The sequence below is a fragment of the Maribacter luteus genome (assembly GCF_009674825.1).
Classification (GTDB): Bacteria; Bacteroidota; Bacteroidia; order Flavobacteriales; family Flavobacteriaceae; genus Maribacter_A; species Maribacter_A luteus.
Genome location: NZ_WKJH01000030.1, coordinates 115,343 through 346,028 on the forward strand (window position 1 = coordinate 115,343; position 230,686 = coordinate 346,028).

The 230,686-nt window shown below is 38.7% G+C and carries 224 protein-coding genes and 1 riboswitch (1 of these 225 only partly in view); of the genes, 122 read left to right on the forward strand and 102 right to left on the reverse strand.

Annotated elements, in window-relative coordinates:
• Positions 1-119 precede the first annotated feature (119 nt).
• The 9 genes from GJ691_RS17640 to GJ691_RS17680 all read left to right on the forward strand — a co-directional run bounded on the left by GJ691_RS17640 (position 120) and on the right by GJ691_RS17680 (position 8,675).
• Positions 120-1,163, forward strand: coding sequence for a glutaminyl-peptide cyclotransferase (locus tag GJ691_RS17640; protein WP_154369345.1), 1,044 nt, complete (start codon positions 120-122; stop codon positions 1,161-1,163).
• The gene (locus tag GJ691_RS17645; protein WP_154369347.1) at positions 1,163-1,558 is read left to right on the forward strand and encodes an acyl-CoA thioesterase; all 396 of its coding nucleotides are present in this window, start codon (positions 1,163-1,165) and stop codon (positions 1,556-1,558) included. The genes GJ691_RS17640 and GJ691_RS17645 overlap by 1 nt, the downstream gene beginning before the upstream one ends.
• 10 nt (positions 1,559-1,568) lie before the next feature.
• A complete protein-coding gene (locus GJ691_RS17650; protein WP_154369349.1) occupies positions 1,569-3,104 on the forward strand; it encodes a hypothetical protein in 1,536 nt (511 codons plus the stop codon).
• 145 nt (positions 3,105-3,249) lie between these two features.
• Positions 3,250-3,993 carry a LytR/AlgR family response regulator transcription factor gene (locus GJ691_RS17655; protein ID WP_154369351.1) on the forward strand — a complete coding sequence of 248 codons (744 nt, stop codon included), beginning with the start codon at positions 3,250-3,252 and terminating at the stop codon, positions 3,991-3,993.
• A 143-nt stretch (positions 3,994-4,136) separates the two neighbouring features.
• Positions 4,137-4,439, forward strand: a complete 303-nt coding sequence (locus GJ691_RS17660) for a hypothetical protein (RefSeq protein WP_154369354.1) — start codon at positions 4,137-4,139, stop codon at positions 4,437-4,439.
• 120 nt (positions 4,440-4,559) lie between these two features.
• The gene (locus GJ691_RS17665; protein ID WP_154369356.1) at positions 4,560-6,671 is read left to right on the forward strand and encodes a tetratricopeptide repeat-containing sensor histidine kinase; all 2,112 of its coding nucleotides are present in this window, start codon (positions 4,560-4,562) and stop codon (positions 6,669-6,671) included.
• A gap of 43 nt (positions 6,672-6,714) precedes the next feature.
• The gene (locus GJ691_RS17670; protein WP_154369358.1) at positions 6,715-7,386 is read left to right on the forward strand and encodes a helix-turn-helix domain-containing protein; all 672 of its coding nucleotides are present in this window, start codon (positions 6,715-6,717) and stop codon (positions 7,384-7,386) included.
• A 168-nt stretch (positions 7,387-7,554) separates the two neighbouring features.
• The gene (locus GJ691_RS17675; RefSeq protein WP_154369360.1) at positions 7,555-8,196 is read left to right on the forward strand and encodes a hypothetical protein; all 642 of its coding nucleotides are present in this window, start codon (positions 7,555-7,557) and stop codon (positions 8,194-8,196) included.
• A 161-nt stretch (positions 8,197-8,357) separates the two neighbouring features.
• A complete protein-coding gene (locus GJ691_RS17680) occupies positions 8,358-8,675 on the forward strand; it encodes a hypothetical protein (RefSeq protein WP_154369362.1) in 318 nt (105 codons plus the stop codon).
• On the opposite strand, the gene GJ691_RS17685 is transcribed toward GJ691_RS17680, so the two are convergent.
• Positions 8,672-9,211: a hypothetical protein gene (locus GJ691_RS17685; protein WP_154369364.1), complete on the reverse strand. Its 540-nt coding sequence runs from the start codon at positions 9,209-9,211 to the stop codon at positions 8,672-8,674. The two genes, GJ691_RS17680 and GJ691_RS17685, sit on opposite strands and share 4 nt — an antisense overlap.
• Before the next feature lie 166 nt (positions 9,212-9,377).
• Between GJ691_RS17685 and GJ691_RS17690 the strand changes: the two genes are divergently transcribed.
• A complete protein-coding gene (locus GJ691_RS17690; protein ID WP_154369366.1) occupies positions 9,378-10,031 on the forward strand; it encodes a hypothetical protein in 654 nt (217 codons plus the stop codon).
• A 9-nt stretch (positions 10,032-10,040) separates the two neighbouring features.
• Here the strand turns inward: GJ691_RS17690 and glyA are convergent, their stop codons facing one another.
• The gene (gene glyA, locus GJ691_RS17695; protein ID WP_154369368.1) at positions 10,041-11,315 is read right to left on the reverse strand and encodes a serine hydroxymethyltransferase; all 1,275 of its coding nucleotides are present in this window, start codon (positions 11,313-11,315) and stop codon (positions 10,041-10,043) included.
• Between the two features lie 110 nt (positions 11,316-11,425).
• Between glyA and fahA the strand changes: the two genes are divergently transcribed.
• On the forward strand, positions 11,426-12,724 hold the full coding sequence (gene fahA, locus GJ691_RS17700; protein WP_154369370.1) for a fumarylacetoacetase: 1,299 nt from the start codon (positions 11,426-11,428) through the stop codon (positions 12,722-12,724).
• Positions 12,725-12,836: 112 nt separating this feature from the next.
• Positions 12,837-14,024 (forward strand): hypothetical protein, encoded by a 1,188-nt coding sequence (locus GJ691_RS17705; protein ID WP_154369372.1) that lies wholly within the window; start codon positions 12,837-12,839, stop codon positions 14,022-14,024.
• Between the two features lie 36 nt (positions 14,025-14,060).
• Here the strand turns inward: GJ691_RS17705 and ytxJ are convergent, their stop codons facing one another.
• Positions 14,061-14,456 (reverse strand): bacillithiol system redox-active protein YtxJ, encoded by a 396-nt coding sequence (gene ytxJ / locus GJ691_RS17710; RefSeq protein ID WP_154369374.1) that lies wholly within the window; start codon positions 14,454-14,456, stop codon positions 14,061-14,063.
• 160 nt (positions 14,457-14,616) lie between these two features.
• On the opposite strand from ytxJ, the gene clpB reads away from it, so the two are divergent.
• Both clpB and GJ691_RS17720 read left to right on the forward strand, forming a co-directional pair.
• Positions 14,617-17,217 carry an ATP-dependent chaperone ClpB gene (clpB, locus tag GJ691_RS17715; protein ID WP_154369376.1) on the forward strand — a complete coding sequence of 867 codons (2,601 nt, stop codon included), beginning with the start codon at positions 14,617-14,619 and terminating at the stop codon, positions 17,215-17,217.
• Positions 17,218-17,329: 112 nt separating this feature from the next.
• Positions 17,330-17,926: a TetR/AcrR family transcriptional regulator gene (locus tag GJ691_RS17720; protein ID WP_154369378.1), complete on the forward strand. Its 597-nt coding sequence runs from the start codon at positions 17,330-17,332 to the stop codon at positions 17,924-17,926.
• Between the two features lie 4 nt (positions 17,927-17,930).
• Here the strand turns inward: GJ691_RS17720 and GJ691_RS17725 are convergent, their stop codons facing one another.
• The gene (locus GJ691_RS17725) at positions 17,931-19,559 is read right to left on the reverse strand and encodes a PorP/SprF family type IX secretion system membrane protein (protein WP_154369380.1); all 1,629 of its coding nucleotides are present in this window, start codon (positions 19,557-19,559) and stop codon (positions 17,931-17,933) included.
• A gap of 95 nt (positions 19,560-19,654) precedes the next feature.
• On the opposite strand from GJ691_RS17725, the gene GJ691_RS17730 reads away from it, so the two are divergent.
• Positions 19,655-20,191, forward strand: coding sequence for a SixA phosphatase family protein (locus GJ691_RS17730; RefSeq protein WP_154369382.1), 537 nt, complete (start codon positions 19,655-19,657; stop codon positions 20,189-20,191).
• On the opposite strand, the gene GJ691_RS17735 is transcribed toward GJ691_RS17730, so the two are convergent.
• On the reverse strand, positions 20,169-20,930 hold the full coding sequence (locus tag GJ691_RS17735) for a DUF6503 family protein (protein WP_154369384.1): 762 nt from the start codon (positions 20,928-20,930) through the stop codon (positions 20,169-20,171). The two genes, GJ691_RS17730 and GJ691_RS17735, sit on opposite strands and share 23 nt — an antisense overlap.
• Positions 20,931-21,032: 102 nt before the next feature.
• Between GJ691_RS17735 and smpB the strand changes: the two genes are divergently transcribed.
• Positions 21,033-21,494 carry an SsrA-binding protein SmpB gene (gene smpB, locus GJ691_RS17740; RefSeq protein ID WP_154369386.1) on the forward strand — a complete coding sequence of 154 codons (462 nt, stop codon included), beginning with the start codon at positions 21,033-21,035 and terminating at the stop codon, positions 21,492-21,494.
• Positions 21,495-21,520: 26 nt separating this feature from the next.
• On the opposite strand, the gene GJ691_RS17745 is transcribed toward smpB, so the two are convergent.
• The gene (locus GJ691_RS17745) at positions 21,521-22,162 is read right to left on the reverse strand and encodes a protein-L-isoaspartate(D-aspartate) O-methyltransferase (protein WP_154369388.1); all 642 of its coding nucleotides are present in this window, start codon (positions 22,160-22,162) and stop codon (positions 21,521-21,523) included.
• 147 nt (positions 22,163-22,309) lie between these two features.
• On the opposite strand from GJ691_RS17745, the gene GJ691_RS17750 reads away from it, so the two are divergent.
• From GJ691_RS17750 to GJ691_RS17785, 8 genes are read left to right on the forward strand one after another with little or no spacing between them, the layout of a single operon-like run.
• On the forward strand, positions 22,310-23,269 hold the full coding sequence (locus tag GJ691_RS17750; protein WP_154370057.1) for a Gfo/Idh/MocA family protein: 960 nt from the start codon (positions 22,310-22,312) through the stop codon (positions 23,267-23,269).
• 13 nt (positions 23,270-23,282) lie between these two features.
• Positions 23,283-24,170: a 3-hydroxyacyl-CoA dehydrogenase family protein gene (locus GJ691_RS17755; RefSeq protein WP_154369390.1), complete on the forward strand. Its 888-nt coding sequence runs from the start codon at positions 23,283-23,285 to the stop codon at positions 24,168-24,170.
• Positions 24,171-24,175: 5 nt separating this feature from the next.
• Positions 24,176-25,411 carry a DUF1015 domain-containing protein gene (locus GJ691_RS17760; RefSeq protein ID WP_154369392.1) on the forward strand — a complete coding sequence of 412 codons (1,236 nt, stop codon included), beginning with the start codon at positions 24,176-24,178 and terminating at the stop codon, positions 25,409-25,411.
• An 11-nt stretch (positions 25,412-25,422) separates the two neighbouring features.
• Positions 25,423-26,088 carry a YggS family pyridoxal phosphate-dependent enzyme gene (locus tag GJ691_RS17765; protein WP_154369394.1) on the forward strand — a complete coding sequence of 222 codons (666 nt, stop codon included), beginning with the start codon at positions 25,423-25,425 and terminating at the stop codon, positions 26,086-26,088.
• Positions 26,089-26,109: 21 nt separating this feature from the next.
• Positions 26,110-27,465: an exonuclease domain-containing protein gene (locus GJ691_RS17770; RefSeq protein WP_154369396.1), complete on the forward strand. Its 1,356-nt coding sequence runs from the start codon at positions 26,110-26,112 to the stop codon at positions 27,463-27,465.
• A 3-nt stretch (positions 27,466-27,468) separates the two neighbouring features.
• Entirely contained in the window at positions 27,469-28,305 is an 837-nt protein-coding gene (locus GJ691_RS17775) for an ion transporter (RefSeq protein ID WP_154369398.1), read from the forward strand.
• A complete protein-coding gene (miaA, locus tag GJ691_RS17780; protein WP_179955167.1) occupies positions 28,305-29,228 on the forward strand; it encodes a tRNA (adenosine(37)-N6)-dimethylallyltransferase MiaA in 924 nt (307 codons plus the stop codon). The genes GJ691_RS17775 and miaA overlap by 1 nt, the downstream gene beginning before the upstream one ends.
• On the forward strand, positions 29,221-29,712 hold the full coding sequence (locus GJ691_RS17785; protein WP_154369400.1) for a gluconokinase: 492 nt from the start codon (positions 29,221-29,223) through the stop codon (positions 29,710-29,712). Before miaA ends, GJ691_RS17785 begins: the two co-directional genes overlap by 8 nt.
• 54 nt (positions 29,713-29,766) lie before the next feature.
• Here GJ691_RS17785 and GJ691_RS17790 read toward each other — a convergent pair whose 3' ends face one another.
• The 13 genes from GJ691_RS17790 to GJ691_RS17850 all read right to left on the reverse strand — a co-directional run bounded on the left by GJ691_RS17790 (position 29,767) and on the right by GJ691_RS17850 (position 42,231).
• Positions 29,767-30,480, reverse strand: a complete 714-nt coding sequence (locus GJ691_RS17790) for a response regulator transcription factor (RefSeq protein WP_154369402.1) — start codon at positions 30,478-30,480, stop codon at positions 29,767-29,769.
• A 6-nt stretch (positions 30,481-30,486) separates the two neighbouring features.
• Entirely contained in the window at positions 30,487-32,067 is a 1,581-nt protein-coding gene (locus GJ691_RS17795) for a sensor histidine kinase (protein ID WP_154369404.1), read from the reverse strand.
• A gap of 75 nt (positions 32,068-32,142) precedes the next feature.
• Complete coding sequence (gene coaE, locus GJ691_RS17800; protein ID WP_154369406.1) at positions 32,143-32,733, reverse strand: dephospho-CoA kinase; 591 nt, start codon at positions 32,731-32,733, stop codon at positions 32,143-32,145.
• Complete coding sequence (locus GJ691_RS17805) at positions 32,730-33,683, reverse strand: CdaR family protein (protein WP_343033513.1); 954 nt, start codon at positions 33,681-33,683, stop codon at positions 32,730-32,732. The genes coaE and GJ691_RS17805 overlap by 4 nt, the downstream gene beginning before the upstream one ends.
• A gap of 12 nt (positions 33,684-33,695) precedes the next feature.
• Positions 33,696-34,697: a glycosyltransferase family 2 protein gene (locus GJ691_RS17810; protein ID WP_154369410.1), complete on the reverse strand. Its 1,002-nt coding sequence runs from the start codon at positions 34,695-34,697 to the stop codon at positions 33,696-33,698.
• 97 nt (positions 34,698-34,794) lie between these two features.
• Positions 34,795-35,604 carry an enoyl-ACP reductase FabI gene (locus tag GJ691_RS17815; protein WP_154369412.1) on the reverse strand — a complete coding sequence of 270 codons (810 nt, stop codon included), beginning with the start codon at positions 35,602-35,604 and terminating at the stop codon, positions 34,795-34,797.
• Between the two features lie 87 nt (positions 35,605-35,691).
• Positions 35,692-37,344 (reverse strand): DNA repair protein RecN, encoded by a 1,653-nt coding sequence (recN, locus tag GJ691_RS17820; protein WP_154369414.1) that lies wholly within the window; start codon positions 37,342-37,344, stop codon positions 35,692-35,694.
• 58 nt (positions 37,345-37,402) lie between these two features.
• Complete coding sequence (porD, locus tag GJ691_RS17825; RefSeq protein WP_154369415.1) at positions 37,403-38,290, reverse strand: type IX secretion system protein PorD; 888 nt, start codon at positions 38,288-38,290, stop codon at positions 37,403-37,405.
• A complete protein-coding gene (coaBC, locus tag GJ691_RS17830) occupies positions 38,283-39,488 on the reverse strand; it encodes a bifunctional phosphopantothenoylcysteine decarboxylase/phosphopantothenate--cysteine ligase CoaBC (protein ID WP_154369417.1) in 1,206 nt (401 codons plus the stop codon). Before coaBC ends, porD begins: the two co-directional genes overlap by 8 nt.
• A gap of 1 nt (position 39,489) precedes the next feature.
• Entirely contained in the window at positions 39,490-39,825 is a 336-nt protein-coding gene (locus GJ691_RS17835; RefSeq protein WP_179955168.1) for a DNA-directed RNA polymerase subunit omega, read from the reverse strand.
• A 12-nt stretch (positions 39,826-39,837) separates the two neighbouring features.
• Complete coding sequence (locus tag GJ691_RS17840; RefSeq protein WP_154369419.1) at positions 39,838-40,680, reverse strand: outer membrane protein assembly factor BamD; 843 nt, start codon at positions 40,678-40,680, stop codon at positions 39,838-39,840.
• Positions 40,681-40,804: 124 nt separating this feature from the next.
• Complete coding sequence (gene dapA, locus GJ691_RS17845) at positions 40,805-41,695, reverse strand: 4-hydroxy-tetrahydrodipicolinate synthase (RefSeq protein ID WP_154369421.1); 891 nt, start codon at positions 41,693-41,695, stop codon at positions 40,805-40,807.
• Entirely contained in the window at positions 41,695-42,231 is a 537-nt protein-coding gene (locus tag GJ691_RS17850; protein WP_154369423.1) for a DUF6913 domain-containing protein, read from the reverse strand. The genes dapA and GJ691_RS17850 overlap by 1 nt, the downstream gene beginning before the upstream one ends.
• A 68-nt stretch (positions 42,232-42,299) precedes the next feature.
• Here GJ691_RS17850 and GJ691_RS17855 point away from each other — a divergent pair, with 68 nt between their 5' ends.
• Positions 42,300-43,064 (forward strand): 5'-nucleotidase C-terminal domain-containing protein, encoded by a 765-nt coding sequence (locus GJ691_RS17855; RefSeq protein ID WP_154369425.1) that lies wholly within the window; start codon positions 42,300-42,302, stop codon positions 43,062-43,064.
• Between the two features lies 1 nt (position 43,065).
• Positions 43,066-43,977: a bifunctional metallophosphatase/5'-nucleotidase gene (locus tag GJ691_RS17860; RefSeq protein ID WP_154369427.1), complete on the forward strand. Its 912-nt coding sequence runs from the start codon at positions 43,066-43,068 to the stop codon at positions 43,975-43,977.
• 5 nt (positions 43,978-43,982) lie between these two features.
• Here the strand turns inward: GJ691_RS17860 and GJ691_RS17865 are convergent, their stop codons facing one another.
• The 5 genes from GJ691_RS17865 to GJ691_RS17885 all read right to left on the reverse strand — a co-directional run bounded on the left by GJ691_RS17865 (position 43,983) and on the right by GJ691_RS17885 (position 48,974).
• Positions 43,983-44,282 (reverse strand): hypothetical protein, encoded by a 300-nt coding sequence (locus GJ691_RS17865; RefSeq protein WP_154369429.1) that lies wholly within the window; start codon positions 44,280-44,282, stop codon positions 43,983-43,985.
• On the reverse strand, positions 44,282-45,517 hold the full coding sequence (locus tag GJ691_RS17870; RefSeq protein WP_154369431.1) for a cation:proton antiporter: 1,236 nt from the start codon (positions 45,515-45,517) through the stop codon (positions 44,282-44,284). The genes GJ691_RS17865 and GJ691_RS17870 overlap by 1 nt, the downstream gene beginning before the upstream one ends.
• A gap of 61 nt (positions 45,518-45,578) precedes the next feature.
• On the reverse strand, positions 45,579-47,576 hold the full coding sequence (gene ligA / locus GJ691_RS17875; protein ID WP_154369432.1) for an NAD-dependent DNA ligase LigA: 1,998 nt from the start codon (positions 47,574-47,576) through the stop codon (positions 45,579-45,581).
• A 45-nt stretch (positions 47,577-47,621) separates the two neighbouring features.
• On the reverse strand, positions 47,622-48,470 hold the full coding sequence (prmC, locus tag GJ691_RS17880) for a peptide chain release factor N(5)-glutamine methyltransferase (protein WP_154369434.1): 849 nt from the start codon (positions 48,468-48,470) through the stop codon (positions 47,622-47,624).
• A 3-nt stretch (positions 48,471-48,473) separates the two neighbouring features.
• Positions 48,474-48,974 carry a GNAT family N-acetyltransferase gene (locus GJ691_RS17885; RefSeq protein WP_246200221.1) on the reverse strand — a complete coding sequence of 167 codons (501 nt, stop codon included), beginning with the start codon at positions 48,972-48,974 and terminating at the stop codon, positions 48,474-48,476.
• A gap of 59 nt (positions 48,975-49,033) precedes the next feature.
• On the opposite strand from GJ691_RS17885, the gene GJ691_RS17890 reads away from it, so the two are divergent.
• The 5 genes from GJ691_RS17890 to GJ691_RS17910 are packed head-to-tail and all read left to right on the forward strand — an operon-like array spanning position 49,034 to position 52,621.
• Positions 49,034-49,495 (forward strand): LEA/WHy family protein, encoded by a 462-nt coding sequence (locus tag GJ691_RS17890; RefSeq protein WP_154369436.1) that lies wholly within the window; start codon positions 49,034-49,036, stop codon positions 49,493-49,495.
• Between the two features lie 21 nt (positions 49,496-49,516).
• Positions 49,517-50,548, forward strand: a complete 1,032-nt coding sequence (gene ribD / locus GJ691_RS17895) for a bifunctional diaminohydroxyphosphoribosylaminopyrimidine deaminase/5-amino-6-(5-phosphoribosylamino)uracil reductase RibD (protein ID WP_154369438.1) — start codon at positions 49,517-49,519, stop codon at positions 50,546-50,548.
• Positions 50,541-51,143 carry an HAD family hydrolase gene (locus tag GJ691_RS17900; RefSeq protein WP_154369440.1) on the forward strand — a complete coding sequence of 201 codons (603 nt, stop codon included), beginning with the start codon at positions 50,541-50,543 and terminating at the stop codon, positions 51,141-51,143. The genes ribD and GJ691_RS17900 overlap by 8 nt, the downstream gene beginning before the upstream one ends.
• The gene (locus tag GJ691_RS17905; protein WP_154369442.1) at positions 51,144-52,007 is read left to right on the forward strand and encodes a GRP family sugar transporter; all 864 of its coding nucleotides are present in this window, start codon (positions 51,144-51,146) and stop codon (positions 52,005-52,007) included.
• A complete protein-coding gene (locus GJ691_RS17910) occupies positions 52,007-52,621 on the forward strand; it encodes an IMPACT family protein (RefSeq protein WP_154369444.1) in 615 nt (204 codons plus the stop codon). Before GJ691_RS17905 ends, GJ691_RS17910 begins: the two co-directional genes overlap by 1 nt.
• On the opposite strand, the gene GJ691_RS17915 is transcribed toward GJ691_RS17910, so the two are convergent.
• The gene (locus GJ691_RS17915; protein ID WP_154369446.1) at positions 52,618-53,016 is read right to left on the reverse strand and encodes an acyl-CoA thioesterase; all 399 of its coding nucleotides are present in this window, start codon (positions 53,014-53,016) and stop codon (positions 52,618-52,620) included. The genes GJ691_RS17910 and GJ691_RS17915 overlap by 4 nt on opposite strands.
• A gap of 205 nt (positions 53,017-53,221) precedes the next feature.
• Between GJ691_RS17915 and dnaA the strand changes: the two genes are divergently transcribed.
• Genes dnaA through GJ691_RS17930 form a run of 3 tightly spaced genes read left to right on the forward strand, consistent with a single transcriptional unit; the run spans position 53,222 to position 55,839 of the window.
• Complete coding sequence (dnaA, locus tag GJ691_RS17920; RefSeq protein WP_154369448.1) at positions 53,222-54,646, forward strand: chromosomal replication initiator protein DnaA; 1,425 nt, start codon at positions 53,222-53,224, stop codon at positions 54,644-54,646.
• Between the two features lie 8 nt (positions 54,647-54,654).
• Positions 54,655-55,110, forward strand: coding sequence for a low molecular weight protein-tyrosine-phosphatase (locus GJ691_RS17925; RefSeq protein WP_154369450.1), 456 nt, complete (start codon positions 54,655-54,657; stop codon positions 55,108-55,110).
• 6 nt (positions 55,111-55,116) lie between these two features.
• A complete protein-coding gene (locus GJ691_RS17930) occupies positions 55,117-55,839 on the forward strand; it encodes an SAM-dependent methyltransferase (RefSeq protein WP_154369452.1) in 723 nt (240 codons plus the stop codon).
• A gap of 57 nt (positions 55,840-55,896) precedes the next feature.
• Here the strand turns inward: GJ691_RS17930 and GJ691_RS17935 are convergent, their stop codons facing one another.
• The 4 genes from GJ691_RS17935 to dapF form a co-directional block, all read right to left on the reverse strand.
• The gene (locus GJ691_RS17935; RefSeq protein ID WP_179955169.1) at positions 55,897-56,526 is read right to left on the reverse strand and encodes a lysozyme family protein; all 630 of its coding nucleotides are present in this window, start codon (positions 56,524-56,526) and stop codon (positions 55,897-55,899) included.
• A 147-nt stretch (positions 56,527-56,673) separates the two neighbouring features.
• Positions 56,674-57,717 carry an endolytic transglycosylase MltG gene (gene mltG, locus GJ691_RS17940; protein WP_154369454.1) on the reverse strand — a complete coding sequence of 348 codons (1,044 nt, stop codon included), beginning with the start codon at positions 57,715-57,717 and terminating at the stop codon, positions 56,674-56,676.
• The gene (locus tag GJ691_RS17945; protein ID WP_154369456.1) at positions 57,717-58,238 is read right to left on the reverse strand and encodes a GNAT family N-acetyltransferase; all 522 of its coding nucleotides are present in this window, start codon (positions 58,236-58,238) and stop codon (positions 57,717-57,719) included. The genes mltG and GJ691_RS17945 overlap by 1 nt, the downstream gene beginning before the upstream one ends.
• A complete protein-coding gene (gene dapF, locus GJ691_RS17950; RefSeq protein ID WP_154369458.1) occupies positions 58,232-59,020 on the reverse strand; it encodes a diaminopimelate epimerase in 789 nt (262 codons plus the stop codon). The genes GJ691_RS17945 and dapF overlap by 7 nt, the downstream gene beginning before the upstream one ends.
• Positions 59,021-59,153: 133 nt before the next feature.
• Here dapF and GJ691_RS17955 point away from each other — a divergent pair, with 133 nt between their 5' ends.
• From GJ691_RS17955 to GJ691_RS18005, 11 genes are all read left to right on the forward strand, one after another.
• Entirely contained in the window at positions 59,154-60,548 is a 1,395-nt protein-coding gene (locus tag GJ691_RS17955; RefSeq protein WP_154369460.1) for a S1C family serine protease, read from the forward strand.
• A gap of 128 nt (positions 60,549-60,676) precedes the next feature.
• The gene (locus tag GJ691_RS17960) at positions 60,677-62,125 is read left to right on the forward strand and encodes a glyceraldehyde-3-phosphate dehydrogenase (RefSeq protein WP_154369462.1); all 1,449 of its coding nucleotides are present in this window, start codon (positions 60,677-60,679) and stop codon (positions 62,123-62,125) included.
• A 146-nt stretch (positions 62,126-62,271) separates the two neighbouring features.
• Positions 62,272-62,898 carry a tRNA (guanine-N1)-methyltransferase gene (locus GJ691_RS17965; protein WP_154369464.1) on the forward strand — a complete coding sequence of 209 codons (627 nt, stop codon included), beginning with the start codon at positions 62,272-62,274 and terminating at the stop codon, positions 62,896-62,898.
• A gap of 69 nt (positions 62,899-62,967) precedes the next feature.
• Positions 62,968-63,378, forward strand: a complete 411-nt coding sequence (locus GJ691_RS17970) for a GNAT family N-acetyltransferase (protein ID WP_246200222.1) — start codon at positions 62,968-62,970, stop codon at positions 63,376-63,378.
• 19 nt (positions 63,379-63,397) lie between these two features.
• The gene (trmD, locus tag GJ691_RS17975) at positions 63,398-64,078 is read left to right on the forward strand and encodes a tRNA (guanosine(37)-N1)-methyltransferase TrmD (protein ID WP_154369468.1); all 681 of its coding nucleotides are present in this window, start codon (positions 63,398-63,400) and stop codon (positions 64,076-64,078) included.
• 2 nt (positions 64,079-64,080) lie between these two features.
• Positions 64,081-64,389 (forward strand): hypothetical protein, encoded by a 309-nt coding sequence (locus GJ691_RS17980; RefSeq protein WP_154369469.1) that lies wholly within the window; start codon positions 64,081-64,083, stop codon positions 64,387-64,389.
• A 133-nt stretch (positions 64,390-64,522) separates the two neighbouring features.
• Complete coding sequence (gene rplS / locus GJ691_RS17985) at positions 64,523-64,873, forward strand: 50S ribosomal protein L19 (protein WP_154369471.1); 351 nt, start codon at positions 64,523-64,525, stop codon at positions 64,871-64,873.
• A 691-nt stretch (positions 64,874-65,564) separates the two neighbouring features.
• A complete protein-coding gene (locus GJ691_RS17990; protein WP_154369473.1) occupies positions 65,565-67,784 on the forward strand; it encodes an NADP-dependent isocitrate dehydrogenase in 2,220 nt (739 codons plus the stop codon).
• A 118-nt stretch (positions 67,785-67,902) separates the two neighbouring features.
• Complete coding sequence (locus GJ691_RS17995) at positions 67,903-70,278, forward strand: TonB-dependent receptor (RefSeq protein WP_154369475.1); 2,376 nt, start codon at positions 67,903-67,905, stop codon at positions 70,276-70,278.
• 3 nt (positions 70,279-70,281) lie between these two features.
• Entirely contained in the window at positions 70,282-71,088 is an 807-nt protein-coding gene (locus GJ691_RS18000) for a DUF4249 family protein (RefSeq protein ID WP_154369477.1), read from the forward strand.
• A 67-nt stretch (positions 71,089-71,155) separates the two neighbouring features.
• Positions 71,156-71,392 (forward strand): DUF6095 family protein, encoded by a 237-nt coding sequence (locus tag GJ691_RS18005; RefSeq protein ID WP_154369479.1) that lies wholly within the window; start codon positions 71,156-71,158, stop codon positions 71,390-71,392.
• A 25-nt stretch (positions 71,393-71,417) separates the two neighbouring features.
• Here the strand turns inward: GJ691_RS18005 and GJ691_RS18010 are convergent, their stop codons facing one another.
• Positions 71,418-72,104, reverse strand: a complete 687-nt coding sequence (locus GJ691_RS18010; protein WP_154370069.1) for a DUF4294 domain-containing protein — start codon at positions 72,102-72,104, stop codon at positions 71,418-71,420.
• Positions 72,105-72,208: 104 nt separating this feature from the next.
• Between GJ691_RS18010 and GJ691_RS18015 the strand changes: the two genes are divergently transcribed.
• Together GJ691_RS18015 and GJ691_RS18020 are read left to right on the forward strand one after the other, a co-directional pair.
• Positions 72,209-73,297: a M42 family metallopeptidase gene (locus GJ691_RS18015; protein ID WP_154369481.1), complete on the forward strand. Its 1,089-nt coding sequence runs from the start codon at positions 72,209-72,211 to the stop codon at positions 73,295-73,297.
• A gap of 24 nt (positions 73,298-73,321) precedes the next feature.
• Complete coding sequence (locus GJ691_RS18020) at positions 73,322-73,870, forward strand: NUDIX hydrolase (RefSeq protein WP_154369483.1); 549 nt, start codon at positions 73,322-73,324, stop codon at positions 73,868-73,870.
• On the opposite strand, the gene hisS is transcribed toward GJ691_RS18020, so the two are convergent.
• The 7 genes from hisS to rpsF form a co-directional block, all read right to left on the reverse strand.
• Entirely contained in the window at positions 73,865-75,241 is a 1,377-nt protein-coding gene (gene hisS / locus GJ691_RS18025) for a histidine--tRNA ligase (RefSeq protein WP_154369485.1), read from the reverse strand. The genes GJ691_RS18020 and hisS overlap by 6 nt on opposite strands.
• A gap of 60 nt (positions 75,242-75,301) precedes the next feature.
• The gene (locus GJ691_RS18030; protein WP_154369487.1) at positions 75,302-75,778 is read right to left on the reverse strand and encodes a DUF6495 family protein; all 477 of its coding nucleotides are present in this window, start codon (positions 75,776-75,778) and stop codon (positions 75,302-75,304) included.
• A 152-nt stretch (positions 75,779-75,930) separates the two neighbouring features.
• Positions 75,931-78,078, reverse strand: a complete 2,148-nt coding sequence (gene yccS / locus GJ691_RS18035) for a YccS family putative transporter (protein ID WP_154369489.1) — start codon at positions 78,076-78,078, stop codon at positions 75,931-75,933.
• Positions 78,079-78,318: 240 nt separating this feature from the next.
• Complete coding sequence (locus GJ691_RS18040) at positions 78,319-81,501, reverse strand: TonB-dependent receptor (protein WP_154369491.1); 3,183 nt, start codon at positions 81,499-81,501, stop codon at positions 78,319-78,321.
• A gap of 90 nt (positions 81,502-81,591) precedes the next feature.
• A complete protein-coding gene (gene rplI / locus GJ691_RS18045) occupies positions 81,592-82,041 on the reverse strand; it encodes a 50S ribosomal protein L9 (RefSeq protein ID WP_154369493.1) in 450 nt (149 codons plus the stop codon).
• A gap of 12 nt (positions 82,042-82,053) precedes the next feature.
• Positions 82,054-82,350, reverse strand: a complete 297-nt coding sequence (rpsR, locus tag GJ691_RS18050) for a 30S ribosomal protein S18 (RefSeq protein ID WP_013307341.1) — start codon at positions 82,348-82,350, stop codon at positions 82,054-82,056.
• Between the two features lie 5 nt (positions 82,351-82,355).
• The gene (gene rpsF, locus GJ691_RS18055; protein WP_154369495.1) at positions 82,356-82,694 is read right to left on the reverse strand and encodes a 30S ribosomal protein S6; all 339 of its coding nucleotides are present in this window, start codon (positions 82,692-82,694) and stop codon (positions 82,356-82,358) included.
• A gap of 233 nt (positions 82,695-82,927) precedes the next feature.
• Here rpsF and GJ691_RS18060 point away from each other — a divergent pair, with 233 nt between their 5' ends.
• On the forward strand, positions 82,928-83,620 hold the full coding sequence (locus tag GJ691_RS18060) for a LytR/AlgR family response regulator transcription factor (protein ID WP_109650312.1): 693 nt from the start codon (positions 82,928-82,930) through the stop codon (positions 83,618-83,620).
• A 17-nt stretch (positions 83,621-83,637) separates the two neighbouring features.
• On the opposite strand, the gene priA is transcribed toward GJ691_RS18060, so the two are convergent.
• From priA to nadC, 4 genes are read right to left on the reverse strand one after another with little or no spacing between them, the layout of a single operon-like run.
• Positions 83,638-86,094: a replication restart helicase PriA gene (gene priA, locus GJ691_RS18065; RefSeq protein ID WP_154369498.1), complete on the reverse strand. Its 2,457-nt coding sequence runs from the start codon at positions 86,092-86,094 to the stop codon at positions 83,638-83,640.
• A gap of 12 nt (positions 86,095-86,106) precedes the next feature.
• Positions 86,107-86,547 carry a DUF2147 domain-containing protein gene (locus GJ691_RS18070; protein ID WP_154369500.1) on the reverse strand — a complete coding sequence of 147 codons (441 nt, stop codon included), beginning with the start codon at positions 86,545-86,547 and terminating at the stop codon, positions 86,107-86,109.
• Positions 86,531-87,511, reverse strand: a complete 981-nt coding sequence (locus tag GJ691_RS18075) for a YihY/virulence factor BrkB family protein (RefSeq protein WP_154369502.1) — start codon at positions 87,509-87,511, stop codon at positions 86,531-86,533. The genes GJ691_RS18070 and GJ691_RS18075 overlap by 17 nt, the downstream gene beginning before the upstream one ends.
• Entirely contained in the window at positions 87,512-88,369 is an 858-nt protein-coding gene (gene nadC / locus GJ691_RS18080; RefSeq protein ID WP_154369504.1) for a carboxylating nicotinate-nucleotide diphosphorylase, read from the reverse strand. It lies immediately after the preceding gene.
• 82 nt (positions 88,370-88,451) lie between these two features.
• Between nadC and rlmH the strand changes: the two genes are divergently transcribed.
• Complete coding sequence (gene rlmH, locus GJ691_RS18085) at positions 88,452-88,925, forward strand: 23S rRNA (pseudouridine(1915)-N(3))-methyltransferase RlmH (RefSeq protein ID WP_154369506.1); 474 nt, start codon at positions 88,452-88,454, stop codon at positions 88,923-88,925.
• 57 nt (positions 88,926-88,982) lie between these two features.
• On the opposite strand, the gene serA is transcribed toward rlmH, so the two are convergent.
• The 5 genes from serA to GJ691_RS18110 all read right to left on the reverse strand — a co-directional run bounded on the left by serA (position 88,983) and on the right by GJ691_RS18110 (position 93,778).
• Positions 88,983-90,866, reverse strand: coding sequence for a phosphoglycerate dehydrogenase (gene serA, locus GJ691_RS18090; protein ID WP_425481751.1), 1,884 nt, complete (start codon positions 90,864-90,866; stop codon positions 88,983-88,985).
• Positions 90,867-91,089: 223 nt separating this feature from the next.
• Complete coding sequence (locus GJ691_RS18095; RefSeq protein ID WP_154369509.1) at positions 91,090-91,875, reverse strand: alpha/beta fold hydrolase; 786 nt, start codon at positions 91,873-91,875, stop codon at positions 91,090-91,092.
• 38 nt (positions 91,876-91,913) lie between these two features.
• The gene (locus GJ691_RS18100; RefSeq protein WP_154369510.1) at positions 91,914-92,615 is read right to left on the reverse strand and encodes a DUF3307 domain-containing protein; all 702 of its coding nucleotides are present in this window, start codon (positions 92,613-92,615) and stop codon (positions 91,914-91,916) included.
• Positions 92,615-93,226, reverse strand: coding sequence for a SatD family protein (locus GJ691_RS18105; RefSeq protein WP_154369513.1), 612 nt, complete (start codon positions 93,224-93,226; stop codon positions 92,615-92,617). Before GJ691_RS18105 ends, GJ691_RS18100 begins: the two co-directional genes overlap by 1 nt.
• A gap of 99 nt (positions 93,227-93,325) precedes the next feature.
• A complete protein-coding gene (locus GJ691_RS18110; RefSeq protein WP_154369526.1) occupies positions 93,326-93,778 on the reverse strand; it encodes a methyltransferase family protein in 453 nt (150 codons plus the stop codon).
• Positions 93,779-93,941: 163 nt separating this feature from the next.
• On the opposite strand from GJ691_RS18110, the gene GJ691_RS18115 reads away from it, so the two are divergent.
• The 6 genes from GJ691_RS18115 (at position 93,942) to GJ691_RS18140 (ending at position 100,594) form a co-directional block, all read left to right on the forward strand.
• Positions 93,942-94,535, forward strand: a complete 594-nt coding sequence (locus GJ691_RS18115) for a non-canonical purine NTP diphosphatase (protein ID WP_154369528.1) — start codon at positions 93,942-93,944, stop codon at positions 94,533-94,535.
• Positions 94,519-95,163 carry a DUF4337 domain-containing protein gene (locus tag GJ691_RS18120; RefSeq protein WP_154369530.1) on the forward strand — a complete coding sequence of 215 codons (645 nt, stop codon included), beginning with the start codon at positions 94,519-94,521 and terminating at the stop codon, positions 95,161-95,163. The genes GJ691_RS18115 and GJ691_RS18120 overlap by 17 nt, the downstream gene beginning before the upstream one ends.
• Before the next feature lie 148 nt (positions 95,164-95,311).
• Complete coding sequence (locus tag GJ691_RS18125) at positions 95,312-97,108, forward strand: DEAD/DEAH box helicase (protein WP_154369532.1); 1,797 nt, start codon at positions 95,312-95,314, stop codon at positions 97,106-97,108.
• 75 nt (positions 97,109-97,183) lie between these two features.
• A complete protein-coding gene (locus tag GJ691_RS18130) occupies positions 97,184-97,957 on the forward strand; it encodes a carboxypeptidase-like regulatory domain-containing protein (RefSeq protein ID WP_154369534.1) in 774 nt (257 codons plus the stop codon).
• Positions 97,958-98,006: 49 nt separating this feature from the next.
• Positions 98,007-99,701: an alpha-amylase family glycosyl hydrolase gene (locus GJ691_RS18135; protein WP_154369536.1), complete on the forward strand. Its 1,695-nt coding sequence runs from the start codon at positions 98,007-98,009 to the stop codon at positions 99,699-99,701.
• Positions 99,702-99,781: 80 nt separating this feature from the next.
• Positions 99,782-100,594, forward strand: a complete 813-nt coding sequence (locus GJ691_RS18140; RefSeq protein WP_154369538.1) for a metallophosphoesterase — start codon at positions 99,782-99,784, stop codon at positions 100,592-100,594.
• Positions 100,595-100,596: 2 nt separating this feature from the next.
• Here the strand turns inward: GJ691_RS18140 and GJ691_RS18145 are convergent, their stop codons facing one another.
• The 3 genes from GJ691_RS18145 to GJ691_RS18155 are packed head-to-tail and all read right to left on the reverse strand — an operon-like array spanning position 100,597 to position 102,206.
• Complete coding sequence (locus GJ691_RS18145; RefSeq protein WP_154369540.1) at positions 100,597-100,974, reverse strand: VOC family protein; 378 nt, start codon at positions 100,972-100,974, stop codon at positions 100,597-100,599.
• A 5-nt stretch (positions 100,975-100,979) separates the two neighbouring features.
• Entirely contained in the window at positions 100,980-101,507 is a 528-nt protein-coding gene (locus GJ691_RS18150; protein WP_154369542.1) for an SRPBCC family protein, read from the reverse strand.
• 48 nt (positions 101,508-101,555) lie between these two features.
• Positions 101,556-102,206 carry a TrmH family RNA methyltransferase gene (locus GJ691_RS18155; protein ID WP_154369544.1) on the reverse strand — a complete coding sequence of 217 codons (651 nt, stop codon included), beginning with the start codon at positions 102,204-102,206 and terminating at the stop codon, positions 101,556-101,558.
• A gap of 35 nt (positions 102,207-102,241) precedes the next feature.
• Between GJ691_RS18155 and GJ691_RS18160 the strand changes: the two genes are divergently transcribed.
• The gene (locus GJ691_RS18160; RefSeq protein ID WP_154369546.1) at positions 102,242-102,934 is read left to right on the forward strand and encodes an SIR2 family NAD-dependent protein deacylase; all 693 of its coding nucleotides are present in this window, start codon (positions 102,242-102,244) and stop codon (positions 102,932-102,934) included.
• Here the strand turns inward: GJ691_RS18160 and GJ691_RS18165 are convergent.
• On the reverse strand, positions 102,897-103,370 hold the full coding sequence (locus tag GJ691_RS18165) for a heme-binding domain-containing protein (protein ID WP_154369548.1): 474 nt from the start codon (positions 103,368-103,370) through the stop codon (positions 102,897-102,899). The two genes, GJ691_RS18160 and GJ691_RS18165, sit on opposite strands and share 38 nt — an antisense overlap.
• Positions 103,371-103,404: 34 nt before the next feature.
• Here GJ691_RS18165 and GJ691_RS18170 point away from each other — a divergent pair, with 34 nt between their 5' ends.
• A complete protein-coding gene (locus tag GJ691_RS18170; RefSeq protein ID WP_179955170.1) occupies positions 103,405-103,980 on the forward strand; it encodes an adenylosuccinate lyase in 576 nt (191 codons plus the stop codon).
• A 91-nt stretch (positions 103,981-104,071) separates the two neighbouring features.
• The gene (gene purB, locus GJ691_RS18175) at positions 104,072-105,415 is read left to right on the forward strand and encodes an adenylosuccinate lyase (RefSeq protein WP_154369550.1); all 1,344 of its coding nucleotides are present in this window, start codon (positions 104,072-104,074) and stop codon (positions 105,413-105,415) included.
• Positions 105,416-105,497: 82 nt separating this feature from the next.
• Here purB and GJ691_RS18180 read toward each other — a convergent pair whose 3' ends face one another.
• The 6 genes from GJ691_RS18180 to GJ691_RS18205 form a co-directional block, all read right to left on the reverse strand.
• Entirely contained in the window at positions 105,498-106,313 is an 816-nt protein-coding gene (locus GJ691_RS18180; protein ID WP_154369553.1) for a mechanosensitive ion channel family protein, read from the reverse strand.
• Between the two features lie 260 nt (positions 106,314-106,573).
• The gene (locus GJ691_RS18185) at positions 106,574-107,113 is read right to left on the reverse strand and encodes a DUF4252 domain-containing protein (RefSeq protein WP_154369555.1); all 540 of its coding nucleotides are present in this window, start codon (positions 107,111-107,113) and stop codon (positions 106,574-106,576) included.
• Positions 107,114-107,187: 74 nt separating this feature from the next.
• On the reverse strand, positions 107,188-107,736 hold the full coding sequence (locus GJ691_RS18190) for a DUF4252 domain-containing protein (protein WP_154369558.1): 549 nt from the start codon (positions 107,734-107,736) through the stop codon (positions 107,188-107,190).
• A 103-nt stretch (positions 107,737-107,839) separates the two neighbouring features.
• Positions 107,840-108,385, reverse strand: a complete 546-nt coding sequence (locus GJ691_RS18195) for a DUF4252 domain-containing protein (protein WP_154370073.1) — start codon at positions 108,383-108,385, stop codon at positions 107,840-107,842.
• 11 nt (positions 108,386-108,396) lie between these two features.
• Positions 108,397-108,816 (reverse strand): hypothetical protein, encoded by a 420-nt coding sequence (locus GJ691_RS18200; protein ID WP_154369560.1) that lies wholly within the window; start codon positions 108,814-108,816, stop codon positions 108,397-108,399.
• Entirely contained in the window at positions 108,803-109,312 is a 510-nt protein-coding gene (locus tag GJ691_RS18205) for an RNA polymerase sigma factor (protein WP_154369562.1), read from the reverse strand. Before GJ691_RS18205 ends, GJ691_RS18200 begins: the two co-directional genes overlap by 14 nt.
• A gap of 235 nt (positions 109,313-109,547) precedes the next feature.
• Between GJ691_RS18205 and GJ691_RS18210 the strand changes: the two genes are divergently transcribed.
• Positions 109,548-111,038 carry a S41 family peptidase gene (locus GJ691_RS18210; protein WP_154369564.1) on the forward strand — a complete coding sequence of 497 codons (1,491 nt, stop codon included), beginning with the start codon at positions 109,548-109,550 and terminating at the stop codon, positions 111,036-111,038.
• A gap of 79 nt (positions 111,039-111,117) precedes the next feature.
• Here the strand turns inward: GJ691_RS18210 and GJ691_RS18215 are convergent, their stop codons facing one another.
• Both GJ691_RS18215 and GJ691_RS18220 read right to left on the reverse strand, forming a co-directional pair.
• A complete protein-coding gene (locus tag GJ691_RS18215; RefSeq protein ID WP_154369567.1) occupies positions 111,118-112,530 on the reverse strand; it encodes a Calx-beta domain-containing protein in 1,413 nt (470 codons plus the stop codon).
• 5 nt (positions 112,531-112,535) lie between these two features.
• Entirely contained in the window at positions 112,536-114,365 is a 1,830-nt protein-coding gene (locus GJ691_RS18220; RefSeq protein WP_154369569.1) for a TonB-dependent receptor plug domain-containing protein, read from the reverse strand.
• Positions 114,366-114,399: 34 nt separating this feature from the next.
• Positions 114,400-114,632: riboswitch (cobalamin riboswitch) on the reverse strand.
• Between the two features lie 233 nt (positions 114,633-114,865).
• Here GJ691_RS18220 and GJ691_RS18225 point away from each other — a divergent pair.
• The 7 genes from GJ691_RS18225 (at position 114,866) to gndA (ending at position 121,600) form a co-directional block, all read left to right on the forward strand.
• Positions 114,866-116,014, forward strand: coding sequence for an ABC transporter substrate-binding protein (locus GJ691_RS18225; protein ID WP_154369571.1), 1,149 nt, complete (start codon positions 114,866-114,868; stop codon positions 116,012-116,014).
• Positions 116,015-117,046, forward strand: a complete 1,032-nt coding sequence (locus GJ691_RS18230) for a FecCD family ABC transporter permease (RefSeq protein ID WP_154369573.1) — start codon at positions 116,015-116,017, stop codon at positions 117,044-117,046.
• Between the two features lie 7 nt (positions 117,047-117,053).
• A complete protein-coding gene (locus GJ691_RS18235; protein WP_154369575.1) occupies positions 117,054-117,851 on the forward strand; it encodes an ABC transporter ATP-binding protein in 798 nt (265 codons plus the stop codon).
• A 65-nt stretch (positions 117,852-117,916) separates the two neighbouring features.
• Complete coding sequence (locus GJ691_RS18240; protein WP_154369577.1) at positions 117,917-119,263, forward strand: DNA recombination protein RmuC; 1,347 nt, start codon at positions 117,917-117,919, stop codon at positions 119,261-119,263.
• Positions 119,260-119,625, forward strand: a complete 366-nt coding sequence (locus tag GJ691_RS18245) for a 6-phosphogluconate dehydrogenase (RefSeq protein ID WP_154369579.1) — start codon at positions 119,260-119,262, stop codon at positions 119,623-119,625. The genes GJ691_RS18240 and GJ691_RS18245 overlap by 4 nt, the downstream gene beginning before the upstream one ends.
• A 3-nt stretch (positions 119,626-119,628) precedes the next feature.
• Positions 119,629-120,180 carry an acyl-CoA thioesterase gene (locus GJ691_RS18250; RefSeq protein ID WP_154369581.1) on the forward strand — a complete coding sequence of 184 codons (552 nt, stop codon included), beginning with the start codon at positions 119,629-119,631 and terminating at the stop codon, positions 120,178-120,180.
• 7 nt (positions 120,181-120,187) lie between these two features.
• Positions 120,188-121,600 carry an NADP-dependent phosphogluconate dehydrogenase gene (gene gndA, locus GJ691_RS18255; RefSeq protein WP_154369583.1) on the forward strand — a complete coding sequence of 471 codons (1,413 nt, stop codon included), beginning with the start codon at positions 120,188-120,190 and terminating at the stop codon, positions 121,598-121,600.
• Between the two features lie 104 nt (positions 121,601-121,704).
• Here the strand turns inward: gndA and carB are convergent, their stop codons facing one another.
• Positions 121,705-124,557, reverse strand: a complete 2,853-nt coding sequence (gene carB / locus GJ691_RS18260; protein ID WP_154369585.1) for a carbamoyl-phosphate synthase large subunit — start codon at positions 124,555-124,557, stop codon at positions 121,705-121,707.
• A gap of 93 nt (positions 124,558-124,650) precedes the next feature.
• A complete protein-coding gene (rpmH, locus tag GJ691_RS18265) occupies positions 124,651-124,809 on the reverse strand; it encodes a 50S ribosomal protein L34 (RefSeq protein ID WP_089887732.1) in 159 nt (52 codons plus the stop codon).
• A 224-nt stretch (positions 124,810-125,033) separates the two neighbouring features.
• On the opposite strand from rpmH, the gene GJ691_RS18270 reads away from it, so the two are divergent.
• On the forward strand, positions 125,034-125,549 hold the full coding sequence (locus GJ691_RS18270) for a DUF2892 domain-containing protein (RefSeq protein WP_154369587.1): 516 nt from the start codon (positions 125,034-125,036) through the stop codon (positions 125,547-125,549).
• Between the two features lies 1 nt (position 125,550).
• Here the strand turns inward: GJ691_RS18270 and cls (GJ691_RS18275) are convergent, their stop codons facing one another.
• The 3 genes from cls (GJ691_RS18275) to GJ691_RS18285 all read right to left on the reverse strand — a co-directional run bounded on the left by cls (GJ691_RS18275) (position 125,551) and on the right by GJ691_RS18285 (position 128,794).
• Positions 125,551-127,014, reverse strand: coding sequence for a cardiolipin synthase (gene cls / locus GJ691_RS18275; protein WP_154369589.1), 1,464 nt, complete (start codon positions 127,012-127,014; stop codon positions 125,551-125,553).
• A gap of 2 nt (positions 127,015-127,016) precedes the next feature.
• Entirely contained in the window at positions 127,017-127,976 is a 960-nt protein-coding gene (locus GJ691_RS18280) for a lytic transglycosylase domain-containing protein (protein WP_154369591.1), read from the reverse strand.
• 155 nt (positions 127,977-128,131) lie between these two features.
• Positions 128,132-128,794 (reverse strand): alpha/beta fold hydrolase, encoded by a 663-nt coding sequence (locus tag GJ691_RS18285; protein ID WP_154369593.1) that lies wholly within the window; start codon positions 128,792-128,794, stop codon positions 128,132-128,134.
• 173 nt (positions 128,795-128,967) lie between these two features.
• Between GJ691_RS18285 and GJ691_RS18290 the strand changes: the two genes are divergently transcribed.
• Positions 128,968-129,261, forward strand: coding sequence for a GNAT family N-acetyltransferase (locus tag GJ691_RS18290; RefSeq protein ID WP_154369594.1), 294 nt, complete (start codon positions 128,968-128,970; stop codon positions 129,259-129,261).
• 61 nt (positions 129,262-129,322) lie between these two features.
• Here the strand turns inward: GJ691_RS18290 and mtaB are convergent, their stop codons facing one another.
• The 3 genes from mtaB to GJ691_RS18305 form a co-directional block, all read right to left on the reverse strand.
• Positions 129,323-130,648, reverse strand: coding sequence for a tRNA (N(6)-L-threonylcarbamoyladenosine(37)-C(2))-methylthiotransferase MtaB (gene mtaB / locus GJ691_RS18295; protein ID WP_154369602.1), 1,326 nt, complete (start codon positions 130,646-130,648; stop codon positions 129,323-129,325).
• 134 nt (positions 130,649-130,782) lie between these two features.
• Positions 130,783-131,961 carry a GlmU family protein gene (locus GJ691_RS18300; protein WP_154369604.1) on the reverse strand — a complete coding sequence of 393 codons (1,179 nt, stop codon included), beginning with the start codon at positions 131,959-131,961 and terminating at the stop codon, positions 130,783-130,785.
• An 83-nt stretch (positions 131,962-132,044) separates the two neighbouring features.
• Positions 132,045-132,317, reverse strand: coding sequence for a type B 50S ribosomal protein L31 (locus GJ691_RS18305; RefSeq protein ID WP_154369606.1), 273 nt, complete (start codon positions 132,315-132,317; stop codon positions 132,045-132,047).
• A gap of 183 nt (positions 132,318-132,500) precedes the next feature.
• Between GJ691_RS18305 and GJ691_RS18310 the strand changes: the two genes are divergently transcribed.
• The 7 genes from GJ691_RS18310 (at position 132,501) to GJ691_RS18340 (ending at position 139,301) form a co-directional block, all read left to right on the forward strand.
• Positions 132,501-133,022 carry a DUF4199 domain-containing protein gene (locus GJ691_RS18310; protein WP_154369608.1) on the forward strand — a complete coding sequence of 174 codons (522 nt, stop codon included), beginning with the start codon at positions 132,501-132,503 and terminating at the stop codon, positions 133,020-133,022.
• 122 nt (positions 133,023-133,144) lie between these two features.
• Positions 133,145-134,119 carry a glycosyltransferase family 2 protein gene (locus tag GJ691_RS18315; protein ID WP_154369610.1) on the forward strand — a complete coding sequence of 325 codons (975 nt, stop codon included), beginning with the start codon at positions 133,145-133,147 and terminating at the stop codon, positions 134,117-134,119.
• Positions 134,120-134,144: 25 nt separating this feature from the next.
• The gene (locus GJ691_RS18320) at positions 134,145-135,854 is read left to right on the forward strand and encodes a phospho-sugar mutase (RefSeq protein WP_154369612.1); all 1,710 of its coding nucleotides are present in this window, start codon (positions 134,145-134,147) and stop codon (positions 135,852-135,854) included.
• Positions 135,854-137,674, forward strand: coding sequence for an ABC transporter ATP-binding protein (locus GJ691_RS18325; RefSeq protein WP_154369615.1), 1,821 nt, complete (start codon positions 135,854-135,856; stop codon positions 137,672-137,674). Before GJ691_RS18320 ends, GJ691_RS18325 begins: the two co-directional genes overlap by 1 nt.
• 72 nt (positions 137,675-137,746) lie before the next feature.
• Entirely contained in the window at positions 137,747-138,289 is a 543-nt protein-coding gene (locus GJ691_RS18330) for an RNA polymerase sigma factor (protein WP_154369617.1), read from the forward strand.
• A 33-nt stretch (positions 138,290-138,322) separates the two neighbouring features.
• Positions 138,323-138,853, forward strand: a complete 531-nt coding sequence (locus GJ691_RS18335) for a hypothetical protein (RefSeq protein ID WP_154369619.1) — start codon at positions 138,323-138,325, stop codon at positions 138,851-138,853.
• Positions 138,846-139,301, forward strand: a complete 456-nt coding sequence (locus tag GJ691_RS18340; protein WP_154369621.1) for a hypothetical protein — start codon at positions 138,846-138,848, stop codon at positions 139,299-139,301. Before GJ691_RS18335 ends, GJ691_RS18340 begins: the two co-directional genes overlap by 8 nt.
• 50 nt (positions 139,302-139,351) lie before the next feature.
• On the opposite strand, the gene GJ691_RS18345 is transcribed toward GJ691_RS18340, so the two are convergent.
• Positions 139,352-140,383, reverse strand: coding sequence for a beta propeller repeat protein (locus GJ691_RS18345; protein ID WP_154369623.1), 1,032 nt, complete (start codon positions 140,381-140,383; stop codon positions 139,352-139,354).
• Between the two features lie 71 nt (positions 140,384-140,454).
• On the opposite strand from GJ691_RS18345, the gene GJ691_RS18350 reads away from it, so the two are divergent.
• Positions 140,455-141,669: an RsmB/NOP family class I SAM-dependent RNA methyltransferase gene (locus tag GJ691_RS18350; protein WP_154369625.1), complete on the forward strand. Its 1,215-nt coding sequence runs from the start codon at positions 140,455-140,457 to the stop codon at positions 141,667-141,669.
• A gap of 93 nt (positions 141,670-141,762) precedes the next feature.
• On the opposite strand, the gene GJ691_RS18355 is transcribed toward GJ691_RS18350, so the two are convergent.
• A complete protein-coding gene (locus GJ691_RS18355) occupies positions 141,763-142,128 on the reverse strand; it encodes a winged helix-turn-helix transcriptional regulator (protein ID WP_154369627.1) in 366 nt (121 codons plus the stop codon).
• A 265-nt stretch (positions 142,129-142,393) separates the two neighbouring features.
• Between GJ691_RS18355 and purL the strand changes: the two genes are divergently transcribed.
• Positions 142,394-146,053 carry a phosphoribosylformylglycinamidine synthase gene (purL, locus tag GJ691_RS18360; RefSeq protein WP_154369629.1) on the forward strand — a complete coding sequence of 1,220 codons (3,660 nt, stop codon included), beginning with the start codon at positions 142,394-142,396 and terminating at the stop codon, positions 146,051-146,053.
• An 82-nt stretch (positions 146,054-146,135) separates the two neighbouring features.
• Here purL and GJ691_RS18365 read toward each other — a convergent pair whose 3' ends face one another.
• The gene (locus tag GJ691_RS18365) at positions 146,136-147,260 is read right to left on the reverse strand and encodes a glycoside hydrolase family protein (protein WP_154369630.1); all 1,125 of its coding nucleotides are present in this window, start codon (positions 147,258-147,260) and stop codon (positions 146,136-146,138) included.
• 276 nt (positions 147,261-147,536) lie between these two features.
• Here GJ691_RS18365 and GJ691_RS18370 point away from each other — a divergent pair, with 276 nt between their 5' ends.
• From GJ691_RS18370 to GJ691_RS18405, 8 genes are all read left to right on the forward strand, one after another.
• Positions 147,537-149,306: an AMP-dependent synthetase/ligase gene (locus GJ691_RS18370; RefSeq protein ID WP_154369632.1), complete on the forward strand. Its 1,770-nt coding sequence runs from the start codon at positions 147,537-147,539 to the stop codon at positions 149,304-149,306.
• A gap of 130 nt (positions 149,307-149,436) precedes the next feature.
• Complete coding sequence (locus tag GJ691_RS18375; protein WP_154369634.1) at positions 149,437-149,877, forward strand: MarR family winged helix-turn-helix transcriptional regulator; 441 nt, start codon at positions 149,437-149,439, stop codon at positions 149,875-149,877.
• A gap of 25 nt (positions 149,878-149,902) precedes the next feature.
• Complete coding sequence (locus GJ691_RS18380) at positions 149,903-152,308, forward strand: 3-hydroxyacyl-CoA dehydrogenase/enoyl-CoA hydratase family protein (RefSeq protein ID WP_154369636.1); 2,406 nt, start codon at positions 149,903-149,905, stop codon at positions 152,306-152,308.
• A gap of 41 nt (positions 152,309-152,349) precedes the next feature.
• The gene (locus tag GJ691_RS18385; protein ID WP_154369638.1) at positions 152,350-152,697 is read left to right on the forward strand and encodes a four helix bundle protein; all 348 of its coding nucleotides are present in this window, start codon (positions 152,350-152,352) and stop codon (positions 152,695-152,697) included.
• 41 nt (positions 152,698-152,738) lie between these two features.
• Positions 152,739-153,929, forward strand: coding sequence for an acetyl-CoA C-acyltransferase (locus tag GJ691_RS18390; RefSeq protein WP_154369640.1), 1,191 nt, complete (start codon positions 152,739-152,741; stop codon positions 153,927-153,929).
• Positions 153,930-153,971: 42 nt separating this feature from the next.
• A complete protein-coding gene (locus GJ691_RS18395) occupies positions 153,972-154,328 on the forward strand; it encodes a four helix bundle protein (protein ID WP_154369642.1) in 357 nt (118 codons plus the stop codon).
• A gap of 41 nt (positions 154,329-154,369) precedes the next feature.
• Complete coding sequence (locus GJ691_RS18400; RefSeq protein WP_154369644.1) at positions 154,370-156,181, forward strand: acyl-CoA dehydrogenase family protein; 1,812 nt, start codon at positions 154,370-154,372, stop codon at positions 156,179-156,181.
• A gap of 192 nt (positions 156,182-156,373) precedes the next feature.
• The gene (locus GJ691_RS18405; RefSeq protein ID WP_154369646.1) at positions 156,374-157,774 is read left to right on the forward strand and encodes a S8 family peptidase; all 1,401 of its coding nucleotides are present in this window, start codon (positions 156,374-156,376) and stop codon (positions 157,772-157,774) included.
• 86 nt (positions 157,775-157,860) lie between these two features.
• On the opposite strand, the gene GJ691_RS18410 is transcribed toward GJ691_RS18405, so the two are convergent.
• Entirely contained in the window at positions 157,861-159,879 is a 2,019-nt protein-coding gene (locus tag GJ691_RS18410) for a dipeptidyl-peptidase 3 family protein (RefSeq protein WP_154369647.1), read from the reverse strand.
• A 205-nt stretch (positions 159,880-160,084) separates the two neighbouring features.
• On the opposite strand from GJ691_RS18410, the gene GJ691_RS18415 reads away from it, so the two are divergent.
• Both GJ691_RS18415 and GJ691_RS18420 read left to right on the forward strand, forming a co-directional pair.
• A complete protein-coding gene (locus GJ691_RS18415; protein ID WP_154369649.1) occupies positions 160,085-162,664 on the forward strand; it encodes a glycoside hydrolase family 3 C-terminal domain-containing protein in 2,580 nt (859 codons plus the stop codon).
• Between the two features lie 24 nt (positions 162,665-162,688).
• The gene (locus tag GJ691_RS18420) at positions 162,689-164,122 is read left to right on the forward strand and encodes a pyridoxal phosphate-dependent decarboxylase family protein (RefSeq protein WP_154369651.1); all 1,434 of its coding nucleotides are present in this window, start codon (positions 162,689-162,691) and stop codon (positions 164,120-164,122) included.
• Between the two features lie 63 nt (positions 164,123-164,185).
• Here GJ691_RS18420 and GJ691_RS18425 read toward each other — a convergent pair whose 3' ends face one another.
• Positions 164,186-165,988, reverse strand: a complete 1,803-nt coding sequence (locus GJ691_RS18425; protein WP_154369653.1) for a glycoside hydrolase family 15 protein — start codon at positions 165,986-165,988, stop codon at positions 164,186-164,188.
• A 102-nt stretch (positions 165,989-166,090) separates the two neighbouring features.
• Here GJ691_RS18425 and GJ691_RS18430 point away from each other — a divergent pair, with 102 nt between their 5' ends.
• The 4 genes from GJ691_RS18430 (at position 166,091) to GJ691_RS18445 (ending at position 172,319) form a co-directional block, all read left to right on the forward strand.
• Positions 166,091-168,298 (forward strand): bifunctional alpha,alpha-trehalose-phosphate synthase (UDP-forming)/trehalose-phosphatase, encoded by a 2,208-nt coding sequence (locus tag GJ691_RS18430; RefSeq protein ID WP_154369655.1) that lies wholly within the window; start codon positions 166,091-166,093, stop codon positions 168,296-168,298.
• 254 nt (positions 168,299-168,552) lie between these two features.
• Entirely contained in the window at positions 168,553-169,884 is a 1,332-nt protein-coding gene (locus GJ691_RS18435; RefSeq protein WP_154369657.1) for a M28 family metallopeptidase, read from the forward strand.
• 10 nt (positions 169,885-169,894) lie between these two features.
• Positions 169,895-171,514, forward strand: coding sequence for a M1 family metallopeptidase (locus GJ691_RS18440; protein ID WP_154369659.1), 1,620 nt, complete (start codon positions 169,895-169,897; stop codon positions 171,512-171,514).
• 1 nt (position 171,515) lies between these two features.
• On the forward strand, positions 171,516-172,319 hold the full coding sequence (locus GJ691_RS18445) for a class I SAM-dependent methyltransferase (RefSeq protein WP_154369661.1): 804 nt from the start codon (positions 171,516-171,518) through the stop codon (positions 172,317-172,319).
• Between the two features lie 105 nt (positions 172,320-172,424).
• Here GJ691_RS18445 and GJ691_RS18450 read toward each other — a convergent pair whose 3' ends face one another.
• Positions 172,425-172,604 carry a hypothetical protein gene (locus GJ691_RS18450; RefSeq protein WP_154369663.1) on the reverse strand — a complete coding sequence of 60 codons (180 nt, stop codon included), beginning with the start codon at positions 172,602-172,604 and terminating at the stop codon, positions 172,425-172,427.
• Positions 172,605-173,028: 424 nt separating this feature from the next.
• Between GJ691_RS18450 and GJ691_RS18455 the strand changes: the two genes are divergently transcribed.
• Positions 173,029-173,406, forward strand: a complete 378-nt coding sequence (locus GJ691_RS18455; RefSeq protein ID WP_154369665.1) for a hypothetical protein — start codon at positions 173,029-173,031, stop codon at positions 173,404-173,406.
• A 157-nt stretch (positions 173,407-173,563) separates the two neighbouring features.
• Here the strand turns inward: GJ691_RS18455 and GJ691_RS18460 are convergent, their stop codons facing one another.
• Positions 173,564-174,298 carry a ThuA domain-containing protein gene (locus GJ691_RS18460; protein WP_154369667.1) on the reverse strand — a complete coding sequence of 245 codons (735 nt, stop codon included), beginning with the start codon at positions 174,296-174,298 and terminating at the stop codon, positions 173,564-173,566.
• Positions 174,299-174,549: 251 nt separating this feature from the next.
• On the opposite strand from GJ691_RS18460, the gene GJ691_RS18465 reads away from it, so the two are divergent.
• The 7 genes from GJ691_RS18465 to GJ691_RS18495 all read left to right on the forward strand — a co-directional run bounded on the left by GJ691_RS18465 (position 174,550) and on the right by GJ691_RS18495 (position 184,977).
• Entirely contained in the window at positions 174,550-175,317 is a 768-nt protein-coding gene (locus GJ691_RS18465; RefSeq protein ID WP_154369669.1) for a CDP-alcohol phosphatidyltransferase family protein, read from the forward strand.
• A gap of 129 nt (positions 175,318-175,446) precedes the next feature.
• Positions 175,447-177,168: an amidohydrolase family protein gene (locus GJ691_RS18470; RefSeq protein WP_246200223.1), complete on the forward strand. Its 1,722-nt coding sequence runs from the start codon at positions 175,447-175,449 to the stop codon at positions 177,166-177,168.
• Between the two features lie 113 nt (positions 177,169-177,281).
• Positions 177,282-180,524: a WD40/YVTN/BNR-like repeat-containing protein gene (locus GJ691_RS18475; RefSeq protein ID WP_154369673.1), complete on the forward strand. Its 3,243-nt coding sequence runs from the start codon at positions 177,282-177,284 to the stop codon at positions 180,522-180,524.
• A 239-nt stretch (positions 180,525-180,763) separates the two neighbouring features.
• Positions 180,764-181,426 (forward strand): DUF2490 domain-containing protein, encoded by a 663-nt coding sequence (locus tag GJ691_RS18480; RefSeq protein WP_179955171.1) that lies wholly within the window; start codon positions 180,764-180,766, stop codon positions 181,424-181,426.
• A 65-nt stretch (positions 181,427-181,491) separates the two neighbouring features.
• Positions 181,492-182,709 carry a bifunctional alpha/beta hydrolase/OsmC family protein gene (locus GJ691_RS18485; RefSeq protein ID WP_154369677.1) on the forward strand — a complete coding sequence of 406 codons (1,218 nt, stop codon included), beginning with the start codon at positions 181,492-181,494 and terminating at the stop codon, positions 182,707-182,709.
• A gap of 191 nt (positions 182,710-182,900) precedes the next feature.
• The gene (locus tag GJ691_RS18490; protein WP_154369679.1) at positions 182,901-183,542 is read left to right on the forward strand and encodes a YceI family protein; all 642 of its coding nucleotides are present in this window, start codon (positions 182,901-182,903) and stop codon (positions 183,540-183,542) included.
• 244 nt (positions 183,543-183,786) lie between these two features.
• Entirely contained in the window at positions 183,787-184,977 is a 1,191-nt protein-coding gene (locus tag GJ691_RS18495; protein ID WP_154369681.1) for an LETM1-related biofilm-associated protein, read from the forward strand.
• 78 nt (positions 184,978-185,055) lie between these two features.
• On the opposite strand, the gene GJ691_RS18500 is transcribed toward GJ691_RS18495, so the two are convergent.
• From GJ691_RS18500 to GJ691_RS18520, 5 genes are all read right to left on the reverse strand, one after another.
• Complete coding sequence (locus GJ691_RS18500) at positions 185,056-185,811, reverse strand: LytR/AlgR family response regulator transcription factor (protein WP_154369683.1); 756 nt, start codon at positions 185,809-185,811, stop codon at positions 185,056-185,058.
• Positions 185,812-185,906: 95 nt separating this feature from the next.
• Positions 185,907-186,239, reverse strand: coding sequence for a 2TM domain-containing protein (locus GJ691_RS18505; protein WP_154369685.1), 333 nt, complete (start codon positions 186,237-186,239; stop codon positions 185,907-185,909).
• Positions 186,236-186,556 (reverse strand): 2TM domain-containing protein, encoded by a 321-nt coding sequence (locus GJ691_RS18510; protein ID WP_343033506.1) that lies wholly within the window; start codon positions 186,554-186,556, stop codon positions 186,236-186,238. Before GJ691_RS18510 ends, GJ691_RS18505 begins: the two co-directional genes overlap by 4 nt.
• Positions 186,556-186,861, reverse strand: a complete 306-nt coding sequence (locus GJ691_RS18515) for a 2TM domain-containing protein (RefSeq protein ID WP_154369688.1) — start codon at positions 186,859-186,861, stop codon at positions 186,556-186,558. Before GJ691_RS18515 ends, GJ691_RS18510 begins: the two co-directional genes overlap by 1 nt.
• Positions 186,862-186,977: 116 nt before the next feature.
• On the reverse strand, positions 186,978-188,300 hold the full coding sequence (locus GJ691_RS18520; RefSeq protein ID WP_154369690.1) for a 2TM domain-containing protein: 1,323 nt from the start codon (positions 188,298-188,300) through the stop codon (positions 186,978-186,980).
• Between the two features lie 509 nt (positions 188,301-188,809).
• Here GJ691_RS18520 and GJ691_RS18525 point away from each other — a divergent pair.
• The gene (locus GJ691_RS18525; protein WP_154369692.1) at positions 188,810-190,105 is read left to right on the forward strand and encodes a DEAD/DEAH box helicase; all 1,296 of its coding nucleotides are present in this window, start codon (positions 188,810-188,812) and stop codon (positions 190,103-190,105) included.
• Positions 190,106-190,142: 37 nt separating this feature from the next.
• On the opposite strand, the gene GJ691_RS18530 is transcribed toward GJ691_RS18525, so the two are convergent.
• Both GJ691_RS18530 and GJ691_RS18535 read right to left on the reverse strand, forming a co-directional pair.
• The gene (locus GJ691_RS18530; RefSeq protein WP_154369694.1) at positions 190,143-190,877 is read right to left on the reverse strand and encodes a response regulator; all 735 of its coding nucleotides are present in this window, start codon (positions 190,875-190,877) and stop codon (positions 190,143-190,145) included.
• A 2-nt stretch (positions 190,878-190,879) separates the two neighbouring features.
• Positions 190,880-192,835, reverse strand: a complete 1,956-nt coding sequence (locus tag GJ691_RS18535) for a sensor histidine kinase (RefSeq protein WP_154369696.1) — start codon at positions 192,833-192,835, stop codon at positions 190,880-190,882.
• Between the two features lie 209 nt (positions 192,836-193,044).
• On the opposite strand from GJ691_RS18535, the gene GJ691_RS18540 reads away from it, so the two are divergent.
• The 4 genes from GJ691_RS18540 (at position 193,045) to GJ691_RS18555 (ending at position 195,991) form a co-directional block, all read left to right on the forward strand.
• Positions 193,045-193,563: an ester cyclase gene (locus tag GJ691_RS18540; RefSeq protein WP_179955172.1), complete on the forward strand. Its 519-nt coding sequence runs from the start codon at positions 193,045-193,047 to the stop codon at positions 193,561-193,563.
• A gap of 88 nt (positions 193,564-193,651) precedes the next feature.
• Positions 193,652-194,416 (forward strand): hypothetical protein, encoded by a 765-nt coding sequence (locus GJ691_RS18545; RefSeq protein WP_154369699.1) that lies wholly within the window; start codon positions 193,652-193,654, stop codon positions 194,414-194,416.
• 57 nt (positions 194,417-194,473) lie between these two features.
• The gene (locus tag GJ691_RS18550) at positions 194,474-194,986 is read left to right on the forward strand and encodes a nuclear transport factor 2 family protein (protein ID WP_154369701.1); all 513 of its coding nucleotides are present in this window, start codon (positions 194,474-194,476) and stop codon (positions 194,984-194,986) included.
• Positions 194,987-195,109: 123 nt separating this feature from the next.
• Positions 195,110-195,991 (forward strand): ester cyclase, encoded by an 882-nt coding sequence (locus GJ691_RS18555; RefSeq protein ID WP_179955173.1) that lies wholly within the window; start codon positions 195,110-195,112, stop codon positions 195,989-195,991.
• A 78-nt stretch (positions 195,992-196,069) separates the two neighbouring features.
• Here the strand turns inward: GJ691_RS18555 and GJ691_RS18560 are convergent, their stop codons facing one another.
• The gene (locus tag GJ691_RS18560; RefSeq protein WP_154369705.1) at positions 196,070-196,444 is read right to left on the reverse strand and encodes a glyoxalase superfamily protein; all 375 of its coding nucleotides are present in this window, start codon (positions 196,442-196,444) and stop codon (positions 196,070-196,072) included.
• A gap of 65 nt (positions 196,445-196,509) precedes the next feature.
• Here GJ691_RS18560 and GJ691_RS18565 point away from each other — a divergent pair, with 65 nt between their 5' ends.
• Together GJ691_RS18565 and GJ691_RS18570 are read left to right on the forward strand one after the other, a co-directional pair.
• Positions 196,510-197,349 (forward strand): endonuclease/exonuclease/phosphatase family protein, encoded by an 840-nt coding sequence (locus tag GJ691_RS18565; RefSeq protein ID WP_246200224.1) that lies wholly within the window; start codon positions 196,510-196,512, stop codon positions 197,347-197,349.
• Entirely contained in the window at positions 197,349-197,951 is a 603-nt protein-coding gene (locus GJ691_RS18570; protein ID WP_154369707.1) for an FMN-binding negative transcriptional regulator, read from the forward strand. Before GJ691_RS18565 ends, GJ691_RS18570 begins: the two co-directional genes overlap by 1 nt.
• A 2-nt stretch (positions 197,952-197,953) precedes the next feature.
• On the opposite strand, the gene GJ691_RS18575 is transcribed toward GJ691_RS18570, so the two are convergent.
• Positions 197,954-198,943, reverse strand: a complete 990-nt coding sequence (locus GJ691_RS18575) for an NAD-dependent epimerase/dehydratase family protein (protein ID WP_154369708.1) — start codon at positions 198,941-198,943, stop codon at positions 197,954-197,956.
• A 308-nt stretch (positions 198,944-199,251) separates the two neighbouring features.
• On the opposite strand from GJ691_RS18575, the gene GJ691_RS18580 reads away from it, so the two are divergent.
• Both GJ691_RS18580 and GJ691_RS18585 read left to right on the forward strand, forming a co-directional pair.
• Entirely contained in the window at positions 199,252-200,592 is a 1,341-nt protein-coding gene (locus GJ691_RS18580; protein ID WP_179955174.1) for an MFS transporter, read from the forward strand.
• 202 nt (positions 200,593-200,794) lie between these two features.
• On the forward strand, positions 200,795-201,217 hold the full coding sequence (locus GJ691_RS18585; protein ID WP_154369710.1) for a DUF2141 domain-containing protein: 423 nt from the start codon (positions 200,795-200,797) through the stop codon (positions 201,215-201,217).
• A 75-nt stretch (positions 201,218-201,292) separates the two neighbouring features.
• Here the strand turns inward: GJ691_RS18585 and GJ691_RS18590 are convergent, their stop codons facing one another.
• Entirely contained in the window at positions 201,293-201,772 is a 480-nt protein-coding gene (locus tag GJ691_RS18590) for a Dps family protein (protein ID WP_154369712.1), read from the reverse strand.
• A gap of 102 nt (positions 201,773-201,874) precedes the next feature.
• Here GJ691_RS18590 and GJ691_RS18595 point away from each other — a divergent pair, with 102 nt between their 5' ends.
• Positions 201,875-202,816, forward strand: a complete 942-nt coding sequence (locus GJ691_RS18595; RefSeq protein WP_154369714.1) for a LysR substrate-binding domain-containing protein — start codon at positions 201,875-201,877, stop codon at positions 202,814-202,816.
• Here the strand turns inward: GJ691_RS18595 and GJ691_RS18600 are convergent, their stop codons facing one another.
• Together GJ691_RS18600 and GJ691_RS18605 are read right to left on the reverse strand one after the other, a co-directional pair.
• Positions 202,817-203,212, reverse strand: coding sequence for a hypothetical protein (locus tag GJ691_RS18600; RefSeq protein WP_154369716.1), 396 nt, complete (start codon positions 203,210-203,212; stop codon positions 202,817-202,819).
• A gap of 110 nt (positions 203,213-203,322) precedes the next feature.
• Positions 203,323-203,520, reverse strand: coding sequence for a hypothetical protein (locus GJ691_RS18605; RefSeq protein ID WP_154369718.1), 198 nt, complete (start codon positions 203,518-203,520; stop codon positions 203,323-203,325).
• Positions 203,521-203,665: 145 nt separating this feature from the next.
• Here GJ691_RS18605 and GJ691_RS18610 point away from each other — a divergent pair, with 145 nt between their 5' ends.
• Positions 203,666-204,934 carry a D-alanyl-D-alanine carboxypeptidase/D-alanyl-D-alanine-endopeptidase gene (locus GJ691_RS18610; protein WP_154369720.1) on the forward strand — a complete coding sequence of 423 codons (1,269 nt, stop codon included), beginning with the start codon at positions 203,666-203,668 and terminating at the stop codon, positions 204,932-204,934.
• Positions 204,935-204,968: 34 nt separating this feature from the next.
• Here the strand turns inward: GJ691_RS18610 and nudK are convergent, their stop codons facing one another.
• Complete coding sequence (nudK, locus tag GJ691_RS18615) at positions 204,969-205,553, reverse strand: GDP-mannose pyrophosphatase NudK (protein ID WP_154369722.1); 585 nt, start codon at positions 205,551-205,553, stop codon at positions 204,969-204,971.
• Between the two features lie 195 nt (positions 205,554-205,748).
• Here nudK and GJ691_RS18620 point away from each other — a divergent pair, with 195 nt between their 5' ends.
• On the forward strand, positions 205,749-207,323 hold the full coding sequence (locus GJ691_RS18620; protein ID WP_154369723.1) for a M81 family metallopeptidase: 1,575 nt from the start codon (positions 205,749-205,751) through the stop codon (positions 207,321-207,323).
• 111 nt (positions 207,324-207,434) lie between these two features.
• Here the strand turns inward: GJ691_RS18620 and GJ691_RS18625 are convergent, their stop codons facing one another.
• From GJ691_RS18625 to GJ691_RS18635, 3 genes are all read right to left on the reverse strand, one after another.
• Positions 207,435-208,232 (reverse strand): TIGR00266 family protein, encoded by a 798-nt coding sequence (locus tag GJ691_RS18625; RefSeq protein WP_154369725.1) that lies wholly within the window; start codon positions 208,230-208,232, stop codon positions 207,435-207,437.
• 153 nt (positions 208,233-208,385) lie between these two features.
• Entirely contained in the window at positions 208,386-209,285 is a 900-nt protein-coding gene (locus GJ691_RS18630) for a DUF6268 family outer membrane beta-barrel protein (protein ID WP_154369727.1), read from the reverse strand.
• Positions 209,286-209,457: 172 nt separating this feature from the next.
• Positions 209,458-209,916: a DUF4442 domain-containing protein gene (locus GJ691_RS18635; protein ID WP_179955175.1), complete on the reverse strand. Its 459-nt coding sequence runs from the start codon at positions 209,914-209,916 to the stop codon at positions 209,458-209,460.
• A gap of 133 nt (positions 209,917-210,049) precedes the next feature.
• Here GJ691_RS18635 and GJ691_RS18640 point away from each other — a divergent pair, with 133 nt between their 5' ends.
• The 8 genes from GJ691_RS18640 (at position 210,050) to GJ691_RS18675 (ending at position 216,972) form a co-directional block, all read left to right on the forward strand.
• Positions 210,050-210,532 (forward strand): DUF4870 domain-containing protein, encoded by a 483-nt coding sequence (locus GJ691_RS18640; RefSeq protein ID WP_154369729.1) that lies wholly within the window; start codon positions 210,050-210,052, stop codon positions 210,530-210,532.
• The gene (locus GJ691_RS18645; protein ID WP_154369731.1) at positions 210,532-210,987 is read left to right on the forward strand and encodes a nuclear transport factor 2 family protein; all 456 of its coding nucleotides are present in this window, start codon (positions 210,532-210,534) and stop codon (positions 210,985-210,987) included. The genes GJ691_RS18640 and GJ691_RS18645 overlap by 1 nt, the downstream gene beginning before the upstream one ends.
• A 164-nt stretch (positions 210,988-211,151) precedes the next feature.
• A complete protein-coding gene (locus tag GJ691_RS18650; protein WP_109650550.1) occupies positions 211,152-211,490 on the forward strand; it encodes a PadR family transcriptional regulator in 339 nt (112 codons plus the stop codon).
• Positions 211,490-213,322, forward strand: coding sequence for a PspC domain-containing protein (locus GJ691_RS18655; RefSeq protein ID WP_179955176.1), 1,833 nt, complete (start codon positions 211,490-211,492; stop codon positions 213,320-213,322). The genes GJ691_RS18650 and GJ691_RS18655 overlap by 1 nt, the downstream gene beginning before the upstream one ends.
• 166 nt (positions 213,323-213,488) lie before the next feature.
• Positions 213,489-214,220: a head GIN domain-containing protein gene (locus GJ691_RS18660; protein ID WP_154369733.1), complete on the forward strand. Its 732-nt coding sequence runs from the start codon at positions 213,489-213,491 to the stop codon at positions 214,218-214,220.
• Between the two features lie 105 nt (positions 214,221-214,325).
• Positions 214,326-215,336, forward strand: a complete 1,011-nt coding sequence (locus tag GJ691_RS18665) for a dipeptide epimerase (protein WP_154369735.1) — start codon at positions 214,326-214,328, stop codon at positions 215,334-215,336.
• A complete protein-coding gene (locus GJ691_RS18670) occupies positions 215,336-216,382 on the forward strand; it encodes a PLP-dependent aminotransferase family protein (RefSeq protein ID WP_154369737.1) in 1,047 nt (348 codons plus the stop codon). The genes GJ691_RS18665 and GJ691_RS18670 overlap by 1 nt, the downstream gene beginning before the upstream one ends.
• 119 nt (positions 216,383-216,501) lie before the next feature.
• Positions 216,502-216,972: a hypothetical protein gene (locus tag GJ691_RS18675; RefSeq protein WP_154369739.1), complete on the forward strand. Its 471-nt coding sequence runs from the start codon at positions 216,502-216,504 to the stop codon at positions 216,970-216,972.
• A gap of 79 nt (positions 216,973-217,051) precedes the next feature.
• On the opposite strand, the gene trxB is transcribed toward GJ691_RS18675, so the two are convergent.
• Positions 217,052-218,020 (reverse strand): thioredoxin-disulfide reductase, encoded by a 969-nt coding sequence (gene trxB, locus GJ691_RS18680; RefSeq protein WP_154369741.1) that lies wholly within the window; start codon positions 218,018-218,020, stop codon positions 217,052-217,054.
• A gap of 202 nt (positions 218,021-218,222) precedes the next feature.
• On the opposite strand from trxB, the gene cls (GJ691_RS18685) reads away from it, so the two are divergent.
• Positions 218,223-219,650 (forward strand): cardiolipin synthase, encoded by a 1,428-nt coding sequence (cls, locus tag GJ691_RS18685; protein WP_154369743.1) that lies wholly within the window; start codon positions 218,223-218,225, stop codon positions 219,648-219,650.
• On the opposite strand, the gene GJ691_RS18690 is transcribed toward cls (GJ691_RS18685), so the two are convergent.
• Genes GJ691_RS18690 through GJ691_RS18700 form a run of 3 tightly spaced genes read right to left on the reverse strand, consistent with a single transcriptional unit; the run spans position 219,645 to position 221,759 of the window.
• Entirely contained in the window at positions 219,645-220,652 is a 1,008-nt protein-coding gene (locus GJ691_RS18690) for a 2-hydroxyacid dehydrogenase (protein WP_154369745.1), read from the reverse strand. The genes cls (GJ691_RS18685) and GJ691_RS18690 overlap by 6 nt on opposite strands.
• On the reverse strand, positions 220,633-221,295 hold the full coding sequence (locus GJ691_RS18695) for a hypothetical protein (protein ID WP_154369748.1): 663 nt from the start codon (positions 221,293-221,295) through the stop codon (positions 220,633-220,635). The genes GJ691_RS18690 and GJ691_RS18695 overlap by 20 nt, the downstream gene beginning before the upstream one ends.
• A gap of 20 nt (positions 221,296-221,315) precedes the next feature.
• Entirely contained in the window at positions 221,316-221,759 is a 444-nt protein-coding gene (locus GJ691_RS18700) for a hypothetical protein (RefSeq protein WP_154369750.1), read from the reverse strand.
• A gap of 322 nt (positions 221,760-222,081) precedes the next feature.
• On the opposite strand from GJ691_RS18700, the gene GJ691_RS18705 reads away from it, so the two are divergent.
• Positions 222,082-222,789, forward strand: coding sequence for a LytR/AlgR family response regulator transcription factor (locus GJ691_RS18705; protein ID WP_154369752.1), 708 nt, complete (start codon positions 222,082-222,084; stop codon positions 222,787-222,789).
• Between the two features lie 14 nt (positions 222,790-222,803).
• Here the strand turns inward: GJ691_RS18705 and GJ691_RS18710 are convergent, their stop codons facing one another.
• The 8 genes from GJ691_RS18710 to GJ691_RS18745 form a co-directional block, all read right to left on the reverse strand.
• Positions 222,804-223,217: a hypothetical protein gene (locus tag GJ691_RS18710; protein ID WP_246200225.1), complete on the reverse strand. Its 414-nt coding sequence runs from the start codon at positions 223,215-223,217 to the stop codon at positions 222,804-222,806.
• 86 nt (positions 223,218-223,303) lie between these two features.
• The gene (locus GJ691_RS18715) at positions 223,304-224,674 is read right to left on the reverse strand and encodes an MBL fold metallo-hydrolase RNA specificity domain-containing protein (RefSeq protein WP_154369756.1); all 1,371 of its coding nucleotides are present in this window, start codon (positions 224,672-224,674) and stop codon (positions 223,304-223,306) included.
• Between the two features lie 6 nt (positions 224,675-224,680).
• Complete coding sequence (locus tag GJ691_RS18720; protein ID WP_154369759.1) at positions 224,681-225,526, reverse strand: ATP cone domain-containing protein; 846 nt, start codon at positions 225,524-225,526, stop codon at positions 224,681-224,683.
• 66 nt (positions 225,527-225,592) lie between these two features.
• Positions 225,593-226,498, reverse strand: coding sequence for a mechanosensitive ion channel domain-containing protein (locus tag GJ691_RS18725; protein WP_154369761.1), 906 nt, complete (start codon positions 226,496-226,498; stop codon positions 225,593-225,595).
• 19 nt (positions 226,499-226,517) lie between these two features.
• The gene (locus tag GJ691_RS18730; protein ID WP_154369763.1) at positions 226,518-226,925 is read right to left on the reverse strand and encodes a hypothetical protein; all 408 of its coding nucleotides are present in this window, start codon (positions 226,923-226,925) and stop codon (positions 226,518-226,520) included.
• A gap of 63 nt (positions 226,926-226,988) precedes the next feature.
• The gene (locus GJ691_RS18735; protein ID WP_154369765.1) at positions 226,989-227,849 is read right to left on the reverse strand and encodes a universal stress protein; all 861 of its coding nucleotides are present in this window, start codon (positions 227,847-227,849) and stop codon (positions 226,989-226,991) included.
• A gap of 2 nt (positions 227,850-227,851) precedes the next feature.
• On the reverse strand, positions 227,852-228,700 hold the full coding sequence (locus GJ691_RS18740; protein ID WP_154369767.1) for a universal stress protein: 849 nt from the start codon (positions 228,698-228,700) through the stop codon (positions 227,852-227,854).
• 15 nt (positions 228,701-228,715) lie between these two features.
• On the reverse strand, positions 228,716-229,561 hold the full coding sequence (locus tag GJ691_RS18745) for a universal stress protein (protein WP_154369769.1): 846 nt from the start codon (positions 229,559-229,561) through the stop codon (positions 228,716-228,718).
• A 114-nt stretch (positions 229,562-229,675) separates the two neighbouring features.
• On the opposite strand from GJ691_RS18745, the gene trxA reads away from it, so the two are divergent.
• Complete coding sequence (gene trxA, locus GJ691_RS18750) at positions 229,676-229,975, forward strand: thioredoxin (RefSeq protein ID WP_154369771.1); 300 nt, start codon at positions 229,676-229,678, stop codon at positions 229,973-229,975.
• 9 nt (positions 229,976-229,984) lie between these two features.
• Here trxA and GJ691_RS18755 read toward each other — a convergent pair whose 3' ends face one another.
• Positions 229,985-230,686: the 3' portion of a universal stress protein gene (locus GJ691_RS18755; protein ID WP_154369773.1), read on the reverse strand. The gene runs 138 nt beyond the window's last position; 702 of the gene's 840 nt are visible here — the last part of the coding sequence; the start codon falls outside the window, past its right edge; its stop codon occupies positions 229,985-229,987.

Consider the following 230,686-nt stretch of genomic DNA (forward strand, 5'->3'; position numbering starts at 1 on the left):
CGTTTTAATTTCTAAATATTATCAAGTAACTTGCCCCCTAATCAAAGCCCAAGAATCCACTAGGTAAGGTCTTGAACCGCTTTGACGAAAATTGCACCTTATAATAAACCTTTATTTTCATGAATACATTTAAACTTTTTGCTGTTTGTAATTTATTGCTGCTCTTTGTAGCGTGTGGCAGCGGAAACACAAAGGCATCCTCTTTGTTCGAAATTCAATTGGAAGGCAACAAAAAAGCCTTTAAACAGAATGAAACCGCAGGTATTGCCATTAAAAATAAAAAAGAGAAATCCATTAATAAAATAACTTATTCCATTGATGGCAATGAACTTGAGGTTAACGGTAATAAAGTAACTTTCGATCTTGCGACTTTAGGGAACAAGACCTTAAAGGCAATTATTGATTACGAGGACACAAGTGCTGAAATCTATAAAAAAATAAAGGTTTTGGCCCCCAAACCTCCAGTTTTGTATACATATGAAATCATAAATGAATTTCCGCACGACATTAAGGCATATACCCAGGGCTTGGAATTCCATCAAGGAATCCTTTATGAAAGTACCGGCAAAAAAGGTAGATCTTCTTTAAGGAAGGTCGATTTTAAGACAGGAAAGATCTTAAACCAAATAGCTCTGGAAAATAGCCAGTTCGGGGAAGGAATAACCATTATGAACGGCAAAATATATCAACTTACCTGGCAAAACGGAATCGGTTTTGTTTATGACCTGGATACCTTTGAAAAAACAAGTAGTTTTCAATACGGCGAAAGTAAAGAAGGTTGGGGGCTCTGCAATGATGGAACCAAAATCTTTAAAAGTGACGGCACTGAAAAAATCTGGTTTCTGAATCCGGAAACCTTAGCAGAAGAAGGGCATATTGAAACCGCAACCGATAAATCAGTCTTCAACATGGCCAATGAGTTGGAGTATCTTGATGGTAAAATATATGCCAATGTGTACCAAAAACCCAGTATGATGATTATAGATGCCGAAAGCGGAGCTATTGAGGGGGTCATAAACTTTAGTGGTTTAAAAGAAAAGGTCACCAAACACCCAGAACTGGACGTGCTTAATGGCGTAGCATATAACCCCGAACGCAAGACCTTTTTCGTAACTGGGAAAAACTGGGACAAAATGTTCGAGGTGAAAATCATAAGAAAGTAATGGAATCTTACGAAAAAAGAATACGTGTGTCCGAAAATGATCTAGATGAACTGAAACACGTAAATAATGTTCGTTACGTACAATGGATCCAAGATATATCTAAAGAACATTGGGAAACTACTGCTCCCAAAGAAATGAGGGCGGGGATTCTTTGGGTAGTTAAAAAACACACAATAGATTATTTCAGTTCTGCAGTTTTAGGGGACGAAATATTGGCAAGGACGTTTATTGCCAATACCAAAGGGGCCTTATCCATTCGTTGCGTAGAAATGTTCAATGCCGATACAAATGAACTATTGGTGCGTTCACAAACTGAATGGTGCCTATTGAATGCCTTAACTTTAAGGCCTATTCGAATTTCAGAAGCCATAAAAAAAGCCTTTTTAAAGCAATAACCCCTGAACCATGCGACGCCTGATAATCCTGATTTCAAGTATAACACTACTTTTAGGATGGAGTTCGTGCAGAAAGGATTTCGAATATGGGACCAACCCCGGCAATTTGGAATTTTCAAAGGATACCGTTTATCTGGATACCATTTTTTCAAATATAGCCAGTAGTACATATACTTTAAAAGTATATAACCCAAACAGAGATGGGATCGAGATTCCATCCATACGTTTAAAACAAGGGGCAAATAGCGCATATAGATTGAATGTCGATGGAGTTGCCGGAAAAGAGTTCACGAATGTCCCCATACTCGCCCAAGACAGCCTTTATATATTTATTGAAACCACCTACGACCTTGACTCCAGTGAACAAAATGAATTCTTGTACACGGACATTATTGAGTTTAATAGTACTACGATAACCCAGGAAGTACATCTGGTAACATTGATCAAGGATGCCATTTTCCTATACCCAAGAACCTTAATAAAAGGGTCCAAGGAAACCTTCAAATTGGAAATGGACTATAATGACCAACCCCTTAACGCGGAAGGTTATTACTTACAGCAAGGTGAATTGAACTTCAGTAATGAAAAACCTTATATAATATATGGTTATGCCGTAGTGCCAGAAAACCAAAGTTTAACCATCGAAGCCGGAAGTCGTTTACATTTCCATGAAAATTCCGGATTGTATATAAGTGAAGGTGCCTCTTTGATTGTAAATGGAAAATTAAGCCTAGATAAAGAAGCATTGGAAAATGAGGTGATTTTGGAAGGTGACCGCCTAGAAACACAATATGAAAATGTTCCAGGCCAATGGACAGGTATTTGGATAGCTGAGGGAAGTAATTCCAATACAATTGAACATTTAACTCTAAAAAATGCTTCCTTTGGAATAGTAGCCAATGGAAACGGATTACTGCAATCCCCTACCCTGACCCTTAAAAACACACAAATCTATAATTGCACCACTACTAACCTTGTGGGCAATAGCGCATATATAGTTGGTGAAAACACCATTTTAGGAAATGCTGGTAGAAATTCATTGTTATGTAACCTTGGGGGTAATTACGAATTCACACATTGCACTATTGCCAATTATTGGCCCTATAGCTCACGAACGGGAACGGCCCTAGAGTTGAATGACCATAATGGTTCGGACTCTGGGGATTTGGTTTCGGCCCAATTCAATAATTGTATAATTGATGGAAATGCACTTTCTGAAATCTCGTTTATTCACGATGAAAAAAATGAATTTAGTTTTACTTTCAACAATTCCTTCATAAAATTCGGGGCTGGTACAGAACAAATCATGAATAACTATTTGTACGATTTTAGCGACAATGAAAGGTACAACGAAGTATATGTTAACCAACCATCTGATTTTCTGAATGTTACCAACAACATATATTGGATCGGCGAAACATCTTCAGCTAGAGACAAGGCCAATCCGGATTATTCGATTAGCCTGCCATATGATATTCTAGGCACTGATAGAAGGGATAAACCCGATATTGGTGCCCATGAATATGTTGCAATAAGTAAAAAGTAATAAAAACTTCACTTTTAATAAGTATTTTCTGCTTAATATTTAAATTTTATCCATTCACAAAGACAAACCTTGGTTTTTATAAGGTTTTCCTATGTCCATGGTTTCCACACAGTCATAACTTTGCTAAAAACTAATAGCTAAATCATTGGATTTCAATTACTCCATAATCGATTCTGACGCTACCTCAAATTTGCAATTACAGCATTTTTTAGAGGAATATGGTGATTTTTCGTGTTCTTCCTTAGCTAAAAACAGTAACGACGGTCTAAATGCAATTTTAAAATATTCCCCCGACGTCGTTTTTGTAAACTTAAACGAAAATGCTCCTGAGTATTTTCAAATGGTAATTGAGCTTCATCAGTATGTCAAGAAAATCCCGATTATTATAGGCATATCCAAAACTAAAGATCATGCCTATGATGCCATCAAGAATGGTTTTTTTGATTATTGGTTAAAACCATATAACGAGTTTGATATTCGGAAATCATTATTACGCCTTAAAAAACAAATACCGGAAACTGCCCCAACGCAAATGCGGACGCAGACCATATGTTTAAAATCGTACCGGGATTTCCAATATTTGAACACCGATGACATCCTTTACCTACAAGCAGACAATAATACTACGGAGTTTGTCATGAAGGACGGCAGTATTGTCAATGCTTTTAAGACGCTAAAAACTTTCGAAAACCAATTACCTTCGAATTTTATACGAATCCACCAAAGTTATATCATCAATACCATTTTTATTTCAGGTATCAGCTATGGTAAATCGGTATGTACTTTAAAACTGCGTAATCTACAATTACCCTTTTCAAAATCGTACAAATCGAACATTGATGAGGTAAAGGAACATTTGTCAAAAACCGCTATTCCTACTTCGAATTAAGTAAATTCTTTCAGAAGTAGGTTAAATCCTCTTCAAACTAGGTCAAATACTCATACTTTTTCATCTAGATATCCGAACTCATAGGGCATTATTAGCTTTACATCGTAATAAACAGAAACCCCTAACACAAAATTTTAATGATTATGAGAAGAGCACTTAGTATTTTAGCAGTTATGGCATTAATGATTGGATCAATGGCCATGAGTACCGAAAATGAAATCCAAGAACAAGACAAAATCACCTGTGACGACTGTGCACATGACAAGGATAGAAGGGAACCAAAAGTAGCGCAATGTGACGATTGTGCACACGACAAGGACAGAAGGGAACCAAAAGTAGCGCAATGTGACGACTGTGCACACGACAAGGACAGAAGGGAACCAAAAGTGGCCCAATGTGACGACTGTGCACACGACAAGGACAGAAGAGAACCAAAAGTGGCTTAATAAATTATAAAATCCCTTCTTATTACTAATAAAAAGGAATTCTAAAAATAAAACAAAAAGGTCTTAATCTAATACTGATTAAGACCTTTTTGTTTACATTAGTATTGCCAATGTAGTACCATGCCAAAAATAAAAGGACCAAAAATACCATTGATTATATGTAAGATATTACTGGTATCACTGTGTCTGGTCCTTATCCCTTGTTCATGTACAACTTCAAATAATGACCCTATTGCCACACAAACCATTGTAAACGACAGTATCAGCAATTGGATAAATCAGGGCAATAACACTGAACTTTCTAACAAAGAAAAAGATTCAATTTATCAAAAAGCTATTTTGGCCGTTGATAAAAGTAGTCAGGACAGTTTAAAACTATATTATTATTCCAGATTATCTTTAGCCTATTTAGACCTGAACGATTCATTGCGGTTCCGCACAACTAATAAAAAAACACGTGATTTAGCCGATAGAATTAAAGATACGCTTAACCAAGCATACGCCTTATGGGATTTGGCAGATTTTTTCGAAACCCAAATGGTAATGGACAGTGCCTTCTATAATTATCAAGAAGCCCAAAAAAGGTTCACCTCCTTGGAGGACAATTACAATGCCGGACGTATGTTTTATAATATGGCACTTATCCAAACCGATGTAAAGGATTATACAGGCGCGGAAATCAATACATTTAATTCTATAGAACTGCTAAAACCCTTAAACGAAGATCTTAGACTGCATAGATGCTACAATTTATTAGGCTCTATCACCAAGGAATTGAATGAATATGATCGATCCTTGGAATATTTTAATTTGGCCGAAGAATACCTTTCCAAAGCGGATAAAGATGAAAAAAACCGTTTATATTATCCGAAACTCCAGAACAATATCGGCAATGTTTATAAAGACCAAGGTAATTATAATGCCGCCAAAAAATATTACCAAAAAGCTGTGTTTACAGAAGATAGCCTAAGGTTCTTTGACCCCTCCACCTATGCCTTGATTGTCAATAATCTAGCATTTAGTCGATTTAAGTTGGGTGATACGTTGAATATCCTTCAAGATTTGGAAATGGCCAAACGAATTCAAAAAGAACTAAATGATATAGAAGGCCTTTCACTGAGCGAATACAACTTTGCTGAATTTTATTTATCTAAAAACGACACCTTAAACGCAGTGGCCAGTGGCCAAAAAGCAAAGCAATATGCAGAAGAGGGATCTAACAATAAACGATTATTGGCTTCTTTGGGATTATTGGCCCGAATTGACCCAAAGAACTCACTGAATTATACGGAACGATATATTGCGTTAACCGATAGTCTTATCCAAGTAGAACGCCAAGAACGTAATAAATTTACCCGAATTCGCTTTGAAACGGATGAATTCATTGCTGAAAACGAATCCCTGGTCAGAAAAAAACAAATCTGGACAGGTTTGGCTTTAAGCATCTTTTTACTTGGGGTATCATTATATGTGATTTTCTACCAACGTTCCAGAAACCAAGCCTTACAATTTCAACAGCAACAACAAACAAGCAACCAAGAGATATTTGATTTGATGCTGTCGCAAAAGCAGAAAATAGCGGAAACAAAAAAAGCGGAACAAAAACGAATTTCCGAAGAATTACACGATGGCGTCCTAGGTAAAATGCTAGGCGCAAGAATGGTACTTACCGGATTGAACAAAGTGGCCAGCGAGGAGGCCATTTCAGAAAGAGCGAAGGCCATAGCAGCATTAAAAGATGTAGAAGGAGAAGTACGCGCCATTTCCCATGAATTGAGCCACGCCGCATATCACAACATCAACAACTTCATTAGTTCTATAAAAGAATTATTGAAAACTACGTGTTCAACAAATGACTTGGACTTTTCGTTTGATTATGACGAAACCTATGACTGGGATGCCATGAAAGGTGAAATCAAAATCAACCTATATCGAATGGTTCAAGAGATCTTGCAAAATGCAGTAAAACATTCAAAATGTAAGAATATTTTGGTTAGTTTTGTGCGAAGAAACCAAATATTAATTGTTACCATTACGGATGATGGACAAGGTTTCGCCTCAAAGCCAGGAAAGAAAGGCATAGGTATGCGAAACATAAAATCAAGAGTTGAAAAACTTGGTGGTACTTGGGATATCGATAGCAGGCCTAATAAAGGAACCACAATTATCTTGAATATCCCCCTTGAAAGTCAGAATAATGCCCATGAAGTCATTCATGAAAAGAGAGTGTGAAACAATAATAGGTTACTTTTTATAGTTATAGAAAGGAATGATTATGAAGACTGTACGACTTTTATCGGTAGATGACCATGCCATGACGGCTATGGGCTATAAATATATTTTGGAAGGTTCCGAGTTTGACGGATTTCAAGTTAAGGTAGATACGGTAAATACATTTGAAGGAGCCATAGAAAAAATAGATTTTTCAGCCCGTTCAACTCCCTACGACATTGTTTTATTAGACATATCTCTTTTTCCTACACATTCAGGGGATACCAGAAGTGGTGAAGATTTAGGTATTTATGCCCGAAAAAAAGTACCAACTTCTAAAATCGTCTTTATGTCATCATTTAGCGATAGTTACCGTATTAACAGTATTTTTAAATCTGTAGATCCAGATGGTTATATGGTAAAGTCCGAAATAGATGAAAAATCGCTATGTGCCATGGTAAGGACCGTATTGGAAAGACCCCCATATTATACGGCTAGTGCCTTATCTGCCATTCGAAAAAAAATGGCTAATGATTATGATCTCGTAGATGAAACAGATAAAAAAATATTACACTACCTCTCCACAGGAACCCGTACCAAAGATATTGGCCCATTGATCTCCGTAGCCCCCACCACAGTGGAATCCAGGAAAAGACAACTGAAACAGCTTTTTGGTATTGAACAGGGAAATGATATTGAGCTAATTGAAGAAGCCAGAAAACGCGGATTCATATAATTCTTCATTCCTCAACTTTTAACATTCTTTATAACACTGAATATCAAGTGATTAAATTACTTTTCATGCTCCATCCATTATAACCTTATTTTTTATAAGGTTTTACTAGGTTCTGTTCTTGAGACATTCATTTAGATTTGAGGTTATTCATAATAATTGCCCCTATTTATGTCTTTAAAGTCAGAAAATTACGGAAACAACCTCCCCTCAAGGTCAATCAGAAGTGCTACCTTCAATGGAATTTCGGGGTTTATCGATAATCTTGAAAAACATTTTTTCTCCCAAATTTCGGTTTGGACCAATACCATTATCGATAATCAGGCCAAGTTAATTATTGAAATTGAATGTAACTTAAGCCTTATTGATATGATCATACATTCATACAAAGGAACTTGGGGCACATTCAACCAGACCAAATATTCCCTTTCGGAAGAATTGGTTCAATTAGAAGAATATAATGGCATTTCATTTGATGTTGAGGAGTTTACCATAAACCTGAAAGACACCAGTATAATTATAGATAAATTATACGACCAAAGTATTGCCGATCAACTGAACGGCATTTTGAACAATCTTGAAAAACACTTCCTTCAACTAACAAAAGGTAATGTTGAGGTTCCCTATGAAATTTTCGTTGCGGTGTTTGAAGATGAAATCATGGCTACGAAAAACTCGAATGTTAAAAACAAAGGAACACAGGACTACTCTAGTTATTGGGCCTTGTATTTTGAATCTGAAAAAGACGCCGTTATCTACGACCTGAAAAATGCTAGGTTCATTTATGAAGATTTACACATGATAAATCAATAAAAACCTTGTCACACACCATAATATACGCTATTCTTTAAATTTTAAACCGACACCATTCTCCTTAGTGGATATTAAATATATAATCATAGTAGGTGTTTCGTGGTATTTTTTATATATTTCACAACGAACTTACCATATAATCAATATATTATAATTTAAAAATGCGCCTACAGGAATTAATGGTTGAAAGAATCGACAATTTTATCGGTATTGAAAAATTGACTGAAGAACTGGAAAGAATGAGGGAAATGACCCACGAAAAAGTTTGGTTTGATGATATGATCATCTGTTTTAACAGTCTTTATCTAAAAGATTTCAATGCGGAAGAATATACCCTGAATTACAAAATACATTTACAGAAAACCATCGATTTTTTAAATAGGTTCAGCAAGGGTACAGGTTCGGAAATTCATAAATTTCTTATTGATCTACTTGAATTCAAGATCGACTACGTATATAATCTGAGAAAAATATCCTAATGGCTTTTTTTACCTTTATTTTGTTGATCTTGCTCTTCATTTTTTACCACCCTTTCCATACGTTCACGATAAAATATCTCAAGCATTCTGTTTATATGCTTTAGTTCGGCACCGTATTTTTTCTCCCAAGTTCTTAATACAAAATGCTCAAGAAAATCATGGGAATGGGATTCTTCAATTTTATCCTGATGATTATTATAGAGCTTTTGAATGACTTCAACCAATTTACTTTCCTCCATCATATCATAAAAATCAATCATATGACCAACTCTTTCCTTTTCCAAATCCAACCTACTTGGATTCACTTCTTTGGAATGTTCATTAGCTATAATCATCTCTCCTTTGCCCCTCAATAACCACTCTGCACTCAAATTTGGATATACATCAAGAATACTTTCCACAACATTGGAACCAATGGTCTTGTTATGTTTCAATGCCCTGGAAATAGTTCCCCTACTTGCATTGATCGATTTCTCGAACTTATTGTAACTCAAATTACTATAGTCTAAAAAAATATTGATTCTTTCTAATAACATTTTGATAAAATTAAGGTAATCTTTTCTTAATCAACTCTTTTTGATTTCCAATATATTCGATATATTTATTGTATATTTTCGATATTAACACAAATATATTCGATACATTTTACGTAAACAATTTATTATGACCTAATAATATAACCGTCCAATAATTTATATACCTATGAAGAAAAAAATTATAAGAATTGAGCAACATAAAAATAGTGCGAAATTATTGGGTCTAAAAGTCTTTAAAGAAAGTTTAGAAAACCACTTTCTTTCTGCTATTACAATTAGAAATTCCTCAGCAAACGATCGCTCAATGGGTTTGGTGATAGAAATGGACTGCAATTATAAATTAAGAGAAATTCTTTTTTCGCTAAAAAATATAATTCCAGGGAATACATTTGAAAAAAAAATTGACCGGGTTTCCGACTTTTTCTCAACTGCATTTAAAAAGTTACAGGATAACAATGAAGTGCCTATAGATATCGAGGAACTCTCAATTTATCTAAAAGACACTTCTATAATTATTAGAAAGATTTATAAAAACAGTATACTTCATCAATTAAAAAATCTAATAAATGCTTTAGATATTCATTCCAAAAAATTTACGGAACAACATATTGAAGTCCCTTTTGAAATTTGTATTCCGGTATTTGAAATGAATAAAAAAAATAGGACCAATAGCTATATCAAGGCCATATTGAACAAGAATGATAAAACCACCTACTTTAAAAATTGGGGATTATATTATGATTCTGAAAATAACGACGTAATATACAATCTAAGAAAACAATCCCTAATTCATGGTGAAATACACTATCTAAACTATTGACCTTGAAGATTATCCATTAAACAAATCCCGACCGTGCATTAGGGCGTTGACTTCACCCCTAACCTCAGCTACTTTATCTTCATCATCCGCATTTGTCAGAACACGATTGATCAAATCGACAATAGTTGACATTTCATTCTCTTTTAACCCACGAGTTGTAATGGCTGCTGTCCCAAACCGTATTCCGGAAGTTACAAATGGCGATTTATCATCAAATGGCACCATATTCTTATTAGCCGTAATATCTGCTTTTACCAATACTTTTTCAGCATCCTTACCGGTAATATCCTTATTCCGAAGATCGATCAACATCATATGGTTATCGGTTCCCCCTGAAATAATATTATAGCCTTTTGCAACAAAAGCAGCTGCCATTGCTGCAGCATTTTTCTTTACTTGCAACATATAATTAAGATAATCATCTGTCAAAGCTTCTCCGAAGGCGATGGCCTTTGCTGCGATGATATGTTCCAATGGCCCACCTTGATTACCGGGAAAAACCGCTAAATCTAGCAATGCTGACATTTTTCTAAGGTTACCATTCTTCAATTTTATACCGAACGGATTGTCAAAATCCTGCCCCATAAGTATTAATCCGCCCCTAGGTCCACGCAAAGTTTTGTGCGTAGTCGTCGTAACCACATGGCAATGTGGAATAGGGTCATTCAGTATTCCTTTAGCTATAAAGCCAGCCGGATGGGCAATGTCTGCCATAAGAATAGCATCTACGCTATCCGCAATTTCGCGAAAACGTTTAAAATCCATATCACGGGAATAAGCAGAAGCCCCAGCGATGATCAAATTAGGTCTTTCCTTTAACGCAATCTCCTGAATAGCGTCATAATTAAGCATGCCCGTTTCAGAATCTACCCCATAAAACACAGGGTTATATAATCTTCCGGAAAAATTCACCGGAGATCCATGGGTCAAATGCCCGCCATGGGATAGATCAAATCCTAAAATCTTGTCACCCGGCTTTAAAAACGCATGAAAAACGGCTGCGTTGGCCTGTGAACCTGAATGGGGCTGTACGTTTGCATAAACAGCACCGAATAATTCCTTAGCCCTATCAATAGCAATTTGTTCAACCTGATCAACCACTTCACAACCTCCATAATATCTTTTTCCAGGGTATCCTTCGGCATATTTATTCGTCAATACAGATCCAGCAGCCTCCATTACTTGGGGACTTGTGAAGTTTTCAGAAGCGATAAGTTCAATCCCGTTTAATTGTCTTTCCTTCTCTTCTTCTATTAAATCAAAAATAAGTTGGTCACGTTGCATATTTTCCTTTCTGTTAAATGAGCGGTAAAAATACAAATTGCCGATTGGTTATTCATGGAAAATAATATATTTGATTAGGAATTTATCAAACATAAATTAACAATATACATATGCCCATACTAGCAAATAATCCGAAAAGAAAAACCTGGATACCTACTCCGGTAAAAACTGACTTTCCCATTCAGAACATACCTTTCGGGGTGTTTTTGACACGTGACGATATTATTACAATAGGCACCCGAATAGGTGATACGGCTATTGATTTGGGAGCCATGCACCAATTGGGGTATTTTGATGGTATTCCGCTTACCGATGATATTTTCCTTCAAGATACATTGAACGACTTTATTTCTGACGGACAAAAAACATGGAGATTGGTGCGTAACCGCATAAGCGAGGTTTTCGATATTGAGAATGAAACTTTGAAAAATAACGAGGATCATAAAAGTATCATCCTATTCTCTTTGGATGAAATTGAAATGCAATTGCCGGTTCAGATAGGTGATTATACCGATTTTTACTCCAGCAAAGAACATGCTGCGAACGTGGGTACCATGTTTCGCGACCCTGAGAATGCTTTAATGCCCAATTGGTTACACATTCCCGTAGGTTATCATGGAAGAAGTTCTACCATAATCCCAAGTGGAATACCAGTACACAGACCTATGGGGCAAACTTTTCCGAAAGGCTCGCAAACACCTATTTTCGGCCCATCCAAATTAATTGATTTTGAATTGGAAATGGCCTTTATAACCACAGATGCGAATAAATTTGGAGAACCAATTCCTATTGAAAAGGCTGAAGAACATATTTTTGGAATGGTTTTGTTCAACGACTGGAGTGCCCGTGATATTCAGAAATGGGAATATGTTCCGTTAGGCCCTTTTTTGGCAAAAAGTTTTGCTTCATCGATTTCGCCATGGATCGTAACCCTGGACGCTTTAGAGCCTTTTAGGTGCAAAGGCCCAAAACAAGACCCGAAACCCTTTCCTTATTTATCACTTGAAGGGGAGCATAGTTTTGATATAAAATTAGAAGTCGACATCGTAACACCGGAAGGGGTGCCAACAACGGTTTCTAACTCCAATTTCAAATATTTATACTGGTCAATGGCCCAACAATTGGCGCACCACACGGTAAACGGATGTATTGTGAATAGTGGTGATATGATGGGAAGCGGAACAATCTCAGGCCCTACTCCCGATTCTTATGGTTCTATGCTAGAACTTGCTTGGCAAGGCACCAAGCCCGTTACATTGAACGACGGTAGTGAGCGCAAGTTCATCCAAGACAATGACACGGTGGTTATGAGGGGATTTTGTGATAAAAATGGTCAACGATTAGGCTTTGGGGAAGTTTCCACAAAACTGTTACCTGTTTTTGAGCCAAAATCCATAAAAAATAAATAGTAAAAAGGTTTTTCAACGAGGCAATACGATAGTTTATCGTTTTACGTTATCAACAAACACAGTTTTGGCACGAGTGTTGAAATTGATGATTACAACGGTAAATTAAAATGTCATGAAGAAACTTTTACTATTAAGCGGAATTTTACTTTTTATGTTGTCTTGTGGTGGGGTGAAAAAAACCCAACAGGCTATAAATACGGGCAACTATATGAACGCCATAAACAGTGCCGTTCAAAAGTTAGCGGAAAACAAGGACAAAAAAAGCAACCAATCTTACGTGCTTTTATTGGAAGAAGCCTTCCGAAAAAACACCGAAAGGGAATTGGAGCACATTGCGTTTCTTAGAAAAGACGGTAATCCTGCAAATCTCGAAACAATTTATAAAGGATACGAGAATCTTAACCGAATTCAGGAAGCCATAAAACCACTACTACCTTTACGGGTTAACGATGAGAACAGAAATGCCGAGTTCTCATTAACAAATTATGACAACAAGATCATTACCACCAAAAATGAGCTTTCATCTTATTTGTACGATAACGCCCTCAACCTTTTAACAAATGCTACCAACAAATATGATTATAGAAAGGCCTATGATGATTTTGAATACTTGAACGAAATCAATCCCGGATATGGCGATATCAGATTTAAAATGGAAGAAGCCTACCAAAAAGGCCAAGATTATGTAAAGGTAGAAATGATCAATAATACAGATAAGATCATACCGGTTAAGCTAGAAGAAGAACTTCTGAATTTCAATACTTTTGGATTGGAGGACAAATGGACAAAGTACCATACCAACCATCTTGCAAACATCGACTATGATTATGATATGCAAATAGAGTTAAGGGAAATCAACATTTCCCCGGAACAAGTAAATGAAAAACAGATTATAAAGGAAAAACAAATTAAAGATGGTCAAAAATACCTTTTGGACAATGAAGGCAATGTTGTTAAGGACAGTTTAGGGAACAAGATAAAAGTGGACAAGTTCAAAACTGTTAAATGTAATTTTTATCAGTTTACACAATTCAAAACCGCTCAGGTTACAGGGCAAATAAGCTATCAAGATTTGGAAACAAAACAACAGCTGAATTCCTATCCCCTAACCAGTGAGTTCGTTTTCGAACATGTTTATGCCAATTATGATGGTGATAAAAGGGCTTTGGAAAATGAATTGGTTTCCCTATTGAACCTTGCCGCAGTTCCTTTTCCTTCAAACGAACAAATGGTTTATGATGCCGGTGAAGACCTCAAAAACAGAATAAAAGGTGTAATAACCTCACATCGATTCAACTAAAAAACAATAAGCCCTGAGTTAACCTTCAGGGCTTTTTTATACATATGTTCCTAGATCAATAGAATTTATTCCCCCATGTGAATCATGGGCCACCACTACCCCATTGCGTATGACCAAAAGTTGGGGAGATTGGTGCTGTACCTGAAATCTATAACCCGTTTCATTTGAAACCTCCCTAAAACTATGAAGATCCAAATAATATAGATCCAACTTTTCTTTCGGGATATCAAAATTGGCATTAAAGGTATTCAAAACCATTCTGCTGATACCACAGGTTGTCGAGTGTTTAAAGATTACTTGGGTCTTAGTTTTCGACTTTTCCACGATCTCATCTAATTGATGCACTGAAACCAAAGGTTTCCAAGGCACCTTAACTTCTTTTTTTTCAGTCTTTTCGTCGTTTTTACCAAATAAACCCTTAAATAATCCCATAGTTTTTTATCTCTAAGTCGTATGTTGTCCAATTCCTTACAACTGTCGAAATGTCTTGCTGTTTTCGACTTTTAGCGACATTTTGTCCGCTTAATTTCCTTGGTAAGGTTATTGACATTCATGAATCAAAAGTAATCTATAACTTTAAAACACGACACTAATGAACTTTAATAATTTTACTATAAAGTCGCAAGAATCCGTTCAGCTTGCACAGCAGATAGCCCAAGAAATGGGACATCAACAAATTGAGAACGAGCACATTTTCAAAGCAATTTCACAAGTAGATGAAAATGTACTTCCTTTTATTTTAAAGAAACTTAATGTAAACAACAGTCTCCTTAACCAAATACTTGAAAAAGAACTTGAAAGTTTTCCTAAGGTTTCTGGTGGGGAAATAATGGTTTCCAGGGAAGCAGGCAAAAGCTTGAATGAAGCCGGTATCATAGCCAAGAAAATGGAAGATGAATATGTTTCAATAGAACATATCCTTTTGGCCATATTTAAATCAAAAAGTAAAATAGCACAGATTCTAAAAGATCAAGGGGTAACTGAAAAAGACCTTAAAAAAGCGATTGAAGAGCTTAGAAAAGGCGGTAAAGTTACTTCCCAAAGTGCTGAGGAGACCTATAATTCCCTTGACAAATATGCACGTAACCTAAATCAAATGGCCGATAGTGGTAAATTGGATCCCGTTATTGGTCGTGATGAGGAAATTCGTCGAATTCTTCAGATTTTATCCAGAAGAACAAAGAACAACCCAATGCTCGTTGGTGAACCAGGTGTAGGTAAGACCGCAATCGCTGAAGGATTGGCACATAGGATCATACAAGGTGATGTTCCTGACAACCTGAAAGATAAAGTCATATATTCTTTGGATATGGGAGCATTGATCGCAGGTGCAAAATACAAAGGGGAATTCGAAGAACGTTTAAAAGCCGTTATCAAAGAAGTCACATCTTCTGATGGGAATATTGTTCTATTCATAGACGAGATACACACCTTGGTAGGTGCCGGTGGCGGTCAAGGGGCCATGGATGCGGCCAATATTCTTAAACCTGCTTTGGCAAGAGGTGAATTAAGGGCTATCGGTGCAACTACTTTGGATGAATATCAGAAGTATTTCGAAAAAGACAAAGCATTAGAGCGAAGGTTCCAAAAAGTAATGGTCGATGAGCCCGATACAGAAAGTGCCATTTCTATCTTAAGGGGTATCAAAGAAAAGTACGAGGCACACCACAAGGTGCAAATCAAGGATGAAGCAGTAATAGGTGCTGTTGAACTTTCACAACGTTACATCACCAATAGGTTTTTGCCCGATAAAGCAATTGACCTAATGGACGAAGCCGCTGCTAAACTCCGTATGGAAATCAATTCAAAACCAGAGGAATTGGATGTTTTGGACAGAAAGATCATGCAGCTTGAAATTGAAATCGAAGCCATTAAACGTGAAGATGATCAGGCCAAATTGAAGGTTTTGAACATTGATCTTGCCAACGTAAAGGAAAAACGTAACGAAATCTATGCCAAATGGGAAAGTGAGAAAACCGTTGTCGACTCCATTCAAAAAGTGAAAAACGACATTGAAGATTTTAAATTGGAAGCCGAACGTGCCGAACGTAGTGGGGACTATGGCAAAGTTGCCGAATTACGCTATGGTAAAATCAAGGAAGCCCAAGAGAAATTGAGTGTTCTTCAACAAGAAATGTCAGAACAACAAAAAGGGGAAACCCTGATCAAGGAAGAGGTTACTTATGAGGATATTGCAGAGGTCGTAGCCAAATGGACAGGTATTCCCGTAACTAAAATGTTGCAAAGTGAGCGTGAAAAATTATTGAAGCTTGAAGATGTCTTACATAAACGTGTGGTTGGTCAGGAAGAAGCCATTCAGGCCGTTTCAGACGCCATACGAAGAAGTAGGGCCGGACTCCAAGATGCCAAAAAACCAATTGGTTCATTCCTATTCTTGGGAACCACAGGAGTTGGTAAAACAGAACTTGCAAAAACATTGGCTTCATATTTATTCGATGACGAAAATGCAATGACACGAATAGATATGAGTGAATATCAGGAAAGGCACTCGGTTAGTAGATTGGTAGGGGCACCTCCAGGATATGTAGGATATGATGAAGGCGGACAGCTTACCGAGGCCGTAAGAAGAAGGCCATATTCCGTCGTATTGTTAGATGAGATCGAAAAAGCACATCCAGACACCTTTAATATACTCTTACAAGTTTTGGATGAAGGTAGACTTACAGATAACAAAGGACGTATAGCTGACTTTAAGAACACCATCATTATCATGACAAGTAATATGGGTAGTCATATTATCCAAGAAAAATTCGAGAACAATAAAGACATTTATAGTGCCTCAGAAGCAGCTCGGGTTGAAGTCCTTGGCTTATTGCGAAAAACAATACGCCCGGAATTTCTGAACAGGATAGATGATATTATCATGTTCACACCTTTGAACAAGGAGGATATTACAAAAATAGTATCCCTTCAATTGGAACAATTGAGAAAAATGCTCGACAAACAGAATATCACAATTGACTTTACCAATGAAGCCATAACACACCTTGCAAATAAAGGATATGACCCACAATATGGAGCAAGACCCATAAAAAGGATTATCCAGAAAGAAGTGCTGAACAATTTGTCCAAAGAACTTCTAAGCGGCAGTATCAAAGCCGATAGTATTGTATTGATCGACTCTTTTGATGACCAACTGGTCTTCAGAAATCAAAACGAATTAGTGCAATAAACATTTTATTAACACTATAAAGGCCCTAACAGAAAAGTTAGGGCTTTTTTTTATGAATAATATATACCATGCAGTATATAGTTTTTTTATCTTCGTATAAAATAGCGATATCATGACTACCAAAGCCGAAAGAACCACTGCATTTATTATTGAAACCGTTGCCCCTCTATTTATAAAGCACGGCTATGTAGGTACAAGCATGAGCGACCTGACCGAGGCCACCGGATTAACAAAAGGTGCACTTTACGGTAATTTTGAAAACAAGGAGGCGCTAGCACTTGCGGCATACGAATACAGTATAAACAAATTGCTCACTGCAATTGACGAACGATTGGATATTGAAGGTAATTCCATGGAAAAATTGTTCTCCTTGACTAAATTTTATCGCCAATATGATGTTTTTACGGCAGAACTTGGAGGTTGCCCTGTATTGAATATGGGCGTTGATGCCCAGAACAATAATAAACCATTGGCAGCAGCTTCAAAGGAAACAATCAAAACCCTTGAGGGTAAAATAGCCCTTGTGTTGGAAAATGGAGTAAACAATAACGAACTGCACTTACCCGTTACCCCATTGCAATTTGCAAAACAGTTCTATACCATGCTACAGGGAGCCGTTGCGATGAGTACCATCACAAGGGATCGTAAATATCTCGCGAATACGGTAGCCTATCTGGAGGTATTGGTTAAAAACGAAATCAAGAAATAATTTTTTATTTAGGCCTTACACGATATATCCATGTTTTGTCGGTGTACGATCCATTTAATCCTGAATCCCGAGCAGCTCGGGCCTCACTCATAGTCTCATATCGTCCTAAATAAACATAGTTTAGATTATTCTTACTTCTTAAGAACGATTTGGCCTGAAGTCCTTTTTTGTTCATATCGGCCTTAAAAGCCTCTAAATACCGCTTAGTGCCAAAGACATTGGCTATTAAATAGTAACCGGGTTGCAAGCCATCTTCACTTACGGCCTCTTCGTATTTTTCACCAGCTTTAGGCTTATCATCCTCAGCTTGTTGGGCTAGCTGTAACAATCTTTCTTTTTCTTTAACAGCATTGATAGAATCGGTTTTTTTCTTTGCCTCGACCAATTCCTGCTCTGCTCTCGCAGTAGCTAACGAGTCTTTTCTTTTTTGAACTTCCGAATCTTCAGAAGTGGTTGCAAGTTGTCTTTTAGCCCTTTTGATCGAGTCTGTTTTGCGATCCAATTCCCTTCGAATCTCAGCTGCCGCAATGGCCGACTCTTTTTTTGCCAAGGCAATCGAGTCTTTCCTTCTTTTTCGTAAGGCTCTCTCCCTTGCCTTGGTTTCTTTTCTCAATGCCAATGCTTCGGCCTTGGTTAATGTTTCGGTTGGGGTGTTGTCCTGTACGATCTCTTCCGGCATTTTCTCTTCTTCTGGCTCTTCGTAAGGCTTCAATTTCCTTTTAGGTTCATTCTTGCCAAAATCAAAGGCCGTGAACAATTCAAAAGATGGATCATTGCCTTTTAAATCGGAATCGGTACCGAATTCAACTACCGCCCCTATTGCAAGACGATTCATTATCTTTGCACCACCTCCAACAGCAATACCATAAAAACTGTTATAACCTGCCTGAGCCCAGAACTTACTGGTCGACAAAAGTGCATTCAACCCTACTTGGGTATCAAAACCAGGAATGGATTTAACATATAGCATCGGCCTAATGACCGAAGTACTGTCCATTGCCCCTATGGCAACAGGAATATCATAGGATACTGAACCTAAATATATCTTTTCATCATTAGCGGTATTTGCTTCCTTGTCCTCCATGTTATAGTCGAACAGATTTTCAGAGGTAAGGCCTACACGAAGACCGTCATATTCAAATTGAACACCAGGGGCCAATTGAAGGATAAAATCATCCGTAGTACCGAATAGTGGTAAACCTATCTGTGGATCTCCCTGAAACGTATTTCCGGTGAATTCTTTCTGATAACCAAATAAATTAGCTCCAAAAGTAAGGCTAGAGCGCTCACCCAAGGCAATCTGATAAGCGTAATTCAAAACTCCACCCGTCTGTAGGTAAAAGTCCGTATTATGCTGATAAAAACCTGCCCCGATTGATGAAGAATTATTCAATTTACCTGTATAGTTCAAAAAAAAGGTAGTTGGATCGGCATCGACAGTTTGCCATTGCCAACGACTCCATAACCCAATGGAATGTGTATTGCCATAATTGACCGAAAACGCAGGGTTGAAGATATCCGAATTGGAATCGGTAAGGTTATGCTGCCTTAAATCTACAGGCAAACCATCGTCCTGTGCACGTAACATGCACACAATCATGATGAAAAGTAAGGACAGTTTAATTTTTGTCATATGCAAAAAAACAAAAAACCATGGGGTTTACATACTATTTTAAGGTATTTTTAGTTAGAATAAATGAAAAGTACCAAACTAACGAATTACTCATTATGAAGGTTTTTAAAGCGTTGCTTATTTTTGTTTTCATCATTGGTTTTACGGGTTGTAAAGAAGAAGTACCTGTGGTGGTCGATGATTCCGTTTCAACTTTTTATTTCATCAGACATGCTGAAAAAGATAGATCCGACCAAGAAAACATGGATCCGGAACTTACACAAGAAGGATTGGGAAGGGCCATGCATTGGGCTGAAATATTAGATGAGGTGCAATTGGATGCCGTGTACACTACGGATTATGAAAGAACCCAAATGACCGCAGCTCCCATAGCGGTTAAAAAGAACCTTACCGTTCAAATATATGACCCCGCCATTATCGATTTGGATAAATTTAAGGAAGAAAACAAAAACAAGAAAGTACTGGTCGTAGGCCATAGCGACTCAACTCCCGATTTCGTAAACAAAATGATCGGTCAGGATAAATACTATCAAATTGATGACGACCAAAACGGAAGCCTGTTCATTGTTGAAATCGTTGGGGGTATTACTACGGACATGCGATTGAACTTCAATTGTAATTGCCCGGACTAACAACTACATCCTTTAATTCGATTTTGGATAGCAACTCCAATTCACCCTTATTAAAGAGACTATCTATCTCATAAATGGATTGGGAATCCGATACGGATTTATAATTATTATAATCCACAAAACGAATCCCGTTCACATATCTTTCGTTATAGGCTTCCCTAAAGCGTAGTCCACCGCCATTCACATGGAATTCGTAGGCTAAATATTCCGGTTTAAATGTTTCTTTATTAAACCAATAGATATAAACATCATCAAAATCGTCTCCTCCGTTTTCCTGATCAAAAGTCACTTTCACCTTGTAGTAATCCTTCCCTTTAATAGCCATTTCACCAAGAAATTCCTTATTCACCGCGGGATCATTCAAACCATAAGGCAAGTATGCAAAATAATGTACGGAATTGATGGAGTTGGAATAGATGTTGGCTAATGAATCCGGCACATTGACCAAATCACCGTTAATATAGCGTTTAAACCCCTTAGGGCCTTTACTATCCAAAATATCAACGGAATCGTTCTTAAATAGTCGCTTTAATACTTTTTGCCCCTCAACATTTTCCTTTATATATTCTTTCCCCCTAAACTTGAAAGAAACATTGCTTGTCCTGTACTTTTCCCCACCACAAGTATCAATACTTTTATCCACGATTTGCTGGGCGGTCAACCGAGCAGGAGTCTTTTCTTTACACGAAAAAAATACCGCCAAAATTACAACCACTAAAATACTTTTTGTTTTTTCCATGCCAATAGGTTCGAAAATAGATCAATAACATTACAAATATTGAATATAAATCCATTTTAATGAAATTGCGGATAGAATTATTGTTGCTACTTTTGTACCGTTATGCAGAACAATGTAAACATTAAGAACAAAAAGGCCAGATTTGAATATGAGATCTTGGATAAGTATACCGCAGGTATTGTTTTATCCGGGACCGAAATAAAATCCATTCGCCAAAGTAAGGTTTCGATTGGTGAAAGTTTTTGTGAATTCAATGACCGTGGCGAGCTCTTTATCATTAACATGCAAATTGATGAATACTCCCACGCATCCCATTTTAACCATAAACCCAAAGCAGAACGTAAATTGCTACTGAACAAACGTGAGTTAAAGAAATTGGAAAAGGAAGTTTCTTCTAGCGGACTCACCATCATACCCTTGAACTTATTTTTGAACGATCGTGGATTGGCCAAAATGAACATTGCCCTTGCCAAGGGTAAAAAACTTTATGACAAGCGGGAAAACATTAAAGACCGCGACAACAAAAGGGATCTTGACCGCATTAAAAAAAGTTTTAATAGATAAAACAAAAAACCAAGTCCGGTTCAATCTTAGTTCTTATCCTCTAGTAAGGGCACAAATCGAAAGGCCCCGAGTTCTTTTTTCTCAAATTCTTTTTCAGAATTTCTAATGAACAAGGTCATGATTTGTTCATCGGCACCCACAGGTATAACGAGCCTACCCCCTATCTTCAATTGCGATAATAGTGCTTTCGGTACTTCAGGTGCACCTGCAGTTACTATAATGCTATCAAAAGGGGCCGCTTGGGGCAAACCTTTGTAACCATCACCGAAAATGACCTTTTTGGGACGATAGCCCATTTTCTTGAAAAATAGATTCGTCTTTTTAAAGAGCTCCAATTGCCTCTCGATCGTATACACTTTTGCCTTCAATTGCAATAGAACGGCAGTCTGGTACCCACTCCCCGTACCTATTTCCAAAACTTTATGTCCAGGTTCAACTTGTAATAATTCAGATTGAAAAGCAACGGTATATGGTTGTGAAATAGTCTGGTCCGCAGCAATAGGAAATGCCTTGTCCTGATAAGCATGCCCCTCAAAACTGCTATCCATAAATAAATGACGAGGTACTTTACGTATGGCTTCCAGAACATTCGAATCAACTATTCCTTTGGCAATCAACACATCTGCCAATTTATTCCGCATTCCACGATGTTTAAGCGTATCTCTCAAGGGTAAAAATATTGGTTTGGTTAAAAAAGCGAAGTTAACAAAGTTTGCTTTAAGAATTAAAGATCATAGCCGGTACAATGCAAAACTTTTGAAGTGCAAACCAAATTAACTACTAAACTATCGTTATTTTTGAAGAAAATACAAAATATGCTTAAAGTCGGAGTTTTAGGGGCAGGACATTTAGGAAAAATACACCTTCGTCTACTTAATGAATCCCCAAAATATGATTTAATCGGTTTTTACGATCCGGATGATATCAATGGCCAAAAAGTGGCCGCTGAATTCGGATACACCTATATTGAAAACATTAATGAGCTAATTGATGCCGTTGACGTTATAGACATAGTTACCCCTACTCTTTCCCATTACGATTGTGCCAAAAAGGCCATGGAAAAAGGAAAACATGTCTTTATCGAAAAACCGATAACGAATACTCTTGAAGAGGCTGAGGAATTATTGCAGTTAGAGCAAAAAAACGGGGTCAAAGGCCAAGTCGGGCACGTAGAACGTTTTAATCCTGCATTCTTAGCCGTAAAAGATAAAATACAAAGCCCAATGTTCATTGAGGCCCATAGATTGGCAGAGTTTAATCCACGAGGCACCGATGTCCCTGTTGTTTTGGATTTAATGATCCATGATATTGATGCCATTCTGAGTGTAGTAAATTCGGAGGTGAAACAAATCAATGCAAGTGGGGTTTCGGTAATCAGTAATTCACCGGATATCGCCAATGCCCGAATCGAGTTCGAAAATGGCTGTGTGGCCAATCTTACGGCGAGCAGAATATCACTGAAAAACATGAGAAAATCGCGATTCTTTCAACGGGACGCCTATATCTCAGTGGACTTTTTGGAAAAAAAGGCCGAAGTAGTGAAAATGAAAGACGCACCTGAATCCCCTGGTGATTTTGACATGATCCTACAGAATGCTGAAGGGGTTAAAAAACAGATTTATTTTGAAAATCCCGAAATTGAAGCCAACAATGCCATTCTTGATGAATTGGAAACATTTGCCGATGCCATAACCCAAAACACGACTCCGGTCGTTACCCTTAAGCAAGGCACACAGGCGTTACGGGTAGCCTTACAAATTATACAGTCGTTCTAAAAAAACAACAGTTATGAAAAATATAGCAGTTATCGGTGCAGGTACCATGGGCAACGGAATTGCCCATGTTTTTGCCCAAAGTGGGTATAAGGTGAATTTAATAGACATTTCCCAAGAATCCCTTGACCGCGGTATAGCGACAATAACGAAGAATTTAGACCGTATGCTTTCCAAGGGGAAAATAGAAGAAACGGATAAGGCAAAGACCCTTACGAACATAAATACCTTTACAGAGCTTTCCAAGGGAATTCCAAATACCGATTTGGTAGTGGAAGCCGCTACGGAGAAACTGGAAATTAAATTAAGCCTTTTCAAGGAAATGGATGCCATTTCTGGCCCAAATACCATTTTGGCCACGAACACATCTTCTATATCGATTACACAGATAGCTGCAGTTACGGGAAAACCGGACAAAGTAATTGGTATGCATTTTATGAATCCCGTACCGATTATGAAGCTTGTTGAGATTATCCGAGGTTATAATACTTCGGAGGATACTACAAAAGCGATAATGGACCTTTCCTTAAAACTGGGAAAAACACCTACCGAGGTCAATGATTATCCTGGGTTCGTAGCCAATAGGATTTTAATGCCGATGATCAATGAAGCCATTGAAACCCTATATCATGGTGTTGCCGGTGTAGAGGAAATAGATACTGTAATGAAATTGGGTATGGCCCACCCTATGGGTCCATTGCAATTGGCCGATTTTATTGGGTTGGATGTTTGCTTATCTATCCTGAATGTTATGTACGACGGATTCAAGAACCCAAAATATGCACCATGTCCTTTATTGGTGAATATGGTTATGGCCAATAAACTGGGGGTTAAGTCCGGGGAAGGGTTTTATGACTATACCATATCAAAAAAGGCCGAAAAGGTTTCCGACCAATTCAAATAAATCAAATGGCAATAATTAAACCTTTTAAGGCAGTAAGACCTACAAAGGACAAAGTAGCCTATGTTACTTCCAGATCTTATCAAGAATATTCAATGGATGAATTGGAAGCGACCTTAAATTATAACCCATTCTCGTTTTTACATATTATAAACCCCGGCTATAAATTTTCGAAAGAAGTAACTGGTGAAGAGCGCTTCAATTTAGTACATAATCGATATTTGGAATTCCTTGAGGGTAATATCTTTTTGAAAGACAGTAAGGACAGTTTCTATATTTATCAGATTGAAAAAGGAAAATTCAAATGTTGTGGGTTTTTCTGTGCCGCGAGTGTAGGCGATTATCGTAATGATATCATCAAAAAACACGAAGACACATTAAGCTCACGTGAGCAATTATTTGCGAAGTACCTGAAAACCGTAGGTTTCAACGCAGAACCTGTATTAATGACCTATGCAGATGATATTAATGTAAAGGAAATATTAGATTTAGAAAAACAAAAAGAACCGGAATACCTCTTTACAACCCCAGACAAGATCAAACATACTTTGTGGATGGTTTCCAATGAGGATTCGATCAAGGGATTGGTTCGTGAATTTGCGAAAATCAAATCGCTTTACATCGCAGATGGCCACCATAGAAGTGCATCTTCCGAAGTTTTGGCCAATATATCGCAAATGGAAAATCCTACCCATACCGGAAATGAACCGTACAATTATTTCATGTGTTACTTAATTCCGGAATCTGAGATACGTATCTACGAATTCAATCGAATGGTAAAAGATCTGAACGGATTGACCAAAGAAGAATTCCTTATAAAATTGGATGCTCTTTTCAGAATTGAAAAGAAAGGTAACGTCCTGTACAAACCCACTAAAAAACATCACTTCAGCATGTATCTGGATGGGGATTTCTACTCACTCTTCCTAAGGAAAAAAGTATATGGGTTCACTGATGGACTTAGTAAATTAGACACCCAGATTCTATACAAAACCATACTCGACCCAATTTTGGGCATCAAAGATCTACGAAGTGACAATCGAATACATTATGGTTACGGCAAACACAATGTAATTCGCATGAAAGACGAAATAGACCACGGGAATTTCAAAGTAGGTTTCAGTCTTGTTCCCTTAAAAGTTGATGAAATCAAATCTATCGCAGATGCAGGGTTGGTGATGCCCCCAAAAAGCACTTATATTGAACCTAAACTAAGAAGTGGCATGGCCATTTATGAGTTTTAATAAAAAATATCATGTCGATAAAAACAAATCTTGAAAGCATAAAACAAACATTACCAGAGCATGTTACCTTGGTAGCAGTTTCAAAGACCAAACCCGATGAAAGTATTCTGGAAGCGTATACCGCCGGGCAACGTATATTCGGAGAAAACAAAATCCAGGAAATGGCCCGAAAGTGGGAAGCCTTACCAAAAGATATAGAATGGCATATGATCGGCCACGTGCAACGAAACAAGGTAAAGTATATGGCAGAATTCGTTTCATTGGTTCATGGGGTCGATAGTTTTAAACTTTTACAGGAAATAAACAAACAAGCAAAAAAACACGATCGAACCATTCCTTGTCTTTTGCAGGTGCATATTGCCCAAGAGGAAACAAAATTCGGTTTGGATGAGAATGAAGTAAACGCTCTTGTCGACTCAGAAGAATATAAACAACTTTCCCACATAAAAATCGTTGGCTTAATGGGAATGGCGACCTACACTCCAGATAAATCACAGATCAAAAAGGAATTTAAGTACTTAAAGGCCATTTACGATAATTTAAAGGGTAAATTACCTGATATTTCTATATTATCAATGGGAATGAGTGGTGATTACATGCTGGCCATAGAAGAAGGTAGTACAATGGTGCGCATAGGAAGTAGTATCTTTGGCGCAAGGGACTATTCCCTGTTATAGAAAAAAGTTTGAAGGCGATTGATGTACACGATACTTGACATAGAAACAACAGGAGGAAAATACAACGAAGAGGGTATCACGGAAATTGCAATCCATAAATTCGACGGACATAAAGTTGTAGACAAATTCATAAGCCTTGTAAACCCCGAAAGGGAAATACAACCTTTCGTGGCCAACTTAACGGGCATCAACAATAAAATGCTCCGAACCGCTCCCAAATTCCATGAAGTCGCCAAACGAATCGTTGAAATTACCGAGGATACGGTCTTGGTCGCCCACAATGCCCAATTTGACTATAGGATATTGAGAACGGAATTCAGGCGATTGGGATATAATTTTGAGCGAAAAACCTTGTGTACCGTAGATTTATCAAAAAACCTTTTGCCAGACGCCGAATCGTACAGTCTGGGCAAATTGGTTAGATCCTTGGGTATACCCATGAGTGACCGCCATAGGGCCAATGGCGATGCCCTTGCCACGTTAAAACTATTTAAGTTATTACTTTCTAAAGATACCGGCAAAACCATAATCAAAGAAGTAGTTCGGGAAGAGACCCATGGCGAACTTTCACAGCGCCAATTGGATATTGTGGAGCAAATGCCGTCAGAAACCGGTTTGTATTATATGCACGACAAAAAGGGAGACATCCTATTTTTAGGTAAAAGCACCAATATCAAAAAACGGGTAAACCAACACTTTACCAAAAATGGTTCAAAATCAAGACAGCTTCAAAAAGAAACGAAAACCATAACTTTCGAAAAAACAGGTAGTGAGCTGGTATCCCTATTGAAAGAACATGAAGAACTATTAAAGAACAAACCAAGGTTTAACCATAAAGCCCGAAAAAAGCGTTTAACGGCATTATACCCAAGTATTAATGAAGATGGTTACCAAACCTTCGTAATTGCCCAGCAAACCAAGGAAAAATCCAATATAACCACTTTTAATAGTTTTCTTTCTGCAAAGAATTTTTTAGAAAAAATAACGGAAGAATTCCAGCTGTGCCCAAAAATAAACGGTTTAGAGGATAAAAATCCATGTGGATCGGATAACCAATGCTTAGGGGCTTGTATGGGAAAAGAATCGCCATCGGACTATAATCAAAGAGTACAAGAAGCAATTAACAAATACAGTATTTCAAACAAAACCCTTCTTATTGTAGACAAAGGTCGTGAAATAGGGGAATACAGTGCTATATTTATAAAAAATGGGGTTTTTATGGGTCTGGGATACTATGACCTAAACTATCAAATAAATAATATTCATATCTTGGAATCGATTATAACACCCATGAGGGGCGATATTACAACTAGTCACATCATTGATTCATATCTTAGAAAAAAACGAGTGAAGAAAATAATCGATTTTAATAATTAAGTTTTGAAGACCAACAAAAAGAACCGGGATTGGCGTGCTACCTTACATGAAATAATTTATGGTACGCATACACCAGCTGGCAAGTTATTCGACATTATACTACTGATTGTCATTCTATACAGTATTATCATCGTCATGCTCGAAAGTGTCCCAAGGTTCGACAATCAATACCATAGATTCTTCAATATTTCGGAATGGGTCGTTACCATTCTTTTTTCCATTGAATACATCCTAAGATTGGTTTGTATAAAAAAGCCCCGAAAATATATTTTTAGTTTTTTCGGCATTGTTGATCTACTTTCCACCATTCCTAAATACCTTACTTTCTTCTTTATACAATCACAATATCTTACTGCCTTTAGGGCCCTTCGATTACTACGGGTATTCCGGATACTTAAATTGGTAAGGTTTGTCGGGGAATCCAATAACTTGATTAGATCGTTAAAAGCAAGTAAAACCAAAATATTCGTATTTGTCTTTTTCGTTTTAGTGGTTTCGGTCCTATTAGGCACCATAATGTATTTGGTCGAAGGTCCTACACACGGTTTCAATAGCATACCCCATAGTATTTACTGGACTATCGTAACATTGACCACGGTTGGTTATGGCGATATTTCCCCTCAAACCCCTTTAGGCCAATTCATCGCCACCTTGATCATGATCATTGGTTATGGGGTCATTGCCGTACCTACCGGAATTGTCTCTGCGGAATATGCAACCACTATCAAAGACCAAAAAGATAATGTTGAAGGTCGTTCCTGTCCTAACTGTGGTGCAGAAATACATCGTTCCGATGCAGACTATTGTCGTAAATGTGGTTTTAAATTAACCGAAGAATAGTGGACTCAAAAATTCTCATCACGGTAGTCGGCCCTACTGCAATTGGCAAAACCCGTTTAGGCATTGAACTTGCCAATTATTATAAAACAGAGATCATTTCGGCCGATTCCCGGCAATTTTATAAAGAAATGGAAATTGGCACAGCTGTGCCCAGCCAAGAAGAACTGTTAGCAGCCAAACATCATTGTATTCAACACAAAAGTATTTTTGACCGCTACAGTGTCGGGGATTTTGAGAAAGAATCCATGGTGCTTTTACGAAATTTGTACAATACACATGATAAAGTGATTTTAGTAGGTGGTAGCGGACTATATGTTGATGCCGTAACCAAAGGATTGGATGATTTTCCCACAGTACCTTCAAGTTATCGGGAAACACTGAACAAAACCTTGGAGGAGCAAGGAATTGGCGAGTTACAACGACAACTAAAGCTTTTGGATGAAAGTTATTATAACACCGTTGACTTAGATAATCCACAACGATTGATCAGGGCCTTGGAAATTTGTTTGGCAACCAATAAGCCTTATTCTTCCTTTTTGAAAAAGAAGGATATCGTAAGACCTTTCCACACCATTATCATTGGGATAAAAGCCGATAGGGAAATCATTTATGATAGGATCAACCAAAGGGTCGATCTAATGATCGCTAACGGACTTATAGAAGAAGCTAAGGAAGTATACCCACATAAAGAACTGAACGCACTACAAACAGTGGGTTACAAAGAACTTTTCAATTATTTCGACGGTACATGGACATTGGATTTTGCCATTTCGGAAATAAAAAAGAATACGCGACGCTTCGCGAAAAGACAACTGACCTGGTACAGAAAAAACGAAGATATCATTTGGTTCGATTATCTTGATGATATAAGCCTCATAACAAAAAAAATTGATGAACAAATAACTGCTATAAAGAATGGATAGGAAGGGAATTTATGTAGTTATGGGTGTTTCAGGTTGTGGTAAATCTACCATTGGATTATTATTGGCCGAAAAACTTGGAATCCCTTTTTTTGATGGTGATGATTACCACCCTGAAGCGAACGTCAAAAAAATGAAAAGCGGCTTAGCTTTGAATGACGATGATCGTAAGGGTTGGTTAGAAGCCCTTAATGAACTAGCAATTGAACACAAACAAAAAGGTGCCGTTATCGCATGCTCAGCCCTAAAGGAAAGCTATAGATCACTTCTGCGTAAACAATTGAAAAAAGAAATGGCCTTTGTTTATTTACAAGGTTCATTTTCTGAAATTCATGCCAGATTACAAGAACGAAAAGGACACTATATGCCTATTGAACTTTTGAAGTCACAATTTGAAACATTGGAAGAACCAAAAGACGCTATTACGGTTTCCATTACCCATAGTCCTGATAGGATCGTAACCGAAATCCTAAAAAAGATAACATAAAAAAACCCCGACGAAATCGTCAGGGTCATTTACTATTTATCTGTTTATGGTCTCTTATTCCGATTCGGTCTTAATGACCAACCTAAAACCTTCTCCATGAATGTTCAATATTTCGACGGTATCATCGCGCTTAAGGTATTTACGCAATTTAGCGATATAAACATCCATACTTCTTGAAGTAAAGTAATTATCATCCCTCCAAATTTTTGTCAAAGCCAATTCCCTTGGCATCAAATCATTTTCATGCAATGCCAAAAGACGTAATAATTCATTTTCCTTAGGTGAAAGTTTAATCGCCTCTTCATCTTTATATTTCAAAAACCTCAATTTGGAATTCAAATGGAAACCACCGATTTGGAATTCAAATTTCTTGCTGTCTGCCAATGTACTTGATGCTTTTCTTTGAATTATCGCTTTAAGCTTCATCAAAAGCACTTCCGAATCAAAAGGTTTGTTCAGGTAATCATCAGCTCCTGCCTTATATCCCTTTAGAACATCTTCCTTCATTGTTTTAGCGGTAAGGAATATGATAGGCACGTTCTCATTCTTTTCCCGAATCTCACGTGCTAAGGTAAAGCCGTCTTTATATGGCATCATAACATCCAAGATGCAGACATCATAATTGTCTTTTTTAAACTTTTCAAAACCCTCCATTCCATTCTTGGCCAATGTAACATCAAAATTGTTCATTGACAGATAGTCCTTCAATACGATTCCAAAATTGGGATCATCCTCCACTAAAAGTATTTTCTTGTTTACTGTTTCCATAATTCATTAAATTAATGGTAGTTTAATATAGAAAGAGCTTCCTTTATCTTTTTCGCTTTCTGCATAAACCTCACCTTGGTGATCTTCTATTATTCTTTTTACATAGGCTAGGCCCAAACCATGCCCTTTAACATTGTGTATATCCCCCGTATGTTCCCTGTAGAACTTTTCAAAAACTTTTTTCAGTACAGCCTTGCTCATTCCTGCACCCTGATCCTTTACCTGGATAACGATATTGCTCTTGACCACTTCAGTGTAAATATCAATTTTTGGTGCCATTGGGGAATATTTAATGGCGTTGTCCAGGATATTCACTATAACATTCGTAAAATGCATTTCATTCGCTAAGACTTCTGTCCTATTCGCTTTTAAATGCGTTTCTATATAACCTCCCCTGTCTGCAACGATAAGTTCAACATGGGCTATGGCATCTTGTATTATATCATGCACATCTACCCTATCCTTACTAATATCCAATTGGTTTTTTTCCAATTTCGATATTCGCAGTACGTTCTCAACCTGCGCATGCATTCTTTTATTCTCATCCCGAATCATCTGGAGGTAACGCATTACTTTTTCTTTATCATCGATAACCTGTGGGTTCTTGATTGCCTCTACCGCCAAATTTATGGTCGCAATCGGAGTCTTGAACTCATGGGTCATATTATTGATGAAATCGGATTTTATCTCCGAAATCTGTTTTTGCCTTATAAGTTGGTAAATAGCACTGGAATAGGCTACGATGATCACGAGGGTGAACAAAAGTGATAAAGCCGCCATACCCAAAATGGAACGAATCAAAAAACGTTTCTTTTTAGGGAAATTGATCAACAAAGCATAATTGGAATTACCCTCAGAGTCTTTGAATATCAAAGTTTTATAAGGTGAAGGATTCCTAAAACTGAATTTCCGAGATTTTACGGAAGTCGGCAATCCCTTACTGGCTATACCGTATTCATAATCGGTGTTGATATTCCGATTATACAGCTCGCGCTCCAACAACAATTCAATCGCCTGTTTAGAAACCCTATTGTGTATGGGCACGCGTTTGGCAAACTCCCCGAACATATCCTCAAAGGCCGAAATCTCCATCGAAGTCAGCCCTCCGATTTTTTCCACTTTTTCGATAGGGGTAACTCTGCTTTGATATCCATCAAGGCCCAAATCTTCTTTATAAGTAGCCTTTAAGCGCCTACTGGTATAATTTTTTATGGTCGTAGTGTCATCACCCATACCATTGTCAAAGAACGTTGATGCGATATTATATTCCTCTTCTAAAATTCCGTGGGAATAATAATGAATCTCATCTGAACTTATATCCTGATCGACAAAAAAGAAGTTTTTGAAATGGGAACTCTTTAAATCCCCTATACTATCCTTGATATTTACATACCTTTCAAAATAGTCGTTCCGCTCCCTTTCAGTAATCTTGTCGGATACCTTATCCAGTACATCCAACACACTGTTTGAAAACTGCTCCTCTTTATCCTCAACTGATTTCTTTATCCAATAGCCCTGAACGAAGATAATCCCTATCAATGATAGGCTCATCAGAATGACCAAAAGAACAAACAACCTCCTATTCATCTACCTACAAAATTAAAGATTTAACAACTAGTATTTTAACGTTTAACCTAACCTTAACAAAATTGTTAAAATTGCTCAAACCCCACTATCCTTAAGTAGAAGGCCATGTACCTCTTTTACTTTTGAACGTGTTTCATTAAGTGTAATATTGTCGATGACATAGTCGGACATTTTAATCTTATCCTCATCATCCAATTGGTTACTCATACGATCCATTATTTTGGATTTGGATACATTGTCCCTCTCGATAACACGTTCTAGACGTATTTCCTGAGGAGCCGTGACCAAGATGATCTTATCATAGAAATCTTCCTGTTTGTTTTCAAAAACAATTGCCGATTCTTGGATTACATATGCAGTTCCTTGTTTTTTCGCCCATTTAAGAAAGTCTTTACGAACCGCAGGGTGTACAATTTCATTCAACTGTTTCAACAGCCCTTTGTCCTTAAAAACCTTTTTTGCAATATACTCCCGATTCAAGGTTTTGTCTTTATAGGCAAGGTCTCCCAACAATGCTTTTATATCTTTTCGTAGTTTCTTTGAGGACATCATTAAATTTTTTGCCTCCTTATCCGAATCATAAACCGGGACACCCAGGTTTTTGAACATATTCGCCACGGTAGTTTTTCCACTACCGATACCTCCTGTCAATGCAACGATAATCATTGTTTTTTCAATATAAATTCAACCTGATTTTCATTTAACTCAGCACTTTGTAGGTTTTCCGGTTTTTTATGAAGTTGCAAAACGATCATTTTGGAAACATTGTCCTTTATGGTATCATAATCGGCTATTACTTCAAAATCGGTACTATGCAATTGCTTCAATTCATCCAAAGTACCTTTACAGAGTACCCCCACCTTATCTGGAAAGGTCCTAATTTCATACCTATCAGGCAGGTTGATTACCTTAATGGGCACCTCAATGATTTTTTCAGAAAAACGATCCACCTTACCCTTAACCAATACTGAATTCTTTGAAAAACTGATATTTGTCCATTCCGGTTTTTTGTACAAGGCAACTTCTTGGGAAAAATCTGATGATAGATCCAACAAATCCATGGTAACCGTATTCACCTTATCCAATGTATCTATAACATTCAAGGGCCCGCTAATCTTAATTTCACTGGGTTCTATAATAAGTTTTTCATTCAAGATATGGTTTTGCAAAAGGGTAATGTTCAGTTTTGATTCTACTGGCACAATCTTGCTTCCCAAGCGGGTAAATTCAAAATACAGCGTATCCTTGTCTATATCTAGCAACGTCATTGACCTAAGTTGCTTATCAATTTGCTTTCGATAAACATTCTGTGGAATAAAATACCTGCCTTTTAAATGGCTTACGGCAGACACATCGACTATTACCTCTTTGTGCTTAAAATTGAACCCCAAGAACTGAAAGCCATTTGCCTGAACTTTTACATCAACATTTTTTTTTGAAACTTTTGTAAGTAGTAGGCTGTCCGGAATATTCTCGAACTTTAGTTCAAAAGTCGCATTGCTGGTATAGGTTTCTGACAAGTTGTTCAAAAACCATATTAAACTTGAGCAGAACAGGAACATCAAAAACATTTTTGCCTTTCTTCTTTTGAGTATGTTCTTGATTTTTGGTATCACTTTCAAGTAATTCTAATTAAAAAATAGTTTTGGAAATAATTCTTTAGGGTTCTTTTTGCTAAAATTAATCCAAATGGTTGATTTAAGAAAACCCCAACCATACCCCAAAAATTGGATACATACCGCTATCAGTGACAAAAAAGCAACCCCGATATTACCGTTTTTAAATAATGAGTCGAAAAAAATGACCGTAAAATACAGTATATAAGCAAGTAACGGCCAAGTTACACCTATTAAGAGCAACAATAGGGACGCTATAAATCCCAAGAAAAAAACCGTAGGGAACCAATAGGTCAGCTTTGCCGTTCCCGGATGCCATTTATTAAGAATCGGCCTAACCATACCAAACTTATTTACTTGGTTATAGAACTTTTTCCAATCTATGCGGCGTTTATGGTAAACAAAGGCCTTAGGGATAAGTTTGGTGTCATAACCTTTTTCCCAGATACGGATGGTCAAATCAGGATCCTCACCGGGATGAATCTTGCCGTAACCCCCGACTGTTTCAAAAGCTTCTTTGGAAATACCCATATTAAAACTACGGGGCTGAAATTTATCCACAGATGATTTTCCCCCTCGTATTCCACCGGTCGTAAAAAAAGAGGTCATAGCATAATTGATTGCCTTTTGAACATTGGAAAAAGAATCATGGGCTGCATCCGGACCACCATAGCAATGCACAAAACACCCATCTAGAGATTTTCGGGCTTCCTGCAAATATTGCGGAGGTAAAATACAATCGGAATCAAGAATGACAAAATAATTTCCCTTGGCCCGCTCCATTCCGTAATTCCTGGAATCCCCTGGGCCGGAATTCCCTTTTGGCAAATAGGTAATATCCAATTTGTCCTTAAAGGCATCTACTTCCCCTTTGGAGTCAATCGTGGAGCCATCCTCAACTATAATCACCTCAAACGGTTCTTTATAGGATTGAAGTACTAGGCTTTGCAACAATTCCCTTATTTCATTGGGCCTATTGTAAACAGGTATGATAAATGAAAAGGAAATATCCATAGAAAGCATTCTAAGTTAGATACGTTCTCGACTTACGTCCTGACCAACACGTGCCAATTATTAGGCATATGAAAACCAAAACTATATCAAAAAAATACTATTGAAACTTCTCCATAACCTCTTGGCTCACCCCTGTATTGGAGAAACCACCGTCATGAAAAAGGTTTTGCATAGTCACTTTTTTAGTCAAATCGGAGAATAACGTTAAAGTATAATCAGCACATTCCAAAGCAGTTGCGTTACCTAAAGGAGACATTTGCTCAGCATAACTGATAAAACCATCGAAGCCTTTTACACCTTGACCTGCAGTAGTCGGTGTCGGTGATTGGGAAATAGTATTTACCCTAACTTTCTTTTCTTTTCCGAAGAAATAACCAAAACTACGGGCAACTGACTCTAAGTAAGCCTTGTTATCGGCCATATCATTATAATCAGGAAAAGAACGCTGTGCGGCCATATATGTCAGTGCAACGATACTACCCCATTCGTTCATCGCATCCGCTTTGAACAAACTCTGCATCACCCTATGAAAAGAAAGGGCCGAAACATCCCATCCTTTGTGGGAGAAATCATAATTCTGGTCGGTATAGTGTCTTCCCTTCCGTACATTGATGGACATACCGATGGAGTGTAGTACAAAGTCGATTTTACCCCCAAGTATTTTCATGGATTCACTCACCAATTTATCAAGATCCTCTGTACTCGTTGCATCAGCAGGAACGATTTGCGAACCGGTTTTTTCGGCCAACTCGTTGATTTGGCCCATGCGCATGGCAATCGGGGCATTGGTCAATACAAAAGTACCTCCTTCTTCATGTACCCTTTCCGCAGTTTTCCAAGCAATAGAATTTGCATCCAGTGCTCCAAAAATAATCCCTTTCTTACCCTTCAATAAATTATAAGCCATGTTCAATTTTTCTTAGTTGATAATATCGTCAAAGATATTTAAAATATATAATATAAAAAGTCTGTATTGATCGATGATGAAAAGAAGCTAGTTCAATAATTGCCTTGCATGGGCCATTGCCGATTCAGACAGTTCCTTTCCTCCTAACATTTCAGCCAACTCCACTACCCTTTCGTCTTGAGACAACTCTTTCATGTTCGTTAAGGTACCGCCACCTTTATCCTCTTTGTATACCTTAAAATGATGGTCACCTTTTGAGGCTACTTGCGGTAGATGGGTTATCGAGAATATTTGCATACTCTTGCTCATTTCGAACATAATTTCGCCCATACGGTTAGAAATCTCCCCGGAAACACCGGTATCTATTTCATCGAACATCATGGTCGGTAGATTTTCATATTTGGCCATAATTGACTTTATGGTCAACATAATTCGTGAAAGTTCGCCACCGGAGGCCACTTTTTTAATATCCCCAAAATCAGTTCCTTTATTTGCCGCGAACAAAAACAAGAGATCATCCTTGCCGTTCGGTTTAAAATCAGCTGAAGTGTGCAACTCTATTTTGAACCGCGCACTTGGCATCCCCAATAGATCCAGACGATTTTCCATCTGTTTCTTTAAATCGGGTATAACCTGAAGTCGTTTTTTCGATATTTTGGCCGCTAGATCATTAAGCTTTTGTTCTTGGCCCTCCAATTGTTTCTGCTTTTCAGAAATAGTAGCCTCGATATTTTCGGTAGCATCCACTTTTTCAAAAAGTTCATCCTTGATCCTTATGAGCTCAGATATTTCCTGAACGCCATGCTTTTTCTGTAAATTGTACAGTAACTGCAATTTAGAATTCACTTCATCCAACAAGGCAGGATCTAAATCTGTCTGATCGGAAAGCTCTTGTAGTTCCGATGCAATATCGTCCATTTCAATAAAAACGGATTGAATTCTATCATCAAGTGCTTTATAGGCCGAACCATAACCTGACAATTTACTTGAAACCTGTTTCAACCCGGACAACAGGTTAAGAACACCCACTTGCTCATCGTTCAATAAATGATGCCCTTGGGCCAATTGCTCAACAATGGTCTCTACATTACTTAATTGCTGATATTGTTCCTCTAACTCCTCTAACATCCCCTCTTGCAAACGGGCCTCTTCAAGCTCTTTCAGCAAAAAGCTATTATACTCATGTTCTTTGATCGCATTGCTTTGAAAGTTGACCAAATTTTCCAATTCTTTGGTAGTTTTCCGGTACTGCTTTAATTGTTCAGTATACGTAGAAGACAGATCCTTAATATTTGCGAGGGAATCGATTACCTTAAACTGAAATTCATTATCGGCCAATTGCAACGTTTGATGCTGGGAATGAACATCGATCAAACGATTTCCCAACTTGGAAAGCACATCGAGGGTTACTGGGGTATCATTAATAAAGGCCCTGGATTTTCCACTGGGCAAAATTTCCCGTCGAATAATGGTCTTGTCCTCATAATCCAGGTCGTTCTCTGAAAAAAAGGTCGATAGACCGTAATTCGCAATCTCGAACTCACTTTCAATTATGCATTTTTCTTCTTTATTGCGCAATGTAGATAGGTCGGCACGTTTACCGAGCACCAATGAAAGTCCGCCCAACAAAATTGATTTACCTGCACCTGTTTCACCTGTAATACACGTAAAACCGTTACCGAATGATACATTCAGCTTATCTATAAGTGCATAATTTTTAATAGAGAGGTTACTCAGCAAAACCTTGAATTTTGGATTGCGTAAAGATAATTTTTATTTCAGTTGAAAAAAACGGAGATCAATATTTTATCTCGTTCCAAGTACTCGAATACAAAGGTGCTATTCGATTCAAGGTCTCCTTTAGCTTAACTATGTCCACTTTAGGGCCGTCGGAGAAAATATTACGGATTTCATCTGATTTGGCATCGAAGAATGTAGATATTAAAAAGGCATTAGGCCTTCTTTTGATCATGGTCTCGAATAAATTCAAAGTCCCAGCGATGACTTGTTTCCCGGTACTATTGTTATCTGCAAGAATATCGATTCCCTTACGATGGTAGTTATACATGGCAACGCGGTATTCCCGATAAGTATTCGACATTAGGTTATCGACCAATTCAAAACGGCTACGATCGGTTGACTGACTCCATCCTAAAGAACTACTACTCTGAGCTTGTGTTACTATATTTTGGGCTTTTCTAAACATTTCCGTTCCCCCTTCTAAAGTAAACGTATCGGCATCCAATCCTAAAATCAGGTATGAATAATAAGCTACAACGCTTACCAAATTGGATTCGAAAACATTCTCATTGAGAATCAAGGGCTGAAATTCTATATATTCAAAACTGAATTGATTATCCTTATAATTGAATATAGGAGTTTCATAAGACGTATTGAAGACAGGTCTTGAAGATTGGATTTGAATATTTCCCTTAAACCTATTGGATTCATATTCGGTAATGGTAATGAACATCTGGGCATTTACCCGCTCATTTTCCTTGTAAATACGATTGGTCCATTTAGTTTTATTGACAAAGTCGTTCAATGAACGTTCCAACGTTTTGAATATCTGCTGATTGGTTTGCGACACCTGGTCCGAATTTACAGTGACCACACAGTTCAATTCCTGGGCAGATACCCCAACAAAGGAAAAGAGAAATATAAAGACTATTAGGAAATTACGCATTCAATCGAATTATGATTTCATTTAAAATATCCTTGGCAACATCGGCCTTGGTTTTTAATTGAAACGCTTTAATCTGTGAATTCTTATCCAAAAAGGTTATTTTATTGGTATTACCGGCAAATCCGGCACCGTCATCATTCAATGAGTTCAAAACAATGGCATCCAAATGTTTTCTTTCCAATTTACCTTTGGCATTTTCCAACTCATTTTCAGTCTCTAAAGCAAAACCTACCAAAAACTGTTTGGTCTTTCGTTCGCCTAGCGATAATAGGATATCCTTGTTCTTCACCAATTCCAAAGTAAGATGGGCCTCTTTCTTTTTAATTTTTTGACTTGCAACGGTTTTCGGCCTATAATCGGCCACGGCAGCAGCGGAAATCATAATATCACATGGATCAAAATGCTCATGTGCTGCATTATACATTTCTTCTGCGGAAACCACATTAATTACAGTAATTAGATCATGTGATAGGGACAGATTTGTAGGTCCTGATACCAGAATAACATCTGCTCCAAGATCAGCAGCGGTTTTGGCCAATTCGTACCCCATTTTTCCCGTAGAATGGTTACCTATATAACGAACAGGATCTATGGCCTCATATGTGGGTCCAGCAGTTATAAGTACCTTTTTACCTTTTAAAGGAAGGCCTTTCAACATATAATCTTTGACAAAAGCCATTATATCCTCAGGTTCTGCCATTCGCCCTTCCCCATGTAAACCACTTGCCAGTTCGCCCGATGTGGCAGGAATCATAATATTACCGAAGGACAATAACGTATCTATGGATTTTTTGGTCGCGGGATGTTTAAACATATCCAAGTCCATCGCAGGGGCGAAAAAAACCGGACATTTAGCAGATAAATAAACAGCTGTTAAAAGGTTATCGGTATTACCATCTGCCATTTTGGACATGGTATTGGCAGTGGCGGGCGCAATAATCATTAAATCGGCCCAGAGCCCTAGATCCACATGGTTATTCCAATCGGTTTCTACCCCTTCCTCTTTTACAAAATCCGTGACCGCCGGATTCTTAGAAAGGGTCGCCAAGGTAAGTGGAGAAACAAAATAGCTGGCACTTTCTGTCAAAACAACTTTGACATTAGCGCCAGCTTTAATCATTAAACGTACAAGAAAGGTAGTCTTGTAAGCAGCAATTCCTCCTGTAATACCTAAAAGGATATTTTTGCCACCTAGCATGTTACTGTGCGTCTTTCTCTGTATTCCTATGGTATATTTTATCCATCAACCACTCCTCTACCGCCATGGCATGTGGTTTGGGAAGTTTTTCATAAAACTTGGATACCTCGATCTGTTCCTTGTTCTCAAAAACCTCTTCAAGACTATCGCTATATGTGGCGAATTCTTCCAATTTCTCCAAAAGCTCTTTTTTTATTTCAGAATTGATCTGAATAGCTCTTTTAGCAGTTATTGAAATTGCCTCATATATATTGTCTGTTTTTTCATCGAACTCATTCTTATTAAGGGTAACCGTTGAAACCGGCGCTTTGGAGTTCTTCAAATCGTTCATATTCATAATAACTACTTTTTATCTTGTTTCTCTTTCCTCGTTGAATGTCGGATGTTGTAATTCCTCATCAATCTTACTTAATAATTTATTGGCATCCTCAGCAAATTTTGTGTCAGGATACTGCTTTTTCAATACATTGTAAGCCGTTTTGGCATTTTTTAAACGCTCTGGCTTCCATCGTGCAAAACTGTTCAAAGCATATTGTGTTGCCGATTCAAATTTAAGGTACAAAGCCTCTTCCCTGTATATGGAACCTGGAAAATCTGAAATGAAATTGTCGAAAGCCGCCATGGAAGGTGTTAAAAACGAATAATCAAAATGCCCTAATTTGTTGAACTGCTTCGCTATTTCAAAGGCCTTTTTTTCTTTTTTAGTAGTTAACTCCTTGGCCATTTTGTTGGCCTCATCATAATATTCGGAATCCGGATACATATTGATAAAGGTCTGTAATTTAACCAAGGCTTTATCGGTATCAGTTTGATCCAAAGAATACAAAGGAGAGAGCTTATAATAACTTTTCGCCCCTAAAAACGATGCTTGTGGAACTTTCTCACTCTTGGGATAAGATTTAACGAACCGCTCAAATTGGTAACCGGCCATATTAAAGTCACCCCTTTCAAAATAGGTGTTGGCAAAGAAGAACATAATACGTTCCCCTTGTGGCTTTCCTATATACTTTGGAGCAACCTGCTCGAACAACCGATTGGATCTTCTAAAATCCCCTTCATCATAGTATTTTTGGGCAAGCTCTAACTTTGCCTTAACGTCTTCATTCTTAAGCACCTTTTGGTACTCACTACATGATGACATGATCAATAACAAACCAAGTAAAGGGATATACTTCCTCATTTTAAAAAACATTTTGCAAAATTAGGGATTCTGAACGGAATTAAAAAACAAATTTTATGGCACTAAAATAACGAGCCAAAAGCACAAATCAACATTGTTTGGCTTAGTTTTAACGTTCAAAGGAAGTCCTTTGTATTTAAGCGTGCAGACCAACGAATGGCTTTACGAAATGCTTTATTCTTACACGAAGTGATTCCGAAACGGGGACCAAAGGTAACCTGACCCCTTCCGAAGCAAGACCCAGAGCATCAAATACCGATTTGATACCCGCGGGATTACCTTCTTCAAAAATTAAACCAATGCCATCCTGAATAGCGTATTGTAATTCGAAAGCTTCTTTAACCTGTGTCTTCAATCCCAGACGGATCATTTTGGAAAATACGCTGGGAACCCCTTGTCCTAAAACTGAGATTACTCCGGCCCCTCCTGCCAATACAGTTGACAGGGCAGTCATATCATCACCCGAAATCACCATAAAATCCTTAGGTTTATCCTTAACAATCTGCATAACCTGAGACATATCACCAGAAGCCTCCTTAATAGCTATGATATTCTCAAAATCATTTGCCAATCGAAGAACGGTGGTCGGGAGCATGTTACTCCCTGTTCTCCCCGGTACGTTATAGACTATCAACGGTAAAGGCGAATTTTCTGAAATCGCTTTAAAATGCTGATAAATACCTTCTTGCGTAGGTTTATTGTAAAAAGGTGATACCGAAAGAATGGCATCGAAATTTGTTAAATCATATTTCTTGATGGTCTCTATAACCGCATAGGTATTATTGCCGCCTATTCCGATAACCAAAGGCAACCTACCTTTATTGGCACTTACAATGGTATCCAAAACAAGATGTTTCTCCTCCTCTGTTAGTGTAGCCGTTTCAGCCGTAGTTCCCAAAGCCACCAAATAATCGACCCCACCTTCAATACAATGTTCCACGATATTCGCCAATGCCATCGTATCTACTGAAAGATCATTCTTAAATGGGGTGACTAAAGCAACTCCCGTACCCATCAATTTATTCATTATTCAATTTCATTCAGAACCCTTAAATATTTCTTGAGTTCTAGTTTAAACGTTTTAAAATCTTTTAGGGGCAATCCCAAAATCAAATCATTCAATTGTTGATCTACTTCTTTAAAACCTACCTTAATCCGAGCATTGCTCTTAACGGTCATTAATTGAAGTAATAAATTATCCGTATCATAGTAATTGATCAATAAATCATATTCCCTCCCCAAGAACTCTAAAGCATAACTGTTTGCTATTTCACCTTTCCAACCTAAATCCTTATCGGAAAACACAGGAGTGGAATAGGGTGAGTTCTTATCGTAATATTTTTTATAACCTATGATCTTTACGGCATTAGGTCTTAAATTATACTCATCAACAAATTCAAAAAAGAGCTCAGGTTTTTCGAAAATATCCAAATCGATAATACAACCGATAGAAGTTATTCCGTTTGCCCTACCCACTTGGGGAGCAGTTTTAGCCAACTCTTCTTTTAAGAACTTTTTACCGGATTTGTGTTTAAATTTATCCTTAATTCCTTTTAAAAACATGTACTTTTACATTTACGCAAATGTAAATAATAAACACTCATCTTTATGAGGCTAAGATAAAAACAATAATGATTTTAAAAATACAACATTTTGTTATATTTATAACTTTATTGGGATTTGTATCGTGTAAACAGGAAAAACAAACGCTTCGTAAAATCGAAGGAAAACAAATCCCCATAGATAGTACAATCTCCAAATCACAAGCCATAGAAGACTTTGTTGCCCCCTACAGGAACAGAATCAACGAGGTTTTGGACAGTACCTTGACCTATGCCCCAAAAACCATTTCAAAAGAAGACGGGGAATTCAACACCACTGCAGGCAATTTAATGGCTGACATTGTACTTAAAGAAGCCAATCCCATTTTCAAGGCACGAACAGGCAAAGAAATAGACTTTGTTCTACTTAATCACGGTGGAATACGCTCCATAATTTCCGAAGGTAATGTCAGCGCAAGAAACGCGTTCGAGATTATGCCTTTTGAGAATACCATTAAAGTAGCGAGCATTAAGGGTAATTATGTAAATGATATGGTTGAGTTCTTAATACGTTCCGGAAGGGCTCACCCCATATCTGGCATGCAAATAGTTCTGGACAAAAACAGAAAACTAAAAAAAGCCTTGGTTAATGGAGCACCTATAGATCCAAATAGAATTTATTATGTAGCGACCTCTGATTATTTGATTACCGGGGGTGACCACATGGGATTCTTTAAGAACAATACATCGGTAACCGAGACTGATTATTTGATTCGCAATGCCATGATCGATTATTTTAAAAAAGTAGACACCCTTGCACCGGAAGTCGATGACCGGTTTTATATGGAAAATTAATATGGATAGAAGAAATTTTATTAGTAAGACATCAGCTGGTTCGGCATTTGTTGGTTTAGGGGGACTTTCCTTGAACTCCTGCATGGGGGCGACCAATAAGCATATTACCATACTACATACCAACGATGTGCACAGTCATATCGATACGTTCCCCAAAAGCCATACAAGCTTTCCTAACTTAGGTGGAGTTGCAAGAAGGGCATCGTTAGTTGAAGCTATCAGAAAAGAAAATCCGAATACCCTATTACTTGACGCCGGTGATATTTTTCAAGGCACTCCCTATTTTAATTTTTATGGAGGTGAATTGGAATTTAAACTAATGAGCAAACTCAAATATGATGCGGCAACTATCGGAAACCATGACTTTGACAATGGCATAGACGGACTCTTTGCCCAAATGCCCCATGCCACTTTTGAATTACTATCGGCCAACTACGACTTTAGTAATACGGTTATGAACGGTCATGTTAAACCTTATAATACGTATTTAGTGAACGGACTAAAAGTTGGAATATACGGCATCGGCATTGAGCTTGCCGGACTGGTAACTAAAAAACTTTATAAGGAAACCAGGTACCTTGATCCGTTTGAAATTGCGACCGACATAGAATCCCAGTTAAAAACGGAGGAAAAATGCGATTTGATCATTTGTCTTTCACATTTAGGCTATCATTATAAAAGTGAACAAAAACCCGACGATTTAAAACTTGCAGCAAAATCAAAATACACTGACCTTATTATTGGCGGACATACCCATACTTTTCTAGACAAACCCACTGTGACCAAAAATGCCTTAGGTAATAACATCTTGGTCAATCAAGTAGGATGTTTTGGTATAAATCTAGGCCGGATAGACTTCTACTTTGATAATGATAAGAATAGTAAGGCCGATGGTACCCGTATCATTGTATAAAGTTCCTAAGCCGAAAGGATACGATCAACTATTTCTTTAAACTCATCTTTAAGCGTTATCGTTGGGAAGGGTTTATTGGCCTTTGCATACCAATATGCCGCATTGAAATTATCGCCTTCTTTTCGATGTAGATAGGCATGGATCCAACTACCTAGGTCATCATGGATGTCCTGGGCCAAATCATGGGATATTTCCCAATTTCCTTTGGCATCATACCACAAAGATTTTAGTGCATCCGGCCAATATTCCGCTGGCAATCCACCCTCTAATGATTCAATAAAACCACTATAATCCTTTGGCACCATTACGTTAGTTTTTTAACCAACTTGCCAACGGTAAGTCCTTGAACGATAATGGAAAAAACGACAACCACATAGGTTATTACCAAAAACAAATCGCGATGCATATCTTGGGTAAGTCCTAATGCAAGGGCTATTGAAATTCCACCCCTTAATCCACCCCAAGTCATTATGATATTGGTATTGGGGACAAAATCCAGCTTTTCCTTAAAAAAGTTAATAGGGAGCAACAAGGACAAGTATCTGCAAATAAGTATAATGGGAATAGACAACAATCCGGCGATAACATAATCGAGCTCAAAGGCCAAAACCAACATCTCCATCCCTATCAAAACGAACAATAAGGTATTCAAGAGAATATCTACCAGCTCCCAGAACTTATCTACATAAGTTTCGGTAATCTCGGACATGGCACTATCTCGCATCGTATCGTTCCCTACCATTAATCCGGCAGTCACCATGGCCAATGGAGCCGAAAGGTGAAGATTTTGTGCTATTACCGTGCCCACCATTACGGTAGCCAATGTTATGATTACCTCAATATCATAATCATCTATTGACTTCATTAAGCGATAGGTAATCCAACCTAAAAGTAACCCAAGTACAACCCCACCAATAACCTCAACCCCAAAAAGTTCTAACACATCCAAAGCGGAAACTGTAGCACTACCGGAAGAAGCGAACTGGAAAATGGTCAAAAACACAACTACCCCAACCCCATCATTGAACAAGGACTCCCCTACGATTTTGGTTTCTAATTTTTTCGGAGCTCCCGCCTGTTTTAAAATACCCAAAACAGCAATTGGGTCTGTTGGGGAAATCAATGCCCCGAACAATAGACAATACACATAGCCTACATCCATATTGAATAGCATCAACAAATAATAGACCGCCGTACCCACCAAAAATGTAGACACCAATACTCCAAGCGTTGAAAATACCAAAATAGGCCATCGCTGCACCTTCAATTGTTGAAAATTCGTATGTAAAGCCCCTGCAAAGAGTAAAAAACTCAGCATAATATCTAACAGCAACGTCTTAAAATCGATTTGGGTAATAATATATTTCTCAGCATTTAACAAGGTGTCATCAAAGTAACTTAACGCAAATACCCCCAACGTGAAAAATATGGTTATGACCATTAAACCGATGGTATTGGGCAATTTTAAAAAGCGCACATTGATAAAACCAAAGGCCGCGGATAGAAAAACCAGTATAGTGGTAATCAAAAAATAATTCATGGTCAGTATTTTAATTTGAAAAAAGGACTTTATTAGGATTGTATATATTATTTAACCTAACTTATTTTACCATCCCCAGAAAATCCTGTTCGGATATTATAGGAACCCCCAAACTCTCGGCTTTGGTTCTTTTACTTGGGCCCATTTTATCACCGGCCACCAAAAACGAAGTTTTAGATGAAATGGAGGACCCTACCTTACCCCCATTATCCTCAATCATTTTTTTTAGGTCATTTCTACTAATGGTCTCAAAAACCCCTGAAACGACAAAGGTTTTTCCTTTTAGTAATTCGGTCTGGTTCAACAACTTATCAGCTGATATTTCAAATTGTAGTCCATAACTCCTTAACCGTGAAATGATTTCCAAATTTCTCTCGTTTTGGAAAAAATCGACCACACTTTGGGCAATACGCTCGCCAATTTCATCAACAGCCATTAAACCTTCAACTGAAGCGGCCATTAAAGCATCAATATTTTTAAAGGCTTTTGCCAACTTTTTAGCCACCGTCTCTCCCACGAATCGAATACCCAAGGCAAACAAAACACGTTCAAACGGAATATTGACCGATTCGGCCACCCCTTTCACCAAGTTCTCTGCAGATTTATCGGCCATTCGTTCCAAAGGCATTACCTGCTCTTTGGTTAAAACATAGAGGTCGGCATAATTTCGAATTAGGCCTTCCTTAAAAAGCAACTCTACGGTTTCAGCTCCAAGACCTTCAATATCCATGGCCTTACGGGAAATGAAATGCTGTATACGCCCTGTGATTTGGGTAGGGCATCCATAAAAATTGGTACAATAGTGCTTGGCATCCCCTTCTGTACGCACCAATTCGGTTCCACATTCAGGACAATGGGTAATATAATGTGTGGGTTTTGAATCGGCTGGCCTTAAAGATAGATCGACCCCAACGATTTTTGGAATGATCTCTCCCCCTTTTTCTACAAATACAGTATCCCCTTCCCGTATATCCAACTTTTCAATTTGGTCGGCATTATGCAAGGAGGCCCTTTTCACGGTCGTTCCGGCCAATAATACAGGCTCAAGATTCGCCACAGGGGTAATGGCCCCAGTACGCCCCACCTGATAGGTAATTTCCTTTAAAATAGTTGAAACCTGTTCAGCCTTAAACTTATAGGCCATTGCCCAGCGTGGTGATTTAGCGGTATACCCCAATTCCTCTTGGTGTTGAACACTATTCACTTTTACCACAACACCATCGGTCTCATAAGGTAGGCTGTGCCGTTTAACATCCCAAGCATCAATAAAGGCCATTACCTCTTCGGTACTTTTGCACAATTGAGCAATAGAAGGTACTTTAAAACCCCATTCCCTAGCCTTTTTCAACATTTCATATTGGGACGTTATGCCCGTATTTTCCCCTACGATACCATAGAGTAGACAATCCAAAGGACGCTGCGCTACCATAGCACTATCTTGCAATTTTAGGCTGCCCGAGGCCGTATTACGTGGATTCATATAAGGGTCTTCCCCTGCAGCAATGCGCTCCTCGTTCATTTTAGCAAAACCATCCAATGGAAGAATAATCTCACCACGGATATCGAACTTGGGAGGGTAATCCCCCTTAAGTTGTAAAGGAACAGAACGAATGGTCTTAATATTAGTGGTCACATCATCGCCCTGGAACCCATCACCCCGAGTAACCGCTTTTACCAGTTTTCCTTCTTCATAGGTAAGATTAATGGAAGCACCGTCATATTTCAACTCACAGGTAAATTCTACCTCCGCATCTCCCAGTATTCGCTGAATTCGTTTCTCCCAATCTTCCAGATCTTCTTTGGAATAAGAGTTATCCAAGGAATACATTCGCTGTTCATGAACAACGGTATTGAAATTCTTTGTTATTCCTCCCCCAACACGTAATGTTGGCGACGAAGGATCGTAAAACTCCGGATGCTTGCCCTCCAATTCTTGAAGCTCCTTTAACTTCATATCAAACTCAAAATCCGTAATCGTTGGATTATCAAGAACATAATAATTGTAATTATGTTCTCTCAACTCCTGGCGTAGCGCCTCAATTTTCTCCTTAGTGTTCATTTATAATTGACCTTTATAAATCTTTTTGGGAAGACCCATTGTTTTCTATTCGATTTTCCCCTTTACCATCCTATCATTTCCAAATATATCTTTTCTAAGTTCAATATTGGAAAAACCGTTTTCCAAAAGAGCTTTTGTTTCCTCTCCCAGATATTGGTTTATTTCAAAATACAAAGAACCACCTTTGTTTAAATTTGATTTTGCAAAGTCCATTATTCTTCGATAAAAAACCAGTGGATCATCATCAGAAACGAACAACGCGATCCCAGGTTCGTTATCTATTACGTTTGGCTTCATCAATTTCTTCTCCAACATCCTAACATAAGGAGGATTGGAGACTATAATATCGAACTTTTCTTTTAGGGATTTCGTTGTAAGAATATCGGATTGAATACATTCTATTTCAACCTTATTGTTCCTTGCATTCAATTTAGCTGTTTCTAAAGCTTTATTGGAAATATCCAAAGCGAATACCTTTGCATTTTTAAAGGCTATTGCCAGTGAAATGGCAATACACCCGCTACCTGTCCCTATATCCAAGATATTGAATGCCATATTTTGATCCGTATGTTCATCAATGATCCAACGAACCAATTCTTCAGTTTCAGGCCTAGGTATCAGCACATCTTCATTGACCACAAAATCCATATCCATAAATTGGGCCGTACCTAAAATATATTGAATCGGTTTTTCCTTCCTTAATTGGGACAAAACCTCAAAAAGAGGTTGTTCCTCTTCCTTTGTCACTGTTATATCGGGCTCCAATGCCAATACAAAACGTTCTAACCCTAAAAAATGACCAATCGTAAGATAAAAAAAGCTATCTACCTCTTCTTTAGGATATAAGGCATCTAATTCTATATGGTAAATATTCTTGATTTCGCGTAACAACATAGTTCAAAGTTGTTTCAACATCCAAACCTGACACGAATAATGACCGGTATTCCCCATAGGGGCATCAATATATTCAAATCCCGACTTTTTATATAGCTTTTGGGCTTCCTTCATATAAGGCATAGTTTCCAAATAACATTTTTCAAAACCATATTGCCTCGCATTATCCAAACATATTTTCATCATTTGGGACCCTAACCCCCTTTCTCTAGCCTCTTCCAAGAAGTACATCTTTTGCAGCTCACAAACGTTACCTTCGAAATTCTCTAATTGGGCAACACCCGCTGAGCCAATAAGCCTCCCATCTTCTTCAACAACGAAATAAGTAGCTTTGGGTACATCGTAATTTTCGAACATATGGTCCAATGCGGTATCCTCATAGGCGGTACCCACTTTTGGAACTCCCATTCCCACCAATACCTTTCTGATCAAAGAAGCTACCGCTTCATTATCTTTTTGCTCAATTTCCCGAATTTTAACAGTTACCCCCAATTGTTTACCCAATATATATTAATGTTCTATTTTAGCGGAGTGAAGATACATGAAATATAATTTTATAGGGAATGAAAAACGTATTTTTCATATTGGTTTTGGCCATTCTTGTACAAAGCTGTACGTTCGATAAAAAACCCGAGTACTTGGGAATCGACAACGTCTGGGTCGAAGAAGCCAGTTCTAACAACATTACCCTGAAGGCTGATGCCCATTTCAAAAATGAAAATGACCTAGGTGGCACTTTGCTTACGGATGAAATCAAGGTTTATATAGATAATATCTATATCGCCAGCGTATCTTCTGAAGCCTTTGACGTTCCTGCGAAGGATAATTTTATCGTACCTTTGACAGTTAGTTTCCCATTGTCAAAATTGTTCAAAGAAGGCAACCGGAATTTATTAGGAATTATCTTAAACCAAGTTCTTAACAAGAAAATGAAAATCGACTTTAAGGGAAGTATAACATATAAACTTGCAGGATTTTCCTATGATTATCCTGTTGACCACAGTCAAGAAATAACGATAAAATAAATGTTGCCCGACCCGATATTCATGAAGCGCGCCCTTCAATTGGCCAAAAATGGTTTAGGGGTTACCGCACCAAACCCTATGGTAGGTGCCGTGATAGTGCTGAACAATAGAATCATCGGTGAAGGTTATACAAGTGCATACGGAGGTCCACATGCCGAAGTCAACGCTATAAATTCGGTTAAAAACAAATCAGATTTAATAAAAGCCACCTTATACGTTACATTAGAACCCTGTTCCCATTACGGAAAAACCCCACCTTGTGCCGATTTGATTATAAAGCACAACATACCCAATGTGGTAATAGGGACAATGGACCCCCACGATAAGGTCAAGGGGAAAGGTATTGCACGTCTTAAAAATGCAGGTTGTAATGTTACCATTGGATTTCTTGAGGAAGCCTGCCTGGAACACCATAAACGCTTTATTACATTTCAACAAAAACAACGACCATATATCATCTTAAAATGGGCGGAAACCATGGATGGATTTATTGCTCCCTTACCCCCTAAGAGAGATGAGGAACCAAAACCTTATTGGATTTCGAACACATTTTCAAGACAACTTGTACATAAATGGCGTAGTGAAGAGCAGGCCATCTTAGTGGGTACCAATACCGTTCTTGAAGATAATCCTAAACTGAATGTTCGGGATTGGACCGGTAAATCCCCTATTCGGGTGATCATAGATAGGAACTTAAAAATACAGGGCAACTACCACATTTATGATAAAAGTGTAAAAACCATCATCTTTACCGAAGTGGAAGATGCTTCAAAACAATTTGCGGATATTGATTTCGAAACCATTGATTTTTCCAAAAACGTTCCCGAGCAAATTTGCCGAACTTTACACAAGAAAAATATCATTAGTATCCTAATAGAAGGTGGTGCCCAAACCCTTCAATCTTTCATTGACAGTAATTTATGGGACGAAGCGAGGATTTTCACAGGTCAAAATACATTCGGCGAAGGCCTTAAGGCTCCCAAAAGCAATGGCAAGCTACATGAGACATTAAAAATTGATTCTGATTTATTAAATATATATAAGAATGATTAAAAACATCATTTTCGACTTCGGCGATGTTTTCATAAATCTTGATAAGGAAATTGTATTTCGTGAAATGCAAAAATATGAAAACCCTGAACTTACCCCTAAGCTCTTGGAAGTTAGCAATGCCTATGAAATAGGCGCCATTACAACAGATGCTTTCGTGAAAGAACTGAACAATGCGTTTCCCAAAGCATCGGCAGAAGAAATTATTTCGGTGTGGAACGGTATGATCTTGGACTTCCCAGATCACCGATTGGAGTTTTTGGAACAATTGACCAAAGAAAATACATATCGGCTTTTTTTACTTAGCAATACCAATGCATTACATATAGCTCACGTAATGGAGAGTATGGGCGAACAAAAATACAATCGCTTTAAGAAGTGCTTTGAGCAATTTTACCTATCACACGAAATAGCCTTAAGGAAACCAAATACTGATATTTATGAATTTGTGCTGAAAGAAAACGACCTAAACGCCATCGAGACCCTTTTTGTAGATGACACTAGTGAAAATACCGAAGCGGCCAATAAATTAGGTATAAAAACATGGAATCTTTTGGTCGGTAAAGAAGATGTTACCCAATTAAAATCAAAGTTTTAGATGTTTGACCTTGCCCTGAGCGTCCTTTGTTCCAGCCTGATCTTCGTGATTTTTAAACTTTATGACGTATATAAGGTAGAAACTTTGTTTGCCATAATCACAAATTACGTGGTTGCCTGCTCAGTTGGGTTATATTTCTATTCCGGTGAAATAAAACCAACCGAAATCGCCGAACAACCATGGTTCCTAGGAACCTTAGTGCTTGGTGTACTTTTTATCGTTGTCTTTAATCTAATGGCAAGAACATCTCAGGCCGTTGGTGTTTCCGTGGCCTCGGTAGCCACTAAAATGTCCTTAGTGATTCCCGTTATTTTCGGGGTACTTGTGTATAAAGAAACCCTAGGTCCAATAAAAATCCTAGGTATTGTACTGGCTTTAGCCGCTGTATATTTTGCATCCATAAAAAAGAAAGAAGTCAATTTCAAACGATCCTCATTGATTTTGCCCTTATTGGTTTTTCTAGGCTCTGGAATTATCGATACGAGTATAAAATACGTCCAAGAAGCACATATACAGGAAAATGAGTTCCCTCTTTTTTCAGCAACGGTTTTTGCTGCGGCTACCATTGTAGGTATTTTCATTATCATCTATAAAAGTTTTAAAGCCCCGTTGAAGGTGAATTTCAAGAATATAATAGGAGGAATCGCCTTGGGGATACCCAACTATTTTTCAATATATTATCTACTCCGGGCATTGCAGAACCCAACATTGAACAGTGCATCTGTCTTTACGATCAATAATGTTGCCATTGTAATGTTATCTACCCTCCTAGGTATTGTTCTGTTTAAGGAACAAATCAGCTTTAAAAATTGGGGAGGCATTGCCTTGGCCATAATCAGTATAATCTTGGTTGCCGTATTCTAATGGAAAATACCGATAGTTACAAAACCCTGTCCGCCCCATCCGAAGAAATACTCTTCAAGGAAAAAAAGAGCAAATTTTTCGGTTATGCTTATCCCATAAAATCTGAAGACGAGGTTAAACCATTGATAGAAAAATTAAAAAAACAACACCACACGGCCAACCATGTATGTTATGCATGGCAATTGGGGATAAATAATGCTCATTACAGGGCAAATGACGATGGCGAACCCAACAATTCGGCCGGAATGCCCATTTACGGACAAATTCAGTCCTTTGGTGTAACCAATGTTTTAGTGGCCGTCGCACGTATATTCGGTGGTACTAAACTAGGTGTTGGCGGCTTGATCAGTGCTTACAAAACGGCAGCCCAAATGGCCCTTGAAGTATCCCCGATTGTAACACGTATTCAAAAGGCCCATTTTAAAGTCCATTTCGGTTATGAATCCATGGACAAGGTCATGCGGATAATTAAACAAAACAATCTTGATATCGTTTCCCAAAAATTGGAAATGGAGTGCGATCTAGAGATTACCTCACCGAAAAGTCATACCGAAATGGTCATGCAGTTGTTCAAAGAAAACCATATGGTATCAATTCAGCTAAAGGAGGATTAAAACCCCATCTTCTGAAGTATGTCGGCAGGGCATCTCATGGGCTTGTTTTTTTTGGCATCCATAAAAGCAAGTACCGTTTTTGCATCAGCTAATAATTCACCTTCACCATTATAGATTTCATAGTCGAATTCGATCCTGACCATAGGCTTTTTCCGTAAGAAGGTACGTACGAACAAAAGGTCGTCGTAGTATGCCGATTTTTTATAGTTTATAGATATGGACACAACAGGAAGGATAATACCGCTATCCTCCATGGATTTGTACGAAACCCCTAAGGAACGAAGCCATTCGATTCTTCCCATCTCCAAGTATTGCGGGTAATTGCCGTGATGAACAATTCCCATCTGATCAGTTTCACAGTAACGTACCCTAAAAGAAATTTCATTATAATCCATAAAAATCCAACTAAAAATTATATATTTATGAGCTTGCGTTTTGCGAACCCAACATGCGAAAAAAAAAGGGTAAATTCAACCCTAATTGATTTTTTTTTTAGGATTTTTGTTCACATATTTGCGAGACCTAAATTACACTTGCATTCCTATTGAGCCGGTGCTATTTATGCTTAAAAACTAACCATAAACAAGAGATTTTTTTATAATGAGTGTTACTGCTAATTCCGTTTGGAACAATTGTCTGGCTTTTATCAAGGATAATATCCAACCGCAGGCATTCAAAACTTGGTTTGAACCCATAAAACCTGTAAAACTTTCAGAGAATGCACTGAGCATTCAGGTACCCAGTAAATTTTTCTACGAATGGCTAGAAGAGCACTATGTAAAGCTCTTAAAAGTAGCACTCACTAAAGAGTTGGGCGAAACCGCAAAGTTGGTCTACATTATACGTATGGAGAACACCTATGGTAACCGTGAACCCTTTACAGAGAAAATACCAAGTGCGAATCGTGGAAACATGGGCCCTCAGGAAATGGATGTCCCCATTAAATCGAAAAACCCAGAACTTAGGAACCCCTTTGTTATTCCAGGTATTCGCAATATTAAAATAGAATCACAATTAAATCCTAATTATAATTTCGATAATTTCCTAGAAGGGGATTCTAACCGCTTGGCCCGTTCTGCAGGGATGGCTGTGGCAAACAAACCTGGAGGAACCTCTTTTAACCCCCTATTGGTTTTCGGTGGCGTTGGCCTAGGAAAGACCCACTTGGCACATGCCATAGGTGTAGAGATTAAGGACAAATATCCCGATCGTACGGTTCTGTATATCTCTGCCGAAAAATTTACCCAACAGTATATTGAATCGGTAAAAAAGAATACCCGTAACGATTTTATCCACTTTTATCAGTTGATAGATGTTTTGATCATAGACGATGTTCAGTTCTTATCAGGAAAATCGGGTACCCAAGATGTATTCTTCCATATATTCAACCATTTACACCAAAATGGGAAACAAGTGATCCTTACTTCGGACAAGGCACCTGTAGATATGCAGGATATTGAACAACGATTGCTGTCTAGGTTCAAATGGGGGTTATCCGCAGAATTACAAAGTCCTGATTACGAAACAAGGATTTCTATCTTGAAAAACAAATTATATCGTGATGGTGTTGAGATGCCGGAAGATATTATCGACTATGTGGCCAAACATATCAAAACCAATATTCGTGAACTGGAAGGTGCCATTATTTCCTTAATAGCACAATCTTCGTTCAACAAGAAAGAGGTTACTTTGGAATTGGCCCAACAAGTAGTTGAAAAATTTGTGAAGAATACGAAACGGGAAGTATCTATCGACTATATTCAGAAAGTGGTATCTGACTATTTTGAGATGGATGTGGCCACCCTTCAATCCAAAACAAGGAAAAGACACATTGTGCAAGCAAGACAATTGGCTATGTTCTTCGCCAAAAAGTTCACCAAGGCTTCATTGGCCAGTATTGGCTCCCAAATAGGAAAAAGAGATCACGCAACGGTTTTACATGCCTGTAAAACAGTAGACAACCTTGCAGAAACAGACAAACAGTTTCGTAAGTATATAGAAGATTTAACGAAGAAACTTTCATAACACATTTAATGGCTACAAAGGTTTTAATGGTCTGCCTTGGAAACATCTGTAGGTCACCATTGGCCGAAGGTATTCTCCAAGACAAGGTAAACAGTGACGAAGTTCAGGTAGATTCCGCGGGTACGGGAGGTTATCACATCGGCAGTAAGCCCGACAGTAGAAGTATTTCCGTTGGCCTTAAATATAATATCGACATTAGCCATCAAAGATGTCGTCAATTTTCAGCGGACGATTTTGAAGTGTTCGATTTGATCTATGTGATGGACAAAAGCAATTACAGGAATGTCATAGCACTTGCCCAAAATGAAGAACATAAGCAAAAAGTAAAGCTACTGCTCGACGAAATCAAAGCGCAACCGAACGAAGTTCCCGACCCTTATTATGATGATAACGGTTTTGAGCATGTTTTTCATCTTATTGATGAAGCCTGTACGATTATAGCAGATAAACTGAAAAATAAGTAACCGCCTATGGAAAGTAGCGACAAACCCAAAGGAAAACTCTATTTGATACCTACTACATTGGGTGATAATGAGCCATTGGAAGTTCTGCCCATTTCAATAAAAAGGGTCATAGAAGCTGTTGATCATTATATTGTTGAGAATGAAAAGTCCGCAAGACATTTCATAAAGAAAATTTATCCACGAAAATCGCAACCGAGCCTAAAAATAGAAGTACTGAACAAATATACCGAACCGGAAACCCTCCCCTCTTTTTTACAACCATGCCTTGAGGGAATGGATGTTGGGGTTATTTCCGAAGCCGGTTGCCCAGGTATTGCCGATCCCGGTGCCGATGTTGTACGTATAGCCCATCAAAAAAATATACAAGTTGTACCATTGGTAGGGCCCTCCTCTATCGTTTTAGCCTTAATGGCAAGTGGCCTGAACGGGCAGAATTTTGCCTTTAACGGTTATTTGCCCATAGATGCGGCCTTACGTAAGAAAGCAATAAAATCCTTAGAAAGGAAATCGATGGACAGTAGGCAATCACAGCTTTTCATCGAAACCCCTTATAGAAACGACAAATTGTTCAAGGAATTAATCAAAACCTTGGCAAAAAGTACTAAACTATGTATTGCCTGCGATATCACCCTAGGTACGGAGTTCATTCTAACGCAAAGTATTTCCGAATGGCAAAATTCTTCGGTAGACCTAAATAAGAGGCCTGCTATTTTTATCATTCAAGGCTAAAAAAATAAACCCCGACGTTTCCGTCGGGGCCTACCATTTTCATATTTAAATAAAACTTTACACTTTCGGGTTACGTCTTGGCATTACCAATGAAATATCGTAACCTGAGAATTTTCTCAAATAATTCACAATAGTAGAACCGTAGGCATCCTTGAAATTGATTTTTCCGTATGAACGTAAATATTTCATTACATTTCCCGGTCCTGCTAAGTGAGCTGCAGCCAACATTCCAGATTCGGTAATCTCAACGCCTTTGATACTTGTACCAACGTATTTCTTAATATCCCTACGCATGATCCACTTATTGCGTGCAATATTGGTTTCAAATGCCTTTTCCTGCAATTTAGGATCATTAAGAAATACCGAAGAGTTGTAAACACCCATTAACTCCAGGGTGTTTATACCAAACTGGTATTTTCCCAAATACCCTAAGGTATTTGTCGCAAAATAATTCCCTGACGATTCTTTGAACGCCAAGGCTTCTTTAAAACCATGAAACGTACTACCTAAAAAAGGTGGTGTTACCATGGTGGGTGCCAAAACAGTTTTGTTTTTGGGAAACAAAACTTCAGTAGGTTCATCGACTTTTAAAGTTCTCGGTACTGTCGTATCTAAAGACAAACCACTAAAACTTACAAAAACCAATAGCATGATAAGAGAACTAAAAAAGAATATACATCTTCTCATATCTCTATTTTCTTAAGACTTACAACCAAAAAAGGGTTTGCTTAAATTTCACGCTGCAAAGATATGGCGGTTACAAGGGTATGATCAGAAGGCTTTGTTAAAAATGTCATTTATTAGTTAACAAGTCCTTAAATTTCGATTATTTACCTATCTATTAATGTTTTGACTATTAATCCATCGGACGTACTGCGCTTTATTTCGGTTGTGTTGCGCAAGTGTTTTTGCGAATTTATGATATCCGAAGTTTTCCACATTGGCGACAAAATAATAATAACCGTGATTTTCCGGATTCAAAACAGCCTCTATTGCAGAAATATCGGGCATGGTAATCGGTCCTGGTGGAATACCTGCATATTTATAGGTATTGTACGGGGAATCTATCTCCAGGTCTTTGTACAAAACCCTTTTTATTATCGTATCAAAGTTTCCTGTATGCTTTTTTAAAGCGAATATTACCGTAGGATCCGCCTGTAGTTTTATATTCTTCCGGATTCTGTTTAAATATACGCCGGCCACCCTAGGACGTTCATCAACCTTGGCCGTTTCTTTATGTACTATAGACGCCAGGGAAACTACTTCATTCGGTGTGAGCCCCAAAGCTTTCGCCTTGCCCCTTCTTTCCTCATTCCAAAATCGGTTGTATTCTTTTAACATTCGATCCCTGAATTTTTCGGCAGAGGTATTCCAGAAAAATTCATAACTATTGGGAATGAACATGGCTATCCGATTATCACCATTGAAACCGTTGGCCGAATAAAATTCCGAATCCCCCAAAACTTTTAGCAATGCAAGGCTATCCGGTTCAATCTGGGAAGATATCCGCCCGGCCAAATCTGCCAATGTCTCTTGATTATTGAACGATACCTTCACTGGAATGTTCTTACTCCTTAATGAATTTACGATATCATTATTGCCCATCCCCTTCTTAATACTGTATTTTCCTCCTTTGATGTTTGAGGCATAACCTTTGCGTTCGGCAATCTGGACAAACGACCCCGTATCTTTGAGTAATGGAGACAATAACAGACTAACATCCTGAATATTCGCCCCAGTAGGTATGTAAACGAAGGCTTCTTCATTATTGAAATCGGTATTCGGTGAAAATACCGCATCATACACCTTATAAGCAAAAAAACCACCGATAACCAATCCCAATAAGACCAATAACAATAAAATCCTCTTAATATACATTACGCCTTAATCTTTTGTAGTAATATTTCGTTTTTGAACATACCGTTAGAAAAAATCCAATCTTTTTTTATGCCAACTTCAACAAATCCCAGTTTCTTGAACAGATAAAGGCTGGCAGCATTTTCCTCCAAAACATTGGCATATAACTGTCGAAGCCCCAAAACCTGAAAAACGTAATCGGTCAAAAGGGAGACAGCTTCAGTACCAATTCCTTTATTTCTTTCTTTATCATCCAAGACCACTATCCCTACTCCTACTCTTTTATTCTGTGGATCAAAATCGAATAAATCAATTAGTCCCACCACCTTATTTTCTTTAACAATACATAATCGCAACTGCTTTACATCATAGATATCCCGATGGGCATTATCTAAATAAAGTTTCAAGACATGCTTGGAATACGGTGTTGTGGTTCCGCTGATTTCCCAAAGATCGGTATTATTCTCCAACTCATAAAGAAAGTCAAGATCCGTAGGTTCAAGTGCCCTTAAACGAATATGTTCCCCTTGCAAGTTTACCATTTAACCTCACCTTTAAAAACTTGTGTTGCCGGACCTTTTAGATGTACGTTCGAATACCCTTTAGCATCAACAGAGAACCGAACCTGCAGCTTACCGCCTTGGGCCTCGATATTTACAATGTCTGATGAAACCCTACCCGACTTATGCATTGCAATAGCTACTGCCGTTACTCCAGTGCCACAAGAAAGGGTCTCGTCCTCAACCCCTCGTTCATAGGTTCTCACAGCAAAAGCACCATTGTCTAAAGGTTCTACGAAATTGATATTACTACCTTTTTCACCATAGAGCCCATACCTCAACTTTGAGCCTTCTTTAAAAACGTCAAGGTCTTGTATTTCGCTGACTAATTGCACATGATGGGGAGAGCCCGTATTAAGGAAGTAATAATTGGGTTTTATTTTAATTTCAGTTACATCACCCATTTTAAGTTCCACGATATCACCTTCTATGGTAGCGGAGTGCGCCCCATCTACAGCATTGAATTTGGTTTCTGAGGAAAAAATGCCCAGAAAATTCGCGAAAGCCACCAAACAGCGCCCCCCATTACCACACATTGAACCTTCGTTCCCGTCTGCATTGTAATAAACCATTTTAAAATCCAAAGTAGGATCATTCTCCAAAAGGATGAGTCCATCGGCACCTATTCCGAACCTTCTGTCACAAAGCTTGGCAACCAATTCAGTGTCGTTTTTAGGAAAGCTATCCGTACGATTGTCAACCATGACAAAATCATTTCCTGTTCCCTGATATTTATAAAAAGTAAGTGCTGTATTTATTTCCATGCCCCAAATATAGCGTAATTTTAAGGGTTTATTGGCAGTTAAAAAGTAGTTAAACTCCAAATGGAGAATATCAAATTCTATTAATTTTACAATGAATTTATATAATAGTGTATTAACAAAATATTATTTAAGTATGAAGAAAATAGGGAGTTCATTCGTTATTGCACTTTTTGCAGGGGCGATTACATTAGGCGCTTACAAACTATTTTTCGAAAGAACGAATTATGCAGTTGTGACCGATGATAATTCATCATCCATAATCAATTCCAGCTACTCACCGACCTCTGCAAAAGGCGCAGGCATCAATGAAGTTGATTTTACTTCGGCAGCAGAGACCACCGTAAATGCAGTAGTACACGTAAAAAATGTAACGATCAGCAGGGGACCATCTAGTTTAATGGAGTTTTTCTACGGATACGAAGGCAACCAAAAAGCACAGATAGGAACGGGATCCGGTGTTATTATATCGCCAGACGGACACATAGTGACCAATAATCATGTAATTAAAGGGGCCAGTCAATTACAAGTGACCTTGAATAACAATAAAACATACGACGCGGAATTGGTCGGTACTGATCCAAATTCTGATATCGCTTTATTAAAAATAGACGCGAAAAGACCTTTGCCGTATTTAGCTTTTGGGGATTCTGACCATGTAAAGGTCGGTGAATGGGTATTGGCCGTTGGCAACCCCTTTAATCTAACCTCTACAGTAACAGCTGGTATAGTGAGTGCAAAGGCACGAGCGCTAATGAACAATAACCAATCGTTCATACAGACCGATGCAGCGGTGAATCCAGGAAACAGTGGTGGGGCTTTGGTAAACACCAACGGCGACCTAATCGGAATCAATACTGCTATTTCTTCGCAAACAGGATCATACGTAGGTTATTCTTTTGCGGTTCCCAGCAATATTGCAAAGAAAGTCATTGATGATATTATGGAATTCGGAAGTGTTCAAAAAGGCGTTTTAGGCATAAAAACAGTTTCGATAAACACCCCTTATGCCATTGAAAAAGGAATAAATGAAATTGATGGTGTTTATATCGAGGACATTGAAGAAGAATCCGGCGCGGATGAAGCAGATCTAAAGGCAGGGGATATAATCAAAGCCATCGATGAAATCGAAGTACATAAATTTGCCGATTTAACCGGTTACCTTTCAACCAAAAGACCAGGTGACGAATTGAATGTAACCATTGATCGTGAAGGGGAACAATTGACGCTACCGGTTACTATCAAGGAAAGACAAACCTTATTCGTTCCCGTAATGGGACTTGAGGTAAAAAACCTGACCGAGAAGGACCAGAAAGCCTTCAAGACCAAAAAAGGGGTTAAAATAGTCGGGGTACCTGAAACCTATCGTGGTTACGGTCTAGACGGAAAAGTACTTCTTTCTGTGGATAACGAGGAAATAAACGATATACAAGAAGCCAAGACACTTTTTGGCCGTATTTCCAGATATGGAAAAACAAGTATAACCATGATCAACAAAAAAGGGGAAAAAGAACGGCTTATCTTCCAGTAAACCCAATATTTTTCTAAAAAACAAGACACCCTGACCAAAGTCAGGGTGTTTTTTTTGATACGAAGTTGAGTAACTATAACGTTTGAAATATATATTTTTGGAAAAACTAGAACTCAACTTAACAAATTATGTCAAACACAAAATCATACGAAAAAGAACTGGCCTTCCAGGCCGATCGTAGAAAAGCAACCACCGAATTCATAAAAATCACCAGTGACTTATGGTACGACAAAGCTATTGAAGTTGTTTTGTTCAAAAACCAGATTATTGACAGAAGTGTAAGCGATATCATTCACTTACATGAATATGCCGGTGAATTTGTACAGAAACCGATTTCCATTTTCGATTCCATTGAAATATTAAGGGCCATAAAGGATATTAAACTTCCGCCAGCAAAGTTGGATATTGGTAAATTAACCTATGAATATCATTCTGAAGACAATAACTATAATGATATTAAGGCCTTTGTCTTCGGCAAATTAAAAAATGCCCAAAGTGCAAAAGAAATACAACCCAAGGATGTTGTTCTATATGGTTTTGGTCGTATTGGTAGGTTATTGGCCCGTGAATTAATGGCCAAAACCGGAAAGGGCAACCAATTACGACTAAGAGCCATCGTTACCCGCGGTAGCATTTCTAAAGATATCCTTGAAAAAAGAGCGAACTTACTACGTACCGATTCAGTACATGGCAGGTTTTTAGGAACTGTGGAGATTGACGCCAAAAATAGTGCCTTGATTATCAATGGCACTACGGTACATATAATAAGTGCCAATCAACCAGAAGATGTTGATTATAGCATATATGGCATTAACAACGCACTTATGATAGACAACTCCGGAGCTTTCAGAAACAAAGAACAATTATCCCGACATTTAAAATCCAAAGGTATTTCCAAGGTATTGCTGACAGCTCCTGGAAAAGAAGTACCCAATATAGTCCATGGCGTTAACCATTTGGAATATGACCCGGACAATAACGATATATTCTCCGCAGCATCCTGTACCACCAATGCCATTACCCCGATTCTAAAGGTGGTCGAAGATTCGTTGGGAATAAAAAAAGGACATTTAGAAACCATACACGCCTATACGAATGACCAAAATCTGGTAGACAACATGCACGGTAAATATAGAAGAGGCCGCGCAGCTGCCTTGAATATGGTCATAACAGAAACAGGGGCCGGGGTAGCTGTTGCCAAGGCATTACCCTCCTTAGATGGAAAATTAACATCGAATGCCATTCGTGTTCCCGTGCCCAATGGATCATTGGCCATTTTAAATCTGGATATTAAAAACAGTACCTCACTGGAAGGGCTGAACACCATCTTAAAGAAATATGCCCTTGAAGGTGATCTTGTAGAACAAATAAAATTCTCACTCAGTAAGGAAATGGTTTCTTCTGACATTGTGGGGACGTCCGCACCATCTATCTATGACAGCAAAGCGACCATTGTTTCTGAAAACGGTAAAAATATCGTGCTTTATATTTGGTATGACAATGAATATGGTTATTCCCATCAAGTGATACGTTTGGCCAAGTATATTGCCAAGGTGCGTAGATTTACCTATTATTAAACTTTACGTATAAAAGATACAATTAAAAAGGAACCGTACCGTTCATTAGGTATAAGTAGCATATGATCAATTTTCTTTCTAAATTGATAATATTGAAGTACTTTAGTTCCCTCTAAATCATTTACTAAAACTAGAACTCTTTTAAAATGAAAGGTTTACTAAAAACACTACTTCTTTTATTGGCTTTATTTTCATTTAACCTACATAATGCCCAAGAAGAAACGACAACAACTGAAGAATTATCCCTGGACAAAGGTACCATAGATAGCCAGTTCGATTATATCTATACGAAATCGGGCAATTATAGGGCTGATGGAAAACGATATGAGGTAGTCAGGATCATATCACTGGATAAATTACGCAAGAACGTATTGGATTCACTAAGTGCTGCCAGTAAAAAGGCCGCAGAACTCAATGCCACTATTTCGGGCCATGAAGTAACCATTTCCTCTTTGAACAAAAAATTGGAGGAAACAACCAATAGTTTGGCCTCTGTAACTGAGGAAAAGGACAGTATGTCGTTTTTCGGCATACTTGTTTCCAAAGGCACTTACAATTTCATTCTTTGGACGATTATCGGGTGCCTTCTCTTGTTCTTCCTTCTTTTTGTATACAAGTTCAGAAGAAGCAATATACTGACTCAAGAAGCCAAAACCGCTCTTTCAGAGCTCGAAATCGAATATGAGGATCATAGACGAAGGGCCTTGGAAAGGGAACAAAAAATAAGTAGACAACTGCAAGATGAGATAAATAAGTATAAAAAATCAAAATAATCAAAGCTCCTAACGGAGCTTTTTTTTGCAAGAGGTATGATGCGGATTGAAAAAGCAACTTTAAAGGATATGGAACAAATAATTCCCTTATTCGACCAATATCGCATATTCTATAAACAAGAAAGTGACATAAATGGTGCAAAGGAATATTTAACAAAACGTCTCCGAAAGAATGAGTCCGTTATTTTTCTTGCATATCATAAAAATAAGCCTGTAGCCTTTACGCAACTCTATCCCATGTTTTCCTCAGTCTCAATGCAGCCTTTTTTTGTCTTGAACGATTTATTCGTGCTTAATGACTTTAGAAATAGGCAAATCGGAGAAGCCCTGTTGAACAGAGCCAAGGAATTCTGTATGGCAGAAGGTGCAAAAGGCCTTGCCCTGGAGACGGCCATCGATAACCCCGCACAGAAATTATATGAAAAACTGGGCTGGAAGAAAGACATTGATTGTTTTCATTACTTTTGGACCCCAGAATAAATCAGATTTACCATCTAACATGCGTATAGATATCATTACCGTATTACCAGAATTATTGAAGAGTCCGTTTGAAGCTTCCATTTTAAAGCGAGCCATTGAGAAAGGCTTGGTAGAAGTTCATATGCATAATTTACGTGACTATACCGATAAAAGTTACAACCAGGTTGATGATTATCAATTTGGTGGCGGTGCAGGAATGGTATTAATGATTGAGCCTATAGACAAATGTATTTCTGCCTTAAAAGCAGAGCGGGATTATGATGAAATCATCTATATGACCCCTGATGGGGAAACTTTAAACCAGAAAACCGCCAACACATTGTCTTTGGTTGAAAATATCATCATTCTATGCGGTCATTACAAAGGAGTGGACCAAAGGGTTCGGGATGCCTTTATCACCAAAGAAATCTCTATTGGGGATTATGTGCTTTCCGGTGGTGAATTGGCAGCTGCCATCGTATGTGATAGCGTTATTCGTCTTATTCCCGGCGTACTCAGTAATGAGACTTCCGCACTAACCGATACCTTTCAAGACAATTTGCTTGCACCTCCCGTTTACACACGACCATCAGAATACAAAGGACTAAAAGTCCCCGAAGTTCTCCTTAGCGGCAATTTTCCTAAAATCGAGGAATGGCGGGAAAATGAAGCTTACAATAGAACAAAAAGATTACGACCAGACCTTCTAAAAGATCAATAAACATGGAGAGCTACGAAATTTATTTTACTATCGGAGGAGTATTCGGATTCTTGGCACAAGCGGCCATCTTGGTTTTTTCGATCGCTTATTACGTAAAACTAAAATCCATAGGAACACTCCTAATGACCATAGGGAGCCTATTGGGTACAATGATTTTTCTTTCACGACCACTTTTAAGCGTACTGGCAGGAACCATGGGTAGTATGGAAATAGTCAAAACACAAGGACTTTTATCTATAGCAAGTAGCATTTTCATTATCGTTTTTGCCATAGGGTTCGCAATGAACGTGCTGGCAACTCCAAAAAAATAAAAACTCGAACAGGGAAAGAAAAAATAAGTCAAAATGTTGTGGGTTTTAATTTATAGCGTATTTTTGCACCCTGTTAAATTAACCTCTGACGAAAATCGTGAATGTTAGTCTAATCTAATTGTAAAAGAAAACAATGGAATCATTAATCAACTTCGTACAAAACGAGTTCATTTCTAAAAAAGAATTTCCTGAATTCTCTGCCGGTGATACGATTACCGTATACTATGAGATTAAAGAAGGTGAGAAAACACGTACCCAGTTCTTTAAAGGGGTAGTAATCCAAAGAAGAGGTACTGGAGCGACAGAAACCTTTACTATTCGTAAAATGTCAGGTACTATTGGCGTTGAGCGTATATTCCCAATCAATTTGCCTGCTTTGCAGAAAATTGAAGTTAACAAAAAAGGTAAAGTACGTAGAGCTAGAATTTACTACTTCAGAGGTCTTACTGGTAAGAAAGCAAGAATCAAGGAAGTTCGTTCTTAAAAAAGAGCTACAATATAATTTAAAAACACCTCACTACCATGAGGTGTTTTTTTATGAACAATTGTTAATAACCTAAGTTCATAAGGTGTTGATTTTTAATTCTTTGAATTACGGTATATTCATCTTATATTTACTTCATGGTTTAAGAAAAGCCCTTAGAGGTAAATTATTGAACCATTATAAAGTTTACGTTCTTTATATTATTGTTCGGTCTTAGTTAGTAGAGGTTATAGAATTCGTTCTAAAAATTATCGAAAGCTAAAACAACATAAAACCGAGGGGTAAAGTCCACAAGGTATAAGTGTTAATGTCTTTATATAGATGTAAAACTTTAGGTTATATATTAAATATGGGATATTTGAACAGTAAGAAGTAATACAAAGGAGTTGCTTGGTTGAAAAATTAAGAACAATCACGTATTACAAACGTTGAAATGGTTTTGGAGATGGCAATCATTGGTTGCGGTTTTGATGTAAATTCAGAACATATATTTTCAAACTATTTCTAAAAAGCCATATCAATTGTACTCGTACAGTGATATGGCTTTTGTTTATTTAATGCTCAAGGTCTGCCAAGAACAATTTTCCACTTCACAAAATTATGTTTATTCTTTATAAATTATAGGCGACCCAAAAACTGGTGGCAACCATAAAATTGTATATTTACAGCACTAAAATTAAAACTTTTTTAAATGCCAAAAATTTTTTATACCAAAACAGATGAGGCGCCAGCCTTAGCAACCCAATCTTTCTTACCTATAGTGCAAGCTTTTACCAAGACCTCGGGCATTACCGTTGAAACTAAGGATATCTCTTTAGCAGCTAGAATACTTGCTGCATTTCCCGAATTCTTAACGGAGGACCAGCGCAAAGATGATGACCTGGAATCCTTAGGGAAACTGGCAAAAATGCCAGAAGCGAACATTATCAAATTACCGAATATCAGTGCTTCTATCCCTCAATTGAACGAGGTGATCGAAGAACTACAGAGCAAAGGGTATGCCCTCCCCGATTATCCGGATGACCCAAAAAACGATGCGGATAAACAAATCAAAATAAGATACGACAAAATAAAAGGTAGTGCGGTAAACCCCGTACTTCGCGAAGGGAATTCTGACCGTAGGGCCCCTAAGGCAGTAAAAAACTATGCGAAACAGAATCCACATTCAATGGGTGCCTGGAGCAAAGATTCTGCAACGCATGTAGCCACTATGGATCATGGGGACTTCAAATCGAACGAAAAATCGGTCACCCTCCCTTCAGCCACCAATGTAAAGGTTGAATTGAAAGCCAATGATGGTACCGTTACCGTTCTAAAAGAGGACATTCCCCTTTTGGCAGGTGAAATCATCGATGGTACGGTTATGAGCAAAAAAGCGTTGGTTGCTTTTTTGACCGAACAGATTGAAGATGCCAAGAAAAAAGGCGTTTTATTCTCCATACATATGAAAGCCACAATGATGAAGGTTTCCGACCCTATCATTTTTGGCCATGCCTTAAAGGTTTTTTTTAAAGATGTATTCTCCAAATACAAATCTGACTTTGATGCGATAGGCATTAGTGCCAATGACGGATTGGAAAGTTTATTGGATAAATTGGATGAGTTGCCCGGGGATAAAAAGACTGAGATTGAAAATGATATCAAGAAAGCCATTGATCAAGGACCTGATTTGGCCATGGTCAATTCCGATAAAGGCATAACCAACCTTCATGTGCCCAGCGATGTTATTATTGATGCCTCAATGCCAGCAATGATCCGAAATTCAGGTCAAATGTGGAATGCGCAAGGTAAAGCACAAGACACAAAAGCCGTTATTCCCGATAGCAGCTATGCGGGTATTTATTCCGCAACCATTGATTTTTGCAAAGAAAACGGAGCTTTTGACCCAACTACTATGGGTACTGTACCCAATGTTGGACTTATGGCCCAAAAAGCCGAGGAGTATGGCTCCCACGATAAAACCTTCGAAATCGCGAATGACGGTAAGGTAGCCATCGTGGATATTAATTCCGGAGAAATTTTAATTGAACACACAGTTGAAAAAGGGGATATTTGGAGAATGTGCCAAGTAAAGGATGCCCCAATTCAAGATTGGATAAAATTAGCTGTATCCAGAGCGCGTGCCTCTGAAATCCCTACTGTTTTTTGGTTAGATAATGAAAGGGCCCATGACAGGGAATTGATCAAAAAAGTAAATTCTTATTTACCAGACCATGATACATCAGGTTTGGACATAAAAATTCTTTCCCCGATCGAAGCCACAAATTTTACCTTAAAACAAATTAAGGAAGGTAAAGACGTGATTTCTGTAACAGGTAACGTTCTTCGTGATTTCTTAACGGATCTTTTTCCTATTCTTGAAGTAGGCACAAGTGCTAAAATGCTTTCAATAGTACCTCTTATGAACGGAGGCGGACTTTTTGAAACCGGTGCGGGAGGTTCCGCTCCTAAGCACGTAGAGCAATTTTTGGAAGAAGGCCATCTACGTTGGGATTCCTTGGGGGAATTCCTTGCATTAGGTGTCTCTTTGGACTTTTACGGTGAAAAGAACAACAATCCTGAAGCACGTATTTTAGGTGACACCCTTGACAAGGCTACTGAAAAATTCTTGTTGAACGATAAATCACCTTCACGTAAAGTAATGGAATTGGATACACGGGGAAGTCATTTCTATTTGGCCATGTATTGGGCAGAGGCCCTTGCCAACCAAGATCAGGATACTGCCCTAAAAAATGTTTTTTCTAAAGTTTCAGAAGAAATGAAAGGCAAAGAATCCCAGATAGTCAAAGAATTATTAGACGCCCAAGGCAGTCCTCAAGACATCGGGGGGTACTATTTGCCCAACGCTGACCTTGTTGCCCGTGCAATGAGACCAAGTAATACTCTAAATGCCATATTAAAGGGCATTTAACGTAGTAATATTCAAATCATAAAAACCCTTGGTCAGCGCCAAGGGTTTTTTATTTTAAATAAACGTTAATACATTAAAATCCTTTTAATTCTTTTTATTTTTACTAAAATTCGTATCAATGAATAAAAGGCTGCTCTGTTTTTCCAGTTTATATTTCCTTTTTTCCTGTCTTCTCTTTTCCCAGCAAAAATTCACACTCAGTGGCACGGTCTCGGAAGCCTCGAGCAACGAAACCATGATCGGGGTAACCATAGCCGTCCCAGAACTTAATACCGGCGTTACCACGAATGAATACGGCTTTTATTCCATTACATTGCCCAAAGGGGAATACCAAATACAAGTAGGTTATCTAGGGTTCCAAGATCAAATACAAAGCATCAATCTAACAGAAAACAGTAAATTGAATTTTCTTATGGTTGAAGAAGCTGAGCAATTGGACGAAGTCATCGTTACCGATACCAGTGATAAAATGGATATACGCAAACCTCAAATGAGCGTAAACACCATGTCAGTAGGCACCATCAAGAAAATTCCGGTTATTTTGGGCGAAGCCGACGTTATCAAATCTATCTTACTACTACCGGGTGTAACAAATGCCGGGGAAGGTTCTTCAGGATTCAATGTTAGGGGTGGTGCCGTGGACCAGAATCTTATTCTACTCGACGAGGCCACTATTTTCAACTCTTCACATCTTTTCGGTTTTTTCTCGGTATTCAATCCCGATGCCATAAAAGACATCAAATTATATAAAGGGGGCATTCCTGCACGCTACGGGGGTAGGCTTTCTTCGGTACTCGACATCTTTCAGAAAGAAGGAAATAGTAAAGAACTCAAAGTAAACGGCGGAATTGGCTTGGTTGCCAGTCGTCTACTGGTTGAAGGCCCTTTGAAAAAAGACAAGGCCGCCTTCCTAATCGGCGGTAGATCGTCGTATGCCCACCTGTTCCTACCCCTTTTCGATGTTGACAATACAGCATATTTTTATGACCTGAACACCAAAATAAACTTTAAGATAAACCCGAACAACAACATATTTTTGTCGGGTTATTTCGGCAGGGATGTCTTCAGTATCAGCGATAGTTTTGTAAACACCTATGGAAATGCCGTAGGCAATTTCCGTTGGAACCACTTGTTCTCCAGTAAACTGTTTTCCAATCTTTCTTTGATCTATTCCGATTATTATTATGGACTTAAGTTGGATTTTGTTGGTTTCAATTGGAATTCGGGAATTCAAAATTTCAATGTAAAGTACGACCTGAAGCATTATCTTAATGATCAACTTCGTATTAATTACGGTCTTAACAATATCTATTATCGCTTTAATCCCGGTAAAATAGAACCCAGTAATTCCAGTTCGGGAATTCTTGAAGACCAACTCATTCAAAAATACGCCAATGAGTTTGCAGCCTATGTGGATGTGGAACACCAGGTGACCCCAAAACTCAGTCTGGGTTATGGCTTGAGACTCAGTTATTTCAACCGTTTGGGACAAGACGAATTGAATGTTTATGAAAATAATAACCCGGTTCTTTTCAATTCCACGATTCAAATTTACCAAGAAGCCGACCCTATAGATGTTTTAACCCCTAAGAGAAGTGAAAGTTTGGCCAAGTTCACCAATCTTGAACCAAGGTTCAGCTTATCGTACCTAATAAATGATAATAGCTCTCTTAAAGCCAGTTACACCCGTTTAGCACAATACCTGCATTTGATTTCGAATACCAGTTCGCCCACTCCTTTGGATGTTTGGACACCTAGTGGCCCTTTTATAGAACCCCAACTCTTGGATCAATATGCTATGGGGTATTTTCAAAACCTTAAAGAAGGCGATTACTCTGTAGAGACAGAGTTGTTCTACAAAGACATTCAAAACCGTATCGATTATATTGATGGGGCAAACCTTATTGCGAATGATGCCATTGAACAAGTTATCCTGAATGGTGAAGCAAGGGCCTATGGATTGGAATTCCTATTTCGAAAGAATATGGGTAAACTACAAGGATGGCTTGCATATACCTTGTCAAAATCAGAACAGAGAACCCCTGGAAGAAATTCATCTGAAACAGGGATCAATAACGGTAAATGGTACAATACCCCCTATGACAAAACGCATGACATCTCGGTTTACGGAAATTATGACTTGAATGAAAAATGGAGTTTTAATGCCAATTTTGTTTTTCAAACGGGACAACCCACGAATTACCCCATTGGCCAATATGAATTTCAAGGAATGACCGTTCCCTATTACGGAGAACGAAACCAGGAAAGGTTACCCAGTTATAATCGTCTTGACCTTTCGGCAAGTCTTACGCCCAGAAAGAATAAGAATCGAAAATTACAGGGAGAATGGGTATTTAGCCTTTATAATGTTTACAACAGAAAAAATGCCGCATCCATTTCTTTTAGTAGAAATGAAGATACCAATGTGAATGAAGCGGTTCGCACTTCGATATTCGGAATCGTACCGGCAGTAACCTATAATTTTAAATTTTAGGCCATGAAAAAATATATATTAATATTGACCCTATTATTTATTTCGTTAAGCTGTGAGGATGTTATCGAAGTAAATGTACCTACAGATACCACCCGCTTGTCCATCGATGCACTGATTCGTATCGATACCGGATTATCTTCTACCCGAATTGAGGTCAAGGCCACCGAAACCACATCTTTCTTTGAGGAAATAGGTCCGGCCGTGTTAGACGACATACAACTTATGAGTACCACGACCAATATTACAGCAGAACTTGAAGAACAGCCGTTGGGATCTGGTATTTATGTTATTAATTGGCCTACGGAAGCACTGACACAAGGAGAATATCAATTGAACATCACATATAATAACGAACAATATGAGGCAACTACCTCCTTTGTGCCCACCGTACCATTTGATGACTTAAGACAAGGAGATGGCTCTTTATTCTCTGAGGATGAAACCGAAATAGTAGTTTCATATACCGATGAAGCAACTCGTGATGATTTCTACCTTTTTGATTTTGATTTTGATAAATACCTCGTATCCGAAGATACCTTTTACCAAGGACAGTCCTTTGAATTTTCTTATTTCTATGAAGACGGACTAGAACCTGGCAGGGAATTGGAAATAAGTATTTTAGGCACAGATGAAGCCTTTTACAACTACATGAACCAATTGATCGTTCAAAGTGGTGGGGACCAAGGACCGTTTTCTACACCAGCTGCTACGGTTAGGGGAAACATTGTTAACCTGACGGATGCCAATAATATTGCACTGGGTTATTTTGCTTTATGCCAAGAATATAAAGAAACGGTTACCATAGAATAAATATGACTCCTTTTAACCATGTACATTAAGTCAGATTTGATATTTTTACAGCAAGATTTCCATTATCATGAAAACCGATAGAGACCTTTTAGTCAAAGGGGTAAAACACTTTATTTACACCTTTATTTTAATGTTTACCGCTCCAGTGGTATTATGGCAAGCTTTTAAAAACCACGGGCATTTCCTATATATCCCCGTACTCATTTTTGGTATTATTTTAGCCATAGCAGCTATTGCAATGGGTTTTTACAGTGTTCATATAATTATGAACGCCTTGTTCAATACCCCGAAAAAGAAGAAATAACCCCAAAATATTTAATTAAGTTCGTTCAGTTGCTTTTTGAACTTACCGAGTTCCACCTGTTCTCTAAATCCATATAATCAAAATCCAAAGCGGATTTCTGGCGTTCCAACTTACCAGCAGCAAAAGCACGCTGTAAAATATCCTCAATTAGATAATCCTCCTCAACATTTTTCGGGTCGTATTCCTCTTTTAAACTAATATCGAACATTTTTGCCGTGGTATTGTACCAAAAAGCACGCCAACCATTTCTCAATTCCTTTACTAATCCAAAAGCTGTATGACCGGTTTGCCTATAAATAAGTTTAACAAGTATCTGTCCCTCGGTCCGGGTCATTTTCTTAAGCTCATCTGAAAATTCGCCTTCAATGTACTTTTGTACCTTCCTTGTGTATTTTTTACGCTTACGGGTTTTTGTTATTTTTGAAAGACTGTCGTTCAGCTCCTGTAATCGTTCTGCGGCCAACTTGGCATATGGGAATACTTTAATGGTCTTTCTTCTTAAAATATAATACCTGAGTTTTGCCTTATAGGATTTAAAATTCAATTTACTGAATACGTAAACCTCTTCGAGGGGAATGGAACTATAGACAATAGAATCGCCTTCTATAATGATCATTTTCTCCGCAATCGAATCCAAAGGCTGTTCTTCCACTTGTGCAGAAACAAGTAGCGTAAAAAGACCGAAAACAAAAAATAGAAATCTATTTACCATCATGGGACCAAATACAAAAGCCTTGCCAAAATTAACGATTATTAACCACGGTTATTACTTATTAAGATCGAATATTGTTAAGTTTGTGTACAAAATTATTATATATGGCTTCAAAGAAAATTCTCAATAAAAAATCGATGGATTTTTTAGAAAAGTACCTCAATAACGCAGCACCTACGGGTTATGAATGGGAAGGTCAAAAAATTTGGATGGATTATCTAAAACCTTATGTCGACACCTTCATTACCGACACCTATGGTTCTGCTGTTGGTGTAATTAATCCGGATGCTGAATTCAAAGTAGTGATAGAAGGGCATTCTGACGAAATTTCCTGGTACGTGAACTACATAACGGACAACGGACTTTTATACGTAATTCGAAATGGAGGCAGTGACCATCAAATCGCCCCTTCTAAATGGGTGAACATCCATACGAAAAACGGTATTGTAAAAGGGGTTTTTGGTTGGCCGGCCATTCACACTAGGAACAAAGCCAAGGAAGAACCTCCAAAACTCGATAATATTTTCATTGATATAGGAGCAAAAGACAAAAAAGAAGTAGAGAAAATGGGTGTTCATGTAGGTTGTGTAATCACCTATCCGGATGAATTCCAAATTCTTAATAAGGACAAATTCGTTTGCCGTGCTATTGATAATAGGGCCGGTGGCTTTATGGTAGCCGAAGTTGCACGTCTACTACATGAAAACAAAAAGAAACTTCCTTTCGGATTGTACATTACTAATTCCGTTCAAGAAGAAATAGGGTTGCGAGGTGCGGAAATGATTACCCAAACCATTAAACCCAATGTTGCGATCATAACAGATGTGTGCCACGATACGACCACCCCAATGATCGAGAAAAAGACCGAGGGCCATACCGAAATAGGTGCAGGACCTGTTATTTCCTACGCCCCAGCGGTACAGAACAAACTACGGGAGCGTATCATAGAAACTGCCGAAGCCAATAAAATCCCATTTCAACGAATGGCAGCTTCCAGATCTACGGGAACCGATACCGATGCCTTTGCTTATAGCAACGGTGGCGTAGCTTCAGCCCTTATCTCCTTACCATTGCGTTATATGCACACTACAGTGGAAACGGTACATAAAGACGATGTTGAAAACGTAATCCGTTTAATCTATGAAACGGTTCTGAACATTAAAGACGGTGAGACTTTCAGTTATTTTGATTGATAGGCTGTATTAGATATTTTTATTATGGATGAATTGGTTGATATATTGGATGCTGAAGGCAACTTCACCGGAAAAACGGCCATGAAATCCGAAGCACATAAACATGGACTGTTCCACCCAACGGTCCATGTTTGGTTTTATACCAAAAACGGAAAAATATTACTACAGCAAAGAGGAAAAGACAAGGATACCCATCCCCTACTTTGGGACGTTTCGGTAGCCGGACATGTAGGTGTAGGGGAAAGTTATGAACTCTCTGCGACTAGGGAGGTTTCGGAAGAAATAGGCTTGGAGATTACCACTAGTGAACTAGAAAAAATCGGGGTTTTCAAATCCATCCAAAAACACAATGAAAACTTAACGGATTGTGAATTCCACCACACATATATCTGTGAGTTGAAAGTACCTTTATCCCAATTAACAAAACAGGATTCCGAAGTCGAAGCCTTATCACTTGTTCCGCTCCTAAAGTTTTCTGAGGAAACTTGGGGGTTGGCCAACCTAAAGAAATATGTTCCACACAGTGCGGACTATTACAAAACAATCATCAAAGCCATTAAAAAAAAGCTATAGCCTTTTAATAAAATCATTTATTTGGTCAAGGCCATAAGTATATTGCTCACCACTGGCCATTTCCTTGACAACGAAAGTATTGGTGTTCATTTCATTTTCACCGATCAATACCACATAAGGAACTTTACGATTATTGGCATATTTCATCTGCTTCTGCATTTTGGCCTTACTTGGGTATACATCTGCAGTAACCCCTTGCTTTCGAAGCTCGGTCACTAAAGATAACGCCGCCATTGATTCGTTTTCACCGAAATTGATGCATAGTACATCCAATGATTTGTTCAATGTCTCGGGAAATAAGCCCAATTCTTCCAGAACCAAATAAATACGATCCAAACCAAATGAAATACCTACACCACTCACATCTTTAAGTCCGAATATACCCGTAAGGTCATCATAACGCCCTCCGCCTCCAATTGAACCCATTTTAACGCCTTTTGGCGCAGCTACCTCAAAGATGGCTCCCGTATAATAGTTAAGCCCTCTAGCCAGCGTTACATCGATTTCAAGATTTGCCGATTGCAATTGCAAATGCTCCATGGCATTGATGATAAATCCGAGTTCCTCTACCCCTTTACTTCCTTGTTCCGATTGGATCAATAAATCTTTCAGGGCCAGTAACTGGGAGGCATTATCCCCAGAAAGTTCAAAAAGTGGTGCCGCCTTTGTAATCGCTTCTTCAGAAATACCTTTGGCCAACATTTCTTTTTTGACCCCTTCTACCCCGATCTTATCCAATTTATCCAAGGCTACGGTGAAATTGACCAAATTATCATGAGCCCCAATAACCTCGGCTATACCGGCAAGTATTTTACGGTTGTTCAATTTTATGGTAACCCCTTCCAATTTCAAATCTGAAAAAACGGAATCATACAACTGGATCAATTCAACTTCCTGTAAAAGGGAATTTGCACCGACCACGTCCGCATCACATTGGTAAAACTCCCTGAATCGTCCTTTTTGAGGTCTATCGGCCCGCCAAACCGGCTGTATTTGATACCGTTTAAATGGAAAATCTATTTCATTCTGGTGCATGACCACATAACGGGCAAAAGGTACGGTCAAATCATAACGCAAGGCTTTTTCTGAAATCTTAGAAGTTAAAGACCTTGAGTCTTTTATGCTATAAGTGGCCTCATCTACCTTATTCAAAAAATCCCCCGAATTCAAAATCTTAAAGATCAAACGGTCACCTTCATCCCCATATTTACCCATCAGAGTTTCCGAATTTTCGAAAGATGGGGTTTCAATCGGTTGAAATCCAAAAATCTTAAAATGCTTTTTCACTACCCCAAAAATATAATCGCGCTTAGCGATCTCGGTAGGTGAAAAGTCTCTGGTTCCTTTAGGTATACTAGGTTTTTGTGCCATTTGGTATTTTTCTAATGCAAATATATGGTTTTGTGGTTTCCTGCTTTTGCGGAAATGTCTTTAATTGACCTCGATCATACTATCGAACCATTTGTACAGATCACCTTTTGTGATTACAGCGCCTTGTTGGATCAAATTGAATTTATCCAGGTTCTTATCTTCCCCGTAGGCCTTCGAGGCCGTGAGGTAATCTACAAAATCGGATTGCCAGTTTTTCTTGAACCAATTGAACCCGACGGTTGTCTGTAGGTCTATTTTTGGGTTCATCACCTTAACGGAAATCAATTTCATTTCCTTGTCCGTCAACTCGAACAAATGCATTTGTTGGGCCGAAATATTCTCCAAATAGGTAACCTTGTTCAAGACCCCTTCCCAAATCAGGTCACTGAAAACATCCAACTCCTCTTCTGCCACTTCTGGCTTGTCGGCCTTTAGTTGCTTCCATTCCTCTCCTGTAATGGACTGGGTTGCCAAAAAATTTATAAACTCTTGATGCAACTCCTCAAATTGTTGCTTTGTTAATCTCCTATATTTCATGCTGCAAAAATAAAAAGCCCTGACGATTCTGTCAGGGCTTTTATGATTATTTTCTGTATTCCTTTATAATTCGAACTCCGGAAACGATGGTAGTCTTCTTTACAAAACAAACCCATTAACCCTTAGCTCCTTATTTTCAATATTTTCCAACTTTAATTAGCGGTTTTCGTTAGGTTGAACAATTTAGCCTGCTCAAGTATTTGCATGGTTACGTGTACAATATTGTAAAGTAAGATATATTGCATTTGGGTTATGTCCTTGTTCGTAGTTAGCAATTTATCGCTAATATCCCTCAGTGTATTTTCAATCGGTTCTATTTCTTTTATGTTTTGTGCGGTCAACCAATTAAAGGCATCATCCAGCGCTTTTAAAATTTCATTTTCAAATACCAATATTTGTAAGGTTTCCGTTTTTTGTTGTGTTCTGTGTGCCCCTAAAGCCGATAAATAAGACAACAAAGCATGGTTCAGATAGGTAAGCTTAAAAGCCGTTTTATTCAATTGTTGTTGTTTCTGAGGATCTAACTGCATGTTTTGCCAGACCTTGACCAAGGCATTATCGGCCCTATGTGCTTCTCTCCTTGCTATTCTGTAATTTAAATCGTCGGTAGTCGGATTTTGATACTCTTCTAAAATAGCCTTAAAATAAGCTGTGTTTTTATGAACGACCTCACTTAGTAAGCCGGGTAATTTTTTGTACTGCCATTCGGGCCACAAAAAGCGAACTACGGCAAACGAGATAAAAGCCCCTATAAGTGTATTGATTAAACGAGGCGCCATTACCTCTACCCCTTTATCCGACATTATATTGAAGGCACACAGCACGAAAATAGTAATGAAAATAACCCCAACGGAGTAACGGCGTTTCATCCAAATAAAAAATAAATAAGCCGAAGTGACCAAAAGCACTATTTGCCCGGAAAAAGAGAATAATCGAATGACCAGAACACCAATGACCACCCCCAACAAGGTACCTATAGTCCTTTCTAACAATCGTTTTCGTGTTTCACTAAAACTGGGTTGCAATACAAACAAAATAGTAAGGACGATCCATTCCCCTTTGGCCAAACCAAAATATTGATAGACAGCGAACCCAATTAAAAAAGACAGACTTAATCTTAAGGCATGTCGCATTCTGGGGTGCTTACTATTTAATTGTGATTTTAATCTTTTAAAATAGGAACGGGTATCTTTTTCTAATTTAGGCAAGGAATCCTGGTCATAATTCTCATGAATATGTTTTAATGTTTCGTTACACTGGGTCAGGTTTTTAATCAATAAACGCAAAGAAAGCGTACCTTTTGATTTATCGGCTTTCAGTAATCCGTTAATGGTCCCTATCAACCAGCCTAATGCCTTGGGATGCTCGTAAGGACTACCGGTAAGTAAACTTTCAGCAAAATTTTTAGTGGCAAGGGCCAACTCGTGCAGTAATTGATCGATACCCCCGATCAATTCGATATTTGCAGGGTTCGTAGTCAATAGATCGTACCGTTCATGACTTGAAGTAGCCCGTTCATGCAATTCTTGTAAAACCATGAAATAGTGCAAATAAGGTTGTAACGGTTGCTTATTTTTTAGTGACTCCCCATAGCTGTTCAGAACTTCCTTACAAGTATCCAAAGCCTCAACGATCTGTATGTTCAACAGGGCCAGTTTTGCCCTTATCGCTTTATCCCGTTGTCCGTCACTTGGAAAAAGTTTGGATTTTTCATTAAAATAATCCGATAGCGCATAAAACCCTATTGCCAACTGTTGATTCAAGAGGCTGTAAGGTTTTAAAAGTAAAATTACATATGAAAAAGCGCCATAAATAAAAGCACCTAATGAAAGTAATATCGGCTGCAAATACCAATTAGGACTAATTGGTGCCCCGATCATTGTATAAACCCCAATGAGCAAAGCTCCAAAGGTCACTCCTCGAAAACGCTCACTTATACCGCCCAGTAAAATGAAGGCAATCGTTGAAAGGGACAGCCCCAGCCCCAATAGGATAGGATAAGGCTGTAACAACTCTACCGAAAAACTTGATATAGCAAAACTTAAAACTTTCAAGGCCATGGACTTTAATCGTCCGTTCGGGTGGTCCTCGGTTTCAGAGAGAGCTCCCGCAAGTGCACCAAGCCCCAATGTTACCGCATAAAATGGCAACCCCAAAACCATCATCAAAATAACAAGTGAACCAATAACGATGGTTCCTTTAAACGCTAATAGCCTATTGGGGTTCTTTAAAAACAGATTTCTATAATACCGATACCAAGAAATTTGTTTCAAGTTGAAAGAAAGTCGCTTCACTGCCATGGCCCTTATGCCTTTTGTACTAAAAACCACAAAAGTAAACAATAGCTATGGCTTAGCCTGTATAATTAAATCATATCAGTAAAATTCTGCAAAATCGAAATACCCATACCATTACTGAATCACTTTATTGAAACTATTGGGAAACCGGTATTATAAGCTCAAAAGGGGTAGTACATCATTCCGTAAAACAAAAAGCCCTGACGAAATCATCAGGGCTTTTAATATCATTATTGAGTCGGCTTAAAAAATGTAGCGAAGACCCAACTGCCCTTGCCATCTGGACAAAAGGCTTGCATCATATCCAAAAGTCTCTGTCAATTCCGGATTAAAGGTATAAGTAGGAACACTTGTGTTCGGATCTACTGAAACACTCAAAGGATTCAGATTATTGGGCTGTTGAATTACACCCCAATCAGAATTCAATAAGTTTCCGAAATTCAAAATATCAAAACTCAACTGAATCGTATGTGTTTTACCACTGGAAACTTTGAAATTATAGTCTTGGAGAATCTTAATATCCCATTTTCCCCTCCATGGGGCCAAAGCACCATAACGTTCCATATATTCCCCTCTATGATCATTTAAATAATCATCTTGTTGAATATACGATTCAAAAGCTGCTGCCTGTCCTGCACCGGTAAATTGCATTTGCTGCACCTCGGAAGCCGTAGGAATGTATACAAGGTCGTTGTTCTGGAAAGAACTATCGTTATTTATGTTACCAGCGTATGTATAATTAAACCTACCTCCTTGGGCATATTCAAAGAAGGTTGAAATGGTAGTTGACCATTTATCATCCGTACCGTACTTGAATTGTTTTGAACCTACACCGATAAAACGATGTGTATCCCCATATTTAGAGTACCCTAACACATCTGCGTTGGCATCCCCTAAATTAGGGTTAAAATCGAAAGCATCCCCTGTAATTTCGGCCTCAATAGAGTTTACATCCTTGGCATTTAAATAACTATAAGCCAACATGGTGTAAATTCCATTCTCGAATGTTTTTTGTCCTTTTAGGGATAGGTTCCATATACGCCCTTTATCAGAATTGGTAAACACATAGGCACTTGTTGGCCCGCCAAAAGCATTGGTAGAGACATCACTACCCAAATATATTGGTCTGTTATCTCCAGGAGCATTCAAAGTACCTGAAGGATCACTGTACGCCCAGTTTTGAACGTGGGGAGCATTTAAATCCTTTGTGTAGGAAACATCAGCGGTTAAGACAAGTCCGTTATCAAAAGCTTTATCCGCACCTAGGTTGGTCCTCCATACCTGTGGCCATTTGAAATCAGGATCAACAGCTTGGTAGAAGAAGAAATCAACACCTTGTACTTGGTTACCCAACCACACAAAAGGCAATCTTCCTGTAAACAATCCTGTACCCCCTCGAAGTTGTAAGGTATTATCACCTTTTACATCCCAATTAAATCCTACCCTTGGGGATATCATCCAATCATTACTTGGCAATTGCTCAGAATCGATAGTGGTAGCTTCTCCTGTGTTTGGGTTATAATAAACGTTATCTGGTTGATAATTTGCTGATTTTCTTTCGATATTCTCAGCAATTTTATCCTTAGTATCAAAGTACAAGGGCTTATCAAAACGAATTCCGTAGGTCAACTTAAAATCATCAGTGGCCGTCCACTCGTCCTGAAGGTAAAAAGATAGCTGACCAACATTGGTTTCAGCTAAGGTCCATCCACCATCAGCTCCATCTTCAAATTGATTATTATTGGCATATGTTGCTTCAGCACCTTGAATCAATCCATCGATTAAACCTCCAGGTTGGGCATTATCCAAAAACTCTTGAACACTTCTAAAGTTTCCAAAATAGTCGTCAGCGATAGGAAAACCAAAAGTTCCTCCATAAAAGCCTAAGTTAAATGAATTGTCGAATTGGAATTTTTCAAAAGCGAAACCAACAGTATACGTATGATTACCTTTGAAAATATTCATATTATTTGTAATCTGAAACACTTTTTGATCCAATCTATTGTGAATGGAAAATGGTTCATGACCTGCAACAATATAGTTGGAACCTGCACCATCTTGAATAATGATACTAGGGGCCGGTGTTGAAAGTGGATCCCTAAAGTCATCGAAATGGGAATAACCGATCTGTAATTTATTGGTTACTTCGTCTGACAAGGTGGAGTTCAACTCCAATTGTACGGAGTTTAATTTATTGTTTATCTCATACCCTGATTTTTCGAACTGCAAGGTTGTAAAACTAGGGCCTCTAACCCCAATTGCCGTAGGGTGCGCAGGTTTTTCCTTGGAAGCATTCAGGAAGTTATAAATAACCGCCAATCGGTTTTTGTCATTGATGTTCCAATCCAATTTAAAAATACCTTTGGTAGATTCCGAGCCATAGGTAAACCCTTCATAGGCACCAGTATCGTAACCTAGTCCTCCCAAGGCGGATTGTACGGCAATCAAATCACTCTCCAACACCCTTGATTCATTTATGGCACCAGATCCAGTATTGGGTATCCAACCGTTTGTACCCAAATCATCACGTTCTTCTTTCTCGAAGTTGGCAAAAAAGAACAATTTATCCTTTACGATAGGACCTCCGATACTAAAACCATATTGACTCTGATTCAAATCCGGTTTCGTAACGTCCTCACCCTTAATTTTACCGCCGGTAAGACCTTCATTTCTGGTAAAACCATAAACGGTTCCGTGAAATTCGTTGGTTCCGCTCTTAGTTACCGCATTTACGGTTGCACCTGTAAATCCGGATTGCGTAACATCGTAAGGTGCTGTTGACACTTGGATTTGATCAATGGCATCCAATGAAATGGGCTGCGAATCCGTTTGTCCACCAGGAGTTGGGGAATCCAATCCGAAGGGGTTGTTGAAAATGGCCCCGTCCAAAGAAAAGTTGTTGAACTGGTCATTACGACCGCCAAAAGAGTTACCACTTGCCGTGGGCTCCAATCTTGTGAAATCTTGGGCTGAACGTGAAATTGTGGGTAAACGGGTCAATTCCCTTCTACCTACACTTGTTTCTGCCCCGGTACGACCGTCTCCGAACGTTCCCGACTGATCTGAGACCACGATTACTTCGTCTAGCGCCTGACTGTCTGTAACCATCGTAGCATCCAAATCAAAAGTTTGGCCTAAGGTCAAAAATACATTGTTTTTTTCCTGGGTCTTGAAGCCGATATAAGAAACGGAAACTGTATAAGGCCCACCGACCCTAAGGTTCAATAGGTTGTACCGCCCATCTTCGTTGGTAATAGCACCGTAGGTAGTACCTGTAGGTGTATGTACAGCAACAATATTAGCACCCAATAAAGGTAGGTTTTGATCGTCGATCACTTTTCCCCGAATATTAGAGGTTGTGACCTGTGCCATTGCCGCAAAACTAGCGAACAACAACACAAAACTGAGTTGTAGTTTTTTACGCATATACTTGGTTTGAGTTAGTTAGCGGCAAAAATAGGGCAAAAAAAAAGAGCTATGCGGACATAGCTCTTAAAAGTTATTAACGTAAAAGTCTTACTTATCAGCAACAACTTCAAATGGGAAATCTACTATAACATCCCTGTGAAGTCTAATTTGTGCGTTTGCTGTTCCAGTCCTTTTAACCGTACCTCCTTGAATATTGATAAACTTCTTATCAACCTCATGACCTTCTTTTTCAAGGGCAGCGGCTAAATCGATAGAAGTTACCGAACCAAAAAGTTTGTCTCCGGCACCAGCCTTTGCTTTTATCTTGAGTTCCAAAGATTTTAAAGCCTCAGCCACTTTGTTCGCAGCGTCAACGACTTTCTTTTCTTTATGGGCTCTTTGTTTCAAATTCTCTGCTAATACCTTTTTAGCAGAAGGAGTTGCCAATGTGGCCAAACCTTGAGGTATTAGAAAATTTCTTCCGTAACCGTTCTTAACACTTACCAAATCGTCTTTAAAACCTAAGTTTTGTACGTCTTCCTTTAATATAAGTTCCATGGTTCGTTTCTTTTATTTTAATAAATCACCAACATAGGGCATAAGTGCCAAATGACGCGCTCTTTTTACTGCCTGTGCCACTTTTCTCTGATATTTCAAAGAAGTACCGGTTAACCTTCTTGGAAGAAGCTTTCCTTGTTCGTTTACCAATTTCATCAAGAAATCAGCATCTTTATAGTCAATGTACTTAATACCTGACTTCTTGAAACGACAATACTTCTTTTTTGTGTTGGTTTCAATATTCAATGGGGTCAAATACCTGATTTCCCCATCTTTCTTTCCTTTTGCCTGTTGTTCTATAGATGCCATAGTACTTACGCTTTAGATTTTAATCTTGTTCTTCTTTTCTCAGCCCATGCAATGGCATGTTTGTCTAACTTCACAGTCAAGAAGCGCATTACACGCTCATCTCTCCTGAATTCTTGCTCGTAAGGTGTAATCACCTCTCCTGGAGCAGTGAATTCGAATAAATGGTAAAAACCACTTTTCTTGTTCTGGATCGGATAGGCCAATTTCTTAAGCCCCCAATTTTCTTTTGATACCATTTTGGCACCATTCTTAATTAAGAAATCCTCGAATTTCTTAACTGTTTCCTCTATCTGAACATCTGATAGAACGGGATTTAAAATGAAAACAGTTTCGTAATTGTTCATAAATATATTTGTTTTAAGGAGCGCAAAAGTAAGAATATTTTGAAGTTATCACAAGAAAACGAAAAAATCTTCGTTATAGAAAGGATAATCATAAAAATTGAACTTAACCAAATCTAATGAAATGGTCATTGCAAATTACACAGTATTTAATACATTGTTTACAACTTTTATTGCAGTTCAGCGTGTAATTTCGGTAATTTGTCGATGATTTAACCCCACAAATCAACCCATTTATGAAATTAAGAAGTATTATTGTTGATGATTCATCAATGCAGCGTATGGCAGTCGCGAAATTGGTCAACAACCATCCGAACCTTGCGATGGTTGCTGAATACAGCAATGCCATAGAGGCGAAGAATGGTATCAAGAACCATGAGATCGATTTAATTTTTCTTGATGTTGAGATGCCTATCATTAATGGATTCGACCTACTCGAATCCCTTGAAAACAGTCCTCAAGTAATCTTAATCACCGGAAAACCGGATTATGCCCTTAAAGCATTTGACTACGATGTAACAGACTATTTGCACAAACCCATTACCATGGCCCGTTTTGATGCATCTGTTAAAAGAGCCGTAGCAAAATACGAACAAATGAACAGGGTACTGGAAGATGAAGAACATATCTTCGTAAAAAGTAACCTTAAGAAAAGAAAAGTTATCCTTAACGATATCAAGTGGATAGAAGCCTTGGGCGACTACATAAAATTAGTTACGGATGAAGCGAATATCGTAATTTTATCAACAATGAAATCTTTTGAAAAGCAATTGCCTGAAGAAAAATTTCTTAGAATTCACAAATCATACATTGTGAACCTTGAAAAAGTTGAGAAATTCAATAGCAAGAATGTTGAAGTTAGCGGAAGGTCTATACCTTTGAGTAGAAATAAAAAGGCCGAATTGGCCGAGGCGCTAAGTAACGTTTAAACTTTACATAGTAATTTCTAAATGTGGTCTACATTGTAGATTACACGTACACTTCTGAACTGCGAAACAGCATTAAAGGAATTTTCTATTCTTTTAATGCTGTTTTTTGTTTGCGGTAAAGATTGCTTTAAAGAAACCTTTATGATCACATTTTTTATATATTGATTACGTATTCTTGCCACAGGAGGATATTCCGGACCTAATATTCCAGACTTGAAAACATTCCTTAAGCCTTTTGCAAACCATTCGGCCGCATCATTCAATGTGTTATAGTTTTTATGCTTGAATGTAATCTTGATAATCCTGTTAACAGGCGGATATAAAAATTGCTCCCGCTCATATAACTGTTCTTTGAACATTCCCAAATAATCATTGGTTGAAACCTGTTTTAGTATCTGATGGTAAGGATTATAACTTTGAATGATAACCTTACCGCGTTTTTTGGTCCGCCCTGCCCTACCCGCAACTTGGGTCAATAACTGAAAACTACGTTCATGCGCCCTATAATCGGGAAAATTTAACAAGGAATCCGCATTCATAATACCTACAAGATTCACATTCCTAAAGTCAAGTCCCTTGGTCAACATCTGCGTTCCTACAAGTACATCCAACTCTTGTTGCTCAAATGCGGTTATGATCTTTTCATACCCATATTTCCCCCTTGTCGTATCTAGATCCATTCTCCCCACATTTGCCTTAGGAAATAAATCTTTAAACTCTTGTTCTACCTGCTCGGTCCCAAATCCCTTAGTATCCAATGTTGGACTACCGCAGGCTTCACAGTTCTCTGGTAAGGCAATATGATGCCCACAATAATGACAACGCAATTGTTTTCTATGTTGATGATAGGTTAAACTAACATCACAGTTAGGACATTGGGGTGAATGCCCACAGGTAGTACACTCCACTATAGGGGCGAAACCCCTTCGATTCTGAAAAAGAATCACCTGTTCACCATTGTCCAAGGTTTCTGTTATCTCTTCCAATAACCGTTCAGAAAAATGACCTTTCATTCTCCTTTTTCGTGTTTGGTCCTTTAAATCGACTAATTCAATGTCGGGCATTACCACATTGCCAAAACGACGATCAATACTGGCATACCCATATTTCCCCGTTTGGGAATTATAATAACTTTCCAAACTTGGAGTTGCCGAACCCAATACCGTATTTGCATTGTGCAATTTGGATAAAACAATGGCCGCATCCCTTGCATGGTACCTTGGTGCAGGGTCAAATTGTTTAAATGAACCTTCATGCTCCTCATCTATAATAATCAATCCTAAATCTGAATACGGCAAGAACAGGGAAGAACGGGCGCCGATGACAATTTGGGCCTTCGATTTTTGGGCCAAAACATTATTCCATACCTCCACTCTTTCATGTATACTGTATTTGGAATGATACACGGATATCTTCTCTCCAAAATAATCTTGTAATCGCGAGATCAATTGTGTGGTCAATGCGATTTCCGGTAATAGGTACAAAGCCTGCTTACCACTATTTATACATTCTTCGATAAGCTTTACATATACCTCGGTCTTACCGGAAGAAGTAACACCGTGCAGTAGGGCAACCTTATTGTCATCAAAGCTTTTTTGTATATCGACCAAAGCCTTTTGTTGATACTCGTTTAGGGTCTTTAGATCAAAATCCTCATTTTCACCCTCGTAGTTTACCCTATCGATCCTTATGAGATATTCCTCTAGAATTCCCTTATCTACCAAAGCCTTGATTACCGCTTTTGAGCTACCACTGCTCTGTTCCAAGTCGGTGATCTTTATAGGCTTCTTATCCTTTACTTCCAATTGGAAAAGAGCCAAAACCACCTGACTCTGTTTCGGGGCCCTGGACAAAGATTCCAATAATTCCTCTAACTTTTCTTCCGACCGGTATGCCGAACCTAATTTTACATACCTGACCAATTTCGGTTTATATTGCTCGTATATTTCGTCTTTTAGTAGAATGACCTGCTTTTCGATCAACCTATTTAATATAGGCAGCACATTTTTCCGGTCGATAATGGCACTGACCTCATCTACCCGCAACATGGATTGATGCTGTAAAGCCTCATAAACCAAGAATTCATCGTCTTTTAGTCCATTCTCATCAACTACTCCCCTTTCATTCCTTAATATTAAAGTTTCACTCTCCAATAAAAAAGCACTGGGCATTGCACTTCTGAACACCTCGCCAATGGTACACATATAGTAATCGGCGATCCACCTCCAATGCCTCAATTGTACAGGGTTGACCACAGGAGCGTCGTCCAATATCTTATGGATTTCCTTGGCCTCGTACACCTCTGGAGGATTCGTATGGGTTTCATAGACCAATGCCGTATATATTTTTGATTTACCAAAAGGCACCGCCACCCTCATTCCAGGTTCTATATGCTGAAATTCAGTTTCGGAAATACTGTAAGTGAAGAGTTTTTCGAGCGGAATCGGCAATATTACATTGATGAAATGTTGCATACTTCACAACTTTTAGCTTTCAACACGCAACCAGGTCTGCGTTCTATAAATAAATGCCAGATATCCCCTGACCTTTAATTCATTCTCGTTATGGGGGTTCAACCATATTTTACACCTAAAAGTCATGGCTTGTTGTGGATCGAAGAGTTTTTTACCTTTCCATTCGCCATTATGATGTTCTTTAGCTTCCTCAATGATCATCATACCTAAAATAGGCCGATCTTTTAATTCACCTTCACATTTGGAACAAACGGCATCTTCTTTACCTTCTTCCACAATCTTGACTACCTTGCCATACATGAGGCCGTCTTTCTTATAAATATCAATTATGGCCTTAGGCTTTCCCGTACGGTCATCAATGGTCTTCCACTTACCGAATATACTTTGTGATTTAGCGGTAAATGAGAACATGACCAATATTCCCAATAGTAACAGCCTACTTCTTTTCGTCATCTTTATTGATATTTTTTCGCAATGAGTTAAGGGATGCGTTCAATTCGAACCCGAGCAGCAATATATTGGAATTTAACCAAATGAACACCATAAGTATCAATAATCCTCCCAAAGCCCCGTATAATTCGTTATAACGGGCGAATTTTTCAACATACACCCCAAAAAGATAGGATGTCAACACAAAAAGTATGGTGGTCATTAACGCGCCTACTGAAAAGAATTTGGCCTGTTTTCCCTCGGCAGTACCGAAATAATACAATATGGCAGTCGTGAAATACGACAATATCATAAAAAAGAGGATTTTACCGACTTGGGCGCCTACAATATCATTGTCACTAAGGTCATACCCCCTGGTCTTGGCTGCCCATTCACTCAAATAATCCAAAATATAAAATTCAAAATACACATAAATGGCCGCTCCCAAAATAAGGAGGATCGAAAGAATAAGTCCGACCATAAGTGCATAGGCATATTGTCGGATAAAATTTCGGGTCAGTTTTACGTGATATGAATTTTCAAATCCCCCGAAAATAGCATTCACGCCATTTGCCATAAGAAATATGGAAATAAAAAATGCAGAGGACAAGACCCCACCACTCCTTTGGTCTTTTATCTGCTGATAAATATCCCCAAAATATTCACTGGTCGCGGACGGTAAAAAAGATTCCAAGAACAACAAAAACTGGGCATCGAAATTCTCATTGCCAACGCTCGCATAAGGAATAATGAAAGGCACCAGGGTAACCAAAAATATCAACAGGGGAAACAAAGCCATAAACAGACTAAAGGCAATGGAACTCGCCCTAGAGGATAATGCACCTTGCAAAATACCCAAGACGTACATCTCTATTAGATCATAAAGGGAAAGGCCTTCAAAAGCAGGTAGTTTCACCTTTTTCAAAAGCAGGACGAACCAATTGACTATAGGTATTTTATCAAGTTTTTCCTCAATCTCTACAGACATTTATACCGCTTTAAGGCTTAGGTCCATATTATACACTGAATGCGTTAAAGCCCCTGAAGAAATATAATCTACCCCACACTCGGCATATTCCCTGATTGTTTTTTCATTGATCCCGCCAGAAGATTCCGTTTGGCATTGTTCACCAATCATCTTCACCGCCTTTCTCGTATCTGCATAATTGAAATTATCGATTAGGATGCGATGAACGCCTTTCGTTCTCAGAATTTCTTCTATCTCTGCTAAATTTCTAGCCTCGACGATAATTTTCAAATCGCGCTGGGTTTCCTTTAAATATTCCTGTGTTTTTTGAATCGCTTTTGTAATTCCTCCGGCAAAATCAATATGGTTATCCTTTAGCATGATCATATCATAAAGTGCGAACCTATGGTTTTCCCCACCACCTATTTTCACGGCCCATTTTTCAAGTGCCCTAATCCCCGGTGTGGTTTTCCTGGTATCCAGGATTTTTGTTCCGGTGCCCGCCAATAATTCAACATAGGAATTGGTCTTGGTCGCAATGGCACTCATACGCTGCATGGCATTCAGCACCAAACGTTCGGCCTTTAAAATACTTTGTGATGCCCCTGATACATAAAAAGCGACATCCCCATATTTTACCTTAGAACCGTCTTCTATAAGAGTTTCTACTTGCATATCCTTGTCTATATATGCAAATACCTGCTTGGCAAAATCAATTCCAGCGATGATCCCTTCATCTTTTACCAAAAGTTTGGCTTTACCCATGGCAGTTGCAGGAATGCACGCCAATGAGCTATGGTCCCCATCACCAACATCCTCTCGAATGGCATTGGAAATTATCAAATCTATCTCTTGTTGAAACTGTGCTTGTGAAATCATGGAAAATAATCGTTTGTGCTAAATTACTAAAAACAATATCCAATATGGAAATCCTATAACTTGAAAGTTTTAAATTTGGCATATGACGATCAAACTAATTGCCATTGGCAAAACCGATAATACTTCACTACAGCATCTTATTTCGGATTATGAAAAGAGGCTAGGTCATTACATTAAATTTGAGTTGGAAATTATTCCGGACATTAAAAATGTAAAAAACCTTTCTGAAGTACAACAGAAAGAAAAGGAAGGTGAACTGATCTTGAAAAAACTGAACAATACAGATGTTCTGGTACTTTTGGATGAGAACGGAAAACAATATGATTCCGTTTCATTCTCCAATTACCTCCAGAAAAAAATGAATTCAGGTATTAAACAATTGGTATTGGCCATTGGCGGACCCTATGGGTTCAGTGATACCGTTTACGCAAAAGCCCAAGGAAAAATAAGTCTTTCAAAGATGACGTTTTCGCATCAAATGGTGCGCTTGTTCGTAGTAGAACAATTATATCGCGCATTTACCATTTTGAAAAACGAACCGTACCATCACAGGTAAAACTCTAGAAACATTGTGAAAATACCTTTGAGAAAAGCTTAAACCCTTACCTAGGGCTTAATAAAGCACCCTGAATTTAATGGTATTCTCTATTTTACGCAATGCCTTGATAACCTCTTTATTGTACTCCTTATCCAAATCGGTTATTACATAACCCAACTCCGAATCGGTAGACAAATATTGACCGTTGATGTTCAATTCATACTTTGCAAGTACCTTATTGATTTTGGCCATTATACCCGGAACATTCTTGTGAATGTGCAAGAAACGGTGGGCATTGGTTTGTTTAGGCAATCTAATATTCGGGAAGTTCACTGCATCTACGGTATTCCCGGAATTGATATATTCCATGATCTTATTAGGCACAAAATCCGCAATATTACGTTGGGCTTCCTCTGTACTACCACCAACATGCGGTGTTAATATGACATTATCCAAACCTTGTAACTCAGTATGAAATTCCCCATTGGCCCGTGGTTCTTTAGGATAAACGTCAACCGCTGCACCACCAAGTTTACCGCTTTTCAATGCTTCTGCCAATGCTTCGATATCAACAACGAAACCTCTGGATAGGTTGACCAACATTGCTCCGTTTTTCATTTGATTCAGCTCGCGCTCCCCAATGAAATTCTTATTTGCCTTGTTATCATCGATATGCAAGGAAACGACATCGGAAATATTCATTAAATTTTCCAACGTTTCGCATTTAACGGCATTACCAATGGCAAGTTTGTCATCAATATCATAATAATAAACCCGCATACCTATAGCCTCTGCCAATACCGATAATTGCTTTCCTATGTTACCGTAACCAACGATACCTAGGTTTTTGCCCCTTACCTCTTTTGAATTAGCGGCCGTTTTGTTCCATTGTCCGCCGTGTATTTCGGTACTTCTTGGAAAAACGTACCTCATGAGCATAATGATCTCACCAATGGCCAATTCAACTACTGAGCGCGTATTGCTATATGGAGCATTGAAAACTACGACCCCTCTCGATTTACAATAATCAAGATCGATCTGGGTGGTACCTATACAAAAGGCACCGACTACGAGTAACTTATCGGCGGCATCCAACACTTTTTGGGTCACTTGTGTCTTTGAACGAATACCCAACACATGCACCCCTTTAATACGTTCTATCAACTCCTCTTCTGACAAACTACTTTTTACCAACTCTACCGAAAAACCATCTTCAGATAGGTTATGGAAAGCTGCCGGGTGCACATTCTCTAAAAGAAGTATCTTGATTCTATTCTTTGGGTATGAAATATTACGTGGCAAGTCATTCACAAAAAGAAATTCATCTAAATTAGGCGCAACATGGTCCGCATGCTCAGCAGCCTTTTGCCTATGCACATTTTCCGTATAAGCGAAAAACTTATCGGCTATTCCAGCCTCACGCATTACATAATCGCTATACCCGTCTCCGATTACTTGTACTTCCCCCTCTAAATGAAGGTTTTTAAGACATTCTATCTTACCATTATGGGTTGCCAAAACGTTTTTCTCATCAAATCCTATGATATTCCCTTCCTCATCAAATTCGAAAGTATTTGCATATACCCTATCGGAAGGAATGTTGTACTCTTTGACAATGGGATCGATAAATTCTTTGAAACCGCAGGAAATCACATAAATATCATCTGAGAACTTCTCAAAAAATTCCTTGTTGGACTCTATGGACTTTGAAATCTTTTGACGCAGCTCCTGAACCAATCCTTCCAAATCGTCTTTATGGGCCTCAAGGAGTTTAATTCGTCGTTCCAAAGATTCCGTAAACGAAATATCACCGTCTATCCCCAAATTGGTGATTCGCTGTATTTCATCTATTATTTCTTCCCTGTTGGATTTTCCTTGCAAGGTCATCTCCGCCAAAACATCTAAGGCCTCAACCCGGGTTAAGGTACTGTCAAAATCAAAAACGTAGTTACGTGCCACTTTGGTTATCTTCTTTAGATTATTGTGTGCTGTTTTTGGGTCTCGTTAATCATGGAGCTATCCCGATCTTCTTCTTAAAATCAAGCGATAAAAGTAAAAATTAATTCTGAAGCGTTCAGCGGAATCTTATCAAAAGTTATCCCTATAACCAAAAGCTTTTATTTTGATAAATAAACTTGATAAATACGTTAATATCGACAAACCTTTTTTTCTCTTTGGCCCTTTAATCCAGAAAATCGATTATAGCTTTGGAAAAACCTTTGGTCTTATACGTTCCGTTATGGTCGCCTTCCACTATTTGAAGTTCTGCCCTAGGTAATGCCCTTTGTAGTTTTTCCGGATTGCCGTTGTCGGCATCCTGATCACCTGTAATTATCAATATTCTTTTTCGTATGGCCCCCAATTCCCGTAGTGAGGTCACCGGTTGGTGTTTTTGCTGTAAGTGCAGCGAAAGTAAATCGGCATGTATTGATCGTGCATAATCAACAGCTCCTTGTGTTATCTCATTGGTTTCCCCTGCGAAAGCTTTGGCGAACATTCTTCGCCGATCCCAATCTGGGTTAGTGAAATCAACACCCATTCCGCCTAAAACGGCTTTCTTAATCCGTTTGTCCGTTGTCAATAATTTCGCAAGGACTATACTCCCTCTTGAGTATCCTATCGCTTTATAGCGCTTTATCTTCAAATGATCCATGAGCAAGATCAAATCCTTTATTTCTGCACCATTCGCATAAGCCCTTTCACCCTTTGGCTTGTCAGAATCGCCATTACCCCGTAAATCGGGAATAATGACCCTATATCCTTTAGCTAAAAGATCTTTCTTCAATGCAGTATTTTCCCATGATTTTCTTGTATTGATAAAACCATGGACCAGCAAGATCGGTTTACCCTCACCCTCATCAGTATACACTATCTTGGAACCATCGAAAGAATTGAATTGAGAGGTTTGTGCACTTAGGTCAAGGCCCAAGCACAAGAGAAAAAAGAAAACCATTCGTATTGCAACCATACCTTTACTTTTTAAATAGCTATCCCGAAAAACCTATTTTATTGATGAAATCCAACGTATATGATACCTGCAATGATCGCCATTCCGAAGCTGAGCAATGTCCCGATCAATATATACTCGGTAAGCTTACGGTTGTTGCTTTCCTTTAGGTCATTGAACCTGAATACGGATTTTGCGGTAATCAACAAACCGATAGCTTCCCACCGTCCCAAAATGATAAAAGTAAGAACGAACAGTCTTTCGATAATACCGATATACTTTCCTGCATTGGGCAAAGACTTATGATCCACCTCTATCCTATTCGACATTCCTTCTAACACTATCCCCATTATGATTGCGGTAGGATAACTTACAAAAACCACAGCGGTCACCAGAGGCCAATCTATTAAGCTTGTCAAACTTAAGGTGTGCTCATACAGGTTTTCATAATAAACACAGGCATATAAGACCAGTACATGCAACAACTGATCTACAAAAAACGGAATGGTCTTGTTCTTGAATTTTGGATTTGCATATAACTTGCCCAAATCCAAAAAGTAATGCGATACTGTAATGACCAATATGGTCTTCCAATAACTAAAATCCCACAACAACAAAAACATTAACCCTGCATGAAGCAATACATGTAAGTAAAGATATTTTGATTTGACCTTATTTGCTTCCTTATGAACGACCCAACGCTTCGGTTGCAACAAAAAATCACCTATTAAATGGGCCAATAAAAGTTTCGTAAAGAGCATTATTCCTGAATTGAATTAATAGTGGTTTTATAATATGCCAGTAATTCCTGAACCAGATCCAAACGGGCCCTCTTTGTTCTTTGGCTTACCGCCGATTGTTTAATATGTAATTGCTCGGCCAAATTTTGCTGTGATTTTTCAGGGTTTCCCAACACCAGATATACCATTTCCGCTGATACCGTACTCCAATCATCCATAAAATCAGAAGCGAGTTTCAACATTAAGTTAAGCGTTCTGTTGTACTCACTGTCGGCCGTGGCAATCATTAAATTCACTTTATTTTCCTTTAAGGCCTCCAAGGTAATCCCTGATCGCTGGTAGGCCGTACCATTGGATTCACTAACACCGGCCCCGACAAAGGATTCAGTCCCCACTCCTATCCCCATGCGAATGTCGAGCCCTTTGATCGTTTTCATCAAGGCCTTGATCCGTATGGCCGCGAATAACGCCTCATCTATCGGCAGACGTAATTGAATTTCATCGCCCCGGTATATTTCCCAAGTTTTTGGCGTACCTCCCCATTGGGACAAACATGTTTTAAGCCGCCCCATCCATTCCGTTGTATCATAACCCCTGGAATTTATGATGTCGCCTGTAATAATTGCTATCATTTTAATAACTTAAAAAGCTAATATACTTTAATTATAAGCTAATGTACTAATATTTTGAATTATAAGCTAATTATGTAATAAATAATAAAAAGAGAATATTCAAAACCATCTTCTGACTTGAGTACAATAATGCCTGAAATCCTTACCAAAAACAGCTAGCAAGGCCTTTTCTTCAGGTATTATTTGAAATTTGTTCATGTACCCCACAAAACCCGCTGCCGACAAGGTATTGAAAGCATTCCCCAACCAAAGTCCCCACGCCAACAAAACCATTAAAAGTGCCAAATACATAGGATTTCTCGAATACCTATATAAACCATTAGTCACCAAACTAGTTGTCTTTAACGGTATTCTAGGGTCTATGGTCGTTTTAGAAACAAAGAACTGTATTAATGAGACAAGTCCCAATAATAGCCCCAACCCTCCAAGCAAAATAATCAGAAAATCCCTGCCAAAAAACTCGAAACCACCAAAAGGCAGAAACATGGCCAATATGTACATGAATGTTGAAAAAACAACAAAAACAAGAACAGGCGGTAATTTCAACTTCATATAAGGGATAATTAAATCGTAAATAAAATTACTATTTTTGAACGAATTAAACTTATGCCCATATTTTTCCTCCCCTTAAAACCCTTCCCATTGTGCTAAATATCATTTCTAAACGAACATATTTAGAATCATATCAAAAATTGAAAAAACTAATAGCTACATCATGAAATTGGTTTTCGCCACACACAATCAAAATAAAGTAAGAGAGGTACAGGCCTTACTGCCTAAAACCATAACACTATTATCCCTAACCGATATTGGTTGCGACGAAGAAATACCCGAAACCGGCAAAACACTTGAAGCAAATGCCATATTGAAGGCCGATTTTGTCACCAACAAATATGGCTACCCTTGTTTTGCAGATGATACGGGCTTATTGGTAAATTCACTGGACGGGGCTCCCGGGGTTTATTCGGCGCGCTATGCCGGTGAACAAAAAAATTCTGATGACAATATGGATAAGTTACTGACCGAATTGAAATCAAAAAAAGACAGAACAGCCCGATTTGAAACCATTATAGCCTTAAATCTAGAAAATAAGCAACATATATTCAAGGGAGTTGTCGAAGGCGAAATATCAACCGCCAAAAAAGGAAAAAAAGGGTTTGGTTACGACCCGATATTTAAACCGGATACACACGAAAAAACCTTTGCTGAACTACCATTGGAGGTAAAAAACAAAATCAGCCATCGTGGAAAGGCCATTCAACATTTATTAACCTATTTAAAAAGCCTAACCAATGATCCCGGATACTAAAGAAGGAAAAACCATGCAAGTTTCGGTTGCTTCCGAAAACGCAGAAGCACTGGGAGGAGTGTTAATAGCAATTTTTGCCGCTTTAATGGCAATTGCACAAATGGTTAACGGCGAATTAGAGGAAGAAATGATGATCGCACACAACAAAGTCGTCAACTACTCTAGCTGGTACCAATCAAAAAGTATAAAAGAAAGCCTAAAGGAAAGTGAGCTGAATTATCTTGAAACCCTCATGAGTGCAGGTATTGTACCCCAAGAAAAACAAGAAACCGTCTCTTCCATAATAACTGAAACAAAGACCAGGATCCAAAAATATAGTGATGAAAAAACCGAAATATTATTAGGGTCATCAAATATACCCAAAGAAAAGTGGGTTCAGGACCTTAACGGTGAAATGGGAGCCATAATCGGGGTAAAAGAATGGGAAACAAAAGCTACTGAATATGATGTTGCCACCCAAAAATTCGATATCGGTATGTTATTTTTCCAGATAAGCATTGTTCTAGGAGCCATTTGTATCATTATATATGACAATCCCAAATTACAAAGAGGCTTCATCTCACTTATGGTGGTCTTCGGCATCATAGGCTTGATCATGTCGATTTATGGATATTTATTGGCTCCATAAATACCTTTTTATCCATATAAATAAATAACTGTATCTTTGCGCCTTTATTAATTGCCGCCGGTATGGCAGGTGTTGCTCTGAGTCTAATAGGTTACAAACGATAATCGCTCTATACAACACACATATTTGCGATTAAGTAACATATATTATGACAAAATTTGAAGCATTGGGGCTACAACAGTCCCTATTGGATGCTGTCACTGATTTAGGGTTTGAGAACCCTTCTGAAGTACAGGAAAAAGCAATTCCCATCTTATTGGAAAATGAGACCGATTTAGTTGCCTTGGCACAAACCGGAACAGGTAAGACCGCAGCCTTCGGTTTTCCCTTAATTCAAAAAATACAAAGCGAAAGCAGAACCACACAAGGATTGATCCTTTCCCCTACCAGGGAGCTCTGTTTACAGATTACCAACGAATTGAAATTATACTCAAAATACGAGAAAAATATCAATGTAGTTGCTATCTATGGAGGTGCCAGTATTACAGAACAGGCCAAACAGGTTAAAAGAGGTGCCCAAATCGTGGTTGCCACACCTGGACGTATGAAGGATATGATAGGTCGTCGATTGGTCGATATATCAAAAATAGATTATTGTATACTAGATGAGGCCGACGAAATGTTGAACATGGGCTTCTTCGAGGATATCAAGGATATTCTTTCGAATACCCCAAAAGAAAAGTCAACTTGGCTATTTTCGGCCACTATGCCCAAAGAAGTTTCGGTCATCGCCAAGAAATTTATGCATAGTCCGCAAGAAATTACGGTTGGCGACAAAAATTCCGGTGCTACGACGGTTCAGCACGAATATTATATCGTTGGAGGAAGAGATCGTTACCCTGCCCTAAAAAGATTGGCAGATACCAATCCTGATATATTCTCCGTAATATTCTGTAGAACAAAACGGGATACCCAAAAAGTAGCTGAAAAGCTTATAGAAGACGGTTACAATGCCGGAGCCCTACATGGTGACCTTAGTCAAAACCAAAGGGATTTGGTAATGAACTCCTTCCGTAAAAAACAGATACAAATGTTGGTCGCTACCGATGTGGCGGCACGTGGTATCGATGTTGATGATATTACCCATGTGATCAACTACCAACTACCGGATGAGATTGAAACCTATACGCACCGTAGTGGACGAACAGGCCGTGCAGGTAAATCAGGTATCTCAATGGTCATCGTAACCCGAAGTGAGTTACGAAAAATCAAATCGATTGAAAATAAGATCAAGCAAAAATTTATCCAGAAAACCATTCCTACAGGTATGGAAATCTGTGAAATACAGTTATATCATTTAGCCAATAAAATTAAGGATACCGAAATAAACGAAGAGGTAGAAAGTTATTTACCTGCTATAAATGATGTGTTACAAGGTGTTGACCGTGAAGAACTTATAAAGAAAATTGTTTCGGTAGAATTTACCAGATTCTTCAATTATTACAACAAGACCAAAGACTTAAACCGTGTAGATTCGAATGATCGTGGTGATGGAAGAAGAGATCACGGTGGGCAAGTGCCGACCAGTGGTTCAGTGCGCTACTTTATCAATGTCGGTGAAAAAGATGGTTATGATTGGATGTCGCTAAAAGACTTTATCCGAGATACGGTTGACCTTGATAAAGATGATGTTTTCAAAGTCGATGTAAAAGAAAGTTTTTCTTTCTTCAATACAGATGCTGAAGTAACCGAAAAAATATTGGCCACCTTCACTGAATTTAAAGTAGATGGCCGTTTTGTCAACGTGGAAGTTTCTAAAAATCCAGGTGGCGGTGGCGGTCGTGGAGGAAGAGACCGAAAAAGAAGCGGTGGCCGGGATCGGAGTCGATCAGGAAATAGCCGAGATCGTAATTCCTCGAACAAAGGAAGGGATAGAAGATCATCAGGAGGCAATGCTAGTTATTCCGGAAAACGCAGGAGCAAACGTAAAAGTGATTTCTTTTAGTTAATTGTATATTAAAAATGTCGTTCCTAGTCCTTTTTGTTTTGATTAATACCCATTTATTCGGATCTTAGACCAATGATAAAATATATTACCATTGCCTTGCTATTTTTGGGTTTCTTAGGATTTTCCCAAGAAACCGAAATAGAGTCCCAAACGTTAAGTGCCATTGTGATCAATGCACAGACAGACAAAACTTTGGAGAGTGTCCATGTTGTAAATCTCAATAAAGTACTAGGAACGATTACCAATCAAAAAGGGGAGTTTTCAATAACCGCCTCTGTAAACGATACCCTATATTTTTCCTATCTCGGGTTCAAATCCCAGAAAATCAGGGTTACCAACGATATGTTCAAGTTCAAGGACACCAAAATATCGCTTACAGAGTTGGCTTATGCCCTCGAGGAGGTAATTGTTAGACCATATCAATTAACGGGCTATCTAGAAATAGATGTTAAGAACATGCCTATAAACAACGCCTACCAGTATAGTATATCAGGGCTGAACGTTGGTTATGAAGCAGGAAAGAAAAACCCTAGCGCAGCTACCAAAGTACTTGGGGCCATACTGAATCCGGCAGATTTGTTACGTAACCTGTTTGGCAAAAAACCCAATCAAATGCGAAAATTAAGACAGGTGAAGGAAGACGATGCCATTCGGGACCTTCTTGCCTCTAAATTTGACAGGGAAACGCTTACCGAACTGTTGCAAATAGAAAAAGTGGATATTGAGGACATCCTAAACAATTGTAGTTATTCAAAATCTTTTATCTCCACTGCAAACGATTTACAGATCCTAGATGCGATCAGTAGCTGTTATGAAGAATTCAAAGTACTAAATAGAAAGAAATAAATTTTCTATTTCCCACTGCATTTTATAGCTTTAACCAAAATAGACAACTATGCATCGACTGTTCGTATTGTTTCTGGTTTTAGTTTTTATATACTCCTGTAAACCAGACAAAAAAGTAACCACAAACCAACCAGAGGTTGCTGCAGTCCGGACACAACCGGAAAACCAAGAAACGGTTCCTTTCGTATGGGAAGGGGCGAATATTTATTTTTTACTTACCGATCGTTTCAATAATGGAAACCCCGATAATGATGTAAACTTCGAAAGAACAAATGAAACCGGTGAGTTAAGGGGCTTCATGGGAGGTGATCTAGAAGGGATAACCCAAAAAATCGAAGAAGGTTATTTTACCGATTTAGGAATAAATGCCATATGGTTTACCCCTGTCGTAGAGCAAATTCATGGCGATACCGACGAATCTACGGGAAATACTTATGGGTACCATGGATATTGGGCAAAGGATTGGACCTCCTTAGATCCAAATTTCGGAACGCGTAAAGATTTGGAGAAATTAGTGAAAACGGCCCATAAAAACGGAATTCGTATTTTAATGGACGTTGTATTGAACCATACAGGACCGGTTACCCCAAAAGACCCCGTATGGCCCGAAGAATGGGTAAGAACAGAGCCAACATGCCAATTCAGCACTTATGAGAATACTACGGCTTGCACCTTAGTCGATAATCTACCGGATATTTATACCGAATCAAATGAGGCCGTTACGTTACCAGATGCCCTTTTAGCAAAATGGAAGACCGAAGGCAGAATAAGTACTGAGCTCGACGAACTGCAATTGTTCTTTGACCGAACAGGATATCCGAGAGCTCCTAGGTTCTATATCATTAAATGGTTGACCGATTATGTAAACGACCTCGGTATTGATGGTTTCAGGGTAGATACGGTAAAACATGTGAACGAGAACGCATGGTCAGAACTTTATAAAGAAGCCTCCATAGCATTTGAATCATGGAAAAAGAAACATCCCCAATTAGTACTGGACGACAACCCGTTCTACATGGTCGGGGAAGTTTACAATTATAATATTTCAAATGGAAGAACCTTTGATTTTGGTGATAAGAAAGTAGATTTCTACAATCATGGCTTTAAAAGTTTGATCAACTTTGAGTTGAAGCAGGATGCCGATATGGATTATGAATCCATTTTCAAAAAATACAATACGTTATTGAATACCAAGCTTAAAGGAAAAAGTGTACTCAACTATTTAACATCCCATGACGATGGACAACCATACGACAAGGAACGCAAAAAACCAATCAGAGCGGCAAATGTATTACTCCTGACGCCGGGAGCCTCACAGGTTTACTATGGTGACGAATCTTCCAGGGACCTTACCATCGAAGGTGCTGTTGGGGATGCAACTTTAAGGTCGTTTATGAATTGGAAAGATCAAGACAGTCTTCCAGGTGTAAAAAATACTTTGGCGCATTGGCAGAAATTGGGCAAATTCAGAAAAAACCACCCAGCTATCGGCGCGGGCAAACACAATAGACTTTCTAAAAAACCATACGTCTTTAGCCGAACCTATATCGATGATGATTTCAAGGATAAGGTTGTAGTCGGATTAGATCTTCCAAAAGGAAAAAAATCGCTATGGGTCAAAGGTTTTTTCGGTGACGGAACAAAACTCCATGAAGCCTATTCCGATACTTTAATTGAAGTGAAAAATGGAAAGGCCATCTTTGAAAGTGAATACGATATTGCTTTGCTAGAACTTGTCCAATAGACAAATTGGGCAACACTCTATACTTTTTATTCGGGATTTTAACGGTTCGGTCATAAACAATCCAATTTTCAAGGAAAAAAATGAAATTAAGCAGAAGAAGCTTTATGATCAAAATGTTTTCAGGGGTTTTGGGACTGCTACTCTTGGATGCTTTTTGGCTAGAACAATATTTTTTGGAATGGAACACCTTTGATTTAGCAAAGGATGACAAGAAAAAACTAAAAGCCATACAACTTAGTGATCTTCACCTGGAAAAAATTAAATGGGTACACAAATCACTCGCTAAGCGAATAAACAAAGAGCTACCCGATGTGTTGTTCCTGACGGGGGATAGCATCACAAAAAATTCACGAATTCCCCTCTTAAAAGAATTCTTATCCCTTATTGACCAAAATATTCAAAAGGTAGCCATTTTAGGCAATAAAGAATATTCCGGCCGAGTTGATATAAAGGAACTGAGACAGGCTTTAGACGCTTGTAATTGCACTCTGTTGATCAACGAATCCTTTGTTTTAAAAACAAAACTTACGAAGGTCAATATTTTAGGCTTGGACGATTTGGTTTTTGGTACTCCCGACTTTGAATCGGCATCCATAGATATTGACAGGTCATTGCCAACCATTGTTCTTAACCATTGTCCTATCTATCGGGAAACCGTTGATGAAGTAAGTGCTTCTTTAGGGATAAAACCCATTATCCTATCTGGTCATACCCACGGAGGGCAAATCACCTTTTTCGGAAGACCTTTGATGACACCATACGGTAGTGGTGACTATGTAAAAGGATGGTATTCTAATGAAATCTCGAAAATGTACGTTTCCAAAGGAATAGGAACCACAATCTTCCCTATTCGCTTTGGGGCCAGGGCTGAGGCTACAATTTTTTATATGTAATATTATCGTAAGGAATGTAATGCAATGCGGTTGCCCTCGGTATCTTTCACCAAGGCCATAAATCCATGCCCACCTCCTATTTCTGTTTTCTCTTTGAGTATTTCGCCTTTGGCCGCTACAACCCTACTTAATTCAATAGCAAGGTCCACACAGGTAAAGTACAATAAAGGCCCATGGGTGGCACTTGGTATGTACATCTGATGTTGTACCAACGATCCCGAAGCTCCTTTCTTCCCTTCGGCACTAGGAAACCATCCCATAATCAATCCTCCCAAATCATGGACACTGATGGTTATATCGAAAACTGTTTCATAGAACACCTTGGCACGTTCCATATCGACCACGGGTATCTCAAACCAACCAACACTATTATATTCCATAAGAACTAATTCTCAAGAATGGATTTAAGGGATTCTAATCCCTCTTCAAAATCCTTACCTACCATTTTGTCCATATTCATGAACAACATCATTATACTCATGGGAAACTTGTTCTTACCCGAAAAACCCCAAGTAACTTTGGTACTCCCACCACTGATTTCCTCCACGTCAAAATAACAATCCGAAGTGGATTTAAAAGGCTTTAAAAACCTTAGTTCACCTTCTATTCGCTCTCCTTCGATTATTTTGGTGATTTCTTGCTCACCTTCACCTACATCTTTGTTCCCATTCCAATAACTAATGGCTCCTACTTCTCCATCCGTACCCGTAAACTTATGATCCATATCCGGGTCTTTCTTTTCCCATGGCGACCATTCCCTCTGTTTCTTTAGGTATTTAAGGTATTCGAAAACTTCAGCCTTTGGTCTAGCGACCTCGATCGTTCTATATACATTATAATTTTTTGGTGCGATTATAGCCAGAAATACAACAAGAACCAAGATTCCCATTAAAATATAAAGTAGCATATACATATGTGTTTCAATTAATTGGTTGTTATTAAATATAGTAAAAAATTAAATTCACCTGTAGTATCTCTCCAAAATATCATCGATACTTTTGATTGACTTTTGAGTCCAATCCAATCGCTTCTCAAGTTTTTCTTCATCGCTTAACCTCCAAGGCAATTGTTGTGATTTCATTTTTACGGTAAGATGTTGCAGGATAATGGCCGCAGAAACAGAGATATTCAGACTTTCGGTAAAACCGACCATTGGTATTTTCAAAAACGAATCCGCCTTGCCCATTACCTCCTCACTCAAGCCCTCTTTTTCAGTTCCGAAAAACAATGCTGTTTTTTCATTGATCTTAAAATCTTCAAGATAGCAAGAATCGTTATGTGGTGTCGTAGCAACGATACGATACCCTTGTTCCCGTAATAAGGATATGCACGATTCCGTGGTTTCGTGCCGTTGCACATCTACCCATTGCTGTGCGCCCATGGCAATGTTCTTGTCCAATCGTTTACCAAATCTACTTTCAATAACATGGGCCTGCTGTAACCCAAAAACCTCACAACTACGTATTACGGCACTGGTATTGTGCATTTGATAAACATCTTCAATCGCAACCGTAATAAATTTGGAACGCTCTTCCAATACGTTCAGGAAACGTTCCTTTCTTTCTGCCGAAATAAACCCCTCAAGGTAGTCTAAAAGTTGTTGGTCTATCATAATTCGAATATAAGAAAAAGGTCTATTTTTATAAAATGAAAAAGAACGTGGTAATACTTACAGGAGCTGGGATGAGTGCCGAAAGTGGACTTAATACCTTCCGGGATGCCAATGGTCTTTGGGAAGGGCACGATGTTATGGAAGTAGCTTCTCCCCAAGGTTTTTCAAAAAACCCTGAATTGGTCCTTGAATTTTACAATCAAAGAAGAAGGCAATTACAGCAAGTCTCTCCTAATATCGCTCACAAGGCTTTAGTGAATCTCGAAGAACGATTTAAGGTAACCATAATTACCCAGAATGTAGATGACCTTCATGAACGGGCCGGTAGTTCAAATGTTGTTCACTTGCACGGGGAACTTTTAAAAGTGCGCAGCACAAATGGCGGACAACCTATTCCTTGGTATAACGATTTAAATCTGGGGAACTATTGCCAAAACGGACATCAATTACGGCCACATATCGTTTGGTTCGGCGAAGAAGTGCCCATGATGGGAAAGGCAAAGGAAATTACCTCTATGGCCGATTTCCTGATTATTATTGGTACATCGATGCAAGTATACCCCGCAGCCAGTTTAATTGACTTTGTGCCGACACAGACTCCCATATTCTTTATTGACCCAAGACCTTCGATTAAAAGTAATCCGAAAAGAATGCTACAGGTTATCCCTGAAAAGGCAACCAAGGGCGTGCCTATTGTGGTTGCTGATTTAATTCATAAAGCAATCTAGACTGATTTGCCCAGGCAATTACTGCATCTTTTTGAGCTGCTGTCAATTCGGCTTCAGAATGCATCAAAGTGTATGATTTTAAAGGCATTTCCCCTTCTTCCAGCACTTCGGCGACTTCTTCTAACTTATGACTTTTCTTTTTGTTGGAATAACTCCCCCAAGCCGAAAAATTCAGTTCACTTTTACCTTCTTCCACATGATCGGAAAGCCAATAAGACAAGGGGGCCACATTATTGTACCATGGGTATTTGGTATTGTTGCTATGGCAATCATAACAGGCATTTTCCAATATCACCTGTACCTCGGTCGAAGGATTGGTTTCAGCGATGAAATCAGACGTATGGTTTCCTTGTGACAAATTCTTTGCAGGTCGGTAAAACTGCATGGCAATTAATACTAAAAGCAGTACTAACGCGATTTTTTTTATTATTTTCATTGGGGCGAACGTTTAATCAAAAATACAAATAATTGTGACTAAAGAGCAATTAATACAATCTTTGGACTATGTAAATGCTACAAGGGAAAAACGTATGCAAATGACCCGTTCGGTCATGGGCAATCCTAAACTATTGGCCCCATTATTACAAATAGCTTTCGAAGGACAGAATCCTGTATGCGATAAAGCATGTTGGATTTTGGAATATGTGGTGAAACAGAACCCGGAATTCATTTTACCTTATATCAACAACTTTACCCAAGGTCTACATACTTTGAAATCAGAATCCTCTATACGGCCCATGGCGAAAATATGCGAGATCTTGAGCAAGGCATTCTTCTCCAGGAAACCGAACAACATACAGACTGTTTTGTCCCTAGATCATTTAGAACGAATGGCAAGTGCTTGTTTTGACTGGCTTATCGGTGATCACAAAGTAGCTTCCAAAGCCTACTCAATGACCTCTTTGTTTCTTCTTGGCAAAACATTTGATTGGATACATCCCGAATTAAAGTTGGTTTTGGAACAGAACTATGCCTCAGGAAGCTCAGCCTACAAAGCAAGGGCAAGATTGACCCTTGATAAGCTCAACGCCTTGAAACCGTGTTGAAAAGAAATACAAACAATGCTTTGCAAACCTTTTAAACTCACCTATGAATAAGTATCTTTGCAACTTTTAACCAAAACCCATCACATCAACCATGTCATTATCCCAATTGAATGCCATTTCGCCGATTGACGGTCGTTATAGAAGTAAAACTGTTTCTTTATCCCCTTATTTTTCCGAAGAAGGATTGATTAAATACAGGGTTCTTATTGAAATTGAATATTTTATCGCTCTTTGTGAAATTCCCTTACCTCAACTAGAATCGTTCGATTCTTCCAAATTTGATGCGTTGAGGGATATTTATAAGAACTTCGATACGGCAGATGCACAGGAAATCAAGGATATTGAAATGACCACCAACCATGATGTAAAGGCCGTTGAATACTTTATTAAACGAGCTTTTGACACTTTAGGCCTAGGCAGCTATAAAGAATTCATACATTTTGGGCTCACTTCCCAGGATATAAACAATACCGCCATACCATTGTCTATCAAAGAAGCAATGAACGATGTTTACGTTCCCATGTATTTTGAAGTTTTGGATAGATTGAAGGAATTGGTGGAAGAATGGGCCAACGTACCCCTATTGGCCAGAACGCATGGTCAACCAGCTTCCCCTACCCGTCTAGGCAAAGAAATAGATGTGTATGTAGAACGACTGAAAGAACAATTCAATTTATTGAACGATATACCCAGTGCTGCAAAATTCGGTGGTGCAACAGGTAACTACAATGCACATAAAATAGCTTATCCCAATATTGATTGGAAAGCCTTTGGCAAGCAATTCGTACAAGAAAAATTGGGGTTATCGCACTCTTTCCCAACTACACAGATAGAGCATTATGATCATTTAGCGGCATTATTCGACACCTTAAAACGTATTAATACGATTATTCTTGATTTGGACCGTGATTTCTGGACCTATGTCTCTATGGATTATTTTAAACAAAAAATAAAAAAGGGCGAAGTAGGTTCTTCTGCCATGCCCCACAAGGTCAACCCCATAGATTTTGAAAATTCGGAAGGAAACATAGGAATTGCAAATGCCATTTTTGAGCATTTATCAGCCAAATTACCAGTTTCCAGGCTACAACGGGACTTAACCGATAGTACCGTTCTAAGAAACGTAGGTGTGCCCTTTGGACATACATTGATCGCCTTTCAATCTACATTAAAGGGACTGAACAAACTTTTATTGAACCAGGAAAAAATAGAACAGGACCTTGAGAACAATTGGGCCGTGGTTGCCGAGGCCATACAGACCATCTTGAGGCGAGAAGGGTATCCTAACCCGTATGAAGCCTTAAAGGGCCTAACACGTACCAATGAGAAGATAAACCAAAATACCATTGCCGGTTTTATTGATACATTGGAAGTTTCCGATAGTATTAAAACCGAACTGAAGGCAATAAACCCTTCCAACTATACAGGTATTTAAGACCGATTAAATTCATAAAAAAAAAGCCACTTTTATAAAAAATAAGAGTGGCTTTTTATTTGTATCGATATCCAATGAAGAACTATCCTTCCTTGTGGATTTCCACAGAGTGTGGATAAGGAATTTCAATTCCGGCTTTATCCAAGGCCAGTTTACAATTTTCCAATGTTCCAAAATAAACATCCCAATAATGTTCCGGTTTGCAGTATGGTCGCACGGCAAAGTTCACTGAACTGTCGGCCAATTCAGAAACATTTACAGATGGTGCCGGATCTTGCAATACCAAAGGATTAGAGGTTAATACATTTAACAATACCTCTTTGGTCTTCTTAATATCCTCCCCATAACCTACTCCGATAGTAGTATCTACACGAATTACACCTTCAGCCGTATAATTTACGATGTTACCGTTCGCCATAGCGCCGTTAGGAACAATGGCCAATTTATTTTCAGGAGTCGTCATTTTGGTTGTGAAAATCTCAATATCCTTAACAACACCCAACTCTCCTTGAGCCTCAATTAGATCTCCTACTTTATATGGTTTGAAAATCATGATCAATACTCCACCCGCAAAGTTCGATAACGACCCTTGCAAGGCCAAACCAACGGCCAAACCGGCAGCAGCGATTACCGCGGCAAATGTGGTTACGTCAACCCCTAATTGGGATATGACCAAAAGAATCAAAAATATTTTTAATGCCCACGAAATCAAGTTTAATAAAAAACCTTGAAGTGATTCATCATATTTACTTTTGGCCATCATCTTTCGGGTAGCCCCTACGATTTTCTTGATAACCCAAGAACCAACGAGGTAGATGAGGATTGCCGTCAATAATTTTGGTCCGAATTCTTTGGCCAATTCAATGCCATAATTAAACCATTCAGTTGCTTTTTCCATTTTAATAAAGTGTTATAGTTAATAGTAGTGCGAATATAAGTATTCACCATTAAAACTTTTATGGAATAGACCAACTAATTTGGGATAAATATCAATAAAACACAGGAAGAACAACGAGTAATTAACAAAGGGCCTAGCTAAACATAGACCCATTTATCCGGATTGTGAACGAACCCAAAAAATAGAATTCAAGAAAATCGATAAATTATCAACCTTACAGATTGGACTTTAAAGCTTTAGTTTGAAAAGCTATTGGAAATTCAACCTTTAATGAAATCCGCGATATCGGAAAGACCTTCTCCCTTATAATCCGATTTTTGAACGGCTTGCATAAATTGGACCAAATTGGCCGGTTTCATATTGTTTCCCAAAACACGTATCAGCATAAATCCTTTTTCATCATTGTCTCCATAAATGATTACTTCATCTATTTCCTCTTCATTCCCGATATATTTAATGACCCCTTTGCCATAGCTGGTATTGAGTTTCATTAAATCGATGAACTTCTCGTTCTTTAAAATGGCCTTTACGTTGGTTTTTTCCTCCTCAAATTCAACTGAATTCGTGTCGCTCTTTTTAAAAGCCAATACGTTCATTTTTTTCAAGGAATTCAATGCTTCCCTTTCAGCTTCGCTCAACTCCACTTTATCCATGTTCAAAAGACTCACAGGAAGATCCACGGAAAGGAAATTCGGGTTTTCCGAGTTATCGACAAAATATTCTTGAAGGCTTTGGGTAGATGAGCAACTACTGATAACAAGGATTACGACTACCGATAGTACTTTAACAATTTTATTCATTTTTCTAGTTTAATACGTGTTCCCAATAACAACGAACCGGTTACTGGTATTATGGCCAATAACCGGTTTAAGTTTTATCTTTTGTGCTTCCCCGCCTTGTTCAAATCTTCAGGAAGGTCCATATTCTTGGTCAATGCACTTATTTGGTTCAGATCTATATCCCCGGTCATTGAGACCAATACCGTTTCGAACTTTCTTCCATGTACATCTACATCCATTTCTTTTAATCCGGAAACGAACATCAGTAATTCGGTGACATGGTCTTTTTTCTTTCCATTTCTGATATAGAACTTAACATTTACATCCTTGTCCTTTACCCTCATCAATTCTTCCAATGAAGAGGATCTTAGATATTTACGAACCGTTGCTGACATATCGGCGGCTACGGCTTTATCCTCAGTAATAAAGACTTTGATCCCGTCGATTCCACGGGCCATTTCCACGAACTCCTTGGCTTCCTTATCATCGTCCAAGCTTCCGATAGAGGTTAACAAATCTATCATTCCCTTATTGACTATTACGGAACCTACATGGTCCATATCCTCGAACTTATCGAAAATAGATTGTGAGAATCCGGCTAACGGTAAAAGGGCGATTGCTAAAATTAATGTGATTTTTTTCATGACTGTCGTTTTTTTGCCAATTGGCAGTTTGATTAATTATGATTGATTGATGATAGTGATGGTTCAAGTGGTTTATTCCTTGGACCACCACTTAATTTTGATTTTAATTCTTTTTTCCTGCTTCGTTCAATTCCTCAGGAAGGTTCATCTTTTTTGTAAGTGACCCTATTTTCCTTAAATCGATATCACCGGTAAGGGAAAGCAATACGGTTTCGAACTTTCTGCCATTCACCTCAACATCTACATTGTTGATTCCCGTAACGAACATCAACAGTTCACTCACATGGTTTTCATCCTTACCATTTTTAATGTAGAACTTAACGTTGGCATCCTTGTCCTTAACACGCATCAACTCTTCCATTTTGGCACTCTTCAGATACTGGTTCATGGTTTTCAGCATATCGGCAGATATACCCTTATCCTCTGTAATGAACACCTTTAGGTTCTTTAAACTTTTGGCGATATCCATAAAGTCTTTCGCCTCGGGATCATCTACCTCAACATCTATATTTGACAGCAACCTGAACATACTTTGGTTGACCACTACGGCGCTTACATTGTCCAAATCTTCATATTTATCGAAGGCGGACTGTGAAAAGCCAAGTACAGGTAAAACTGCCAATGCAATTGTGATTATAATTTTCTTCATCATTTTAATTTTTAATTTTTATTGTAAATCTTTTGTTTTGTATTTTCAAACTCATTCAAATAAGCCACCTTTTCGGTGCCTTTATTAAAATTATCGGCCAATAAGGTCAAGGCTTTCTTAGTTTCATTATAGGCATACTCGGCTTCTTTCTTTTCTTGGTACTCCTTACCAAAGTATATGCCAAACAGTAGAACAGCCATCGCAGCTATGGAAAGCCACTTATAGTTTATATTTCTTTTTTTCAATGGCAACTCTTTGGTATACCGTTCTTCCTTGGCAATGGAAAAGTACTGGAACATGGGGGCATACTGCTTTAGATGTGCTGCTACATTTTCCTGTGCAAAATATGCTCTTAGCTCTTTCTCCTCGACAATCGAAGTAGAACCCTCAAGATATTTTTCCAATAATTTTTCAATTCTATCCAATTCCATAACTATGTTTTTGCATTAATTTTTCCCTTACAGTTTTACGTGCCCTTGATAAGGCAACACGTATTGCGGTTGGTTTCATATTCAATAACTCCCCTATTTCATCAAAATCGTATTCTTCGACATCCCGCAATTGTAATATCATTTTTTGTTGTTCCGGTAGTTCTTCCATGATCTTCCCTACCCAGTCCAAACTATCTTTAACTTCTACCTGTTTCTGTAACGAAGTGTTATCATCCCCATAGTTACTATGCACAAGTTTTAAATTACCGGCCTGTCTCGACTTTAACCTATCCAGACAGAAATTTTTTGTCATCGTCATCGCAAAGGCCTCTACATTATTATATTTACCTATGTTTTCATTTTTCGCCCAAAGTTTCATTAAAATTTCCTGTGTGGCATCTTCAGCCTCTTCCCTGGAGACCAGCAAACGTTTTGCCAACCTGTAGAGTTTATCCTTAAAAGGCATTACCACATTTAAAAATTCCGACTGTTTCATTCTGTTGCTTGGTTGTTCATAGCACCACTTTCGGGTCTACAAAAGGAAGACGAAGTATAAACGATTTTGTTACAAATAATTTTTATTTCTTGATATTGTCTTTAAATTGGGCATCCAAAGTAAAAGAAGTTACGTAAATAGTTATTAAAAAGTATGAATGTCCCCCCGTATATTTTTTCAATTTCTGGAATGATAATTGAGGTTCTTCACTACTAGTTGCAAAAAAAAGAAATTTATGAAAAAGTATGTATTGCTATTCCTTTCCATTGGAGTATTATTGACCGCCTGTAAAAAAAGTGATGATGACCTTACGCCACCGGATGGCATTGACCCAGATCCTATTGCCGATGTAGAAGTACAGGATTTTATGTGGAAAGCCATGAATTTCTGGTATTTCTGGCAAGCCGATGTACCCAATTTGGCCGATGACAAATTCCCGAATACAGATGAAGGTATTGCTGCGTACACCGAATTTTTGGCTTCAGAATCAGAACCTGGAACTTTCTTTGACGATCAATTGTTATATTCGGAAGATCGTTTTAGTTTTTACTCGGACGATTATCGGGAATTGACACAAGCATTTTCCGGTATATCGAAAAGTAACGGATTGGAATTTGGCTTGAAAAGGTTCAGTGATAGCGATGATGTATTTGGATATGTATGGTACATTGTCCCAAATTCAGATGCGGCAACCAAGGATATTGCGAGAGGTGATTTATTCACCGGAGTGGACGGTCAGACCTTGACTGTTGACAATTATATTGACCTACTATTTGGAGACAACGATACCTACACCTTGAATATGGCCGATATTGCCAACAACCAAATCACCCCAAATGACAAAGAAGTAACCTTAACAAAGATGGAAGGCTTGGTTGAGAATCCTGTGTTCCTATCAAAAACCTTTGATATTGGAGGGGAAAAAATCGGATATCTAGTCTATAACAGCTTTACCAATGAATTTGATGAAGACCTAAATGATGCCTTTGGGACTTTTAAGGCCGAAAGTGTAACCAGCATGATTTTGGATCTTCGTTATAACCCTGGGGGATCGGTAAATTCAGCCGTACTATTATCCAGTATGATTTACGGTACAAACACCGATGAATTATTTCTAAGACAGCGATGGAATGATAAAATTCAACCACAATTAAGTGATTCTCAGTTAACTGACTATTTTGCAAGTGAAACAGATGATGGCTCTCCTGTGAATACCCTAGGTCTTTCCAAAGTTTACATCATTGCAACCAACAGTTCCGCTTCAGCCAGTGAATTGGTGATAAACGGACTAGCCCCCTATATTGATGTTGTTCATATTGGTGAAACCACACGTGGTAAAAACGAATTCTCAATCACCATGGTCGATGATTTTGAAGGGAGCTATATTTATAATTCAGAACGGGAGAGTGAAATAAACCCAAACAATCAATGGGCCATTCAACCTTTGGTAGGCAGAAACGAAAACGCCGATGGCTTTTCCGACTACACCTCAGGTTTGACTCCCGATATTGAACTTGAGGAGGACTTGGAAAACCTTGGGGCTTGGGGAGATCCCAATGAGCCTTTATTGGCAAGGGCCATTCAAGAGATTACCGGTACAACGGGCAAACGCAGTTTCGAGGTAAGTATGCCTGCAAGTGTTATGACAAATTCTAAAATGTTCTCTGTTCTAAAAGATAATATGATTTTGGACAAACCTCTTAATTTGGAGAAATCCATTGAATAAACCAAAAACAACAATCCATAAAAAAAGGGCTCTATAACTAGAGCCCTTTTTCTTTCATTATAATAAATATAATGTGCTATTATCTTTCGGCCGTACCGTTGAAATAGATTTCCCCCGGAATAATAGATACCTCTTTAGACGCCAATAATGAATAATCACTTAGGTCATATATTTCCAAGGATCCATTACTCGTATAATCCTTGGCATCAACACCATAAAGAATACCTTCGTTCACAGCCATATCGTAAAAACTAAGTCCGGTTATTTCAGCAGTTGCAGGAAGGGCGGTGCTAGCAGTTTCCATTTTGAATACAGAGCTTGACAGATAGTAATAGAGATTACTACCTTCGGTAACCAATGCCCCAGGATGTTCCGTTTCAGCAAATTCAAAAGATGCTGAGACCGTATTATCCGCTGTATTTATTTTATCCAATTGCGCTAAGGTCTCATTACCTGTCCAGGCAGGATTACCACCAGAAAGCACCCATAGGTTTCCTTCGGTATCCAATTGTAAGGAATTAGGACGATCACCAACAGTAACAGTCGTAGATACCGTGTTAGTTGCAGCATCTATGACCGTAACGATATTGTTCTGGTTATAACCACCTTGCATGGCCACATAAATCGTATTTTCTTTTACCACAAGTCTTTCTGGACCTTCTGCAACCGGAATCTTAGATACTACGGTATTTTCTTCAAGATCGATAACGGCTACATAATCATCCTCAGTATCACTACCGTCACCCCAATTGGTTACATAACCTTTGCCATTGGCAATGGCCATATATCTTGGGTTTAAAAGTTCCGTGTCAATAGTGGCTACAGACTCAAATGTATAACGGTTAACAACCTCCACTTTTTGTGAATTATTTACAACAATATATCCGAAATCCCCATTGAAAGCCATACTCTGAATATTATCGGCCCAAGAATCGACATCGTTTACAGTAGCATATACCTCATTTTGTACTGTTTCATAATCATTGGAAACAAAAGAAATTGAGGCATTTCCTTGGAAAAAATTACCTTCATGCGTAACAATGATACCATTTTCAAAAGGATAAGAGTCATTATCGGTAATAGACAATGTTGCTTCATCTTTAACACCTATAACCAAGTCTTCACTACCTGCTATGGTCGTAATGGTAACAATAAGATCTTCTGAAGACTCTACTTCCTCATCGTCAATAAGCGTAATGCTTTGGGCAACGGTAAGGTCACCTGCAGGTAAAACTACCGATCCTGTCAGCGCTTCATAATCCTCTCCAGAGGTAGCCGTACCGGATACTTCATAGGTAATGGTTACATCGGTGTCAATAGCCGGTGTAGTACTAAAAGTGATATCTACCGATCCTGCTCCCTCATCAGCTGTTTCAATGGCAGTTGACACCTCTAGTGCCCCTATTACCGGTTGATCATCATCATCGTCATCGCATCCTACAAAAATGAATGATGCCAGTGCTGCTGTAATAAAAAAATGTTTGAATTTCATTGGTCTTAAAAATTTAGTATTAATTGTGATTGAATATTTCTGTTTGGCATTGGACGCAATGCTATATTTTCATAATAGGTATCAAAGACGTTGTTGATGCTTAAACCTAATGTATACTTTAACTTTTTTTGCAGGGTACCCGTATAATTAATTCCTACATTGGCAACATCATAGCCTTCCAATTCCCCTCCGATAATCGAGACAGGACCATTGTATAAATGTTGATAAAACACATTGAAATCTAAAATACCATAAGCCACGGATGCATTGGCCTTGTGAAAAGGCACGTATATTAATTGTTCTTTTGTTGATTGATCTTCGGAAACGGTATAGGCGTAATTTGATTTGAAAGCAATTGTTTGGTTCTTTCCGATTTTATAATCAATACCAAGTTCCCCTTCCAACCCATAAATACGCACATCATCAATATTTATCGGGGACCAGATTCCGTCACTGCCAGGAAGCCATTTGATCATATCCTCGGTAGCAATGTAATAACCATTAAGATTGAAGGTTATGCCACCGAACCGTAAACGATGCCCCAAATCAATTTGATAGGATTGTTCAGCCAGTAAATCCAAATTACCACCAGGTTGCCAGTAAAGGTCATTAAATGTAGGGGTCCTAAAGTTTTTGGAAGCGTTCAATTGTATGTCATAATACTCGTTGATGGTGTATTTCCCATCCAACGAAAAAACTAAAGGACTGCTATAATCCGAAGAGAAATCCTGCCTAAGACTAATATTATAGGCCAGTTTAGGAGATACCTGATGCTTGAGCAGAGCAGTGGCCGAAAAATCATTTCGTGTAGGTGAACCAAAACTATCCCCTTTCCCTTTATAGTTATCAAATTCCAGAAAAGAGTTTAACCTAAATACTTTGGATAACTTCATATCCAAAGAATATCGGGCCAAAAAAGTTGACACTTTGCCAAAGGAATGGTTGTCAGAGTCTTTATTCTCATAATACCTAAACTCTTCTTGCAAATAGGCCACTTTTACCCTTGAAGTTGCTTTTTCCCCAAAACGCCCCCACTCCAATTGGGTACGGTATTGGTTGTCCTTATATTTACTTCGGCCTTCTGCCACTAGGGTTCCCGATAGGTTTCTATCCCCAATGAAACTCTGATGATAGAGACGCATGACCTGTTTATCGGAAAGTACGTAACCGGCATTGAAATTAAAGTTCAATCGCTCAAATTCCCCATTAACATTCTTGGTATCGGTCTTTAAATATTTATAGTCGTTATCCGATTTTTTATAATTGATTCCAAAATTGGACGACCATCGGGAATCCCCATAGCTTTGGTTATAATTGATTGTTTTTGTTTCGAAACTTCCATACCCCAATAAAACCCGATGTTCAAAATGATCATCAAATCGGAGGTCGTTGTTCAAATGAACACTACCACCAATGGCACCAGAACCATACTGTACACTTCCTCCCCCACTTCGAATACCAATCGAATTATAACTTAAAGGGTCAATGGTATTGAAGTCCGTCTGCCCATTTAATTGGGAATTGATATTGATACCGTTCCAGATTACCGCAGTATGTGAGGCATTGGTACCCCTAAAAGCAGGGGATGAAACCATACCAAAACCATTTTCCTTGAAATAAATATTTGAATTAAAAGCCAACAGGGTGGTAAATGAATTATTCTGTTGTCTCACAGTGCTATCCCGTAATTCGGTGACCTTATGACCTTCAGCATACCGCTTTAGGCGAATATCGGAAACAACGACCTCTTTTAGGTTGATGACAGGGTTCTCTTGTGCAAAAGCCTTGTTTAGGCTTATAAAAACAAGTAAGGAAAATAAAAGTGTTTTCTTCATACCAATGACTTTTTACCCGAAAGTCTATCGAATTCCATTGTTTGTGAAATTGGCAGGTCTCCTGACTTGTTTAAAGTTATTTTGTCTTCCCATCCAGATAATAGGACAGTGACTATGTAGTAAATAACCCCCTCCATTTTAATGAAGGTGCCAAAACTCGCGAAATGGCATAAACTTACAGTTGCGGGAACAGTTCCAGAATTACACTGGATTCCCTTTTAATTTAGTCACCGTGAAAGTGACAAAACCAAATTCGGTGCAAAATTAAACTTAAATAGTTATTTATCGTCCTTTTTTTTGCTAAGTTTTATGGCCAACCAGATAAAGCCCACCACAAAGTGAAGTATTATAATCCCTGCGATTATATAAATAGTGGTATTTGAGCTATCACGCATATTTAAATTTTAAACAAAAGTAAAATTCCATCCATTCTAGAATTGTGACATTTGTTACCTTGCGATCATTTTTATCGAATATATTGAAAAATACCCAACATTAAAATGAGATTCACTCTACTTCTTCCTTTTATTTTCTGCCTGTTCTTTTCTTGTAAGGAAAAACCAAAAGAAACATTTCCTTCAACATTGGAAACAAAAACCATTGCCATTGAATACGCAAAAGGGTTTACGGTAGAGAAAACAGGTTCAGGGATTACCATCATCAATGTTTCTTCACCATGGCCCAATGCCCAAACCAGTTATAAATATGCATTGGTCCCAAAAGAAAAATTAGCTACAATTACACTGAATAAAGAAGAATTCGACGCTATAATCGGGGTACCCGTACATAATATCGTTTCAACCTCAACAACACATATTCCAACATTGGAAGCCTTAGGAGTAATTGATGCTTTGAAAGGTTTTCCCGACACCCAATATATATCATCAAAAAAAACCAGAGAATTAATCGTTGCTGGTAAAATAAAAGAGTTGGGTAATAATGAATCGATCAACACCGAAATGGTCATTGAATTGAATCCTGAAGTCATTATAGGTTTCAGCATCAATAATCAGAACAAAGCTTATGAAACCCTACAGCGTTCCAATATCCCTGTTGTTTATAATGGCGATTGGACCGAGGAAACTCCTTTAGGCAAGGCCGAATGGATTAAATTCATAGCCCCTTTCTTTCAAAAAGAAGAGCTAGCAGATTCAATTTTCAGGGAAATCGCGGATTCTTACAACCATGTTAAGACCTTGGCCCAAAATGCAGAAAACAAACCTGAGGTTCTAAGCGGAGCCTTATACAAGGATGTTTGGTACTTACCTGGCGGAAATAGTTGGGCAGCCATGTTCTTAAAAGATGCCAACACATCTTACCCATGGTCGAATACAAAACAGACTGGCAGTCTTAACCTGAGTATTGAAAGTGTTTTGGAAAAAGGGATAGATGCGGAATATTGGATTTCCCCTTCACAGTTTACTTCATATCAGGAGATGAAAGAGGCAAATCAACATTACTTGAATTTTAAAGCCTTCCAAAATAAGAAGGTTTATACCTTTGCAAAAACCAAAGGGGCCACTGGCGGACTCCTTTATTTTGAACTGGGGCCCAATAGGCCCGATTTAATATTGAAGGATTTGATCCATATTTTCCATCCCGAAATATTGCCCCAACATGAACTATTTTTCTTTAAGCCGTTGAACTAATTGGAAAACACCACCAAATATAAAACCTCATTAGTACTATTGCTACTGGCCTTGGTCGTTTGTTTCATTGTAAACATAAGCCTAGGTTCGGTGACCATTCCTTTTAAAGATACTTTTAATGCGATTTTCGGTGGGGAATTGACCAATGATTCTTGGAAATACATTATATGGAATTACAGAATACCCAAAGCCTTTACCGCGATATTTGTTGGTAGTGGTTTGGCGCTTAGCGGACTTTTGATGCAAACCCTTTTTAGAAACCCTTTGGCCGGCCCATTTGTATTGGGGATTAGTTCCGGGGCAAGTTTGGGAGCGGCATTATTGATTATGGGTACCGCATTGTTTTCAGGCGTATTTGCTATTGGAATCGTAAACGATTTGTCTTTGGCCATTGCGGCAAGTATAGGCAGTTTTTTGGTGCTTTTGGTCGTTGTAGTCGTTTCTTATCGCATAAAGGACACTATGGCCTTACTGATTATCGGTCTGATGTTCGGGAGTATTACGGCCGCGATTGTGAGTGTGCTTTCCTATTTTACCGATGCGGAAAAATTACAACAATACATTTATTGGTCCTTCGGTAGTGTCGGCAACCTAACTTGGTCCCAATTATTGATCCTTTTGACAATAATCGTACTTGGGGCAATCCTCAGTATTTTGTCGATAAAACCCCTAAATGCTCTGCTTTTAGGTGAAAATTATGCCCGTAGCCTTGGTATTAACATGAACATGGCTCGCTACAAAATCATCATTGCCACTGGTTTGTTGGCTGGTGGTATAACTGCCTTTGCCGGGCCGATAGCGTTCATAGGCCTTGCCGTACCCCATTTAACAAGACAGATATTCAATACCACCGACCATAAGGTTCTGATGCCTGCAGTTTTGGTTTACGGAGCAATCTTAATGTTGATCTGTGATACCATTGCACAATTACCAAGTTCAGCCAATGTATTACCGATCAATGCAATTACTTCGATTGTTGGGGCACCTGTGGTGATTTGGCTTTTAGTAAGAAAAAAGAAAATGATCTTTTAATAAAGGTATGAACAAGAAAACAACAACACATACCGCCCTGAAAGTCAATGACCTGAGCATCGGGTACCGCAACAAAAATGAAATAACCGTCATCGCCAAGGAATTAGACTTTCAACTGGAGCACGGTGAATTGGCGGCTATTGTCGGGGTTAATGGTATTGGCAAATCTACCCTACTAAGAACCCTTGGGAACGTACAATCGAAACTTTCAGGTTCTGTGCAATTGGATGGGAAGGATTTAAAAAAACACTCGCCTATTGAATTGGCATCGACCATTAGTGTTGTACTTACCGAACCCTTGGCCTCCAAAAACCTTACCGTTTTAGAACTTATTGCATTGGGTAGACAACCTTACACCAATTGGATCGGCAGATTATCTGAAACGGACAAAACCAAAATAAAAGAGGCCATTTCCATGATCGGATTGGAAAACTTAAAACACAAAAAGTGTTACGAATTGAGTGATGGTCAATTACAAAGGGTAATGATAGCCAGGGCTTTATCTCAAGATACTTCCATTATTTTATTGGATGAGCCTACCTCGCATTTAGATCTGCATCACAAAGTACAGATATTGAAGCTTTTGAAACACATTGCCCACCATACACAAAAAACCATTTTGTTTACCAGCCATGAAATTGAAATGACCATTCAACTTTGTGATAAGATCTTGATCATGAATAAGGAGAGCCATGATTTTGGCGAACCCTGTGAATTAATCCAAAAACAAGCTTTTGAACGTTTATTTCCTTCGGATACGGTTACATTTGATGCAAAAACAGGTTCTTTTAAAATAAAAAAGTAACCTAAAGTTCGTTTATATTTTTAAAGTCAAACCTTTATCTTTACTCTAAAGAAGCCAAAACACTAATGAACGCATATCTTATCTATCTACTCATTGGACTAATATGTCTTGCCGTTGGATATTTTTTGGGCAATTACATCCAAAATCTAAAAACAAAATCGAACCAAAGTACCTTGGAAGAGGAAAATAGGCAGTTAGGACTTGCTAAATCAACCTTGGAAAACCGTATTCTGGCATTGGAAAACGAAAAAGAAGATTTGCGTTTGGAGAAAGAACACCTAGGAAATGAAATTGTTCGTTACCAAGCAGATCTAGAGCATCTTGGATTAAAAAACAAGGAACAAAAGGCCGAAGTAGAAAAACTTCAGGAAAAGTTCACCAAGGAATTTGAAAATCTAGCGAATAAAATCCTAGATGAAAAAAGCACAAAATTCACGGAACAGAACCAAAAGAACATTAAGAATCTCTTAACCCCTTTACAAGAAAAGATCAAAACGTTCGAGGATCGCGTAGAGACTTCCCAAAAGGAAAGTATAAGCATGCACTCCGCACTTAAGGAACAACTACTGAACTTACAAAGCCAAAACCTGAAAATTACCCAAGAAGCCGAAAACCTGACCAAAGCATTGAAAGGTGATAGTAAAATGCAAGGGAACTGGGGGGAACTGGTCTTGGAGCGCGTACTCGAAAAATCAGGGTTGGAGAAAGATCGCGAATATTCCGTTCAACAAAGTTTTACACGGGAGGATGGCTCCCGAGTACTCCCAGATGTCATCATCAACCTTCCCGATGGTAAAAAAATGGTAGTGGATTCCAAAGTATCCCTCACCGACTATGAGCGATATATCAATGCGGAGGAAGATTTGCGCGAGAAATTCCTGAAAGACCACATCAATTCCATAAGAAAACATGTAGATCAACTTTCTGCCAAAAAATACGAGGACCTCTATGAAATGGAAAGTCCGGATTTTGTTTTGATGTTCATCCCTATTGAACCGGCATTCGCCATAGCCATTAACCAAGATAACACCTTGTACAACAAAGCATTTGAACAGAATATCGTAATCGTTACCCCTTCTACCCTTTTGGCCACATTACGAACCATCGACAGTATGTGGAACAATGAGAAACACCAAAGAAACGCTATTGAAATAGCCCGGCAGGCCGGTGCCCTATATGACAAATTCGAAGGTTTCGTGACCGATTTGACCAAAGTGGGTAAAAAAATGGACGAAGCGAAAAGCGAATACAAAGGTGCAATGAACAAATTGGTAGAAGGTCGTGGCAACTTGGTAACCAGCATCGAAAAATTGAAAAAAATGGGTGCCAAGGCAAAAAAATCACTTCCAGAACCTATACTGAAACGCGCACAGGAAGACGACTTTGAAGAAGAACCTAAATTAAAATTATGAAGAAAATCCTAGCATTGACCATTACGGCAATAATCGTTGTTTTCCTTTTAATATATGCCTTTATATATTTTGTGCCCTACAGTGAAGGGGTTCGTTCAGGTGAATTAATCAAAATAAGTAGGAAAGGGGTCATTGCAAAAACTTGGGAAGGCGAAATTAGCCAAGGTATTTCAGGGGCTCAAATATTCTCTTTTTCGGTTTTGGACAAGGATAAAGAGAGTATTGAAAAATTAAAGGAATACCAAGGAGAGTACGTGAAACTGGTATATGTAGAACGCTATGCCACCTTTTTCTGGTTGGGAGACACCAAATATTTCGTCACTAAGGTAGAAAAAGAACAATCCCCACACTTTAGACAATAACAAATGAAGAAATTCAAATCGGCCGAGGAATCACACGTTTCCATTACGGAATTAATGCTTCCCTCCCATTCTAATTTTAGTGGCAAGGTGCATGGTGGGCATATCCTGAATTTAATGGATCAAATTGCATTCGCCTGTGCCTCAAAACATTCTCAGCACTATTGCGTTACCGCATCGGTTAACAAAGTTGATTTTTTGAATCCGATCGAGGTAGGGGAACTGGTCACCCTTCGGGCCTCGATTAATTATACGGGGAAAACCTCAATGGTCGTGGGAGTTCGTGTAGAATCGGAGAACATTACCTCAGGAGAGAAAAAACATTGTAATTCATCGTATTTCACCATGGTCGCCAAAGATGGGAATGGTAAAAACGTTCCGGTTCCAGGATTGATAATCAAAGACCACCAAGGGGTAAGGCGTTTCAGTAGAAGTTTAAGACGTAAAGAACAGGCCTTAAAGAGAGGTTCAAAATATAAGGCGGAAACGTTCAAGGCCGATGACCACTTGGAAAATTTAACAGGCGAGAACGTACAGATCGAATTAAAAAATTCATAGGACGATAATGGAACGGAAAAAGTATGATTTTGGATTGGTCGGACTTGGTGTTATGGGTCGTAATTTCATTTTAAATGTCGCAGACAATGGCTTCTCGGCCTATGGCCACGACTTGGACGAAGAAAAAGTCGCCTCACTACTAGAGGAAGGCGGAGATACAGATAAAATCAATGCCTCTACCTCTGCCCCTATTTTCATTGAAGCCTTGTCCCGTCCACGAAAACTCATGCTTCTAGTACCTGCCGGCAAAGCTGTAGACGCGGTTATAGAAAGTCTTTTACCTTATTTGGATAAGAATGATATTATCATCGATGGCGGAAATTCGTTTTATCAGGATACCGATCATAGGGAATCTTATTTAAAATCAAAAGGAATCCATTTTTTCGGAGCAGGTGTCTCTGGTGGAGCAAAAGGTGCCAGAAGAGGCCCGAGTATTATGCCCGGGGGATCAAAAGAAGCCTACCAAGAAGTGAAACCGATTTTTGAAGCTGTAGCGGCAGATTTTAAAGGGGAAGCCTGTGTAGCGTATTTAGGCCCTAAATCGGCCGGTAACTACGTTAAAATGGTCCACAATGGTATTGAGTACGGATTAATGCAGTTGATTTCAGAAATTTACGATTTACTTAAAAAAGTAGGTAACTATTCCAATCCTGAATTGCACGACCTTTTCGATACTTGGAACAAAGGACGACTACAATCCTTTTTGGTTGAAATTACAGCGGACATCCTAAAACAAAAAGATGACAAGACCGATGGCTATTTGGTCGATATGATCTTAGACAAGGCCAAGCAAAAAGGCACTGGCAAATGGACCTCCCAAAATGCGATGGACCTAGGGATTCCCATTCCTACGATAGATATTGCGGTAAGTATGCGGGAACTCTCTGCCTTCAAACAAGAACGTATTAAAGCCAAAACCTTATATCCAAAGAAAAAAATTGACCAGATTGAAAAAGGGGAACTTGGGAAATGGGCTGAAGAAGCTTTATATTTTGGTTATATCCTAACCTATGCACAGGGCTTTCATCTATTGACAGAAGCTTCCAAAGAATATGGGTACGACTTAAATATGCAAACCGTAGCCAAAATTTGGCGGGCAGGTTGCATTATCAGGGCAGGTCTACTGGAAAATATTGCCAAGGCCTTTAACGAAACAAATGCTCCAACACACTTATTGTTGAATGATGCGTTTGCCTCTAAAATAAACGACACCGTGCCTACTGTGCGTAATTTGGTATCACTCGCCATAAAAAATGCCGTACCATTGGCCGGTTTGGGCAATGCACTGACCTATTTTGATGGTTACACCGCCGACCGTTTGCCTTTGAACCTTATTCAGGCCCAACGTGACTATTTTGGCTCCCATACCTACGAACGAACCGATACAGAAGGTATTTTCCATACGGATTGGGAGGTATAAAAAGCGAAATGGTATTACTTAAAAAAATACGGAAGCACTTAAACCAAAGGTTTATGTACTTCCGTAAATCATTTAATTTTCAATCTTATAAAGCCTATTACCCTTTATTTGGATAGGTACATCTTTCTTCTTGAATAAAGGTTATAAAACTCATCGTCCTTTAAACTATCGATAAAAAGGATACTCTCCCCTGTACTCTTCATCTCAGGACCTAGGTTTTTATTTACATTCGGAAATTTATTGAAAGAGAAAACCGGTTGCTTTATAGCGAAACCTTCCAATTGAGGATTGAATTTAAAATCCTTCACCTTCTTTTCACCCAACATTACCTTGGTGGCATAATTCACATAAGGCTCCTTATAGGCTTTTGCTATGAAAGGCACCGTTCTTGACGCCCTTGGGTTTGCTTCGATGATATAGACCATATCATCTTTCACCGCAAATTGAATATTGATCAAACCGACCGTATTCAAGGCCAATGCGATTTTCTTGGTATGGTCTTTTATCTGTTGCAAAACAAACTCCCCTAAATTAAATGGCGGCAATGTTGCGTTAGAATCCCCGGAATGTATCCCACAAGGTTCAATATGCTCCATAATCCCGATGATATAAACATCTTTCCCATCACAGATGGCATCTGCCTCAGCTTCTATGGCCCCGTCTAAATAATGATCTAAAAGTAGTTTGTTGTTCGGTATTTTTCGAAGTAAATCTACCACATGCGCCTCAAGTTCTTCTTTATTGATCACAATCTTCATTCCCTGTCCACCCAAAACATAAGATGGTCTTACCAACAAAGGAAAATCGAGTTTATCTGCCAGTTCCAAAGCTTCATCAGCTGTTTCGGCCACCCCGAACTGTGGGAAAGGGATATTGTTCTCTTCCAACAGAGTAGAGAAGCTTCCCCTATCCTCGGCCAAATCCAAGGCCTTAAAGCTAGTCCCAATAATCTTGATTCCGTATTTATCCAACTTTTCAGCCAATTTCAAAGCGGTCTGTCCACCTAATTGGACAATAACACCTTCAGGCTTTTCATGCCGGATTATATCATATATATGCTCCCAAAATACAGGTTCAAAATATAGTTTGTCTGCCGTATCGAAATCCGTAGAAACCGTTTCAGGGTTACAATTGATCATTATGGTTTCGTAACCGCATTCCGCAGCTGCCAAAACCCCATGAACACAACAATAATCGAACTCAATTCCCTGACCTATACGATTTGGTCCTGAACCAAGGACCACTATTTTCTTCCTATCTGTAACGACACTATCGTTCTCTACCTTTTTTACCCCATCAGCGGTTTCGTATTCAGCTTCGAAAGTTGAATAGTAATAAGGAGTCATTGCCTTAAACTCTGCGGCACAGGTATCTACCAATTTATATACCCTATTGATATTAAGTTCCTCCCTTTTGTTATAAACCTCACTTTCATAACAATCGAGCATATGGGCTATCTGCCTATCGGCAAAACCTTTTTGCTTGGCCTCTAACAACAAACTTTTTGGAAGGCTGGCAATCGTATATTGCGATATTTCCTTTTCTAGAAAATGTAGCTCCTCATATTGTTTTAAGAACCACATGTCAATTTTTGTAATCTCATGGATCCTACTCAAGGGAATACCCAATTGAATGGCATCGTAAATCACAAAAACCCTATCCCATCCGGGAATAGTGAGCTTATTGATAATTTGGTCATAATCCTTATACCCCTTACCATCAGCTCCAAGTCCATTTCTCTTAATTTCCAGGGACTGGGTTGCTTTGTGCAATGCCTCTTGGAAAGAACGTCCAATACCCATTACCTCACCTACCGATTTCATCTGAAGGCCTAAAGTCCTATCAGAACCTTCGAACTTATCAAAATTCCATCTTGGAATTTTAACGATTACATAATCCAAAGTAGGCTCAAAAAGTGCCGATGTTGATTTGGTAATCTGATTGTCCAACTCATCTAAATGATAACCAATGGCCAATTTAGAAGCGATTTTTGCTATTGGATAACCCGTTGCTTTGGAGGCAAGCGCGGAAGAACGCGAAACCCTAGGATTGATCTCGATTGCGATGATATCCTCTTTCTCATCAGGACTCACAGCGAATTGAACATTACATCCACCGGCGAAATCCCCTATACTACGCATCATTTTAATGGCCATATCGCGCATTCTTTGGTAAGTGCGATCGGATAGTGTCATAGCCGGTGCTACGGTAATGGAGTCCCCTGTATGTATACCCATGGGATCCATATTCTCAATAGTACATATAATAACGACATTATCGTTCTTATCGCGTAACAACTCCAATTCATATTCTTTCCACCCCATAAGGGCTTTATCGATCATTACCTCGTGAATGGGCGAGATTTCGAGACCCCTACTCAACAACTCATCAAAATCCTCTGGCTTGTATACAATGGAAGCTCCTGCCCCACCCAAGGTATAAGAAGCTCGGATTACCAATGGGAAACCGAATTCCTGGGCTATTTCCTTTCCTTTCAAGAAAGATGTTGCCGTAGCCTGTGGCGCCATGCCCACCCCGATCTTCAGCATCAACTCCCTGAATTTCTCACGATCTTCGGTAATATTTATCGCATCGATATCCACACCAATGATCTCCACATTATTATCCTCCCATATTCCTTTTTCATCAGCCTCAATACACAAGTTCAAAGCGGTCTGACCTCCCATGGTAGGTAAAACCGCATCAATCTGTGGATGCGCCTTTAATATCTCAAGAATAGATTTTGTGGTCAGGGGTTTTAAATAAACATGGTCGGCCATGGTAGGATCGGTCATGATCGTGGCCGGATTACTATTGATCAAGATGGTTTCTATACCATCTTCCCGAAGGCTTCTAAGTGCTTGAGACCCCGAATAATCGAACTCACAAGCTTGTCCGATTACAATTGGACCTGACCCTATTATCAAAATTGATTTTAAATCTTTTCTTTTTGGCATGCTCTCAGTTTTGTTTTAGATACTACAAGGATAAAAAAAAGGTGCTACTTTGATAAAAGTAACACCTTAATATTATAAAGAATTTTCAAACATTTATTTTTTATGTCTCGGCTCAGAGGATACAGATAACTTTTTTCTTCCTTTTGCTCTTCTTCTAGAAAGAACCTTTCTACCATTAACGGTTGCCATGCGCTCTCTAAAGCCATGCTTATTCTTTCTTTTTCTTTTTGATGGCTGATATGTTCTTTTCATTATCTGGCTAAATTTTAAACTTTTATTGTCTTATAAATTCCGCAAACACCTCTGCAAAATCTGGGCGCAAATATACAAAGAGTTTTCTCTTTGACAAACCATATCAAAAAAATATTTTTTTCTAATAGGTTAACAAGCTACAAGATGGTTTTTATTACTTTTGTCCACCAAGGGTTTTAAAGTCCGATTTTGGATAAACTTACCACAAACTATAGTAAAATACCATGTTCAACAAGAATATTAAACTCGTTATAGCCGGCTTGATCATTGCCTATGCCATTTATCAATTTATTGAAGGAAACATCGGAAACGGCATATCCTTGATACTTTTTTCTCTTATTTTCATTTTCCTTTATTTCAGGAATGAGATTATTTTACTTGCTTTTCTAAGAATGCGTAAGCAAGATTTGGAAGGAACCAAAAAATGGTTGGATAAAATCAAAAACCCTGAAGCTGCACTGATCACAAAACAACAAGGGTATTTCAACTATCTACACGGCATAATACTCTCGCAAAAGAATCTTACACAAGCTGAAAAATATTTCAAAAAGGCCCTGAAATTAGGGCTTACGATGGATTATGACACCGCCATGGCCAAATTGAGTTTAGCAGGCATTGCCATGCAGAAACGTCGAAAAAGGGAAGCTACCATGCTATTGAACGAGGCTAAAAAGCTAGACAAGAGCAATATGCTTACCGATCAAATCAAAATGATGCAGCAGCAAATGAAAAAGATTTAGTTTAGAGCAAAGGAGCCCATAATCTACTGATAGATTCCTGAATTTTACGGGTCAATCCACGCTCTATCCATCTTTCATAGTCCACTTCTTCGGTATCCAACAGATCGTTAAGGAATATTTCCCCCATTTGTTGATTTATTCGAGTGTTGTAAATCAAGGCATTGATTTCAAAATTCAACGAAAAACTACGATAATCCAGATTCGCCGTACCTATACTTGAAAAGTAATCATCGATGATCATCGTCTTTGCATGTACAAAACCCTTGTGGTACCTGAAAATTCTGATTCCGGAACGCGCCAATTGTTCAATATAAGAATCCGTGGCGTATTGAGCCGCCCATGAATCGGATTTCTTGGGAATAATGATCCTAACATCCACACCACTTCTCGAAGCTGTGGTCAATGCCGTAAGTATCTGACTGTTCGGAATGAGATAGGGTGTTGTAATATAAATTCTTTTTTTTGCCGTATTTATGGCCGTGAACATGGCCTCCATAATATTCTCCCAGTCTGTATCGGGACCACTCGCTACGATTTGTACCGCAACGGGGTCTTGGGCAATTGGTCTGGAATTGGGAAAATGTTTTTCCTCCAATTCAATATCATCCTTGGCGGTGAAATTCCAACTTAAGAAAAAAGAGGATTGCAAGGCTCCAACGGCAGCTCCTTGTATCCTCAAATGTGTATCTCTCCAATATCGAATATTCGAATAGTCATTATTGTACTTTTGGTCAATATTTATTCCACCCAAATAACCGATTTTACCATCTATAACTACAATTTTACGATGGTTCCTATAGTTAATCTTACTCGTTGAATTCGAGAACAGTACCGGCAAAAAAGCATGGTGCAGTACACCACTATTTGTCATAACTTTTTTTGATTTTGATGAAATGGCACTACCCACATCATCATAAAGCAACTTCACCCGTACTCCTTGTTCTGCCTTTTTACAAAGCAATTCAATTATCTTGATCCCCTGTTCATCATCCTTAAATACAAAATACTCCATATGAATATGGTCTTCTGCATTTTCAAGATCTATCTTCAGTCGTTCAAATTTTTGTTCCCCATTGACCAAAATACTTACTTCATTCTCATAAGTGAGTACCGCCTTCCCATTATTACGTAATAAATTATAGATTTTATAGGCTCCATCGCCGTATTCTTTCTTAAAATCAAAGCGCTCCACCCTATTAAGACCGAATTTTTCACTCCATCTTTTCAATGATTCATTATCGAAAATATACTTCTTCTCGAAAATTTTGTGTTTTCGGTAATCCTGACCAAAAAAATAATAAATGAAAATACCGAAAAAAGGAAGAATGGCCAGTATAAACAAAAATGAAAGGGTCTTAACCGGGTTTTTGTTCTTTAGTACGATAAGTAAGGAAAAAAGAACGACCAGCACATAATTAACCCCTAAAAGTATTGACCAAAGGTTTTCTTTTAAAAAAGAAAACATAACTATTTAGCGGACTTGTAATAGCCTTTATTCGGAATTTCTATGATGTACTTCTTTCCTGAAGCATTGTTCAAATGAGGCTCCCTAAGCCATGGATTGTGCCTTTTTAGGATTTTGTAATTAATCTCATACTTCTGTGCAAAATCGGCAAAACTGGCAATAGGCTCATCGACCTCGACCTTAAACGTAGGAACGGCACTGTACATATCTTCCTTTTCAATTTCAAAGCCGTATTTTTCAGGATTTGAAAGAATTTCTTTTATCGCCATAATCCTGAAAACGTACCTTCCCGTCTCTTGTCCGAGTAAAAGATCATAATAATCCTCTACCTTTTGGATTCCCATAAATTTATTGATAGCCCCGGGACCTGCGTTATATGCTGCAGCCGTAAGTGTCCAACTTCCATATTTATTCTTCCACTTATTCAAATAATCACAGGCAACTTGGGTAGATTTCTCCAAGTGGTAACGTTCATCGACGTTCGCATTTACCTCAAGGCCGTATTCCTTACCCGTACCTTTCATGATTTGCCAAAAACCGGTAGCACCGGCATGGGAAACCACATTGGTCAAGGCACTTTCAGCTACCGCCAAGTATTTGAAATCATCAGGAATACCATTTTTGGCAAGAATTGGCTCAATTACGGGAAAATACTTATTGGCCCTCTTCATTAATAAAAGTGCGTTTGACTGCCAATATGTATTCACTAAAAATTCCCTATCTATACGCTCCATGATCTCAGGATCATCCTGAGGCACCAATTCCCCGGCAAAATTCAAATCTTCCGGAATCTCGATAGCAGAAATCCTATAGGTATCGGATACCCTTTTATCCCCACCATTATCAGCAACATCTTCAATTAATTGGTTTTCCGTTTCATTACTTTCCTGCACGGCGAAAATGAGGGTGGTAATTACAAAAAACACGCCCAATAACATCAATATATTTTTTAAAATCTTCATATCTCCAGATTAATTTAAACTCAAAGGTACTAAAGAAACACAATAAAAATCAATATCATACTTCTTTAACGTAATACATCACCATTGGTCAAAAAACCACATTGGTACCCATTTACCAATAAATGTATACGTTCTTGCACAATATACAAACTCGGTTATTGCATAATAATTGTGGGCAGATGCTCATTAAACCATTTGGCACGGTGTATTATCATGGTATGTGTGCCGTTCTTTACAGATATACAATCCTTAATATGCGAAATTGGAAAAACAGCATCTTTATCCCCATGTATGTGAACCAGGTTACCAGGACATTCCACTTGGTTCCAATTAACGATTTGATCAATTGACCAATCGATATAATGTTTGTCCCGAATAGACAAGTAACGCTCATAAAGCTCGAGTCGTTTATGCACCGATTCCCCAAAAGCATATTTGGCCAATAATTCAACATTATTCACTAAACCGGTCGGCAATAGTTTATGAGCCTTGGTATATTTGGCAAAAAGCATCTTTCGCGGTAGTTCTTCGGTCTTCTTTACACTGGAAACCAAAACCAATTTTTTTGTATCCAAAAATTTGGCCATCTCCTGAATCAGAATCCCTCCAAAGGAAACGCCGATCAGTACAGGATTCTCATGTTTTATATTCCTTGCCATTTTCTCGGCGTATGCATTCAAGGACATTCGATCGTCAGGCACGAACCATTCCAATCTATGCGTCTCAAAATCCTGCCTAGGCAAATGTATATTTTCAAATATTGATGAATTGGCCGCCATACCCGGCATAAGGTAAACCTGCGTTTTTTCTTGACTCATATAGCTAAACCTTACGGATTTCTTAGGAAAATCGTATTTTTATTAGTACTTTTGTATTCTGTTCTGGAATGACCCTTAGGAAACATCAACAACCACGTAAAAATATGAAATTACGATAACATTTAATCTTATCGTGACTTTTTCTGACTATACGAATTTTAAAAACAAACTATATGAACGAAGTAGTAATTAAAGACAATAGTTTCTTACGCCAATTTGAAACTACTGTCGAAGGTCACCTTGCTAAGATCGAATATTCTTCACAAGAGCGTAAAGTGTTTTTGACCAAATTAGTAGTCCCAGAAGAAATCACTAAAGAAGGTTTTAAAGAGGATTTTATCAAGTCTGTTTTACATCATATACAAGAGCAAAAATTAAGAGTAGTACCAACGAGTCCACAAATTGCGGGATTCTTGAGAAAAAACAGACAGTACAAAGAAATGCTTCCGGTAGGAATTCGTATTTAAACACTACCTGAACAAAGTATCCAAACCTGTTCGGCACTTAATCAGTACTTAACAGGTTTTTTTATGCCGTAACGGCACGCTCAACAAATTTAATACGTACTATTCCGTCAACATCGACTTCGGTAAGTTCCACCAGCTGTAAGGTGTTTACCAAATTAGGGTTCCATGGGTATTTTACCTTCACGTAATTCTCTGTAAAGCCGTGAATATAGCCTTCTTTGTTTTCCCCTTCGAACAATACCGTTCTGGTCGTTCCCAACTGACTTTCATAAAATGCCCTTCGTTTTTTAACCGATAATCCACGGAGCATTTTACTCCTTTTCGCCCTGACTTTCAACGGAACCGGATTTTCCATACTTGCCGCCGGTGTATTATCCCTTTCCGAATAAGTAAATACATGTAGATAAGAAATATCAAGTTCATTCAAGAAACGATAGGTTTCCAAAAAATGTTCATCGGTTTCCCCTGGGAACCCGACAATAACATCTACGCCAATACATGCATGTGGCATGGTCTGCCTTATCCTATTGACCCTGTCTACATAAAGCGAGCTTAGATACCTACGTTTCATTTGCTTTAATACACCATCACTCCCACTCTGTAAAGGAATATGGAAATGGGGCACGAACGAGTTACTGTCAGCCACAAAATCAATAGTTTCATTTTTCAGCAAGTTTGGCTCTATAGAAGAAATACGTAAACGATGAATACCTTCAACCTTGTCCAATGCCTGTACTAAATCAAGAAAAGTATGTTCATGCTTTTTATTGCCGAATTCACCTTTACCGAAATCACCGATATTCACTCCGGTAAGTACAATTTCCTTTATTCCTTTTTCGGAAATTTCCTTGGCATTTTTAAGCACGTTTTCCAAAGTATCGCTTCGGGAAATACCCCTAGCTAAAGGAATGGTACAAAACGTACATTTATAATCACAACCATCTTGTACCTTCAAAAAAGCACGTGTACGATCGCCTATGGCATAGCTCCCCACATAAAAATCAGCCTCTTCTATCTCACAGGCATATACCTGCCCGTAGTCATTCTTGGAAAGATCATTGACATAATCCGCAATTTTGAATTTCTCCGTAGCACCTAAAACCAAATCAACACCATCAACAGCTGCCAATTGCTCCGGCTTCAATTGTGCATAACAACCAATAGCGGCAACAAAAGCCTCTGGGTTCACCTTCATCGCTTGCCGTACTATGGACTTAAAACGTTTATCGGCATTCTCAGTAACCGAACAGGTATTTATTACATACATATCGGCTTTCTCAGAAAAGTCTACTCGTTCATAACCATCTTTCTGGAAATCTCTTGCAATAGTCGAGGTTTCTGAGAAATTGAGTTTACATCCTAGCGTATAAAATGCTACTTTCTTCATACGGAATTGCATTGGGCACCCTAAGCAAATTTTTATTAGGGGTGCAAATATACCAATTTTAGAAGTTGTTACTTAAAGGAAAAGGATATTACAAAATAACCGTCTTGGTAGTTTTCACCTACTTTCGGTAAATTTTAACTTTTGTAGTTTCTCCATTTTTTGGTCTGTTCAAAAACGTGATTGAGAATATCGGCATCCTGTTGGTTAAATTCCACTCCCCTTCTCGCCATCATCACTTTCGCCGCCTCAAATGCTTTTTGGGGCAAATAAGTTGTAAAACCGGATGCTCCTCCCCAACTAAAACTTGGAACAAAATTCCTTGGGAAGCCCGGTACATATATATTGGCATTGACACCAATGACCGTTCCCGTATTCAACATGGTATTGATCGCGGTCTTACTATGATCGCCCATCATTAAACCACAGAATTGAAGCCCTGTTTGTTCAAATTTTTCGGTTGCATAGTTCCATAAACGAACTTTAGCATAATTGTTCTTTAGATTGGAATTGTTGGAATCGGCCCCGATATTACACCATTCCCCTAAAACCGAATTGCCCAGATACCCTTCATGTCCTTTACTCGAATAACCAAAAATGACCGAATTACTAATTTCCCCACAAACTTTACCATGGGGCCCCACAGTTGTTGGTCCATACATTCTGCCTCCCATTTTCACCACCGCATTATGACACAAGGCAAAACCGCCACGTATAAGGCTTCCTTCCCAAACTTCGGCATCCTTGCCTATATAAATTGGCCCCTCCGTAGCATTTAAAATACTGAATTCAACACTGGCACCCTCTTCAATAAAAATATTTTCAGGGTGTATTACACTATTGGTATTTGATAAAGGTTCACTGGTTCTCCCCTCGGTTATTAAATCAAAATCGGCCTGAAGTGCCTCCCCGTTTTTTGAGAAAATATCCCATGTATGCTCTATGTGTAATACATTTTCCTCAAAGACTATTTGTTCAAACGTTGAGAAATCGACTTCTTGGCCTTCTCTTGAGTAAAAGGCTATTACATCCTCACCATATAAGATGGCTTGGTTGGGTTTAAGGGATCTCACCTTTTCAACTAGATTTTTATTAGGCAAGAAAGACGCATTGATCAATACATTTTCCTCCATTTCTACCATAGGATATCGTTCTGATAGATAATCCTCCGTTACCGTTGTCGTGGTGGTATTCAAGTATTTTTCCCACTTTTCCCGAATGGTCAGGATACCCATGCGAATATCGGCTACAGGCCTAGTAAAGGTGAATGGCAACAATGAATCCCTAACAGGTCCATCAAAAAGAATATAATTCATAGTTTAAATTTGAATGTAAACAAATAACGCCCTCGATATTAACTATCGAGGGCGTCTGTTTATTGTCGAATAATAGTTTTATTCTATTTTTCTTCCTTTTTTTCCTCTTTTTGGAATTTCTTGTACTTATTCTTGAATTTGTCAATTCGCCCAGCTGTATCCAAGAATTTAGCCTTACCAGTGTAGAAAGGATGTGATGTTCTAGAAATTTCCAATTTCACCAAAGGGTATTCAACACCATCAACCTCTAAAGTTTCTTTGGTGTTAGCAGTTGACTTTGTTAAAAACACTTCTTCATTTGACATGTCTTTAAACGCAACTAATCTATAATTTTCAGGGTGTATTCCTTTTTTCATTTTTAAAATCTTTAAAACGCCCATTCCGACAGGCATTCATTTTAAGGCTGCAAATTTACGTTTTTTTATCAAAATCACAATTATTTGTTCAAAAAAGAAAAAATAAATATTCGTACCTTTAAGTGTAACATTAATTACAATTAATCCACTAATATAGAAAACCAATTAAATCTTAGATAAAAAATGGAACAAAACGAACCAAAAACAGGGAAATTCGCATTAAATTTCGGTGTGATTCTGGGTGTTGTCAGTGTAATTTTCGGACTCATGCTATTTTCAATGGACATGCATTACGACCAAGGATGGGCTATCCGTGGCGTTAGCTTAGCTCTTACAGTAGCGGCCATATTCTTAGGGATATTACAATTTAAAAAGGCCAACGAGGGTTATTTGACCATCTCACAAGCATTAAAAATAGGTACCGGAATCGCATTGATAGCAGGAATCATCGGTTTGATTTATTTCTTCTTACTATCCAACGTCATAGAACCAGACTACATGGATAAAATGTATGAAATTGGAAAGGTTAAAGCCATGGCAGATAATCCAAATTTAACCGAAGAACAAATTGACCAAGGGATTGAAATGCAAAAAGGTTTTGCTTGGCTTACTTATCCTTTCATACTTATAATGAACATAATCATAGGTTTGATTCTTGGCCTCATAAGTGGATTGATCTTGAAAAAACAAAAACCTGCATATTAAAGAACACTTCTTAATGCACTAGAAATGAATCAGAAATATGCTCTTTTATGGGTTCAAATAAAAAAGTTGCGACAAGTTCTAAGCCAAAATTGTACTTTTGAAAAGAATTTCAGAAGTTTTAAATGAACCTATCCGTAGTTATACCACTACTTAACGAAGAAGAATCTTTAAAAGAACTACACGATTGGATTGTAGCAGTTATGCAATCCAATCGTTTTTTATATGAAATCCTTTTCATTGATGACGGTAGCACTGATGCTTCCTGGGCCATTATTTCTGAACTTTCCGCAAACAACCCAAATGTAAAAGGCATACGGTTCGCAAAGAATTTCGGGAAATCACAGGCTTTACATGCCGGTTTTAAAGCCGCACAAGGTGATGTGGTCATTACCATGGATGCCGACCTACAGGATAACCCTGAGGAAATTCCAGAATTATACGACCTGATCCAAAATCAAGGGTACGACCTCGTATCCGGTTGGAAGAAGAAAAGATACGATTCCGTCATCACCAAGAACATTCCATCAAAATTGTTCAACTGGGCTGCCCGTAGAACGTCGGGAGTTAAGCTTAACGATTTTAACTGCGGTCTAAAGGCCTATAAAAAAACCGTAATAAAAAATATTGAAGTACGGGGTGAAATGCACCGCTATATACCGGTTTTGGCAAAAAGTGCGGGTTTCGGGAATATCGGTGAGAAGATAGTACAGCACCAAGCTCGGAAATATGGTAAAACAAAATTCGGAATGGAACGTTTTATAAACGGATTTTTGGATTTGATCACGATCTGGTTCGTTTCCAAATTCGGAAGACGCCCTATGCACCTCTTTGGAGCACTCGGCGTGTTGATGTTCATCATTGGCTTCGGATTTGCACTGTATTTAGGTGTGGACAAGCTTTTTATAAATCCCACGGCCCGATTGATTACCGAACGTCCGGAATTTTTTATATCACTGACTTCCATGATTATAGGAACCCAGCTGTTCCTAGCTGGTTTTCTTGGTGAAATAATGGTGCGATCACGAAAAGATGAAAAAAGATACAATATATTGGAGGAATTGAATCTTGCCCAAGAGCATGAACAATATTCTTCGTAAATTAACCTATAAAAATAAAAAGTAAATGGATTCTATTTTAAACGCTGCCAAGAGCTGGCTTTCAGATTTTTTCGATGCTGATGTCAAAACCGAAATTCAAAACCTAATCGATAACGATCCAGACGGATTAAAAGATAGTTTTTACAAGAGCATGGAATTCGGTACGGGCGGTATGCGAGGTATTATGGGCGTTGGTACCAATAGGATCAACAAATACACCTTGGGCAAAAGTACCCAAGGCCTCAGTAATTATCTAAAAAAAGTATATGCTGGCGAAGAAATAAAAGTTGTGATTGCCTATGATTGCCGTCACAATAGTGATACTTTGGCAAAAACCGTGGCCAATGTACTTTCTGCCAATAGCATTAAAGTCTTTCTTTTTTCCGAATTAAGAACTACCCCTGAATTGTCATTTTCGGTAAGGCACCTTAATTGCCACGCAGGTATCGTTTTAACGGCATCACACAACCCACCAGAATATAATGGATATAAGGTATATTGGACCGATGGGGGACAGATCGTACCTCCACAAGATGGTGAAATCATCGGAGAAATCGACAAATTGGCCTATGAGGATATCAACTTCGAGGCAAATGCAGATTTAATCGAATACATAGATAAGGATGTTGATGAAGCATTTATGTCGGCTTCAGTTGCCAATGGTAGCTTCAATGCAAAAGGAAAGGATGATTTCAAGATTGTTTTCACATCATTACACGGCACATCGATCACGGCCATTCCCGAAGTATTGAAAAGGGCAGGCTACAAGAACGTAACGATCATAGAGGAACAGGCAAAACCAGACGGTAACTTCCCAACGGTCAAATCGCCAAACCCTGAAGAGCCAGAAGCACTTGCCATGGCCATTAAGAAAGCCGAAGAAATTGGTGCCGATATGGTAATAGGCACAGATCCGGATAGTGACCGGTTAGGTATCGCCGTTAGAAATCTTGAAGGTGAAATGGAATTGCTCAACGGGAACCAGACCATGGTGATGATGACCAAATTCTTATTGCAAAAACGTAAGGAAAAAGGCATGGAAGGCAATGAGTTCATTGCTTCGACCATTGTTTCGACACCTATGATGAGTCCTTTGGCAAAAGCCTATGGCGTTGACTATAAAATCGTTTTGACCGGCTTTAAATGGATAGCCAAAATGATCAAGGATTTTCCAGAACAATACTTTGTTGGTGGTGGTGAAGAAAGTTTCGGATTCATGGTCGGTGACTTTGTAAGGGATAAAGATGCCGTTACCGCTACCCTATTGGCCTGTGAAATCGCATCGGATGCCAAAGCAAAAGGAAGTTCTTTTTATAAGGAATTGATCCAATGTTATGTTGATTATGGTTTCTACAAGGAAAAATTGATTTCAATGACAAAAAAGGGAATCAGTGGAGCCGAGGAAATTAAACAAATGATGGTCGATTACAGGGAAAACCCTATCAAGGAAATCGATGGTTCAAAAATAGAGTGGATCCACGATTACGATAGCTCCGTAGCTAAAAACATGATTACCGGGGAAACGGAAACTATTGACATCCCGAAATCGAATGTTTTGATTTATACTACCGAAGATGGCACCCGAATGGCAGCAAGACCTAGTGGAACAGAACCAAAAATCAAATTTTACTTCAGTGTAAATGCCGAATTGGGGAACGCAGGTGATTTTGAAAAGGTAAGAAAGCAGCTCGATCAAAAAGTTGATCGTATCGTAAGTGAATTGAAACTCGGTTAATGGAGTACTTTAAGAAAATCCTTCGCTTTGCGAAGCCTTATAGAAAATATGGTTTTCTCAATATTTTCTTCAATATCCTGTATGCCTTGTTCAGTGCCCTTTCTTTTGCGGCCTTGATTCCTATGCTCGATGTTCTTTTTAAACCTAAAGCAAAGGTGCTTAAAGAGCCAATATACACTGGCATTAGACATGTGAAGGATTATCTTCAGGACTATATTAACTACAGGGTCACGGAATATTCCGGGGATGACCCAATGAAAGGCCTTATTCTTGTTATAGGACTGGTACTGGTACTTTTCCTTTTAAAGAATTTCTTCAACTACGCCGCTATGTATTTTATTACATTCCTGCGTAATGGGGTTTTGAAAGATATTCGCAACCAAATGTACCATAAGATTACGGAACTTCCCATTTCCTATTATTCCGAAAAACGAAAAGGGGATGTAATCGCTCGAATTACTTCCGATGTTTTGGAAATTCAACATTCGTTCCTTTCAATTTTGGAATTGATCGTGCGCGAGCCCCTGACCATTGTGTTTACCATTTTGATCATGTTCAGCTTCAGCGCCAAACTTACCCTTTTTGTGTTCATTTTTATTCCGATTGCCGGTGCCATAATTTCGCGAATCGGTAAATCCTTGAAAAAGAAATCAGACCGGGTACAAAAGGAACAAGGGGAATTTTTATCCATCGTGGAAGAAACTTTGGGCGGACTCCGGGTCATTAAGGCCTTTAATGCCGAATCACGCTTTTACAAAATATTCACTACCTCTACCGAACGATTTTTCAAGTTTTCCAACAAATTATTGAACCGTCAGAACTTGGCTTCTCCGACGGGAGAATTTTTAGGGATATTGGTCATAGGTGTATTATTATGGTTTGGTGGCAAAATGGTATTGGTAGACAAAACCCTTGACCCCTCTACCTTTATTGCCTATATGGGACTTGCATACAACATCCTAACCCCGGCCAAGGCCATTAGTAAAGCTTCTTTCGGTGTTAAAAAAGGAAATGCCGCAGCGGAAAGGGTTCTAGAAATCCTTGAAACCGAAAATCCGATTATAGATAAAAAGGATGCCATTGAGAAAAACGTTTTCGAAAATGCGATCGAACTTCAAAATGTTTCTTTTAAGTATGAAGAAGAATATGTTCTCGAGAATTTCAATCTAAAAGTACCCAAAGGGGATACCGTAGCCCTTGTAGGGCAATCTGGAAGTGGCAAGAGTACCATTGCCAATTTGGTAACCCGCTTCTATGACGTGAATGAAGGGGCTATAGTTATTGATGGCAAGAACATAAAGGACATTTCAAAAAAATCCCTTAGAAATTTAATGGGATTGGTTACACAAGACTCCATCCTGTTCAACGATACCGTTGGCAATAATATTGGTATGGGCAAGGAAAATGCCACTGATGAAGAAATCATCGAAGCGGCAAAAATCGCCAATGCCCATGAATTCATATCCCAACTACCCGATGGTTACAACACCAATATCGGGGACAGCGGTAATAAACTAAGTGGAGGTCAAAAGCAACGTATTTCCATAGCTAGGGCCGTTCTTAAGAACCCACCAATAATGATCCTCGATGAGGCTACCTCGGCCTTGGATACCGAAAGTGAGCGCTTGGTACAGGATGCATTGGAAAAAATGATGTTACATAGAACATCTATCGTTATCGCTCACCGTTTATCCACCATTCAGAAGGCAAGTTCAATTGTTGTACTTCAAAAAGGAAAAATTGTTGAACAAGGGACACATACCGAGCTTTTAGCAAAAAAAGGAGTTTACCGAAAGTTGGTGGAAATGCAATCATTCTAAACGGTATTTCGATATACAGATTAAACCTTTTGCCTTAACTTTAGTCCAATACCAAAACTTAAGTGTTGTAATTTGATTACCGAAGAGACTTTAGTCGATGAGTTAAGGCAAGAAAAGACCCAAGCAAAGGCCTTTGAAGTGTTGGTCAACACTTACAAAGAACGCCTCTATTGGCATATTCGGAGAATCGTGTTGAACCATGACGATACGGATGATGTTTTACAAAATACATTTATAAAGGTCTATAAGAATATCAACGGTTTTAAAGGGGAAAGCCAATTATACTCTTGGATGTACCGTATTGCCACCAATGAAGCCCTTTCGTTTTTAAAAAAACAATCAAAGAACCAAGGAATCTCGGATACTGAACTACAAGATAGAATGGTTGCCAACCTACAGGCCGATGTTTATTTTGACGGGGATGAAATACAGCTCAAACTTCAAAAGGCCATCGCCAGTCTTCCTGAAAAACAGAAGTTGGTATTCAATATGAAGTATTACCAAGAAATGAAATATGAAGAAATTTCAGCGGTTTTGCAGACTTCTGTTGGTGCATTAAAGGCTTCCTATCACTTGGCGATTAAGAAACTTGAGAAATTTCTAAAGGAAGATTAAACCTTTTAAACAATTGACAGTCAAAGTATAGAAATGAAAAAGGCAAACAATCATAAAGACTTTAAAATCCCAGAAGGTTACCTCGATGGATTTACCGATAAGCTTATGGAACGTATTTCTACTTCCGAAGGTAATCAGGAGGCCCGGATGTTGCCTAATTCTGACGGATTCAAAATACCTGACAATTATTTTGATGGTCTGCACTCAAATATCATAGAAAAACTAGAAGAGGAAGAGAAAAAAGTGATTACACTGAAACCATGGCGCAATAACTTATATTATGCCGCTGCATCAGTTGCCGCAGCTATCCTCCTGACGATCGCATTACAATATAACCAATCGTCTGAACCTACTTTTGAAAGTTTGGCCAAGGCAGATATCGAAGAATATTTTGATCAAACCGATTTTGGGTTTTCCACTTATGAAATAGCAGAAGTGATTCCTGTTGATGACCTTGAAGTTGCCGATATCCTAGAGTATCAGTTTAATGAAGAAAACATCATCGATTACCTGGATGATGATATTGATAATATTGAAGAATTAAATTTATTGGATAATGAATAACTATAAAAACATAGCTATTGTAATGTTGATGCTATTCACCACGACATTCATTTTTGGGCAACGCAAACCGGATAAGAGCAAAATAAGGACGCTCAAAGTCGCATACCTTACCGAACAATTGGAATTCACTCCTACTGAAGCTGAAGCTTTTTGGCCCATTTACAATACCTATCAGGATAAAATGGATGCCTTTAGGAATAAGGAACGAAACCTAATCTATGGCAAGACAAACGACATGGAAACCCTTTCGGATCAAGAAGTGAATTCCATGTTGGAAGATTTGATAATCTTGGAAGATGAAAAGAACAAGGTGAACAAGCAGTTTTTAAAAGATATACGTAAAGTGATTTCCGCCAAGAAAACCTTCCTGTTATTAAAATCAGAGAACGGGTTTAAGCGACACTTGTTAAAACAGTACCGACAAAAAAAGGCCAACGGCCAGCGATAGTATTTTACATATTTTGATTTCGAATTCAATAAATAGGGGCCAATTGGCCTCTATTTTGTTTTAAAAACCAATTTGGCAATTCTATCTTTACCTGCGGCATAAGCAATGGAATCGTTTAAAAAACGTACCGTGTAAAAAGATTCGTCTGATAATTTTGACCAGTTTTCGCCTTGATTGCTACTATATGAAATCCCGGTAAAACCTACCGCAACGATCCCACTACCTCCGGAATTGGGGACAAAACGAACACAACTCCTGTAATTTGGTTCCTGACCGTCAGCTAGTAATCTCCAGCTTTTACCTCCATCCAAGGTAATGGCCTTATTGGCAAAATTCCCTTCTGGCTTGGTATAATCACCACCTATGGCAATCCCTAAGCTTTCGTTATAAAAATCCAAAGAATAAATCCCTTGGGCAACTTCCCTGTTCTGAATAGGAGTTTTAAAAGCCTCCCAGGTCTTTCCCTTATCCCCTGAAAAATAAATACGGCCACTTGTGGTAGCCACCCATGCTTTCTCTCCAATGGTCTTGATATTGGTATTACTGGCCGCGAATGCCCCTTCACCATCCACTGCCCCAGGCAACTCTGTACAAGGTATCTTATTCCATGACAGTCCGCCGTCCCTCGTAATAATAATTGACAAACAACCATCTACCGAATCACCAATGGCAATACCCTCATAATCGTTCCAGAAGGTCATGGCATCATAAAAAACTCCTTCCCCCTCTTCCTTATAAACCAACTCCATTCCATTGTCACCGGTTTTATATAATAAGGCAGGACTACCTACCGATAGCATAAAAAAATCGGTTGCCGTATGGGCTACAGCCCTAAATTCAGGAAGTATGGAATCTTGCTTCAACATATTGGTACGAACCTGTTTAGTATTCAAATCTATACTACCGAAAACACCCTTATTCGCACCAAAGGCCAAACTGTTATCCATAAGCTCAATGGCCCTAATACTCAAAGAGTCTTCATAAAGCGGTTCTACGTGTACGGAAACGAAGGGTTTAGTTTCTTTTTGATCGGCACAGCCAATGATAATTAAGAGAAGAAGAATAGGTATACAATATCGCATAGCAATAATTTTTTTCAAAAATAGACAGAATAGCAGCCAAAACGATACCTTTGCTGCCATATTTTTTAATTATGAAGCTTCATAGGAATTTAGTTTTTGCAGTTGTAGATGCCCTTGGAAATATCTTTAACGATGGTGAATATGCTGATAAGGTTGTAGAAAAAACATTGAAAAGGGATAAACGTTGGGGTTCTCGGGATAGGGGGTTTATCGCAGAAACAACCTATGATATTGTTCGTTGGAAACGACTGTATGCCGAAATAGCCGAGGTCAAGGCCCCATATAGCAGGGCGAATCTTTTTAGGATGTTCGCCGTTTGGGCAGTCTTAAAAGGAATAGAACTGCCAGATTGGAAACAATTGGAACCGGTGCCTACACGAAGGATCAAAGGCAAATTCGATGAACTTTCCAAAATAAGGAAGTTTAAAGAATCCATTCCCGATTGGTTAGATGAATTGGGAGAAAAAGCCTTAGGCGATAAGTTATGGTCCAAGGAAATTGCAGCATTAAACCAACAAGCTAGTGTTATCTTAAGGGTGAACACCTTAAAAACCACAAAAGAAAAACTACGAAAGGCATTACTTGATGATGGTATTGTGGCCGAACCGATAAAAGGATATGCTTCTGCCTTACAACTAATCGAAAGAGCCAATGTTTTTACTACAAAATCCTTTAAAGATGGGTTCTTTGAGGTTCAGGATGCCTCTTCCCAACTGGTCTCGGAATTTTTGGATGTAAAACCCGGTCAACGGGTAATCGATACTTGCGCAGGTGCAGGGGGCAAAACCCTACATTTGGCCGCTTTGATGGAAAACAAGGGACAATTGATCGCTTTGGACATTTATGGCAACAAATTAAAAGAATTAAAAAGAAGAGCCCGTAGAAATGGCGCCCACAATATAGAGCCAAGGACCATCGAGTCTACCAAGGTCATTAAAAAACTGTACAATAGTGCAGACCGTGTTCTTATAGATGCCCCATGTACCGGACTTGGTGTATTGCGTAGAAATCCTGATGCCAAATGGAAACTACAACCTGATTTTCTAGAAATAATCACTAAAACGCAACAAGAAATTCTTAGGAGTTATAGTAAAATGGTAAAACCGGGAGGTAAAATGGTATATGCAACTTGTTCCATACTACCACAAGAAAATTCCGAACAGGTCCTATCTTTCCTTGCCTCGGAAGAAGGTAAGGAATTCACCTTGGACAAAGAAAACAAGATATATGCTTCGAAGACCGGCTTTGATGGTTTTTACATGGCACTCTTGGAAAGAAGTAACTAAAAAAACATTAAGAATAAAAACTAAAGCCTATCAGTCCATAAGAACTGATAGGCTTTTTTTCTGTAAATTAGAAGCACCTTGGTAGGCCCTACATTAAAATAAGGGTAACTGTTGGTTATTCGGAGGTCCGGAAGTTTCAGTATTTACGGCATATTGTTTATTTCCCCATCTATTCATTGATTGCACTACCGGTAAAAGTGATCTTCCCTTCGGAGTCAATACATATTCTACCCTTGGTGGAATTTCAGGATATAACGTTCGGTCAATCACACCGGACTTTTCGAGTGATTTTAATTGCTTACTTAGCATTTGCCTATTAATTCCTTCAATAGCTAGAATGAGTTTACTGAATCGATTTGTTCCTTTTGAAATGTGAAAGAGAATTATAGGCTTCCACTTTCCACCAATCATCTCAATACAATATTCAAGTGCCTGGATATCCAACTTATTCTTGACCATTAAAATTCTCCTTTATTAAAAAAATTTGAAATAAACATTATCATACCAAGTTTAATAACCATACTTTAATATATTTCATTATAAAAATCTAATTATCATACTTAGTAAAAAATAAAAATAGTCTATTTTTTGGACATTAACCAAAGGGGAAAAATAACTACTGATTTCATTAACAACTACTGTTTAAAAGTGTTTTCGATATCCGTAAAACATAGCGTCTAAAACCTTAATTTTGTATTTTAAAAATCAACACTAGACACAATAAATGATTCACTTTTTCGGGAATGTAGCCACAAAAGTTTTTGCCGTACAAACAGCTCAAGAACTTTCTCAGGAAGACACAAACAAACTCACATGGTTATTCGGTAACCAACCTAAGATAAACATGGCGTCTCTCGACGCCTTTTTTGTTGGCCCTAGGGCTGCCATGATTACCCCATGGAGCACGAATGCAACAGAAATTACCCAGAATATGGGAATTGAAGGTATTATCCGAATCGAAGAATTTGAAACAGTAAATGCTGATTTCGCCGATTTTGACCCAATGCTTTCCCAAAAATTCAATTCCTTGACACAGGAAATATTTAAGATCGATGTTGTTCCCGAACCCATTAAGGAAATAGCCGATATTGCTGCTTATAACGAACAGGAAGGCTTGTCGTTGAGTGACGAGGAAGTTAAATACCTTGATCGATTATCCAAAAAAATAGGGCGAAAGTTGACCGATTCCGAAGTATTTGGATTCAGTCAAGTGAATTCAGAACATTGTCGTCATAAAATATTCAATGGCACCTTTAAAATAGACGGGGAAGAAAAACCTTCCTCACTCTTTAAGCTCATAAAGAAAACCTCACAAGAAAATCCGAACGATATAGTTTCAGCCTATAAAGACAACGTAGCCTTTGTGAAAGGCCCAAAAGCCATACAGTTTGCTCCGAAAAGTGCCGACAAGCCCGATTTCTATCAAGAAAAAGAATTTGAATCGGTTATCTCCTTAAAAGCCGAGACCCATAATTTCCCCACAACCGTTGAACCTTTTAATGGTGCGGCCACAGGGTCAGGAGGGGAAATACGTGATCGTTTGGCCGGTGGTAAAGGCTCCTTGCCATTGGCAGGTACCGCCGTTTATATGACATCATATTCGCGACTTGAAGAAAATCGCCCATGGGAAAAGGCCATGCCAGAAAGGGAATGGCTTTACCAAACCCCAATGGATATCCTTATAAAGGCTTCAAATGGGGCTTCCGATTTTGGAAACAAATTCGGCCAACCATTGATCGTAGGTTCCGTACTTACTTTTGAGCATACCGAGGAAGCCCGTAGGTTAGGCTTTGACAAAGTCATTATGCAAGCTGGTGGAATTGGTTACGGAAAGGCGGAACAAGCCTTGAAGGACACTCCCAATACCGGCGATAAAATAGTAATCTTGGGTGGGGACAACTATAGAATAGGAATGGGTGGTGCCGCTGTTTCCAGCGCGGACACTGGAGAGTTCAGCTCGGCCATTGAACTGAATGCCGTTCAGCGTTCTAACCCAGAGATGCAGAAAAGGGCCGCCAATGCGGTTCGTGGCATGGTGGAAAGTGATGAAAACCCAATAGTTTCAATCCATGACCATGGAGCAGGCGGACATCTTAACTGTTTATCCGAACTGGTTGAGGATACCGGTGGTAAAATCGATTTAGACGCATTGCCAGTTGGAGACCCGACTTTATCGGCGAAAGAGATCATCGGCAATGAATCCCAAGAAAGGATGGGACTCGTCATTGGTAAAAAGGATGTAGACCTTCTACACCGGATCGCCGATCGTGAACGCTCACCCATGTACGAAGTAGGTGATGTAACAGGTGACGATAAATTCACATTCGAATCGAGCAAGACCGGAGCAAAACCCATGGACCTTGATTTGGAAGACATGTTCGGTAGCTCCCCAAAAACGATAATGAACGACATAACCGTTGATAGAAAATATCAAAATCCCGAATACTCCTTGGAACATTTTCATGAGTATTTGGAACAAGTGCTACAATTAGAAGCCGTAGCCTGTAAAGACTGGCTAACGAACAAGGTGGATCGCTGCGTAGGTGGTCGTGTCGCCAAACAGCAATGCGCAGGCCCACTACAACTCCCCCTCAACAATTGTGGGGTAATGGCCTTGGATTTTAAAGGTAAGGAAGGTATTGCCACCTCTATTGGCCACTCCCCTATTTCAGGATTGATCGACCCCGTTGCCGGAAGCAGAAACAGTATTGCCGAATCGTTGACCAATATCATATGGGCTCCATTGAAAGATGGGTTAAAATCCATCTCATTATCCGCAAATTGGATGTGGCCATGTAAAAATGAAGGTGAAGACGCCCGTTTGTACGAAGCAGTACAAGCCGTATCTGAATTTGCCATTGGTTTGGGAATCAATGTCCCTACAGGAAAGGATTCACTCTCAATGAAACAGAAATACAAAGACGGGGATGTTATTTCTCCCGGAACCGTAATTATTTCAGCAGCCGGCCACTGTGATGACATTTCAAAGGTAATAGAGCCTGTTTTACAGAAAAATGGCGGATCTGTTTATTATATCAACCTATCAAAGGACGACTATAAACTCGGCGGCTCCTCATTCGCACAAGTTCGTAACAAAATTGGAAACGAAACACCGAACGTTGTTGATACGGAATACGTAAAAACGGTTTTCAATGCAATACAACAATTGATACGGGACGGACAAATACTTGCGGGACATGATGTTGCTTCAGGCGGTCTGATAACCACCTTACTTGAAATGTGTTTTGCCAATGTGAATTTAGGTGCCGACCTGAACCTATCGGCCCTGAATGAGGAAGACACCATCAAACTGCTATTCTCCGAAAATTCCGGGATTGTTTTCCAATCCAAGGACGATACCATTGAAGACCTATTAAAGAACGTAAATATCGATGTCAAAAAAATCGGGAAAGTCACAAACAAACCAAGACTGAATATTCTGAACAACGGAGTTGAAATGGGACTGAATGTTCATTCATTAAGGGACACTTGGTATGAAACTTCATATCTGCTAGATCAAAAACAAACAGCGAACAATCTTGCCGAAGAAAGGTTTGAAAACTTTAAAAACCAACCTTTGACCTATTCTTTCCCCAAGGATTTTGATGGAAAATTGCCCAAAATTGGTAAATCCAGGCCAAAAGCCGCTATTCTTCGTGAAAAAGGAAGTAACTCTGAACGCGAAATGGCCAACGCCATGTATTTAGCTGGTTTTGATGTTAAGGATGTTCATATGACCGATTTGATTTCCGGTCGTGAGACTTTGGAAGATATTCAATTCATTGGCGCCGTTGGTGGTTTTTCCAACTCCGATGTTTTAGGTAGTGCCAAAGGATGGGCCGGTGCATTTAAATATAATGAAAAGGCAAATACTGCCTTAAGGAATTTCTTTGCAAGACCCGACACACTATCCGTTGGCATATGTAACGGTTGTCAATTGTTCATGGAATTGGATCTTATTAATCCCGATCATGAAGAACATGGTAGAATGTTACACAACGATTCCCATAAACACGAAAGTAGTTTCACTTCAGTAATGGTACAATCGAACAATTCGGTAATGTTATCCGATTTGGAAGGTACCACATTAGGGGTTTGGATATCGCACGGTGAAGGCAAATTCAATTTACCATATGCAGAGGACAGTTATGATATAGTCGCCAAATATGGTTATGAAGGTTACCCTTCCAATCCCAATGGAAGTAGTTACAATACGGCTATGTTATGTGATAAAACCGGCAGGCATTTGGTGACCATGCCCCATATAGAACGATCGATATTCCCTTGGAACTGGGCCTACTACCCAGAACGTAATAACGACCAAGTTTCACCATGGATCAAAGCCTTTATCAACGCCCGAAAATGGGTAGAGGAACACAATTGATAGTTTATTCGTATTGAACAAAATAAAAAAGGAGCCAAAAAAACATGGCTCCTTTTTTTCTAACTCAACATAACTCAAACAACTAATTATTATCTTCTTTTTTTGAATAATCCTTATAAATGGCCTCTTCAAAAGCTTCCCAATGTTCTGGTGTCATCCTCCCTGGGGTAAATAAACAAATACCCGTAGCACCGTTTTCCATAGAACCCTTAATGGCCGCTCCTATCTCTGAAGGTAATAAGCCATGGTTTTCGGGATCTTTTTCATTTGTCTTATTTTCTGGCTTTGGACATATGAAGAGTCCACTGTAGATAGGTTTTTCCCCATTAACGGCCGCCACTTCTTCTTTGGTGATCGGTGCCAACCACTCTGGACCTTCTAAATAGAAATCATTGTAATTCATAGGATAAACAGCATCCAAATCCCATTTATCCCATTCTTGGCGTACTAATTTCTTTGCTATAGACGGACCGGGAAATACAGCCGCATTGATAACCTTTCCTTTACCGTGTACTACCTTGGATAGCCTACCGACCAAGTTGGTGATCAAATCATACCTAAACTGTTTCCACTCCTGCACTTGGGAAGGATCTTCAACTTCTTTGATATCGATACCGTATTTCTCCTTAAAGTCAGAAGTACATTGATCACAATAGCAATAGTCGTATTCAGGGAATTCTTGATCCATGACCAATCCATATTTCTCCCAAAGTCCTCTAGCGAGAATTACATCGGGAAAACGTATGAAATCGAGATGAATACCGTCTACCTCATCTACGGCAGCTATACTTCCATATAAATCTGCCAAAAAATCATACGTTCCTTCTTTATTGGGACACAGAAACTTGTAATGATCCACATAAGCCGGTTTTTCAAAAGCGGATTCACCTTTTCTATTTACCGCATAAAGACTCGTATCTATTTTAGGATTTTTCCCTTGCACCATAGTAGGTATCCATGTGTGGAATTCCATACCGGCTTCTTTTACCAGGGCACCTACCCTTTTATATGTTTCAGGATTATGACCACCATTGTACATGAGTCCGTCAATCCCTTTATCCTTTAAATCTTCAAATTCAGTTCTCAATTCTTGATCGGTCGCTTGGCCGGGACCACCGGTCCATGCATAAACAGGTATTTTATCCTTCTTTTCTGTACAGGAAACCAGCATAAAAACCATTAAACAGCACATAAAAAACCTACTCATAGAAATATTTTTTTTGAATTTGATATGAAATTATTTAATTTTTTATTTTTCCAACAAAAACTTAGCCTAACAACACCTGTCAATATCTAAACAGCAATATATGAAGGAGTTCAATCATTCAACATCTTATGATAATGAATGCCAAATCGATAATTTCAGAAGTAATTGAATCGAATAAAATGAAGTATTCGTAGATTACCACCAATTATTTTATCAATCTTATTTTAAAATACCATTTGCTTTTCCTAATTTGCAATATTGTTTGAGAATAAAAATATGCGAGAGATTACCAGATTATTTGACTTTCCTTATTACCAACTTGAAAAATTCAACCTAGAAAATGCCCTCGTCACTAAATATGATGGTGAGTGGGTAAGCACTTCTACGCAAGAATATGTTGATAAGGCAAATGCCATTAGTAGGGCATTGGTACGAATGGGCGTAAAACCCAACGATAAGATTGCCATAATTTCCATGACCAATAGAACGGAATGGAATATAATGGATATCGGTGTATTACAAATAGGTGCGCAGAACGTACCCATTTACCCTACAATTTCCGAAGAGGATTACCTTTATATCCTCAATCATTCAGAAGCGAAATATTGTTTTGTTTCCTGTTCCGAGGTTTATGAAAAAATCCTCTCCATAAAATCAAAACTGGAGACTGTAAAAGAGGTCTTTTCCTTTGACCAACTCAACAATTGTAAAAATTGGGATGTCGTCTTGGAAAAAGGAGCTGACACAAGTAACCAGGAAGAAGTAGAAAAACTTAAAGACGCGGTAAAGCCACATGACCTTGCTACTTTGATCTATACTTCCGGAACCACTGGTAAACCGAAAGGGGTTATGCTTACCCACCACAATGTAGTCAGTAATGCCATTCAAAGTTCGGAGCGCCTTCCCATTAATGATGGGAATGCCGTCGCAATGAGTTTTCTTCCTGTCTGCCATATCTATGAGCGAATGCTGATGTATCTGTACCAATACCGGAGCGTTAGTATATATTTTGCCCCTATAGACAAAATAAGTGAATACCTGAAAGAGGTGAAACCCGATATAATGACAGCCGTGCCTAGACTTTTGGAAAAGGTATATGACAAGATTATCGCCAAAGGGTCAGACTTAACCGGAATTAAAAGATCCATATTCTTCTGGGCCGTAAATGTTGGCCTTCGATACGAACCTTATGGTCAAAACGGATGGTTATATGAAAAGAAATTGGCATTGGCCCGTAAACTGATTTTCAGTAAATGGAAAGAAGCATTGGGTGGCAATCTTAAATTAATAGCCTCTGGTAGTGCTGCCTTACAACCTAGGTTGGCCCGTATTTTCAATGCCGCCGAGATGGGGGTCATGGAAGGTTATGGTTTAACTGAAACCTCTCCCGTAATTTCGGTAAACGATATGCGTAATCACGGGTTCAGAATTGGTTCTGTTGGCAAGCCCTTGGCAAATACAGATGTTAAAATAGCCGAAGATGGGGAAATCTGTATCAAAGGCCCCCAAGTAATGCTTGGGTATTACAAAGATCCGGAACGAACCAATCAGGTATTGAAAGACGGTTATTTCCATACCGGTGATATCGGGGAATTGGATAGTGACGGTTTCCTTAAAATCACGGATAGGAAGAAAGAAATGTTCAAAACCTCGGGAGGTAAATATGTTGCACCCCAACTTTTAGAAAACAGGTTTAAACAGTCGCTTTTTATAGAACAGATCATGGTAGTAGGTGAAGGCGAAAAAATGCCTGCAGCCATAATACAGCCAAATTTTGAATTCTTGCACGATTGGGCATCTAGACACTACAGGAAATTTACAGACAACAAAGATCTTATTATGGACCACAAGGTCATAGCCCGTTTTCAAGAAGAAATTGACAAGGCCAATGAAGATTTTGCGAAATGGGAAAAGGTGAAACAATTTAGAATGACCCCAGATGTCTGGAGTATCGAAGATGGGCACTTAACCCCTACCCTAAAACTTCGCAGGAAAATCGTAAAAAATAAATATATTGATTTGTACAATGATATTTATGGCCATTAATAGCCCTTCATAACCGACCAACCCAGCTTAAACCATTCTTAAAAAACAACATAGGTTCTTTTTTTTATTTCAATTTATTATGCATGCATAGTATTTTTTTATATATTTGGTGACAGCCAATATGTAGAATATGAAAGAAGTAACGATTGATTATGCATTGAGAGCCACATGGCAAGCAGTGGCAAGAATGTATAACGAAAGGGCCAAAACTTTTGATTCAACAATGGCAGTAGGGTTTACATTATTAAGTATAGACCCTAAAACCGGAACTCCATCTACGGCACTTGGGCCGAAAATGGGAATGGAAGCAACGAGTCTTTCCAGAATCTTAAAAAGCATGGAAGACAAGGGGTTGATCCTTAGAAAGCCTAACCCAAAAGATGGCAGGGGTGTACTGATACACCTTACCGATTTTGGGCTTGAGAAAAGAAGGGATTCTAAAAATGTGGTATTGAAATTCAACGAAGTTGTACGGGCTAATGTTTCCGATGATAAACTAGATTCCTTTTTCGAAGTCATGGAAACCATAAATAAGCTTATCGCGGAAAAAACTATATACACAAAAAACTAAAATAAATTAATTCAGCTTTAACTACATGAACAAGCATATTAAAAAAGTAGCCGTAATAGGTTCTGGAATAATGGGAAGTGGTATTGCATGCCATTTCGCCAATATCGGGGTCGAAGTATTATTGCTAGATATCGTTCCCCGTGAACTCGATGAGAAAGAAAAGGCAAAAGGTCTAACCTTAGAAGACAAAGTGGTCCGCAACCGATTAGTGAACAATTCGTTGACGACCGCCTTAAAATCTAAACCCTCACCTATTTACCATCAGAAATTCGCCTCAAGGATCACCACCGGTAATTTAGAGGATGATATTGCCAAGGTGGCCGATGTAGATTGGATCATTGAGGTTGTGGTAGAACGTCTGGACATTAAGAAAAAAGTATTCGAAAACCTTGAAAAGTACAGGAAACCAGGAACATTGATCACATCAAACACCTCTGGTATCCCCATCAAGTTCATGTCCGAAGGACGTAGTGACGATTTTCAAGAACATTTCTGTGGCACCCATTTCTTCAACCCTGCCCGTTATTTGAAATTGTTCGAAATCATACCTGGACCAAAAACATCCCCTGAAGTTTTAGAGTTCTTAAATGGATATGGTGAGAAGTTTTTAGGTAAAACTTCCGTAGTCGCCAAAGATACCCCTGCTTTTATAGGTAACCGTATAGGAATTTTCAGTATTCAAAGCCTTTTCCATACCGTTACGGATATGGGTATGACCGTTGAAGAGGTCGATAAGTTGACCGGTCCTGTGATCGGCAGACCTAAATCGGCCACTTTCCGTACCGTAGATGTGGTAGGTCTCGATACCTTGGTTCATGTGGCCAATGGTATCTTTGAAAACTGCCCCAAAGATGAAAAGCATGACCTCTTTAAATTACCTGATTTCATCAATACCATGATGGAAAACAAATGGTTGGGAAGTAAAACAGGCCAAGGTTTTTATAAGAAAGTAAAGGGTAAAGATGGTAAGAGTGAAATTTTGACGTTGGATCTGGACAGTATGGACTACCGATCTAAAAAAAGTGCAAAATTCGCCACGTTGGAATTAACGAAGACAATTGATAAGGTTGTTGATCGTTTTGAGGTACTTGTCGGAGGTAAGGACAAGGCCGGCGAATTTTACAGGAAAAGTTTTGCAGCTTTGTTCGCTTACGTATCCCACAGGATTCCCGAAATATCAGACGAGCTATATAAAATCGATGATGCCATGAAAGCCGGTTTTGGCTGGGAACACGGACCTTTCCAAATTTGGGATGCGATCGGACTTAAAAAAGGCCTTGAAATCATGAATGCAGAAGGTGAAAAACCTGCTGCCTGGGTTACTGAAATGGTAGCTGCTGGAATAGAATCTTTCTATTCCGTTAAGGAAGGAGCCACCTATTTTTATGATATTCCTTCTAAGTCCATGACAAAAGTACCGGGACAGGATGCTTTTATCATTTTGGACAACATTCGAAAATCGAATGAAGTCTTCAAGAACAGCGGTGTGGTCATTGAGGACCTTGGTGATGGTATTTTGAACCTGGAATTCCAATCCAAAATGAACACCATAGGGGGCGATGTATTGGCCGGCTTGAACAAAGCGATCGATTTGGCCGAAAAAGATTTCCAAGGATTGGTTGTTGGTAACCAAGGTGCCAACTTCTCGGTAGGCGCCAATATAGGAATGATCTTTATGATGGCCGTTGAGCAAGAATATGATGAACTCAATATGGCAATTAAAATGTTCCAAGATACGATGATGCGTATGCGTTATTCATCTATCCCTACCATATCGGCCCCACACGGAATGACCTTGGGAGGCGGGTGTGAGCTATCCATGCATGCAGACAAAGTGGTTGCGGCAGCTGAAACTTATATCGGATTGGTCGAGTTTGGAGTAGGTGTTATTCCCGGTGGCGGTGGTTCTAAGGAATTTGCAGTCAGGGCTTCTGATACCTTTAAGAAAAATGATGTAGAGCTCAATGTACTTCAAGAATATTTCTTAACAATAGGTATGGCAAAAGTATCAACTTCCGCCTATGAAGCTTTTGATTTGGGTATTCTACAAAAAGGAAAGGATATTGTTGTCGTAAACAAGGATAGACAAATTGCCACTGCCAAGGCTTATGCAAAATTAATGGCAGAAACAGGATACACTAAACCTGTGAAACGAAAAGACATCAAAGTACTTGGAAAACAAGCCTTGGGAATGTTCCTTGTCGGAACCGATGCTATGGAAGCAAGTCACTATATAAGTGAGCACGACCAGAAAATAGCCAACAAACTGGCCTATGTGATGGCGGGCGGTGACCTTTCTGAACCTACTTTGGTGAGTGAACAATATTTACTTGATATTGAACGGGAAGCTTTCTTGAGTTTATGTACGGAACGTAAGACTTTGGAAAGAATACAACATATGTTGAAGACCGGGAAACCATTAAGAAACTAGTATTGAGTATTGAGATATTAGTATTAAAGTAGATAGGCAAAATGCACAAATTAGAAGATTTAAAAATTTGGAAAAAAGCGATTCACTTAACTAAAGAGGTTTATCTCTTGGTTTCCGAATTGCCGTCTAACGAAAAATTTGGTCTAAGTTCTCAAATAAAAAGATGCTCGGTATCTATTCCCTCAAATATAGCAGAGGGTGCTGGTCGGAATTCCAGTAAAGAATTCAAACATTTTTTGAGTGTTGCGAATGGTTCTTGTTATGAACTTTATACTCAATTAATTTTAATTATAGAACTCAATTTAATCAATAAAGAAAAAGTAAAACCAATAATTGACATATGTATTGAAATTCAGAAAATGAATTATTCTTTTCAGCATAAATTATAATTCTCAATACTAAAACCTCAATACTCAATTCTAAAAAGAATATGAAAACAGCATATATAGTAAAAGCATATAGGACCGCAGTTGGCAAAGCACCAAAAGGTGTATTTCGTTTTAAGCGGACCGATGAACTTGCAGCGGAAACCATCGAATACATGATGAAGGAGTTGCCTGACTTCGATAAAAAAAGAATAGATGATGTTATCGTGGGCAACGCAATGCCCGAAGGCTCTCAAGGACTTAACATGGCCCGTCTCATTTCTTTAATGGGGTTGGATATTGTTGATGTTCCAGGTGTTACGGTAAATCGTTTTTGTTCCTCCGGAATTGAAACCATTGGTATAGCTACTGCTAAAATACAGGCTGGCATGGCCGACTGTATTATTGCCGGTGGTGCCGAAAGCATGAGTTCCGTACCCATGACAGGTTATAAAACCGAACTTAATTACGATTTGGTAAAATCAGGGCATGAAGATTATTATTGGGGAATGGGAAACACAGCAGAGGCCGTTGCCAATGAATTTAAAGTGTCAAGGGAAGACCAAGATGAATTTGCTTATAACTCCCATATGAAGGCATTGAAAGCACAAGCTGAAAATCGTTTTCAAGATCAAATCGCACCAATAGAAGTTGAACAAACTTATCTAGATGAAAATGGAAAAAAGGCCACCAAGAAATATACGGTGACCAAAGATGAAGGCCCAAGGGCAGGAACAAGTAAAGAAGCCTTGGCAAAATTACGCCCGGTTTTTGCTGCCGGAGGTAGTGTAACAGCAGGTAATTCATCCCAAATGAGTGATGGTGCCGCTTTTGTATTGGTCATGAGTGAGGAAATGGTAAAAGAGTTGAATTTGGAGCCCATAGCCCGATTGGTCAATTATGCTGCTGCAGGGGTTGAGCCCAGAATTATGGGAATTGGCCCTATAAAAGCGATTCCAAAGGCCTTGAAACAAGCGGGACTTAAGCAGAATGATATAGAATTAATAGAATTGAACGAAGCCTTCGCTTCCCAATCCCTGGCCGTAATGAGAGAGCTGGACCTCAACCAAGAAATCGTCAATGTGAATGGTGGCGCAATTGCATTGGGACACCCTTTAGGATGTACCGGAGGTAAGTTATCCGTTCAATTATTCGATGAAATGAGGAAAAGGAACATGCAAGGTAAATATGGTATGGTAACCATGTGCGTCGGAACGGGGCAAGGCGCTGCAGGAATCTATGAGTTCCTTTCTTAGACATAAGTAGAAACAAGAGAAAAGACCTTAGATACCTTACAAATGATTAGGCATAATTTCAAGAAGCTTAAAATTTGGCAAAACGGAATGGATCTCGTTGATGAAACCTATCAAATGGTCGGAACTTTTCCTGATTCTGAAAGGTTCAATTTAATATCTCAATTAACCCGTTGTGCAGTATCTATACCTTCGAACATCGCAGAAGGAACAAGTAAATCGACCAATAAACATTTCAATAAATTTATTGAAGATAGCTTGGGGTCTGCATATGAATGGGAAACACAATTAATCGTTGCCTATCGATTAAAATATATCGATAAGAAAAGATTTGAAAAACTAGAAAATAAAATTCAAGAATTACAAAAAATGATTTCAGGATTTCAAGTTGGACTTCAATAACGTCCTAATTCTTGACTCTTGATTCTTAAATCTAAAAAACTATGAGCACAATTAAACCTGAAAAAGAGATTTTAAGAGGAGGTCAATTCCTGGTAAAAGAAACCCAATGTGAGGATGTTTTCACGTTGGAAGACCTATCGGAAGAGCAACGAATGATGCGCGACAGCACTAAGGAATTTGTTGATCGTGAACTTTGGGCCCATTGGGAACGTTTTGAAAAGAAAGACTATGCATATACCGAAGAATGTATGCGTAAAGCAGGTGAACTTGGACTTTTATCCGTAGCCGTACCAGAATCATATGGTGGTATGGGAATGGGGTTCGTGTCTACTATGTTGGTTTGTGATTATATCTCAGGTGCAACCGGTTCATTCAGTACGGCTTTCGGTGCCCATACAGGAATCGGAACCATGCCGATAACCTTGTACGGTACAGAAGAACAAAAACAAAAATATGTACCTAAATTGGCTTCTGGAGAATGGTTCGGGGCATATTGCCTCACAGAACCTGGAGCTGGATCTGATGCCAATTCAGGTAAGACCAAAGCGGTTCTTTCCGATGATGGAAAATACTATTCCATAACCGGACAGAAAATGTGGATATCAAATGCCGGATTTTGCAATATGTTCATCGTTTTTGCACGTATTGAAGACGATAAGTACATTACCGGATTTATAGTAGAAAATGATCCTGAAAATGGAATCTCTTTAGGTGATGAGGAAAAGAAATTGGGAATCCACTCCTCCTCTACCCGTCAAGTGTTCTTTAACGAAACCAAAGTGCCTGTTGGGAATATGCTTTCTGAACGTGGAAATGGTTTCAAGATCGCCATGAATGCCTTGAATATTGGTCGAATTAAATTGGCAGCCGCTTGTTTGGATGCCCAACGACGTATCATTGGGGAATCGGTGAAGTACGCTAATGAACGAAAACAATTCAAAACCCCGATTATTAATTTTGGGGCCATTAAAGCCAAGATTGCCGAAATGGCGGTAAATACCTATGCCGGGGAATCGGCCAGTTATCGTGCTGCCAAGAACATAGAGGATAGGATAGCCATGCGGGAAGCTGCAGGTAACACCCATCAAGAGGCCGAATTGAAAGGAGTTGAGGAATATGCCATTGAATGTTCTATTTTAAAGGTTGCGGTATCAGAACACGTTCAGAGCACGACCGACGAAGGCATACAGATTTTCGGTGGAATGGGATTCAGTGCTGACGCTCCTATGGAGAAAGCATGGAGAGATGCCCGTATCGCCCGTATCTACGAAGGCACCAATGAAATAAACCGAATGTTGGCAGTAGGAATGCTAGTTAAAAAGGCTATGAAAGGCCATGTAGATCTCCTTGGACCCGCAACAAAGGTAGGTGAGGAATTAATGGGAATCCCTTCATTCGATACACCTGACTTTTCTGCCCTTTTCGCAGAGGAAAAGGATATGATCGCCAAAATGAAAAAAGTCTTTCTAATGGTCGCCGGTAGTGCCGTTCAAAAATACGGTACCGAACTGGAGAACCATCAGCAATTAATGATGTCGGCCGCTGATATCCTAATTCAAATATATATGGCGGAATCGACTATCCTAAGAACGGAGAAAAATGCAAAACGTTTTGGTGAGGAAAGCCAGACCATTCAAATTGCCATGTCGAAACTATATTTGTACAATGCTATAGAGACAGCTATTTCCAAAGGTAAGGAAGCCATTATTTCCTTTGCTGAAGGTGATGAGCAACGTATGATGTTAATGGGACTTAAACGTTTTACAAAATATACCAATAACCCTAATGTAGTGGCTTTAAAAACACAAATTGCCGATAAAATCGCTGCAGATAACGGTTACACCTTTGACTAATTCAGATTGATCTTCGGAACTATCGTGAAGTATAAACCACTCCAAATCGGAGTGGTTTATTTGTTTTATGGCAATTGAAGGCTACGCTCATGAAAGAGGCCTCAACCTACTCTTTTGATTTTAACTTAATTTTAGGTTTTTGTTAAATTATTTAATATTTTGCCTCTAATTAATTCAAACTAAAAGAGAAATATGAAAAAAAATCTAAAAAATTTAAAGAAAATCTTTTTGCCAACATGTTTGGCATTTTTGTTCTTCAGTTCGTGTTCAACGGAAAATGAGGCTATAAATGACACCGAAATAAATGCGATTTATGCAAAAACCTCCTCTAAATCGGATTATGTGGTCCTATTAAAAAATGAAAGCATTCCAGATGGTTTCGAAACCGAAATGGAAAGTTTAGGTGCCACTGTTAAATCAATGATACCGGAAATCGGTGTTGCCATTATATCCTCAACCGAAACCATTAGCAGTAAGATCGCATCCAAAGCTAAGGTTAGGTCTGTAGTACCGGACTTTAATGTACAATGGATTGACCCTGAACTATACCCGGAGGCATCTCCTCTCAGTATAGGTAGTGATGAACCTTTCTTCGATTACCTATGGGGTATGGATGCCATTGATGCCCCAGAGGCATGGAACACAGGGCAAACTGGATCAGGTGTCAGAATAGCCGTCCTTGATTCAGGTATAGATGCAGAACACCCTGATATATCGCCAAATCTAAACACCTCACTAAGCGCCTCTTTCATAGACGGAGAAGATTGGAATGTTGCTGATGGCTTTTATTTTAACCATGGCACCCATGTGGCAGGTACTATAGCAGCTGCAGATAACGAAATAGGGGTCATCGGGGTTGCCCCAAACGCAGAAATCGTTGCTGTTAAAGTTCTTTCGGAATTTTCTGGTTCTGGTCCATTCAGCAGTATCAATGCCGGTATTGTCTATGCGGCTTTGATCGACGCTGATGTAATCAATATGAGCCTTGGTGCCACATTCAACAAAAATGGCTTTATTACATTAGAAGATGGCTCAGTTACAAAAGTGCCAGCGAAGTATATTTCTGAAATTCGACATGCACAACAAAGGGCAATTGATTTTGCTTATAAAAACGGAACTACAATTGTTGTATCTGCTGGAAATGGCGGTGCTAATTTTGATGGAAATGGGTCAACGACCAAGCTCCCTGCCAGTCTAAACAACGTGATTTCGGTTTCTGCGACGGCTCCCTATAGCTGGGCAGAAGACCCTACCACTGACCTGGATGTCCCTGCCAGTTATACAGATTATGGTAAAAGCCACGTTACCGTTTCGGCTCCCGGAGGTGATTTCGACAGTCCTAGTTCTTTATGGTATTATGACATGGTTTTAAGTACGATTCCAGGAGGTTGGAGCTGGAGTGCAGGTACCAGTATGGCCTCTCCCCATGTTGCTGGAATTGCGGCATTGATCATTGGTAAAAATGGTGGTGAAATGAATCCTCATGAGGTGACTAAGCAACTAACCGGAACTGCAGACAAGATCGACGGTAATGGTGTTAGTGCCTACCATGGTAAAGGAAGGGTAAATGCATATAGGGCAGTTACCGAATAATAGAAAACTTCCTAAAAACAAAAATCCGTCCTGACAGCATCGTCCGGACGGATTTTTTTTGCTTTTAACTAAGCTATATCATGTAATTACTCCAAAAAACTATGTTTGCTGGAATAATCCAACATTTGCTGTTCAAAAGAATCGGGCTGTGTTACTTTGACATCCACAATTTCCCCAGCTTCATTGGTCTCAGGAACCAATACCGGATTTACAAATCCGCTATAAGGGGCCGATTTAAACTGTTGGTTACGATCCAATACCTGCGCGTGCAAGGCTTGGTCAACTTTTACACCATAACCTTCGACCAAATCCTGTGCTGCTTTAAAATCACCTTCAGATTTAATTCGTTGTGCTTCACGTAGCAACTCACCGAACAATTCCCGAAGTTTTTTGTAATCGTTGATGTTATAGTAGGTCTTACCGTCTTTTTCAATCTTTTCGATTACATTATCTGCTTTTCCTTTTTCATATACCCAAGCAGAAACCCACTGTCTATTGACCATATGATCTTCTTCGATATCATTTCCAAGCTCAATACGCACCAACTGGGTAATCAATCCATTTCTAATATAACCATCGTACGCGGCTTTACCTACAGCTTGCCAGTCATCGACCAAGCCAAGTTCCTGTAGTTTTGGATCCATTAGATAATAGAGCCCAACCAAATCGGCCCTACCCTCTTCCATGGTAGACGCATAATTCTTTAAGGTTTCTTTGGGTTGGCCCACACCTGGGTTTATCAATCCGGAAGCATGTCCGATAACTTCATGCAAGGCAGTATGCAATTTATCGGCTAGCTGTCCGTATTTCTCTTCCAGCTCAATTTCTTCCTCGTCATATGCAAATTCATGAAGTCTACCACTTCCGCCCGCATTATTATAGGCGTTGATGATATTCCCTAGAGAAACGGATTTACTTCCATGCTCTTGTCTGATCCAGTTGTTATTGGGTAAATTCACGCCTATAGGGGTACTGGGAGATGCATCACCGGCTTCACCGGCCACATTTATTGTTTTATATGAAACTCCTACCACATCACTCTTTTTATGGGAATCCATTAAAGGGGCATTATCTTCGAACCACTGGGCGTTTTCAGAAAGTACGGCCATTTGCTTTGACATTTCAAAATCCTTAACTTGGATAATACTCTCATAAGAACCTCTATACCCTTTTGGATCATTGTACACTTCGATAAAACCATTGATCCAATCGATATTGCCTTCGGTGGAAGTTGCCCATGAGATACAATATTGATCCCAAATGTTCAAATCACCCGTTTTGTAATAATCAATAAGCAATCCTAGGGTTTTGGCCTGTTTTTGATTTTCGGCTACCCCTTTGGCCTTTTCCAACCATTTAATGACCTCGTCGATGGCGCTACCGTAAAGACCACCTGATTTCCACACTTTTTCAACAAGCTTTCCATTTTCACGTACCAAAGTTGAATTCAATCCAGCCTCAATAGGTCGACCTTCTGGACCTTTATAAGCTGTTTTGTAAAAAGCATCAACATCGGCATCGGTTATTGTAGGTCCGTAGAAATTAATGGCAGAAGAAGCTACATTGTCCACTCCTTTTTTCTTATTCACTTTTTTAGCGTCCTTATCATTGAAAATAACATCAAAGGCCTCTCCCTCCAATTTTGTATCTGTTTCTTTCAATAAATAGGTTAAGAAGTCCGCCTTAAAATTTGGTTTTATCTTATCATTGGAATAGTGATGGTGTATTCCGTTAGAAAACCAAACCCTTTTCAAATATTCTTGGAACGCCAGCCAGTCTTTGGTTGTCTTGTCCCCATTATAAGTAGTATATATATTTTCCAACGCATCCCTTATCTCAAGATTATGTCGATAATTTTGGTCCCACATAATATCGCGACCGGCCAACCCTGCTTGTGTCATATAGTACACTAATTCCTTTTCTTTTAAAGTAAGTTCATCGAATCCCGGGATTTGATATCGCAATACCTTGATATCGGCGAATTGGTCGGCGATATACTCAAATTTCTTTTCAGCCTTTACAGGTGGCTTTTCCTCCATTTTTTCTTGGCAAGACCAAAGAAATCCAACCAAAAGGAACCCTAATAAAATATTTTTTAATTTCATGTTATGTGTTATTTAAATACAATCGCAAATTTAACAAAACATAAACCAATTGTTTAATTTATCGCTATATAAAAAGTTTAAAATATGGCCTTCGAAAACCTTTAGTAGTTATCTAGGATTAAATGCAAGATTCATTCTTGGGTTCTCTCTTTTATATTTAAATTCACTTGCTGAAATCTAATTAAAAACCATTCATTCCAAACTAATGAAAAATCAATTTCTTCTTCTTGTTGTTGTTTTTTTTACCCAACTGGGTTTATTTGCACAAAACAATGTATACCCCTTCCTAGATGCCAAATTATCCCCTGATTCACGTGCCCAAGATGTGGTCGACAGGCTAACACTTGATGAAAAAATAAGTCAAATGCAAGATGTTGCCCCTGCGATCGAACGTTTGGGTATCCCTGAATACAATTGGTGGAACGAGTGTTTGCATGGTGTGGCAAGAGCCGGCGCGGCTACATCATACCCCCAAGCCATAGGAATGGCCGCTACATGGAACCCTGAACTCATTCATGAGGTCGCCAACGCGATAAGTACCGAGGCCCGGGCAAAATTCAATCAAAGCATTAAACTTGGTCAAAGAAATCGCTATCAAGGGCTTACCATGTGGTCTCCCAATATCAATATTTTCAGGGATCCACGCTGGGGAAGAGGACAGGAAACCTATGGAGAAGACCCTTATTTGACCTCAAGATTCGGTGTTGCATTCATAAAAGGCCTTCAAGGTACCGACCCTAACTATTACAAGGTTATTGCAACCGCAAAACATTTCGCCGTTCATAGTGGCCCCGAATACAACAGACACAGTTTTGATGCATATACCGATGCCAAAGATTTATGGGAAACCTATTTACCAGCTTTCAAAGCTGCCGTTATCGAAGGTAAATCTTACTCCGTAATGTCGGCCTATAATAGATATTTAGGTGAATCTGCAACCGCCAGTAAGCTACTTTTGAATGATATTTTACGCAATAAATGGGGATTTGACGGGTATGTCGTATCTGACTGTGGTGCGGTAGAGGATATCTATTTACGCCATAAAATTGTAAATACCGCAGAAGAGGCATCGGCCTTAGCCGTACAATCAGGCTGTGATTTAAATTGCGGTTCAACATATGCCCATTTAAAAAAGGCCGTGGAAGCTGGATTGATTTCTGAAGATGAGATCAATATCGCCGTTAGAAGATTGTTTCTTGCCAGAATTAAACTAGGGCTATTGAATACTTCGGATGAAATTCCTTTTTACGATATACCAGCCTCCGAAATCGAATCGGAGACCAGTCAAAAATTAGCGTTACAGACAGCTAGGGAATCTATGGTTTTATTAAAGAATGAAAATAATACCTTACCCATTTCCAAAAAGGTCAAGACCATTACCGTGATTGGCCCCAATGCGAATGATAAACAATTTTTATTGGGAAATTATTTCGGCACCCCGACCAACCGGAAAACGGTTCTTCAGGGAATTCAAGAAAAAGTATCAAAAAAAACAACCGTACATTATTTCAAGGGAACCAATCTAGCCGATGATAAACCCATTTTCGATATTATCGGGAACAATTACTTCAAAGGGGAAATAAAAACGGAATATTACGACAATTCCAATTTGGAAGGGAAACCAGTCGCCATAAAATCCGATGATCTAATTGACTTTGAATGGGGAGGTGCCGCCCCGATTGCCATACTGACCCCCGGTAAGTTTTCTATTCGGTACAGTGGCACATTACAACCCGATTTCAATGGGGACATAACCTTTGATGTTTACGATAAGGGAGGATCTTATCGTTTCATGGTGGACGGGAAAGAATTGGCAAAAAGCCCTAAAGAAGGAGATACCCCTACAAAAAAGAATGCTTTTACAGTAAGTAAAAACAAGGCCTACGATTTCGTATTGGAATACAAATGCGATAACCCTTGGGTATCCGCATTACAATTAACATGGAACAAAGAGCAACTGCAAGGCAAACAGGTTATGCTCGAAAAAATAAGCCAAAGTGATGTTGTGGTATATGTAGGCGGTATTTCGGCCCGATTGGAAGGTGAGGAAATGCCAATAGATATCCAAGGCTTCTCTAAAGGCGATAGAACAAACCTTAAAATGCCCAAACCACAGCAAAGGTTGCTTAAAGAACTTCATGGATTGGGAAAACCAATTGTGTTTGTACTTACTAGTGGAAGCGCCATGGCCATTAATTGGGAGCAGGAAAACCTTCCAGCAATAATTGGAGCGTGGTATCCGGGACAAGCAGGAGGAAACGCAGTGGCGGACATTCTTTTCGGGGATTACAACCCATCAGGGAAATTACCGGTTACTTTTTATAAATCCGTTAAGGATCTACCTCCTTTTGAGGACTATCACATGAAAGGACGCACCTATCGCTATTTTGATGGCGAAGTCCTTTACCCATTCGGATACGGACTGAGCTTTACTAAATTCTCCTATTCAACACCCAAACTGAATAAAGGAACAATAGGTAAATCCGAAAAGAACACCGTTAGTGTAGAAATAACCAACAACGGGGATTATGATGGGGAAACCGTTGTTCAACTTTATATCAGCGATAAAGAGGCAAGCGTTAGCAAACCGATAAAAACATTACGAAAATTCAAAAAAACGGCATTGGCAAAAGGAGAATCAAAAACCATTGAATTTGAGATTTCCCCTGGGGATCTTTCAATCTTCGATGCTAAAGGAAACAGTTTCGTTGAACCCGGTGAATTCGACATTTTTGTGGGTGAAGATTCTTCAACACAAAACAAGGTCACTTTATTGGTCAAATGATAAAACAAAGTCTATTCCATTGTGATGAAGAATGATATTCTAAAAATGGCCTATTCCCCTGAAAACTTTAGAAAACAGGGGCATGTACTGATTGATCAGTTGGCCGACCATTTCAATTCTTCTATCAATCGAGAATCAGAGAAGGTCATTCGTTGGAGTCCGCCGGAAGATGAGTATGCGTATTGGAAAGGTTTTTTGAAAGATGGAAAAACCCCAAAGTTATTCCCTGAGATCATTGAACGTTCAATCCATTTACATAACCCAAAGTATATCGGGCACCAAGTTTGTCCACCAGCACCAATAGCATCCCTGTCCGCTTTAATAAGCGCTTCGTTAAACAATGGTGCCGCGGTTTATGAAATGGGGATGGTACCGACTGCAATGGAAAAAATCATCACCGAATTTATCAATTCCAAAATCGGCTATGATGAAAATTCAAGGGGATTTTTAACCTCAGGAGGTACTTTGGCCAATTTAACCGCTTTATTATCGGCAAGAAAGGCCATTTTAGATATTGACATATGGAATGAGGGGCAAAACCAGAATTTGGGTATCATGGTTTGTGAAGAGGCCCATTACTGCATTGAGCGTGCTGCCAAGATTATGGGACTGGGAACCAAAGGAATTATAAAAATACCTGCATCAAAAGGTTTCAATATGGATGTTTCCCTCTTGGAAACCTATTATAAAAAAGCTTTAAAAGAAAATATAAAAGTCTTTGCAGTCGTCGGCAGCGCGCCCTCTACAGCTACCGGAATGTACGATGATTTAGAAACTTTGGCCAGTTTCTGCTCTAACCATAAGCTTTGGCTACATGTAGATGGTGCCCACGGGGGCGCTTCAATATTCTCAAGTAAGTACAAGCATACCGTAAAAGGCATACAACATGCCGATTCGGTAGTCATAGACGGTCATAAGATGATGATGATGCCCACCATTACCACAGCCTTACTCTATAAAAAAGGTCACCACTCACACACGACTTTTAGCCAAAAGGCCGATTATCTTTTAGAACAATCGGAGCATGAAGATTGGTACAATCTTGCCAAACGAACATTTGAATGTACCAAAACCATGATGGGCATACAATGGTACACCCTTCTAAAAACCTATGGAGAAGATATCTTTGATGAAAATGTTACCGTACTTTATGATTTGGGTAAGTATTTCGGTTCGCTGGTCAGTGATCATCCCGATTTTGAACTAGCCATTGAACCTATGTCCAATATCGTCTGCTTCAGGTATATAACAGGGTCAAAAGACACTACTGAGCTAAATGCGCTCAATGCCTCTATTCGGCAACATCTTTTGGAAGATGGTGAATATTACATTGTACAGACCAAACTTAGGGGTATCCACTATCTACGAACCACGATCATGAATCCGTTTACCTCTAAAAAAGATTTGAACGGACTCCTGAAAAAGATAAAAAGCATTGCAGATAATATCCGAATATAATCTACTTAGAGCCACAACCTAACCTTTTAAAAAAAGGGAACTAATTGATCGAGGCAATAAAAATCAATCGCGCATAGATTCCAAAATACGTTCTTCAGTTTCCTTAGTCGAGAAATTAATTGCACACTCAATCAATGCCAAATGTGAGTAGGCTTGAGGAAAGTTACCTAAAAGCCTTTTTGTCTTAAAATCAATATCCTCGCTGAACAACCCTAAATGGTTACTATAAGTCAATAGCCTTTCAAAATGTTCTTTGGCCTTTTCAACTTCACCGATTTTGAAAAGACTATTGATAAACCAGAAAGTACAAATCGTGAACGATGATGAAGGCAATCCAAAATCGTCCTCATTTTTGTACCGATACAACAACCCTTCATTGCTTAGGTCTTTTTCAATGGCTTTTACGGTACTTACGAATTTTGGATCTTTCGCATCTATAAAGCCGTAAGACTCCATCAACAATACGGAAGCATCTAAATGTGACGAACCATACGATTGGGTAAAGGCATTTACCTCATCGTTCCATGCATTCTCATAAATATCAGCTTTGATTTCCTTTTCCAGGATAAGCCATTTCTCTAATTTCCTTGTCTTTTTTAGTATTCTCGCTACTTTCACCGCCCGATCTATGGCGACCCAACAGAGCACCTTGGAAAAGGTAAAATGCCTATCCTCCGTACGGAACTCCCAGATACCTTTATCGGGCTCCCTCCAGTGTCTTGAAACAATCCAAACGATACCTTTGGTAATTCCCCATAGTTCTTCCCCATTGTCAATATCGATACTGAACTCCACCAATTGGGCATGAATGACATTCATAAGAATGCCATAGATATCATTCTGTTTTTGCTTATATGCGGCATTCCCTATTCGAACGGGCTTAGAACCTTTATAACCACTCAAATGGTCCAAGGTTTCTTCGGTCAATTTCTTTTCTTTATTGATGCCGTACATAATCTGAAGCTTTTCATCCTTGTCAGGCATCAGGTCAATAATGAACTGTAGGTAACGCTTCGCTACGTTTTTATGGCCTAAGCCTCCCATCACCCGTATTACCATAGAAGCATCACGGATCCAACAAAATCTATAGTCCCAATTCCGCACCTCGCCAATGGTTTCTGGCAATGAAGTCGTCGCTGCGGCTAAAACAGCTCCCGTCTTGTCATAACTGAGCAGTTTCAACGTAATGGCACTACGGGATATTTGTTGGTTGTATTTTTTATAAGTCGGTGTCTTGTTCGTCCAATTTAACCAATAAACCTTGGTCCGTTCAAGATCCAGATACACTTTTCTTGTTGTCGGTTGAAGGATTTTCTCATTATAACCCATAAGAAAATATCCGTTTTTCGTCAACTTGATTTCTTGTCCCTCCAAAACAGCGTTCTTATCAAAAGATGTATAGAGGAAAACCGTATCGAATTTAACGGTTTTGGTTAAGCTTACAATAAAATCATCCTTTATATAGGTTTTTGTCTCCCCTTGTGCATATTCCAATTTAGGGTTGTACAACACTTTAAAAACAGGCTTCCCTTTTATGTGTTTCACAAACCTGACCAATTCGGGTGGAGCGTGGTACTTACCGTCTTCATCATGGTAGCGGGGCATAAAATCATGGATTTCGAAAACATTCCCTTCATCGGAAAAACGAGTGATCAATACCGCTGTATTCTTCTTGTAACGTTGATTTATCGTATACTTCTCGGAAACCTTGATTTCAAAACTCCCTCCTATTTCCTCATCCAATAATTTGGCGAAGACAGATGATGAATCGAACTCTGGCAAACAGCACCATTCAATAGATCCAGTTTTCGATATTAGGGCCGCACTCCTGCAATTTCCAATAATTCCGTAATCCAAGTTATCCATATTTCAATTATCCTCTAAAAGTCTTTTATAAGTTGCTTTTGCCATGCAATTTGACGAAATTTATAGAAACAAAAGACAAATCACTTTAAAATAATCCACTTTATGGGAAAAACTATCATAATCTCAAATAGATTACCTGTACAATTACAAATTAGCAATGGAAGTATCTCTGCAATACCAAGTGTTGGGGGATTGGCGACCGGTATGAAATCGGTACATTCGGGCAGCGATAGTATTTGGATTGGATGGAGCGGTCTTACCGATGAGGATATTCCCAAAGAATTGGCTCCGCAAATAGATAAAGCCTTGGCCGAGCACGGTTCCTCAAAAGTAAACCTGACCTCAGATGAGGTAGACGGATTTTATTTTGGATTTAGCAACCGAACTATCTGGCCGCTCTTCCACTATTTTTTGGAGTATTCAGAATTTGAACTTGAAAGTTGGAATGTATATAAAGCCGTAAACCAAAAATTTGCCGATGCCATCTTGGAAAAGGCCGAAGACGATGATACCGTTTGGGTACATGATTACCAATTGATGTTGGTGCCCCAGATGGTGCGCGAAAAACGCCCGAATATCTCTATTGGTTTCTTTCTACATATTCCTTTTCCTTCGTTCGAGATTTTTAGGACCTTACCCTGGCGGGAAGAAGTGCTTGAAGGGCTGTTGGGCGCTGATTTAATCGGTTTCCATACCTATGACTATGAACGTCATTTTTTAAGTTCTGTAAGACGTCTACTGGGCCTGGAAGTAAGCTTTAATGATATTTACCAAGATAAGAGGATCATCAAGGTCGATTCTTTCCCAATGGGCATAGATTATAAAAAGTTCAGTGAAGCTGCCAAAGAGCATGAAAAGAACACAACGGAACAACAATCAGATTTACAGCAACGATTAAACAACCATAAACGTTCAACACCTGATGCCAAATTAATACTTTCGATAGACCGGTTGGACTACTCCAAGGGAATCGCCAAACGATTGAATGCCTTTGAATATTTTTTGAACAAATACCCACAATACAAAGAGAAAGTCAGATTGATCATACTGGCCGTCCCATCCAGGTCCAATGTGCCCCAATACCAATTATTGAAAAAAGAGGTAGATGAATTGATCGGGCGTATCAATGGGGACTTCTCCACGGTCAGCTGGACCCCGATTTGGTATTTCTATCGTTCCGTGCCTTTTGAGAACCTAATTGACCTATACACATCGAGTGATATCGCATGGCTAACCCCATTACGGGATGGCATGAACCTCGTAGCCAAAGAATATGTAGCTACTAGGACAGATAAGACCGGGGTACTTATTCTAAGTGAAATGGCCGGTTCCGCGAATGAGATGAACGAATCACTCTTGGTCAATCCAAATAATTTTGAACAAACGGCAGATGCTATTTATGAGGCCATAAACATGCCAAAAGAAGAACAAATTGACCGAAACACCGAGTTGCAAAAACGTTTGGAACGCTATAATGTTGAACGATGGGCCAATGATTTCATGTCATCATTAAAAGAACAAAAAGAAAGGGATGCCGCTAATGTATCCAAACGATTGACCGAACATCGATTAAGCGTTGTTTTGGATGATTTTAAGAACGCCAAGAAAAAAATGCTGTTCCTCGATTATGACGGAACACTTTCCGGTTTTCATGCAGACCCTCAAAAAGCTGGCCCTGATGAAGAACTTTATGCCCTTTTAGATGCCTTGAATGCTTTAAAGGATACGGAAGTATATTTGGTAAGTGGCCGGGACAAGGAGACCTTCACAAAATGGTTCTTACCCAAAAAATACAATATGATCGTTGAACATGGAGTATGGATTTCCCAAAACGGAGAAGACTTCAGAATGCTCGAAAATGTCAAAAACGACTGGATGGAAAAAATACGTCCCGTTTTGGAATCTTTTGTAGACAGGACACCAGGGAGTTTCATTGAAGAAAAGAACTACTCCCTTGCTTGGCATTACCGTAAGACGGACCCTGATTTCGGAAACCTTAGGGCCAATGAACTCAATACCGTTCTTACAAGTTTAATAGCCAATGATGACCTAAGTGTCCTCAACGGCAACAAGGTCATGGAAATCAAAAGCAGTAATGTGAATAAAGGGCGTGCGACCATGCGTGTTTTAGGGGAAGGTGATTATGATTTTGTACTTGCGATTGGTGATGATTGGACCGATGAATTTATGTTCCAAGAATTACCCGAAAGTACGGTGACAATAAAAGTCGGTAGACAAAATACACATGCCAAATTATTTATAGATGATATAAAATACGTTCGTAATGTACTGAAACGGTTTACCGATTAGGATACCATGTTTGTTTAAATTGTTTTTATAATTTAATTTTCATGAGTGAAACATTTTCAATACATCAATGATATTGATGTTTTTATTGATTCCGTTTCATTTTTGAAACAATCCTTTTATCCTTGATTTATAGTATTATTTAACAGCAATGGAAATGGGTGAAAATACCTCTGGCCAAAATTCATATATTAGTTACTTTTCCCTAATGACCTAATCACTCAACTTATTTCAATAAAACATCAAACTGAATTATAATGAAGAAATCATTTTATCTACTAATATTCTTACTCCCTATCTTGGTTTGTTCCCAAACGGATCAACGCATCTATGATATAATTGAGGCGGTTTCCGCAGAGCGCATAAAGGCAGATGTTACCACATTGGTCAACTTTGGAACACGCCACACCTTAAGTGATACCACTTCCCAAACAAGGGGAATCGGTGCTGCCAGAAGATGGATAAAAAGTGAGTTCGAGAATACATCTAAAGAATGTGGGGACTGCCTAGAAGTTTTTTACCAAAAAGACTTGGTTAAAAAAGGGGACAATGACCGTATAGTGCACGATGTAATGGTCGTAAACGTTGTAGCCATCCAGCGTGGGACCAAGTACCCAAACCGTTATATTATTATGAGTGGTGATATCGACTCCAGGGTGAGCGATCCAACCAATTTCACTGATGATTCCCCAGGTGCCAATGATAATGCAAGTGGTATGGCAGGTACCTTGGAAGCTGCACGCGTACTCTCCAAATACAAATTCGAGAACAGTATTATCTATGTAGGGCTATCAGGGGAAGAACAAGGACTTTATGGCGGCAAGGGTCTTGCTGCCCATGCAAAGTCAAACGGATGGGAAATCATAGGGATTTTGAACAATGATATGATCGGGAATATCAAAGGGGTCGACGGGGTTATCGATAACAGGGAATTCCGTATTTTCTCAGAACCCGTACCCCCAACAGAAACGGAAAAAGAACGAAATGCCAGGCGCTTTTATGGGGGCGAAGTTGACGGCATTTCAAGACAATTGGCGCGTTATGTGTACAAAACCACAAAAACCTATATGCCCGAGATGAATCCCATGATGGTCTATCGTTTGGATCGTTTTGGACGAGGGGGACACCACAGACCTTTCAATGATGCCGGTTTTGCAGGGATTCGTATTATGGAAGCGCATGAGAATTACACACAACAACACCAGGATATAAGAACGGAGAACGGCATTGCCTATGGAGATGTATTGGAGCATGTGAATTTTAATTACGCCCGAAAATTAACAGCCGTCAATGCAATAAACCTAGCGTCTATCGCATGGGCACCCCCAGCCCCGAGAGAAGTTAAAATAGGTGGTATCGTAGAGCCATCTGCAAGGCTTCAATGGAGTATGGTTGATGGGGCCACAAGTTATAAGGTTTATTGGAGGGACACCACTGCCCCTCAATGGGAACATAGCCGAAATGTAGGTAACTTAACCGAATTCACACTTAAGGGTATCGTAATCGATAATTCTCTTTTTGGGGTATCCTCAGTAAGTGCTGATGGCTTTGAAAGTCCCGTAGTTTTCCCGAATGCCATTATGAGATAATATATTGAGAATGAAACAAAACACAATAGTATTACTAATTGCCCTATTTTCACTTGGCCTTTCTGCCCAACAATTTACCCATCAAGATACATTAAGGGGCAGTATTACCCCGGAACGCGCTTGGTGGGATTTGAATTACTATCACTTGAATATCGAGGTTAGACCCGACCAAAAATTTATTTCAGGAAGCAACCTAATACGTTATAAAGTATTGGACGCCCAAAAAGTATTGCAAATTGACCTTCAACCTCCATTGAAGATATCTAAGGTCATCCAAGACGGAAAAAACCTAGAAGTCAATTCTATGGGCAATGCACATTTCATTACGCTAAAGAAAAAGCAAATCAAAGGTGAATACAACGAGATTGTCGTGTATTATTCGGGCCATCCCAAAGAAGCGGAGAATGCCCCTTGGGATGGTGGGTTCAGTTGGGATACCGATAATAACGGTAAGCACTTCGTCGCGACAAGTTGCCAAGGTCTTGGTGCCAGTGCATGGTGGCCCAACAAGGACCATATGTACGATGAAGTAGATAGTATGGCCATTAGCGTAAAAGTACCCAAGGGCCTTATAGATGTATCGAACGGTAGACTACGAAATGTAGATAAGGAAACAAACACCTTTCATTGGTTCGTGGCAAACCCGATCAATAATTACGGAGTAAATGTGAACATTGGCGACTATGTACATTTTGGGGAAAAATATCAAGGGGAAAAAGGCATATTGGATATGGATTATTATGTGCTACGCGATAATCTGAACAAGGCCAAAGAACAATTCAAACAAGCTCCCATGACTTTAAAGGCTTTTGAATATTGGTTCGGCCCCTACCCCTTTTATGAGGATAGTTATAAATTGGTCGAAGTACCGTACCTAGGAATGGAACACCAAAGTTCGGTAACCTATGGCAACCACTACCAAAACGGATATTTAGGAGGTGATCTATCCGCTTCAGGTTGGGGATTGCAATTTGATTATATCCTTATTCACGAATCTGGCCATGAATGGTTCGCCAATAACATAACCTATAAGGACATTGCGGATATGTGGATACACGAAAGTTTCACATGCTATTCAGAAAACCTGTATTTAGATTACCATTTTGGAACCAACGCTGCCGAAGAATACGTAATAGGACTACGAAGGAATATCAGGAACAACATTCCTATAATTGGCCCATATGGTGTAAACCAAGAGGGTTCTGGGGATATGTATTACAAGGGAGCCAATATGTTGCACACCATTCGTCAATTGGTAAATGATGATGAAAAATGGCGAAAAGTATTACGTGGACTTAATAGGGACTTTTACCACCAAACCGTTACCTCGGCCCAAATTGAGAATTATCTAATAGACCAAACCGGAATAGAACTCAGCCCAATATTTGATGAATACCTACGCACAACCATGATTCCTTCATTAGAATATACCATTACCGACAGTACCTTAAAATACAGGTATACAAATGTTGTCGATGGTTTTAAAATGCCCATAAGAATTTATATTGATGGCCAAGAACATTGGTTGACACCAAATCCCGAATGGCAGACCAAAACTTTTAAAGGGAATCTTTCCACTTTTAAGGTTGACAGGAATTTTTATGTGGAAGTTTTAAAAAATAGACCTTAAAATGGACGCAGAAAAAAATTACCTGACAATAAACAAGGAATCCTGGAATAACAAAACTGAAGTACACCTGAACTCCGAATTCTACGACCTAAAAGGTTTTATCAACGGAAAATCATCATTAAATGAAATTGAGTTGAACTTACTGGGGGATGTCAAAGGTAAATCCATACTTCACCTTCAATGCCATTTTGGACAGGATACGATTTCTTTAAGTAGACTCGGAGCCCAAGTCACCGGGGTTGATCTATCTGATAAAGCCATTGAAAAAGCAAGGGTTTTAGCAAAAGAGACAAAATCCGATGCCCGTTTTATATGTTGCGATATTTACGATTTGCCCAGTCATTTAGATCAAGAATTTGACCTCGTTTTTACCAGTTACGGCACTATTGGGTGGTTGCCCGACTTGGATAAGTGGGCCAAAATCATTTCTAGATTTCTAAAACCAAACGGAAAGTTCGTGTTTGCTGAATTCCACCCCGTGGTTTGGATGTTCGATGATGATTTTGAAAACATCAAGTATAATTACTTCAATTCAGGGGCGATCGTCGAGACAGAAAGTGGAACCTACGCTGATAAAAATGCGGATATAACCCAAGAATACGTCATGTGGAACCATGGTTTTAGCGAAGTGATCAATAGTCTTATAATAAATGGCCTCACCTTAAATTCACTGGACGAATTTGATTACTCCCCCTATAATTGCTTCAACAAGACCATTGAAATAGAACCAAAAAAGTATAGGATAAAACACCTTGACAACAAAATACCAATGGTTTATGCCCTAACCGCCACGAAAGTGAATTAGCCATTAACTTATAACAGGACTCCAAAAAATCAGATGCTACCAATTTGTTGGTTCATATAGCCCAAGAATACTATAAAAATGTTTGAATTAACGAACAGGTCTATTTCAACCTCCTTGCAACTTGTCAGCTCCATCTAACAAGCCTATCAAATCTTGGGGGTTATGTATTAAAACCGGCAGGTGTTGAGGGCATATATAAAACTCACTATCTTTATGGTAAAACTTAGTTACAGGGGTTTCGTTAGAAGATTTCTTACAAACGATACAGGTTTTGTCAGTGCTCATAATTTGTTTTTTGATGAGGCAAAGCTATTCTTTATCCGCCATTAAAAACCTAACAAATATCATGCTTTCAAAGATTGCCTTATCCATCGCTTTTTAAGCATAAGAGTGTTATGAAGAATTCGTGAAGAAAATAGCAGGTTCTCCTTTTGGTTCAATTTTCGAGTAATTTCCATTATTTTACCAAAAGTCCTACTAATTTGTATTTCTTCAACCATCAAAATGGGCGAAGTACTATGATTATTTCATTCTTTTAAATTATTCTATCAAGTTACTCACATATGTTACCATCTATTACGTTTCCATTGTAATTTCATAAGTGAGAAATGACTATTTGATTGTATAATATAAGTGCTATTGGGTTATTGTTTCCACATTCAAGCTTAGTTACTACTTATTCTTAATATATCGTGAAACACAGATTATTATGGGCTGGAAATCTGAATACAATAACGTGGAAAATATAATGGAACTGACTTTGGAAGGTGTTATGGACTTCAAGACTTTGACCGAGGCCATTTTCATAATTGTAGAATCCGCAAAAAACCATAACACAGTGAAATATTTGGCTGATTGTAGACTTGTTATGACAGAATTCGGCAGAGGTCAAATATTTGAACTTATAAATAGATTCTTTCCTGAGTGGGACATACCTATTGGTTCAATAGTCTCAATAATAGAGCCCAAAGATATAGATGCCAAAACAAAAGCGGAGTTTTATGTTTATGCGGTTAAAAAGCTGGGATGGGATGCTGATATTTTTCCAAATCGCAAAAGAGCTTTAGAATGGTTGAACAAACATTAACAACCACAGGCTTCAACATATCACATAAAAATGTTTTCCAATTTTCAATTAACCCTATCCTACAACTTTGAAAGGAATGTCAGTGACCAAGGTGTTCAATACCCGATTCACCCATATCAAAAACAAGTTGGCCAATAGCCCTTTAAAAACCCTATTTTCAATTATCACCTATGGCATAAAGGAGACCTCCCAGTATATGCTTAACGAACTTTTCTTCTTCGAAACTTTCATCTGCATGACCTGCCGCTGTGTAGAATACTCTACCTCCATCGTACTCATGATACCAGCTCATAGGATGAAAATCACCGTTTTCCCCACCTTCATACGTACTTTCATCCACCGTAATCAAAACATTCACCTTCGGGTTCAATTTCTTAAAATTATACAGTTCTTCGTTCCTGTTCCATATAGTATCAGTAAAATGTTTCGTGGCAATAAACAAATGGTCTTTAATGATAAAGTCCGCGTTTGGTGTGCCTTTAGGATGGCTCAGAAATTGACCGCCAATCATTTTAGTATACCATTCCCAATCATATTCCGTATCGGTAGCGGCATGTATGCCAACAAATCCTCCACCAGATTGAATGTAACGTTCAAAAGCAGTCTCCTGGTTTTCATTCAAAACATCCCCAGTAGTACTCAGAAAAACAATAGCTGAATATTGCGAAAGGTACTTCTCGGTAAAAAAGGTTGCATTCTTAGTAGTATCGACCTGAAAGCCATTTTCCCTTCCTAATTTTTGTATGGCCTCAATACCTTTTGGAATAGAAGCATGTTTATACCCCATGGTCTTGGAAAAAATGAGGACCTTAGGTTTATCACCCCTTTTATTAGCGCAACCCATATTCATAAAAACAATTGTTACTATGATTAAGAACAGTATATTTCTCATTGATTAACCTTATCTTTAATATATTCTAAATACCCATAAATATAGGCATTGCAATAAGCTTGGACACTATAAGGTGTGATATAAATCCTGATAATGGCCATAAAATATCATCCAAACCTCAATGCTATAATTATATATTTTAAAAGAAGAGATAAAACATGCTGCATTAGGGAATTTCGTAACAAATCCTTAACTCACTGAATTACAAAATAAAAAAGTTATCAGACCAATTCAATAAACAAAGAATTTATATGTCTAAATTGCCCAAAGCAGACCAATTTCTAGATCTATCTGATTATGGGCGACCAATAGCCATGACCATCGCTAAAATATTCAAAAATACGGCGGTTACCCCTATACATTTGACCATCGCCTTTTTTATTTCAGGAATCATTGCCCTAATTTGTATTCTCGAACATGAATATGTTGCATCCTTTTTTCTCCTGATTACCAAATCAATTTTGGATGCCGCTGATGGGGAACTGGCACGAATTAAAAACACCCCTTCTTATGTGGGTAGATATTTTGATTCTATCGCCGACTTTGTGTTGAATTTCATGCTCATATTCACCATTGGACACTTAGAGGAAATTCATTGGATCTATATGCTATCGGCATTTATAGGGTTAGAACTTCAAGGCACCCTATATAATTATTACTATGTAATTTTAAGGAACAAATATAAGGGTGACACTACAAGCCGAATCTTTGAGATTACGGCTCCCGTTGCCATGAAGGGGGAAAAACAAACTTGGGTGAACTTTTTTTTTAACACCTATCTATTGCTTTACGGGGTTTTCGATAAAATCGTTTATTGGCTCGATCCTAAAGCACCATACAGCGAAAAATGGCCCAAATGGTTCATGACAGCTATATCGACTTTTGGACTGGGCTTTCAATTGCTTGTTATTGGCCTGTTCTTGGTTTTAGGATGGATCCGGTTCGTCATCCCATTTTTTATTGGTTACTCTGTATTGATTTTTGTTTTTATCCTTGTTCGAAAGGCAATTAACAGGTGATTTTTTTGAGACATCTTAAGTGGAATTATAATTTTCACATTTATTGTTCTTTTTACCTTTTACTATTACAGTGTAAAAAAACACAAGCTCTTTTTTAAATTTTAACGAAACAGCCCTAATTTTATGACCATGGGAAAATATGTACTTTTCGTATTCGCGTTATTGTTTCTTGCTTGCACCAACCAACCTGAAAAAGGAACCATTATCATCAATGTCAATGTTCTTGACGTTGCTACAGGCGAAATGTGGGAGCATCTTGATGTGGTTATTGATTCCGGTATGATCAAAAGCATTACTGACCATAAAGAAAATCTCGCACAATATGAAAATATGGTGTTGGGCAAAGGAAAATATTTAATGCCGGGACTTACCGAAATGCACGCCCATATTCCCCATCCTTCAGAAAACAATGAGCAAATTGAAGATGTGCTCTTCCTTTATCTCGCAAATGGCATCACCACGGTACGAGGAATGTTGGGGCACCCAACCCACTTGGTTTTGCGAAGCAATACTGAATCGGGCGAACTATTAAGTCCAAGGATTTTTACCTCGAGCCCTTCTTTAAATGGCAATTCAGTTACATCTATCAAAGAAGCTGTACATGCAGTAGAAACATATAAAAAAGATGGGTACGATTTTTTAAAAATACATCCGGGAATTAAGAATGAAGTATTTGATGAAATCGTTAAAACCGCCCATCAAGTTCATATTCCTTTTGCAGGGCACGTTCCTGTTGATGTCGGCATTGATAATGCCTTAAAAAGTAAATACGCTTCCATTGACCATATTGACGGTTTTTTGGAAGGATTGGTACCTGAATCGGCCCATGTAAATCCTGAAGAAAACGGTTTTTTCGGATATGATTTTGTTCCTTTGGCCGATACGACTAAAATTGATGGACTTGTGGCCTTAGCGAAAGAGAACAAGGTTTGGACGGTACCTACCCAAAGCCTTTTCGAACTATGGTTCTCCCCCATTCCCGCTGATGAACTCTTGCATCAACCAGAGATGCGTTACATGCCTATTGAGACTTTGACCGAGTGGTCCAAACGCAAAAACGCCATAATAGACCCCTCCACAGGATTCAATGAAAAGCAATGGGAAAAATTCGATGACATTCGTAAACAGCTCATCTTTAAACTACAAAAAAATGGTTATGGGATGCTTTTGGGTTCCGATGCCCCTCAAGTTTTCAATGTTCCCGGTTTTTCCATTCATCGTGAGATAGATGGATTGTTGGCTGCCGGACTTACACCTTTGGAGATTATACAATCCGGCACCATAAATCCCGCTAAATATTTTAATAAAGAAAATGTTTTTGGTCAAGTAAAGGAAGGACTTGAAGCCGATTTGATACTTTTAAATGCAAATCCTCTCGAAAACTTGGACAACCTACAAGAGCTTTCCGCCGTTTTCCGTAAGGGTCGATTTATCCCGAAAGTGGAAATCAATAAACGACTTGCCGCAATAGCAACAAAAAACGGACATGCTTCAACAAGTAAAACATCAACCGAAAAACTAAACGACCAACTCCTAGGGCAATGGAAATACTACAGTCGAAAAGGTAAAAAACCGGCCCCTTCAGCCACCTTCGACCGTATAAAAACCATTGCGAACGGTTATTGGTCCATGACCGAGACGAATATCCTTACCAACAAAATGGATTCTTACCAAGGAGGTAACTATGTCCTGAACGATTCCATTTATTCAGAAACCACGACTTTCTCTAACAGCAGTAGTTTATACCTTTTGGGCGAAACGCGGTCTTTTGGATTGGAAGTAAAAGGGGACACCCTGATTCTGACAGGTACCAACAATGACAATAATGAAGTTTGGACACGGGTGGAATAGCCTGATCGACCACTACTTGGGAAACGATATTTATCGAATTCATTAACAACCATTTAAGAAATTACCGACAGGATTTATTTATATTTACGGGACTAATTAACTCACCAAAACCAATGAAAAAAACGCTTTCCCTAGTGATGCTTTTAGCATCCATTTCGCTATTTGCCCAAGATTTTAAAATGGACCTTGTCCAAGACCTAAAACCCAGAAACATTGGCCCCGCAGGTATGAGTGGGCGAGTTACCGCAATAGATGTAGTGCAGAAATCGCCCGATGTCATGTATGTAGGTACGGCATCTGGCGGACTTTGGAAATCGACCTCCGGAGGTATAAAATGGGAGCCCATTTTTGACAAAGAAGTTACTGCTTCAGTAGGGGCGGTTGCTATTCAGCAATCCAATCCCTCTGTGATTTGGGTAGGCACCGGAGAAGGTAACCCCCGAAATAGTTTAAACGGTGGTTATGGTATTTATAAATCTTTGGATGGAGGTAAATCCTGGAAATCCATGGGACTTGAAAAAACCCGACACATCCATCGAATAAAAATAGACCCAATGGATCCCAATACCGTTTACGTTGGGGCAATAGGTTCCCCATGGGGCGAGCACCCGGAAAGAGGCGTATACAAAACAACCAATGGTGGGGAAACCTGGGAAAAGATTCTTTTCGTAAATAACAAAACAGGGGTTGCAGATCTCATCATGGACCCAACCAACCCCAATAAATTGATCGCAGCCATGTGGGAACATAAAAGGGACCCATGGTTCTTTAAGTCAGGTGGCGAAGGCAGTGGACTTTACATGACCCATGACGGAGGAAAAAACTGGAAGAAACTATCGGAGGAAGACGGACTTCCCCCAGGGGAATTGGGCCGAATCGGTATAGCCATTGCCCCAAGTAAACCCAATATCGTATATGCATTGATCGAATCAAAAAAGAACGCTCTCTATAAATCGGAAGATGGCGGATTCAAATGGGAAAAAATCAATGATAAGCAAGACATAGGTAATCGCCCCTTCTACTATTCCGAAATTTACGTAGATCCCCAGAACGAAAATAGGGTCTATTCGGTTTTTACGTATGTCAATGTTTCTGAAGATGGGGGTAAGAACTTTTCCCAGCTAATGCCTGCCTATAATGCCACCAATGGTGTACATCCCGATCACCACGCATGGTGGATTCACCCTGACAACGGACAGTTTATGCTAAATGGAAATGATGGTGGGCTGAACATTAGTAAAGATGGCGGTAAAACCTGGCGTTTTATTGGCAATTTACCCGTTGCCCAATTTTACCATATAAACACTGATAATGAATTCCCTTATAACGTATATGGGGGAATGCAGGATAATGGATCGTGGAGAGGTCCTGCATATGTATGGAAAGCGCAGGGAATCAGAAATAGTTATTGGCAAGAAATAGCATTTGGTGATGGCTTTGACGTAGTACCTGACAAAGATGATTCCAGATACGGTTATGCCATGAGCCAACAAGGATATGTATCCAGATATGATTGGCAAACAGGTAATAATTATATCGTACGCCCTACTCCACCAGATGCCGAAACCAAACTTAGATTCAACTGGAATTCAGGTATTGGTCAAGACCCATTTAACAATAGTACCGTTTATTTCGGTAGTCAATTTGTACATAAAAGCACCGATAAAGGACTAACATGGAAAGTTATTTCCCCAGATTTGACCACCAATGACCCGGAAAAACAAAAGCAATCGGAAAGTGGTGGGCTTACCATGGATGCCACAGGTGCCGAGAACCATTGTACTATTTTAGTGATTGAACCATCAACGCTGGAAAAAGACATGCTTTGGGTAGGAACCGATGATGGGCGCGTACATTACACTCAAAATGGAGGTGCCAATTGGACCGAGGTTACCCAAAACATAAAAGGCTTACCTAAAGGGAGTTGGGTGGCACAAATTAAAGCATCGAACAAAAATAAAGGCGAAGCTTTATTAATCGCCAACGACTACAGACGGTTCAATTACACGCCCTATGCGTATCGCACCAAAAACTATGGAAAAACCTGGGAGCGCATTGTAGATGCCACCGATGTAGATAGCTATACCCTTTCTATTATAGAAGATATAGAAAACCCTAATCTAATGTTCCTGGGTACGGATGACGGACTATATATTTCTTTAAATGCCGGGGAAAAGTGGCAAAAATGGACTGAAGGATTCCCAACGGTCTCTACAAAAGATTTGGTTATTCAACCAAGGGAACACGATTTGGTCATCGGAACCTTTGGTCGTGCTGCATGGGTGTTGGATGATATTCGACCATTGCGAGCCATTACGGCCGATAAATCCATTTTACAGAAAGATATCAAAATCTTCAGTCCACCCACGGCCTACCAAGCGGCTTACCAACAACCAACTGGGAGCAGATTTGGTGCCGACGCCCTTTACAATGCCGAAAACAGGAAAGAAGGGGCCATGATCACTTATTATTTGAAGGAAGGAAAGGAAAAATCGCCCGAGAAAAACAAAGATGATGATGCTGTTGAAAAAGAAATGGACAAGACCGATATAGCCCCAGGGACAGAAACCGCAAAGAAAAAGTTGAGCGGTGTACATAAAAAAGACTCTATTATGTTCCAGTTTTATGATGGGGATAGATTAATTCGCACCATTAAGACGAAAACCCCTGAAAAGGCAGGTTTTCATCGTATTTACTGGGAAATGGATGAAAAAGGAAGTGACAGACCTTCTAGAAAAATCCCTAAAAACAAGAATGAGCGTGGTGGAACCAATGTAAAACCCGGAACCTATAAAGTCAAGGTCACTTACGGGGAAATGACCGATGATACCATGATCGAAGTAAAATCCGATCCAAGGTTAAACGTTTCAACAACATCAATCAATGAAGTCTATGAAGCTTCAAAAAAGCTGGAATCCTTCACCCAAACTGCAGCAGATGCCGTAAAACAATTGGTCGAAAGTAAAACCGTGGCCGATAAGTATCAAAAAGAATTCAAAGAGCTCGACGAGGAAAAATACAAAGATCAAATAAAAGCCTCAAAGGACATAAAAAAGGCGATAGACAGCATCATTGCACTATATTTAGGCAAGGAAGATAAAAGACAAGGTATCACCAGAAATCCTGAGATAACCGTAATGCAGCGTATAGGTAACGCCAGTCGCTATGTGCGTACCCGTAAGAACGGAATTACGGCTACCGAAAACCAAATGATCCAATTTGCGGCCGACGAGCTTACATCAGCGTTGCAAAAAACCAATGCGTTCTTCAATGAAAAATGGAAACCTTATAGGGAAGAAATTGAAAAACAAGATGTTAGTCCGTTCAAAGAAACAAAAACTTTCAGTCTGGATTAACAACCCCTCTCCCCAAAAAAACAGAAACCCCTCTTCCGAAAAAGAGGGGTTTTTTAATGCTTAAACATGCAATTTTGATTTGGTTCAAAAAAGATTGATCAATTTGGTTAAAATTGACTTTTATCAGTTTTTCCCTCTAAACACCAAAGTACATTTGCAGCTTCCAATTTTGTCTCTGTATTTTCTGCATACATAGACACTGCGAAACCAAAACTTTATCAACCATAAAAATGACCATCATGAAGAGGGGCATCTTACTATTTTATTTACTTTTCTCATCAATTTTAAGTTCCCAAAGCAAAGATGAATGGGGATCATGGATCATGTTGTATGGGGATAATGAGATTTCAAAAAATCTTGATATTGTTACGGAATTCAGATTACACCATTATGAAATATTCGATGTTTTGGACAACCAATTTTATAAAATAGGACTTGGTTACCGAATAACACCGGAAGTTTCGGTAGGTGCGGGTTATGTTCACCATTATTCCGAAACACGAACGAGTATCAGTACTTCCGAGAACCGACCATATGAAGAAATATGTCTTAAAAGGAAAATAAAGAAATTGAGCATATCTAACCGTTATCGATTGGAACACCGTTGGATAAACAATGATGGGGTCACCGATTTCATCAATAGAATGCGATATAGATTACAGGTCACCCACCCTTTAGGTGCCAACTTTTATATCAAGGTCTTTGATGAGGTTTTTTTGAATCTAGAACAAACCATATTCAATCAAAACCGTTTGCATGGCGGAATCGGCTATACCTTTTCCCCTGATTTTAAGGTTGAATTGGGTTATGTGAAAAACCATTTCAATACGCATATGGATGATATCCTTAGAATCGGAATCCTGTTCAAGACCCATCTCCGAAAAAAAACGAACACACTTTAAAACATTCTGATTAAGTATTTCCGGTATTTATCGACTTATTGAAAATATCACTAAACTTGAACGGAATGAATCTGCAAAAATTAGTTTTCAAAAACGAAGAAGGAAAATCATTGGTCGGTAGGTTAGAACTACCAGCCAGGCAACAACCTCATAACTTTGCGATTTTTGCACATTGTTTCACTTGTAATAAAAACCTAACTGCGATACGTAATATCAGTAAGGCCCTAACGGCGAACGGTTTTGGTATCCTTAGGTTCGATTTTACCGGATTGGGTGAAAGTGAAGGTGATTTTGCCGATACCAATTTTTCCGGCAACGTTCAAGATCTAATTGCCGCAGCTGACCATTTAACTACCCATTACCAAGCTCCCACCCTATTGATCGGCCATTCTTTAGGTGGTGCTGCAGCAATTTTCGCTGCGGCCCGAATAACAAGTATTGAGGCAGTGGCCACCATAGGGGCCCCATCGGATCCCAAACACGTAAAGCACCTTCTTCGAAGTGGTCTGGAAGAAATTGAACAAAATGGAAAAGCTTTGGTAAATATTGGCGGAAGGGATTTCACGATTAAAAAGCAATTTTTAGAAGACCTACAAAAAAACACCCTTTCCACAACGGTTAAAAATATGCGTAAAGCCCTTCTGGTCATGCATTCACCACAGGACATGACCGTTGGCATTAAGAACGCCGAGGAGATTTATAGAGCGGCTCACCATCCAAAAAGTTTCGTTTCGTTAGATAGTGCCGACCATTTACTAATGAAAAAAAGAGATTCCCAATATGTTGGGGAGATGATAGCCGGTTGGGCAAAAAGATACCTGAAAATCGATGATGAAGAACACCTAATAGAAAGCGACCATCAGGTTATGGCCAGTCTGGATTTTGAAGACGGATTTACGACCCGTATGAAAGTAGGCAACCATTACCTAACCGCCGATGAACCTGTAAGCTTTGGCGGCAACGATTTTGGTCCGTCACCTTATGAATTGGTCTCTGCAGGATTATCGGCCTGCACGGCGATGACCCTTCAAATGTATGCAAAGCGCAAAAAATGGAATATAGAAAATGTTGAAGTACACACATCATACAGCAAAACCCATGTAAAGGATTGTGAGAATTGTGAATCATCCAATGCTAAAATCGATACTTTTCGGCGTGAAATTAAAATAACAGGGAGCCTAGACGACAAACAACTTGATAGATTACTTCAAATAGCGGACAAATGCCCGGTACATAAAACCCTTCATAATGAAGTAAATGTATTGACCCATCTTATTAAATAATCATGCGTTCAACATGGTATTTCAGAGACTTTTCAATACCAGAACATAAAAACATGTTTATAAATCAAATGTCAGTATCAAGAATTATTATCCATTAAGACCGTATTTTTTTTCATTTATCTTTATTATTGCATCAAATGTCTAAATAGGCAAAGTATTATCCTATTCATTCTAATCTAAAATCCATAATCATGAAAAGAATCAATTTAATTACCCTAGGCTTACTTTTGATCTTAGGTTTTAGTTGCAAACAAGCAAAGAAAGAAAATACTGAACAACAGAAGGAAACTAAAGAAATCGTAGGCGATTCATATTCCATTATCAGCGATTCTACCAAAGTAAGCTTTACTGCATATAAAACTACAGCCAAAGTTCCCGTTGGCGGTCAATTCAAGAATATTGACATATCGAATGCAAAAGAAGGTAGCACACCTTTAGAGGCGCTAAACGGTATAGAATTCAGTATCCCCGTAAGTAGCCTGTTTACCAATGACGCTACCGGTACTAGGGATCCGAAGATATTGGAGTTCTTTTTTGGGGCAATGAACAACACCGAACTTATTTCGGGAACTTTCAAGACCTCGGCCGACAATAAATGTTCCATAGATGTGACTTTAAACGGTGAAACCGCCAATATTCCCTTGGAATATACTATGGACTCTGAAAACAGCATCACCTTTAAAGGGGAAATGGAATTGGAAAATTGGAATGCCCTGGATGCCGTTGCATCTATCAACAAGGCTTGTAAAGAATTACATACGGGTACCGATGGGGTAAGCAAAACATGGAGCGATGTTGCCGTACAGGCAAAGGTCCTACTTCAAAAAAATTAATTTTACATAAAGGATTCCTTCATTCAGGATTACCTAGAACATATTGAACCATAAATGAATAGCTGCCTTAGGGCGGCTATTTTTTTATGCATTATCGAATAGTGCCCCAATTAATACAATAGGTTAGCGAATCGTAAATTTAGCGACTGGATTTTACCAAAGCGACAATTAAATTTTGAAAAGCCCTAAAGACACATTAAATGTCCTATAATTTGTTTTATTTTGAAGCCTAAATAAGCAAACCATGAACCCGTCTTCCTCAGGTTGGATAGATAAATTCGGATACCTCACCAGAGACCAGGAGGACAGCTATCAGGATTACAAAGACCTGTATGCTGCCTTAAAAAATACTGGGTTCGTTTATGGGTTGAATATAAAAATACCTCGCTTCATTGATCCCGAACACAAACTATCTGAAGACGAAAAGGCGAAAATAAACTTATTGGCCGCACTGTATTTCACTTTTAGATACGAGAAAAAGAGCACTGATTTCGAAAATTTTCTTCATATAGTATTTCAATTCTATCAAGATTTGGGACTTAACCAAATCTCATTTCTAAAAAAATTATTCGTAGGGAACAAGACATCCGACCAATTGGAAAAATTAATCGATACAAGGGTTTATTTGGATGATAATGTAATCAGCAAGACGTTCAATAGCATCATTACAAATTCGTTGTTGTACATAGATGTATTGACGTTTAAGAGGTACTTGAAAGATACCAAGGATATAAAATCGTTCGCCGAGAATTTTGAAAACACGGCGATGAACGTCATTTACCACACATTGAACTCTAAAGAGGACAATAAAAATGACCATAAACTTGCACATTTGTTCGAGGCTTCGTTAACTTTCATTGATAGCGAAACACATACTTTTGATGGTAATTATCGTGATAAACTGCAAAAAGGGCTTACCAAAATCGAAAACCAATACTTGTTGGATCTTGCCGCTTTGACCATTTGGGAAGATCATTCTATCGATTATCTGGAATCGGAATTCATCTATGAATTTGGAAAAGACCTAGGGTTTTCTAAAAATGAGGTAGCCTCAACGTTGGATGATATTTCAGTTTTTTTTGATAAAAATTTCAAGATAATTCCCCATCTAAAAGACCATAATCTTGCCTCGAAGTTTTACGACAGTATGGCAAGGGTGGTCAATAAATTGATTTTAAGAAACAGTAAAAGACTACAAAAAGAACTTTCTGAAAGTAAGGAATTGGTTGCCCTGATTTCCAAATCGACCATCAAGGACCTGACTGCGGAAGAAAAGAAAAAAGTACAAAGTCAATTATTGGATATCTTTAAAAGCATACCTTCATTGGCCATTTTCATGCTTCCTGGCGGAGCGGTTCTATTGCCGATTTTCATTAAATTGATTCCAAAATTACTACCTTCCTCTTTTGATGAAAATCGTATTGAAAAACCATGATACCGAATGGTATTTTGCTACTATAAGAAAAATCTATTAAATAATCTATATAATTGTAATTCAACCTTATAACTCCACTTACTCCAACCACAACTTGAAGTCTCGAACCCTTTCACGACTTACGATGATTTCTTGGTCAATATAGCGATTTAATTTGATTTTAAGCCGTGAATTGGTGTATGCGACAATATCATTGATGTGGTTTATGTTCACATAGAACTTTCGGCTCACCCGAAAGAAAACCCTTGGTTCCAAATCAACCTCAAGGTTTTCCAAAGTGGTATCCAATAAATAATTCCTACCATCAGAGGTAGCTGCATAGGTGCCTTTATTTTCACTGTAAAAACACTCTACCTCATCGGCATTTATTATTTTCAAATGCTGCCCTACCCTAGTCGTGAATCTTTTTTTATACTCCCGCTCAATCGGGTTGACCAATAATTTTTTAATGTCCTCGAAATCCAAGGTCAGTTTTTGGGAAGCAGGTTTAACTGATCTATATTTCTTTACTGCATTCTCTAGCTCATCATCATCAATAGGTTTCAATAAATAGTCTATACTGTTCAATTTAAATGCCTGCAATGCATATTCATCATAGGCCGTTGTAAAGATTATGGCACTGTTCACTTCTACCACTTCGAAAATCTCGAACGATAGTCCGTCTGAAAGCTGAATATCCAAAAAAATAAGGTCGGGGTGTTCATTCTCCTGAAACCAAGCTATCGATTCCTCTACGGAATGAAGCATTGTGGACGTCTCTACGCCCAATTCCGCCAACTGCCTACTTAATCTTCGTGCACTAGGTTTTTCGTCCTCTATGATGATGGTTCTCATATTTGATTTGTGGTAAATGGTTTATTGCAAAAATATAATTGGTTTCAATATTGGAATTGTTTGTTGCCACTGTATAAGGACAACTGTTCTCTATTCTACTTTTCTTCTCCTAGATACTTCTGAATCTGTCTTTTTTCCCAGCTCTTAAGGATATTCGTTTTGAACACAAACAACCTTAATCCCATAACAAGAAGCACCAATCCCCATATTATGGGTATTGCAAGTATATTCAATTCCATCCATTGCAGAACATTTTTATCTTCAACCCCTTTTTCAATGAAAATTTCTAATACCCTTCCTTTGAAAATCAATATCAATAGGGTTATGATTACGAATTTAATTACATGAAAATAAAACCCCTTGATGTCATCTACCCGCTTTTTGGCCTTTACATATTTTTCAACGCTGTTGGTTTTATTTTCCATCATCTATACTTATCAGCTTCCTTTTTGTCTTTATCCATATACTTCTGGATTTGTCTTTTCTCCCAATCCTTTCCGAAAAAAGGATTGTACGAAAAAACCTTTACACCATGGAAAAATACCCCGATACCCCAGAAAAACCAAACTGCGAACGTTCCAAAGTCCCAAAATGCCTCTCCGAATGTCTCTCCATCCCCCAAATTACGAACGATCTTCATTGTAGAGATAAACGTATTTACCAGGATATAAACGGCAAGGTGAATATAAAACCCCTTAAGTTCCTCTACCCGCTTTTTTGCACGGTCTAATTTGTTGTTCTCCATTACTTCCATCTTTTTTGTTGTTTTCCGTCTTCTTGCATGTACTCCTTGATCTTACGCTCTTCCCAGTTGCGACCGAAAAGTGGGTTTAGGTCAAACACTTTAAAGGCATGGAAGACCAATCCTATTCCCCAACCGAAGGCTGCCCAAAGAAACCAAGGGTATCTCCACTCATCGGTCCAATAGTTTATTGCCGCCAAAAATCCAACAAAGAAAATATATGACATTAAACTGGTATAGAACTTCTTAATGGCCTCTACCTTATCCTTTGCTCTAAAATACTTGTTTTCGTTTTCCGATGTTTCCATAATGCTGTTGGTTTGTTTTGAATTACTATTTTATTGATAACCCAAAAGTACGTTCGACATGCTTTCTTTCTAAATGTTCATTACCCAATTGTTGTTTTTACGGGATGGATTGTCATTTAAAAATCATCATCATCCATAAACTGCCTAAGTTTTTTTTCTTCCCAAGATTTTCCCCATAACGGGTTATAACCAAAAACCTCCATCCCATGTATGGCTACTCCGAAACCCCATCCTATGGTCGGGAAGATTATCCATGGAAATCCTGTGGTATTGTAATTAAGGATTGCCAAACATGGGATTACAATACAGTATGCTGCCAGGTTCCCATAAAATCCTTTAAGTTTTTCTACGTGCTCTTTGGCCTTTTCATATCTTTTGTCATGAATATATGTCTGTTGTGTTTCCATAATCGTAATTTGTTTTGTTAAGATAGGTAGCTTCACTTTAAATTCGTTTTGGGTTTTTGAAATCTCTACTTCCCTATCGGTTAATATTCCGTAACGTTGATGGATATTGTGCAATCCTACCCCACTACTCTTTTTTACTACTTGTTTTTCCTGTAGGTTATTATTGACCACTAGCATACCTTCTTCCTCGTAAACTTTGATATGTAATGGTTTTGAGGAAGTAACCACATTGTGCTTTACCGCATTCTCCAATAAAAGCTGTAAGGATAACGGAACGATCTTAGCTTCCGGATTGCGGCTTTGCTCAGGAATATCGAAATGAATACTATCTTCAAATCGCATTTTCAAAAGCTTCACATAGGTCCTGGCAAATTGAAATTCCTCATCAACGGAAACCAGATCCTTATTCTTTTGCTCAAGTACATAACGATATACTTTGGACAATGCCGTTGTGAACTTTTGTGCCTGGATGGGATCTTCCTCGATCAAACTGGTCAATACGTTCAAACTATTAAAAAGAAAATGCGGATCCAATTGGTTCTTTAACGCATCGAATTTGGCCGAAGCCGTACCGGCTATAATCTTCTGTTCTTTGACCTTATTCTCTTGTAACGCCCTGAAAAAGTAAAAGGCGTGAAAAAAAAGAGATACCACCAATGCTATTGCCAATGCAATTAAATAATATGCTGGTCTTTCCCCCGCAAAAAACTGCTCCAACGTTTTCCCATAAACCCCAATGGACAGTAATAATCGTAAAACCCCAAAAGCCAGGACCGTTAGGAAAATAGATCCTAAGGCACCGAACCAAAGTCTTTTTTGTGTCTGTGTTTCCCAACTATATTTCTTAGAGATATAGGAACTGAAATAAGCATTGACCAAAGTCAATGAAAAGGCAAACAAAAAATTTATTCCAACATATTCCAATTGTTGGTTCCAATCAAAGGGTTGGCTCCAAAAAATGATACGGGAACCTATGGCTATAACCACCGTAATTATTATACTTATTCTCAATAATTTTAAAAACTGCTTCATATTTCGTTTTACGATTCTTATTCAGTATTACAAGTTTCTCGTTCTTCTATTTGAAATCAACAAACCACTCTGGCTTAAAATTAGCAAAAAGTTCCATGGTATGTCCGCCATCGCAATCAAACCTATGAACTATTCAGGAGGGGCCCTTCTTCATAATTAATTGATAACCGTAAAATTGAGACTATGAACTGAATTTTCGTAAAAACAACTACCCAATCGTCAAAATTTTATGATGAAATGCAAAATAACCATTGTTTATGTGTATTACTAAAGCTGATAAACCAACCAAGACCGTAACAATACTAGATCAATTGATCCCACTAATGCAGCTATCCATGGTTGTGGAGTATGTAATAGCCGATAAATAAATAAAAACCTTTTGCATATGTATACATCAAGACGACAACCAAAATATAACTAACTAAAAACAAGCATATTACACCAGATATCATTAGAAATGCCATTATCCCAACTATTCCACTACCTTTGCCGCTTATTCTTTACGATACATGACATTCAAAGATTTAGGCATTATTGAACCTATCCTCAAGGCACTAGACCAAGAGGGCTATACGCATCCAACACCGATCCAAGAGCAGTCCGTTCCCATTTTATTAGGAGGAAAAGACCTTTTGGGAGTTGCACAAACAGGAACAGGAAAAACAGCGGCTTTTGCGGTTCCGATCATACAACAGATTTATAATGACCATCACACACAAGGGCGCCATCGAAAAATAAAGGCGTTGGTCGTAACCCCCACAAGGGAACTGGCGATTCAAATCGGCGAAAGCTTTACCGCCTACGGTAAATTCACCGGAATCAAGAATACCGTGATATTCGGAGGTGTAAAACAAGGAAAACAGGTACAGGCCCTTAGAAACGGGGTCGATGTCCTCATTGCCACTCCTGGACGCTTACTCGACCTCATGAACCAAGGGTTTATTTCATTAAAAGATATAGAATATGTCGTTTTGGATGAAGCAGACCATATGCTTGATATGGGTTTTATACATGATATAAAAAAAATAATAGCCAAATTACCCACCAATAGGCAATCCTTATTCTTTTCAGCGACAATGCCTAAAGACATTGTTGAACTATCCCGCAAAATACTTGGTGATTTTGAACGGGTTACCGTGAAACCGGAACAAGCTACTGCAGAAAAGGTAGAACAAGCCGTATACTTCGTAAGCAAGGGGAACAAGGTTCATTTATTGGTTCATATGTTAGAAGAGAAACCGGATACTTCTGTTTTGGTTTTCTCACGAACCAAACATGGTGCGAATAAAATAGTCAAGAAATTGGGGCAGGCCGATATACGTGCTGCAGCCATTCATGGCAATAAATCCCAGACTGCCAGACAGAACGCCTTAAATGATTTTAAAAACGGATCGTTAAGGGTCTTAATTGCCACAGATATTGCCGCCAGGGGTATTGATGTTGATGACCTTTCCTTGGTAATCAACTACGACTTACCCAATGTACCCGAAACGTACGTACACCGAATCGGCAGAACGGGACGGGCAAATGCGAGTGGTATCGCCATTTCATTTTGCGACCAGGAAGAACGTCCTTATTTAAGGGATATTGAAAAGCTTATCAAATCAAATGTCCCAAAAATTTTGGAGCACCCTTACCACGAAGAAATATCTGAAGGGACACCTGCAAGAAAACAAGGTAACCAAAGATCCAAAAATTCGGGTCAAAACGGAAATCGCAATAAATCAAGAAGTACAAATTATAGGGGCAAAAACAATAGGAACCGAAGAAATAACAATCGTAATAGATCAGAAAGCCGGGATTAACCCCAAGTAAAACCTATAAAACGACCTTCCTATTTATTTAAATGGTCTGTAGACGGCTCAATAAGGTACCCCTATGCATTTTTGCGATAGGAATTACCTTTCTGCCAATTTCCAGATGATTTTCCGCAACGACATCAAGTTTGGTTATATTGACCATATATGATCTATGTACCCTCAAAAAAACAAGTTTGGACAATCGTTCTTGCATGGTCTTCAAGGTTGTTGCCAAAACAAATGCGTTCCCTTGGGTTACGATTCTACAATAATTCCTATCAGCTTCAATATATAGTATATCGGCCAATAACAATTTCACCATTCTACCTTTATGTCGTATAAAAATACGATCATCCAAAACCTTTAAAGTTATGTTTTCGCTTGATTTACCGTCCTTTACCAAGCGAATGTGTTGAACGACCAATTCAAAGGTTCGCTGTAATTGTATTGTATTCAAGGGCTTAGGAACAAAAGCGAACGGATGGGTTTCTTTAGCCCTTTTAAAGGAGGCCTCATCGGTATTCGCGGTTAGGTAAATAATAGGTATAACCAATATTTCATGAATGCGCAGAACAGTTTCCACACCATCTAACTCACCCCTTAAGTTGATATCCATCAAAATAATATCAGGACTATTTTCCCGCGCATGTTCTATTGCATCCTCCCCTCTGGTTTCAATACCTGTTACCTCATAACCTAAATTGGTCAATTGCATACTGATATTGGCTGCAATGATCATATCGTCTTCAACTACCAAGACCTTTATTTTACTATCCATGTTTACGCTGCTTTATAATATTGAAACTGAAAAGAAACGGTTGTCCCGTTTTCTATTTCCAATTGCATTTTACCATCTAACTGTCGAGTTAATAATTTCACCAACTTTGTTCCAAAACCCAATTCTGAAGTATTAACCTTAGAACCCACCCCATTATCAGAGACGTTCAAGAATAATTGTGATCCTGTTCTGAACATTGAAATAGTGACACGACCCAAAGAATTTTCGGGAAAGGCATATTTCATTGAATTGGTCAACAGTTCGTTTACGATAAGACCAATAGGTATGGCCGTATCAACATCCAACTCCATCTTATCCATATCAACAATCACTTCAATGTTATTTTGCCGGTCAAAAATATTGACGATGTAATTGGAGAGGTTGAAAAAATAAGACTTCATTTCTATTGCCGACAGACTTTTTTCTTGATATAACTTTTGATGAACCATACTCATACTTTGAATTCTCTGCTGGCTATTTTGCATGGCCTCCATAATCTTCCCATCATTTAACTCCGCAGATTGCAGTGCCAAAAGACTGGATACGATTTCGAGGTTGTTCTTGACCCTATGATGGATCTCTTTAAGAAGAAACTCCTTTTCCTCATTTTGTTTTTGAAGCATTTTGTTTTTTTTACCATTCGTCTTTAATGACTTATAGAGCAATAACAAGTAAAGAAGTAAGAGAAAAACAAGGGCCATGATCATTATTTGCCTTGTTTGTTGTTTCGAAATACGGGTTTGCTGTAATTGAATGGTGTTTTCTTTTTGGGCAACATCGTATTCGGTTCTAAGTTGTGAGATCCGCTGGTCGGCCTCTGCTGTAAAAATCCTGTCTTTTAGTTCATCATATACCGCGAAGGCCTGATAGGCTTTTTGATAATTATGATTGCCCGCGTAAGCCCTGCCCAATGTCTCGTAAGCCTGACTCAAATAAAACTCATCCCCAAAATCATCAGAGGCAATTTTTATGCTTTTTCTTAAGCTTTCTATGGCCGAAACATATTTACCTTGTATATTCTGTAATTTTCCGATAGACAACCATGAGCGCATCAACATAAAGTCATTGTCTAATAACTCGGCATACTTTACTGCATTTTCGCCAGCTTTCCTTGCTTCATCGAATTTATTCAAATAGGTATATAAATCTACTTTGGAAATATACACATCGCTTAGATTGTTATAAAAACCATATCGTTCACCAATAGCAATAGAATGATCATAATAATTGAGCGCCTTATCATAGGCTTTCAGCTCCAAATAATTATTCCCGACTACATATAATGTAAAACCATAATCCAGATCATTGATGGCACGCTGCTCAAAAATATCAACTGACCTTAAACCGTAATCCAATCCAGATTCAAACTTTGCTTGTTTCCAGAACAAATTACTTAAATCACTATATGCCAATGCCATAGCTTTCTTGTCGTTATGCTTTTCTCCAAGTTGCAAGGACAACATGGCATAATCCGCTGCACGGTCTAATTGTCCTTTTCGTTCAAAAACATATCCCAATTGTGTATAAAGAAACGGAAGGTCATATTCCAAGACCTTTTCTTTGGCTAGGGTCAAAACCGTCATTGCGCTATCCAATTTTTCCATTCGCAACAAAATTGCCCCCTGGGTAATCTGAAACCTCCCTTCCCATAAAGCATTGTTCTTTTCCTTGGTTAATTTCAAACCCCTTAGGGTAAAGTCCATAGACCGTTTTAAATTCCTTGTATGCCAATAATAAGCAAGGTCGTTGAGTATGGAAAATTGAAGAGAATCCGGTTTCGCAATAGGATAGGCTTCTTCTAGGACATCTAAATATGAAGGTCCAAAGTTATCGGTATCAACAAAAACTTTTTTGTAAGGTTTTTCGCGATCAAAGTCCACTATTTGGGAAATGCCCATAAAGCCACTGAAGAGGATAATGGCTAAAGTACTGGCAACCGTAAAAAGTCTTATTCTCATTTCTGGATTCTTTCACCGGGGGAAACGAGTTTTCTAAATATACAACTTTTTAGGAAGGATATGGCAGATAATAAAAAATGGGGTTTCGGACAGTTTTTACATTACCTCATCCTTATCGGCTTTCATCATGGAATGGAATTGCATTCCTTAGACTTCATAAAGTTTACACTTGTGGTGCCAAACGGTCATTGCTACTAACTAATGAAATTATGGGGAGATTGGGAATAGTTTTGGCCATAATAGCGCTACTCAGCACAAACTGTAAGCACAAGGTAAATATCGAAAAGAAGACGGCCCTTGAGCAAACTATGTCGAAAAACTTTGAAAATTTTATTGCAAATGCATGGAATCATAAAAATATGGACAGTTTAAAGTCACTTACCGTTGAAAACTTCACTCGTGAATTTAATGGGATAACGGTTGTTGAAAACAAAAACGAACTCGAAGCCAATATGAACATCTATTTTACCGGTTTTCCAGATTTGAAGGTATCAATAAAAAAAACCGCTGTCATTGACCATCATTTATTTACCAGTTGGATATTCGAAGGTACCAATACGGGAACGTTTGGGGAATCGCCCCCTACGGGGAAAAAAGTCGTAATAAACGGATTCTCGGAAATCACCTTTACTAATGAAGGCAAATTGATCAAAGAAGATGTTTACTACAATGAACTAGCGCTTTTACAACAATTGGGATATATGTTGACACCTCCAATTGTTGAATAACCCCCTAGGCCATGTATCATCGGATATCGAATACCTCCCACTATAATTAAATCAAAAACTATTTATTAATCCTTATACTAAGTAAATCATGAGAACTCTAAAAACAACAGTATTAATCGCAGCGATGCTTTTATTGCTTCCGAATTTGAACATTGCACAGGAAAGTAAAAACCAGGCCTTTTATGTTCATGAAGACCAAGTTAAACCTTCAATGGTACAAGAATATGAACAAATCTCCAAAGAATTCAAGGAGGCATGTACCAAGCACGACCTTCAAGATCTGAGTTGGGAGGTTGCCTCAACCTCATCAGGACGGTATTTCAACATTTCACCTATTAAGAACATGGCCGAACTGGACAAGAACGTTATGGCCCCATTAGCTGAAAAAATGGGTGAAGAAGCATTTATGGACATGTTCAAACGATTCAATAAATGCTACGACAAACACGGGGATTATATTGTATATCTCAATGAAGAATTAACCTATATGCCCGAAGGCATAAGTATTACGACCGAGGGCCAAAATTATAGAAAATGGCATTTTTTACATGTAACCCCAGAAAACATACAAAACCTTAAAGGAAAACTTAAGGAACTGAAGGCCTTATTCACGAAGAAGGGATCAAAGGAATACTACCGCATTTACCATAACGGATTCGGTAACATGGGAGACTATTATATTGCCATTTTATCCGCAGTTGACGAGGAGGACTATGCCAAAAAATCAAAGGCGAATCAAGTTCTTTTAGGGGAGGAAGGTAAAATGTTATTCGATGAAATCTTCAAATATGTATCTAAATATGAAGTTGAATCAGGAGGCATGCACCCAGAATTGGCGTATTCACCAAAATAATATATCTCCGATTTAAATTTTATAAGAATCATTACCAATCACGTAAATATTACGAGCATGAAAAATCTAAGTTTACTATTACTCACTGCAATTCTTTTTATAGGATGCCAACAAAAAGGGCAGAAAAGGTATACGCAAAAATCACCTGAAATCGATACGGTTAAAAAACTGACAGCTAATTATAACAATAAATCATACGATATCAACCTATATGCCGATACCGCCAAGACCTATTACAACACCAAAGACAATCACATGTCCCCTTCCGAAACCATCGCATACCATAAACAAAATGACGCGGTTTATTCAAAAAGAGGTTTTTTGGAAGCTGATCAGGAATATGAAATGGTAGTCACCGATGATGGTGAAACATGGGTGAATTGTTGGTTGGACTGGGAAGCTACCTTAGCAGCGAACAATCAGAAATACGATATGCCCGTTCACCTCACTTATCAATTTGTTAATGGGAAAATAGTGAAGGAATATGGGTATTGGGACCCCTCGGCACTTGTATTGGCATTTAATGAAGCAGAGGCTAAAAAAGTTGCCGATGAAGAAGAATCCGATTAGTACATCCATCCTGTTGAAGATAACAGAATAATTAAAACAAAAACCAAACCCGGCAGAAACATACGCTGAACATTTTTCGGGGGAACAATGCTAGCACCCTGTCGGGTTTACAATGAATTGACCATGAATAAACAAATTCAAATTCTGTATTTTTTCATCATTACATGTATACTATCATGTTCTAATGAAAACAAGCAATTAACCGCCAATATCAATATGTATTCCAATACTTGGGATGAAGTACTGAACAATGGCAAACTAGATTTGATCAATGATGAACATTTTGATACCAATGTTACGTTACTCATGTCCCCTGAAAATATTGTGGGTATTGAGAATGTAAAGGATTTTTATGCAAACTATCTGAACGGATTTTCCGATATCGAATTCAGTATTGTAGATATATTCGGCCAAGGTGACAAAATGGTAAAGCATTGGCATTTTAAAGGGAAGCATACCGGCGAATTTTTTGGGATTCCGGCAACGGGTAAATCAGTGGATATAGATGGCGTTACCCTGATTGGCATGAAAAATGACAAAATTGCCTTAGAACAGGACTTCATGGACAATATGGATTTTATGCAACAATTGGGAATCCTCTCAAACCCTGACAATGTCGTAGTGATCAACACCTTGTACAATGCTTTTGCAGCTGGTGACATTCCCTCAGTTTTAAAATTGTTGGATGCCAATGTAGTCTGGAATGAAGCTGAAGGTAATATCTATGCAAAAGGTAACCCGTATTTAGGGCCAGATGCCGTCCTTAATGTAGTTTTCACCCCAATAGGAAAGGATTACGACTATTTTAATCTGGAAAATATAGAACTTCATGAAATGTACGAAAACCAGGTTCTTGCCAGTCTACGGTACAAAGGCAAATTAAAGAAAAACGGAGCCCATATAGATGCTCAAGTAGCACATTTATGGACACTTAAGAACAATAAGATCATCGGCTTTCAACAATATGTCGACACCAAACAACTTGCAGATGCAAATAAGAAGTAGAGAATTACAAGAACCGGTAAAAACTATACTTTAACAAAACCCGTTTATAAACGGGTTTTTTTGATTTTTGGCAACATATTATCTATCCCTATAAAAGGTCAACCCATTTTCAAAAGGATCGTAGAAGGCAAATTCTTTTGTTCCCCAAGCTGTTTCCCTTAAAAGGGTATGGGCATTAAAAACATCTTTTTCAAAATATTCCTCATAAAGTGCCTCAATATGCTGGGTAACAATGCGGACCATTGGTCTATTTACAGAATACTCCCATTCCCGGGAATCGTGCCATTGTAAATGTATCTCAATCGCATCTCGAATAACACCGGCATAGGTCGGTTTTTTACTATCATCTGCAAAGGCTATTTTAAAACCTAATCGATTTACATAAAAATCAAGTGCCTCAACCACATCCTTTACAGGAAGAACCGGATGAATTTGATGTAAATACCCTTTCATATTTATAATTTGATCATATATAAGTACCTTGTGTATTAATTTACAAAAAAATAAAATCACATATTTTGAATACACGATTCACCCTCTTTCTACTATTGGTCTTTATTGTTAAAGTAACTCAGAGTCAAGAACTCAGGACAATGACTTATAACATCAAATACGACAACATAAACGATACGGTGAACAACTGGAACGACCGCAAGGAAAGCATGGTAAAACTAATAGAACACTATGAACCTGCTGTACTTGGAATGCAAGAAGTACTTCACCGCCAATTGACCTATATCGACAGTGCTTTAACAGATTACTCCCATATTGGGGTAGGCCGTGATGACGGACGACAAAAAGGGGAATACTCCCCCATATTTTATGACCATACCAAACTTAAGGTCTTAAAAAGCAATACGTTCTGGTTATCCCCTACGCCTGAAAAGATCTCAAAAGGATGGGATGCCGCTTTGGAACGCATTTGTACCTACGCACTTTTTGAAAACAAGACAGACCAAAGTAAATTCTACTTCTTCAACACACATTTTGACCATAGGGGGGTTATTGCCCGGGAAAAATCGGCCGAATTGATCCTTAAAAAAATCCAAGAAATAAATGACAAAGGTTACCCAGTGATTTTAACGGGGGATTTTAACCTTAGTCCTATGGAAAAACCTATTCAACTACTTAAAAAGAACCTACAAGAGGGCATGGACCATACCCTGAAACCGTTTTATGGGCCTAGTGGAACCTTCAGTGGTTTTGACCATAATAGAACGTTGGACCATAAAATCGATTATATATTTGTAAAAGGATTTAAAGTACTATCTTATATACATATTGATGACCGTATGGAAAACAATAAACATATTTCGGACCATCTACCTGTTATGGCAACCTTGGAAAAAGAAAAATAATGTATATACCCCATAAATATAAAAACGGGAATATAACTGAAGTGAAAGATTTCCTAACCAAAAATAGTTTTGGCATATTGGTGAACCAAGTCGATGGTAAGCCATGGGCCACTCATATTCCGATGGAATTGGAAACTACCGATGACGGTAAGGATGTATTGATTAGCCATATTGCCAAAGCCAATCCCCAATGGAAACACTTTGCTGAAAATGACAATGTTCTATGTATTTTCAACGGTCCGCACAGTTATATCTCCTCTTCTTGGTACAAAGAGGAAGAAGTCCCCACATGGAATTACATTGCGGTTCATGTTTACGGAAAAATCAAGATTTTAACCGAAGAAGAAGTAATGGCATCCATGCACAAATTGGTTGATAAATACGAGTTGAATTCCAAAAAACCCATTTCTCTACATAATTTGTCTGAAAAGACCTTGCGACAAGTAAAAGGAGTAGTTGGTTTTCAAATCACCATAGAAAGTATTCAGGCGGCCTACAAACTTTCCCAAGGCCGGGAACATGACCATGAACGTATAATAGAAGAACTGGAAAACACCAACAACCCCAACGCAAGGGATATTGCAAATAGGATGAAAGAATAATCCTAAGCTTTAATTGATTTATATTTTTTTAAAATACGATCGATCTTTTCATTGCTTTCAGGATTTATGAATTTCCTTTCCGGATTTTCATCCAACCACTGCAAAGTCCTTTTAATTCCTGTGGCAAAAGGAATGGTAGCCCTAAATTCAGGTACAAAAGTCTTTATTTTGGTATTGTCGAAAATAACGCTTTCGGCCTTATCGGCCAGAAGTGTACCGGTATAGGAAGGTTCTACCGAACAAATGAAATCAGAGGCTATATGTACCACCCGAGCTTCTATTCCCAAACTATCGGCTAGAATCTTGTAAATCATATTCCAACTTAAAATTTCATCGGAAGTAATGTGAAAGGCATGGCCAATGGCCTGTGTTAATCCCAACAAACCAACAAAACCCTTCGCGAAATCATCGGAATGGGTAACGGTCCATAAAGAGGTACCATCACCATGTATGATTATCTCCTTTCCTTTTAGAATCCTATCCGCTGCGGTATATTCATTAAACCCTCCTATGGCTATGGGTATTACGGTATCATAGGTAAGGGACGGGCGCACAATGGTAATCGGAAACCCTTCCTCGCGATAAGCCCTTTGTAATCTATCTTCACATTTAATCTTGTTTTCGGAATAATCCCATAAGGTGTTACAGAGAGGTGTGGACTCAGTAATAATCGGGTAGCTCAAAGGGGTTTGGTAACATGAGGCAGAACTAATGAATATGTACTGTTTGGTCTTTCCTTTAAAAAGCAAGATATCCCTTTCAATATCCTGAGGGGTAAAAGCGATCCAATTGACCACAACATCCCAATCATGCTTTTCCAATTCAGATAATTGTTCGCGTTTCGTTATGTCTCCCAGGATTTTCTTGGCCCCTACAATTCTATTCTCCGAATTTCCCCGGTTTAAATGGTAAAGGTCAATACCTTTCTCTATGGCCAAACGACTTGAGGCCGAACTAATATTACCGGTACCCCCAATAAACAATACTTTCATGGAAATAGTTTTTTTTAAATAAAAATTGAAGTTAGAAATAAAAGATGAGAATGACTACTCCATCCCTTCCTAATACTTGATAAAAAAAACGTGTTTACGCTTAACTTATCACGCTAAAGTAAATCTACTTATAACATCAAAAATCGATTAACAGTAGCCCCTCAAATACCTTTTCATTGCTAGGAATATTAGCGAAATGGAAACATAGAATATCACCTAAGAAAATAGCAATCGTTTATAGTCCAAAATAATTAAAAGCGCTAATTTTATAGTCGTTTAAATTCATTCCAACCTAAATAAATAATTACATGTCTCAAGTATCCATCAGCTCCCAAAAACCTAAGTTATCATTTTGGCAAATCTGGAATATGAGCTTCGGGTTTTTAGGGATTCAATTTGGTTTTGCCTTGCAAAATGCCAATGTCAGCCGAATTTTCGAAACCCTAGGAGCTTCAAAAGATGAACTCCCAATCCTCTGGCTAGCAGCTCCTGTTACTGGGCTTTTGATACAACCCATTATCGGATATTACAGCGATCGCACATGGCATAAGAAATGGGGGCGTCGAAGACCTTTTTTCGCCATAGGGGCCATCTTGGCGACCATAGCATTGTTTACCATGCCCAATTCAACGGCATTATGGATGGCCGTGATAATGCTTTGGTTAATGGATGCTTCAATAAATATAAGTATGGAGCCGTTCAGGGCTTTTGTTGGGGATATGTTGCCCAATGAGCAACGTACAAGTGGTTTTGCCATGCAAAGTTTTTTCATTGGAATTGGGGCCGTAGTCGCTTCCGCACTTCCTTATATCTTCACCAATTGGTTCGGCATCAGCAATATAGCAACTGATGGAGGAATCCCAGATGCAGTAAAATGGTCATTTTATGTTGGTGGTATCGCCTATTTCAGTGCGGTAATGTGGACCGTTTTCAACACAGAGGAATACCCACCCGATGATGTTGAAAAGTTAAAATTGGAAAATGCACAAACAGGTGTATTTACAGGCTTGGCGGAATCCTTTATAGGTATTTTCAAAATGCCCAAAACAATGGTTCAATTGGCGTTTGTACAATTTTTTTCATGGTTTGCCCTATTCGCCATGTGGATCTATACAACATCGGCCGTAACTAGCCATGTGTATGGAGCAACGGACACCACATCAGCACTATATAACGAAGGTGCCAATTGGGTAGGCATCTGTTTTGCCATCTATAATGGAATAGCGGCTGTCGTTGCCTTTTTATTACCTGTAATCGCCAAAAAAACGAGTAGACGAATAACCCACTTATTGGCGTTGTTCATCGGAGGGCTTGGACTCATTTCCATTTATTTCATCACCGACCCCAATATGCTTTTGGTATCGATGGTAGGTATTGGTATAGCTTGGGCCAGTATTCTTTCTATGCCTTATGCCATACTCTCCAGCATTTTACCTGCCAAGAAAATGGGCTACTATATGGGCGTATTCAATTTCTTTATCGTAATCCCCCAAATTGTAGCTGCGGGAATACTAGGTTTTATGTTGAAATCATTTTTTAATAATGATGCCATTTATGCAATGATTATCGGGGGTGTTTCGTTTTTCATAGCTGGTTTGTTGTGCTTGATCGTACATGATAATGAAAATTCCGTTGAAAGTACGGAATAACTTATCCAAGACTTTATTCCTTAAATCATACGAACATAAAGGCCAAAAGATCCTATAATTCTTTTCGTGTACTTTATGGCAATTACATTATTGCCATAAAATACAGTTCAGTCCCACAAAACAACAATTGGGTCAATGTAGTTTTTAAAAAGTGGGTAATTAGTGGAGTTTTGAAGCATCATTAACAAATAAACCACGATAGATGAAAACTTTAGCACTTATTATCACTTTAATCCTTACCAACCTAATCGCAACTGCCCAAGACCCTCAAGAAGGTATTACGTTGACTGTACATATCGAAAATGTAATGAACGATAACGGTAAGGTTCTGGCAACCTTGCACAATTCAGAAACCTTTATGAAAGGAGCAGGTGTTGACTATGCATCGGCAGACAGCAAAAAAGGCCAATTGACCCTTACCTTTGAGAACATTACTCCCGGTGAATATGCCGTTATGTTACTACATGATGAGAACAATAACAAACAAATGGATTTTGAAGCCAACGGAATGCCCAAAGAAAACTATGCCACTAGTGGTAGTATGCAATTATATGGGCCACCGACTTTTGATGCCTCAAAATTTGAAGTTACCGATGAAGATATTGAGTTCAATATTAGATTTTAGACAACCATCATCAATCAAAAAATAAAAAAGGCTTCCAAGATGGAAGCCTTTTTTCTGTCAATATTCCAGAAACTACTAAATATCTTCTGCCAACCATGCTTTCATCATCCAAACGGTTTTTTCCTGTTCAGAGATAAAATCGCTCATCATTGAATTTGTTCCTTCATCTTCAGCTTCATCGGAAGCATTTAAAAGCTTACGCTCGATCATTAACAATTGCGTCAATGATTCCACGATCAAACGTATGGCTTCCTCATCCTTGGTGACATTCTTACCTACCGGCACCTTGGAATTAGCTATATAATCCTCAAAAGTATGCAAAGGCACTCCTCCTAAGGTAAGGATACGTTCGGCTATCTCATCTACTTTCATATTCGCATCATCATAAAGCTCTTCAAACTTAACATGAAGGTCAAAAAAACGTTTCCCCTTAATATTCCAATGAATACCCCTTAAATTCTGGTAATATCTTTGAAAATTTGCTAATAACTCGTTTAAATCATCACTTAAAGCCAATGATTTTTCGGCATTTAAACCAATACTATTGTAAGACATAATGTTTGTTTTTATTGTGATATAAAATTAATGAATATTCAGCCTTTTGAGGGTAGTTTTGATCGTTAGTTTTTATATTTTTATAAGCTGAAATTATAATCCATGACCATTACTCAATTACAGTATGTATTGGCTGTTGCCGAGCACAAGAATTTTACTTTGGCCGCCCAAAAAAGTTTTGTTACTCAACCTACGTTAAGTATGCAAGTACAAAAACTTGAAGATGAATTGGACGTACTCATTTTTGACCGTGCAAAAAAACCGATCGCTGTTACCGAGGTAGGGGAAAAAATTGTGGAGCAGGCGAAAAACATCGTTAACGAAGCAAATCGCATCAAGGATATCGTAGATCAGGACAAGGGTTTTATCGGTGGTGATTATACATTGGGTATTATACCTACCATTATGCCCACACTTTTACCCATGTTCCTAAAAACATTTATTAAACAGTATCCAAAAGTTAACCTGATCATTAAAGAACAAAATACCGAAAACCTTATTCGTAATATCCAAGATGGCCATATAGATGCAGCTATTGCAGCTACTCCCTTAGAAATTGAATTCATTAAGGAAAGGCCTTTATATTATGAACCTTTTGTGGGTTATGTACCGCCGAACCATAGATTGGCTAACTCAACAAAACTTGATCCGTCGGACCTGGATATCTCGGATATACTCTTATTGCGAGACGGGCACTGTTTTAGGGATGGTGTCATCAACCTCTGTAATGCGACCAAAAATTATGGGGAAGAACATTTTAGATTACAGAGTGGTAGTTTCGAGACCTTGGTAAACTTATCGAATGAAGGACTTGGAATGACCCTCTTACCCTACCTGAACACCCTTGACCTGGATGAGAGCAAAAAGAAATACTTAAAACATTTCAATGCCCCCTCCCCTGCTCGTGAAGTGAGTTTGATTTATCATAAGAGTGAATTGAAAATTCAAATTACGGAGGCATTAAGGGATGTTATTTCGGGAATTGTGAGAGGTGCGATTGCCTTTCAGGATGTAAAGATCATCAGTCCGATCAACAAATCGTGATCAATCGATTTTTTTAAATCGATATGAACATTCCTCAATACAACCTAAAAAACCCAAGATCAATTTGCTTTCCTCAAATGAAATGAGGTAAACAGGTTCATACAGCTCAGAATTACACAAAAACCGTAGATAAAGCCTTTCCTCACCAATGGCAAAAGTACCATTTACCGGTGCTTTACAGCCTTCCCACTTAGAAAGTTGCAACGTACCGTCCTTACTGAATTCATAAACCACACCATCATCAACGAAGGTCCAATCAACAATGCCGCCGGGACTTATTTTTGTTGCCTCAAGTTGCCATTTTCCGATAATGTCGTGTATAATAACATCACCATTCAAATCATCATCAGTACAACCCAGCAACATTACGAACAAAAATGGAAAAAGGTACCTCATCAATTTCTTACTACGATTTACGTACGGTATATTAAATTATATACGGTACAAAAGCAATTGTGGTTGTCCTAATCCCTCAAAAAAAAACCACCCTCACGGGTGGTTATACATTATGCTTTTAATAAAATAAGACTATCCTGTAATTGCGGTTTGTCGGTAATGAACTGTTGTACCCAGTACTTCAGTTCTTCAATTTCGGCCGGCAGTAGTCTTTTTACTGCCTTTTCTAACTCTTTACAAAAGAGTTTAGCGTCAAAACTAACTTTTTTCAGTACCGTTTTAGTGTACTCAAACATAGCTCTTGCCATATTCCAAAATATTTAATTAGTTGTTGTTTACTCAAAGTTAACTATAAAATCAGATACATTATTGCTTGCAAATCGTTAAATATTCAATAAATTCCTGTTAATTTAATAATCATAGGAAGAAATTGATAAATTTCACGATAAAGGCATGAGAAAAATCGTTGTTCTACTTTTATTAACTATCTTATTCACAAGCTGTTCCAGTGCTAAAAGGCAGATATCAAAAGAAATCGGAAGCCAACTGAAAACCAAGGCGTACAAGAACCAATTCACCGGATTATTGTTGGTTGATGCTAAAACTAAAGATACTTTGTTCAAAAGTAACAGTACCAAGTTTTTTACACCTGCCAGTAACACCAAGATATATACACTTTACGCAGCTTTAAAATTGATCCCCGAAAGAATACCTGTCCTCGAATATATTGTTCGGCATGATACACTTTATGTTCAAGGTACGGGTAACCCAACCAATTTACACCCGTATTTCAATGATAGTACAGCGGTTAATTTTATGAAACCCTATGAACACATTGTTCTTTACCTAAACAATTTTCAAGATGACAAATATGGTCCGGGTTGGTCGTGGGACGATTATCAATATTACTATTCTCCCGAGCGTAGTGGGCTTCCCCTTTATGGCAACGTGCTAACTATTGAAAATGGAGATGGCCTTAGGGTCTTCCCTGAATATTTCAGTGACAGTATTGTACCAATAAAGCATTCATATCGGCGCGAACCCAATCGGAACATGTTCTATTTTGACCCTAAACAGAAAGACACTCTTGAAATTCCTTTGGTGACCGATAGTAGTCTTACACGAGATTTATTGGAGAAAGTACTGGGTAAAAAAGTCAAAATCACCAATTCAAAACCGATTGGGGAACATAAGGTTTTATTTGGAATACATGCTGATACAGTTTATAAAAGGATGATGGAAGTAAGTGACAATTTCCTTGCAGAACAGTTATTGTTCGTAGCCTCTTCTACGATTTCTGACACATTGAACAGTGCCAAAGCACGGAAATATGTGCTAGAAAAACACTTGGCCGATTTACGACAACCGCCCAGATGGGTTGATGGTTCTGGACTTTCTCGATATAACCTGTTCACACCGGAATCCATGGTTCATGTTTTGGACAAGCTTTATACAGAAATCCCCGAAGAAAGATTATTTCAATTTTTCCCTACCGGAGGAGTTAACGGTACGTTGGAAGATTGGTACCCTGGCGACCCCGAACCCTATATCCATGCAAAAACCGGCAGCTTAAGCAATAATCATTGTTTAAGTGGTTATTTACTGACCAAATCAGGAAAAACAGTGATTTTCAGTTTTATGAACAACCATTTTACCGAAAATTCTTCCGAAGTAAAAAAACGGATGCAAAGTATCTTAGAAAAAGTACGGGACACGTATTAATTAAGATCCGGATTATAAGGAAGAAGATTTACTATCAAACAACCAATCCGTTTACTTGGGCGTATTGCAACAATATAATAGTCTTTGCATCTTTGATTTCACCTGACTTGATCATATCAATGGCTTCTTGAAAAGGCATCTCCAAAACTTCTATATTCTCGGTTTCATGGTCCACACCACCTCCTTCACTTACTTTCATACCGTCTTCATAGGTTGCGACAAAATAATGCAAAACCTCGGTTACGGCACCAGGCGAGCTATATGCTTCAAATATTTTATGTACTTCACCAATCTTGTAACCTGTTTCTTCTTCCACTTCTTTCTTAATACAAACCTCAGGATGATCGCCATCTAAAAGTCCGGCACAGACCTCGACCATCATTCCATCTTCATTGCCATTTACATATGTGGGCATCCTAAATTGCCGTGTTAACACAACTGTACCTTTCTCTTTGTTATATAATAAGATAGCCGCCCCATTTCCCCGATCGTACACTTCACGGGATTGGGCTTCCCAAGTACCATCCTCCCTTTCATATTCAAAGGTCATTTTATTCAGAATGTACCAATTATCCGATAACAATTCGGTTTCTATATTCCTTATGCTTCCTTTTTCCAAAATCCTTCTGGTTTTTATAACTGTTATTTATTGAAACCCCATTTAAAATGTCGATAAAAATAATGGGACATTATCCCAATAAACAGGGGCTAGAAATGAAATTTTAATACTACTTTTAATCAACGGATAAAAACGAATTCAATTATATTCGAGAGCTAATTTCCGGGATTTTAACCAAACCAAAGCATAAACCACATGAAAAAGTCTTTTGTACTGCTACTTATTTCATTTTTTCTAACAGTAAGTTGCAAACAAGTCCAAAAAGAAAAACAAGAAACCAAAAAACTGCCAAGAGTCGCCATTGCGGGAATAGGGATTGAATCGAGTACCTTCTCCCCTGCCCAGAGCCATGAAGAAGCATTTCATGCGCGTATCGGGGATTCTATCTTTGGAAGATATCCGTTTTTTGCTGAAGGAAGTGACATACGAAATAGGGCCGAATGGGTTCCGACCCTATTGGGCAAAGCTATACCTGGCGGGATTGTTACAACAGAAGCTTACGAAAGTATGGTAGGCAAAACCTTGAAAATGCTGGAAGAAAATGGCCCTTATGACGGACTTTTCTTCGATATTCATGGTGCAATGAGCGTAGTAGGTTTACAAGATGCCGAAGGCGACCTCATTAAACGTATTCGAGAAGTCGTAGGCCCTGAGGTTTTGATTTCCTCCTCTATGGATTTACATGGTAACGTAACAGAAACCCTTGCCGAACAGAGCGATCTGATCACATGCTACCGCATGGCTCCGCATGAAGATGCTTTGGAATCAAAAGCAAGGGCGATTACCAACATGTTAGATCGTTTGGAAAACGGCAAGGGCAAACCTGAATATAAGGCATGGATTCCCGTACCGATCCTGTTGCCAGGCGAAAAAACAAGTACCCGCATAGAACCAGGTAAAAGCCTTTACGCTAAAATACCGGCCATTGAACAGCAAGAAGGCGTTATAGACGCTGCCATATGGATTGGCTATGCTTGGGCCGACGAACCCCGTAACCATGCCGTGGTAATGGTAACCGGAGATGATAAAGAGGAAGTTACAAAAGGAGCTGAAGATTTAGCCAAAGCTTTCTGGGAGGTACGTAATGAATTTGAATTCGTAGCCCCTGTCGCTACTTTTGAAGAGAGTTTAGCCAAGGCTTTGAAGAGTGAGAAACATCCCTATATCATAAGTGATATGGGTGACAACCCTACCGCAGGGGGTGCCGGTGATGTTACTTGGACATTAGAGGAAATCTTGGCACGACCTGAGTTCAAATCGGAAAAAGGCCCTTCTTTGATATATGCCTCAATACCCGGGCCTGAATTGATCAATGAAGCTTTAAAAGTCGGTGTCGGTGGAAAAGTTTCTGCAATGGCAGGTGCCGAAGTTGACGATCGTTTCGCCCCTCCCCTAAAACTTACCGGTACGGTAACCGCCATAAAAGAAGGGGACCGTGATGCGGAATTTGAAGTCGTTGTACAAATTGGGAGCATAAAGGTCATTGTTACGAAAAAAAGAAAACCATACCACTACAAGGCCGATTTTATAGATTTGAACCTAGATCCTGAAAAAACGGATATCGTAGTAGTTAAAATCGGGTATTTGGTTCCCGAACTTTATGAAATGCGGGGCGATTGGATCATGGCCTTGACCCCAGGCGGAGTTGACCAAGATTTGGAGCGTTTGGGCCACAAGCACATTAAACGCCCTATGTTTCCGTTAGACAAAGACATGGAGACACCTGATTTAAGTGCACGATTGATCAAGGCTTCGGACAAACTAGAGTAATGTTAAAAAAAAGAAGGGGAAATGGAATAAGAACCAATTTCCCCTTCTTTAAACATTATTTTTTGAATTTTAAGTATTTATAATAAGGACATATAAGGCGTAAATACCCGATTAAAATCGGTTATCCCCACCAACGATATCGCCTAGAGTCCCTAAAATACTTCCTTCACCTTTGTCCTTACCTCCTCTGGGAATCGATGCCACTATCCTTCCGGCCAATCGACTAAAAGGCAAAGATTGAATGTATACCGTTCCTGGTCCCCGAAGTGTCGCAAAGAACAATCCCTCACCTCCGAAAACCGTATTTTTTATTCCACCAACAAACTCGATATCATAATCTACATCTTTGGTAAAACCGACAATACAGCCTGTATCCACTTTTAATACTTCGCCAGGGGCCAAAACCTTTTTTGCCATCGTTCCGCCTGCATGCACAAAGGCCATACCGTCACCTTCCAACTTTTGCATAATAAAACCTTCACCTCCAAATAATCCCCGGCCCAAGCGTTTCGAAAACTCAATCCCTACCGATACACCCTTAGCAGCGCAAAGGAAGGCATCTTTTTGGCAAATGAACTTCCCATCTTTTTCAGAAAGGTCAATAGGCAATATTTTTCCAGGATAGGGAGAAGCAAAGCTTACTTGCTTTTTTCCTTGTCCTGCATTTAAAAAAGCGGTCATAAAAAGACTCTCTCCTGTGAGTACCCTTTTCCCGGCTGAGAATATTTTACCAAGAACACTATTGTCCTGATTAGATCCATCGCCGAAAATGGTATCCATCTTAATGTCGGAATCCATCATCATAAAACTACCCGCTTCAGCCACAACGGCCTCTTGCGGATCCAGTTCTATTTCGACATATTGCATTTCTTCCCCGTAAATCTGGTAATCTATTTCGTGTGCGTTCATTTAAAAGTTTTTAGTGTTTGACATTGATTAGTTGCTGAAATTCATCTTTTGTTACACCTCATTGATTTTTTCCATTTTAATTGAAAAATACAAGGTAGAAAAAATTAAGTTCAACTAAAAAACACCGTTTCAACTATTCATGAACCACTCTGGCTAATAAGGGCTTTTAACTTTTGCTTTTTTACCAAAGTTGTACCTTAACCCAAAATTATAATATAAGCCATTTTCCAATTCAAAATCATAAATCTCGTCCGAATCGTAATCTTGAACTTCCATCGTGTTAAAAGCGGAATAACCGGCCTTGGCATTGAATACGAAAGCCTTTAGGAAAGTTACATTATAACCTACCCCACCGACCAAATAGGTGTTTTTCAACTTTCCGGTATAATCTTCTCTATAGATTTCAATATCATCATTGATATTTCCCGCGAAACCATCCAAGGTTGTGAAAGCTTCAAAATTATGGTTCTCACGAAAAGACCATTTTAACCTACTATCGGGAAAACCTATTTTATATGCCCATTGATCATCTATCCTTTTGGTGTAAGCAACGACCGGAATCGGGAAATTCAATCCGTTTTGGGCATCATATTCAACCCCGAAACTCCACATAGAGTTGTTTTCCTCGTTTAATTTATCAAATACCAACGAACCATTAACAAAGATATCTTCGTTACCCAATTCCTCTTCGTCAAAATTAGAGGATATCTGTGGAGCCACTTTTAAAGAAAACCCCCATCCGTTCTCAAGTATTCGATTATATAATAAGCCTAAACTAAAGGTCTGGAAATTATCGATTTGGTATGTTTCAAAAGGTACGTCCTCGTCAACATAACCAATGTTCAAATTTTGATATTCACCAATTAAGCTGATACTTTCCTTACTTGAAAAGTTCTTTATCGGAAAATCGAACCCAACGCTATTCTTTTTAAAAGTTCCCACTTCGGAATTAGGTAAGATTTCAGAGTTGAAATAAACACTCCCGGTTTCCTGTGAAAAGCCCACACCTACCGCACTTAAAATAAAGATAATCACCAATTTTCGCATTTTCATTTCTAATTTAAAGATTATTGATCAGGTCTTGATTACTATAGACTAGCTCCAAGACCAATTAGAAACGAAATTGGTAATTATGCCAAAGAACAACAAAGCAAATAGATCTGTAAGGGTTTTAAGTATACCAAACAGGGGTATTTATCTACGGAATGCTTTTAAAGCGTAAAATTTATTTCTTTTTTAACTTAACCGTCCACTCAAACTCAAAGGTAGATACCACTACCCCATCCTCATTTACACCTACAGATTTCATCCAAACGGTCTGCCCCTCTCCAGTAGCAATGGTTTTATCCAGTGCATCCTTTATCTTGTGGCCATCTTCACAAGTAAACGTAATTCTGCCGGTGGCCTTTTTTGAAAAATTGGCCGTGTTGTTCAACACCAGCATCGAAATCCTTTTACCACTTTCCTTTATCTGATCAATGACCATCGTACCCGTACTGAATTCTGCCGCCATACCTTGTACGGCCCAAAACATGGAGTTAAAGGGGTTCTGATTAAACCATTTATGCTTAACCGTAACGATGGCTTTTTGCTTATCTATATACTTTAATCGCACACCACACCACCAAGCCGATGGTAATTTAAAAAAAGAGAATGTATTGAATTTTCGTACGGTAGTACCCATGATCATTATAATTTTCACTAAATGTATGCAAAATAATCGACCTTTTAAATGTTAATACTATGTTAATTTTTAGTACTATGTTTTGCAAAGTACCTTCTTTTAGCCATATATTTGTATAAGAAAATAATAGGCCATGACAGACACCATCTCAAAACACGAACGAAATCTATCAGCGATCATACATGCATCTACCTTTAGCAAGTTCTTTATTCCCTTTGGTAATTTCATTATTCCGTTGGTATTATGGACAGCGAACAAGAGGGATTATGAATTTGTTGACCACAACGGTAAACAGGCATTGAACTTTCAGATTAGCATGCTTTTATATTCTATAATCCTAGGTATGATAAGCATTCCGTTTTTCATTGGTTTTCTTCCCAATATTTTCGATCACGGCTTTTTCGGCTTTGATGGCCTAAACAGTTATAACAATTTCAATATAGATATAGACTTGGACGGTTTTCCTTTCAACGGATGGATTTTCCCCGTAGGAATAGCTGGTTTATTGCACGGTGCCTTATTCATAGTAAATGTGGTATATACCATTTTGGCAACCATGAAAACCAATGAGGGAGAGACTTTTAGATACCCTTTCACCATAAACTTTATAAAATAATGAGGTCACTAAAAAACATAATACTCTTACCTTGTATAATCTTGATGGCCAACCTATCAACGGCTCAAGTGCCTGAGGGTTCTGAATTGTATGAAACCATATTGGCCATGGACACTGCTTATTTCGCGGCTTATAATACTTGTGATATGGAAACCCAAGCAATGATCTTGGCCGAAGATCTGGAATTCTACCATGACAAAGGGGGATTATCAACATCTAAGGAAGAAATTCTCGAAGGCATAGAAAAAAATATTTGTGGCAAAGTAACCCGTGAATTGGTTGAGGACAGCTTCGAAGTTCACGAAATCAAAGGTTTCGGGGCGATAGCCATGGGGCTTCATAAATTTTACAATAACCAGGAACCGGATGCAATTTCAAAACCAAGCAAATTTATAGGTATATGGACACAGAACAATAATAAATGGCAGATGACCAGAATCATCAGTTTACACTAAATGGAGGAAATGGGAATAGGGAACACCCTAGTTGCCCGGAGGAGTTTAATCATCAATCAAAACCTGAACTGGATCTATTTCAAGACATCTTAATCACGTGTCACACATTGAAATAGACCCAGGCCAGGAAAAACGAACAGTTAAATTAATAGAATCATGAAATTATGAATGTAGAAAACACAAAAGCACAAATGCGAAAGGGGGTTTTGGAGTACTGCATACTGTCTATCCTGAACGGAGAGGACAAATATGCTTCCGAAATTCTTAGTACCCTTAAAGACGCTAAGATGCTTGTCGTTGAAGGTACCATTTACCCTCTATTGACGAGGCTTAAGAATGCCGGCTTACTCAACTATCGTTGGGAAGAGTCTACTTCCGGACCTCCACGAAAATATTACACCTTGACCGAAACAGGAAAATTGTTCCTGAAAGAACTAGATACTACCTGGGATGAATTAAGAATGGCCACCAACGTGGTAACCAACAAAAAAAACAAAAAATAATGAACAAGACAGTAAACATAAATCTCGCAAATAGGCTTTTTCACATGGATGAAGAGGCATACAACAAGATGCGTCGATATTTGGAAGCTATAAAACGTTCATTCGCCAACACCCCGGGCAGTGATGAGATACAAGCTGATATCGAAGCGAGAATTGCAGAACTTTTTTATGAAAAATTGGAAAATGAACGACAGGTCATCACCTTGAAAGAAGTTGATACCATAATTTCGGTCATGGGACAACCTGAGGATTATATGATCGATGAGGATATTTTCGAAGACGAACCCATTAATAAAGGGAAAAAATCTGCGAATACTACTTCTAGGGTCAAGAAACTCTACCGGGATATGGAGCATAAATATATAGGTGGTGTTTGTGCCGGATTGGAGCATTATCTTGGTCTCGACGCCCTATGGATCCGTATAATTTTCATTCTCCTTGCGGTAACCACCGGTTTTGGTTTCATTGCATATATACTTCTTTGGATATTGGTTCCTGAAGCAGTTACAACCTCCCAAAAATTGGATATGACGGGAAAGCCCGTGAACATCAGCAATATAGAGCGCAAAGTTAAAGAAGGTATTGATGATGTTACAGACAGGGTTAAAAGTGTGGATTATGAAAAGGTGGGCAATAAGGTAAAAAGCAGTAGTAAAAGCTTCTTTGATACCATCGGCGATATATTCATGTTCATTTTTAAGGTCTTCGGAAAATTCATAGGAATTCTCTTGATCTTGATCGGAGCAGCTACGTTGATCGGTTTGTTCATAGGCCTTTTCACCGTTGGGGTTTTGGATATGATACATATTCCAGGAGTAGATTTTTACAACATGGTCAACTCTACCAATGCGCCGGTTTGGTTGGTCTCTTTATTAGCGTTCTTCGCCATAGGTATTCCCTTCTTTTTTGTCCTTTATTTAGGACTAAAGATTTTAGTGAACAACTTAAAATCCATCGGTAACATTGCCAAATTCACTTTATTGGGCTTATGGCTTATATCATTGGTTACTTTGGTCGTTCTAGGTATTCGGCAAGCAGCGGCACATGCCTATTCAGATAGTGTAACTGTTGAACAGTCTTTATATTTCGAGGTGCCCAATGATACCTTGACAATTAGTATGCAGACTTCCGAATATTTCGAAAAAAGAAGAAATATGGCGATTGATGGGGTTATGGTAACTTCAACAGATGAGGGAGAAGAAATCTTGGTCTCGGACGATGTTCGCCTGTCCGTAAAAAAGTCAAAGGATAGTATTGTTCGTGTTAAGATTCGTAAAGATGCCAATGGCAGTTCTTTTAACGAAGCAAAAGAGATTGCCCGAAATATTGAATATTCTTACAAGGTGGAAGGTAATACCATTGCTTTCGATGATTTTCTTACTACATCCTTAAAATATAAGTTCAGGGACCAAGAAGTCTGGATAACTCTCTATGTACCGGAAGGTAAAAAGATTCAATTCGATAGTGAGTCTAAAAGATGCATGCCAATAAGTGCGAATAATGACCAAGATATGGGACGATGTGATTTACAGGAACATATTTGGGATATGGGAACCGATAGTGAACTGAAATGTCTGGATTGTCCCGAAATCATTGAAGAAGAAGACGCACAAGGCAATGACAGAATAATCATAAATGAGGATGGCATAGACATCGATATTAAGGACAATGGGGATTCCTTTAAAATGAAGATCGATCAGAACGGCGTTAAAATCCAGGCCGACGACAGCACCGATGGGGAAGTATTGAACATTGACCTGAACGATAAAGGTGATGGACTTAAAATGAACATAGACGAGGAAGGTGTCGTCATCAAAAACAAGAACAGTTAAATCATCAATACAGTTCAGTAAGCATAATCAACAACTGGGTAACCAACTATTTTTTTAATACCAGATAAAAAATAAATTTATTGACTCATACCGACTTTGTTTCGGTAAACAACCAAAAAATCATTAATCTGACCTTGAAGTATTCTCAAGGTAAAAACAAACAATCATGACAACACTAGTAAGAATTACAATCGCACTGATTTTAGCCTTATTTCTATCTTCCTGTGGATTTGACATCAACTTCGGGGATTTCGGTAGTGGTAAGAAAGGAAATGGGAACGTTACTTCCGAAACTAGGGAGATAACCAGTGAATTTACAGAGGTTTCAGCTTCAGAGGGCCTTGATGTTTATGTTACCCAAGGGGATGAATTCGGTATTACCGTTGAAGCGGATGAGAACATCATCGATCTAATCGCAACGGATATTAAAAATGACAGACTACGAATCCATGCCGAAGAAAATATCGGAAGGGCCACCAAAAAAGTCTTTGTTACCTTGCCCGAAATTACGGCCTTAAAGAGTTCTAGCGGTGCCCACTTAAGTACTGAGAACATGGTCAATTCCGATAAATTGGAAATTGACGGCAGTAGTGGGGCCAACATTCAAATAGAAATGAATGTAAGTGAGGTGGATATCGATGCCAGCAGTGGGGCCAACCTTAATTTATCCGGCGATTCCCAGACCATCTACGTAGATGCAAGTTCCGGAGCTAATATCAACGCAAAAAAATTAACCTCTAAAGTATGCCATGCCGATGCCAGTAGCGGTGGTAACGTATCGGTATATGTCTCTGATGATCTAACCGCTGATGCCAGTAGTGGTGGCAACATTTCTTATTCTGGAGATGCCAATGTCACCAAAAAGAAATCTGTATCGGGGAGTGTACATAAAAACTAAGTGATATACCATCTAAAACCTACTTAAAGAACCATCGAAATTTCGATGGTTTTTTTAATTTATAGTCCATCGGCTTTATCTATCTTAGTGTAAACATTTTTCAACATGCAAATCCTATTAAAAAAATACACCTTAGCCTTAAAACATACCTTTAGTATCTCCAGGGAGTCACATGATTATCAAGACACTATGATCGTGGGTCTATCTTTGAACGGACAAACGGGTTATGGCGAGGCCACTTCAAACCCCTATTACAAAATTACGGTTGAAAGTATGATGGGTGAGATTGAAACCGTAAGGGAGAAAATAGAATCCTTTGATTTTACCCTTCCCGAGGTATTTCATCAATTTCTTACAGAGCAAGGATTGAGCAATTTTACCATCTGTGCCCTGGATTTGGCAGCTCATGATCTTTATGGCAAATTATTGGGCAAACCCCTATACGATATTTGGGGAACGGGAATTAACCACTACCCTACTTCAAATTACACAATAGGGATAGCCGACATACCAACCATGGTCCGCAAAATGGAAGAAAAACCATGGCCGATCTATAAAATTAAACTTGGGACCGAAAATGATGTGGAAATCGTACGTGAATTACGCAAACATACCGATGCCATATTCAGGATTGATGCCAATTGTGCTTGGACAGCCGAGGAAACCATAGCCAATGCCCCATTACTTAAAGAGTTAGCGGTTGAATTTTTAGAACAGCCCTTAAAAGCATCTGATTGGGATGGTATGAAAAAAGTATCGGAACATTGTGTATTACCTGTTATAGCGGACGAAAGCTGTATCCTTGAATCCGATGTTGAAGCATGTGGGCCATATTTCGACGGAATCAATATTAAGCTGACCAAATGCGGTGGTTTAACGCCGGCTCTTCGTATGATCAAAAAAGGTAAAGCCATGGGGTTAAAAGTAATGGTTGGTTGTATGACCGAGTCTTCTGTCGGAATCTCGGCCATTGCACAACTTGCACCACAACTGGATTTTGTTGATATGGACGGCGCAATGTTATTAAAGGAAGATATTGCCAACGGAATACGTATAAATGAAGATGCCTCCCTTGAATTTCCGAAATTGGGCGGCAGCGGAATAACCTTAAAATAATGGCACATTATATCGATGGTTTTCCTGGACGGGAAATAACGGTAAAAGGCTCAAAATACCACTATTTTGGTGGAACCTCTTATTTAGGGCTCCAGACCGATCTGGAATATCAAGATCTATTTATCAAGAACATAAGGCAATACGGCACTAATTATGGTGCATCTAGAAAATCGAATATTCGCCTTTCCGTTTATGAAAAATCCGAATCTTTACTCGCTGATACCGTCGGCAGTGCATCGGCCCTAACATTATCCTCCGGTTATTTGGCTGGCCAATTCGTTGCCCAAAATTTCAACAAACCGGAATACAAGCTATTTTATGCCCCAAATACCCATTCGGCACTTTACAATAATTACAACAAACCTTATACAGACTTCATTGAATTGAAATGTGCGATTCTAGAACATTTACAAAGCAATAATAAGGTTATCCCTGTGGTTTTTATCGATTCCATTGATTTCAGTGGTCAAAATTATCCTGATTTCAACGGATTAAAAACCCTTCCTTTAGACAAGATAATCATTGTGGCCGATGATTCCCATGGCATTGGTATAATTGGGAATAACGGTGAAGGGGTCTTTAGGACATTACTAGGATTTAAGCCTAAGGAATTGATAGTCTGCTGCTCTTTGGGCAAAGGTTATGCCATACAGGCCGGGGCGGTATTCGGCACCGAAGACAGAATAGAACAACTTGGTAATACGGCTTTTTTTGGCGGAGCTAGTCCTGCCGCTCCTTCAAGTATGGCAACATTCCTTGATGGACAAGATATTTACAACAAAAAAAGAGTACAACTCTTTCAAAATATGTCCTACTTTGAAAAAACAATACACCAACTCGATTTTTTCAATCATATGCACGGTCACCCTACGTACTCCTTCAATTCTCCAAAATTGGCCGATTATCTTGAAGAAAACGGTCATATAATTACCAACTTCAATTACCCTGCAGAAAGTTCGTCTGTTATGAGCCGTATTGTTTTGAGCAGTCATCATACCAAAAAAGATATGGATCGCTTCTCTCTTCTTTTAAATTCCTTTCTTTAACAGTACGTTTTTTACCCCGGTCCAAAATATAAAATGCACAATTATAGCAATTTAGAATTATGATTTTAACATAATTATTTGTAACTTTTAAAGGATATTAACTCCTAAAACAAATAACTATGAAAAAATTACTTGGAGCCGCGTTCATGATGGCAATATTTGTGACTATAGTGGCATTTACGAGTTCTAAACCCGATACATATCACTCTATTGAAGGTACTTGGGAGCTAGAGAATTTTTACAATTTTGATGGTGAGAACATAACGGACACCTTACCTACCACTGAAGGATACAGACAGGTGAAAATGTATTATAATGGTAAGGTGATGTGGTCACGTACCACTCAAAAATTCATTAAGGATGCTGATGGTAATGATGTAAAGGGTAGGTTTGGTTACGGTACCTACAAGATTACGATGAATGGATTGGAAGAAAATATTGAATATGGGGACATTGGCATGATGACCGAGCTGGATACGTTACGCAACTTCAAATTTGAACTTTGGCTCGATGATGATAGATATAGCCAGATAACACTTGATGAGGAAGGTAACAGAACATTTTCTGAAAATTATAGAAGAATAGATTAAACCATTCCCACTTTTAACCATAAAACCGTCCTTATGATGAATATCATCGTAAGGACGGTTTCATTATTATTCCTCTTAACTAAGCCACTTCCTCCTCTGCGGATTCGACCAAAGCTAAATAACGTTCAGCATCCAAGGCAGCCATACATCCTGTACCTGCTGCGGTAATTGCCTGTCTGTATTCCTTATCCTGTGCATCGCCACAAGCGAAAACACCTGGAAGATTTGTCTTGGTAGACTTTCCTTCTGTAATAATATATCCGGTTTCGTCCATATTGATCTGCCCTTTGAAAATATCGGTATTCGGTTTATGGCCGATAGCGATAAAAAGACCGGTTATGGCGATTTCCTCTTTTTCATTGGTTTGGTTGTTCACCATTCTAAGTCCTTCGACCACTTGATCACCTAAAACCTCATCAACTTGGGTATTATATCTAACTTCTAGATTAGGAAGACTGTTTACCCTGTGTTGCATGGCTTTTGATGCCCGCATATGATCTTTACGAACGAGCATGGTTACTTTATTACAAATATTTGCCAGATAGGAGGCTTCTTCAGCAGCGGTATCCCCTCCCCCTACTATGGCAACATCTTGTCCTTTGTAGAAAAAGCCGTCACAAACCGCACAGGCAGAAACTCCACCACCCCTTAAACGTTGCTCACTGGGCAAATTTAAATATTTGGCTGTGGCCCCTGTAGAAATTATAATGGTTTGCGCTTCAATTAACTTATTATCATCAACTGTAACTTTATGGGTACCACCTGCTACTTTACTCAACTCAACAGCTGTTACCATACCAATACGAACATCTGTCCCGAACCTTTCAGCTTGCTGTTGCAACTGCATCATCATCGAAGGACCATCGATACCTTCAGGATACCCTGGAAAGTTATCTACCTCAGTTGTAGTTGTCAACTGTCCGCCAGGTTCCATACCTGTATAAACAACAGGTTTCAGATCTGCGCGGGCAGCATAAATCGCAGCGGTATAACCTGCAGGACCGGATCCAATAATCAATGTTTTGATTTGTTCTATTTTGTCTGACATATTCAAATTATTCAATTGGGTTTGATAAAACAAAAGTAGGTTTTTTGTCAAAAACCTTACAGCCAAAGTTATCAAAAGTTTTTAAAGAAACCTCTTGTGCCATAACAAAATCAAAGCGTTAGCCGGCTCCCTGCCCATGATGGGCATCATGAAAAATTCCCGTTATGTTTCGTATTTTTAAACCCTATTCCTAAAAACCGCTATGTATTGGATAATAGCCTTGATAATTTATGTGCTTATTGCCATTGGTATGGTCATTAGCTTGTTGGTCAACGGAATTAAACCGGCCAAAACACTAGCTTGGTTATTAACTATTTTCACTATTCCCATCGGAGGTATCCTACTTTATTGGATGATCGGAAGAAACAGAAAAAAGTATTCTTGGAAAGACATTCAGGAAGATATAGCGATCAACAATTACCTAAAAAAAATACAGGAAAACAAAGACGCTGCGGAAACAGTGGAAATGGAGGCTGAAGAATATTCCAAAATTACCCACCTTGTTGAAAAGAACAATGGTTTTAAGCCCACCAAGAACAATGAGGTTAAATTGTTGAAGGATGGCAAGGCAACATTCGATGCCATTTTTAAAGCCCTTGAATCTGCCGATAAATATATCTATCTACTTTATTACATTTTTGAAGAAGGAGAACTCGCGGACAGATTGATAGCTTTATTTGACGAAAAAGTGAAAAAAGGTGTTAAGGTAAAGATCATCTACGATGGGGTCGGCAGTTATTCACTGAGTAAAAGATATATTACCCAACTTAAATCGATCGGTGTAGAGGTTTATCCTTTTCTGCCCTTTAAATTGGGAAGGTTCTTAGCATCTATCAACTACAGGAACCATAGAAAAATTATTATCGTTGATGGCAAGATCGCGTTTACAGGGGGGATAAACATTTCGGATAAATACCTGAAAGGTGATCTGGTACTTGGTAAATGGCACGACATGCACATACAATTACGTGGTGCTTCGGTTTTAGAATTGCAAGTTGTATTTGAGATTGATTGGTTCTTGGTCTCCGGTGACAATTCGGAATTAAATCGTGATTTGCCTTCTTTGGAAGAAAAGGTAGGGAACCAAATCGTACAGATCGTTTATGGCGGACCTGACGATTATTTCTCCCCAATAGGGCAAACGTACTTCGCTATGATCAATAATGCCAAAAAATATATCTACATTACCAATCCCTATATTATTCCGGGCACAGCGATTCTCAGATCTTTGGAAGTTGCCGCCAATAGCGGTGTCGATGTTAGGCTTCTGGTATCGGCCAATGCTGATAGCACTTTGGTGAATTGGAGTGTTAGATCGTATTTTGAAACTTTTCTAAGGGCCGGGGTAAAAATATATCTGTTCCCCAAAGGATTCCTACACAGCAAGATCATCGTTTCGGATGATAATCTTGTTTCTATAGGTACCGCCAATATGGATATAAGAAGCTTTGAACAAAATTATGAGGTAAATGCCCTGGTCTATGATCAAAAAACAGCCCTTTTACTAAAACAGGATTTTTTAAATGAGATAGACCAAAGTATACCTTTAGACTATGAAACCTTTATGAATAGACCCTATCTGGAAAAAATTAAGGAAGGTTTTGCCAAAATATTCAGCCCATTGTTATAGCACGAGGGTTTCATATCCCAATTCGTTCTTACAAGGTTTTCCTTCTTGCCAACTATCCAAATTATCGAAGGTAATCTCCGCTATCCTAGTAAGGGCCTCTTTGGTTACATATGCTTGGTGCGGGGTTAATAAGACATTGGGGAAAGTAAGTAAGGTCCTTAAGTTTTCATCTTGTATACCAATGGATGAATTATCTTTAAAAAACAACCCCTTTTCCCTCTCATATACATCGGCTGCATAAAAAGCTATCTTTTTGTTCCTCAACGCGTTGATCAAGGCTTTAGTATCTACGATCGCACCTCTGGCCGTATTCACAAGTACCACTTTCGATTTCATTTTATCAAAAGCCTGCTCATTGAGCATATGATGGGTTACCGAATTTAATGGCACATGCAGACTGATTATATCTGCATGCTCAAATAGCTTGGCCATATCAACATATTCAACACCGAAGTTCTGTATCAGTTCTTGTTTAACTTGTAAATCGTGTGCCAGGAGCTTACAACCGAATCCGTGCATAATTTTGACCATTACAGAACCTATACGTCCTGTACCAACGATTCCCACGGTTTTACCGACCAAATCAAAACCTAACAATCGTTTCTGTTTAAAATTGTACTCATGTACCTGCCGATCGGCAATATGTGTTTTCCGATTTGCGGCCATAAGCAATGCTACGGCATGCTCAGCAATGGCATTAGGGGAATAGTCCGGGGCATTGGCCACTTTGAGTCCAAATCTTTTGGCGGCCTTGATCTGAATATTATTATAACCGGCCGATCGTAAAGAAATGTATTTAACGCCTAAATCCCTTAATTTCTCCAAAACGATCAAACTGGCATCATCACTTGAAAATATGCTGATGGCATCAAAACCCATTGCTTTTATCGCAGAGTTCGTATCAAGTGCTTCTTTTATATATGTAGTTTTATGGCGTAACCTATTTGCCTTTTTAAGAAAGGGAATCTCAAAATCCTGCGCACTATAGACCAGTAATTTCATTTTTGTCTTCTTTTCTGAATATTAAATCTTGATCTTCCATCGCCGTAATGACCAACTTTATATAATCATCGATCACATCCTCAATATCTACAGGATCCAAGATATCTATAGAACCCCTCCAAATCAATTCCCTTTCCTTACCCGGACAAATACAATATAGGGAAGTTTCCGCATGATAAACAGCAAAAGTTTCATGTTCATCGGGCTCATAGTAAATTCTTTGGCTGCTCAGGTAATCTTCATCAAAACCCCTATTATAGCGATCTAGATTATTCAACAACCTTCTGTTCTTCTCTACATTCTCCACACCGATTACCTTAGAGAAAAGTATGGCATCGAAGTCCTTGTCCAACAATTGTTGCTCAACATCAGATAGCTCTTGCTCAGAACGTTCCGAGGAGGTGAAATCAACATCAAATACGTCTATGCTCCGCATAGCCTCTACATTACGGGCTTCAAACTGATCCCGTAATTTGGTTTCATACTCCATTCGGGCATCTTTGTTGTAGGTCATCCCCACTATCAGTACTTTATTGGCATTGAATATCACAATATCCGGATTCTTCCAATTTTCTACCAATTCGGCAGAGGAACAACCCAACATCAAAAGGACGACAAGTGTAAAGAGACCTAACTTTTTCATGGTATTTTATTTATAGGGACTTAATTCAACAGCCTTTTTTGTTTTTCCTTCTTCATGACCTTCGAAATCATTTGGAACAAACTTCCTTTGAGTTTTCTGTAATCGGCCAAATAGTTATCAATAGCAAAAATCATATCCCTATGGGATTCGGTATAAGCTTTCTCCATTTTGGGTTGATCGATATCGTCGACCATAATGGATAGTTGATTTTCGTGTATTTTGGCCTTTTTCAGTAGTTTCTCTGCTTCCACTTCCGAATTGGATATAGCAGTGACCAACTCCCTACTTTCATCGTACATACCCGAACTTGTGATTTGAAGCGTATAGGACTTGACCAAGTCATTCAAAAACATCTGCTCATCCTTGACAAATTTCAATTCTGAAATCCAATCCAAAGAGGTTTGATGCATTTCTTCTGGGCTTTTCCATTCTAAATACCTGTAAATCTGATTTTTAGCTTTCATAGTCTATTGTTTTTATTTTACTTTCATCATACGGTGCATCCTTATGCTTTCCAGGTTCCGATTACATTTACCAAGTTATCTATTTTGCGGTTTGGGCTCAATGATTTAGATCAGTCAATCATAAAGCGATCGGTTTAATCCCAATGATTTACTTTTCTACGACATGTTATGTCTTCTTTTTACGACAGATTTGATTAAGTATTCTTATTTTTGAGGATGATTCAATTTTTATAAGTCGATGTCAATGACTATTTTGCATCGTTGCAAAACAACTGACTGACACAAACACGAATTTACATCAACGTTAAAGTTGCTCCCCAAGATGACTAAAATAACCTTGAACACTGTTGTAGTCGAAGACTCTGAAACTCAAAGGGCCGTGATTACAAAACTAGCCAAAGACAATCCCCATTTGAATGTTGTTGGTGATTATGCAAATGGTATACTTGCCTTGAATGCCATTAAAAAAACCAAAGTAGATCTAATATTGCTTGATATTGTTATGCCTGTGGTAAATGGCTTTGATTTACTCGATTCTTTAGAGAAACCACCTCAAATCATCCTTATATCGGATAGTAGTGATTATGCCCTAAAAGCCTTTGATTACAATAATATAACCGACTATTTACAAAAACCGATAGACAAATCACGGTTTGCTACGGCGATAGATAGGGCCGTGAAGACCCAAAACCAAATCAATAGGGATAATGATGAGGGAGAGTTCGTTTATGTTAATGTTGACCTTCAAAAGAAAAAAATCTTTATTAATTCCATTCAATGGGTAGAGGCCATGGGCGATTATATTAAGATCGTGACCACTGAAGGCAAATTTGTAGTCTTATCCACTATGAAAGCATTTTTGGAACAAATGCCCGAGAACAAACTCATTAGAATACACAAATCATATATCGTAAACGTGAATAAGATCGATAATTGGAGTAGCACCAAGGTCGAGGTCGACGGTACAAAACTTCCCATGAGCAGATCACATAAAGATCAACTGGAAAAAATCCTTATCATCACGGAATAACGGTATCAATTATATTAGTTATTGGGTTTACGTTTTTTTAATATACACCCGGCGTATTCGAAAATCTCGTATTTCAAGTCTTTGAAATTCTCCATATAATTGACCGCTTCCACTTTGAGTTTTTCATGTTTTTGATGATAGAAATTATCACAGACACTATCTGAACATTCCAGTATACCACCAATACTATTTTCATGGTGCCCGATCATTTTCGATAACTTGTCCCAATCGTCCTTTGACCTTTTTATACGTGCTTGGTAGTCTTGTAAACGCTCGAACAAGTTCGGTGTATTGGGCTCAAATACATAGGAATTCAATAAGTGCTGAATAAAGGTCAGTTCGTCGTTTATGAGCTGCAAGCAAGAATTCCAATGCTTGGATTCCCTGTACATCTCATCCACTTTTGCCGATACGATCTTCTTTGTCATTTTTTTATGGGAAACCATGGCCTTAAATTTTAAGTAAAATTATCCATGACCTCATTGTTTTACAATGACGAAGATCAGTCTGCCGCCTAAACCATTAACTCAATGGTTTCATAGAGCTTAGGTATATGCACCTGCCAATTATGCTCATATACCAATTTACTCCTAAACGTATCGAGTGCCGTGGGCTCCCCATGTACCAAAAACACCTTTTCCGGTACGTTTTTCAAAGCTTCTACCCAATGTAACAGTCCTGATTGATCAGCATGTGCCGAAAGGCTCTCCAAATGTTCTATTTTCGCTTTTACCGGATAATATTTACCAAAAAGCTTAAGTTCATGGGCGCCTTCCAAGAGTTGTTTTCCCCTTGTTCCCTCGGCTTGGTAGCCTACCAATAAAACTATTGTGCTCTCAACATCGATCAACTGCTTTAAATAGGTAAGTACCCTTCCACCGGTTACCATACCACTACCGGCAATTACGATTTTTGGTCTTGGGTCGTCTATGGTTTCCCATGTTTCCTTGTAAGAACTGATGATATTCACGTGATCGCACATAGAATGATATTCCTTTAATGAGAGTTTATGCCATGTCGGGAACCGTTCAAAAACCGATAAGACATTGTTTCCCATAGGGCTATCAACAAAAATGGGGATATTCGGAATCTTGTTCTTTTTATAGAGCATCCATATTTGGTACATAAGTGATTGTAAACGCTCAACGGCAAAAGAAGGGATAATGAGATTTCCTTTTTGATGAATGGTCTTATTCACCAATTGGGCCAAAATTGCCTCCACATCTTCTTGCGGATGGTTTTTATTGCCATATGTACTTTCTATAAACAGGTAGTCGGCCCATTCAGGACGTTCAGGTGGCGCCAATAGAAAATCTTCCGTTCTACCCACATCCCCGGAAAAGACAAACCGCTTTTCAAAAATCTCCAACTCAATAAATGTAGCACCAATGATATGTCCGTTGTATTTGGTTCTAAAACGCACATTTGAGGATAAGATCACCCATTCGTCATTTTCTACGGATGAAAAAAGTTGAATGGTCCTTTCCGCTTCCTTCAGGGTATAGAACGGTAATGCGGGATCATGCTTGGAATACCCCTCCTTATTTGCTTTTTCTGCCTCTTCCTCATGAATTTTTGCACTATCCTTCAAAATAATCGAAGTAATGGCCAAGGTTGGTGAGGTGCCTAGTATCTTCCCCTTAAAGCCTTCTTTCAATAACCTGGGCAAATATCCTGTATGGTCCAGATGACCATGGGTAAGCAATATGTAATCCAATTGGGTCACATTGATCGGTAGAGGGTCCCAATTCTTGACCCGAAGTTCTTTCAACCCTTGGAACATTCCACAATCGACCATAAGGTTCAACTCAGGTGTCTCTACATAATACTTAGATCCCGTTACTGTTCCTGAAGCACCTAAAAATTGGATTTTTACCGTATTCATATCAATCTAGCAGTTACATAATTGGCGTAATTCTTTCATTATTTTTTCTTTTCTCGGCTCTTTGATCTCTAAATGATCAAGAAAAAAACTGTCGTTCAACAATTCCCGACATAAAACGACATCACGACTCAGCAAAAACTGCTTTTCGCGCTGACTCAATAACGTTGAAACGGTTATGGGATATAACCCCAACCTATCTATTCGGTCCCTTAACCCATCACCGTGAGGAATATCCCAACTTAACAGATAAAGATCAACACATTTGCCGTATGCAAGGGCATCTTCGGTAAAACGGGTATTGGTTACCACCCAGCCTTTATCCAATTCACTATTCCCATTTTTCTCTCGCTCCCAATGCTGTTTTATATCATTATATCTTGAGTTGATGTACAAGGGTACTTTAACATTACAATTGCGGCCCTCATCACTGTGGAACTTACATTCGATTACGGCTACAAGTCCGTTTTTCTTGGCCAAAACATCAACTTCATGAGTCACGCAATGACCTTGTAATACCTTACCTACCTCAGTGGTGTAGCCAGAATAACGCAATATCGCTGCAATGAATTTTTCAAAAGGAAAACCTGTAGGCCCCAGTTCATATATGGCCTTTTTCAACTTGTATTTAGACGCCAAAATCGATTTTTTCTTTTTTAACAGGGCAAAAGCCCTATTATATATTTCGCGGGTAGAGATACCTTGATAAAGCTCATCCCGGACTTGATTTACGATCTGTTCAACAAAGACATCGTCGGCTCCACTGCGTTGTAACGACCTACGTAATTTCGAAAGGGAGAATTTCACCTTATCGCCTGACGATTTTATGATTTCTATTGCTTGTTGCTCTTTCATTTTAGCATGATTTCAGTGACTGTTCTTATGTTGTTTTCGCCTAGACCCCCTTAAAGAAACATATTTTTATCGCATTGGATTTACACGAACATTCATCTCAGGTATTTTTAGCAACTGTAAGGTCGCCGATGCCAATTTCACTTTCCCGTTCGTTAATGAAATGGAATGCTCTATGCTTTCGAACAGCCTATGTTTAGTACTTCTTCGTAATTTGTAATCGGTAATGTACCTAAGGTTGATGGTAATCCAATTATCGGTTAACCCTATAGCCAAGGTAGGATCCAATTTCGCATTTTCAATATAGTAACGTTCTACCATTTTGGCCCAGTTCGCTTTGGACTTATCGGTATAGTCAGATAACAATTCGACAGCACTCCCCTGTATGATTTCTTTTGCCATTTCAATATCCGAATCATAGGTGACCAGAATGTTGAGTTCGTCCCAGACAAAGGGGAAGTCCATTGAATAATTTTTTATAGGCCCCTTGAATACGAATGCATTACTGATCTTCACTATCCTACCTGAGTAATTGTCAGAGCTGACCCACTCCCCCATTTCCATAATGGTAGTATAAATACTGTCAATATCGATTACGTCACCCATAATATTGTTAATCTCTATGCGATCGCCCGGTTTATAGACCCTAACGAAAAAAATATAGAATGAACCGGCAACACTTAAAATCAGTTCCTGTAAGGTAAATGTGAGTCCGGCTGTAAAAAGCCCGATGATAATGGTGTAATCCTTAACACTTTCCAAGGTAAAGGTTATCAGGAAAAGCAGAATTATCAACAAATAACCGATAACCTCTATACCTTTTTGGGCTTTATACCTCAGGTTAAGGTTTTCGATTCTTCTTTTTGCCAATTTTCTAAGAAACCCTATGCAAACTATGATGAAGACGATCCATATGAACAACCTTAGTCCTTTTAGGACAAAGGGATCCTTCAAGAAATCTTCGAATACTTGCATAATTAAGCGGTTTTAAAGACTATGTCTTGAAGAAATCGCGAACCAATTTCTTGACTTGGTTATTTGTCATGCTATCCGCTTTTTCGACTGTTTTTACCTTAGCGGCCAATTCCGGATAATTCTTGTCCAGTTCCTTTTTGAATCTTAACGCAGTTTCGGCCGGACCGAACAAGGCAATATTATCTGCCGATTTAATGGCTTCTACCAATTTTTTGAAATAGGCTTTGTGTTGATGCTTTTCACGTTCCAGGAATTTACTGTCCTGCACAACATCCTGAGGTCCCCATTTAGCGGTTTTCGTACCTGAACCCCCTGCGGGTCTATAGTTTTCGATTTCTGAAAGCAGTGTTTCAAATTTTTCCGAATCCTTGTCCAAGAATACCATATGAGCTTTTTCCTTATCGAGCCAAATACCAATATTATTCATAATACATGTTTAGATTAGTACATTCAATATCTTCAAAAAAAAGACCTGGAACAATGACGCAAATCAGGCCTTCGCAGGTATTACCAGAAATGGTATATCTATTTTACAGGCCAATTTTTGGATAATCGGTTCTTTCAGCAAGTTCTCGAAAAACTTATGCTCATAATTCACCATTGCCACCATCCCTATATTCAATTCATCTAAAAAGGTGCGGATCGCGGTTGTCTTACTTTTATAATTGGGCATCCAATGTAGGGAATGGTCAATTGGTGCTAAATAGGTCTTCAAGGTTTCCAGATTACTCTCCTGGGTCTTAGACAAGGTTTTCTCTTCGTTTATATGTGCCACCCTTATGGCAGAACCGCAATTAATGGCCATTTCTTTTAAGGAATCAAGTACTTGGGCATCATAATTCCTTTTATAATCGGTTGCAAAGGCTATCTCATAAGGCATTTGGAAATCGGCATTAATAGGAACCGAAAGAATGGGGCATTTTCTTATCGAGGAAATTGTTTTGACCGTTGTACTGCCCAAAAACAGGCCAAAGCTATTACTTTCCCCCTTATTACCCATTACGATAAGATCTATGTCGTACTCATCGATAGTCTTGTTAAGGGCTTCGGTTAGATCCATTTTTATCGGGATCAATTTATAGGTATGGTTACGGCATTTATGATCAAGGTTAATCCTATGGAAGGTGCGTTTAAGTTCTTCACAGGATTCATCTTTCAATTGCTCTAACAGTCCTTTACGATGGCCATCATCATTGGTTCTTTCCAAATTTATACTCAATAAGGGCGTACGCTCATTATAGGCGTTCAAAAGATAAAAGTTACAAGTTTTTGACTTGAATAATTTTGAAGCATAAAAAAGTGCATTATACGCATCATTCGAAAAATCTGTCGGTATCAATATATTTTTCATGTTCAATTATTTTTATGGGATGGAATTACTAAAAAAGGAATGGTCTCATGAAAACCTAATTTCTTGATTATAGGCTCTATGAACAAGCGTTCCAAGAAAGTGTGCTTATTCTGAATCATTGCCAAAATATCGATTTGTTTCTTTTGTTGGAATGTGTTTATGGCCGTCATGATCTCCTGGTTGGGCTCCTCATGGAACAGATGGGGCGTTGTACCCAAAAGACTATCTAATTTGGCCTTATTCTTCAACTGTGTGTCGTTAAGATCATAACCAGAGGATACATGCATTACGTTAATCTTGGATTTATACCTTGCTGACAAATCCATTATTTCATTTAATTGCTCTTTTTGATAATCGATCTCAAAATCAGTTGGAAAAAGAATCTCCTTCGGAACTTCAAATTCAACATTTGGAGGTATGGCCAATATTGGGCAGCAGCCCCTTTTTATGACATGCACGGTATTTGTTCCTATAAAAATCTCTTTGGCCCCTGTAGCTCCTTGGGTACCCATGATCACTAAGTCAGCATTTTCCTTTTTGGCGGTTTCAACAATTTCATCAACCAAAATGTTGAATGCCGAATGTACCATAAAGGTGTGGTTCTTATTATTGAATTCTGATGTAACCTTCTTTTTCAGTTCGTTCAATTGATTCAATGAATTTTCTTGGTAAATGTCTCCTAGACCAATCTGACCGGGACTGTGCAAAACATATTCGGCTTGATAGATGGCCGGTGTATAAGTGTGCAAAAGATAAAACGTACACTTTACATCCTTAAATAGTTTAACGGCATAACGAATGGCATTATAGGCATTATCTGAAAAGTCGGTGGGTAGGATTATACGTTTCATCTTGTTTTATTTTAATTATCTATATAAATTTTGCATCACCAAAAACGGAATTTTTATATGCAGGCCGATTTTATCCAAAGTTGATTGTACCAACATATCTTCAATAAACGAGTGCCTTGAATTGACCAAAACCAACATGTCAATATTGTTATGTAAGATGTATTTGGTAATTGCGATTGATTTATCCTTTTCTTGGGTCGTCTCAAAAACCAATTTGGCCTTGGGAAGACTTTCTCTTAAGAATTGTTGGTTATCCTCTTGACGAAAGGATAGCTTTTTAATGGGATCTATATATAGCATATGTATGGTAGACCTAAAAGAACCGGATATTTCGCAGAGCAACTTTAATTCGCGCCTTTTATATGGTACCAAATAATTGGTAGGGAACAATACTTCTTTGGGCGGATGGTAGGCATACCCCTCTGGTATGGCCAAAACGGGACAACTTATATACTTCAATACTTGCAAGGTGTTACTACCAAAGGTAAGCCTACGGTCATTGGTCTCTCCCCTTGTCGCCATGACAACTATGTCCATATTCTCCCTGTTTACCAAATCGTTTACCTCATCTATCAAGGAACCGAATGCCGATACCAACTTATATTTATGATGGGGGTTGGGATATTCGTGTTTGATCTGTTTAAAAACCTTGTCCAGGTTTTCTTCCGACTTTCTAAAAGTTTCTTCTTTAACCTGTTCCAAAAGACTCCTTTTCGTAAGCTTATCTTGTTGATAAACCTCATCAGCGTAGGCATGCATGATGAATATCTCACTTTTTTCATACTTAAATACATGGCATGCATATTTTAAGGCATTGAAAGCATTGTCCGAAAAATCCATAGGTACCAAAATCTTTCTCATGTTGCTCGATTTATTCGTTATAACCAAATTTAACTTTTAACACTTGTAATAACCATGATTTTGGTCAGTTAGAAAATCAACGTATTTTATTAATTTGCATTCAAATTATTAGTCATGAAAAGTAGTTTCGGTGATATCATAAATTCGGATACCCCGGTTCTCGTAGATTTCTTTGCGGACTGGTGCGGCCCCTGCAAAATGCTCGCCCCCATCCTCAAAGATGTAAAGAGCGAACTGGGAGATAGTATCAAAATCGTAAAAATCGATGTGGACAAAAACCCTTCAATAGCCTCTAAATACCAAGTAAGGGGTGTACCCACCATGCTTTTGTTCAAAAATGGAAAACAACTTTGGCGGCAATCAGGAGTGCTTCAGAAAAGAGACATTGTTCAGATAATTCAATCCCACAAATAATCGTAAAGTCTACTCATGTAAAATTAGAAACGGAATATCGGTATGGTAACTGATCTGTTCTACCTTGGGCCTAAATAGGATTCGCTGAAAGAAATTAAGGTTTTTGGCCACCATGGCAATCATGTCTATGTCCCTTGACTCGGTAAAACATTGTACCGATGTTTCCAGATCGGTTCCTGTAAGGGAATGGAAACTATGCTTTACATCCTGTAGATAATCATTTAAAAATTCCTTATTACCGGCTTGTTCATCGGTGAGTCTTTCCCCTCTTTTGGAAATATGCAATATGCGTAGATCGGATTTAAACAAATTGACCATATCTATAAGTGTATCAAGTACCTTAAGATCATAACTCAAGTGGTAATCGGTAGGAAAAGCTATTTCCCTGGGTGTTTTGAATACGGCATTCTCAGGGACGGCCAAAAGCGGGCATTTAACCTTGGTAAGTACATCTCCCGTATTACTGCCCAATGTAACTTTTTTAAGACCTGATGCACCTTTAGTCCCCATAATGATCAAGTCAATTTTGTTGTTCTCAACTTGACGTTTTATCGATTCTACAAAAAAATTATGTGAGGCTATGGTCTTAAAGGTATGTTTACTGCTGGGATCTACTTTTTCCGCTTGTGCCAATAAATGATCTAAACTGATCTTGCTTTCTTTTAAAATGCCCCCATCGACCATTTTTGAGGAAACCTTTACACTTGATCC

Coding starts and splice junctions, on each gene's coding strand:
- GJ691_RS18075 (WP_154369502.1), bottom strand. CDS start 87,511: ATGTCTGTAGAGATTGAGGAAAAACTTGATAAAATACCTATAGTCAAT.
- GJ691_RS18190 (WP_154369558.1), bottom strand. CDS start 107,736: ATGAAAAAAATCACATTAATTTTAGCAATCGCCCTTTTACCGTTAGCC.
- GJ691_RS18440 (WP_154369659.1), top strand. CDS start 169,895: ATGAAACAAAACACAATAGTATTACTAATTGCCCTATTTTCACTTGGC.
- GJ691_RS17930 (WP_154369452.1), top strand. CDS start 55,117: ATGGAAAGTAGCGACAAACCCAAAGGAAAACTCTATTTGATACCTACT.
- GJ691_RS17910 (WP_154369444.1), top strand. CDS start 52,007: ATGGAAAATACCGATAGTTACAAAACCCTGTCCGCCCCATCCGAAGAA.
- dnaA (WP_154369448.1), top strand. CDS start 53,222: ATGAGTGTTACTGCTAATTCCGTTTGGAACAATTGTCTGGCTTTTATC.
- GJ691_RS18290 (WP_154369594.1), top strand. CDS start 128,968: ATGAACGAAGTAGTAATTAAAGACAATAGTTTCTTACGCCAATTTGAA.
- GJ691_RS17840 (WP_154369419.1), bottom strand. CDS start 40,680: ATGTTTTTTAAAATGAGGAAGTATATCCCTTTACTTGGTTTGTTATTG.
- GJ691_RS18730 (WP_154369763.1), bottom strand. CDS start 226,925: ATGAATAATATTGGTATTTGGCTCGATAAGGAAAAAGCTCATATGGTA.
- prmC (WP_154369434.1), bottom strand. CDS start 48,470: ATGTTGTTACGCGAAATCAAGAATATTTACCATATAGAATTAGATGCC.
- GJ691_RS18315 (WP_154369610.1), top strand. CDS start 133,145: ATGAACCTATCCGTAGTTATACCACTACTTAACGAAGAAGAATCTTTA.
- GJ691_RS18485 (WP_154369677.1), top strand. CDS start 181,492: ATGAATCTGCAAAAATTAGTTTTCAAAAACGAAGAAGGAAAATCATTG.
- GJ691_RS18635 (WP_179955175.1), bottom strand. CDS start 209,916: ATGGGTACTACCGTACGAAAATTCAATACATTCTCTTTTTTTAAATTA.
- GJ691_RS18530 (WP_154369694.1), bottom strand. CDS start 190,877: ATGGATAGTAAAATAAAGGTCTTGGTAGTTGAAGACGATATGATCATT.
- GJ691_RS18435 (WP_154369657.1), top strand. CDS start 168,553: ATGAAGAAATCATTTTATCTACTAATATTCTTACTCCCTATCTTGGTT.
- GJ691_RS18010 (WP_154370069.1), bottom strand. CDS start 72,104: ATGGTAAATAGATTTCTATTTTTTGTTTTCGGTCTTTTTACGCTACTT.
- GJ691_RS17960 (WP_154369462.1), top strand. CDS start 60,677: ATGTCAAACACAAAATCATACGAAAAAGAACTGGCCTTCCAGGCCGAT.
- GJ691_RS18300 (WP_154369604.1), bottom strand. CDS start 131,961: ATGAATTATATTCTTTTTGATGGACCTGTTAGGGATTCATTGTTGCCA.
- GJ691_RS18655 (WP_179955176.1), top strand. CDS start 211,490: ATGAACAAGACAGTAAACATAAATCTCGCAAATAGGCTTTTTCACATG.
- coaBC (WP_154369417.1), bottom strand. CDS start 39,488: ATGCTAGGTGGCAAAAATATCCTTTTAGGTATTACAGGAGGAATTGCT.
- GJ691_RS18240 (WP_154369577.1), top strand. CDS start 117,917: ATGAACGCATATCTTATCTATCTACTCATTGGACTAATATGTCTTGCC.
- GJ691_RS17790 (WP_154369402.1), bottom strand. CDS start 30,480: ATGGAAACAGTAAACAAGAAAATACTTTTAGTGGAGGATGATCCCAAT.
- GJ691_RS18160 (WP_154369546.1), top strand. CDS start 102,242: ATGAAAAAGAACGTGGTAATACTTACAGGAGCTGGGATGAGTGCCGAA.
- GJ691_RS18455 (WP_154369665.1), top strand. CDS start 173,029: ATGGGCTGGAAATCTGAATACAATAACGTGGAAAATATAATGGAACTG.
- GJ691_RS18005 (WP_154369479.1), top strand. CDS start 71,156: ATGAAAACCGATAGAGACCTTTTAGTCAAAGGGGTAAAACACTTTATT.
- GJ691_RS17670 (WP_154369358.1), top strand. CDS start 6,715: ATGAAGACTGTACGACTTTTATCGGTAGATGACCATGCCATGACGGCT.
- GJ691_RS18000 (WP_154369477.1), top strand. CDS start 70,282: ATGAAAAAATATATATTAATATTGACCCTATTATTTATTTCGTTAAGC.
- GJ691_RS18200 (WP_154369560.1), bottom strand. CDS start 108,816: ATGGAATTGGATAGAATTGAAAAATTATTGGAAAAATATCTTGAGGGT.
- mtaB (WP_154369602.1), bottom strand. CDS start 130,648: ATGAAGAAAGTAGCATTTTATACGCTAGGATGTAAACTCAATTTCTCA.
- cls (WP_154369589.1), bottom strand. CDS start 127,014: ATGTTTTCTTTTTTAAAAGAAAACCTTTGGTCAATACTTTTAGGGGTT.
- GJ691_RS17970 (WP_246200222.1), top strand. CDS start 62,968: ATGGAACAAATAATTCCCTTATTCGACCAATATCGCATATTCTATAAA.
- GJ691_RS18710 (WP_246200225.1), bottom strand. CDS start 223,217: ATGACAAAGAAGATCGTATCGGCAAAAGTGGATGAGATGTACAGGGAA.
- GJ691_RS17665 (WP_154369356.1), top strand. CDS start 4,560: ATGCCAAAAATAAAAGGACCAAAAATACCATTGATTATATGTAAGATA.
- GJ691_RS18585 (WP_154369710.1), top strand. CDS start 200,795: ATGAAAACTTTAGCACTTATTATCACTTTAATCCTTACCAACCTAATC.
- GJ691_RS18595 (WP_154369714.1), top strand. CDS start 201,875: ATGACCATTACTCAATTACAGTATGTATTGGCTGTTGCCGAGCACAAG.
- GJ691_RS18235 (WP_154369575.1), top strand. CDS start 117,054: ATGAACAAGAAAACAACAACACATACCGCCCTGAAAGTCAATGACCTG.
- GJ691_RS17730 (WP_154369382.1), top strand. CDS start 19,655: ATGAAGGTTTTTAAAGCGTTGCTTATTTTTGTTTTCATCATTGGTTTT.
- GJ691_RS18420 (WP_154369651.1), top strand. CDS start 162,689: ATGAAGAATGATATTCTAAAAATGGCCTATTCCCCTGAAAACTTTAGA.
- GJ691_RS18145 (WP_154369540.1), bottom strand. CDS start 100,974: ATGGAATATAATAGTGTTGGTTGGTTTGAGATACCCGTGGTCGATATG.
- GJ691_RS18735 (WP_154369765.1), bottom strand. CDS start 227,849: ATGAAAAATATATTGATACCGACAGATTTTTCGAATGATGCGTATAAT.
- GJ691_RS18385 (WP_154369638.1), top strand. CDS start 152,350: ATGCACAAATTAGAAGATTTAAAAATTTGGAAAAAAGCGATTCACTTA.
- GJ691_RS18610 (WP_154369720.1), top strand. CDS start 203,666: ATGAGAAAAATCGTTGTTCTACTTTTATTAACTATCTTATTCACAAGC.
- GJ691_RS18575 (WP_154369708.1), bottom strand. CDS start 198,943: ATGAAAGTATTGTTTATTGGGGGTACCGGTAATATTAGTTCGGCCTCA.
- GJ691_RS18415 (WP_154369649.1), top strand. CDS start 160,085: ATGAAAAATCAATTTCTTCTTCTTGTTGTTGTTTTTTTTACCCAACTG.
- GJ691_RS17760 (WP_154369392.1), top strand. CDS start 24,176: ATGGCAATAATTAAACCTTTTAAGGCAGTAAGACCTACAAAGGACAAA.
- GJ691_RS18515 (WP_154369688.1), bottom strand. CDS start 186,861: ATGGAAACATCGGAAAACGAAAACAAGTATTTTAGAGCAAAGGATAAG.
- GJ691_RS17815 (WP_154369412.1), bottom strand. CDS start 35,604: ATGGCTTATAATTTATTGAAGGGTAAGAAAGGGATTATTTTTGGAGCA.
- GJ691_RS18115 (WP_154369528.1), top strand. CDS start 93,942: ATGAAATTGGTTTTCGCCACACACAATCAAAATAAAGTAAGAGAGGTA.
- GJ691_RS18105 (WP_154369513.1), bottom strand. CDS start 93,226: ATGATAGCAATTATTACAGGCGACATCATAAATTCCAGGGGTTATGAT.
- purL (WP_154369629.1), top strand. CDS start 142,394: ATGATTCACTTTTTCGGGAATGTAGCCACAAAAGTTTTTGCCGTACAA.
- coaE (WP_154369406.1), bottom strand. CDS start 32,733: ATGATTATCGTTGCATTGACAGGAGGTATCGGTAGTGGAAAAACTACC.
- GJ691_RS17860 (WP_154369427.1), top strand. CDS start 43,066: ATGGATAGAAGAAATTTTATTAGTAAGACATCAGCTGGTTCGGCATTT.
- GJ691_RS18020 (WP_154369483.1), top strand. CDS start 73,322: ATGGATGAATTGGTTGATATATTGGATGCTGAAGGCAACTTCACCGGA.
- GJ691_RS18365 (WP_154369630.1), bottom strand. CDS start 147,260: ATGAGTAGGTTTTTTATGTGCTGTTTAATGGTTTTTATGCTGGTTTCC.
- GJ691_RS18270 (WP_154369587.1), top strand. CDS start 125,034: ATGTTCAACAAGAATATTAAACTCGTTATAGCCGGCTTGATCATTGCC.
- GJ691_RS17965 (WP_154369464.1), top strand. CDS start 62,272: ATGAAAGGTTTACTAAAAACACTACTTCTTTTATTGGCTTTATTTTCA.
- GJ691_RS18625 (WP_154369725.1), bottom strand. CDS start 208,232: ATGAACGCACACGAAATAGATTACCAGATTTACGGGGAAGAAATGCAA.
- GJ691_RS18400 (WP_154369644.1), top strand. CDS start 154,370: ATGAGCACAATTAAACCTGAAAAAGAGATTTTAAGAGGAGGTCAATTC.
- GJ691_RS18205 (WP_154369562.1), bottom strand. CDS start 109,312: ATGAAACAGTCGGAATTTTTAAATGTGGTAATGCCTTTTAAGGATAAA.
- GJ691_RS18505 (WP_154369685.1), bottom strand. CDS start 186,239: ATGATGGAAAATAAAACCAACAGCGTTGAAAAATATGTAAAGGCCAAA.
- GJ691_RS18700 (WP_154369750.1), bottom strand. CDS start 221,759: ATGAAAGCTAAAAATCAGATTTACAGGTATTTAGAATGGAAAAGCCCA.
- GJ691_RS17690 (WP_154369366.1), top strand. CDS start 9,378: ATGAAGAAAAAAATTATAAGAATTGAGCAACATAAAAATAGTGCGAAA.
- GJ691_RS18325 (WP_154369615.1), top strand. CDS start 135,854: ATGGAGTACTTTAAGAAAATCCTTCGCTTTGCGAAGCCTTATAGAAAA.
- GJ691_RS17725 (WP_154369380.1), bottom strand. CDS start 19,559: ATGACAAAAATTAAACTGTCCTTACTTTTCATCATGATTGTGTGCATG.
- GJ691_RS18665 (WP_154369735.1), top strand. CDS start 214,326: ATGCAAATCCTATTAAAAAAATACACCTTAGCCTTAAAACATACCTTT.
- GJ691_RS18605 (WP_154369718.1), bottom strand. CDS start 203,520: ATGGCAAGAGCTATGTTTGAGTACACTAAAACGGTACTGAAAAAAGTT.
- GJ691_RS18660 (WP_154369733.1), top strand. CDS start 213,489: ATGACAACACTAGTAAGAATTACAATCGCACTGATTTTAGCCTTATTT.
- GJ691_RS18225 (WP_154369571.1), top strand. CDS start 114,866: ATGAGATTCACTCTACTTCTTCCTTTTATTTTCTGCCTGTTCTTTTCT.
- GJ691_RS18210 (WP_154369564.1), top strand. CDS start 109,548: ATGAAAAAGTATGTATTGCTATTCCTTTCCATTGGAGTATTATTGACC.
- GJ691_RS17855 (WP_154369425.1), top strand. CDS start 42,300: ATGATTTTAAAAATACAACATTTTGTTATATTTATAACTTTATTGGGA.
- ytxJ (WP_154369374.1), bottom strand. CDS start 14,456: ATGGGATTATTTAAGGGTTTATTTGGTAAAAACGACGAAAAGACTGAA.
- priA (WP_154369498.1), bottom strand. CDS start 86,094: ATGCAACATTTCATCAATGTAATATTGCCGATTCCGCTCGAAAAACTC.
- GJ691_RS18395 (WP_154369642.1), top strand. CDS start 153,972: ATGATTAGGCATAATTTCAAGAAGCTTAAAATTTGGCAAAACGGAATG.
- GJ691_RS18590 (WP_154369712.1), bottom strand. CDS start 201,772: ATGTCTTACAATAGTATTGGTTTAAATGCCGAAAAATCATTGGCTTTA.
- GJ691_RS18555 (WP_179955173.1), top strand. CDS start 195,110: ATGAATAAACAAATTCAAATTCTGTATTTTTTCATCATTACATGTATA.
- yccS (WP_154369489.1), bottom strand. CDS start 78,078: ATGGCAGTGAAGCGACTTTCTTTCAACTTGAAACAAATTTCTTGGTAT.
- GJ691_RS17915 (WP_154369446.1), bottom strand. CDS start 53,016: ATGGATTATAATGAAATTTCTTTTAGGGTACGTTACTGTGAAACTGAT.
- GJ691_RS18305 (WP_154369606.1), bottom strand. CDS start 132,317: ATGAAAAAAGGAATACACCCTGAAAATTATAGATTAGTTGCGTTTAAA.
- GJ691_RS17755 (WP_154369390.1), top strand. CDS start 23,283: ATGAAAAATATAGCAGTTATCGGTGCAGGTACCATGGGCAACGGAATT.
- GJ691_RS18740 (WP_154369767.1), bottom strand. CDS start 228,700: ATGAAACGTATAATCCTACCCACCGACTTTTCAGATAATGCCTATAAT.
- GJ691_RS17995 (WP_154369475.1), top strand. CDS start 67,903: ATGAATAAAAGGCTGCTCTGTTTTTCCAGTTTATATTTCCTTTTTTCC.
- GJ691_RS18640 (WP_154369729.1), top strand. CDS start 210,050: ATGACAGACACCATCTCAAAACACGAACGAAATCTATCAGCGATCATA.
- GJ691_RS17865 (WP_154369429.1), bottom strand. CDS start 44,282: ATGGTGCCAAAGGATTATAGTGGTTTTATTGAATCATTAGAGGGTGGA.
- dapF (WP_154369458.1), bottom strand. CDS start 59,020: ATGGAAATAAATACAGCACTTACTTTTTATAAATATCAGGGAACAGGA.
- ribD (WP_154369438.1), top strand. CDS start 49,517: ATGAAGCGCGCCCTTCAATTGGCCAAAAATGGTTTAGGGGTTACCGCA.
- GJ691_RS17850 (WP_154369423.1), bottom strand. CDS start 42,231: ATGTTTTTAAAAGGAATTAAGGATAAATTTAAACACAAATCCGGTAAA.
- GJ691_RS18320 (WP_154369612.1), top strand. CDS start 134,145: ATGGATTCTATTTTAAACGCTGCCAAGAGCTGGCTTTCAGATTTTTTC.
- trxB (WP_154369741.1), bottom strand. CDS start 218,020: ATGTCAGACAAAATAGAACAAATCAAAACATTGATTATTGGATCCGGT.
- GJ691_RS18430 (WP_154369655.1), top strand. CDS start 166,091: ATGGGAAAAACTATCATAATCTCAAATAGATTACCTGTACAATTACAA.
- GJ691_RS17945 (WP_154369456.1), bottom strand. CDS start 58,238: ATGGTAAACTTGCAAGGGGAACATATTCGTTTAAGGGCACTTGAACCT.
- rpsF (WP_154369495.1), bottom strand. CDS start 82,694: ATGAACAATTACGAAACTGTTTTCATTTTAAATCCCGTTCTATCAGAT.
- GJ691_RS18310 (WP_154369608.1), top strand. CDS start 132,501: ATGGAACAAAACGAACCAAAAACAGGGAAATTCGCATTAAATTTCGGT.
- GJ691_RS18580 (WP_179955174.1), top strand. CDS start 199,252: ATGTCTCAAGTATCCATCAGCTCCCAAAAACCTAAGTTATCATTTTGG.
- GJ691_RS18015 (WP_154369481.1), top strand. CDS start 72,209: ATGGCTTCAAAGAAAATTCTCAATAAAAAATCGATGGATTTTTTAGAA.
- rpsR (WP_013307341.1), bottom strand. CDS start 82,350: ATGGCATCTATAGAACAACAGGCAAAAGGAAAGAAAGATGGGGAAATC.
- GJ691_RS18745 (WP_154369769.1), bottom strand. CDS start 229,561: ATGAGAAAGATTTTGGTACCTATGGATTTTTCGGACAATGCTTTCAAT.
- GJ691_RS18520 (WP_154369690.1), bottom strand. CDS start 188,300: ATGAAGCAGTTTTTAAAATTATTGAGAATAAGTATAATAATTACGGTG.
- GJ691_RS18135 (WP_154369536.1), top strand. CDS start 98,007: ATGCATCGACTGTTCGTATTGTTTCTGGTTTTAGTTTTTATATACTCC.
- clpB (WP_154369376.1), top strand. CDS start 14,617: ATGAACTTTAATAATTTTACTATAAAGTCGCAAGAATCCGTTCAGCTT.
- GJ691_RS17645 (WP_154369347.1), top strand. CDS start 1,163: ATGGAATCTTACGAAAAAAGAATACGTGTGTCCGAAAATGATCTAGAT.
- GJ691_RS18450 (WP_154369663.1), bottom strand. CDS start 172,604: ATGAGCACTGACAAAACCTGTATCGTTTGTAAGAAATCTTCTAACGAA.
- GJ691_RS18475 (WP_154369673.1), top strand. CDS start 177,282: ATGAAAAAAACGCTTTCCCTAGTGATGCTTTTAGCATCCATTTCGCTA.
- GJ691_RS18470 (WP_246200223.1), top strand. CDS start 175,447: ATGGGAAAATATGTACTTTTCGTATTCGCGTTATTGTTTCTTGCTTGC.
- rplS (WP_154369471.1), top strand. CDS start 64,523: ATGGAATCATTAATCAACTTCGTACAAAACGAGTTCATTTCTAAAAAA.
- GJ691_RS18630 (WP_154369727.1), bottom strand. CDS start 209,285: ATGAAAATGCGAAAATTGGTGATTATCTTTATTTTAAGTGCGGTAGGT.
- GJ691_RS18410 (WP_154369647.1), bottom strand. CDS start 159,879: ATGAAATTAAAAAATATTTTATTAGGGTTCCTTTTGGTTGGATTTCTT.
- GJ691_RS18250 (WP_154369581.1), top strand. CDS start 119,629: ATGAAGAAATTCAAATCGGCCGAGGAATCACACGTTTCCATTACGGAA.
- GJ691_RS18340 (WP_154369621.1), top strand. CDS start 138,846: ATGAATAACTATAAAAACATAGCTATTGTAATGTTGATGCTATTCACC.
- GJ691_RS18540 (WP_179955172.1), top strand. CDS start 193,045: ATGGGGAGATTGGGAATAGTTTTGGCCATAATAGCGCTACTCAGCACA.
- GJ691_RS18150 (WP_154369542.1), bottom strand. CDS start 101,507: ATGTATATGCTACTTTATATTTTAATGGGAATCTTGGTTCTTGTTGTA.
- GJ691_RS18095 (WP_154369509.1), bottom strand. CDS start 91,875: ATGGTTGCAATACGAATGGTTTTCTTTTTTCTCTTGTGCTTGGGCCTT.
- trmD (WP_154369468.1), top strand. CDS start 63,398: ATGCGTATAGATATCATTACCGTATTACCAGAATTATTGAAGAGTCCG.
- GJ691_RS17785 (WP_154369400.1), top strand. CDS start 29,221: ATGGATAGGAAGGGAATTTATGTAGTTATGGGTGTTTCAGGTTGTGGT.
- GJ691_RS18130 (WP_154369534.1), top strand. CDS start 97,184: ATGATAAAATATATTACCATTGCCTTGCTATTTTTGGGTTTCTTAGGA.
- GJ691_RS17640 (WP_154369345.1), top strand. CDS start 120: ATGAATACATTTAAACTTTTTGCTGTTTGTAATTTATTGCTGCTCTTT.
- GJ691_RS18550 (WP_154369701.1), top strand. CDS start 194,474: ATGAAAAATCTAAGTTTACTATTACTCACTGCAATTCTTTTTATAGGA.
- GJ691_RS18100 (WP_154369510.1), bottom strand. CDS start 92,615: ATGCTCTTTACGAAACTTTTATTGGCCCATTTAATAGGTGATTTTTTG.
- GJ691_RS18705 (WP_154369752.1), top strand. CDS start 222,082: ATGACTAAAATAACCTTGAACACTGTTGTAGTCGAAGACTCTGAAACT.
- GJ691_RS18215 (WP_154369567.1), bottom strand. CDS start 112,530: ATGAAATTCAAACATTTTTTTATTACAGCAGCACTGGCATCATTCATT.
- rlmH (WP_154369506.1), top strand. CDS start 88,452: ATGACGATCAAACTAATTGCCATTGGCAAAACCGATAATACTTCACTA.
- GJ691_RS18165 (WP_154369548.1), bottom strand. CDS start 103,370: ATGAAAATAATAAAAAAAATCGCGTTAGTACTGCTTTTAGTATTAATT.
- GJ691_RS18195 (WP_154370073.1), bottom strand. CDS start 108,385: ATGAAGAAAATTATAATCACAATTGCATTGGCAGTTTTACCTGTACTT.
- GJ691_RS18480 (WP_179955171.1), top strand. CDS start 180,764: ATGAAGAGGGGCATCTTACTATTTTATTTACTTTTCTCATCAATTTTA.
- GJ691_RS17650 (WP_154369349.1), top strand. CDS start 1,569: ATGCGACGCCTGATAATCCTGATTTCAAGTATAACACTACTTTTAGGA.
- GJ691_RS18490 (WP_154369679.1), top strand. CDS start 182,901: ATGAAAAGAATCAATTTAATTACCCTAGGCTTACTTTTGATCTTAGGT.
- GJ691_RS17890 (WP_154369436.1), top strand. CDS start 49,034: ATGAAAAACGTATTTTTCATATTGGTTTTGGCCATTCTTGTACAAAGC.
- GJ691_RS18110 (WP_154369526.1), bottom strand. CDS start 93,778: ATGAAGTTGAAATTACCGCCTGTTCTTGTTTTTGTTGTTTTTTCAACA.
- GJ691_RS18675 (WP_154369739.1), top strand. CDS start 216,502: ATGAAAAAATTACTTGGAGCCGCGTTCATGATGGCAATATTTGTGACT.
- GJ691_RS18695 (WP_154369748.1), bottom strand. CDS start 221,295: ATGAAAAAGTTAGGTCTCTTTACACTTGTCGTCCTTTTGATGTTGGGT.
- GJ691_RS18425 (WP_154369653.1), bottom strand. CDS start 165,988: ATGGATAACTTGGATTACGGAATTATTGGAAATTGCAGGAGTGCGGCC.
- GJ691_RS18690 (WP_154369745.1), bottom strand. CDS start 220,652: ATGAAATTACTGGTCTATAGTGCGCAGGATTTTGAGATTCCCTTTCTT.
- GJ691_RS18390 (WP_154369640.1), top strand. CDS start 152,739: ATGAAAACAGCATATATAGTAAAAGCATATAGGACCGCAGTTGGCAAA.
- GJ691_RS18620 (WP_154369723.1), top strand. CDS start 205,749: ATGAAAAAGTCTTTTGTACTGCTACTTATTTCATTTTTTCTAACAGTA.
- GJ691_RS18375 (WP_154369634.1), top strand. CDS start 149,437: ATGAAAGAAGTAACGATTGATTATGCATTGAGAGCCACATGGCAAGCA.
- fahA (WP_154369370.1), top strand. CDS start 11,426: ATGCCCATACTAGCAAATAATCCGAAAAGAAAAACCTGGATACCTACT.
- GJ691_RS18355 (WP_154369627.1), bottom strand. CDS start 142,128: ATGGTCAAGAATAAGTTGGATATCCAGGCACTTGAATATTGTATTGAG.
- GJ691_RS17870 (WP_154369431.1), bottom strand. CDS start 45,517: ATGAATTATTTTTTGATTACCACTATACTGGTTTTTCTATCCGCGGCC.
- smpB (WP_154369386.1), top strand. CDS start 21,033: ATGCAGAACAATGTAAACATTAAGAACAAAAAGGCCAGATTTGAATAT.
- GJ691_RS17705 (WP_154369372.1), top strand. CDS start 12,837: ATGAAGAAACTTTTACTATTAAGCGGAATTTTACTTTTTATGTTGTCT.
- GJ691_RS18525 (WP_154369692.1), top strand. CDS start 188,810: ATGACATTCAAAGATTTAGGCATTATTGAACCTATCCTCAAGGCACTA.
- GJ691_RS18500 (WP_154369683.1), bottom strand. CDS start 185,811: ATGAGAACCATCATCATAGAGGACGAAAAACCTAGTGCACGAAGATTA.
- GJ691_RS17905 (WP_154369442.1), top strand. CDS start 51,144: ATGTTTGACCTTGCCCTGAGCGTCCTTTGTTCCAGCCTGATCTTCGTG.
- cls (WP_154369743.1), top strand. CDS start 218,223: ATGTATTGGATAATAGCCTTGATAATTTATGTGCTTATTGCCATTGGT.
- GJ691_RS18280 (WP_154369591.1), bottom strand. CDS start 127,976: ATGAAGATTTTAAAAAATATATTGATGTTATTGGGCGTGTTTTTTGTA.
- GJ691_RS18670 (WP_154369737.1), top strand. CDS start 215,336: ATGGCACATTATATCGATGGTTTTCCTGGACGGGAAATAACGGTAAAA.
- GJ691_RS18220 (WP_154369569.1), bottom strand. CDS start 114,365: ATGAAGAAAACACTTTTATTTTCCTTACTTGTTTTTATAAGCCTAAAC.
- GJ691_RS18180 (WP_154369553.1), bottom strand. CDS start 106,313: ATGGAAAAAGCAACTGAATGGTTTAATTATGGCATTGAATTGGCCAAA.
- GJ691_RS17935 (WP_179955169.1), bottom strand. CDS start 56,526: ATGAGAAGATGTATATTCTTTTTTAGTTCTCTTATCATGCTATTGGTT.
- nadC (WP_154369504.1), bottom strand. CDS start 88,369: ATGATTTCACAAGCACAGTTTCAACAAGAGATAGATTTGATAATTTCC.
- GJ691_RS18570 (WP_154369707.1), top strand. CDS start 197,349: ATGTATATACCCCATAAATATAAAAACGGGAATATAACTGAAGTGAAA.
- GJ691_RS17770 (WP_154369396.1), top strand. CDS start 26,110: ATGTACACGATACTTGACATAGAAACAACAGGAGGAAAATACAACGAA.
- rplI (WP_154369493.1), bottom strand. CDS start 82,041: ATGGAACTTATATTAAAGGAAGACGTACAAAACTTAGGTTTTAAAGAC.
- GJ691_RS18445 (WP_154369661.1), top strand. CDS start 171,516: ATGGACGCAGAAAAAAATTACCTGACAATAAACAAGGAATCCTGGAAT.
- GJ691_RS18185 (WP_154369555.1), bottom strand. CDS start 107,113: ATGAATAAAATTGTTAAAGTACTATCGGTAGTCGTAATCCTTGTTATC.
- glyA (WP_154369368.1), bottom strand. CDS start 11,315: ATGCAACGTGACCAACTTATTTTTGATTTAATAGAAGAAGAGAAGGAA.
- GJ691_RS18645 (WP_154369731.1), top strand. CDS start 210,532: ATGAGGTCACTAAAAAACATAATACTCTTACCTTGTATAATCTTGATG.
- GJ691_RS18560 (WP_154369705.1), bottom strand. CDS start 196,444: ATGAAAGGGTATTTACATCAAATTCATCCGGTTCTTCCTGTAAAGGAT.
- GJ691_RS18350 (WP_154369625.1), top strand. CDS start 140,455: ATGAAGCTTCATAGGAATTTAGTTTTTGCAGTTGTAGATGCCCTTGGA.
- GJ691_RS18495 (WP_154369681.1), top strand. CDS start 183,787: ATGAACCCGTCTTCCTCAGGTTGGATAGATAAATTCGGATACCTCACC.
- mltG (WP_154369454.1), bottom strand. CDS start 57,717: ATGTATATTAAGAGGATTTTATTGTTATTGGTCTTATTGGGATTGGTT.
- GJ691_RS18285 (WP_154369593.1), bottom strand. CDS start 128,794: ATGAGTCAAGAAAAAACGCAGGTTTACCTTATGCCGGGTATGGCGGCC.
- GJ691_RS18345 (WP_154369623.1), bottom strand. CDS start 140,383: ATGCGATATTGTATACCTATTCTTCTTCTCTTAATTATCATTGGCTGT.
- rpmH (WP_089887732.1), bottom strand. CDS start 124,809: ATGAAAAGAACATATCAGCCATCAAAAAGAAAAAGAAAGAATAAGCAT.
- carB (WP_154369585.1), bottom strand. CDS start 124,557: ATGCCAAAAAGAAAAGATTTAAAATCAATTTTGATAATAGGGTCAGGT.
- GJ691_RS18715 (WP_154369756.1), bottom strand. CDS start 224,674: ATGAATACGGTAAAAATCCAATTTTTAGGTGCTTCAGGAACAGTAACG.
- GJ691_RS17735 (WP_154369384.1), bottom strand. CDS start 20,930: ATGGAAAAAACAAAAAGTATTTTAGTGGTTGTAATTTTGGCGGTATTT.
- GJ691_RS18545 (WP_154369699.1), top strand. CDS start 193,652: ATGAGAACTCTAAAAACAACAGTATTAATCGCAGCGATGCTTTTATTG.
- GJ691_RS18245 (WP_154369579.1), top strand. CDS start 119,260: ATGAAGAAAATCCTAGCATTGACCATTACGGCAATAATCGTTGTTTTC.
- GJ691_RS17955 (WP_154369460.1), top strand. CDS start 59,154: ATGAAGAAAATAGGGAGTTCATTCGTTATTGCACTTTTTGCAGGGGCG.
- GJ691_RS18060 (WP_109650312.1), top strand. CDS start 82,928: ATGAAATTAAGAAGTATTATTGTTGATGATTCATCAATGCAGCGTATG.
- porD (WP_154369415.1), bottom strand. CDS start 38,290: ATGCGTAATTTCCTAATAGTCTTTATATTTCTCTTTTCCTTTGTTGGG.
- GJ691_RS17795 (WP_154369404.1), bottom strand. CDS start 32,067: ATGAATAGGAGGTTGTTTGTTCTTTTGGTCATTCTGATGAGCCTATCA.
- GJ691_RS18140 (WP_154369538.1), top strand. CDS start 99,782: ATGAAATTAAGCAGAAGAAGCTTTATGATCAAAATGTTTTCAGGGGTT.
- GJ691_RS18725 (WP_154369761.1), bottom strand. CDS start 226,498: ATGCAAGTATTCGAAGATTTCTTGAAGGATCCCTTTGTCCTAAAAGGA.
- dapA (WP_154369421.1), bottom strand. CDS start 41,695: ATGAATAAATTGATGGGTACGGGAGTTGCTTTAGTCACCCCATTTAAG.
- GJ691_RS18370 (WP_154369632.1), top strand. CDS start 147,537: ATGCGAGAGATTACCAGATTATTTGACTTTCCTTATTACCAACTTGAA.
- GJ691_RS17750 (WP_154370057.1), top strand. CDS start 22,310: ATGCTTAAAGTCGGAGTTTTAGGGGCAGGACATTTAGGAAAAATACAC.
- GJ691_RS17810 (WP_154369410.1), bottom strand. CDS start 34,697: ATGGATATTTCCTTTTCATTTATCATACCTGTTTACAATAGGCCCAAT.
- GJ691_RS18465 (WP_154369669.1), top strand. CDS start 174,550: ATGTCTAAATTGCCCAAAGCAGACCAATTTCTAGATCTATCTGATTAT.
- GJ691_RS17675 (WP_154369360.1), top strand. CDS start 7,555: ATGTCTTTAAAGTCAGAAAATTACGGAAACAACCTCCCCTCAAGGTCA.
- GJ691_RS17660 (WP_154369354.1), top strand. CDS start 4,137: ATGAGAAGAGCACTTAGTATTTTAGCAGTTATGGCATTAATGATTGGA.
- GJ691_RS17680 (WP_154369362.1), top strand. CDS start 8,358: ATGCGCCTACAGGAATTAATGGTTGAAAGAATCGACAATTTTATCGGT.
- GJ691_RS18030 (WP_154369487.1), bottom strand. CDS start 75,778: ATGAAATATAGGAGATTAACAAAGCAACAATTTGAGGAGTTGCATCAA.
- GJ691_RS18335 (WP_154369619.1), top strand. CDS start 138,323: ATGAAAAAGGCAAACAATCATAAAGACTTTAAAATCCCAGAAGGTTAC.
- GJ691_RS17835 (WP_179955168.1), bottom strand. CDS start 39,825: ATGAATATGAACGATTTGAAGAACTCCAAAGCGCCGGTTTCAACGGTT.
- ligA (WP_154369432.1), bottom strand. CDS start 47,576: ATGAACACTAAGGAGAAAATTGAGGCGCTACGCCAGGAGTTGAGAGAA.
- GJ691_RS18600 (WP_154369716.1), bottom strand. CDS start 203,212: ATGAGGTACCTTTTTCCATTTTTGTTCGTAATGTTGCTGGGTTGTACT.
- GJ691_RS17900 (WP_154369440.1), top strand. CDS start 50,541: ATGATTAAAAACATCATTTTCGACTTCGGCGATGTTTTCATAAATCTT.
- GJ691_RS17990 (WP_154369473.1), top strand. CDS start 65,565: ATGCCAAAAATTTTTTATACCAAAACAGATGAGGCGCCAGCCTTAGCA.
- gndA (WP_154369583.1), top strand. CDS start 120,188: ATGGAACGGAAAAAGTATGATTTTGGATTGGTCGGACTTGGTGTTATG.
- GJ691_RS18125 (WP_154369532.1), top strand. CDS start 95,312: ATGACAAAATTTGAAGCATTGGGGCTACAACAGTCCCTATTGGATGCT.
- GJ691_RS17685 (WP_154369364.1), bottom strand. CDS start 9,211: ATGTTATTAGAAAGAATCAATATTTTTTTAGACTATAGTAATTTGAGT.
- GJ691_RS18405 (WP_154369646.1), top strand. CDS start 156,374: ATGAAAAAAAATCTAAAAAATTTAAAGAAAATCTTTTTGCCAACATGT.
- GJ691_RS18510 (WP_343033506.1), bottom strand. CDS start 186,556: ATGGAGAACAACAAATTAGACCGTGCAAAAAAGCGGGTAGAGGAACTT.
- GJ691_RS18460 (WP_154369667.1), bottom strand. CDS start 174,298: ATGAGAAATATACTGTTCTTAATCATAGTAACAATTGTTTTTATGAAT.
- GJ691_RS18650 (WP_109650550.1), top strand. CDS start 211,152: ATGAATGTAGAAAACACAAAAGCACAAATGCGAAAGGGGGTTTTGGAG.
- GJ691_RS17720 (WP_154369378.1), top strand. CDS start 17,330: ATGACTACCAAAGCCGAAAGAACCACTGCATTTATTATTGAAACCGTT.
- GJ691_RS17980 (WP_154369469.1), top strand. CDS start 64,081: ATGGAGAGCTACGAAATTTATTTTACTATCGGAGGAGTATTCGGATTC.
- GJ691_RS17925 (WP_154369450.1), top strand. CDS start 54,655: ATGGCTACAAAGGTTTTAATGGTCTGCCTTGGAAACATCTGTAGGTCA.
- GJ691_RS18380 (WP_154369636.1), top strand. CDS start 149,903: ATGAACAAGCATATTAAAAAAGTAGCCGTAATAGGTTCTGGAATAATG.
- GJ691_RS18155 (WP_154369544.1), bottom strand. CDS start 102,206: ATGATAGACCAACAACTTTTAGACTACCTTGAGGGGTTTATTTCGGCA.
- hisS (WP_154369485.1), bottom strand. CDS start 75,241: ATGGCACAAAAACCTAGTATACCTAAAGGAACCAGAGACTTTTCACCT.
- GJ691_RS17765 (WP_154369394.1), top strand. CDS start 25,423: ATGTCGATAAAAACAAATCTTGAAAGCATAAAACAAACATTACCAGAG.
- GJ691_RS18120 (WP_154369530.1), top strand. CDS start 94,519: ATGATCCCGGATACTAAAGAAGGAAAAACCATGCAAGTTTCGGTTGCT.
- GJ691_RS18070 (WP_154369500.1), bottom strand. CDS start 86,547: ATGACGAAAAGAAGTAGGCTGTTACTATTGGGAATATTGGTCATGTTC.
- GJ691_RS18720 (WP_154369759.1), bottom strand. CDS start 225,526: ATGAAAGAGCAACAAGCAATAGAAATCATAAAATCGTCAGGCGATAAG.
- purB (WP_154369550.1), top strand. CDS start 104,072: ATGTCATTATCCCAATTGAATGCCATTTCGCCGATTGACGGTCGTTAT.
- trxA (WP_154369771.1), top strand. CDS start 229,676: ATGAAAAGTAGTTTCGGTGATATCATAAATTCGGATACCCCGGTTCTC.
- GJ691_RS18535 (WP_154369696.1), bottom strand. CDS start 192,835: ATGAGAATAAGACTTTTTACGGTTGCCAGTACTTTAGCCATTATCCTC.
- GJ691_RS18040 (WP_154369491.1), bottom strand. CDS start 81,501: ATGCGTAAAAAACTACAACTCAGTTTTGTGTTGTTGTTCGCTAGTTTT.